The sequence below is a fragment of the Pseudomonas sp. NFX15 genome (assembly GCF_049132105.1).
Lineage (GTDB): Bacteria > Pseudomonadota > Gammaproteobacteria > Pseudomonadales > Pseudomonadaceae > Aquipseudomonas.
This window is the reverse complement of sequence record NZ_JAFMPV010000002.1, coordinates 173,015-363,415: the sequence shown is the minus strand read 5'-3', so window position 1 is coordinate 363,415 and position 190,401 is coordinate 173,015. Positions and strand designations below refer to the sequence as shown.

The window sequence follows — 190,401 nt, the reverse complement described above, 5'->3', positions numbered from 1 at the left end:
CTCAGGGACTGAGCCAGACGCCAATGCCGGGAACAGCCGAGAACCTTGTAGGAGCTGGCTTGCCAGCGAAAGCGATGTGTCAGCATCATGGATGCTGGCTGATCGAATGCCTTCGCTGGCAAGCCAGTTCCTCAGGGACTGAGCCAGACGCCAATGCCCGGAACAGCCGAGAACCTTGTAGGAGCTGGCTTGCCAGCGAAAGCGATGTGTCAGCAACATGGATGCTGGCTGATCGAATGCCTTCGCTGGCAAGCCAGTTCCTCAGGGACTGAGCCAGACGCCAATGCCCGGAACAGCCGAGAACCTTGTAGGAGCTGGCTTGCCAGCGAAAGCGATGTGTCAGCAACATGGATGCTGGCTGATCGAATGCCTTCGCTGGCAAGCCAGTTCCTCAGGGACTGAGCCAGACGCCAATGCCCGGAACAGCCGAGAACCTTGTAGGAGCTGGCTTGCCAGCGAAAGCGATGTGTCAGCAACATGGATGCTGGCTGATCGAATGCCTTCGCTGGCAAGCCAGCCCCCACAGGGACTGCGCCAGACGCCAATGCCGGTGTTGCGGAGCCATCGATATCGATCATGACGCCTATCAGGCCCATAGCCAGCCTTGATTCGCCGCCCCTGCCGAGCGCGCCTATTCTTCATTCCATGAGTTCAATACGGATCGAGGATCGGCATCATGGGCAAACGTCACCCCAACCTTCCCGCCTGGCAATGGCGAGCGTACCCGAACAATCATCAGCACCCGACCAACCTGGTGCTGCACCTGATCGCGGTGCCGCTGTTCATCGTGGCGTTTTTGCTGATCGTTTCCGGTGTGTTCAGCCTGAGCCTGGCCAACGTCGCCATCGGCGTGATCGGTGTGATTGCCGCGCTGGCCTTGCAACGCCACGGCCACAGCCTGGAGGTGCAAATCGCCGAACCGTTCAGTGACCGTAGGGATGCAATTTCGCGGCTGTTGGTCGAGCAATTCCTGACCTTTCCGCGGTTTTTCCTCAGCGGCGGTTGGTGGCGCGCATGGCGTGAGCGCCACCGCCGTCACTGATCAGGCGAACACCGTCACCGTCTGCCGGCTCATCGCAATCAGCCGCCCGTCCGCGCTCCACATTTTCGCGGCGGCATGCCCGTAGCCGTCGGCGGCGTGTTCGGTTTCGACCAGGTATTTGCACCAATCCAGCGTGGTCAGTTCCAATAGCGGCTGCACGAATTCGATGGTCCACGTCAGCGTACTGCCCATCGCCGGTTTCTTCAGGAACGGCATCAGGGCCGGCGGCCAGGCATCCACCAGTGCCAGGATATGCGCCTCGCTGATGGCCTCTTCCTTCACATCGCCGCGCAAGCGCACCCAGCCGCCCATTTGCCGCGAGGTGCTACCGCTGAATGGCAGCCCGCCGACACTCCAGCGCATCGCCAGATGCCGCATGAACTCCGGGATGACGCCTTCGATAAAGGGCAATTCCTGGCATTCGTCCCAGTGCTTCATTGGCGGTGCCGGCTCAGCAACCACTGCGACTTCCGAGGGCCGCGAGGCGCCAAAGCTGCCCTGGATCAGCGTCACCACTTGCCCCTTCTGCACCGCCCGGCCCAACACCTGGCTGACGGCCTTGCCTTCACGCAGCACGTCGACTTCAAAACTGACCGGCACCTCTGGCTCGACCGGGCCGACGAAGGTAATCGCCAACGAACGCACCGGGCGATCCGCCGGCACCTGCGCGCGCATGGCTTCGTACTGCAAAGCGGCCACCAGGCCACCAAAACTGGCCCGCCCTTGCGCCCAGGAGGCCGGAATAGACAGCTCCTGCGGCTGGCTACGGACAGCGTCAAGCAGGTCGGAAAAGCGCATGGGAACCTCAATGGAAGGAAAAAGACCTGGCGATCTTAACCATCTGGCGCAGCAGAAACATCGCCTATTCCGGCCAAATTGACTGACAGATAAGTCGCCCACGCCTCGCGCCGAACACAATCCCCTGTGGGAGCGAGCCTGCGCGCGAAGAGGCCATCAGCTCCAGCATCCATGCCGACTGACATACCGCTTTCGCGAGCAAGCTCGCTCCTACAAGGGTTCTAGGGTGATCTCAGGATTTGAAGCAATCGCGGCTGAGTTTTTCCAGCACCTTGTCGGCGCGGCGCTCCGCCGTGGCCATGGTGGCTTTCCACATGGGCACGCAAGGTTGCAAATCCGCTTCTTGTTCAGCCATCGCCAACCATTGCACGCAATCGTGCCAGTCCCCCAGTGCGCCCTGGGCGGCCTTCAATCGGGGCATGGCTTTTTTGGGCAATCGGTCCAGCTCGGGGTAGGCATCGATGCCATAACGCACACGCTTGATCAACAAGCGCAACCGATGACGGTCGTGGGCCGGGTCGTGCAGCGCCTCGTCGAGTTTTTTCCATTGCTTGCCCAGGCGTTTTTCGACGCGCTGGCGCAACCCCTTGAGCAAGCCCTGACGCTGGGCGGCGCGCAGAAACCGGGGAAAAGCATCGAGGACGATCAACAATTGCGCGAGCTCGGCACTGCCTGCCACGGCCGGATAGGCCTCGGCCATTTGCGCAATGCGTCGCTGTGCGGCTTGCGGTTGATGGTGCTCAAGCAAGTACCCCGCCAGCACCTCACGGTCGCGCAACGGCGTGGTTAGATCGCCGACCCGCGAGGCGGCCGCTTCCAGTTGCTCGACACCGGGCAACCCGCGCAAGGGACGCAGCAGGCTGCGTAGCCGGCGCATCGTGGTGCGCAGGTCGTGCAATGCTTCAGGGTCAGTCCGCTCGTTGAGCCGTGCCTGACAGGCCAGCAGACGAATTTCCAGGCCCAGGACATGAGCCACCAACCGATCGATCATGGGGGTTTACTCCGGTAAACAGGCCTGCCAGCCAGGGTGACGTCAGGTCACGTCAATATTCGAGAGCCTTTCGCCGGCAAGCCGACTCCTACAGGACTAGCACTGTTTAGCGCCCCGCGCGCGACTCGCGGATATAGAAGCGGGCCTTCTCGGCTTTGCTCGCGCACCCTTCGAACCCTTCGAATTGTTGCTGGGTCTTGGCAGCGGTCAACAACGACAAGGCTTTGGAGTAGCTGACGGTCCCGGCGAAACCTTCAGCCTTGGCCAGGTCCAGTTCATGCCATGCAGCGTCCAGGTTGCTACCACAGCTGTCGCGATAGGCGGTTTTACCGGCACAACCGGCAAGCGCCAGGGCAATCAATGGTACGCAGATCCAGGCTTTCATCATTTACTCCTCGAAGATAGGTCAACAGTCGTGCAGGTAAGACGGTCCGGCACCTGAAAAGTGCCGTTGGTCCACTGTGCAAACTATAGTGCTGGCGAGAATAACCTTGCGCCGCCATGGAGTGTCGAAAATACGACGCTCCCACTCCCTCGAACGACCATGGCGATTGATGCCTGGCCCTCGAAGGGTGCATTGTTGAACCATTCAGACGAGGGCGATTCATGAAAAAGCGTGTCGCACTGGTATTGGGCTCGGGTGGAGCCAGGGGTTATGCACATATCGGGGTTATTGAAGAGATTGAACGGCGCGGCTATGACATTGCCTGCATCGCCGGTTGTTCCATGGGGGCAGTGGTCGGCGGCATCTACGCCGCCGGCAAACTCAACGAGTACCGCGACTGGATCGAGCGCCTGGATTACCTCGATGTGTTGCGCCTGGTGGACGTCAGTTTTCGCCTGGGGGCGATTCGCGGCGAGAAGGTCTTCGGGCAGATCCGCAAGATTGTCGGCGAGATCAATATCGAAGACCTGCGCATTCCCTACACCGCTGTCGCCGCCGACCTGACCAACCAGCAGGAAATCTGGTTCCAGGAAGGCTGCCTGCACCAGGCGATGCGCGCCTCGGCGGCGATTCCCAGCCTGTTTACTCCGGTGATGCAGGGCAACCGCATGCTGGTCGATGGCGGGATTCTCAATCCGTTGCCGATCGTGCCAGTGGTATCGAGCCATTGCGACTTGATCATCGCGGTCAACCTCAACTCCACCAACCAGCGTCACTATCAGCTGCCAGTGATCCAGCGCCCCGCCGCGTTCAGGACCCGCTTCGACAGCCTGATCAATTCCCTCGGTTCGAAGTTGCCGTTCCGTCGCAAACCAGCCGAGCAATTGTTGATCCTGGAACAAGAAGCGCTGCGGGCCGAAGGCGCGGACCTCAATCCATGGATCCAATCCGCCGAACCCGAGGCGCAACAACCCGCCGCCGCTCCGGAGGCCAGTGCCGCGCCGCGCTCCGCCACTGGTTCGTTCATCATCGACAACGTCGGGCCGGCGTCACTGCTGGACTTGATCAACCAGAGTTTCGAGGTGATGCAGACGTCGTTGGCGCAATACAAGATTGCCGGGTATCCGCCAGACATTCTGATCAACGTGCCCAAGCGCGTGTGTCGTTTTTTCGAGTTCTACAAGGCGCCGGAGCTGATCGCGCTGGGGCGCGAGATTGCGCGGGATACGCTGGACCGGTATGAGAATGAGCAGAACTGATTGTCTGGAAGTTCTCGATTGAATGTGAGGCCCTCATCGCGAGCAGGCTCACTCCTACAGGGGATTGCATTCCAAATGCAGGAGCGGGCTTGCCCGCGATGGGGCTGGATCATTCAGCGCGAAACTAAAGGCTGTCCTCACTCAACAACCGATACCCCACGCCCGCCTCGGTCCCAATGAACCGAGGCCGGGTCGGGTCATCCGCGAGCTTCTGCCGCAAATGCCCGACCACGATGCGCAGGTAATGCGTGTCTTCGGTGTGGGTCGGCCCCCAGATGTCCTTGAGCAATTGCTGCTGGGTGATCACCCGCCCCGGATGCCGCGCCAATTGCGCCAGCACCGCATACTCCTTGCGGGTCAGCGCGACTTCGGTACCGTCGAGCAGCACCCGGCGATACGCCAGGTCGACCGTCAATGGGCCGAAGCTCAGCGCCGCGGGTTGGACCTCGCCCACCGGTGCCTGGCGCAGCAACGCCCGAATCCGCGCGAGGAATTCCTGGATGCCGAACGGCTTGGTCACGTAGTCGTTGGCGCCACCGTCCAGGGCCTCGACCTTCTGCCCTTCACCGGCGCGCACCGACAGCACCAATACCGGCGCCGTCGACCACTCGCGAAACTCGCGCAGCACCTGCTGGCCATCCATGTCCGGAAGGCCCAAATCAAGCACCAGCAAATCCGGTTTGTTCAACGCCGCTTGCGCCAGGCCTTCGTTGCCGGTGCCAGCCTCCAGTACTTTGTAACCCTGGGAAGCCAGGCTGATGCGCAGGAACTTGCGGATCTGCGGTTCGTCGTCGATGACCAAAATGGTCGCGGTCTGGCTCATGAATTCACATCGATGCAATGAAGTGGCAAAAGAGTAGCGCAAGTGCGATCAGGCTTCACTTTCGTAACCTGGCTGAGCCTGCAGCGGCAGGTGCAAGGTGATGCAGGTGCCGCGCCCGTCTATGCCGTCGGCGACGCTGATGCGTCCGCCGTGGGCACCGACCATGCCCTGGCAGATCGCCAATCCCAGCCCGGTGCCTTGCCCGCCACGATCACCTCGCGCGGCGGTGTAGAACATGTCGAAAATCTTCGCCCGGTCCTCCTCCGGAATGCCCGGGCCTTCATCGCTGACCGAGAAAAACAGCTCCCTGTCATCGGCCCCGGCGCGCAATTGCAAACGCCCGTTGGTTGGCGAAAATCGTGCGGCGTTTTCCAGCACGTTGATCAGTGCCTGCTCGATCAGCGCCGCATGCACGTACAGCAACGGTAACTGCGCCGGTACGTCGGTGCTGACCTGCAGCCACGCGAGCACAGCCCGCAGGCGATTGAGCGCACTGCCGACGATGTCCGCCGGCGACACCCAGTCCCGCGCCAGCTTCAAGGCACCGTGGCCGAGGCGAGTCATGTCGAGCAGGTTTTGAATGTAGCGGTCGAGGCGTTCGGCTTCATCGCGGGTGCCTTCGAGCAGCTCACGGCGATCTTCCAGCGGGATCGCTTCCCCCAAGGCCAGCAAACTGTCGATGCTGCCGCGCATCGAGGTCAGCGGTGTACGCAAGTCGTGGGACACGGAGGCCAGCAAGGCGCTGCGCAGTTGCTCGGTTTCGCCGTGCAGCCGCGCCGCTTCCAGGTCATCGGCCAGTTGCGCCCGGGCCAGCGCTTGGGCCAATGGTTGGCTCAGCGCGGTCAGCAAACGCCGGCGCTGGCCGCTCAGGGCCTGGCCTTCCCGGGCGCAGACGCCGAGCAATGCCAACGGGCCGTCCTCCACCGACAACGGCCACCACCACCAGCGGCCAAACGGCAGCGTGCCGGTGCCCGCTCCCGCCGGTTGATCGTGCTGCCACGCCCAGTCGGCGGCGGCGCGCTCGGCCTCGGTGAATTCCAGTGGGCCACCGGTTTCGACCTTCCAGCCATGTTGCCCGTCACGATTGAGCAGGCACAATTGCACATCGCTCCAGCCGTTGAGGTGCTGGGCAGCCGCGCTGACCACGGCCTGGCGGTCAGTGGCGGCGGTGAGTTTGCGCGACAGGTCGAGCAATTCGCTGGTCTCTTCCTGGGTATCGCGCAGGGCCTGCAATTGCCGGCGCTGACGTGCCGCAAGGTTGCCGGTGAGGGCCGCCATCAGCAGAAAAAACAGCAAGGTCAGCACGTCTTCTTCGCGCTGGATACTGAAGGAAAAATTCGGCGGAATGAACAGGAAGTCATAGGTCAGGAACGACAGCGCCGCACAGGCCAGCGCCGGCCCGAGGCTGCTGCGCACCGCCACCAGCAATACCGCAGCGAGAAACACCAACGAAATATTGGGCAGCGGCAGCACACTCGCCACGCCCCAGGCCAGGGCACTGGCCAACACTGTCGCCACCAGCGCCAGCGCATAGTCGAACCACACCAGCGACTGCATCGACCGCTGTCGGGGTTGATGTTGTGGGTGATCGCTGTCGAGAACGTTGATTTCCAGCCCACGCGCATTGCGCAGCAACCGCGCCGCCAGCCCGCCACCGAACAGACGCCGGCGCAAACGCGGCCGGGACTGACCGACCAGCACCAGGCTGGCGCGCCGTTCGGCGGCGTGCTGGATCAGGGTTTTCGCCACCTCCCCGGCACGTAGCAACACCACTTCGCCGCCCAGTCGCTCCGCCAGTTGCTGGGCACCTTGCAGGCGCAGGCGCGACTGCTCGTCACGCACACTGCCGTTATCCACATGCACCAGGCTCCAGGGCAGATGCCGACGCTGCGCCACGCGACTGGCGTGACGCACCAGGCGTTCGGCCTGGGCATCGCCATCGACGCCGACCAGCAAGCGCCCACGCACGGCCGGCGCCGCTTGACCGAGTTGTCGATAGCCCTGGGCCAGGTCGTTATCGACCTGCGCCGCCGCGGTCTGCATCGCCAGTTCACGCAGGGCTGTCAGGTTGGTTTGGGAAAAGAACGCGTCGATGGCCGCCCTAGCCTGCTCCGGCACATACACCTTGCCGTCACGCAGACGCTCCAGCAATTCTCGCGGTGGCAGGTCGATCAGCAGCAGTTCGTAGGCTTCCTGCAGTACCCAGTCCGGCAGGGTTTCGCGGACCTGCACGCCGGTGATGCCGCGCACCTGGTCGTTGAGACTTTCCAGGTGCTGGACGTTGACCGTGGTGTACACGTCGATGCCGGCGGCGAGCAATTCCTGAATGTCTTGCCAGCGTTTTTCATGACGGCTGCCCGGCGCGTTGCTGTGCGCCAGTTCGTCCACCAGCACCAGTTTCGGTTTGGCGGCGAGCAGCCCGTCGAGATCCATTTCTTCGAGCATCACGCCACGGTATTCCGAACGCACCAACGGCTGTTGCGGCAAGCCACTGAGCAAGGCTTCGGTCTCGGCCCGACCGTGGGTTTCGACGACGCCGGCGATGATCTTCACCCCCTGGCGCAGTTGGGTGTGGGCCGCTTGCAACATGGCGTAAGTCTTGCCGACACCCGGCGCGGCGCCGAGAAACACCTTGAGCCGGCCACGGCCATCGCGGGGCAGGTCTGCTAACAGCGCGTCGGCGCGGCCGGAGTTGCTCATGCTTGGGGATCTCTCATTCGGATGTTGAGTCGGTGACTGGTCGGGCCCCCTCGCCAGCAAGCCGGCTGCTACAGGGATGCGCGATCCGATGTGGGAGCGAGCCTGCTCGCGAATGGGTGCGCCGCTGAATTACAGTTTTTCCAGCGCCAGGTTCAACTCCAGCACATTCACCACGGGTGGCCCTACCAGCGGCTGCTCGATGTGGGCATCCAGCAGCTGTTGCAATGTCGCCACCGGCAGATTGCGCGCCGTCGCCACTCGCGCCAGTTGATAGGCAATTGCGGCCGGAGGCAAGTGTGGATCGAGACCGCTGCCGGAGGTGGTCACCAACGCCAATGGCACCGGTCCCTGCTCTGGCACCAACAGTTTGTTGGCATCGTCGATCACCCGCGTGGCCAGCGCCGGGTTGCTTGGCGACAGGTTGCTGGCACTGCTCGACACCGTGGCGAAAGCACCGGCCGAAGGACGCGGGTGGAACCAGGCGTCGCCTACAAAATCCTGGGCAATCAGCGAGGAGCCGCGGACCTTGCCCTCGGCATCTCTCACCAGGCTGCCATTGGCCTGGTCCGGGAATGCGACCTGGGCCACGCCGGTGACCACCAAGGGATAGGCGACGCCGGTGATCAGCGTCATCAGGACCAACAGGCTCAGGGCCGGGCGTATTAGAGTGGACATTTCATAATCCTCGAATTCAGTGAACACAGAAATCAATCTTGAGCACGCCACCAGACTGTGTGGCGAGGGGGCTTGCCCCCATTGGGTTACGCAGTAACCCCAAAACCGACTACCTCATTCCTTCAAACAGATAGCGAGAAACGGGTTGGCGACTGCTTCGCAGTCGAACGGGGGCAAGCCCCCTCGCCACAAAAAGCCGCCATGCCGTCATAAAGCAGTCAAACCAGATGCAACGCCGTCAACAGCATATCGATGGCCTTGATGCCCACGAACGGCACCAGAATCCCGCCCAGGCCATAGATCAGCAGGTTGCGCCGCAGCAACGCGGCCGCACTCGCTGCCTGCACCCGCACGCCACGCAATGCCAGCGGAATCAGCACCACGATGATCAAGGCGTTGAACACGATCGCCGAGAGGATCGCGCTCTGCGGACTGCTCAGGTGCATCACGTTGAGCACGCCCAGTTGCGGGTAGATCGCGGCAAACAGCGCCGGCAGGATTGCGAAGTACTTGGCCACGTCGTTGGCAATGGAAAAGGTCGTCAGCGCGCCACGGGTCACCAGCAATTCCTTGCCGATCTGCACCACATCCAGCAGCTTGGTCGGGTCGCTGTCGAGGTCGACCATGTTCGCCGCCTCACGCGCCGCTTGCGTACCATCGTTCATCGCCATGCCGACATCGGCCTGGGCCAGCGCCGGGGCGTCGTTGGCGCCATCGCCGCACATGGCGACCAGGCGACCGTCGTTCTGCTCGAGACGAATGCGCGCCAGTTTTTTCTCCGGTGTGGCTTCGGCCAACACGTCATCCACGCCGGCTTCGGCGGCAATTGCAGCAGCGGTCAGCGGGTTGTCGCCGGTGACCATCACCGTGCGAATCCCCAACTTGCGCAGCTCGGCGAAACGTTCGCGAATACCTGGCTTGACCACGTCTTTCAAATGGATCGCACCGAGCAGCTTGCCGTCGGCGCACACCAACAACGGCGTGCCGCCGCTTTGCGCAATTTTGTCGACTTCGCGGGACAAGGCCGGTGCCAGGTCGGCACGTTTGAGGCCGACAAAGGCCAGCAATGAATCCACCGCGCCTTTGCGGTACACGCGACCCTGATAGTCGACACCGGACAAACGCGTTTCAGCACTGAACGGCACCGCCGTCAGCACCTCAGCGCTCGGCTCCGGTTGCGGATGAATGCCGCGCAGGTACTCGACAATCGACTTGCCTTCCGCGGTGTCATCGGCCAGCGACGCCAACAACGCGCCTTCGGCCAATTCTTTGGCGGTAATACCAGGCGCGGCATACACCGCCGAGCAGCGACGGTTACCGAAGGTGATGGTGCCAGTCTTGTCCAGCAGCAGCACGTGGACGTCCCCCGCCGCTTCCACAGCTCGACCGGACTTGGCAATCACGTTCAGGCGCACCAGACGATCCATGCCGGCGATACCAATCGCCGAGAGCAAGCCGCCGATGGTGGTCGGAATCAACGTGACCAGCAGCGCCACCAGGAACACCAGTGGCAGGCTGCCATTGGCAAAGTGGGCGAACGGTTGCAGGGTCACGACCACCAGCAGGAAGATCAGGGTCAGGCCGATCAGCAGGATGTCGAGCGCCACTTCGTTCGGGGTTTTCTGGCGCTTGGCGCCTTCGACCAGGGCGATCATGCGGTCCAGGGTCGACTCGCCGGGGTTGGCGGTGATCTTCACCAGCAGCCAGTCGGACACCAGCCGGGTGTTGCCGGTGACGGCCGAACGGTCGCCGCCGGACTCGCGAATCACCGGGGCCGATTCACCGGTGATCGCCGCCTCGTTAACCGCGGCGATGCCTTCGATCACTTCGCCGTCACCGGGAATCATCTCCCCCGCTTCGACGCGCACCACATCACCTTTGCGCAGGCTGGCGGCGGGCACCACCTGAAAGGTGCCGTTGCTGGTTTTACGCCGTGCGCTCAAACCTTCGCTGCCGGCCTTGAGGCTGTCGGCGCGGGCTTTGCCGCGACCTTCGGCCAAGGCCTCGGCGAAGTTGGCGAACAGTACGGTGAACCACAGCCACAGAGCAATTTGCGCGGCGACGAAAGTCGGTACCGCCGTGTCGGGTACGAAGCACAGAACGGTGGTCAGGATCGCGGTCAGTTCGACCACCAGCATCACCGGTGCACGCTGTAATTGCCGTGGGTCGAGCTTGACGAAGGCTTGCAGCAGCGCCGGACGCCACAAGGCCGAGATCGCGGTTTTGGGTTGTTCCGGCGCCTTGGCGGCGACAGTTTTGGTTACGGGCATATTCATCATTGATTCCTCAGAAGCCCATGCTCAAGTGTTCAGCGATAGGACCCAGTGCCAGCGTCGGCAGGAAGGTCAGGCCACCCACCAGCAAAATGGTCACGGTCAGCAAGGTCACGAACAGCGGGCCGTGGGTCGGGAAGCTGTTCTGCCCGATCGGTGCGGTTTTCTTCATCGCCAGGCTGCCGGCCAGGGCCAGCACCGGGAGGATGTAACCGAAGCGACCGATCAACATGCCCAGGCCCAGCATCAGGTTGTGGAAGGGTGTGTTGGCGCCGAAGCCTCCAAACGCCGAACCGTTGTTGGCACTGGCCGAGGTGTAGGCGTAGAGCAGTTGGCTGAAACCGTGGGCACCCGGGTTGCTCACGGCGGCCACCGGGCCTGGCAGGCTGGCGGCAATCGCGCCGAGCACCAGTACGCCAATCGGCATGACCATCAATGTCACCACCAACAGCTGCACCTCTTTGGCTTGCAGTTTTTTACCGAGGTATTCCGGCGTGCGGCCGATCATCAGGCCAGCGAGGAATACGGCAATCAGCACGTTGAGCAACATCCCATAGAGCCCCGCACCGACGCCGCCGAAGATCACTTCGCCGACCATCATATTGACCAGCGCCACCATCCCGCTCAGCGGGTTGAGGCTGTCGTGCATGCCATTCACGGAACCGTTGGACGCCGCCGTGGTGGTCACCGACCACAGCACGGTGGCGGTGGTGCCGAAGCGCGCTTCCTTGCCTTCCAGCGGCGCGGTCTGTTCGACGGCGACATTGTTCAGGGCCGGGTTCGGCTGGTATTCGGCCCATAGCGAGGTGGCGCCGCCGATCAGGAACAATGCCAGCATGCAGGCGATGATCGCCCGGCTCTGGCGCAGGTCCTTCACGTAATGGCCGAAGGTGAACACCAGCGCGACGGGGATCAGAATGATCGAGGCCATTTCGAACAGATTGCTCCAGGCCGTCGGGTTCTCGAACGGATGCGCCGAGTTCACGCCAAAGAAGCCACCACCGTTGGTGCCCAATTGCTTGATCGCAATCTGACTGGCAGCCGGTCCCAGCGGAATCACTTGGTCAACACCCTGCATCGTCACCGCATTCACGTACTGCGCGAAAGTTTGCGGCACGCCCTGCCAGACCAGATACAGCGCCAGCAGCAGGCACAGCGGCAACAAGCCATAGAGGGTGGCGCGGGTCATGTCGACCCAGAAGTTGCCCAGGGTCCGGGTGGACTTGCGACCGATGCCGCGACACAGCGCGACCAGTACCGCCAGCCCGGTGGCTGCGCTGACGAAGTTCTGCACGGTGAGGCCGACCATCTGGCTCAAGTAGCTCAGGGATGCTTCACCACTGTAGGCCTGCCAGTTGGTGTTGGTCACGAAACTGACGGCGGTGTTGAACGCCAGCGTCCACTCCTGTCCCGGCAGGTTCTGCGGGTTCAGCGGAAGGTGGCCCTGGAACAACAGGATCGCGAACAGCAGCAGGAAACCCGCGAGGTTGAAGGCGAGCAAGGCCAGCGTGTATTTCTGCCAGCTCTGTTCGGCCTGCGGATCGACGCCGGCCAGACGATAACAACCGCGTTCGACCGGACCGAGAAACGGCGTCAGCCAGGTGCGCTGCCCTTCCATTACCTTGTAGTAGAAACGCCCGAGAAACGGCGCCGGGACCAATACCAACGCGAAAAACGCAAGGATCAGCCAATAGTCATAACTGTGCATAGCCGCTCCTAGTTCCGGTCCGCGCGCAACAGCGCAACCAACAGATAAATGAACAGCCCCACTGCCAGCAGCAGCGACACCCCGTCCAGAACGCTCATGGAAGATCTCCGTGTTACGGCGTATTGCCGCGTGTGGAGTCATTGTCGGAAAGGAGGCTGTAAAAGAACGAGAGCGAGGGTGTGGGCGGGGCATAAAGAAAGTGTAAAGAGTGGGGTTGGGCGGGGGTTACAGCGCTGCGAAGAAGTGTTTTGCCTGGGAAAAACCGATGGTGCCGTTTCTACACGGCACCTGTTCGCGACGCCGCGAGTGATGGAGGCAACCTTGATAAGCGGCCCGACAGGCATGACGGAACCCGATGGTTTCGACAGCTCTTGCACCGCCCCGCGCGTGCCTGCAATCTACCGCTATCCGCATTACTGAAGAAGGCTGGTCCAACATGCGTATCCTCATTACCGGCGGTGCCGGTTTCATCGGCTCGGCCCTTGTTCGCGAGCTGATTCAACACACTGGGCATGAAGTGCTCAACCTGGACAAACTGACCTATGCGGGCAACCTCGAATCACTGACCAGCATCGCCCATGACACTCGCTACGAGTTTGTTCAGGCCGATATCGTGGACCAGGCGACGGTCAGAGCCGTGCTGGCTCGTTTCCAGCCCCATGCAATCATGCATTTGGCTGCGGAATCCCACGTCGATCGCTCCATCGACGGCCCCTCTGAATTCATCCAGACCAACATCGTCGGTACCTATAGCCTGCTCGAAGCGACCCGTGCCTATTGGCAAGCGCTCCCGGAACCCGAGAAAAGCACTTTCCGCTTTCATCACATCTCGACCGACGAGGTTTACGGCGACCTGCATGGTGTCGACGATCTGTTTACGGAAACCACACCCTACGCGCCGAGCTCACCTTACTCCGCCAGCAAGGCAGCGTCCGACCACCTGGTCCGCGCCTGGCAGCGAACCTATGGCCTGCCAGTGCTGCTGACCAACTGCTCGAACAATTACGGGCCGTTTCATTTCCCCGAAAAACTGATTCCGCTGGTGATACTCAACGCGTTGGCCGGCAAGCCGCTGCCGGTGTATGGCAATGGCCTGCAAGTGCGCGACTGGCTGTATGTCGAGGACCACGCCCGGGCGCTGCTCAAAGTGGTGACCACCGGCGCCGTCGGCGAAACCTACAACATCGGCGGCCACAACGAACAAAAGAATATCGACGTGGTACGCGGCATTTGTGCTTTGCTTGAAGAGTTGGCGCCGCACAAACCTGAAGGGGTGGCGCACTACGCCGACCTGATCACGTTCGTCCAGGATCGCCCTGGGCACGACTTACGCTACGCTATCGATGCCGGCAAGATTGAACGCGAACTGGGCTGGGCGCCCGAAGAGACGTTCGAAACCGGCCTGCGCAAAACCGTTCAGTGGTACCTGGACAACATGGAATGGTGCCGACGTGTTCAAGATGGCAGCTATCAGGGCGAACGCCTGGGTGCCATCAATTCCAAGGAGCTGCTCGCATGATGAAAGGCATTGTTTTGGCGGGTGGCTCAGGCACACGCCTGCATCCGATTACCCTCGGCGTGTCGAAACAGCTGTTGCCGGTCTACGACAAACCGATGATCTATTATCCGATTTCGGTGCTGATGCTGGCCGGCATCAAAGACATACTGGTGATTTCCACACCTCAGGATCTGCCGCAGTACCGCAATCTTCTCGGGGACGGAAGCCAGTTCGGTGTGAACTTCAGCTTCGCCGAGCAACCATCACCGGATGGTCTGGCTCAGGCGTTCCTGATTGGTGAGACGTTCATTGGCAAAGATCCGGTCTGCCTGATCCTCGGCGACAACATTTTTCATGGTCAGCACTTCGGCGATCAGTTGAAAAACGCGGCTAAACGCGCGTCCGGCGCCACCGTGTTCGGCTACTGGGTCAAAGACCCGGAGCGCTTCGGCGTGATCGATTTCGATAGCGATGGTCATGCGCTGTCGATTGAAGAAAAACCGAAACAACCGAAATCCAGCTATGCCGTAACCGGGCTATATTTCTACGACAACGACGTGATCGAGATTGCCAAGGCGGTTAAACCTTCGCCTCGCGGTGAACTGGAAATCACCGATGTCAACAATGCCTATCTGCAGCGGGGCGACCTTCAAGTCGAGCGCTTTGGTCGTGGTTTCGCCTGGCTTGACACCGGCACTCACGATAGCTTGCTCGAAGCCTCTCAGTACGTGCAGACCATCGAACACCGCCAAGGCTTGAAAGTCGCCTGCCTGGAAGAGATCGCCTATGAAAACGGCTGGATCGACCGTGAACGACTTCTGGACCGAGCGCGGTATTTTGGCAAGACCGGTTATGGCCAGTACCTGGCGAAACTGGCGGGGGAAGCACAATGACCTCGGTGGGACCCTGTGACGAGAATGCGTTGACCTCATGAAAATACTCATCAACGGCCGCCAAGGTCAGGTGTCTCATGAGTTGCAACGACAACTGGGTGCCGTCGGCGAACTGATCGTGCTCGGGCGCGATCAGCTCGATCTCGCCCAACCCGATCAGATTCGCCGTCAGGTGCAGACCCTTCGACCTGACCTGATCATCAATGCGGCAGCCCACACTGCGGTTGATCTGGCAGAAAGCGAACCGCAATCAGCGTTTGCGATTAACGCCGTAGCGCCCGGCATCCTTGCCAAGGAAGCGCTTGCCCTCGACATCCCGCTGATCCATTACTCGACGGACTATGTCTTCGACGGGAAGAAAGACGCCCCCTACAACGAGGACGACGCGCCCAACCCGCTCGGGGTCTACGGCCAGAGCAAATTGGCCGGCGAGCGGGCCGTCTGCGATGTGCAGGGTAAACACCTGATCCTGCGCACCAGCTGGGTCTATTCAACCCATGGCCGCAACTTTCTGTTGACCATGCAGCGCTTGTTGCAGGAAAAGCCGGAGCTGCGTGTGGTCGCCGATCAAATCGGAGCCCCCACATGGGCCGGCACCATCGCAAAGAGCACCCTCGCCCTGATCGAACACTGGCAGACAAACAAGACTGTAAAGTGGGGGACGTACCACCTGACGGCGCAAGGCGAAACCTCCTGGTTCGGCTTTGCCGAGGCCATCGGCGAAGCCTTGCGACAGCAGGGCAAGCCTTGCGCCAACCTGTTGCCGATTTCTTCCAGCGAATATCCAACGCCTGCCGCCAGACCGCTTAACTCACGTCTGGATTGCACCCGTTTGCAACGGGAATGGGGCGTGAGTCAACCTGACTGGCAGGCAGCACTACGCGAGTGCCTTGCCGAATAGAACCAGGCATCAAGCGCTACCCGCGCCGGTGTCGGAAAATGAACCGGTTGGGTATAGCGAGTTGCTCGAGAAAGCGGCGCCGCTGGCAACGGCGCCCTCGCTTGACGCATTAAAGTTCGCGCACTCGGCCGCGAACATCCCCGATACGACAGCTTTCGGCCCAATACGACGCAATTTGCCAAAATGGCACGTCGACTGCACAGCCCTCCCCTGAGCGTTCCAATCAAATCAGGGAGCAAGCGCATGAACACACAACTCAAACCCACGCTGGGCACCTTGCATCTGTGGGGCATTGCGGTCGGTCTGGTGATTTCCGGGGAGTATTTCGGCTGGAGTTACGGCTGGGGCGTGGCCGGGACCTTGGGCTTTCTGGTCACGTCGTTCATGGTCGCCACCATGTACACCTGCTTCATCTTCAGCTTCACCGAACTGACCACTGCCATCCCTCACGCGGGCGGTCCTTTTGCCTACAGCCGTCGTGCCTTTGGCGAGATAGGCGGATTGATTGCCGGACTGGCGACACTGATCGAGTTCGTCTTCGCTCCACCCGCGATTGCCTTGGCCATCGGCGCCTACCTCAACGTGCAGTTTCCGGCCCTGGACCCGAAACACGCGGCAGTCGGGGCCTACATCGTGTTCATGGGCCTGAACATCCTCGGGGTGAAACTGGCCGCAACGTTCGAACTGGTGGTTTGCGTATTGGCGGTCGCGGAACTGCTGGTGTTCATGGGCGTAGTCGCCCCGGCGTTTAGCTTCAGCCACTTTGCGCTCAACGGCTGGGCTGGCTCCGATGTGTTCGGCGTTCCAGCGATTGCCGGGATGTTCGCGGCGATCCCATTTGCCATCTGGTTCTTCCTCGCCATCGAAGGCGCAGCCATGGCCGCCGAAGAAGCCAAGGACCCGAAGCGCACGATTCCCAAGGCGTACATCAGCGGCATCCTGACGCTGGTGTTGCTGGCGATGGGCGTGATGTTCTTTGCCGGCGGTGTCGGAGACTGGCGCGCGCTGTCGAACATCAATGACCCGCTGCCACAAGCGATGAAAACCGTAGTGGGTGAAAGCTCTGGGTGGTTGCACATGCTGGTGTGGATCGGACTGTTCGGCCTGGTGGCGAGTTTCCACGGGATCATCCTGGGCTACTCGCGCCAGTTTTTCGCCCTGGCCCGCGCCGGATACCTACCCGCATCCCTGGCCAAACTGTCGCGCTTTCAAACGCCGCACCGGGCGATCATCGCCGGTGGTGTGATCGGCATCGCGGCAATCTACAGCGACGGCTTGATCAACCTCGGCGGCATGACGCTCACCGCCGCGATGATCACCATGGCCGTCTTCGGCGCCATCGTGATGTACATCATGAGCATGCTCAGCCTGTTCAAACTGCGTAAGTCAGAGCCGAACCTGGAGCGCACCTTTCGCGCACCTTGCTACCCGCTGGTGCCGCTCGTTGCGTTGATGTTGGCGGTGGTGTGCCTGGTGGCAATGGCCTGGTTCAACGCGCTGATCGGCCTGATTTTCCTGGGCTTCATGGTGGCCGGTTTCGTGTACTTCATGCTCACCGCCCAACTGCGGGCCGACGCCCCGGCAGATGCCATGTTGACCGGGCACTGAAACGCCGCGAGTGATCCTGGTGCAAGAGGCATAGAATGGGCCGATAGCGATGGAACTGCGATCAAAGCCCATCACTCAAAGTGGTATGCATGATCGGTCGGCGAACCCTCGCCCACCCGCCTGCTTTCAAGGAGAGTCCTATGCCCTGGTATGCCTGGTTGATTCTGGTCGTTGCCATCGGCTCGATCATTGGTGGTCTGATGATGCTGCGCGACACCGCCACCAAGGTCGAGCTGACCGAAGAGCAACGTAAACGCGTCGCCGAACGCAATGCGGAAATGGACGCCAAGGAAGCGCAGGACCGCTGACTGAAAACCCCGCCTTGGCCGGCGGGGTTTGTTTTTGCGCGAAACCTCCCGAAATCATGCTGTTTTGTACCCATATCGAAGCATCTGCATGTTTTTTAGAAGTAGAAGTACAGTCACCATGCAATTTTCATTGGTTAATATGGCCGCATTGATGCGGAGATATCAGATGCGTTACTCGCAGGACCATAAAGCCCAGACCCACCAACGCATAATCAAGGAAGCCTCGGCACGTTTCCGACGCGATGGTATCGGCGCGACCGGGCTGCAACCCCTGATGAAAGCACTGGGCCTGACCCACGGTGGCTTTTATTCGCACTTCAAGTCCAAAGACGAACTGGTCGAAAAAGCCTTGCAAGAGGCGGGTGTACAAGTCGACGAATTATGTGCGCAACTCTTTGCCGAGGAACACCCACTCGATGCCTTTATCGATGCTTACCTCTCCGAATGGCATCAAACCTCGCCTCACGAAGGCTGCCCGCTTCTGACCATTTCCTCTGAATTGGGACTGCGCGGTCAACCGAGCCCCACCAGCGATGCGGTCCTCCAGGCACGACTCGACCAGATCCAGCAAGCGCTGGACACAGAGAACAGCGCCGCTCGAAGCATCGTCATCATGTCCACGCTGGTCGGCGCGCTGTTGTTATCGCGCAGTGTCGCCGACGCCGGGTTTGCCCAACGGATTCTCGACGTCACGCGCGAACACCTCAAAGAATCGAAGGATTAACCCTGCCAACGCTTGAACAGAACGCTGGCGTTGACCCCACCAAAGCCGAAGCCGTTGGATAACGCATATTCAATAGCCATTGGCCTCGCCTGACCGTGAACAATATCGACACCTTCGGCTGCGGGATCAGGACGATCGAAATTGAGCGTAGCCGGTACGATCTGATCGCGGATCGCCAACAGCGTGAAGATCGCCTCAAGACCACCAGCGGCACCGAGCAAATGGCCAGTTGCCGATTTGGTCGAAGTGACCGCTATTGAATTTTGCACACCGAACAACGCCTTGATCGCGGCCAGTTCCCCCAGATCACCTACAGGAGTCGATGTTGCATGAGCATTCAAGTGCTGGACCTGAGCCGGTGAAACACCGGCCTGAGCCAACGCCAGCGTCATGGCCCGCCGCGCACCGCTGCCGTCTTCGGGGCCGGCGGTCAGGTGATAGGCGTCAGCGCTGGTGCCGTAACCGACCAGTTCTGCCAACGGCTGAGCCCCTCTCGCCAACGCATGTTCAAGAGATTCGATGACCAACAGCCCGGCCCCTTCACCCATGACAAAACCATCGCGGTCACTGTCGAACGGTCGCGAAGCGCGCTCCGGCGTATCGTTGTACCCACTGGACAAAGCACGTGCCGCCGCAAAACCGGCCAGGCTGACGCGATCGATTGCCGCTTCCGCGCCGCCACAGACCGCGATATCCGCCTCACCCGCCCGGATCATCCGCGCTGCATCGCCGATGGCCTGGACCCCGGCAGCACACGCGGTGACCGGCGCACCCAACGGGCCTTTGAACCCGTGCTGGATCGAGACATGGCCCGCGGCGAGGTTGACCAGAAACGACGGAATGGTGAAGGGAGACAAACGCCTCGGCCCTCGGCTGTCGGTCGTGCGCACCGCATCGGCAATCGCCCCGAAACCACCCACGCCCGAACCGATAATCGTGGCCGTACGCTCCTGGGCATTGGCATCCACTGCTTGCCAACCCGCTTGTGCTAGCGCCTGACGCGCAGCTTCCATGGCGAACAGAATGAAGCGATCCATCTTCTTCTGTTCCTTGGGCGGCGTCGCGAGATCCGGGTCGAAACCTGCTTCTGGATCATCCGCCAGGGTCGGCACAGCACCACCGACCTTGGCCGGCAGATCGGCGACCACCTCTTCCGGCAAATTGCGCAACCCGGAACGCCCGGCCAGCAGGCGCCTCCAGACCGCTTCGACACCACTCCCCAGCGGTGACACCAGGCCCATGCCCGTTACAACCACTCGACGATCACTCATACCGCACATACCTCAAGCCGATGGATAAAGCCTCACTGGTAGCGTGTGGCCGCTTTGCTTTTGGAAAGATTGGGTGCCATCACCAGGCGGGCTGCAACGAATGCATCCCAGTCTGCAGCATCCGGCAACGAAGGAATGGTGATCAACTCGCCCTGATCCAGGCCAGACAACGCGGCATCGACCATCTCATCCGCCTCCATCACCATGTCTGCGGGAATCTGTGAAGCATCGATGCCCGAACGCTCCCAGATCTCGGTGCGCGTCACACCCGGCAGCACCGCTTGAACTTTCACCCCGGTGCCATTGAGCTCGGCGTTCAACGATTGAGTCAGGCTCAATACATAGGCCTTACTGGCACTGTAGGTAGCATTGAAGCGCTCAGGAAACAGTGCCACCACGGATGCAATATTGATGATCGTGCCGCGCCCCGCTTTGGCAAAACTGCCAGCGGCTGCCGATGCGAGTCGTGTGACTGCCGTGATGTTCAGTTGAATCAGGCGCTCCAGTTGATCCATATCGGCATTGGCCAACAAACCATCTGCCGCTACACCAGCGTTATTGAGCAACAGGCTGATACTCGAATCACTGCGCAGACGCTGTTCGAGTTTGAGCACGTCCTCTTTTTGAGTCAGATCGGCCTTGAGCACCTCAACGTGAACGCCATGCTCCTCACGCAGCGTGCTAGCCGCTGCCTCAAGGCGCTCCTGATCGCGGGCAACCAACAGCAGATCAAAACCGCGTGCTGCCAAGCGCTCGGCGTATACCGCGCCGATACCGGACGATGCACCCGTAACGAGGGCTGTACCTTGGGACTGAACAGAATTCATGGCGGTGCTCCTAAGAAGCGAATGGGAACCTGGCGCCTGAGATTCAGGTCGCAGTGTCAGATGACCAATTAATTATAGGCATAATTTAATACCAATATGATAGCCGTAATTTTTCCATGCCGACAAAGGGCCGACGACAGTTATCCCCTGCCAAGCAGAGCACTCGTGCTTGCCAGAATGCGAAAGGCCGGTCAATGACCGGCCTTCTGGCGTTGATCTACAAGCTTAGTTCACCTCGAGCTTGTCGCGGTTTTTATCGAGAATGGCCTTGCCAATACCCTTGACCTCGAGCAACTCTTCGATTGAAGCAAACGGTCCATTATCCTCACGATAAGCAACAATCGCCTTTGCCTTCGCCTCGCCCACCCCGGACAGTTCACGCTGCAATGTCACTGCATCCGCCGCGTTGAGGTTGATTTTCCCGGACTGGTCTTTCACTGACACGTCCATGACCGCAGGAGGGTTTGCAGCGTCCTGTTTGACTGCGGGCGCGGCGGTTACAGCGATTGAGGTGCTGGTCAGCAGGGCAAAAACGAGGGAGTAGAAATAGCCAGTACGCATAAATGACGCTCCATGACATCGATTGAGAAAGCAGCTTTTCCGAAGCTGCTTTCAAAATTTAGGCGATGTCTGGAGCGTGTCAAAAATGCGTCCGTTACAGGATGTGAAACAATCAGGGTTCGAGGCGACGTTGCTGGTAGATCCAGTCGACGATATCGCCGTCGGGGGTGTAGCCACTGACGGTTTCGCGCAGGAGTTGACGGACGCGGGTGTAGTCATCCTGTTGGACGGCGTTGAGCAATTCCGAAAGCTTTACCTTAAGAACATCCCATGACAAATGGTCTTCATTAGCGCTCATGATCATCGGATGCTGGGTTGCACTCACGTTGTCACCGATCAGAAGTTCTTCGTAAAGCTTCTCTCCCGGGCGCAAGCCGGTGAACTCTATGGAAATATCCCCATGCTGATTCTTGTCCGAGCGAATACTCAAACCTGACAAATGAATCATCTTCTCCGCGAGTTCGACGATTTTCACGGGCTCGCCCATGTCCAGCACGAAAACATCACCGCCCTGCCCCATCGAGCCCGCTTGAATGACCAGTTGAGCAGCCTCGGGAATTGTCATGAAGTAGCGGGTAATTTTCGGATGAGTGACCGTCAGCGGCCCGCCAGATTTAATTTGCTTGTGGAACAACGGAATGACTGAACCAGAAGACCCCAGGACGTTGCCGAAGCGAACCATGGTGAAGCGTGTTTTGTTGACGTGAGAAATATTGCAGCTGTCGCCAAATAATACCGGTGCCAACTCCCTACTCAGTGCCTGGAGCAACAACTCGGCCAAGCGCTTCGTGCTCCCCATGACATTGGTAGGTCTCACGGCTTTGTCTGTTGATATCAGTACAAAATTAGCGACTCCTGCCTTAAGCGCTGCCTGTGCTGTATTCAATGTACCGATGACATTGTTATATACGCCTTCTGCAATATTGTGCTCAACCATCGGCACATGCTTATAGGCGGCGGCATGGTAAACAGTATCCACACGCCAGGTCTTCATGACGTCGAGCAACTTATCAGAATTGCGTACCGAACCAAGAATTGGCAACAGCCGCACGGGCAGAGACTCGCGAGCGACCCGCTGTTCAAGCTCGGACAAGATGCTGTAGAGGTTGAACTCACTGTGCTCAAACAACAGCAGTGTTGTCGGCCGCAAAGAAAGGATCTGACGGCAAAGCTCTGAACCGATTGAGCCTCCTGCGCCAGTAACAAGAACGGATTGCCCAGTGATGCAGTGTGCAAGCAAATCGACTTGCGCCGGAACAGCGTCACGGCCCAGCAAGTCCGCAATGTCTACTTCCTGAATATCATCGACCTTGACCCGACCACTCGCCAAATCCATAAACCCAGGAACACTTCGTACATGCAGCGGAAAACCTTCGAGGAAACCAAGTATCTCACGACGACGACCGCGATTTGACGAAGGGATCGCGAGTAGAATTTCCTGAGCCCCAGTGTTGTCGATCATTTCCTGGATATGCTTGGGTTTATAAACCTGCAGTCCCGAAATGACTCGATCAGCAATTCCACTATCGTCATCGATAAAGGCAACAGGCCGCATTACCCTGCCCATTCGCAATGCCGCAACAAGTTGGTTGCCCGCTGCGCCTGCTCCATAGATAGCTACTTTCGGCAGACCGTCGTCACGATTTGCAAATGGAACATGCCGTGTAGCGCTGAACCAGTCACCCAGAAAATACTGACGCATGGCCAGTCGCAGCCCACCAATCATGATCAGGCTCAGCCACCAATAGTTGAATATGATCGAGCGCGGGACAATATTCTGGTGATTGCTATACCAGTACACAATGATGCCAAGGATCAGCGATGACAGACTCACTGCTTTGATAATCGCGATCAGCGCATCGTTGCCAAAATAACGCATCACAGCGCGATACATGCCAAATCGGATAAACAAGGGAATGGCGACAACCGGGGCACTCAAAAAAAGCCATGAGTGTGCAATCAGGGGGTTGGCCATATCGTCGATGCCGAGGCGAACCAAGAACGCCAGCCACAACGCTGCCCATACCAGAACGACGTCGGCCGATACCTGAATCAGCCGTTTTTGACGGCGAGGTAACTCCAGCAACAACTTGCGTAACTTAACCATAACTCCGTCGTACACCTCGAACCGCTCCCCATTTGATCGTACTTGACCAGTGTACGTCTCTTGACGCACTCGATACTGAAATATCAGGAATCAACTGAGCGCCTGTTTCTCTTCGATTTCACCGGCATGAAATTTTATGGCCAGAATCACCAGAGGAATGTAGGCGACTACCAGGCCCAATGCACCATCTACTCCAAACTCGATAACGCTGAGGGCGATTGGAAGCAACCACAAAACGTTAAGTCCCCCAACCGCCAGCGTGACTGGCAGGTGCTTACGATATTTGCGCGATGCGAATTGATACGCATGACTGCGATGAGCTTCGTAAACTTTATCACCGCGAATCAGGCGACGGACCAAGGTAAAAGTAGCATCGACGACAAATACACCCAAAAGGATCAGCCACGCCCAAAGCAATTCCGGAGCCGTCCAGGCGGCCTGAATTGAGAGGATTCCAAGCACGACGCCCAAGAAGCCGCTCCCGGCGTCCCCCATGAAAATCCGGGCAGGGGGAAAATTCCAGAATAGAAACCCACTCACCGCCATTGACAATGTAATCGGGACCCACATGAGGGATTCGTATCCACTCAGCCAATACAGCAAACAAGCCCCCAGGCATGCAGTAATGGCTTCGATACTGGCAATACCATCGATTCCATCCATGAAATTGTAGAGATTGAGCATCCACACAAGATAGAACGCAGCCAAGATCACCCCGAACCATGAAAGGTCCAGAGTCATGCCAAAAACGATAATCTGAGGAAAGCCACCTAGCCAGAACAATGACCAGACCGCAGCACAAAAATGTCCAAGTAGACGCCAACGAGCAGCTATGTGGCCGTGATCATCCATGAACCCGATAATCGCTACCATTGCACCAGCACCACCGAGTGCAACCACTGCGGGAATGGTTACCAGTTGTGCCCAGGCAAGAAATGGCAATGCCAACAAAAACGCGACAACTATTGCGACACCGCCACCTCTCGGGGTGGGTATTGAGTGAGAACTGCGTGCATTAGGAATATCGACGATGCTCCGAGCCAACGCATAGCGGCGCAATACTGCCGTCAAAATAAACGAAACGCTAGCTACTGCAGGAATTGCCCACCAATAGATCATTGTTATTTACTTTCTCGAAAATGTTGTGCTGTGGCCTTCAATGCATCATCAACAGAGACTGGTGGTGACCATTCCAGCAAAGACCGAGTTTTACTGATGTCAACCTGCAGAGATCCACACAGCCTGTTCGATAGATCCTTTCTTCCCAGCAATGCCGCACCGTTTTGCAACACCCAGGCAGGTATAGGCAAGAGGCGAGCGCTCCGCCCAAGGGCTGTCGCCATTTTTCGCAGTAACCGGGTTGTAGACAGATCGTCGCCATCACTGACCAGGAAGGTCTCATTGGTTGCGGCTGGGTGACTGATGCACGTCACAATCAAATCCACCAAGTTATCCAGAGCGACAAGACTTCGTTTGTTGTGAATCGCTCCAAATGGCAATGGAATACCTGCCTCCAGCCATCGCATCATGTTTCTGAAGTTAGCTTTGACCCCGGGGCCATAAACCAATACCGGTCGAATAATAACAACATCCATTCCGGTCTCTACAGCAAGCGCGCGCAGGTTCTGTTCGGCCTCCATCTTGGATATACCATAAGGATCTGCCGGAGCTGGCTTGTCGTCCGGCGAATAGGCAATACCCGGCTCCGTTCCCTCACCATTGACCTTGATGGAACTGATAAAAATAAATCGCTTGACACCCGCCGAGGCCGCTTGGCGTGCAAGACTCAGCGTTCCTTCTACATTAACCCTTCTAAACGCAGCAAGAGGATCAACCTCTGTATCGTTCATTACGTGAACACGAGCTGCAGCATGAATGACAACATCTACCGCCTTTAGGCTGTCGTTCCAGGATGTAGCCCCATCAAAGCCACTGACGTAAACCTTCGAAACTCCATCTTCGACTAACTGGGCTCCGCTCCGCAGGGCGACAGTGACATTAAAGCCGCTGTGCACCAATCGCCTCAGCGTTGCGCCTCCGACAAATCCAGTTGCCCCAGTCAAGAATACGTTTTTAGGCATTATTTGGCAGCCTTACGTAAAGTTGCATGACGAAATAGATTCTCCAATTGCCTCAGGAGTGTAGGCTTGGAAAAATGGCTTAAGTAGTATGCACGACCGGCTTGCCCCATGACATCACGCTCGGCGGATGAAATAGTTGCCAACTCAAAGGTAATACGAGCAAGCCCTTCAGTATCACCCGAATGGCAACATAACCCCACCCCAGATTCCTCGATAATCCGTGAGGCCTCCCCATTGATCATGCCAAGAATTGGTTTACTAGAGGCTAGATACGCCTGGACCTTGCCCGGAATAGTCTTCTCAAAGACTTCGTTAGTCTTCAAAGAAACCAATAACGCGTCGGCGCAAGCAAACACCCCCGGCATCTCGCTGAGAGGATGTCGCCCCAAGAGCACGACATTAGTCAGACCTCTTGATTCGACCTGTTCACCCAGCCACTTGCTCATACGGCCGTCCCCTACTACAACCCAGCGTACCGAAACCTTACTTCTCAATGTCTCAGCCGCATCTAAAATGGCTGGAAAGTCTTGCGCTTCACCGAGGTTGCCGGCAAAAACAACGGTAAAAACAGAGTCGTCTCGCATAAGGAGAGTTGAGGCTGTCGCCGGACATGTTGAAAAATCGTCCTCTGCCCAACTCGGAAAATAGATCAACCGCTCTGGAGAAATTTCCCTGGTGCAATACTGCTTTACATTGTCAGCAAAACCTTTTGACTGCAAAAGTAAATAGTCAGAACGATTGTAGATCCAGGCAACCACACGTCCAACCGCCGCCAACATGGCAGGATTTCGAAGAATTCCGACCGCCTTAAGAGTTTCTGGCCAAAGATCCAAAACCCACACAAATATTGGAGTCTTTTTAATACGTCCAATTACTACGGCCGGAATAGCTGCCATAATAGGAGATACAGCATAGACAAAAATGGCGTCATAACTTTCGCCTCGAAGCTTGAATACCCCAACTGTAGAGGCACTGAGAAAAAAAGATAAATAATTCAAAGCCAAGCTGATACTTCGCTTACCGCGCGAAATCAGCGGAACTCGGACTACCCGAGCACCACAGTAGTTATTAAAAGCATCAGGTCTGGCTCTAAACTCCGAAAACACTTTACCTTCAGGATAATTGGGCAAACCGGTCAACACAGTAACTTGATGACCCTTTTCTGAAAAATCGCGAACCAAATCATTGATACGCATATTTTCAGGCCAAAAATACTGCGTAATCACCAAAACCCTTAATTTATTCTCAGGCATCCCTACAGCTCAACTCAATACTTTTTCCAAACCACTCGATTTACATAATCAAGATAGCTGTGAATGATCCTGACCACTTTATCCGCAACATTAGGCATAGAGTAGTCGGAGACCAACCGAAGGCTCCGCTCAGCTCCGCGACCCTGCCCTTCAAGCACTTGAAGTGCCTGCATTACCCTATCGACTTCCAACCCAACCATCATTACGGCGGCCTCTTCCATACCTTCTGGACGCTCGTGAGCTTCCCGAATATTCACCGCAGGAAAGTTGAGAATCGACGACTCTTCGTTGATTGTTCCACTATCAGAAAGTACAGCCTTGGATTCGAGTTGCAGTTTGTTGTAATCCTTGAATCCCAACGGCTTCAGCAAACGTACATTACTATGAAATTTCACACCCATGGCATCGACACGCTTCTGTGTTCGAGGGTGCGTAGAAACGATAACGGGATAGCCGAAGTGAGAGGCAACGGTATTCAACACAGTGACAAGCTTGCCGAAGTTAACGTCGGAATCGATGTTTTCTTCACGATGAGCGCTGACAACAAAGAACTTGCCCTTTTCAAGTGCAAGCCGCTCCAGCACATCCGAAGAGTCAATACCCTCGCGATAATGATTAAGCACCTCGAACATCGGGCTACCGGTTTTGATCACCATATCTGGCGAAAGCCCCTCTCGCAGCAAGTAATCCCGCGCGATAGTGCTATAAGTCAAATTGATATCGGCTGTATGGTCAACGATACGCCTGTTGATTTCTTCCGGCACGCGCATATCAAAGCAACGGTTGCCCGCTTCCATATGGAAAGTAGGAATCTTTCGGCGCTTGGCAGGAATGACAGCCATACAGCTATTGGTATCACCAAGGACCAGCAGCGCTTCCGGCTGAACCTCAGCAAGAACGCGATCAACAGTAATAATGACGTTACCGATGGTCTCTGCTCCGCTGGCACCTGCGGCGTTCAGAAAGTGGTCGGGCTTACGAATTCCAAGGTCCTGAAAGAAGATTTCGTTCAACTCGTAATCGTAATTCTGCCCTGTATGCACCAGGATATGCTCGCAATCTTTGTCCAACGCAGCCATTACGCGCGAAAGACGGATGATCTCCGGGCGAGTCCCTACTACAGTAACGACCTTCAATTTTTTCATTTTTAAACGTCACATTTTTAAATAATTGATAAAACAATCGACGATTCTAATCTGCAACCAACCTCAGCGCCATCCATCAAAGGGACGACAACCCAGTCAAGGCAACCGTTCGACAAGTGGCCTTTAGCGATCCTGGCACCAGAGATTTGTGCTGGGATACGGAACCTATTGAAAAATAACAATATAAACGATACCGCCCCACACCAATAAAAATGACAAGGCGGTATCCTTCTTTAATTAGGCCTCTGTACCCACTGGTCGCGTATATGTGTCAGGAGCTTCACGATCGAAAATTTCATTAGCCCAAAGCATGACGATCATTTCTTCCGTACCGGTATTCGTGATGTCGTGAGTCCACCCTGGCACTGTTTCAACAATTTCCGGGACTTCACCAGTGGTGAATAACTCGTAGAACTCACCGGAAACGATATGGCGAAACCGAAAACAAGCGTTGCCTTTAATCACAAGAAACTTTTCAGTTTTTGAGTGATGATAGTGCCCGCCACGAGTAATACCAGGATGCGCCGTAAAGTAAGAAAATTGCCCGGAATCACGAGTCTTCAGCATTTCTACGAAAACACCACGAGGATCACTATACTTGGGAACCTCGTAAGTAAAATCCTCAGGCGGAAGGTAGCTCAGGTAAGTGGAATACAAAGCCCTGGTCAGTCCCGTGCCTACTGGCTCAGTGATCATTGACTTTCGGCTTTCGCGAAATGCGACCAACTGCTCAGCAAGTTCGCCGACTGCAATACTGTACTGAGGTGCAACTGTGACAAACGGTTCACCAGTTTGCTTCCCATCCATGACAGCAACAAAGTTAGCGATCACATCATCGATATATACAAGGTTGATCTGTGCTTGTGGATCATGAATCTGTACGGGAATATCACGGGAAATATTATTACAGAAAGTCGCAACAGCAGAGTTGTAATTTGGCCGCGCCCACTTACCAAAAACATTTGGTAACCGGAACAAGTGTACCGGAGAACCATGAGAGGCTTTCAGATCAAGCAATGCCTCTTCAGCTCCCCGCTTACTACTACCGTAAGGATTGTCAAGTTCGGCCTGGCTAGATGATGTATAGAGCACAGGGATCTGGCGCCCGCTGGTTTTGATTGCATTGCACAGCGCCAAAGTTAAATCAGTATTGCCAGTGAGAAACTCTTGAGGATCCTGAGGACGGTTGACTCCAGCTAAATGGAAAACGAAATCTACCTGCTCAATAAGGGCTGGTAAATCTGTTAATGAATTCTCACGTGTAAAGCGACACACCTCTACATCTAGTCGCTCTACTAGATGCGAGATCAAATTCTGGCCGACAAAACCTTTGGCACCCGTAATCAGGACTTTCATTTTTTACTCCTCGGGTGTTGCGTGCTCACCACGCTGAATCGCTCGCATGAAGTCCAGCTTCAGAAGAAGCTTCTGCATCCCCTCAATATCCAATCGCTCTGTATTGTGCGAATTATAATCTTCAGTGCGGGATATTTTGGTTTCGCCTTGTTCGACAAACTTCGCATAGTTTAGATCGCGAAGATCTGGCGGAACACGGAAATAGTCGCCCATGTCTTCAGCACACGCCATTTCTTCCCGACTAAGCAAAGCTTCGTAAAGCTTCTCGCCATGACGAGTACCGATTACCTGAATCGGGTGCTCTGGTTTTCCTACCATGGTGGTCAGAGCTTGAGCCAATACTTCTACTGTAGCTGCTGGTGCTTTCTGGACAAACAAATCGCCGTTATTGCCGTTTTTAAAGGCATACAGCACCAAATCAACGGCATCAGCCAGCGTCATCATGAAGCGGGTCATGTTCGGGTCAGTTAGAGTCAGCGCCTTGCCCGCTCGAATCTGCTCGATAAAAAGTGGAATTACCGAACCGCGGGAGGCCATGACGTTACCATATCGCGTACCACAGATAACTGTCTTGGTGTCATCAACGTTACGCGATTTGGCCACCATGACTTTTTCCATCATTGCCTTGGAAATACCCATGGCATTGATCGGGTACACTGCCTTGTCAGTACTTAGGCAAACGACGCGTTTGACTTCATTCTGAATGGCCGCCTCAAGCAAGTTCTCTGTGCCGAGGACGTTAGTCTTGACCGCTTCCATAGGGTGAAATTCACACGACGGAACCTGCTTCAACGCAGCAGCATGAAAAATATAGTCAACACCACGGGTAGCATTCAGAACGCTTTGGTAATCACGAACATCGCCAATGTAAAATTTCAGCTTTGAACTGGCGTAGCGCTTACGCATATCATCCTGTTTTTTCTCGTCCCGGCTGAAAATACGGACTTCGGCAATATCGGTATCCAGGAAGCGCTTAAGAACTGCATTACCAAAAGAACCAGTACCGCCGGTAATCAGTAATTTCTTGCCTTTAAACATGATCTTTTCCTTTAATAGCATCAAGCAGTTTGCCAACCTGTTTATCAGGCATCTTGTTCTCGATAATGAATGTTTTAGCGGCTTTACCCATGCCAATAAACTCATCATCGGAGATTTTTGAAAGCTCTAATAATTTTCTCTTCAACCCATCGCCACCAGGCGGTATCAGGTAACAAAAACCATAATATTCTTCAGGAATACCGTCAAGCCTGTACATCAAAACAGGCACACCAGAAGACATGTATTCAATTATTTTTGAAGGGAAAGAATATTTTGTATATTCCGACTCGTTATCTCTAGGATTGATAAGCAAAGCCGCATCTCGCTGCAGGCGCAGCACAGAGTCGCGCTCCAGCTGCCCAAAATACTTGACATTTGAGCAATTCGAAGAAATATCTTCGACGTAGGCACGATCATCTCCGGCACCACAAATAAACAGATCATAATTTTCGATGCCGGAATCGATATACGAGTCTAGAAGATTTCTTATTCCATAACGTCGATCCAGGGTTCCAGTATACAAGAAATATCTCTTTCGTTGCCCCGCCTCAGAAATAGAAATGTAAGACTCGTCAGCAATCCCTTCCACAACAATCTTCTTGATTGATAGATCGAACTTTCTAAGCATCTCTTTTGTGATTGCAACAATACTGTCTGATCTATTAACAATGGAATACGAAACAAGCGAAAATAGGTGAAATACGAATTTGGCTACGCCTTTTCTTACAGCCATATACTCAGGCAAATCTGGCACGATAACACAAAGATGTGTCTTTCTCTTGAAGAGCCTGACGAAGTAACAAGCCAACAAAAAAGGTAGATGCATGGAATAACAAACCAAAACATAACGCTCTTCCTGACGAGATTTCATCTCAGCCAGAATCGCTCTGTAAGCAGAGAGCGCGCGACAAATGTTTTTTACAAATGTCAAGTTGAAAAACCCTACATTTTTGACAACCGCACGACCGAGCGATTCACGTTTAGCAACAGGCCGGTAGCACAAATCCCTGTACCGGTAGGGGTAGGCACCGACAAAAGGCAAGTTTATGACTGAAACGGTTTGTACGTGTTCGCTTTGAGAGAATCCGCTGATGTAGTTTTTTTGAAGTGTGTCAGCTGCATACTGCATGCTGCCTTTCGAGTTCTTGATGATATTTTCCTTATCACCTTCACAAAACACTCCTCCCAGGAACAAAACGTTCATGCGGCCGTAACCAGAGGCAATTCAAAAAAATCAAACACTTTTTACACTCCATCGAAAATTCAGTTTCATCACGAGCCTGGCTTTCATCGGTCAGTTGAGCAGTAGATTATAGTTGAAGAGGGGAAAAACGGAAAACCCCGCAACGGGGACGAGGAAGAAAAAAATCAGATAGATTGCAAAAAACAGGATGTAGAGCACAAGGAATAAATACGTGCGCCTAAGCAAGAAAAAAGAGTTTATGCAATGTAACATATTAAAAAACAGAACAGACCTGAACAACCTAATAAAAATTTCCGACTCAAAGTACAAAACCAAGAAAAATAACGACAGTAAATTCAAACTCAATACGAAAGACAATTCTCTGTCTCGAGCAGAAAAATTATCAAGCTTGTACAAGCTCTTTCTTTCAGCCAACACCACCAAAGTGATAAGCACCGTAGAGACCAAATGCATGAACACGTTCGCAAGTGAACTTTTCAGTGAGGTATCATAATAATTAAAATGCCTGGCAATGCTATCTGGAAGCGGAAGGCTGTACCTCGCCAGCACATAGAAGCAAAGAAAAACAAAAAACAATATTATAAATCTACCGATATCAATTGTTCTATTGATTGGAATAAATATGAACACCATAAACATAAGCGATGACTGGTGAATGGTAGCAGCGAGTAATATTATAAGCGCGTATTTTATCTTGCAGAGTTGCTTCCCTTCATATAAAACCAATATACCCTGCAAAAATATCGCAAACGCTAAAAAATTCCGCATTAAAACAAAGTCTAACGAAAAGAAAAAAACTGCATACACAAGAATTGACGCAAAGGGCGATATAGTTGTCTTTAGGATATACCTAAGAACTAATAGCAATGTCACAAGAGATATCAGCACCTGAAAAGCCTGGTAGGGTAACCCAGTACCGCTTGCAAAAATATTTAAGAACCCGTAACCGACTTCCCCCCCCCAACTCGCAAGCGTATCGCGGGAGTAATAATAGGCCTCATACCCCTCTCTATCACCATTCCAATAATTCCAGCCATACAGTATCCACATCACTGCGAATACGAGTAATGCCAAAAACATGGACGAAAGGTGTTTTCTTTTATACATACCTATCTTCCTGCAAACAACTTTCTTTTTAGAAAGCTAGATATACTTTCAGTCTTTTTAATATCAAAAACACTCCTAACTGCCCGAGACACAACCGATCTGGCGGAAAAGAAATCAGGATTCAAGATTGTTTTCGCAACAGATTCTTCAAAGACTTTGTCGATCAAAAGAGCATCTGGATGTTTGAGAGGGAACTGCATTTCCATGGTATCAAGCCCGCAAAACCTCTCCACCATGACATCATTCAGTGAGTTGCCGCCATGTGTAGAATCACTATCCACACCAATGTTTTTTATCTGGTTATACTTGGGAACTATCGCGTATACGTTATGCACACGCATGCTAAAACTCATTTGATAGTCCCAAGAATAAAATCGACCACGGGATTGCTTGGCATCCAACTCGTAATCGAGATTATATCTATCCTGGTAATACAACTTTTTATACAAGTATTCGTCTTTAATTCTTTCTCTTATATACTCATCCTGCCAAAGATCCAATTCACCATCGTAAAATTTGTTAAACTTATCACCCCATGAAGCCCAACCGCACGGCATCATATTTTTAGTAAAAACGTAGCTCGAACCATCCGCTGGCGTATAATTTTTTAAATAGTTAGTTCCGCACACCCAAAGAACGCGACTATCTTCTTTGTATCGCGCTAGTACGTCTTCGCAAAACCTGAAGAAAGTAACCTCAGGAAGATTATCGTCCTCAAGAAAAATCGCACAACTTTCTCTTTGAAAAACCCACCTGGCACCACCCGCTATATTTGAGTAAACTCCAATATTATTATCCTCATACTTTCGAACCACTTCGCAGTCCCAGGTAATCGCTTTTTCGATTGCTTCACGGCACCGCGAAACTTGCAGCCTTTCTTCTTCGTCCCTACCGCCATCCGATAACAAATATAACTTAGCAGGAGCAATTTTCGATATCTGCTTGATTATTTCCAGAGGTTTATCTATGCGCTTGAATAAAAAAAGCACAACAGGAATACTAAAACTATTCATTACTAACACCCTCCGTAAAGCTAATATATGAAAAAACCAGTAGATCAAGGCTACTGTAGTGCCGCCTACGCAAAACGACTCAACACTAGTAACCTTTTACCTTTCTCACCAAGGAACAACTATAAACTATTTCCAATAGGGCCGAAGTCACCAACGCTAACACTACCGAATAAATACTCCAACTTAGAGAAAGATACAAGGCACAAAAGAGGTAAAACGATATTACCGAAACAACTTGGTTTCTTAATACGAAATCATACCTTTGATGGGGAACATATATAAAATAAATATGACTTCCCACAACTAGGAAAGTCATAATATTTATGCTCAACAACATAGAGAGGTAGTACGCTTGCTGCATATCGTGAACTGAGATCAACCGTATAACCCAATACCCTCCTACAGCAACAGACAACATACAAACCAAACCAACAAAAATTTCAACCTTTATGATTTTGTCAATTATATTTTTTTGTGCCTTTCTTACCATCACTGGAAAAAGCGCAGCGTTTATATTTGACGCTAACAAGCTTGGCACAGAAAATATTTTGTTCGCCAAATCGTAGATAGCAACTTCCCTCATACCGAATAGCGATCCGATAATAATTTCAATGCTCTTCTGCTTTAATGTATTGGTTGCACTAGACCAAAAAAATGGTTGAACCTCGAACAATAGCGCCTTCACGTTCAGGAGACCTGGCCAAGTTAGCTTCAAATGATAAATAGCAAATAACATACAAAAGGCAACCAAAGACGAAATAACGTTTGTCGCAACCACGATAAAAGTATAAACACCAACATCGTCTACACCGCTGATGCAAAAATATATGACCGGCAGAGAAAGCAGTTTTGAGGTGAGCTGTATCACTGTTAATACTTTCATTTTTTGCACACCATGAAAGTACCAAGTGGGTAGGAAAACACAGGAAAGTGTATTGGCAAAGCAGAAAACAAATAAAATCCAATTTGACCTTACAAATGGAACTCCAACCACAAGCGCAACGAATATAATAATTGAAACCAATTCCAATAATAGCTTTGCAACAGTAACTGATGAGAGTAGCGAGGAATGTAAATCCTTATCGACTGGATTGAGTGAGATAATTTTGGCGGCGTGGATATCGAAACCAAAATTAATAAAAACCATAAAATATGCAGAAACACTGGTGGCAAAAACGAACAACCCATAGTTATCAACACCGACTGTATTAATAACAAATGGATAGATCAGGATATAGAAAAAAGAATTCACCACCTGCAGAACGGTCATATGAAAGTAATTGCTTACTGTCTTGGCATTTTCCTTATAGATTTTTATGCCTTGAGCCAAATTCAAAAAACACCTCACAAAAAAAACAACAAGCCAAACTACTACAGCGCAATTATTGCTATATGACACTAACTAAAAGCACTCATACTAAGAATGCTGAAGTGGTTGTTTTTCCAATAAGAAAACTCGAATAAAGGCAAAAGAAATACCAACAGCTAAACCAAATACCAGACCAAGTGCCAAGATTAACAACTTCCTCGGTTTAATCGGCTGATCAGGTATCGCCACCTCACCGTCCTGGCGGAAAACAGCCACACTTGCGGGATCAATATACAGAGTACGATAAAACGCTAAACTCTCTTGGCGGGCACGCAATCTATCGATGAACGGGTCATCAGTTTGCCGGGTCTGCAAGTTTTCTATTTCCGCTTCAAGCGCTTTACTGCCCCGCATATAGTCCAACGAACCATCCAATCCGGAAGAGGCCTCTACTGTAAGCTTGCCATCTATTATTGGCGGCTTTTCCAAGCCGATGGACTTAGCCACGACCAATGCTTCTTTGAGCCGGACTATTCTATCGCCTCTGTCCTTACGCGAACTTGCCTGCAGCCTATCGATTTCCCTTTGCAGGTTGTTGGCCTTTACCGTTGCGTCTGCCTTAATATTACTCAACACTTCTTCTTTGGCTCTTTCACCAGCAGATAATGCAAAGCTGGTCACCCAATCGACCGCATTTTTGGAGGACGGTACGTTTGCCGTAATGGTAAAACGTGTAGGGTCGTCCTTGTTGGTCAAGGAAACGTCCAAGGCTCGATTAAACCAACCCAGTAGTGCGTTCTGTGAAGTTCCGAGCAACTCTCCACTCACTGTTGGCAGGTATATAGTTTTAAAAAGTTCCAACCTCAATGATTCGGATCGTAGATGTTTAAGATAGACGTCGTACACGTCCTTAACGGTAAGCAAAGGCAAATTGCTGTCGCCACCACGTCCATAGTTGAAGTTCGAAATGTCGTTCTGCGTAGGGGGCTGAACTAAAAATTTCGCCTCATATATAGGGGTTGCCTTCCAGGCATAAACACCTGAAAGTGAGAAGACGAGCAAGGTACAAAGCAGAATCAGCAACCTCTGCCTCCACAATCCCTTGTAAATTTTCGTCAGGTCTATCTCATCACTCTCAACAAGATGTTCGTGGCTTTTAACCATTTATTATATTTCCTTGAATCCAGTTTTTCTGGCTCTAGTCACCAACTCAAAAATTGAGTTGACGAGGGACCGCACACTTAATGTTTGGCGTGAGCCCATATGAAAAAAACAGCAATTATACTCTACTTAGATAAGATCGCTTGTATGACTTCTCTACATCGACATCACAGGGGGTGCCAATTTTTAAGCTTACCGCTCCTTGATACCCTAGACCAACGCCCTCATCCTGGATAAAGGAAAAGATTATCTATGACTTTCACGCAATTTCAGTCTGCGCTTATGATGATTACGCAAAACTACCCATATACCCATGGCAGGCCCGATAGCAAGCCCCAGCAAAATAGCTATCAGCATCAGCACTGAAATGGGTAATTGCGGTGAGGTGTAGCCTAGGAATACCAAGGCGACTGCCTGCTGATTTTCCAGAATAAACAGCACGACGAACGCCATCAGTGCCAAAAACAGCAGCACCAGTAAAAGGCGATTCAACCTACCCACGCCCTTCACCTCGATGCTCGCGATCCAATTCCTCTTCTTCCTCATTCACTCGATCCCGCAATTCCTTCCCCGGCTTGAAGTGCGGAACAAACTTGCCGTCCAGGCTAACCGACTGGCCAGTCTTCGGATTACGCCCCACTCGAGGCGCGCGGTAGTGCAAAGAAAAGCTGCCAAACCCCCGGATCTCGATACGATCCCCGGTAGCCAGACATTGTGACATTTGCTCAAGCATGGTCTTGATGGCCAGCTCCACATCCTTGGATGAGAGCAGCCCTTGATGGGTGACAATTCGTTCGATCAACTCCGACTTCGTCATATTTTTCCCTTCTTTTTCAAGCAGCTAGATCAGCGCTCCAAAGGTTTTAGCATGCCCGTGTGATTTTGAACAGCCCGAGACCGAGCATCTTTTGACCTACTCTGAAATTCCCCTTTCAAGCCCCTTAAGCTAACGCATTCTCATCTGCAAATGACCAGCATCGTGCGTGTCAGAAAACCTGCCGGATTAAATCCAAAGGGAAAGCTCTCCTCCTCTTCCTTCAGATCATCCGACCTCGCTACCACCTTGTAACCTGCCCCCTTGCATTCCTTGGCGGCACGTTTGTAGCACTTCTCCCATTTCGAACCGAGCCCCGAGCAATCGACCTCGATACCGCTCACCCCACGCACCGCGTGAGATTTGGCATTGGTGGTACAGCCCGCTAGTGCCAGTAGTGCTACTGCGACAATGAGCTTGTTCATTCACTTCCTTTTGCCAGACAGCCTATCGGGCGATCATTTGTGTCAGGCTAAAGACTAGCTGCAAATAAGCGTTTGATACGATTAAACAATCAGACTTTTTTCGACATCATTGGTTCACGACACCGACAAACGCAGCAGGGCTCAGCTCACCAAATTCCAGGCAAAAAAAGGGGCGACCGAAGTCGCCCCTTTTTTATAGAAAGTCAGAACTTAGTTCTGCTTTTCCATTTGTGCACGCAGCAGGTCACCCAGGGTGGTGGCCACAGGAGCATCAGTCGCTACTGGCTTGTCGCGCAGGCTCTGGATTGCTTCTTTCTCGTCTTCAACGTCTTTCGACTTGATCGAGAGCTGGATTACACGGCTCTTGCGGTCAACGCTGATGATCTTGGCTTCTACTTCTTCGCCTTCTTTCAGAACGTTGCGCGCGTCTTCAACGCGGTCACGGCTGATTTCGGAGGCTTTCAGAGTCGCTTCGATATCGTCGGCCAGAGTGATGATGGCGCCTTTAGCGTCAACTTCCTTCACGATGCCTTTAACGATGGCGCCTTTGTCGTTCTCTTGAACATACTCGGAGAACGGATCGCTTTCCAGTTGCTTGATACCCAGGGAGATGCGCTCGCGCTCTGGGTCAACCGACAGGATAACGGTGTCCAGCTCGTCGCCCTTCTTGAAGCGGCGAACGGCTTCTTCGCCCACTTCGTTCCAGGAGATGTCGGACAGGTGAACCAGACCGTCGATGCCGCCGTCCAGACCAATGAAGATACCGAAATCGGTGATCGACTTGATGGTGCCGGAGATTTTATCGCCCTTGTTGAACTGGCCAGAGAAATCTTCCCATGGGTTAGATTTGCACTGCTTGATGCCCAGGGAGATACGACGACGCTCTTCGTCGATGTCCAGAACCATAACTTCCACTTCGTCGCCGACTTGTACGACTTTCGAAGGGTGGATGTTCTTGTTGGTCCAGTCCATTTCGGAAACGTGTACCAGGCCTTCAACGCCTTCTTCCAGCTCAGCGAAGCAGCCGTAGTCGGTCAGGTTGGTTACACGTGCGGTAACGCGAGTGCTTTCTGGGTAACGGGCTTTGATAGCAACCCATGGATCTTCGCCCAGTTGCTTCAGGCCCAGGGAAACACGATTGCGCTCGCGATCGTACTTCAGAACCTTGACATCGATCTCGTCGCCAACGTTGACGATTTCGGAAGGATGCTTGATACGCTTCCAAGCCATGTCGGTAATGTGCAGCAGGCCATCGACGCCACCCAGATCGACGAATGCGCCGTAATCGGTGAGGTTCTTGACGATACCTTTGACTTGTTGGCCTTCCTGCAGGGATTCCAGCAGAGCTTCGCGCTCGGCGGAGTTCTCGGCTTCCAGGACGCTGCGACGGGAAACGACAACGTTGTTGCGCTTCTGGTCCAGCTTGATGACCTTGAATTCCAGCTCTTTGCCTTCCAGGTGCGTGGTGTCGCGCACTGGACGGACGTCAACCAGAGAACCTGGCAGGAACGCACGGATGCCGTTAACGTCGACAGTGAAGCCGCCTTTAACCTTACCGTTGATAACGCCCTTGACCACTTCTTCGGCTGCGAAGGCTGCTTCCAGAACAATCCAGCATTCAGCGCGCTTGGCTTTTTCACGGGACAGCTTGGTTTCACCAAAGCCGTCTTCAACCGAGTCCAGAGCAACGTGAACTTCGTCACCGACGTTGATGTTCAGTTCGCCAGCGTCGTTGTAGAACTGCTCAAGCGGGATGAGTGCTTCAGACTTCAGGCCAGCGTGAACGGTTACCCAGCGAGCTTGGTAATCGATATCAACGATAACACCGGTGATGATGGAGCCTGCCTGAAGGTTCAGGGTTTTTAGGCTTTCTTCAAAGAGTTCCGCAAAGCTTTCGCTCATTTTAATTCCTGTAGATGAGGGCGAAGAATACGCCCATCTCCACACCCCAGACGGTGTGGGTTAGTTTCATTTAAAAGAAGCCACCGCAGGACTATGACTGGTCCCCTGCGGCCTTCTTGATCACCCGGCGATATCGCGGCTGGCGATTTCGCTCATGATGCGTTCCAGCACCTGGTCGATGGATAATTCCGTGGAATCCAGCTGTATGGCGTCAACCGCCGGCTTGAGCGGGGCTACCGCTCGCTGGGTGTCACGCTCATCGCGCGCACGTATCTCATCTAGCAGACTCGACAGACTAACACCCTCGACTTTGCCCTTCAACTGCAAATATCGGCGGCGCGCCCGCTCCTCGGCACTGGCGGTCAGAAAAATCTTCAACGGCGCGTCTGGAAATACCACGGTGCCCATGTCGCGACCATCGGCCACCAGGCCCGGCGATTCTTGAAAAGCACGCTGGCGCTGCAGCAGCGCCTCGCGCACCGCCGGCAACGCAGCGACCTGGGAAGCACCGGAACCGACGCCTTCGGTACGAATGACATCACTGACTTCGTCGCCTTCCAGGATGATGCGTTGCAGTTGACCGTCCGTCGCCGCGATGAACTGAACATCCAGATGAGCGGCCAGCTTTTTCAGCAGCTCCTCATTGGTCAGGTCGACACCGTGGTTATGCGCGGCGAAAGCCAGCAGACGGTACAGCGCACCGGAATCCAGCAGGTTCCAGCCCAGGCGGCGGGCCAGAATTCCGGCTACCGTGCCTTTGCCCGACCCGCTTGGCCCATCGATGGTGATGACCGGTGCAATGCTGTTCACGACTGAGCCTCTTGTGCCACGCGAATGCCGACCTGTGCGCACAGCGCCAGGAAATTGGGGAACGACGTCGCGACGTTGGCACAATCATGGATGCGGATCGGCGCAGTGGCGCGCAGCGATGCGACACTGAAGGCCATGGCGATACGGTGATCGCCGTGACCGTGCACTTCACCGCCGCCGATCTGGCCGCCGTCGATGATGATGCCGTCCGGGGTTGGCTGGCACTTGACGCCTAGCGCCAGCAAACCATCGGCCATGACCTGGATGCGATCCGATTCCTTGACCCGCAGCTCTTCAGCGCCGGTCAATACGGTGCGCCCTTCGGCGCAAGCCGCTGCCACGAACAGCACCGGGAATTCGTCGATCGCCAGTGGAACCAGCGCCTCGGGAATCTCGATACCTTTGAGTTTAGCTGCCCGTACGCGCAAGTCAGCTACCGGCTCGCCGCCCACTTCACGCTGGTTTTCCAGGGTGATGTCGGCGCCCATCAGGCGCAGGATGTCGATCACGCCGGTACGGGTCGGGTTGATGCCAACGTGCTCCAGCACCAGCTCCGAACCTTCGGCAATCGAGGCCGCCACCAGGAAGAACGCCGAAGACGAAATATCGCCGGGCACTTCAATGTGGGTCGCGGTCAGCTTGTTGCCGGACTCGACCGACGCGGTCGCGCCATTGACGCTGACCGGGTAACCGAAACCGCGCAACATGCGCTCGGTGTGGTCACGGGTCGGTGCCGGCTCGGTCACGGTGGTCTTGCCTTCGGCGTACAGACCGGCCAACAGCAGGCAGGATTTAACCTGGGCGCTGGCCATCGGCATGCTGTAGGTCAGGCCCTTGAGCTTGTGGCCACCACGAATGGTCATTGGCGGACGACCTTCGGCGGCGGTCTCGATCACGGCACCCATTTCACGCAGCGGATTGGCCACGCGATTCATCGGGCGCTTGGACAGCGACGCATCACCGGTCAAGGTGCTGTCGAAGTCCTGTGCCGCCAGCAGGCCAGACAACAGGCGCATCGACGTGCCCGAGTTGCCCAGGTAGATCGGGCCCGGGGCAGGCTTCAGGCCATGCAGGCCAACACCATGGATGGTCACGCGGCCGTGGTGCGGGCCTTCGATGACCACGCCCATGTCACGGAATGCCTGCAAGGTCGCCAGGGCATCTTCGCCCTCAAGGAAGCCTTCGACTTCGGTGACGCCTTCGGCGAGGGAACCGAGCATGATCGAACGGTGGGAAATCGATTTGTCACCTGGTACGCGAATCCGACCGGACAGGCGGCCACCAGGTTGAGCCAGGAAAATCAGATCGTTGGAATTCATAGCGTCCACATAGGCCCTGCGGGCCAGGATTTTACTGAAATGCTCGCGGGCAACCCGGGCGCGAGTGAAAACGCCCAATAATTGGTGCCCATCCCCTGCATCGACCGCGTCGCGCAAGGCGTCGAGGTCGCTGCGAAATGTATCGAGTGTGCGCAGGACAGCTTCGCGGTTGGCGAGGAAGATGTCGTGCCACATGACCGGGTCGCTCCCGGCGATTCTTGTGAAATCGCGGAAACCGCCCGCAGCGTAACGGAAGATCTCAAGGTTTTCATTGCGCTTGGCCAACGAGTCGACCAAACCGAACGCCAGCAAGTGCGGCAAATGACTGGTTGCCGCCAGGACTTCGTCGTGACGCTCGACCTGCATGTGCTCGACATCGGCGCCCAACTCACGCCACAAACGGTCGACCACGGCCAGCGCGGCGGGATCGGTCTGGTCCAGCGGCGTGAGAATGACTTTATGGCGACGGAACAATTCGGCGTTGGAGGCTTCCACCCCACTCTGCTCGGAACCGGCAATCGGATGCCCCGGCACGAAGCAGGCCGGCATGCTGCAAAAGGCTTCGGTAGCAGCACGCACCACATTGCCCTTGGCGCTGCCGACGTCGGTCAAAATCGCCTGCCCCAGATCCATGCCTGCCAAACGGGCGAGCACTTTTTCCATGGCCAGGATCGGCACCGCCAGCTGAATCACGTCAGCGCCCTGACAAGCAGCCGCGAGATCTTCCTCGCAGCGATCCACCACACCCAGCTCAACCGCCAGCTGGCGCGATTGCGGATCGAGATCAACCCCGACCACTTCGCGGCACAGGCCGCTTTCGCGCAAACCCTTGGCAAACGAACCGCCGATCAACCCCAGACCGACCACCACCAGGCGACCGATCATAGGCTCAGCAGATTGCAGTGCAGTGACATCAACCACGAGCCAGAACCTTGGTCAGCGCCTCGAGGAAGCGGCTGTTCTCTGCCGGCAGGCCAATGGTGATGCGCAGGTGGTTCGGCATGCCGTAGTTGGCCACCGGACGCACGATTACGCCTTCGCGCAGCAAACCCTGGAACACCGGGGCCGCCACTTGACCGAGATCGACACAAATGAAGTTGCCCTTGGAAGGAATCCAGCTCAGCCCCAGCTCACGGAAACCCGCTTCCAGTTGCTGCATGCCGGCTTCGTTCAACTGACGGCTTTGCGCCAGGTACTCTTCGTCCTTCAACGCCGCACAGGCCGCGGCCAAGGCCAGGCTGTTGACGTTGAAGGGTTGGCGAACACGGTTCAGCACGTCTGCGACCACCGGGGTCGACAAGCTGTAGCCCACGCGCAATGCAGCCAGGCCGTAAGCCTTGGAGAAGGTGCGGGAAACCAGCAGGTTCGGATAGGCCGCCAGGAAGTCCAGGCCGTCGGGCAGATCGCTGCCTTCGGCGTACTCGATGTAAGCCTCGTCCAGGACCACCAGCACATGCTCCGGAACATCCTGCAGGAAGTCGTCCAGCGCCTGCGCATCGAACCAGGTCCCGGTCGGGTTGTTCGGGTTGGCGATGAACACCACGCGGGTGTTGGCGTCGATGGCTGCCAGCATCGCAGGCAGGTCATGCCTCCAATCCTTGGCCGGAACCACTTTGGCTTCTGCGCCGACGGCCTGGGTGGCAATCGGATAGACCGCGAACGCATGTTCGCTGAACACTGCATTCAGGCCAGGTGCCAGGTAGGCGCGCGCCACCAGCTCAAGAATATCGTTGGAGCCATTGCCCAACGTCACTTGATTGAGCTCGACGCGGCACTGCTCGGCTAACAAGGACTTGAGTGCGAAACCGTTGCCGTCCGGATAGCGGGATAGTTCGGCCAGCGCGTCACGAATGGCCGCCAGGGCCTTGGGGCCTGCACCCAGCGGGTTTTCATTGCTCGCCAGCTTGACGATGTTCGCCGGATCCAGATTGAGTTCACGTGCCAGTTCGTCCACGGGCTTACCCGGAACATAAGGCGAAAGTTGTTGCACGCCCGGCTGTGCCAGAGCGAGGAAATTGCCACTCATTTGCTACCGCCCCTTAGAGAACTGCTTTCGGGTAGGAACCCAGCACTTTGAGTGCCACTGCTTCCTGACTGATCTTTTCCAGCACACCTTTTACCAGCGGATCGCGGTGGTGGCCGACAAAGTCGATGAAGAACACGTAGGTCCATTTACCGCTGCGCGACGGACGGGTCTCGATTCGCGTCAGGTCGATGCCATTGTCGTGGAACGGCACCAGCAACTCGTGCAGAGCGCCCGGCTTGTTGCTCATCGAGACGATGATCGACGTCTTGTCGTCGCCAGTCGGCGGCACTTCCTGGTTGCCGATCATGAGGAAACGCGTGGAGTTGTCCGGGCGATCCTCGATCTTCTCGGCCAATCGGGTCAGCCCGTACAGGCCGGCCGCCATGTCGCCGGCAATCGCCGCCGAGTTCCACTCGCCCTTGACCCGCTTGGCCGCTTCGGCGTTGCTCGACACTGCCACGCGCTCGACATTCGGGTAATGGGCGTCCAGCCACTTGCGGCACTGGGCCAGGGACTGCGCATGGGAGTAGATGCGGCTGATGCTGTCGGTCTTGGTGTTTTCACCGACCAACAGGTGATGGTGAATACGCAGCTCGACTTCGCCGCAGATCACCATGTCGTGCTCGAGGAAGCTGTCGAGGGTGTGGTTGACCGCGCCTTCGGTGGAGTTCTCCACCGGCACCACGCCAAAATTCACCGCACCAGCCGCCACTTCACGGAACACTTCGTCGATCGCCGCCATCGGCTTGCTGATCACGGCGTGGCCAAAGTGTTTCATGGCCGCGGCTTGAGTGAAGGTACCTTCAGGGCCGAGGTAAGCCACTTTCAGCGGCTGCTCGAGGGCCAGGCACGAAGACATGATTTCGCGAAACAAACGCGCCATCTCCTCGTTGCCCAGCGGCCCCTGGTTGCGCTCCATGACACGCTTGAGCACCTGAGCTTCGCGCTCAGGACGATAGAACACCGGCACCTCGCCTTCGGCCAGCGAGGCCATCTTTACTCGCGCGACTTCCTGGGCGCAACGCGCACGTTCGCTGATCAGCTCCAGGACTTTTTCGTCCAGGGCATCAATGCGCAGGCGCAGTGCCTTGAGTTCTTGCTCAGACATTAGCCGTGTTCCTTCTCGAACTCTGCCATGTACGAAACCAGTGCGTTGACCGCAACGATGTCGACGGCGTTATAGATGGAGGCGCGCATGCCACCCACGGAGCGGTGACCCTTGAGGTTCAGCAGGCCACGCTCGTCGGCACCGGCCAGGAATGGCTTGTCCAGTCGGTCATCGGCCAGACGGAATGGCACGTTCATCCACGAGCGATCCGACTCCTTGATCGGGTTGCTGTACAGGCCGCTGGCGTCGATGAAGTCGTAGAGCGTGCGTTTTTTCACTTCGTTGAGCTTGCCGATGGCTTCGACACCACCCTGCTCTTTCAGCCACTCGAACACCAGGCCGGACAAATACCAGGCCAGGGTCGGCGGGGTGTTGTACATCGAACCGTTATCGGCCGCGACCTTGTAGTTGAGCATGGTCGGGCACAGGGAGCGAGCCTTGCCCAGCAGGTCTTCGCGCACGATGTTGACGACGATGCCGCTCGGGCCGATGTTTTTCTGCGCACCGGCGTAGATCATACCGAAACGCGAGACATCCACCGGACGCGACAGAATGTCCGAGGACATGTCGGCGACCAAAGGGACGTCACCCGTTTCCGGAATCCACTGGAATTCCAGGCCGCCGATGGTTTCGTTTGGCGCGTAGTGAACGTAGGCCGCGTCTTTCGACAGCTGCCATTCGTTCTGGCCAGGAATGGCGAAATAGTCGTAAGGCTTGGCGGTGCCGGCAACGTTGACGTGGCCGTAGCGCGATGCCTCTTCGATGGCTTTCTGCGACCAGATACCGGTGTCGATATAGTCGGCAGAGCCGTTTTCCGGCAACAGGTTCAGCGGAATCTGGGCAAATTGCTGGCTGGCGCCACCTTGCAAGAACAGCACTTTGTAGTTCGAAGGGATGTCCAGCAGATCACGCAGATCCTGCTCGGCCTTGGTGGCGATGGACACAAACTCATCACTGCGATGGCTCATTTCCATGACCGACAGACCCTTGCCGTGCCAGTCGAGGAGTTCACCCTGGGCGCGCTGCAGGACAGCTTCGGGAAGCGCCGCAGGACCGGCACAGAAGTTATAGGCTCTCTTGCTCACATCCAATCTCGCTCTGATTTGGTGGTATCTGCATTCAATCAATCACCGTAGGAGCGAGCCTGCTCGCGAAAAAACCGAGGACACCGCGGTTTATCATAAAACCCGCGTCATCGTTAACGTCCATCGCGAGCAAGCTCGCTCCTACAGGGGCCATCAATATTTTCAAAGGGACAAACAACAAGGGGGCGAATTTTCATCCGCCCCCTGTTTGCCCGATTATTCCTGTGGTTCTTCGTCAGCGGCGGCGTCGAGTTGCTGGTCCTCGCCAGCGTCGTCGATCACGACGTCACCGACAAACTCCTCACCATCTTCCCCTTCGAGATCTTCGCCCTCGACTTCCGATGGCTCCTGAACCCGCTCAAGGCCAACCAGGGTTTCATCCTTGGCCAGTTTGATCAGGGTCACGCCCTGGGTATTACGACCCAGGCTGGAGACTTCGTCGACGCGAGTACGAACCAGGGTGCCCTGGTCGGAAATCAGCATGATTTCCTCGCCGTCGAGCACCTGCACCGCACCGACCAGTCGGCCGTTCCGCTCGTTGCTGACCATGGCGATAACACCCTGGCCGCCACGCTTGTACTCAGGGAACTCGGTGATCGCCGTGCGTTTGCCGTAACCACGTTCGGAAGCGGTGAGGATCTCGCTGCCCTCTTCCGGGATCAACATGGAGATCAGTTTCTGCCCTTCCGGCAGACGCATGCCGCGCACACCGCGGGCGGTACGGCCCATGGCGCGAACGTCGGATTCCTTGAAGCGAGTCACCTTGCCGCCATCGGAGAACAGCATCACTTCGCGCTCGCCATCGGTGATGGCCGCGCTGATCAGCACGTCGCCTTCGTCCAGCTCCAGCGCGATCAGGCCAACGCTGCGTTGACGGCTGAAGGATTCCAGCGGGGTCTTCTTCACGGTGCCTTTGGCGGTCGCCATGAAGATGAAGTGACCCTCGGTGTACTCCTCGACCGGCAGCATGGTGGTGATGTACTCATCACTGTCCAGCGGCAGCAGGTTGACCAACGGACGACCACGGGCAGCGCGGGACGCTTCAGGGATTTCGTAGGTTTTGAGCCAGTACACCTTGCCCTTGCTGGAGAACAGCAGCAGCGTGGTATGGCTGTTGGCAACCAGCAGGTGAGCGATGTAGTCCTCATCCTTGACGCCGGTGGCCGACTTGCCCTTGCCGCCACGACGCTGTGCCTGGTAAGCAGCCAGCGGCTGGGTCTTGGCGTAGCCACCGTGGGAGATGGTCACGACGCGCTCTTCTTCCGGGATCATGTCACCCAGGGTCAGGTCGAGACGGGCATCGAGGATCTCGGTACGGCGCACGTCGCCGTATTCGGCGCGAATCACTTCCAGCTCTTCGCGGATCACTTCCATCAAGCGCGTGGCGCTGTTGAGGATGCGGATCAGCTCGCCGATCTGGTTGAGGATCTCTTGATACTCGGCCAGCAGCTTTTCGTGTTCCAGGCCGGTCAGGCGGTGCAGGCGCAGTTCCAGAATGGCTTGCGCCTGCTCTGGCGACAGGAAGTACTTGCCATCGCGTAGACCGTATTGCGGGTCGAGGTTTTCCGGACGGCACGAATCGGCGCCGGCACGCTCAACCATCGCCACCACGGCCGAGGATTCCCAAGGGGTGCTGACCAGCGCTTCCTTGGCTTCCGACGGCGTTGGCGACGCCTTGATCAGGGCGATGACCGGGTCGATGTTCGACAGGGCAACCGCTTGGCCTTCAAGGATGTGACCACGCTCACGCGCCTTGCGCAGTTCGAACACGGTACGACGGGTAACCACTTCGCGACGGTGGCGAACGAAGGCTTCCAGCAGGTCCTTGAGGTTCAGGATCCGCGGACGGCCATCGATCAGCGCAACGATGTTGATACCGAATACCGCTTGCAACTGGGTCTGGGCGTAGAGGTTGTTGAGGATCACCTCAGGCACTTCGCCGCGACGCAGCTCGATCACGACGCGCATACCGTCCTTGTCGGACTCGTCGCGCAGTTCGGTGATGCCTTCGAGCTTCTTCTCTTTTACCAGCTCGGCGATCTTCTCGATCAGGCGCGCCTTGTTCAGTTGGTAAGGGAGTTCGGTGATGACGATCTGCTGGCGGCCACCGACCTTGTCGATGTCTTCGATCATCGAGCGGGCGCGCATGTAGATGCGGCCGCGACCGGTGCGGTAGGCTTCGATGATGCCAGCACGACCGTTGATGATCGCGGCGGTCGGGAAGTCCGGGCCGGGAATGTATTGCATCAGCTCGTCGACGGTCAGTTCTGGATTGTCGATGAGCGCCAGGCAACCGTCGATGACTTCACCGAGGTTGTGCGGCGGAATGTTGGTCGCCATGCCCACGGCGATACCGCTGGAGCCGTTGACCAACAGGTTGGGAATACGGGTCGGCATGACCGCCGGGATCATTTCGGTGCCGTCGTAGTTCGGCACCCAGTCCACGGTTTCTTTATGCAGGTCGGCCAGCAGTTCGTGCGCCAGCTTGGTCATGCGCACTTCGGTGTATCGCATGGCTGCGGCGTTGTCGCCGTCCACCGAACCGAAGTTGCCCTGGCCGTCTACCAGCAGGTAGCGCAGGGAGAATGGCTGCGCCATCCGAACGATGGTGTCGTACACCGCGGTATCACCGTGCGGGTGATACTTACCGATCACGTCACCGACAACACGGGCAGATTTCTTGTACGGCTTGTTGAAGTCGTTGCCCAGCTCGCTCATCGCGAACAGCACACGCCGGTGCACGGGCTTCAAGCCATCGCGCGCATCCGGCAGTGCCCGCCCGACAATTACGCTCATCGCGTAGTCGAGGTAGGACTGCTTCAGCTCGTCTTCGATATTGACCGGGAGGATTTCTTTGGCCAGTTCGCCCATGAGAAGCCTGATTCCTTTTTCTGGTGAAACTTCGTCACATCCATATGGGACCAACGAAGCTCGCCGATACAGGCTGAGTGCCATGCATCGACTTACGACAAATCAACGAGTTATGCCATGGATCTGCGCAGTACGGGTCGCCACTTCGGGCAACCCTGGAAACCGCCGGATGTTATCACAAGAGCCGCCACGCACCTATCCCCCAGATGCGCATGGAGAGTAGTTAGTTGACCGATGACAGGCTTGAAAGGCACGAGAGAGGCTTAGAGCCGTGTTGAATGGTGAATTTGTGGGCGATTCTGCTTGATTTGCGGGCTTTAAGGGCCTCTTCGCGGGCAAGCCCGCTCCTACAGGTTTTGTGAACACCGTAAAACCCTGTAGGAGCGGGCTTGCCCGCGAAGGCGGTCTGGCAGGCAACCTGCGTCTGTTAATGCAGGCGCTTGCGGCACATCAACTGCGCCATTTTCGCGGTATCCGGACGTTCGACGATGCCTTTCTCGGTGACGATCGCGTCAATCAAGTCCGCCGGCGTGACGTCGAACACCGGGTTGAAGGCATCGACGTCAGCCCCGACGCGCTTGCCACCAACTTCCAGCAACTCCCGACCATCGCGCTCTTCAATCGGAATGTCATCGCCACTGGCCAGATTCATATCGATGGTCGAGCTAGGTGCTACCACCATGAAGCGCACGCCGTGGTGCATGGCATTGACCGCCAGTTGATAGGTGCCGATCTTGTTCGCCACATCGCCATTGGCGGTGATCCGGTCCGCACCGACGATGACCCAGGTTGGCCCTTTGGTCTTCATGATGTGCGCGGCGGCCGAGTCGGCGTTGACGGTGACAGGAATGCCCTCGTTGGCCAGTTCCCACGCCGTCAGGCGCGAGCCTTGCAGCCAGGGCCGGGTTTCGTCGGCGTAGACGCGCTCGACCATGCCTTCGAGGAACGCTGCACGAATCACCCCCAGCGCCGTGCCGAAGCCACCCGTGGCCAACGCACCGGTGTTGCAGTGGGTCAGGATTGCCTGGGCGTTGCCCTGATGCTTGCGGATCAGGTCGACACCCAACTGCGCCATGGTCAGGTTGGCTTCGCGATCACTCTCATGAATGGCGATGGCTTCGGCCTCCAACGCGACCAAGGGGTCTACGTTATCTTTCAGGCGATCCAGCCGGTCGTGCATGCGACCCAGCGCCCAGAACAGGTTGACCGCGGTCGGGCGGGAATCAGCCAGCAGCATGAAATCCTCTTCCAGCGCGGCGTACCAGTCGCCACCTTCGGCAATCCGGGCACGCGCCGCGAGCACGATGCCATATGCGGCACTGATGCCAATGGCCGGGGCACCGCGCACCACCATCGAGCGAATGGCCTCGGCCACACCCGCGGCACTGGTGTAGGCAATCCAGGTTTCCTCGAACGGCAAAACACGCTGATCCAGCAGATGGAGAGCGCCATCACGCCAATCGATGGCCTTTACCTTTTCCGCAGCCAACAGTCGATCGCGCATCCCACACCCCGCACTCATGTACAAAAGCCGCCGATTATAGCGATCCCCCCGCGAAGACGCTCGGGTATACTTCGCCATCCTTTACAAAAGCACTGGAACCGACCCTCGATGCCGAACACTGACGCTGCGCTCGACCTGTTATTGCTGCCGACCTGGCTGGTACCCGTCGAACCCGCTGGTGTTGTGCTCAAGGAACATGGCGTGGGCATCCGTGATGGACGCATCGTGTTTATCGGCCCACGTTCCGCCGCACTGAAGCTTAACGCAACCGAAATCCGCGAATTGCCCGACATGCTGCTCAGCCCCGGCCTGGTCAACGCCCATGGGCATGCGGCGATGACGCTGTTTCGCGGCCTGGCCGACGACCTGCCACTGATGACCTGGCTGGAGAACCACATCTGGCCCGCCGAAGCCAAGTGGGTCGACGAAGACTTCGTGCGCGACGGCACCGACCTGGCGATCGCCGAGCAGATCAAAGGCGGCATCACCTGCTTCTCCGACATGTACTTTTTCCCAAAGATTGCCAGCGAACGCGTGCACAACAGCGGCATCCGCGCACAGATCGCGATTCCGATCCTTGATTTCCCCATTCCGGGCGCCGTTTCGGCGGACGAAGCCATTCGTCAGGGCATCGAGCTGTTTGGCGACCTCAAGCACCACGAGCGCATCAAGATCACCTTCGGGCCGCATGCCCCCTACACCGTAGGCGACGAAAACCTGGAGAAAATCCGGGTGATCGCCGAGGAACTGGACGCCTCGATCCACATGCACGTGCATGAAACCGCCTTCGAAGTGCAGCAAGCGCTCGAACAGCGCGGCGAACGGCCCTTGGCCCGCCTGGCACGGCTGGGCCTGCTGGGCCCGCGCTTCCAGGCCGTTCACATGACGCAGATCAGCGATGAGGACCTGGCGTTGCTGGTAGAAAGCAACAGCAGTGTGATTCATTGCCCGGAGTCGAACCTGAAGCTGGCCAGCGGCTTCTGCCCGGTGGAACGCTTGTGGCAGGCCGGCGTCAACGTTGCGGTCGGCACCGATGGTGCGGCGAGCAACAATGACCTGGACCTGCTCGGCGAAACCCGGACCGCCGCCCTGCTGGCCAAGGCGGTCGCCGGCTCGGCCACCGCGCTGGACGCCCACCGCGCCTTGCGCATGGCCACGCTTAACGGCGCCCGCGCCTTGGGGATCGAGGCCGAGGTCGGCTCACTGGAAATCGGCAAGGCGGCGGACATGGTTGCGTTCGATCTTTCCGGCCTGGCCCAGCAGCCGGTCTACGACCCGGTTTCGCAGCTTATCTATGCCACTGGCCGGGACTGCGTGAAGCACCTGTGGGTCGCCGGCAAGCAACTGCTCGACGACCGTCGCCTGACTCGTCTAGATGAACAGCAGCTGAGCGCTACCGCCAAGGCGTGGGGCCAGCGCATCAACGGCCGCACCGAATCGTAAGCCCCCCCCGGACACAAACCGGGGCAACAGGATTTTCAAGTTTTAGAGGACTTAAAGCATGAGCAACGTCGACTACGCCGAAATCGCCAAATTCGAAGCCCTGGCCCATCGCTGGTGGGACCGCGAAAGCGAATTCAAGCCACTGCACGACATTAACCCGCTGCGGGTCAACTGGATTGACGAACGGGTCAACCTGGCTGGTAAAAAGGTCCTCGACGTCGGCTGCGGCGGCGGCATCCTCAGCGAAGCCATGGCCCAGCGCGGCGCGACCGTAACCGGTATCGACATGGGCGAAGCGCCGTTGGCAGTCGCCCAGTTGCACCAGCTGGAGTCGGGCGTCAACGTCGAGTACCGGCAGATCACCGCCGAAGCCCTGGCCGAGGAAATGCCGGAGCAATTCGACGTGGTCACCTGCCTGGAAATGCTTGAGCACGTGCCGGACCCATCGTCGGTCATCCGCGCCTGCTTCCGCATGGTCAAGCCTGGCGGCCAGGTGTTCTTCTCGACCATCAACCGCAATCCGAAGGCGTACCTGTTCGCCATCGTCGGCGCCGAATACATCATGAAGTTGCTGCCACGCGGCACCCACGACTTCAAGAAATTCATCCGCCCTTCGGAACTCGGCGCCTGGAGCCGCATGGCCGGTCTGACCGTCAAGGACATCATTGGCCTGACCTACAACCCGCTGACCAAGCACTACAAACTGGCCTCCGATGTGGACGTCAACTACATGATCCAGACCCTGCGCGAGGAGTAAGCCGATGCGTATCAGAGCAGTTCTTTTCGACATGGATGGCACCCTGCTCGACACCGCGCCGGATTTCATTGCGATCTGCCAGGCGATGCGTGCCGACCGCGGCTTGCCACCAATCAACGACAAACACATTCGCGACGAGATTTCCGGCGGTGCCCGGGCAATGGTCGCCGTGACCTTCGCCATGGACCCGGAATCCCCGGGCTTCGAGGAGCTGCGTCTGGAGTTCCTGGAGCGTTACCTCGTGGGTTGTGCGGTGCACAGCAAGCTGTTCGATGGCATGCCTGAACTGCTTGCCGACATCGAAAAAGCCAACCTGATCTGGGGCGTGGTCACCAACAAGCCACTGCGTTTTGCCGAGCCGATCATGCAACAGCTGGGGCTGGCCAAGCGTTCGGCACTGCTGATCTGCCCGGATCACGTGAAGAACAGCAAGCCGGACCCGGAGCCGCTGATCCTCGCCTGCAATATGCTCGGCCTTGATCCGGCCAGCGTCCTGTTCGTCGGCGATGACCTGCGCGATATCGAGTCGGGCCGCGATGCCGGCACCAAGACGGCGGCGGTGACTTTCGGCTATATCCACCCGGACGACAACCCGCGTCATTGGGGGGCGGACGTGGTCGTCGATCATCCGCTGGAGTTGCGCAAGGTGATCGATAACGCCCTCTGTAGCTGCTAAGCCCTTTTGTAGGAGCTGGCTTGCCAGCGAAGATGGCCGAAAGTTCGATGCAAAACTCAGGGGCCTCTTCGCTGGCAAGCCAGCGCTTACAAAAGCCGCGACATGCCTGTGTTCTGATTTGTTGAGGTTTTTTATGTTTGATTATTCCGCCCGCCCCGAACTGCTCAAGGACCGGGTCATTCTGGTCACCGGCGCCGGACGTGGCATCGGCGCCGCTGCGGCCAAGACCTATGCTGCACACGGCGCCACCGTGCTGCTGCTGGGCAAGACCGAAGCCAACCTGACGCAGGTCTACGACGAAATCGAAGCCGCTGGCCACCCACAACCGGCGGTCATCCCGTTCAACCTCGAAACCGCCCTGCCCCATCAATACGATGAGCTGGCGGCGATGATCGAGACCGAGTTCGGTCACCTCGACGGCTTGCTGCACAACGCCTCGATCATTGGTCCGCGCACGCCCATTGAGCAGCTGTCCGGCGAAAATTTCATGCGGGTCATGCACGTCAACGTCAACGCCATGTTCATGCTCACCAGTACTCTGCTGCCCCTGCTCAAGCTTTCGCAAGACGCTTCAGTGGTGTTCACCTCCAGCAGCGTTGGCCGCAAGGGTCGTGCGTACTGGGGCGCCTACGGCGTGTCCAAGTTCGCCACCGAAGGCTTGATGCAAACCCTGGCCGACGAAGTCGACACCGTGTCGGCGGTCCGCGCCAACAGCATCAACCCTGGCGCTACCCGCACCAGCATGCGCGCCCAGGCCTACCCGGGTGAAAACCCGCTGAACAATCCGACGCCCGAAGAGATCATGCCGGTCTACCTGTACCTGATGGGCCCGGACAGCACCGGCGTCAATGGACAGGCGTTCAACGCCCAGTAATGACCGTGCGTCGGCTTCTACTGCCGCGCCGACTTCTCGTCGCAGCAGTAGAAACCCACGAAATTGATGACAGTTATCTGTCAAGCAAACGTCACAGCATCACCACGCGCCGCGAAAACAATTTTCAACCATTTGATTTTATAGAGTTTTTATTCTGACGAACCGAATGGCACGACTTTCGCTCTAAGTTTGCTCAGACACGCAAAGTGAAGGCAGGCCGGGCGAAGCATGAGTGCAGAGGTTACTCATCTTCTTTAAAGCAGTTTAGACTTGTACAAAATGTCCTACGGGACTGACGGACCAGTACGACGCGCAGCCCTAGCCGCTCTCACCCTGCTTGTAAGACAGCCTTACTGCTTAGGGGCGCACGCCTTATGAAACCACCTTCCCAGACCAACGCAATTGACTTCGATAGCGCCAAATTGCAGCGCCTGGGCTTTAGTCAGCAGCCGCTTCTACTGGAAAGGCCCGTCAGCCTCGCGCAATTGCGCCATCAAATGAACCTGCAGCTGCAAACCAGTCTTGAGCCACAACGCATTCTCGGCACGTTCTACCGCGAGATTCAGCGTCTGGTACCGTTGGACGCCTTGGTCTATCGGCACCAGAGCAGCGACCTGCGTCTGGAGTTCGGCCAACGCGGCCATCACTCCATCAGTTACAGCCTCAGCCACGAAGGCGAGCATCTGGGCGAGCTGATTTTCCGCCGCAATCAGCGCTTCAGTGAACAGGAACAGGGCAACCTCGAGTCGCTTTTGGCTTCGCTACTTTTCCCGATGCGCAATGCCCTGCTTTACCGTGCCGCCACCCAGAGCGCCCTGCGCGACCCGCTGACGGACACCGGCAACCGCATCGCCATGGACCAGACCCTGCAGAGGGAAATCGAGCTGTGCCGACGCCACATGCAACCGTTGTCGGTGCTGATGCTGGACATCGATCATTTCAAGCAAGTCAATGATACCCATGGTCACAGCACGGGCGATGACGTGCTCAAGTCTGTCGCCGCCGTGATCAAAAGCCAGCTGCGCAACGTGGACATGGTGTTCCGCTATGGCGGCGAAGAGTTCCTGGTGCTGTTGTCGAACACCACCCGCGAGGCCGCCGCCATGGTCGGAGAACGCCTGCGGTTCGCGGCGCAGTCAGAAGAGTTCCTGGCCGATGGTCATTCGATCATACTGACGGTCAGCCTCGGTTGCTCGACTTTGCTGCCCGGTGAATCGGCAGATAGCCTGTTGCGCCGGGCTGACAGCGCACTGTACGTGGCCAAGCGCGAAGGACGTAACCGGCTGGAGATGGCCGGTTGATTTTCAGCTACAACACAGACCAATGTGGGAGCGAGCCTGCTCGCGAATGGGATCTGACCTTCAACGATGATGTTGATTGACAGTCCGTATTCGCGAGCAGGCTCGCTCCCACAGTTGTTTTTCAGGCAGCGATTGAATCAGCCTTCGGCCAGCGCCATCCGCTCACGTGCCGCTGGTGCCTTCTCCGCGTGTTCCAGCTGCATGCAGCGCTCCAGAAACAGATACATGTAGTCGTAGCTCTTGCACACGGCCTGGCGTAATTCCATCTGCAGGGATTTGCTCGGGTTCATGCCCGCCAGGGTACAGATGATTTCCAGCGCTTCCCAGGGATGGGCATCGTCGTACTGCGCATGCATCTTCAACCACTTCATCGCCCGCTTGCGATCTTCCTCGGGGAACGACGCAGCGTAGACCCCGTTGGAACAGACGACCGCCGACCACTCTCCGGTCGCCCCTTCAATGGCGTAGTTGGTGGCGGCAATCGCGACGATCAACGAATCGGCGGAACTGGTGTGCCAGCACCAATGGCTCAAGGCGTGCAGCTCAGGGGCCACTTGCTGCGCTTGCAGGTCTTCGAGGCTGACACCGTGCGCGCAGCTCCAGTTTACCCAGTAGTCGGCATGGTTCAGTTCGACGCGAATGTTGCGCATGAGCCAGCGACGGGCCATGTCTTCGCCGGGGTGACGGGCAAAACGGGTCTTGGTCAGGTTTTGTGCCATATACAACGCGAACTGTTCGACCACCGGCCATCCACCGATCAGGTATTGGCGCATGGTCTTCGCACTGAGCTTGTTGTCTCGCATGCGTTGGTACAGTTCGTGTTCGACAACCCGGCGCTTGCTCTCGCTGCAGTCCTGGATCAGACGCTGGGTCCAGGCAGGGTAACTGGCAGCTTCCATGAGCGGTCCGGTTCGGTTGAATGTGTCGATCACTGTCGAGCTCCTTTTGATTGTGATTGTAATGACCGGCGAGAATTTCAACGGAACGTGCCAGGCGCCCTGAACAGCAACGGCTGGGGCCTGGCGGGACGACTGAGCAAGCTGTCACGGGTAAACAGTTGCGGGCGTTCGATCACGTAGCCTTGAGCGTAGTCGACCCCGATCTCCAGCAAGGCCTGTTCAATCTGGGGTGTTTCGACAAACTCGGCAATCGTACGCTTGCCCATGACGTGGCCGATGTGATTGATCACCTCGACCATGGCACGGTTAATCGGGTCGTCCAGCATATCCTTTACGAAACTCCCGTCGATCTTCAGGAAGTCTACAGGCAAATGTTTCAGGTACGCGAACGAGGACATTCCGGCACAAAAGTCGTCGAGTGAAAAATGGCAGCCTAAGCCTTTGAGTTCATTAATAAATCGGATCGCGCTGCCAAGATTTGAAATTGCACTGGTTTCTGTAATTTCAAAACAAATCATTTCAGGCGGAATCGAATACGTCACGAACTGTTCGCGCAGGAAGTCCAGGAACGCTTCATCGCCGATGGTCGTGCCTGACAGATTGATCGCACACATGGCCAGCGGAAGATGACGGTGTTCGACCCGGCACTGGGCAATGATCTTGAACACGTTCTGCACGACCCAGCGATCCAGTGAACTCATCAGGCCATATCGCTCGGCCGCCGGAATGAAACTGTCGGGCAGAATCATTTTCCCGGCTTCATCGTGCAGGCGCAGGAGGATTTCAATGTGCCCGCTGCCGGGATCGACGTGACCAAGCGGGGCAATTTCCTGGGCGTACAGGCAGAAGCGGTCTTCTTCCAACGCCATGTGCAGACGCTGCACCCAAGCCATTTCACCAAAGCGCAGGGACAATTCCGAGTCATCCGGATGGTAGACCTGGACCCGGTTACGACCCTTTTCCTTGGCCATATAGCACGCCATGTCGGCGGCACGCAACGAGGCTTCCAGCGTTGTCGGGTTCTGCGCGACATGCACCAGGCCGATACTGACCGTCGTCACGAACGGCCGCCCCTTCCAAACAAAGTGCAGGTTCTGCACGGTCTGGCGCAAGCCCTCGGCAATTTTCTCCGCAGCCTGCGGCATACAGTTTTCCAGCAGGATGCCGAACTCGTCACCGCCCAGACGCGCCAGGGTATCGCCCTCGCGCAGCCCGGATTGCAGCAGCGCGCAAATATGCCGCAGCAGCTCATCGCCCGCCGCGTGGCCGCAAGTGTCGTTAACCAGCTTGAACTGATCCAGATCGAGGAACATCAACGCGTGGCGCCCCGAATAACGGGTCAGGTTGTGCAGGGCCTGTTCCAGTCGATATTCGAATTCGCGCCGGTTGGCCAGCCCGGTCAAGGCGTCGTGGGTCGCTTGCCACGACAGATTGGCGATGTACTGCCGCTCCTGGGTCATGTCATGCAGCACCAGCACCGTCCCGCTGACCTTGCCGGCATTGCGGATCGGCGCGCCCACCAGGGTGACAGAAACCGTGCTGCCGTCCAGGCGCTGGATCAACTTGGAATGTTCGCTGCCGCCGCTGAGCTGGCCGCTGAGAATCCGCTCGATCAGGGTGAAACCATCGGTCTGGGCATTTTCGTCCAGCAGGTTGAACAGTGCTGCCAGCGGCAGCCCGGTCGCCTGTTCTGCCTTCCAGTGAGTCAACGCCTCGGCCGCCGGGTTCATATAGGCAATCGCCCCCGAAACATCGGTGGTGATCACCCCATCACCAATCGATTGCAGGGTGATCTGCGCCCGTTCCTTCTCCAACTGCAAGGCATCGGCGAAGGCGTGGCGCTGTTTGAGTAACTTATGCGTGCGCATCAGGGCCAGGGCAATCAGGCCCAGGGCCGTGGCCAGGTTGGTCACCAACAACAGCCGCAAAATCACCCGCGAGCCTTCGCCCAGCGCATCGCTGAATGCCTTGGCTGCTGGCGTCACACCGTCGTTGATGGCAAAAATCTGCTCCTTCCAGCGCTGTACGTCTGCTTTTGAAACCGGGCTGGCGGTGATGTGCTGATGCATGTCCCGGGCAACGTCATCGAGCTTGTCCAGATAGGCGTCGCCCACGGTCCAGAGGTCGATGGCCTTTTCCAGGTAGCTGAAATGCCGGAAATTGAGGTATAGCCAGATCAGGCTGGAGACATCGTCGCGATGATTGCCGCCCTTGAGAATGCCCGCTCGTGCCGCTTCGATGTTCGGCGGCTGATGATCCAGCGCCACGCGCAGTTCGTGGCTGCCCTGGGGCACGGAAATCGCGTACTGGTACTTGCGAAATATCGCTTCGTCGCCGCTGTCAGCATAGAGATTGAGGTAATAGATGGCGTCTTTCTGGCCCTTGGACCACAAGCTTTCACCAGCGACATAGCCGCGAACAGCCGACAGTACATACAGGCTGACGCCACCCAACAAGGCCTGAAACAGCACAACGGCGATGAATGGCCAGACGATGCCCAACAACCGTGGCGTTCCGAGAGTCGGCGTTTGATTCATAAGGTCCCTTGCATTAGCACTGCCTGTTCGTCTTCCGGACGAAATCGCTATAGCTAGACTAGGGTGCCTTCCAAGTCCAGGCAAGTGATGAACAAAAAACACACGTCGTCCCCGCAATATCTATATACCGCACGGACTCTCTTTCAGGTCGTTGTAATCGGTGCGAGCCCCTGTGGCACCACAGGGAACCGACGAAATACGACAAGAGAAGCCACATCATGCAAATACCCCCCTCAAATATCCCAGACGCCTCATCCCCAACCACCGTTCAGGCCCATCAGGGTCAACTCCAGGACCTTGAATTGTTGCTATCAGTGTTGCGTGAAAAGACAGGCTCGCTGTCTCATTTTTCTCAAAGTCTATTCAGACCCCGATCTTTTTCCCCTTTGGATCTAGCTAACGAAACCGGGCAAGAAGCGTTGCAGCAGTTGCTTTTGGATCCCGACTACCGTGCCCTCTGCAAACATTACAATGTTTCTGCGCACTACCTGACCGTGACCTTGAAGGAAGGGACCTATGTTTATGAGTCTTCAAATCGCGAAGGTGCAAACAAGACCGAACTGCCCCTGACAGGCAACGAAAACTGGCAAGCGCTTCGAACCCGAATCGAAAAGGCTGCCACTGCGCTGGGCGGACAAATTCGCTATGACCGCCTTATCTCGGCCCCCAGATTTGCAACGTTTTACGGGTTGCACCCCTGGGATCCGGCTGATATCGATAAACATGCGGCCGCCATTGACTCCCTTGAAGAAAAGATCTCAAATTTCCAATTGGGTCTGGAAGACGACTTCAACCTGCTGGATCTCAGACCTGCTCTTACAGCAAAAACCCGAACAGTTCCTGCCGCCCTGACAACTGAAGCCCAGGATGAACTGCAGAGGCAGTTCTTTACAGGTGAAATCAAAAGAGTCATCCAGTCGTTTCTACCAGAAGGCATTACATCCCCTCTGACCCATCTGTCCACGAACATTCTTGCGTCAGTCACCCCGGAACAGTTGGGTGCCAAACCAACCGTTTTTCTACAAAAAATCCTGCAAAGTCCAGAGGCCGAAAAACTGGCAATCGCCTTGTTGGAGATGATGGATTGGTACGGCGGAAAAACTGACGAAGAAACCTCGCCTCACATCCGCACCAAAGTGTTAGCTCAAGCGCTGCGAATCTGGTTCAAATCGCGATTTATTGAACACCCCGAAACGATAGCCAGTTATGACTTGAAATCAAAAGCTAACTGGGGAAAAAGTTACAACGACATATGGGCGGAATTTAAAAAGCATTTACTCACATCAAAGCGGGCCACCTCAGAAAAAGAAGCCATCATTATGGCGAAATTGTTTCTCAGCGAATTTCCAACCGAATTTCGCATCAGCGATATTCCAAAAGAGCTTCCTTACAGAAGCTCAGCTGTTTGGGTAAACTTCGTGAGCGGCGTAAACCTCATAAGTCTTACCGACCCGAAGGCGCTTTACAGAAAAACATTCCAGCAACTGGTTGACTTGCCTTTAAAAACATGTGAACAAACAGAAAAAGAACAACTGCTCGCTGTCACTCTCGCAAGACTATTGCCGACCGTCGAGTGGGCAGTAACTCAAAACATAGTCCCTCAAAAACGATACGAAGAATATTCACAGATCGAAATAGACTTAGCTTCATCAGAACTGGATGCATACATCGACGCTTTGAACGACTCACATAACAAACTCAACAAAGCAACACCCGAACGCCTGCTCATTGCAAAAAAAATCATCGAGCATGATTTCCCCAAAGTAATTTATAACGACTCCGCAATCGATTTTTTGGGGAATGACCATGAGCTGGCGGAACCCGCTCGATATATTAACTGGACAGCAGGACGATCGGTTGTCGACGTCGTGGCGGACAATAACTTTTACGACAAAAAATTATGGATCGTCATCAAAAAAGATAGCAAAACCCCTCTTTTTTCACTTTGGCTAGATAAAAATAGAAAACTCAACACTGCAAACACTGCAAACACATCACCTGGCAAAGCACACAAAACCATTCGCAACGCCAAAGCACTATTTGAACAACAGTTCAAAGAGCACTTAGCCTCACTGACTGACGCCTATAAAACACTGATAAAAAGTTTGTTGGCATCCCTTACGTTCTCTGACCGGCAGGCACTGGAGTTGGGAACGATCAAGATATACACCCTTAGAAAGGAAACGAAAATAATAGAAGCCAAGAACGAAACGCCTGAAAATACATTACCTTTCCGAGCCCGTAATGGCCTGCTATTGCTGACTACATACAAAGGTGTTACGAGCACATTTGAGCTGTTACCGAGAGCCGGTGTTATACGTCGCCTCAACAATCTGCACACCACGTTGTTCGGTGGCCTACTCACTTCCGAGACCTGGCACATAGTCATGAATCCTGTACACGTCGAAGTCTTGCGCCATAAGACATTACCCTTCGACTGGACCGCTCATGCGACAGGCAGTGAACCAATGAGTCCAGTGCATTGTGAGGCCATTATCGAACAACTGGGCCAAACATTCACACCCCCCGACAGCACTATGGAGCATGCCGACGATGTAGCACTGACGATAAACTCAAAACGCAGCCAGGAAATCAGCCACTTCATCGCTACTGAACTGCTGTTCGTTGACCCAAAAGCACTCTACGAGGCTGCTTTCGGTGAAACACAGTTTGACCGCGCCAGGTCAGCTCAGAAAAAATTCGAAAATCTCGCCAAGTATCTCGTCCCATTCTGGAACCCTATCGAAGACATAATCTCCGACAATGTAGCGCGTAAAGTGAATGGCGCATTCGGTCTATGGATGGACCTGACATCATTTGCCACACCCATTGGCAAACTGTTCTCCGGCTCCATGAAACTGTTGCTCAATGCAGGCCGCCTGACGGTATCCGCGAGGCTCACGGCATTTGGGGCGCTGACTAAAGAAGTGTCGATCTTGACCCTGCAAGCATTGAACCCGGGTGGTGGAGTCGGCTCGCTGCTCCAGGTGCTGGCATCCCGGGGACTAAAGCTGGCTAAATCCGGCATTTTCAGAATCAAATCCATAACGGGGAGGGCCGGCCGCTACGATTTTTCTCGGAGCCTGCCACAAATCAGCGATACGGGCCGATGGAGGCCTTTGTCTACCGGCGATCGACTGGCTTCAGTCAAAGGCCTGGAAGATGTGCCTGTACGCAATATCGGTTCCACACTCTCGCCAGCTTTCCATGCAGTCGATCCCGTTTCAGGTAAACCTTTCGGACCGCGCTTGTCCACGCAGGATATATCAATGGGCCCTTCGACCTATCAGAGTGTGGGCATTGCCGGTAACAATGAGCTGTATTTAATTGCCGAAACAGCGAATATGCGAAAGACATTAGGTGTTGATGGTAGGACAACTGTGTTTATCGACAACGTGCCATATCGAAATCATGATAGCGCTTTGAGGCGTGTCGACAGCCTCGATGCAAGTGCGAGCTTAAAGACTGTGCCTTGTCGTTCTCGCAGGGCTCCCGCAGAGATCTGCAAAACCAAGTATGTCATTGCCGATCTTCCAGCGGAGCGCCCTAGTCCGGGCACTTTTCAGGAGGAGAATAATTGGGCTCCCTGGTTCGGGGATGGCCGATTCACACCTTCTCAACCGACAGCAACCCAAGCGCATTCACTCCTCGCGTACGAAGGGAAAATTTACGAACTTAAGGACGGCAGACTTCTCACCTACAAAGGAAAGCCTCAATGGATCGGCCTGAAGCAAAAAACGCCCGTCGTTAAAGAAACCATCACTGGCCGCCTCGAATTTCAACAGGGTATTTATGGAGGCTTGAAGGTAACCGGCAGTGCTGAAAACATTAATGATGTGCATGAGGTCGGGGCTCTAGTGGTCTATAGCAAGGACAAAAGCCATCGGTATGTTTTCGCCAAGCTGCATCTCGATGATTACTACATGGTCAAGCTTTCAGCTAGCGAGAGCATCCAGGGACCATTAAATATAAACAAGGTGAACAAACAGCAATTCCTGAAAGATTCGGCCGAAACAGAGCTATTACGTATATACACAGGCTCCTTGAATGCTAACAACACGGTACGCATCCATGGACGAAACAAGGTTCATGAGGCGCTGGACAAAATCGATGAGTTCGCGGTAATCATCGGGGCGCCGGCGAGCCCCTTCAAGGAATTGAAGCATGTAAAGGTGACAGCCTATCCGGCATCATCGCTACTGTTTGACGGCCCAACAAGGGCAACTGTCAGCACCCTTCCAGAGGGTGCAAATTTATGGGTAAAAAGTACTGTGACCTCTCCGCAACTACAGGACAACGTTGCAAAAAAATTTGACGATCTTTTTTTAAGGGCTGCAAGTGAGGCACCGAACAGCACAAAGATCGACAACGCGATGGTCGATCTACAAAACCTGCTTCCAAACCATCATCAGCAAAAGTTGCGTAATATCGCTTTTGCCGAAGTCAAAACAGCGGCGGGAAACATGGAAGTTTACGTTAGCGTTTCTGGAGTCGGAGACAACACCAGACACCTGCCCCTATTCAACACCAACCCAAATAATCCAGTTGTAACGCACAACGGCTCGGTGTATTTCAACATCGACAAGATGAGAAGTTCAATAACGCCTGACTCGTTAACATTATCGCGGGACGGGACGTTGCTATCGATCCCTCACCCGATATCAGACCCTGCCCGAGCCGACGTTATCCAATGGGCAACATCCGCAGACAGCGAGAGTAAATTGATCGGTTACATCAGCGAGAAATACCCAACAGCCGGTGAGATCAAATCGATCAATGTTGTCACTACCCTGCCGCCATGCGACTCGTGCTCAGTTATTCTGAAAGGGTTCGGTTATGACCACGGAGTCGACGCGCTCAACGTGATATGGGGCAAACGCCCCAATGTACACGCAACGCAGTCCTGACAACTTCAGCGGAAAATCCACTGGCATTTACCATTCTTCGAACACCAGGCTCAATGCTGCTGCAAATGCCCATAAAGTTTGGCGTATAAGCCGCCATCGGCAATCAGTTGCTGGTGATCGCCATCTTCGGCAATCTGCCCGCCGTCGAACACCAATACCCGGTCGGCCTGTTTCACCGCCGAAAGACGATGGGCAATGATCAGCGTCGTGCGGTTGCTCAGGAACCGCGCCAGGGCCTGGTGCAGATTGTATTCGGTGGCGGCGTCCAGCGCCGAGGTGGCTTCGTCGAGGATCACCACTTTGGGTTCGGCCAGGACCATGCGGGCGATGGCCAGGCGTTGACGCTGCCCGCCGGACAAACGCACGCCGGATCGCCCGACGATACTGTCCAGGCCATTGGGCAAGTCGCGCACCGTGGCCTGCAATTGCGCGATTTCCAGCGCCTGCCAGCATGCCTCGTCGCTGCGCTCACGGCCCATGGTCAGGTTGGCGCGGATGGTGTCGTTGAACAGCGCCGGATGCTGCAGGACCACGGCGACATTTTCACGTACGGTCTCCAGGCCAATCTCCTGCTGGGTCGAACCGCCGAAGCGAATGGTGCCGGCCAACGGGGTGTACAAGCCCAGCAGCAACTGCACGAGCGTGCTCTTGCCGCCGCCACTGGCGCCCACAATCGCGACCTTTTCGCCGGGTGCGATCGACAGGTTCATCTGGTTCAGGACCAGCTCATCGCCATAACCGAAGCTAAGTCCCTGTACTTCCACGCCAACGGTTTCGCGACCGATGAACGGGTCGACACCGCCCGGGTATTGCGGTTCATCGGCACGAGACAGCAGCTCGTTGATCCGCGACAGCGCGCCACTGGCGGCGTAGTAGGCATATTGCAGGTTCAGCAGTTGTTCGACTGGACCGATCATGAACCACAGGTAGCTGAACACCGCGAGCATCTGGCCGATGGACAAGTCGGAAAACAGCACGGTGAGCATCGCTGCGGCCCGGAAAATATCGATACCGAACTGGAACAATAGGCCGCTGGCGCGGTTCGAGGCATCGGTTTTCCACTGCGAATTCACCGCGTAATCACGTACGTCACGGGCGCGTTGCCCGAGGCGTCCGAGAAAGAAGCCCTGACGATTGCCGGCGCGCACTTCCTGGATCGCATCGAGGGTTTCGGTCAGCGCCTGGGTGAAGCGAGAGGTGCTGTCGTTCTCGAGTTTCTTCAGGTGTTTGACCCGCTTGCCCAACTGCACCGTGGCGTAGATCACCAGCGGGTTGAACAAAAGGATCAGCAATGCCAGTTGCCAATGCATCCACACCAGAATGCCCGCCGTGCCCACCAGGGTCAGCATGGCCACGAGGAAACGGCTGAGGGTTTCACCGACGAACTTGTCCAGTGTGTCCAGGTCGGTGACCAGGTGCGTGGTCACCGTGCCGCTGCCCAGGCTTTCGTATTCGCCCAGGGAGATCCGTTTGAGTCGCTCGATCAGGCGGATGCGAATGCGGTAGACGATGTCCTTGGCCAGCCCGGCGAACAATTTCGCCTGCACCACGTTGAACAACAGTGCCGAGCAACGCAGGGTCAGGGTCACCACCAGCATCAGGCCGATGTAGCCCGCCGCTTTCTGCCAGCCTTCGGGCAGCGCATGGTTCATGATTTTCAGTGCGGCATCACCATGGCCCAGCAACACCTCGTCGACCAACAACGGCAGGAGCAAGGGAATCGGCACACTGCACAAGGTCGCCAGCACGGCCACGCCGTTGGCGATCCACAGGGATTTCTTGTGATGCAAGGCCAGCCGGCGGATTTCCGCCCAGCTCAGGCGGTCGACACGTTTAACGGGAACGACATCATCGGGCAGGTCATGCACAGGCAGCGCGCTCCAGCCAGCGGCCGAGCAACGGGGACAACTCACTCAGAGGCTGATAGCCATTGGTCAACAACGCGAGTTGACCGTTACGTTCAGCCAGCAAGGTAGGGAAACCGGCAATGCCCAGGTCCTGGACCCAGGTGAAATCGGCGGCTGTGGCGGCGTGCATATCGGCCCGGTCGAACGCGCCGGCGAACTCGATGCGCGGCAAACCGGCCTGTTCCGCCAACTCCACCAGCACACTGGCTTGGGTGACGTCACGGCCTTCGGCATAAAACGCATGCTGGATCAGACCGAGCAGTTTCCATGCGCAATCGGGCGCCAGGCTGCGTGCGGTCACCAAGGCCCGGCAAGCCGGCTCGGTATCGTAGACAAAGCCGTCGGGCAGCGCGCCTTCGAGCTTGAACGGCTGGCCGGTGGCCTCGGTGACCGCCTGCCAATGCTCAAAGATGTAGCGCCGGGTCGTCGGTTCCAGCGCCGCACCGCTGCCGGTGCGCAAACCGCCGACAACCAGATGCACGTCCACCCCTGCCGCTTGCGCCTGCTCGACCAGTGCGTTGGCCACCGGGGCAAATCCCCAGCACCACGAACACATCGGGTCCATCACATAGAGCAGGCGCGCAGTCATGGGTCAGGCCTCGGTGGATGCTTGCTTATAGTTGTAGCCGATCGGGTGAGGCTGGTTGCGAGCCTTGGCCAGTTCGATCTGCTTCTGCCGGTCAATGGCACTGCGACGGGTCTTTTCACTGAGCTTATCCCAGCAATGCGGGCAGCTGATGCCGGCCACGTAGTGCTCGGACGCGCGGTCTTCGACGCTTATCGGCGTACGGCAGGCATGACATTGATCGTAGTCGCCTTCGCTCAGGTCGTGACGAACGGTCACGCGGTTGTCGAACACGAAGCAGTCGCCCTGCCACTTGGTTTCTTCCTGCGGCACCTCTTCGAGGTACTTCAGGATGCCGCCCTTGAGGTGATAGACCTCACCGTAGCCTTCGCTGAGCATGTAGCTCGACGCCTTTTCGCAGCGGATGCCGCCGGTGCAGAACATCGCGACCTTCTTGTGCACGGCCGGGTCGAAATTGGCTTTGATGTAGTCGGGGAATTCGCGAAAACTGGTGGTCTTCGGGTCGATGGCGCCTTCGAAGGTGCCGATCGAGACTTCGTAGTCGTTGCGGGTGTCGATCAACAGCACTTGCGGGTCGCTGATCAGCGCGTTCCAGTCCTGCGGATCAACGTAGGTGCCGACCTTTTTGTTCGGGTCCACGCCTTCCACGCCGAGGGTGACGATTTCTTTCTTGAGTTTGACTTTGGTGCGGTAGAAAGGCTGATCGTCGCAGTACGACTCTTTATGGTCGATGTCGTCCATGCGCGGGTCGTTCTTGAGCCAGGCCATCAGTCCGTCGATGCCTTCACGGCTGCCGGACACGGTGCCGTTGATGCCTTCTTCGGCGATCAGCAGGGTGCCTTTGATGCCGTTGTCGACCATCGCCTGCAGCAGGGGCTCGCGCAGGTCGACGTAGTTTTCCAGGGTGACGAACTTATACAGTGCCGCCACGACAATCTGTTGTGTCATGGGTAATTCTCCAGGTGGCTACCCTCGTAAGGGGTGAACCGGATGCGAAAAAAAACGCGCCGGGTGAGCGGCGCGTTGCGTAGTCTAACAAAAATTAGACTCCCTGTAGGAGCGGGCTTGCCGGCGATAGCGATCTCAAGGACGCCTTCGCCGGCAAGCCGGCTCCTACAGGGTATATGTCAGGCCGGAAAAGCTTTTCCGATCAATGTTTGCTACCGCCAGCACAGGTCGGCGACGCGGGCGCCGCGTCGATCTGTGCCCATTCCTCTGGCGTGTAGGTATGCAGCGCCAACGCATGGAACTCGCCCATCAGCTCGCCGAGCGTGCCGTAGACCTTCTGGTGGCGCTTGACCCGGTTCAGGCCATCGAACTGCGTGCTGACCACCACGGCCTTGAAGTGGGTCTGCAAGCCACGGCTGTGCATGTGGCTTTCATCGAGCACTTGCAGATGCTCCGGCTGAAGCAGCGCCAGCGTCGATTCGATGCGTTGTTGCATGGTCATACCGAACTCCGCTTAAGGCTTTTTCTTGACGGGAGCAGCCGCGTCTTTCGGCGTCAGCTCGGCGGTCATGTCAGCCAGCAGCTTGTTGACCACCGGCACTGCGCTTTCCAGCTTGGCCTGGGTCATCTGTGCCGATTGCTGGGTCAGCTGAGGCATTTTTTCCAGGACTTTCTTGCCCAGTGGCGACTGGTAGAACGCGACCAGGTCCTTGAGCTCGGATTCGCTGAAGTTGCTGGTGTAGAGCTTGACCATGTCCGGCTTCAGCTTGTTCCAGCCAATCGCCTGGTCCAGGGCGGCGTTGGCCTTGGCCTGATAGGTTTCCAGCACGGCTTTTTTCGATTCAGGGGCTTTGGTCTGTTCAAACCGCTGGGCAAACATCTGCTGTACTTGCATGTACACCGGCGTGCCCAGTTTGTCAGCGTGCGCCATGGTCAGGAAAGCCTCGGCACTGGCGTTGTGGCTGGCGGTATCGGCAAGAACATGGCCGCTGGCACAGACCAGAGCAACCGCGGTACAGATGGCACGAAGACGAGTCATCGAGTTTCCTTTTCTAGCTGGCGAGGTAAAACCCCAAGGGCGTCCATTCTGCGCCTAAAAAAGTGTGTCACTCAACCCCAAGCCTTGTCGCTGCTGATTTAGAGGGCTTCAATGGTGCAAATCGAGACTGATGGAACCACGGCCGGCGACCACGGCCTAAACTGCGCAATCGGACCTACAGGAGTGAGCAAGATGAGCCGTATCGAAACCGACAGCCTCGGCCAGGTTGAAGTCCCGGATGAAGCCTATTGGGGCGCTCAGACGCAACGCTCGCTGATCAATTTTGCCATCGGCAACGAACGCATGCCGCTAGCGGTGTTGCACGCCCTGGCGCTGATCAAGAAAGCCGCGGCACGGGTCAATGATCGCAACGGTGACATACCCGCCGATATCGCCCGCCTGATCGAACAGGCAGCCGACGAAGTGCTCGCCGGCGACCACGACGACCAGTTCCCGCTGGTGGTCTGGCAAACCGGCAGCGGCACCCAGAGCAACATGAACGTCAATGAAGTGATCGCCGGGCGTGCCAACGAACTGGCCGGCAACCCGCGCGGCGGCAAGTCCCCGGTGCACCCCAACGATCACGTTAATCGCTCGCAGAGCTCCAACGACTGCTTCCCCACCGCCATGCACATCGCGGCGGTCCAGGCGGTGCAACAGCATTTGCTGCCGGCGATCAGCGAACTGTCCGGCGGGCTGGCCGAGCTATCGGCGCGCCATATGACGTTGGTCAAGACCGGCCGCACCCACATGATGGACGCCACACCGATCAGCTTCGGCCAGGAAGTCTCGGCGTTCATCGCACAACTCGATTACGCCGAGCGGGCGATCCGCAGCGCCCTGCCCGCGGTCTGTGAGCTGGCCCAGGGCGGAACCGCCGTCGGCACCGGGTTGAATTCGCCCCACGGCTTCGGCGAGGCCATCGCCGCCGAGTTGGCCGCCCTCTCCGGATTGCCGTTCATCACCGCGCCAAACAAGTTCGCCGCATTGGCCGGCCATGAGCCGTTGACCACTCTGTCCGGCGCGCTGAAAACCCTGGCCGTAACCTTGATGAAAATCGCCAACGACCTGCGCCTGCTGGGTTCCGGCCCACGCGCAGGCTTCGCCGAAGTCAGGCTGCCGGCCAACGAGCCGGGCAGTTCGATCATGCCGGGCAAGGTCAACCCGACCCAGTGCGAAGCCTTGTCGATGCTGGCCTGCCAGGTGCTGGGCAATGATGTCGCCATCGGCTTTGCCGCCAGTCAGGGCCACTTGCAGCTGAACGTGTTCAAACCGGTGATCATCCATAACCTGCTGCAATCGATCCGTTTGCTGGGTGATGGATGCAGCAACTTCCAGCAGCACTGCATCGCCGGCCTGGAGCCGGATGCGGAAAAAATGGCGCAACACCTGGAACGGGGCTTGATGCTGGTGACAGCGCTCAACCCGCACATTGGTTATGACAAATCGGCGGAAATCGCCAAGAAGGCCTACAGCGAAGGGCTGACCCTGCGCGAGGCGGCGTTGCAGCTTGGGTACCTGACCGACGAACAGTTCGATGCGTGGGTCAGGCCGGAGAATATGCTGGAGGCCGGGGCCAAGGGCTGAATGCTTTAGCGCCTGTCAGTTTGTCTTCGCGGGCAAGCCCGCTCCCACAGGTTTTGCGTCGTCCACAAAATGGAGGAACGCCACAAAATCTGTGGGAGCGTGGCTTGCCCGCGATGAACGATAACGCGGTCTAACTGGCCGCCATCCGCAACTTCCGAGCCTTCAACCCCGCCATCAACGAAGGCCCCAACGCCACCAGCGCCGACCCCAGTACCACCAGCACCGCGCCGCCATAACCCAGGCCATTGATCGTCTCGGCATGCACAAAGTCAGGCCACAGCCATGCGGCCATCGCTACCGCGGCAAAGGTCACCAACGGCGTGATGGCCAGTGTCGCACTGACCCGTGAGGCTTCCCAATGGGCCAGGGCTTCGGCAAACGCGCCATAGGCAATCAGGGTATTGAGGCAACATGCGAGCAGCAGCCAACCTTGTAGCGGGTTCAATTGCAGCGCTTCGAGCGGATGCACCCACGGCGTCAGCAGCGCCGCGCAAAACAGGTAGATCACCATCATCACCTGCAGCGAATTCCACACCGTCAGCAATTGCTTCTGCCCCAGGGCATAGAAGGTCCAGACCGTGGACGCCAGTAGCACCAGCAGCACGCCGGCGGTGTAATCGGTCAGGGAGGTCAGCAACTCGCTCAGGCGCTGGTTGAAAAACAGCGCGAAGCCGATCAACAGCACCAACAGGCCGATGCCCTGCCCCAGGCTGAAACGCTCCTTGAACACAAACAGGCTAGCGATCAGCAACATGATCGGGCCCATCTGCACCACCAGTTGCGCGGTGCCGGGGCTGAGCAGGTTCAGGCCCATCAAATACAGCACATAGTTCCCGACCAGGCCCAGCACCGCCATCAGCACCAGCCAGCCGCCCCGTGGGCCGAGCACTTTGCGGCTGGGCAGGCGTTTGGTGGCGGAGAGGTAGATAAAAAGACAACTGCCGGAGACCATCAGGCGAAACCAGGTTACGGTCACCGGGTCCATCACCAGCAGCACTTGCTTGAGCTTGATCGGCAGGATGCCCCACAACAACGCGGTCAGCAGGGCCAGGAACAAACCGTACACCCAGCGACCCGATGAAATGTGCATGTGAACCCCAAAAGCCGAATAACAGGAGCGGTCATTCTAGGCGCACAGCAGCGCGGCACACAGAGACAGTTAGGCGCTGGCCGCGAATGAAACTGTGCAGGTCGCAAAAGGAAAAACCGCGGCGCCGCAATCGCGAGCAGGCTCACTCCCACAGGATTTATGGCGTCCACAAGATGTGTGACCGACGCCGACACGGTGGGAGCGGGCTTGCTCGCGAAAGCCATTTAACAGTCGCTGCAAATCCCGATGCGGTTAACGCACCGCTTCAAACAGCCCGCTAGCCCCCATCCCGCCACCCACGCACATGGTGACGATGCCGTAGCGCAGATTGCCTCGCTGCAGTTCGCGCACAAGGTGCCCGACCTGGCGCGAACCGGTCATGCCGAACGGATGGCCGATGGAGATCGAACCGCCATTGACGTTGTACTTGTCGTTGTCGATCTCAAGGCGATTGCGCGCATACAGGCACTGCGAAGCGAACGCCTCGTTGAGTTCCCACAGGTCGATATCGGCAATCTGCAAGCCTTTGGCCTTGAGCAGTTTCGGCACCGAAAACACCGGGCCGATGCCCATCTCGTCCGGCTCGCAACCAGCCACGGTAAACCCACGGAAAAACGCGATCGGCTTGAGCCCCAGTTCCAGCGCTTTCTCCAGGCTCATCACCAGGGTCATGGACGCGCCGTCCGACAGCTGCGACGAGTTGCCGGCGGTGACCGAACCGTCTTCGGCGAACACCGGCTTCAAACCGGCCAGGCTTTCCAGGGTGGTGTCCGGGCGATTGCAGTCATCGCGGTCGACAACACCGTCGAGAATCTGCACTTGTCCGGTGTTTTTGTCCTCGACGCGGTATTTCACCGCCATCGGCACGATTTCATCGGCAAACAGCCCGGCCGCCTGCGCCTGTGCGGTGCGTTGCTGGCTTTGCAGGGCGTACAGGTCCTGCTCTTCACGGCTGACGTTGTACCGACGGGCGACGATTTCAGCCGTCTGGCCCATCGGAAAATAGATGCCCGGAACCTGTTCCTTGAGCAGCGGGTTGATCAGGTTGTCGGTGTTGACGCTTTTCATGGTCAGGCTGATGGACTCGACGCCACCGGCGACGATGATGTCACTGCAACCCGACGCGATCTGGTTGGCGGCAATCGCAATGGCCTGCAAGCCCGAGGAGCAAAAGCGGTTGAGGGTCATGCCGGCCGTGCCGGTGCCCAGGCGCGACAGGACAGCGACGTTGCGCCCGATATTGAAACCCTGGGCGCCTTCGTTGGAGCCTGCACCGATGATGCAGTCCTCGACGCTCGCCGGGTCGATACCGGTGCGTGCCAGCAATGCATCGACACAATGGGCCGCCATGTCGTCCGGGCGGGTCATGTTGAATTTGCCGCGAAAGGATTTGGCCAGGCCGGTCCGCACGCTGTCGACGATCACCACTTCACGCATGGCATACCTCATTGTTGTTGTGAGTTGAGAGAGGCCTGAGCATAAGTCCGGCGCTTTACCCTCCGCGACAATCATTCACCCCGCGTATGCGCAACCATCGCTTCAATCCTTTTGCTTATGCTTCTTGTCATGCCGGTCGGCTTTTTCGAACGCCTCTTCGAGTGCCCGGTTGATGGTGCGCAAGACCTTGACCCGGGCCCAGCGCTTGTCATTGGCCTCCACCAGGGTCCATGCCGAAATCCCGGTGCTGGTGCGGTCGACCATGTCGCCGACTGCCGCGCGGTAGTCGTCCCATTTGTCGCGATTGCGCCAGTCGTCTTCGGTGATCTTGAAACGCTTGAAGGGAATCTGTTCGCGCGCCTGGAAGCGTTCCAGTTGCGTCTGCTTGTCGATGGCCAGCCAGAACTTCACCACGATGACCCTGGCGTCGGTGACCTGCTCTTCGAAATCGTTGATTTCACCGTAGGCGCGCAGCCAGTCCGCCGGGCTGCAAAAACCTTCGACGCGCTCCACCAGCACCCGGCCATACCACGAACGATCGAACACGGTGAACTTGCCCCGGGCCGGCAGATGCCGCCAGAAGCGCCACAGATAAGGTTGCGCCCGCTCCTCTTCGGTGGGCGCGGCAATCGGCACGATACTGTACTGGCGCGGATCGAGCGCTGCCGCCACGCGCCGGATCGCCCCGCCCTTGCCGGCCGCATCGTTGCCTTCGAACACCGCCACCAGGGCGTGGCGGCGCATGCGCTTGTCACGCATCAACCCAGAAAACCGTGCTTGCTCGGTGATCAGTTGCTCTTCGTAATCGTCTTTTTCCAGACGCAGGGTCAAGTCCAGGCTGTCGAGCAGGTTGACCTGGTCGACACTGGGCAACACCGGGGCGGCGCTGACTTTTTCCGGGTGGATCTTCGGCCGCTTCAGGGCGTTCTGCAGGCCTTCGAGCAGAATCCGCCCAACCACCAGATTGCGATAATGCGGGTCCATTCCGGCGATCACGTGCCATGGCGCGTAGTCACGGCTGGTGCGGCGCAGGACTCGTTCACCGTACTTCACGAAGCGGTCATACGTCTGCGATTGCTGCCAGTCCAGCGGGCTGATGCGCCAGCTGTGCAGCGGGTCGTCGGCCAGTGCCTTGAGCCGCGCCTTCATTTGCTTCTTGGAGAGATGGAACCAGAACTTGAAGATCAGCGCGCCTTCGTCGGTGAGCATCTTTTCCAGGCGCTCGGCGGCATTGATTGCCTGGTCGAGGCGCGGGTCCTTGAACTCGCCATGCACTCGCCCCTGCAGCATCTGGCTATACCAGTTGCCGAAGAAAATCCCCATGCGGCCCTTGGCGGGGAGCATCCGCCAGTAACGCCAGGCCGGGGGACGTGCCAGTTCTTCGTCGGTTTGCTGGTCGAACGTGCGCACCTCGATCAGGCGCGGGTCCATCCACTCATTAAGCACCTTGATCGTCTCACCCTTGCCGGCGCCTTCGATGCCATTGATCAAAATGATCACCGGAAAGCGGCGTTGCTGCTGCAATTCGAACTGCGCTTCGAGCAACGCTTCGCGCAGGGCCGGCACTTCGGCGTCATAGGTGTCTTTGTCGATGGTGTGATCGATTTCGGCAGATTCAAACATGTGTGGCTCCCTTGCGGATGTGAGCAAGACTAGCGGATTGAAACAAAGGCCAGCGCAGTTTTTCCGTCTGGCCCCGGCTTCTGTGGCGAGGGGGCTTGCCCCCGTTGGGTCGCGAAGCGGCCCTGAACTCAGCCATTCGGGTCTGTCAGGTAAGTCCGGTTGGCTGGTTTTACGACTGCTTCGCAGCGGAACGGGGGCAAGCCCCCTCGTCACAAAGGGTTTGACCATGTCGACGATCGGCTAGAATGCCCACCTTGCCGTTGCCGAGCCCGCCATGAAACCTGTATTGCCCCACGCCCAGCTCGACTGGGACGACCAAGGTCGCCCGTATTCGCGCGTATTCGACGATGTGTATTTCTCTGACAAGTCGGGGCTCGACGAAACCCGTTACGTCTTTATCGAGCAGAACCGCCTGACGGAACGCTTTGCCGCGCTGCCCGACGGTGGACGGCTGGTCATCGGGGAAACGGGATTCGGCACCGGGTTGAATTTCCTGTGCGCCTGGCAGGTGTTCGAGCAACACGCGCCGGCCGGTGCACGGCTGCATTTTGTCAGCGTCGAAAAATACCCGCTGAGCCCGGCCGATCTGCAGCGCGCCCTGGCGCTGTGGCCGGAGCTCAAAGTGTTTGCCGATCAGTTGCTGGCGCAATACGTGGCCATTCACCAGGGTTTTCAACGCCTGACGCTGGATAACGGCCGAGTCACCCTGACGCTGCTGATCGGCGACGCCCTGGAGCAATTGCCGCAGTTCGATGCACAGATTGACGCCTGGTTCCTCGACGGCTTCGCCCCGGCGAAAAACCCTGACATGTGGACCGCCGAACTGTTTGCCGAACTGGCGCGCCTGGCCGCGCCCGGTGCCTCCATCAGTACCTTCACCAGCACCGGTTGGGTACGACGCCTGCTCAACGCTGCCGGTTTCAAGATGAAACGCACCCCCGGCATCGGCCACAAATGGGAAATCCTGCGCGGCGAATTCCTCGGCTGGCCCGAGCAAACCCCGGTGCCACCCGCCGCTAAACCGTGGTTTGCCCGCCCTGCCCCACTGACCGGCGAACGCCATGCGCTGGTGATCGGTGCCGGGCTGGCCGGGTGTGCCAGCGCCGCCAGCCTCGCTGCGCGGGGCTGGAAAGTGACGCTACTGGAACGTCATGACAGCATCGCCCAGGAAGCCTCGGGCAACCCGCAAGGCGTGCTCTACCTGAAGTTATCGGCCCACGGCACGGCGCTGTCGCAAATGATCCTCAGCGGGTTCGGTTACACCCGACGCCTGCTCGAACACTTGCAACGGGGTCGCGACTGGGACGATTGCGGCGTCTTGCAATTGGCGTTCGATGCCAAGGAAGCCGAACGCCAGAGCCAATTGGCCGACGCGTTTCCAGCCGATTTGCTGCAATTGCTCGATCAACCCGAAGCGCAAGCCGTGGCGGGTATCGGGCTTGCCCATGGCGGCCTGTTCTATCCCGAAGGTGGCTGGGTCCATCCGCCAGCGCTGTGCCAATGGCAGGCTGCGCATCCACAGGTTCAGTTGCTCACCCATCACGAAGCCGTGGAATTGCGCAGGGTCGAAGACCACTGGCAAGCCTGGGACGGCGAGCGATGTCTGGCCAGCGCTCCCGTGGTGGTGCTGGCCGGGGCCGCTGAGATCCGACGTTTTCCCCAGAGTACGGAGTTACCGCTCAAACGCATTCGCGGGCAAATCACCCGCCTGGTGCAAACCCCGCAGAGCCAGGTGCTGGGCACCGTGGTGTGTGCCGAGGGCTACGTCGCCCCCGCACGCCTGGGCGAACACACACTGGGCGCCAGTTTCGATTTCAAGAGCGATGACCTGACGCCGACCACGGCCGAACACCTGGGTAACCTGGCCATGCTCGAAGAGATTTCACACGATCTGGTCGAACGACTGGAGATCGAACACCTCGCCCCTGAAAGCCTCGAGGGTCGCGCCGCCTTTCGCTGCACCAGCCCCGACTACCTGCCCATCGTCGGACCCTTGGCCGACACCCAGGCATTCACTCAGGTGTACGCCGCGCTGGGCAAGGATGCGCGCCAGGTGCCAGTTGTCCCGTGCCCATGGCTTGACGGCCTGTACATCAACAGCGGCCATGGCTCGCGCGGCCTGATCACCGCGCCGCTGTCTGGGGAATTGCTCGCAGCCTGGCTGGACAACGAACCCCTGCCGTTGCCCAGAAGCGTGGCTGAAGCCTGCCATCCCAACCGTTTTGCGTTGCGGCGCCTGATTCGAGGCAAGTAATCGCTTCAACTGCCGAATCGCCCTCTCGGGGCGATTCGGCCGTAGTCCCGCGCGCATATAACTCATCGTTCTAAAACTCCCCTTACCGAGGCGGGTCAGTTTCTGAGTACCCGCCGTGTTGGCGGGTAACCGATCGACCCTCCCCAACGGAAAAACCGGTAAGGAATTTATGTGCGGATTAGCTGGCGAGTTACGTTTTGATCATCAACCTGCAGACCTTGCAGCCGTTGAACGAATCACCCATCACCTGGCCCCCCGAGGCCCCGATGCCTGGGGTTTCCATAGCCAGGGTCCCATTGCCTTGGGCCATCGGCGACTGAAAATCATGGACCTGTCGGACGGCTCGGCGCAGCCGATGCTCGACCCGCAACTGGGCTTATCCCTGGCGTTCAACGGCGCGATCTACAATTTTCCCGAATTGCGCGTCGAACTTGAAAGCCTGGGTTACGCCTTCTATTCCGGTGGCGACACCGAAGTGTTGCTCAAGGGCTACCACGCCTGGGGCGAAGCACTGTTGCCAAAACTCAACGGCATGTTTGCCTTCGCCATTTGGGAACGCGATGCCCAACGCCTGTTCATCGCCCGTGACCGACTGGGCGTAAAACCGTTGTACCTGTCGCGCACCGGCCAGCGCCTGCGCTTTGCCTCGGCGTTGCCAGCACTGCTCAAGGGTGGCGACATCAACCCGATCCTTGATCCGGTGGCACTCAATCACTACCTGAATTTCCACGCGGTGGTCCCGGCACCGCGCACCTTGCTCGCCGGCATTGAAAAACTGCCGCCAGCGACCTGGATGCGCATCGAAGCCGATGGCCGCACCGAGCAGAAAACCTGGTGGACCCTGCCCTACGGCCCACACGACGATGAGAAAAACCTGACCCTCGAAGACTGGCGCGACCGGGTGCTCGACAGCACCCGCGAAGCGGTGGCGATTCGTCAGCGTGCAGCGGTGGATGTCGGCGTGCTGCTGAGCGGCGGCGTCGATTCGAGTTTGCTGGTGGGCCTGTTGCGCGAAGTCGGCGTGGAAAACCTGTCGACCTTCTCCATCGGCTTCCAGGATGCCGGTGGCGAGCGCGGTGACGAGTTCCAGTATTCGGACCTGATCGCGCGGCACTACGGCACGCAGCATCACCAATTGCGCATCGATGAAAAAGAGATCATCGAGCAGTTGCCCGCCGCGTTCCGCGCCATGAGCGAGCCGATGGTCAGTCATGACTGCATTGCCTTCTACCTGCTGTCCCGGGAAGTCGCCAAACACTGCAAGGTAGTCCAGAGCGGCCAAGGCGCCGACGAGCTGTTCGCCGGTTATCACTGGTACCCGCAAGTGGATGGCGCAAGTGACCCGTATGCCGCGTACCGCGAAGCGTTTTTCGACCGCAGCTACGAAGACTACGCCGCCACCGTGCAACCGAAATGGCTGACCGCGAATGACGCCGCCGGTGACTTCGTCAAAGCCCATTTCGCCCAGTCCGGCGCCGAAGCGGCGGTGGACAAGGCTTTGCGCCTGGACAGCACGGTGATGCTAGTGGACGACCCGGTCAAACGCGTCGACAACATGACCATGGCCTGGGGCCTGGAGGCGCGCACGCCGTTTCTCGACTATCGCCTTGTGGAGCTGTCGGCACGGGTGCCGGGCAAATTCAAACTGCCGGATGGCGGCAAGCAGGTGCTCAAAGAAGCGGCGAGACAGGTGATCCCCAGTGAAGTGATCGACCGTAAAAAAGGTTACTTCCCGGTGCCAGGCCTCAAGCATTTGCAAGGCGATACGCTGGACTGGGTGCGCGAGTTGCTGCTCGATCCGCGCCAGGACCGCGGCCTGTTCAACCCCGCCATGCTCGACCGCCTGCTAACCGACCCACAGGGGCAATTGACGCCATTGCGCGGCTCGAAGCTGTGGCAACTGGCGGCGCTCAACCTGTGGCTCAGCGAACAAGGAATCTGACCGATGAAACCTCACGCCACGGCTTTCAGCCAACGCCTGTTGCGCGGCCAGTCACCTTCCTACGAACGTTTGCAGGCACGCCTGGCCGAGGATGGCAGCGAACTCGGCGCTGCGCCGATTGCCGTGCATTGTGGCTGGGGCCGCCTGTTGATCGGCCACACCTTTGCCGATGCCGCAAGCCTGGCCAGCGAGTTGCTCAACGAGCAGCCGGGCGAGCGCGACATTGCCCTGTACGTCGCCGCCCCCCAGCAAGTGCTCGGGCTGGAGCCGGCGCAGCTGTTCCTCGACCCGTCCGATACTTTGCGCCTGTGGTTCAGCGATTACCGCCAGGCGACCCGGGTGTTTCGCGGCTTTCGCATTCGGCGCGCACAAAGCGACGCCGACTGGCAGGCCATCAATCAGCTGTACCAGGCCCGAGGCATGCTGCCGATCGACGCCACCCTGCTGACGCCGCGGCATCTCGGCGGCCCGGTGTACTGGCTGGCGGAAGACGAGGACAGCGGCGCCGTCATCGGCAGCGTCATGGGCCTCAACCACCAGAAGGCGTTCAATGATCCGGAACATGGCAGCAGCCTGTGGTGCCTGGCGGTCGATCCGCATTGTGCGCGGCCGGGTGTCGGTGAAGTGCTGGTGCGGCATTTGGTCGAGCACTTCATGAGCCGCGGGCTGGCTTACCTCGACTTGTCGGTGCTGCACGACAATCGCCAGGCAAAAAACTTGTACGCCAAGCTCGGTTTCCGCAACCTGTCGACCTTCGCCATCAAGCGCAAGAACGGCATCAACCAGTCGCTGTTTCTCGGGCCGGGACCCGAGGCCGAGTTCAACCCCTATGCACGGATCATTGTCGAGGAAGCGCACCGGCGTGGCATTGATGTGCAGGTCGACGACGCCGAGGCCGGCCTGTTTACCCTCAGCCATGGCGGGCGCCGGGTGCGTTGCCGCGAATCCCTTAGCGACCTGACCAGCGCCATCAGCATGAGCCTGTGCCAGGACAAGAGCCTGACCCATAAAGTGCTCAAGGCTGCCGGATTGAACCTGCCGGCGCAGCAACTGGCCGCCAACGCCGATGACAACCTGGCATTTCTCGATGAGCACCGACGCCTGGTGGTCAAACCGCTGGACGGTGAGCAGGGCCAAGGCGTAGCGGTCGATTTGCAGTCTATCGAGGAGGTGCAGCAAGCCATCGAAGCTGCCCGCCACTTCGACAGTCGCGTGCTACTGGAGAGCTTCCACGAAGGCCTCGACCTGCGCATCCTGGTGATCGGTTTTGAAGTGGTTGCGGCCGCGATTCGCCGGCCGGCCGAAGTGGTCGGCGACGGTCAACACTCTGTCGGTGCATTGATCGAAGCGCAAAGCCGACGGCGACAAGCGGCCACGGACGGCGAAAGCAAAATCCCGCTGGACGCCGAAACCCAACGCACCCTGCATGCCGCCGGATACGACTACAGCAGCATCCTGCCGGCAGGTGAGCATCTGTTCGTACGACGCACAGCGAATCTTCATACCGGCGGCGTGCTTGAGGACGTCACGGCGATCCTGCACCCGACGCTACAGGATGCCGCCGTACGCGCCGCGAGAGCGCTGGACATTCCCGTCGTCGGCCTGGACCTGATGGTGAGCGCCGCCGATCAACCGGACTATGTGTTTATTGAAGCCAACGAGCGCGCCGGGCTGGCCAATCATGAACCGCAGCCAACGGCGGAGCGGTTTGTGGACCTATTGTTTCCGCACAGTCAGCCGGCGGTCTCTTAATGATGTGCTGCCTGGGCTGGCCCCTTCGCTGGCAAGCCAGCTCCTACAGGGACTCATTCGAATGTAGGAGCTGGCTTGTCCGCGAAGGCGGCCTGACAGGCACCCAATAAATCCCCTCATCGAAACCATCGATGCGCTCAACCCATCAGGAGTTTCCATGACCCGCACAATCCCCGAACCGGACCTCGCCTACCTGCAAAAAGTCCTGCTGGAAATGCTCGCCATCCCCAGCCCGACCGGGTTCACCGACACCATCGTGCGCTACGTCGCCGAACGCCTTGAAGAACTGGGTATCCCGTTTGAAATGACTCGTCGCGGCACCATTCGCGCCACCCTCAAGGGCAAGAAGAACAGCCCTGACCGTGCCGTATCCGCGCACCTGGACACCATCGGTGCGGCCGTGCGTGCGGTGAAAGACAACGGCCGCCTGACCCTAGCGCCCGTCGGCTGCTGGTCCAGCCGTTTTGCCGAAGGCAGCCGGGTCAGTCTGTTTACCGACAACGGTGTGATCCGCGGCAGTGTCTTGCCGCTGATGGCCTCCGGGCATGCGTTCAACACCGCCGTGGATGAAATGCCGATCAGCTGGGATCACATCGAGTTGCGCCTGGACGCCTACTGCGCAACCCGCGCCGATGGCGAGTCGCTGGGTATCAGCGTCGGCGATTTCGTCGCCTTCGACCCGTTGCCGGAGTTCACCGAAAGCGGCCACATCAGCGCCCGTCACCTTGACGACAAGGCCGGCGTGGCAGCGCTGCTGGCGGCGCTCAAAGCGATTGTCGACAGTGGCGAAGAACTGATGATCGACTGTCATCCGCTGTTCACCATCACCGAAGAAACCGGCAGCGGTGCAGCGGCGGCATTGCCCTGGGACGTCAGTGAGTTTGTCGGCATCGACATCGCACCCGTCGCGCCGGGCCAACACTCCAGCGAGCATGCGGTCAGCATCGCCATGCAGGACTCCGGTGGACCGTATGACTATCACCTGTCGCGCCACCTCCTGCGCCTGGCCAGCGACAACGAATTGCCGGCCCGCCGCGACCTGTTCCGCTACTACTTCAGCGACGCCCATTCGGCGGTCACTGCGGGTCACGACATCCGCACCGCCCTGCTCGCCTTCGGCTGCGACGCCACTCACGGCTATGAACGCACCCACATCGACAGCCTCGCGGCCCTGAGCCGCCTGCTCGGCGCATACATCCTCAGCCCGCCGGTGTTCGCCAGCGATGCACAACCGGCCAAGGGCTCTCTGGACCGCTTCAGCCATCAACTGGAACATGACACGCAGATGGAAAGCGACACACGGGTACCGTCGGTGGACAGCCTGGTGGGGCAGCGGTCGGAGAGTTGAACCAGGGTGTTCATTGCCTGACAAACCGCTATCGCGAGCAGGCTCGCTCCTACAGTGGGTCGCATTTCCCTGTAGGAGCAAGCCCGCTCGCGATAGCGCCAGACCAAGCACCAGAAAATCCCGGGCTAGCCGCACACGTCCAATCGCCGTAGCATCGCGCCACTGATCCAAACGAGGTGCCTATGCTGATCCCCCACGACCAACTTGAAGTCGACACCCTCACCCGTCTGATCGAGGATTTCGTGACCCGTGACGGCACCGACAACGGTGACGACACGCCACTGGAAACCCGCGTACTGCGCGTGCGCCAGGCGCTGACCAAGGGGCAGGCGCTGATCGTCTTCGACCCGGAAAGTGAGCAATGCCAACTGATGCTCAAGCATGACATCCCCAAGCACCTGTTTGACTGAAAGCCTTCAGCGCTCGCTGGTTTTCGCCCGTTCGTTCTGGATACGTTCGTAAACCTCGGCGCGATGCACATGGATACTCTTTGGGGCTTCGACGCCAAAACGGATGCTGTTGCCATTGATGGTCAGAACACGCAGGGAAATGTTGTCACCGATGGCAATCACTTCGCCCTCGACGCGGGTGAGTACGAGCATGAGGTATGTCCTTCAAGGGTTACCGGCCCCTGAAGATGCCCGGCATGCGGCCTGCCTTCAATGCATCGCCGCCAAACCAGAACGGACTGACAGCCCGCTACCCTCCCCTCTGACGGAAAGGTCTGACAAACACTCGCACGCAGCGCGACGCCTCAGGATGCAGAGAATCTCGGGCCAAACAGAATGATGCTCGCGCCAATCATACACAGTGCCACGCCCAGCCAGTCCGAACCCAATGGGCGAACCCGCTCGACCACGGCCAGCCAGCCAATGGACGCAACGATGTAGATACCGCCGTAGGCGGCATAGGCGCGGCCGGCGTAAGTCGCTTCGATACGCGTCAGCAACAGGGCGAAGAGGGTCAGGCTGAGGAGTGCCGGCGCCACCCACCAGATGCTTTTACCCTGGCGTAGCCACATCCAGAAAGCGAAGCAACCGGCAATTTCGAACAGCGCGGCGAGGAAAAACCACAGGTAATTGAGCATGCAAGCGTCTCGCGAGGATGGCCGATGGCGGCCACCCTAACCAGCGCAGTGCCTGCGGGCAAGATCAGCTTGGCGATTGCTTGGCCTTGGCGCGCATTTTATCGGCCATGACCGTCATTTCGTTGTAGAGCAATTGCGGGTTCTTCTGCTTGATCGCCCACGCCATGCGGCCCTGTTCGTGGGGCAGGATCATGAACTCGCCGGCGGCGACCTGCTGGTAGATGTAGTCGGCAATGTCAGCGGCGCTGATTGGCGAGTTTTCCAGCAATTTTCCAACCTGGGCCTTCATGGCCGGCGTCGGACCGCGGAAAGAGTCCAGCAGGTTGGTCTGGAAGAAGGACGGGCACACCACATGTACGCCGATTTCCTGGTGTGCCAGTTCGATCAACAGGCTTTCGGACAAGGCCACCACACCAGCCTTGGCCACGTTGTAGTTGCTCATCGCCGGACCTTGCATCAACGCCGCCATGGACGCGATGTTGATGATCTTGCCTTTGCTTTGCTCCAGCAGCGGCAGGAAAGCCTTGCAGCCCTTGACCACGCCCATCAGGTTGATCGCGATCTGCCAGTCCCAGTCCTCCAGGGACAACTCACTGAAAAAACCGCCCGACGCCACACCCGCGTTGTTGACGATGACATCAATGCCACCGAGCTTGACTTCACAGGCCTGGGCAAACGCCGTCAACTGGCTGTAGTCACGCACGTCGCAGCGCTGGATGAAACCCTCACCACCGGCTTCACGAACCAGCTTGAGGGTTTCCTGCAAGCCGGGCTCGCTGACATCGGACAAGGCCAGTTGCCAGCCTTCGCGCGCCCAGCGCAGCGCGATTTCGCGACCCAGGCCAGAGCCTGCACCAGTGATCATCATGCGATTTTGCATAACAGACAGCCTTGTTGTTCTCGGAAGATGCACCGAGTGTAGCGAAGGAAATTGCCCGATCCACGCTCCATCAGATTGCTGAATGGCCCGAGCAAACCCCGGCAGCGGCCGAAGCAACTAACGCAATTACAAGGAAATAAGAACGGGATCGAAATACTTCAAAAAAACTTGGAATTTTCTGCACTGCGCGAGAGTCGGATTTTTTAAGCAGCTCGAATTTACATCATTCCCGCTGACCTTAATTGGCATGGTTATTTCACTGCGCTTTCAACAAGGAAAAAGACATGGGCACAATACTTATCATTATTCTGATCCTGTTACTGATCGGTGGCCTGCCGGTCTTCCCGCACTCCAGAAGTTGGGGTTATGGCCCGTCCGGTATTATCGGGGTGGTGTTGGTGGTGCTGTTGATCCTGCTCTTGCTCGGCCGAATATAAAAACCGCCAGGCGAAAAAAGAGGCCCTCGCAGGGCCTCTTTTTATTGCGTCACAACTTACTGCACAGTGCCGTGAACCACACCGGCGGTGTTGTCCAAAAGGCTCTTGGTCGCGGTTTGCAGGAACGCTTCGAGCTTGAGTTTCAACTCGGCGGTACGCGCTGCATCGTCAATGATTTCGGCATGCGGCTTGCCGCCCATTTCATACTGGTACAACTTCGGCGCCATGTCCTTTTCCTTCGGCAGTACCAGGATCTGGTCGTCGCTGAGGATGGCGGTGGTTTGCTCGTTGCCTGATGGCTTGATCACGCCAAACCCCTTGTCGCCGGCGGGCAGGTTGAGCAGGTCGCGGCCCCAGCATTGCTGGCGGGTTTCGCCGCCCAGGCGGCCCATGATGGTCGGCACGATGTCGATCTGGGTGCCCACGGTATGGTCACGCTGGCCGAACTTTTCCTGGATACCCGGTGCAATCATCAGCATCGGGATATTGAAACGGCCCAGGTCCATTTCGGTGATCTGCTGTTCGTTGCCGAAACCGTGGTCACCGACAATGATAAACAGGGTTTCCTTGAAGTACGCCTCCTTGCGGGCCTTTTCAAAGAACTGACCCAGCGCCCAGTCCGCGTAACGCATGGCGGTCAAGTGCTCGTTCAGGGTGCCACGATTAGTCACGCGCTCGACCGGCAATGGTGTCGGCAAGGCGTAAGGCGTGTGGTTGGACAGGGTCTGCAGCAAGGCATAGAACGGCTTGCCGTTTTCCCGCGCCTTGAGCTCTTGCAGGCTGCGATCGAACATGTCCTGGTCGGACACGCCCCACGTCGGGTCAGAAAACACCGGGTTAACGAAGTCGTTACGACCGATGAAGTTGGTCATGCCCTGGTTGCTGAAGAAACCGGATTGGTTGTCCCAGGCGAAATCGCCGTTGTAGACATACACGTCGTCATAGTGACGGGCGCTGAGCAACTGCGGCAGGCCAGACAGCTTGTGGCTGCCTTCCGGGGTCTGCATCAGGTATTCGAAGCCCGGCAGGTTCGGGAAGCAACCCATGGTGGCGAACATGCCCTGGTGGGTATGCGTGCCGTTGGAGAAGAAACGGTCGAACAACAGGCCTTCCTTCGACAGCTTGTCGAGGTACGGCGTGATGTTGTCCGGGCCGCCCAAGGCACCGACCGAGTGACCGGCCATGCTTTCCATCAGGATCACGACGACATTCTTGATCGGCAGGGTCTTGTCGGCCGGCGGCGTGTAGTCACGGCGTACGGCGGCCTGGTCGGTGTCGACCAGTTTTTCGTCCGGCAGCACCAGCATGTCACGCACGATCTGCTGGGCCTGCTCTTGCGGCAATGTGGCTTTCCAGATGTTGTCGCGCTCTTCGGACATCCGGCTCTTGGCCGCTGCGACCAATTGCAGGGTACCGTTGAGACCCAGCTGGTTGGCGAAGATCGAGTTGGTGGTATACACGTCACCCCAGCGCAATGGCGGGCCCTGACGCAGGGTGCCACGGGCGGCAACCACGCAGATCAGCAGGCAAACCACGAACACTGCAATGCGCGCATACCATGGCGCAACCTGACGCGTGCCGACACTACCACCACTGAACGGGCCACGAGGACGGGTCGCACGATCGGCGCCCTTGAACGCCAGGCTGAGGATCCAGGTACCCACGGCCCAGGCCAGCAGGTAGCGAACCACCGGAAAACCGTACCAGAGCATGCTCATCACGGTTTTCGGGTCTTCCTTGACGTACTGGAAGACCAGGCCGTTGAGGCGCTGGTGGAATTCACGGTAGAAGTCCATCTCCATCAGTCCGAGGAACAGCGCAATGCTGGAGACCACCGTCAGCCACAGGCGCAACAGCCCGCGTGCCGCCATGGCCCGGACGCTGAACAATGCCAGCAGCAACGGAATGCTAAGGTAGACCACCAGGCGCAGGTCGAAACGCAGGCCGTTGGCGAACGCCTCAAGGAACGTCGAAGCCGGTGTGTCAAGGATCATCGAGCGGTTGTAAACCAACAGCGCGACGCGCAGCAGGCTGAACATGACCATCATGACCAGGGCGCACAACAGCGTGTAGGCCAGATGCGATTTGACGGTCGGTTGCAGCAGGCGACTAGAAGCTCGCTGCTGATTCAGGGCGTCCGGGATTGCCATGTCGTTTTAGGACCCATTTGGAAGTTGAAGTTTCAAAAAAAGCGGCGTCTTGCCCTCTTTTCAGGCCAGTGACCTGAGCCCGGGGATTGCGCGGTGCGCAAATGTTGCACGATCAACGGCAGCATTGCCATTGATAACTACCCTCATTACGACTCTTTCATCCTGCATTCGCAAATGCACGGCGTATTAAGGGAGAACCGGCGAATTGTCTTGGAGCCTTTGTGAAAATTTCGTGCAACGTATATCCGGAAACAAATTAAAGCCCCCTGCCACTGCAAAAACGCAAACGCCCCGAACCAGTCGGGGCGTTGTCATGTCACCGCGCTAGCAACAGCGCCATTATTTCTCGGCGCGTGCCTTGAGGGCTTTCAGGGTATTGAACGGTGAATCGACCACGAACTTGTTGGCGACCATCGACGGCACGCTGCCGCCGGGCTCGGTATGAACCTGGTAGGTCACTTCGATCTGGTCGCCCTTGGGCACGAATTTCCAGAAGCCGTCGACTTTGGCGACCCGCACAAAACCTTTTTCTTCAGGAAGGTACGTGGGCACGCCTTCCAGCTTGCGGGTCAGGCTGCCGTCGGCGCCTTCGGTGGTGGTGACGTGCAGCACCGAATCACGCGAGGTGACCGGCCAAGGCGTATTGAACTGGGTATAGGTCCAGCTCTGATCGCCTTCGCGCTTGAGCAATTTCTGGGTTTTGCATTCGTGAATCCAGGCGCAGGCACCGGATACGTCTTCCTGCAACGCGCGCAACTTGGCCATGGTGGTCTTCATCAGCGTAACGCCCTGGTACGCCTTGTAATCGGAGCCCGGTACTTCACTCAAGGAGACCTTGATGCCGTCTTCGTTCTTGGCCACTTTCCAGTCTTCGGCGAAGGCTGTCGAAGTCGCCATCACAACCGTCAATCCACACAGCACAGCAATACGATGCAGCGAACCCATAGTCTTGTTCCTTATTGTTGAAGTTCTGTTCGTTGGGCTTGCATCTGCGAATACCTTCAGGTTTTTCGCAGGTGAAGGTGCGAGCCCACACATCACGCCGCCGTCATTTGCTCCCACCAGCCAATCAACCGGATGGCTTCTTCGTCGCTGCTGCCACAGACCTCGAGGTCGGCTTCAAAGGCAGAACACACGGCAGGCCGTTGCGGCTGACCGAAAATGCTGCACAGATTCTCGGGGGTCAATTGCAGGCAACGCTCCCCCGCAGCTTTGCCGTTGGGCATACCGGGAATCGGTGAACTGATGGACGGGGCTATGCAACAAGCGCCACAGCCCTCACGGCATTTCATGACGACAAGCTCCTCGCGATGAGCAATGTATTTAAAGACGGGGCACAGAGTACCCGCTAAAACAGTTGTTTTAAATTACCTGCGAGCGGGTTTTTCGTGCAAACAGGTGTGACCGGCCAGTCTCCGACAAAGCGTCTGGTCTGCGGTTCTCGGATAGAGGGTAGGGTTTACTGCTTGAACTCGAAGTCGAGCGCCGCGCCTTCGACCTCGCGCCGCTCTTCGTTTCGCAGTTGCAGTTGCATTTCATTGGTCAGCAGGCGGCCGTTAAGCTGGAACGGGCTGCTTTTGTCACCAAACATCTGGGGCAGCAGCGGTTCACGCCGGATTAATGGCACCGTTCCGACCGGTTTGAGCTCTTGCACCATATCCTTGGGCAAGCTCAGGTCGAGCTTGGCGGGTGGCAATTCGGTCTTGACCATTTCGCTGGCGGGCTTGGATTTGGAAGCAATGGGCGGGCGTTTTTTTGCCGGCGTCGCTGGTTTTTTCACTGGCGCGTTTTTTTTTGCAGGGGCGGATTCGATCGGCGCGACATGAAAACTGCCGGTAGCCTGCTGGGTTTGCTCGTTAGCGGCAGCAACAAAAGTCGGCCGGATACTCACAAGCAAACAGAGCAAAAGCCCGGCGGCAGAAAAAATCGATTTCATGTATCCAACGGTGGGTGCAAACGGCAGGGGTGCATATGCTCGCCTGTTGCAGCCCACAAGACAAGCGCGGTAGCAACCTGTTACAAACCGCCCGCCATCTCTTGGCAGAGTTGGGTGGCCAGCATGCCCAAGGTCATCAACGCACGCTCTGCCTCACGGTTCCAGGGAATGCCACAGTTGAGTCGGATGCAGTGATTGAATTGCTCGGTATTACTGAAGATCAGCCCCGGGGCAATACTGATACCCTGCTGCAATGCCCGCACGTGCAACTCCTGGGTGTTGACCCGCCCCGGCAGGCTGACCCACAGAATGAAACCGCCCGTGGGCCGGGTCATCTGTGTGCCTTCCGGGAAGTACTGCTGCACCGCCAACTGGAAGGCGCTGAGGTTCTTCCGGTACTCCTGGCGGATGAAACGCAAATGCCGGTCGTAGCCACCATTCTCCAGGTAAGCGGCAATGCCCATCTGGGTCACGCTGCACGCGGAGTGTGTGCTGAAGGTCTGCAAGCGCTGGATTTCCTGCTGGTATTTGCCGGCAATCATCCAGCCAATGCGCACGCCCGGCGACAGGGTCTTGGAAAAGCTTGAGCAGTAAATCACTCGGTCCAGCCGGTCATAGGCCTTGAGTGACTTGGTGCGTCCTTGCTCAAACATCAGTTCGCCGTAGATATCGTCCTCGACAATCTGGATGTCGAAGTCCGACGCCAGGCGCAGCAATTGTTTCTGCCGTTCCTCGGGCATGGTGCCGCCCAATGGATTGCTCAATCGCGTGGTCAACACCAAGGCCTTGATCGACCATTGGTTGGCCGCCAGTTGCAGCGCTTCGAGGCTCATGCCCGTGGCCGGATCGCTGGGGATCTCGATGACCTTGAGGCCCAGCAGATCGGCCAGTTGCAATAATCCGTAATAGGTCGGCGACTCAGCAGCGATCAGGTCGCCGGGACGGGTCAGCACGCGCAAGGACATCTGCAGGGCATCGACGCAGCCGTGGGTGATCACCACTTCCGACGGATCCACCACCACCCCGGCATCGCGCATGCGAATCGCCACTTGTCGGCGCAACGGCTCGAATCCGGGGCTGAACATGTAGCTGAACGCCCGCGGACTATGAAAACGGGTGACCTTGGCCAATTGCTGATGCAGGGCCCGTACCGGCAGATAGTCGACGCTCGGCACTGCCGCCCCCAGCGGAAATACACCTTCACGACGGGATTCGACCAACACTTGCTGGATGATGCTGCTGCGGGTGACCAGCCCAGGGCGTTCAACCCGGGCGATGTCCGGCGTCGGCGCGGTGAGCGCAGGCGTCTGGTGCACGTAGTAGCCGGACTGCGGCCGGGCGCGGATCAGCCCCTGATCTTCGAGATTGGCATACGCCTGCAACACCGTTGCATGGCTGACATTGAGCTGCGAGCTCATTTTGCGCACCGAAGGCACGCGCTCTCCCGGCTGATAGACCCCACGGCGGATGTCTTCGGCCAGTTGTTGAGCAATACGTTGGTACAGCAAAAGATTGGTCATGACGCAGCACTCGATTTCACGGGCATTTTATTGTTGTGGGAAACAATACCGGAACAGTTTAGAAGTGTACTGGGACAGTTGCCACAATAGTCGACCATACAGTGCAGTGTCAGCAACATCTGTACTGTTTTGTGCGGTAATCGGCAGGCACAAAAAAGCCCGGCGCTGCATGGCAGGCCGGGCTTTCCAGCGACGCAACCGTTAGCGGGCGGCGCCGAGCTGGCCTTTTTCGTCGGAAAACACAATTTCTACCCGACGGTTCTGCGCACGGCCCCGTTCGGACGCATTGGCATCCACCGGGTACTCGTCGCCGTAACCTTCGACCTGGATGCGCTTGTCGTCGATCCCCAGGTCCATCAGCACGTCAGCCACCGATTGCGCGCGGTCGCGGGACAGCTTGAGGTTTTCCTGCTTGCCCCCGGTGCTGTCCGTGTAACCCTCGATTCGCACGACGCGCTTGGGGTTCAATTGCAGGAACTGCACGATCTTCAACACCACGCGGTTGGCCGAGGGTTTCAATTCCGCTTCGCCGGTGTCGAACAGCATGTCGCCCAAGGTCATCACCAGCCCCCGGTCGGTTTGGCTGGTGGTCAATGCCAGGATCTGCTCTTCGAGCCATTTGCCCTGCTGCTGCACATTGAACAGTTTGGATTCACGCAATTCCAATTGCAGGCGCTGGCGTTCCAGTTCGAGTTTTGCAGCTTGTTCTTCGTTGAGCACCTGGTGGGTGTGCTCCCGGGCAATCGCGCTATAGCGCTGGCTCAGGTAGGCGTACTGCACCACGTCGGCGCCGCTGCCCCAATAGCTGGACAGGCGGTCGGCACGGGCCAGGGACTCACCGGCGCGAATCACGTCCCTGGGAGCGATGCGCAATACGTTGGTGTCTTCCTTGACCTTCTGGAAGTCGGCACTGGCCTGCTGCAACGCGGTTTCACTGTGCTGGCCGGCACAACCAAAGAGGCTCGCACAACCGGCCAGGATCAAACCGCCGAGGGCTTTGCGATGGAGGCTCATTGGGCATCTCCCAGTTGCTTGCGCAGGCGGGCGATGCGGGTTTTAAGCACGTTCAACTGCTCCTCGCTCTTGGCCGTCAACACCTTGGCCTCGGCCAGGCGCGCGTCCAGTTCAGCCTGTTCGGCCCGCATACGCGCATTCTTGAAGGATTGGTCGGTCATGTTGCCCTGGGCACGGTTGAACTTGTCTTCGGCCAGCTTCATTTCCGGTACATCGTCTGCGGTGGCACCCACGGCCTTGGCCTGTTCGAGGGCCTGTTCAGTCAGGCGCATCTGTTCATTCGGCGCGGGATCGGTTGCACAGCCCGCCAGGGCCAACACCGCCACGGCAGCGAAAAGAGGTCGAATACTCACTAAATATCCCTACTGTTTTGGGGTACTGACGGGTTGTTGCGGGGTTTGTTTCTGTTGCGCAGTCCAGCGCTCGATGTTGCGTTGCAGCACAGCTTCCGTCAGTCCGGAGGCGGGCAATTCTGTCATCTTTTTGGCCAACTGTCCGCGCAACCACGGATCGTTGCAGGCCGAGTCGTGGGAGATCGCCAGATACAGGCCAGGCCTGTCGACCGGCAACGAACGGGCGTACAGATCAGCGCCAATGGCCAATGCCTGTGCAGTGGCCCTCCCCGAGTAACGTCCAGCCAGTACGTACTCGACCTCGCCCAGGAGCAATTTCTGAAAGGCCTGGGTCAGGTTGGGCGTGCGCGTGAGGGTGAGTTGTTGTCCGGCGAACGTGGTGAATTCCTGAGTCATTCGGGATTTTTCCGACACGGCACCAGGATGGCCATGCAGGTCTTGCGCTTCGTTGTAAGCCAGCGTCGAATCCTTGCGGGTCCAGACCAGATAGTCGTTTTCAAGCAAAGGGGGATGGATGTAATCCAGGGTTTCCAGTTCGCTGACCGTCAACGGTGCGTCCGCCAGCATATCCATGCGCCCGCTGCGCACTTCGTCCAGGGCCTGGGCACGTTTGCCGGCGTACAGCAGCTCGACCTTGAGTCCCAACTCCCCCGCCACTTGCTGCAACAAATCGGCGCTGGCTCCGATCAGGTGCTTGGGGTTCTGCGGGTCTTGCCAGAGGTACGGCGGCGCATCCGGGCTGCCAGTGACCACCAGGCGTTCGCATTTGCCGGCGGCGAAAGACAACGCAGGCACCAGTGCCAATCCCAGCAAGCTCCACGCAAGACGCAGATCCATGTCAGTTCACTCCACTCAAACCGGTTATGCCCTCCTGCAGGAGCGAGCTTGCACGCGAAGGGCGTCAACGATGACGCGTTCGTTCTGGATCACCGCGATGCAACTGATACCTTCGCGAGCAACTCGCTCCTACAGGCACCGATAACGACCAGGTAAAACGGGGGTAAAAAAAACCCGGCCAAAAGGCCGGGCTCTTTATAAGTGAAGCTGCCGGATTAGACCAGCTTCTCCAGCTCAGGGATGGCTTCGAACAGGTCAGCCACCAGGCCGTAGTCGGCCACCTGGAAGATCGGCGCTTCTTCGTCCTTGTTGATCGCAACGATCACTTTGGAGTCTTTCATGCCGGCCAGATGCTGGATCGCGCCGGAGATACCGACGGCGATGTACAGCTGTGGCGCAACGATCTTGCCGGTCTGACCGACCTGCATGTCGTTCGGTACGAAGCCTGCGTCGACCGCGGCGCGCGAAGCACCTACGGCTGCGCCCAGCTTGTCGGCCAGGGCATACAGGTGCTTGAAGTTGTCGCCGTTCTGCATGCCTCGGCCGCCGGAAACGACGATCTTGGCAGCGGTCAGTTCCGGACGATCGGACTTGGCCAGTTCTTCACCAACGAAGCTGGAGATGCCAGCGTCGTGAGCAGCGCCAACGGCTTCGACAGCCGCCGAACCACCGGTCGCAACAACCGGGTCGAAACCGGTGGCACGTACGGTGATCACTTTCACGGCAGCGTTCGATTGAACGGTAGCGATGGCGTTACCGGCGTAGATCGGACGCTTGAAGGTATCAGCGCTTTCGACCGAGATGATCTCGGAGATCTGGTCAACGTCCAGTGCAGCGGCAACGCGCGGCAGGATGTTTTTGCCGTTGGAAGTAGCGGCAGCCAGGATGTGGCTGTAGCCCTTGCCCAACTCTGCTACCAGAGGAGCGACATTTTCCGGCAGCTGGTGAGCGTAGGCAGCGTTATCAGCTACCAGCACTTTAGCCACGCCAGCGATTTTCGCAGCAGCTTCAGCCACGGCGCCAACGCCTTGACCAGCAACCAGAACGTGGATATCACCACCAATCTTGGCGGCGGCAGCCACAGTATTCAGCGTGGCCGGGGCCACTACTTTGTTGTCGTGTTCAGCAATAACCAAGATAGTCATTTAGATTACCTTCGCTTCGTTTTTCAGTTTCTCGACCAGTTCAGCCACCGACTTGACCTTGATACCCGCGCTGCGTGCAGCAGGCGCTTCGACTTTCAAGGTCTTGTTGGTGGAGGCCGTGGAAACGCCCAAAGCGTCCGGAGTCAGCACTTCGAGAGGCTTCTTCTTGGCTTTCATGATGTTTGGCAGAGACGCATAGCGCGGCTCGTTCAAACGCAGGTCGGTGGTGACGATGGCCGGCAGTTTCAGGGAAACGGTCTGCGCGCCGCCGTCGATTTCGCGGGTGACAGCGACGCTGTCGCCGCTGATTTCGACTTTCGAAGCGAACGTGCCCTGACCGTAACCGCTCAATGCAGCGAGCATCTGGCCAGTCTGGTTGTTGTCGCTGTCGATGGCTTGTTTGCCAAGGATCACCAGCTGAGGCTGTTCCTTGTCGACAACGGCCTTCAACAGTTTGGCAACGGCCAGGGAAGTCAGATCTTCGGCGGATTCGACGAGGATGGCGCGGTCGCAGCCCAGAGCCAGCGCAGTGCGCAGTTGCTCTTGAGCGGTGGACGGGCCGACGGAGACGACGACGATTTCAGTCGCAACACCTTTTTCTTTCAGGCGTACGGCTTCTTCAACGGCGATCTCGCAGAACGGGTTCATCGACATCTTGACGTTGGCAAGATCGACGCCGGAATTGTCCGCCTTGACGCGAACCTTGACGTTGTAATCCACAACGCGTTTGACAGCTACAAGAACCTTCATGGATTCCTCGTTACTCTCCGGTGAAAAGAAAGTCGCCTAGGCGAACCTGGCGGTTGATGCTCATCGGGCGCAAGGGCACCTCTAAAAACGCCGGCAAACGTGTCAAGTGACCCTCGCTCATGATCTGGATGACCATTCGTCAGTGGTGACTGACGAGTCATTCAACATCGCGGCGTGTAAACTGCGCGTCAAACCCGCGCGGCGTATCACTCTCTACGGCCATCGCCCTGTCTTTAGAGGTGCTCTTGAAACCAACAGTCAGCCTACGGCGAGCGCAAAACCGCCCGTATCTTGACCGGAACGCCTATTCCGGTCAATACGCCAAAATAGCCGTTCATATGGCGCGTGACTTTGATTTCTCTGGCTTTGAGGCAATTCAAACAAACGTTTGTATTGGACGCTGAGAGTGGTGTAGATATAATGCGCCACCCAAAGAGAAAGGTGGTCAATCGTTTGTCCGCTTCCGGCGTTGCGCCGGAATTCATGGATGCGACACCCGACTTACAAATTAGAAAAAAAACTGTTGAGCCTTGAGTAGGAGATAACCTGTGGAACGCGAATACATGGAATTCGACGTGGTCATCGTCGGTGCCGGCCCCGCTGGTCTTTCCGCTGCCTGCCGCTTGAAGCAGAAGGCTGCGCAAGCCGGTAAGGAAATCAGCGTCTGCGTGGTCGAAAAAGGCTCCGAAGTCGGTGCTCACATTCTGTCCGGTGCCGTGTTCGAACCGCGCGCCCTGAACGAACTGTTCCCGGACTGGAAAGAACTGGGTGCGCCGCTGAACACACCGGTCACCCGCGATGACATCTTCGTGTTGAAAAACGCCGAAAGCGCGCAGAAAGTTCCCGACTTCTTTGTGCCCAAGACCATGCACAACGAAGGTAACTACATCATCTCCCTGGGCAACCTGTGCCGCTGGCTGGCCCAGCAGGCCGAGAACCTGGGCGTGGAAATCTACCCGGGCTTCGCCGCTCAGGAAGCGCTGATCGATGAGAACGGCGTAGTACGCGGGATCATCACCGGTGACCTCGGTGTCGACCGCGAAGGTCACCCGAAGGAAGGCCTGTACACCCCTGGCATGGAATTGCGCGGCAAGTACACGCTGTTCGCCGAAGGCTGCCGTGGCCATATCGGCAAACAGCTGATCAAGCGCTTCAACCTCGACAGCGATGCCGACGCCCAGCACTACGGCATCGGCCTGAAGGAAATCTGGGAAATCGACCCGGCCAAACACCAGCCAGGCCTGGTGGTGCACACCGCCGGTTGGCCGATGGACATCATGGGCTCCGAAAACACCGGCGGCTCCTTCCTCTATCACCTGGAAAACAACCAGGTGGTCGTCGGCCTGATCGTCGACCTGTCCTACAGCAACACTTACCTGTCGCCGTTCGACGAGTTCCAGCGCCTCAAGCATCATCCGGTGCTCAAGCAGTACCTGGAAGGCGGCAAGCGCATCAGCTACGGCGCGCGCGCCATCTGCAAAGGCGGCCTGAACTCGCTGCCGAAAATGGTCTTCAAGGGCGGCGCGCTGATCGGTTGCGACCTCGGCACCCTGAACTTCGCCAAGATCAAGGGCAGCCACACCGCGATGAAGTCCGGCATGCTCGCCGCTGAGTCGGTGGCTGAAGCGCTGTTCGCCGAGAAAGATGGCACTGAAGAGCTGACCACTTACGTCGACGCGTTCAAGAAGAGCTGGCTCTACGAAGAACTGTTCGCCAGCCGCAACTTCGGCCCGGCGATCCACAAGTTCGGCGCGATCGTCGGTGGCGGTTTCAACTGGCTCGACCAGAACATCTTCGGCGGCAAACTGCCGTTTACCCTGCACGACACCAAGCCCGATTACGCTTGCCTCAAGCTCGCGGCCGACTGCAAGAAGATCGACTATCCGAAACCCGATGGCAAAATCAGCTTCGACAAGTTGAGCTCGGTATTCATCTCCGGTACCAACCACGAAGAAGAGCAGCCTTGCCACCTGAAGCTGACCGATCCGAGCATACCGATCAGCAAGAACCTGCCGCTGTACGATGAGCCGGCACAGCGTTACTGCCCGGCTGGCGTGTATGAAGTGATCACCAAGGAAGACGGCGAGAAGCGCTTCCAGATCAACGCCCAGAACTGCGTTCACTGCAAGACCTGCGACATCAAGGACCCTTCGCAGAACATCACCTGGGTGACGCCGGAAGGCGCTGGCGGCCCGACTTACCCGAACATGTAAGCCGAACGCCGAACATCAAGGCTCCCTGAACGGGGGCCTTTTTGTTGCCTGCAATTTTAACAACACCACATAACCAGTGTAGGTGTTTTGTGTTTAAACCTTGAGGCCAAGCTCTGCCGACAGACGGGCCGTGACGCCTTTGATCAATGGAATCAGCTCGGCCATTTTTTCAAGCGGCATATACGGCACGGTACTGGCGATACTGATACCGGCAACGATGCGCTTGCTGGCATCGCGGACCGGCGCGGCCACGCAACGGATCGATGGCTCGTTATCTTCCAGATCGAAGGCGTAGCCGCCGGCCACGTACTCGACCATGCGCTGCTCAAACTGCTCCCAGGATTGCTGCGGATGCTGCGGCCAGAACAGGTTTTTCCCACCCACCGGCAGGCTGACTTCGTACAGGCGCTGCCACTCTTGCGGCGAATCATCGAGCATCAAGGCTTTACCGATCCCGGTGCGCGCCAACGGCATGCGGTGGCCGACCCGCGAACGCATTTCCGGGCCATTGCGCCCCGGATTCTTGTGCAGGTACAGCACTTCGTCGCCTTCACGAATCGCCAGGTGAACGGTGTCGCCAGTCAAAGCCGACAACTCATCCAGATACGGCCCTGCCAACGTCACCAACGGCAATTCTTCACGGGCCTGAAAGCCCAGTTCGATCAGCTTCGGCCCCAACAGATAACCGACTTGCGGCACCACCCGCAGATATCGTTCGTCCACCAGGCAACTGGCCAGGCGATGGGTGGTGCTGCGCGTGGTGCCGATCAGCCGGGCGATTTCCTTGAGATCGCGGGCGCCGCTGGCCACGGCCTGAACCACACCCAGGCCGCGAAGCAGAGTCTGGGTGCCGGTCGGTGCGGCGTCCTTGGCGATTTTTGGGGCGTCTTCCTGCATATCCAGCCTTTACCGTTGAGCGAGTGAACGGGCGGCATTATGGTCGCCCGCGTGCCACGACTACAACTTGATACGCTCGACCTTACCCACCAGCAGGATGTAGGACAGCGCGCCAATCAACGCCAACACCGAGATGTAGGTGATCGCCGGGGCAAAGGAGTCACCCGTCGCGAGGAAGCCGATCACGATAGGCGTGGCAATCGCCGACAGGTTGCCGATGAAGTTGAACACCCCGCCGGTGAGCCCGAGCAAACGAGCCGGCGCCAGGGTCGACACCAGCGACCAGGTAATCGACGCCAGGCCATTGCCGAAGAACGCCAACGCAAGGAAGGCAATTACCAACGGCGTTGACTCGACAAAGTTGGCGCCGATGATCGAGGTGGAAATCAGCAAGCCGCTGATGATCGGCAGCTTGCGGGCAAAGCCGACGGTGTAGCCGCGACGGATCAAAAAGTCCGAAAAGAACCCGGAACACAGCACGCCTACGAACGCGGCGAGAAACGGCAGCGAGGCCAACAGGCCGGACTTGATGAAGTCCATGCCACGGTATTTCACCAGGTAGGTCGGGAACCAGGTGAGGAAAAACCACAGGGTCGAATTGAGGCAGAACTGCCCCAGGTAAATGCCCCAGAGCTTGCGTTTGGTCAGGACGATACCCAGGTCGGTCCAGCTGAATTTGGCTTTGACCTTGGCTTGTTCGGCCTGAATATCCACCAGCCCGCCGCCCTCGCGAATCAAGTTGATTTCCGCGTCATTGGCACCCTTGAAATCCCGTGGCTCGCGATACACCGCGTACCAGATCAGCGCCCACAGAATGCCTACTGCGCCGGTGGTGACAAACACCATGTGCCAACCAAATTCGTGCTGCAGCCAGGCCAGTACCGGCGTCAGGAATGCCAGGCCAACGAACTGCCCGGAGGTGTAGAACCCGATGGCCGTGGCGCGTTCGCGCTCGGGGAACCAGGTGGTGACCACGCGGCTGTTGATCGGATAAGCCGGCGCTTCCAGTGCGCCGACCGCCATTCGCAACACGAACAGCGCAATGAAGCTCGCAGCGAAGCCGAGCATCACCGTGGCCACCGACCACAGCAGCAATGCGATGCTGTAGAGGATCCGTGGCGGCACGCGATCCACCAGCCAGCCGCCAGGAATCTGCATGGCGGCGTAGGTCCAGCCGAAGGCGGAGAAAATCAGGCCGACATGGATCGGGTCGATGCCCAGCTCACTGGTCAGTGCCGGGGCGGCAATCGACAGGTTGCTGCGGTCCAGGTAGTTGATGACCACGGTGATGAACAGCAGCACCATGATGAAAAATCGCTTGCGACTGGGCGTCACCAACGACGCCTGCCCGGTGAGGGTTTGCGGTTGCATGGGGAGTGCCTCTTCTTATGTTTATTGAGGTCGTTCTAACGACTGACGCAGACCCCTTGTAGGAGTGAGCCTGCTCGCGATAGCGGTGTGTCATTCAGCATTGATGTCGCCTGACACACCATCGCGAGCAGGCTCGCTCCTACAGGGGATTTGTGGTGGGTCAGAGATCACTCACCACTCGGCAAAACTGCCATCGGCATGACGCCAGATCGGGTTGCGCCAGCGGTGGCCTATGGCGGCGCGTTCGACTACGTATTCCTCATTGATCTCGATGCCCAGGCCCGGGCCGTTCGGGATCTTCACGAAGCCTTTGTCGTAGTCGAACACCCGTGGGTCTTTGACGTAGTCAAGCAGGTCGTTGCTCTCGTTGTAATGGATGCCCAGGCTCTGTTCCTGGATGAACGCGTTGTAGCAGGCTGCATCCAGTTGCAGGCAGGCCGCCAGGGCAATCGGGCCCAGCGGGCAATGCAGCGCCAGTGCCACGTCGTAGGCTTCGGCCATGCTGGCGATCTTGCGGGTTTCGGTGATGCCGCCGGCGTGGGATGCATCGGGCTGGATGATGTCGACATAGCCTTCGCTGAGCACGCGCTTGAAATCCCAGCGCGAGAACAGCCGCTCACCGAGGGCAATCGGCGTGCTGGTCAGCGGCGCCAGTTCCTTCAGCGCTTCGTAGTTTTCGCTGAGCACCGGCTCTTCGATGAACATCAATTTGTACGGGTCGAGTTCCTTCATCAGCACCTTGGCCATCGGCTTGTGCACCCGGCCATGGAAGTCCACACCGATGCCGACGTTCGGGCCGACTGCATCGCGCACGGCAGCGACGTTGGCCAGGGCCTGATCGACCTTGTCGAAGGTGTCGAGGAACTGCAGCTCTTCGGTGCCGTTCATTTTCACCGCGGTGAAGCCACGCTCGACCGCCTCTTTTGCAGCACGCGCCGTGTCCGCCGGACGGTCACCGCCGATCCATGAATACACACGAATCTTGTCGCGCACCTGACCGCCCAGCAGGTCGCTGACCGACACCCCCAGCGCCTTGCCCTTGATGTCCCACAACGCCTGGTCGATACCGGCCAGGGCGCTCATGTGGATCGCACCGCCGCGGTAGAAGCCACCGCGATATAGCACGGTCCAGATGTCTTCGATGTTGCGCGGGTCCTTGCCGATCAGGTAGTCGGACAACTCTTCAACGGCCGCGGCAACGGTGTGGGCACGGCCTTCAACCACGGGCTCGCCCCAACCGGTGACGCCCTCGTCGGTTTCGACTTTCAGGAAGCACCAGCGCGGCGGAACGATGAAGGTCGTCAGTTTGGTGATTTTCATCTTTAGGCTCTCTTATTGGATGCAGCGCACGCAGCGCCAAAAAGTCTTAGCGAAGGGCTTTCCAGGCAGCGATGTAGGCCTTGGCATTGGCCGCCACTTGGTCAGGCGTCATGCCCGGCTTGAACAGGCCGGAACCGAGGCCGAAGCCTTTGACGCCCGCGTCGATAAACACCTGCATGTTGTCCGGGGTGATGCCGCCGACCGGCGCCAGGATCGTTCCGGCAGGCAACACGGCGAGCCAGGCTTTGACGACCGCGGGGCCCATCTGCTCGGCCGGAAACAGTTTGAGAATGTCGGCGCCAGCGGCCAGTGCAGCGAAGGCTTCGGTCGGCGTGGCCACGCCCGGCGCCAGCGACAGCCCCGCCGCCTTCGCCGCACGCAACACTTGCGGGTCGCTATGGGGCATGACGATCAATTGGCCACCCGCCGCTTTCACTTGCTCGACCTGCTCCGGCGACAGCACCGTGCCGGCGCCGATCAGGCAATCGGCGGGCAAGGTACTGCGCAGGATGCGGATACTGTCGTAGGGCTCCGGGGAATTGAGCGGCACTTCGATGACGCGAAATCCGGCGGCGTACAGGACTTCGCCGATGGCGGCGGCTTCCTGCGGGCGCAGGCCACGGAGGATCGCGATCAGGCCGTTTTGCGCCAGCGCTTGTTTGAGCATGTCAGGTCTCCAGACAGGTTTAACGGGAGGCGGTGGACGTAACCAGTCCGGCGGCCAGTGCCAGTTGCCACAATCCGCGTTCGGTGGCCTGTTCGGCCAGGGTCACCCGGGCAAAGCCGCAGGCGTCGAGCGCACGGCTGTAGCGGGTGCAGAGTTGGGTATTGCCGATGAGGATGATCGACGGCAGGTGCACACTGTTGCGTCGGCGTCGCTGGACGTTGGCCAGGGCCGACAATTCGTGGCCGATCAACAAGCCGGACAGATAGTCCGCCTGGGCGGTGGCGCTCAGTTCGCCGGTCAGGCCCAGGCTGCGGGCGCTGAACATGGTCGACAGCGGACCGGTTTCACCGTCCGCCGACAACGCGACTTGCACGCCACGGTCAAACCCCTCGCCATCGAAAGAGCCGCCCTGCTGCTGGGTACGCCCCAGAATGCTGTGTTGGCTGAGCACGGCGAAGACTTCGCCGGTCATGAAAGTGTCGAAATGCACGATGCAGCCATCGGCCACTTCCACCCATTTCGAATGACTGCCCGGCAGGCCGATGAGCGCGTCGGCGCCCGCCTCGCTCGACAGGTTCTGCAGCACACCGAGCACCTGGGTTTCTTCACCGCGCATCACGTTCGGCAGACGCGAACGCTGGATGACGCCGGGCACGATGTGCACATCGACGCCGCGCAAGCTGCGCACGGTTTGCAGTGACGTGCCGAGGTTGGCAACGTTGGCCGGCGTCTCGCAGTAGGCCGCTTCACGCCAGCCTTGGGCGCTGCCGACCATGCCGCAGGCAATCACCGGCAGATTCGGCTGGGCATCGAGCCAGTCGCCGCACGCCTCATCGAAGGCCAGTTCAAAACCATCGGCACATTCAAACCCGCCAATGCTTCGCGGTGCTTTTGGCAACTGCATGATCCCCGAGGACAGCGAGCGCTGTTCGAGCACCTGCCCGCCTTCGGCCAGTTTGTAAGCACGTAATGAGGTTGTCCCCCAGTCGAGCGCGATCAATTGCGCCTGCATCGCTTCACCTGTTTTGGTTTTTGGGCAGTGAGTGAGCGGGACTATAAACCTGCACGAACGAAAATCTCAATATATAAATACAACTCCCACATATTGGGATGTACTTATTCAGGCAAAAAAAAGATCGCAGCCCCCTTTCGAAGGCTGCGATCTTTTAACGACGATCAGTTACCCACGGCAAAATCCCGCAGTATCGCGCCATCCATCCGGTAACGAACCCACTCTTCCTGCGGTTGCGCACCGAGGGATTTATAGAACTCGATGGCCGGCGTGTTCCACTCCAGCACGCTCCACTCGAAACGCCCGCAGTCGTTGGCGCAGGCGATTTTCGCCAGGTGCCGCAGCAGCGTCTTGCCGGCGCCACCGCCGCGCTGTTCCGGGGTGATGTAAAGGTCTTCGAGGTACAGGCAATTGCTGCCTAGCCAGGTGGAATAGCTGAAGAAGAACACCGCGAAACCGATGGGTGCACCGTCGCGCAGGCAGATCAGGCCATGGGCGGTGGCGCCTTCGCTGAACAGGCTGCGCTCGATGTCGGCAACGCTGGCGATGACTTCATGGCGGGCACGTTCGTAGTCGGCCAGTTCAGTGATGAACGCGAGGATTTGCGGTGCGTCACTGGGGGTCGCCGGGCGGATTTCGATCGTCATGGACGTGCCTTGTCAAAAGTGGAAAACGCCATACTAAGGCGGCGCGAGACACTCGTCACATAGGAAATCATTGTGGCGAGGGGGCTTGCCCCCGCTGGCCTGCGAAGCGGGCCCTTTCATTGCGACTGCGTTCCCTCAGTAAGACAGCGGTACTTTTACCGGGGTTGCTGCGCAACCCAACGGGGGCAAGCCCCCTCGCCACAAAAGCTGACCCGCCGCTGGGGCATTACTCCGCCCCCCACTAACCCTGGAATCGATAACCTCGCACCTAACATTTCTGTCCTGCGTGGTTAGATAGCGGCGCTGCTCATTTATCCGGTCAAGGAACCGCGTCATGTCTACCGCAACACCCCAAGTTTCAAGCAAGTTGTTCGGCCTGTTCTGCCTCGCCAGTTACCTGTTGTCCCTGTCCTACGGCTCGACGTTTTTGCTCTCGCTGCTGATCAGCTCGCGCGGTGGTAACGAACACGATGCCGGGAGTGTGATTTCGGCGGCGATGCTCAGCACCTTTGCGGCCGTGATCGTTTCCGGTCACCTGTCCGATTTGCTCGGTGCTGCCCGATCCGTGGCGCTGTTCGGCGTCTTGCTGGTGGCCGCCAGCCTGGGCTTCGCGCTGACGCCGGGCTTCGGTCATTGGTTGTTGTTTTTCGGTCTGCTGCTGGGCCTTGGCTGGGGCGTGTTCTACACCCTCGGGCCGATCATCGTCGCCAGCCTGGTGACACCGGCACAACGTGCCAAATACTTCGCCCTGCTCTCGGGCAGCATGATGACCGGGATCGGCAGCGGGCCGTTGCTCGGGCGAGCGGCCAGTGCCCTCGGCTATCCGGTGACAGCGGCGTTTTATCTGGCCGCGCTGGCCAGCCTGATCGGTGTCCTGCTGTTCTGGCGCCTGGACCGGCAACTGAAACAGACCGCGGTGCAATCGAGCGCCGTGTCGCGAATTTCCTGGCGAGCAGCCGGCCAGGTGCTGTCGTCCAGAGCGGTGTTCCCGATCATCATGGTCGGCCTGGGCGGTTGTGTGTTCGGCGGACTGTCGAGTTTCCAGACCAGCTATGCAGCGGCACGTTCGCTCGACTATTCGCTGTTCTTTCTCGGCTTCATGAGCGCTGCGATCGGCAGCCGCATGCTGATCGCCGGCTTCGTGGTCAAGCGCGATCCGTTTCGCGCTTCATGCCTGCTTTGCGGGTTGATGCTGGGGTCAATATTGCTGTTTGGCTACGTCGTCGATAGTGGCTTGAGCTACGTGCTCGCGGCGGCGATGCTCGGCATCGGCTACGGCCTGACCTATTCGGTGATCAACGGCCTGGCGGCCAATGAAGCGCCAAACGGCACCACCGCACAATCCTTGCTGCTGTTCAGCCTGTCGTACTTCATCGGCGTGTTCGGCTTTCCGCTGCTGGCCGGGAAAATCATCGTCGAGCATGGCATGGCCACGCTGTTGCTCACGGTACTGGCAGTGGCCACGCTCAACTGGCTGATTACCGTGGGTCGTTTGATCTGGCGTCGGGCCACGGCCCACAAGGCGTTGCAACAGGCCTGAGCCGTTCGTCGCACTTCAGGCACCCTTTGCGCACGGGGGCGGACTAATCAGGTAGGACTCTACTCGTTGGAGACAACACCATGATCCTGTCCAGGTTGACCGCCCTCGCCCTCAGCGCGTTGCTGTCCAGTGTCACGCTCGCCGGGACCCTTGGCTCCAGCACCGGCCCGACCAATCCGGTGGAAAAACCCAGGGCGCCCGCTATCCAGAGCGCCCCCGGTATGAACACCGATGGCACCACCATCGATCAAAACCTGCCACCGTCCACCGGCACCGACCCGCGCAGCCAAGGCAACGACATGGGCCGCCAGGGCGGGACGAACCTGCCCGACAGCAAAACACCCAGCAGCGGCGGCCTCGGTTCGAGCACCACCGACAGCTCGGGCAAGGAAGGCGGCATCAGCCAATAGCCCAGCCACAACGTGATTCAAGGAGAATCCCCATGCCTCGTGGAAGCTAATGGCCTCTTCGCGGGCGAGCCCGCTCCTACAAGTTCTGCGCTGAACCCTGTGGGAGGGGGTTTGCCCGCGAAGACGATAGCTCAGTCGCTGAAGGTCGTGCTGATCCACTCATCCACCTCAACCGTCCCCGGCGAAGTCGCCGGCCCCCAGCGAGTCACAGCCAGCGCAGCCGCCGCATTGGCCCGACGTGCCGCCTCAAACGCCGACAAGCCTTGCGCCAGCCCCGCCACAAACACCCCGGCATGGGCATCACCGGCGCCATTGCTGTCCACTGCATCGACCTTGAACCCCGGCACATGCCGACGCTCGCCGTACTGGCTGACCCAACAGCCGTTGGGCCCGTCGCGCACCACCATCAGCGCCTTGGTCGACAGGTGCTGAGCCATGCAATCCAGCGCTTCGGTGATGTCCGAGGCGCCGGTAAATTTCAGCGCTTCCACGGCATTGCTGGTCCAGACATCGATGCGGGCTAGCAAGGCTTGCATCATCGGTTCGTCCGGCGAATTCACCAGCGGTCCCGGATCGAACACCACGTTGACGCCGCGGGGCAGCGCCAGCGTCCAGTCCACCAAGGCCTGCGCCTTGCCGACGTGCAACAGACTGTAGCCACTGAGGTACACATAATCGCCCGCCTCGGCCGGTACGCTGGCCAGGTCCTGCGCGCTCAACTCCCCTTCGGCGCCGATATAGGACACGAAGCTGCGCTCGGCGGACGCGTCGGTAATGGCCACGCACAGCCCGGTGTCGCGTGCGGCGCGGTCGGTTATGCCGATTCGAATGCCTTCGGCGTTCATTGCCTCGCGAGCCAGGTCACCGAATCGCCCGGTGCCATGGCGCCCGAGGTAAACCACCGGCAAGCCGTTACGCTGGGCCGCGGCCATTACATTGAAGCCGCCGCCGGCTTCGAAGCTGGCGGATTGCGCCAACACGTCACCGCCCGCTTCGGGCAGTTTGTCCACGGCCATGACCAGGTCGATGATGACCTGGCCGGTGTGCAGCATTCTAGGCATGAGCATTCTCGACCTGCGCGGCGCGACGATCTTTCGCCCCGCCCAGTACAAAGTAAATCCCGCCAGCCACCACGAACGTCACGATCCAGCCGAGACCGTTGTGGCCCAGCCACGAGTCGCTGAGGAAACCCTTGAACCAGGTATTGTCCGCCGTGGTGCCGATGGTGGTGAAACTGAAACCCAGCATGATGGCGATGGCCCACGCCCCGAAGGCACGCCACTCGATGCCACCGCGATACCAATAGGCGCTCGTCGGGCTGACGTCGAGCAAGTCCTTGGGGCTGTAGTAGTGACGGTGAATCAGGTCGACGATGAAGATCCCGACCCACGCGGTGATCGGCACCGCGAGCAGAGAAATGAAGGTAATGAACGGGCCGTAGAAACTGTCGGCGATCAGCATGAAGTAGATGGAACCTGCGAAGATCGCCACGATGTCCACCACCACCGCGTATACGCGCTTGACCTTGAGGCCGAGGGTCAGGGTGGTCAAGCCGGCGGAATACACCGACAGGTTGTTCGACAGCAGCAGGCCACCGAACGCGGTGATCAGGTACGGCACGGCCATCCAGGTCGGCAGCATGTCGCGGATCGCAATGATCGGGTCAGTGGCTTGGGCCAGGTCGTTGTTGCCCACCGACAACAGACCGCCGAGGGTAATCAGCAGCACCAGCGGGATCCCCGCACCGAACGCTGCCGACGCCACCAATCGCACCGCTTTGACACTGCGGTGCTGGTAGCGCGACATGCCCGCCCCGGCGTTGGCCCAACCGATGCCGGTGCCGGCGGCCATGGTGCCGACGCCGATGATCATTGCGCTGAGCGGCGCGGGCGTGGCGTTGAACACCGCGCTCCAGTCGATGGTGGCGCAGAGGAAGCCGCCGACCAGAATGTTCAGCCCGCCGAACACGTAGGTGGCCCACTTCTGGATCATCAGCAAGGTCGCATGGCCGAGGCCGGACACCGACAAGGTCAGCAGCACGAAAATCGCGATGAACACCAGGGTCAGCACCGGCGCGCTCTTGGCTTGCACCGGCGAACCGAACAGGATCGAGCACAGCGACAGCAGCACGAATGCCGCGGTGGTGGTGTTGACGGTTTCCCAGCCCAGGCGCGACATCAGCGAGACCAGCGTCGGGCCGATATTGCCGCGTACCCCGAAGATCGCTCGCGACAAGGTCAGGCTCGGTGCACGGCCACGACGACCGGCGATGGAGATGATCCCGACCACCGCGAAAGAGCCGGCGGCACCGAGGATCGCGACGATGATCGCCTGCCAGATCGCCAACCCGCGAAACGCCACGAGGGTCGCGCCCAGCGGCAGGCCGAGGATGGAAATGTTGGCGGCGAACCAGACCCAGAACAACTGCAGCGGATGCCCGTTGCACTCGGCTTCCGGCACCGGTTCGATGCCCCGGGTTTCCAGTTGCCCGGCGCTTTGCCCGGCGTTGGTTGAACTCATGAAAAATGCTCCTGTTTGCCTTTCTTGTGGTTGTGGCAATGACGCAAAACGATAAGACATGTGTGGCGAGGGAGCTTGCTCCCTCGCCACAGGAAATCGGATCGAGTCGAAAATTAGCGCAGGGTCAGCAGCTGCTGTACCAGGGGTTCTAGCTCAAGATCGTTCACCGCCTTAACCGTGTCGATCATCTCCACCGGCCAACTCTCAAGCCCAAGGCAGGCGCCGAGCATCGCGCCAAGAATCGCCGCGATGGTGTCCGTGTCGCCGCCCAGGCTGGCGGCCATGCACAACGCATCGAAGGCGTTGATTTCACCGATGGCCACTTGCTGGGCCAGGGCGAACGACACCACCACCGACTCCTGCGAAGCCACCGACGTGCCGATCACGTCGTACAGCAGGTCTGCCAGCAAACCCTTGTCATGATCGACACTGATGCTGCGCGCCCAACTGATGCGCGAGGCAATGCGCCCGCCCGCCACCCAGTGGCCATGGCTTTCCGCTTGCTGGGCGAACTGCTGGCCGAGGTTCAGCGCTTCACCGAGGTCGATGCCGTTGATGCCGGCAGACACCACCGCCGCCACGGCCGCCGCACTGGAAATCCCCAGCGTGGTGTTGTGGGTGACCTGGCAAGCCTGCACGACCGCTTCGATGAAGCGCTGCGGATCGGCGACGTTCGCCGCGATCCCCACTGGCGTAATGCGCATCGCCGCGCCGTTGGTGGTGCCGTAACGTCCGGCCTCTTCAGGCGAATGGCCGGCGAGGATCATTTCGATGGCGCGCTTGGTCGACGGGCCCAGCAAGTCCTGCGAGCCTTTGGCCTGCATCACCGCTTCCCATTCGATCAAACGCTGTGCAAGCACTGCCGGTTCGATCTTGCCTTCGCCATCGATCAACAACTGGCCGACCAGAATCGCCTGCTCAGTATCGTCGGTGATCGAACCTTTCGGCATGTTCGCGGCAATCGGCTGGTCGGGACCGGCGTCTTGCAGGTTGGTGATTTCGCCGAAGCGCGCCTGGATCTGCGCGCGGCTCAGGGATTGGGTCGGCATGCCCAGTGCATCGCCCAGGGCCAGACCATAGAACGCGCCCAAGGCACGATTGAGCGCAGTCATTTGGTCGCTCCAAATTGCAGGTGCAGGCGGAAGTGCACGGGGTCGAGCAGGCTTTCGACCTGTTCCATAAAGCGGTTTTGCCGGTCGTAGGTGGTGCGCAGGGCCTTGAGGAACACCGTGCCCACCGGCCTTCCCAGCAGTTCGGCATCTTCGGCGTTCAGCGGCTCGGCGCCGATCCATTGGTCGCCGCGTTCGCCCACATAACCGTAGGCTGCCAGGGTAAGGGTCAGGGAATTGTCGATCAGGCCGACCCGCGGCAAGCCTTCCAGGCCACCGCTGGCGGGCATCAATGAACGTTCGAGGGAGACCAGCGTGCCGTCGTTGGAACGGCGGCGACGGTCCAGGGTAATGAACTGGTCGGTGCCCAAACGCGACAGCAAGTCGGGACGGCTGACCGCCTCCAGCCGCAGCACTTCGGTATTGACCAGCGCCCCGCTGTCCGCCAGGGCCTGCGCCCAGCCGCTGCGCTGATCGAGCGCGACACCGTCGAACGTGACGATCGAGCCCACCCCGCTTTGCGTCGCGATGTAGTTGCGCCGTTTCAATTCGGCCAGGGCTTCACGCAGCGTGCCGCGGCTGACGTTGAATTCTTGAGCCAACTGATGCTCGCCCGGCAAGTGAAAGCCATCCTCCATGAGGCCGCTTTCAATGCGCCGGATGAGTTCGTCGACCACCCGTTGTTTCTTGTCGAATCGTACCTGTCTAATCATGTACAAATTGATAACCGAAACGGGTTCGGGCCGACAAGGAATATTTCAGGAAGGTGACGGAAGGGGCTGCGTTTAGAGGGAAGTTCAAATGGTGCCTGTGATACCGCCTTCGCTGGCAAGCCAGCTCCTACAGGCTATACGAAACCTTGTAGGAGCCGGCTTGCCGGCGAAGACGTCCGTAAGACAGGTAAAAAATCTCAGCGTTGTTTCAATCGGTCGATCACTACCGCCAGCAACAAAATCGAACCGCGGATCACGTACTGGTAAAACGTGTCGATGTTCTTCAGGTTCATCGCGTTCTCGATGATCGCCAGAATCAGCACCCCGGCGATCACGTGCCGGATCATACCGATGCCGCCGCTCAACGATACCCCGCCCAGCACACAGGCCGAGATCACGGTCAGCTCAAAACCCTGGCCGATCATCGGTTGGCCCGAGGTCATGCGCGACGCCAGGATCACCCCGGCCAGCGCACCGATCACGCCGTGCACGGCGAAGATGATGATCTTGGTCCGGTCGACATTCACACCGGCCAGCAGCGCCGCTTCCTGGTTGCCGCCGATGGCCATGGTGTTGCGCCCGTAGGTGGTGTAGTTCAGCAGCCAGCCGAAGAACAGAAAGCAGACGATGGTGATCAGGATCGGCACCGGTACGCCGAACAGTTGGCCATTACCAAAGACGAAGAACGATTCCTGGGACACCCCCACGGCTTTGCCGTTGGCGAAAATGTAAGCCAGGCCGCGCACAATCTGCATGGTTGCCAACGTCGTAATCAATGCGTTGACTCGCAGCTTGGCAATCACGATGCCATTGATCAGCCCGACAATCAGCCCCATCAGCAGCGCCGCACAAACACCGAGAAACACGCTGTTGGTGTCACGCATCACCACCGCCGCGACCACTCCGGCACAGGCAATCACCGAGCCCACCGACAAATCGAAATGCCCGGACGCCAGGCAATACAACATGGTGCACGCGGCGATCCCGGTGGTAGAAATCGCCAGGCCCAGGCCACGCATGTTCAGCGGTGACAGGAAGTTGTCGATCAGCAAGGTGCAGGCGACAAAGATGCCGACCGCCGCCAGCAGCATCACCCAGTCATCGAGGAAGCGCCGCAGGTCCAGCGGTTTGCGTGCGGTCGGCAGGGTGTTGTTTTGGGTTGTCATCATAGTCACCTCTCAGTTCGCCACGCCGCTGGCGCGTTGGCGCGGCAAAGCCAGTTGCAGCAGGTTGGATTCGTTGGCCTGTTCGCGGCTCAGTTCGCCACGCAGCGCGCCTTCGCAGAGCACCAGGATGCGGTCGGAAATGCCCATGACTTCCATCAAGTCGCTGGACACCACGATCACCGCTATTCCCTCGGCGGCCAGGTTATGGATGATCTGGTAGATCTCGGCCTTGGCACCGATGTCGATGCCGCGGGTGGGTTCGTCGAGCAGCAGCACTTTCATTGGCATCGACAGCCAGCGGCCGAGAATGGCCTTCTGCTGATTGCCACCGGACAGGTACATGATTTTCTGCGCCGCGTTCGGCGTCTTCACTTTCAGCGCCTTGATCTGCTGGTCGGCGTTGCCCTTCTCCCACAGGCCGCGCAACAGGCAGCCGAAGGTGGAATGGGCGCCGCGTGCGCTGATGTTGATGTTCTCGGCGACACTGGCCAGCGGCAGGATGCCTTCCTTCTTGCGGTCCTCGGGGCACAACAGGATCCCGGCGGCAATCGCATCGCGGGGTGAACGCAGCTTCAGTTCATGACCACGCAGCTCCAGGCGCCCGGCGCTGTTGCGCGCCAGGCCGCTGAGCAGGCGCAACAGTTCAGTACGACCGGCACCGACCAGTCCGAACAGGCCGAGGATTTCGCCTTTGTGCACCTCGAAGCTCACCGGCTCGCGCAATCCCGGCCCAAGTAAACCGTCGACCTTGAGCGCCACCGCACCGCGCTGGCGCGAGCGATAATCGTAGATGTCCTGGATGTCGCGACCGACCATGCACGTGACCAGTTGATCGTGGGTCAACTGGCTCATGTCGTCGAACGTGCGCACGTAGCGCCCGTCCTTGAACACCGTCACGGCATTGCAGATGCGGAACACTTCTTCCATGCGATGAGAGACGTAGAGCACCACTTTGCCCTCGTCCCGCAGCCGACCGATGATCGCCATCAAGCGGTCGATTTCCCGCGCGGAGAGGCTGCTGGTGGGTTCGTCGAAGGCAATCACATGGGCACCACGGGACAACGCCTTGGCGATTTCCACCAGTTGCCGCTGACCGAGGGACAGGCGCCCGACTTTCTCCTGCGGGTCGATTTCGTCGGCCAGGCCCTTGAGACAGGCCAGAGCGTTTTGCCGCAAGGTACCGCGGTTGATCAAGCCGAAACTGGCCGGCAGATGACCGAGGAACAGGTTCTCGGCCACGCTCATTTCCGGCACCAGGTGCAGCTCCTGGTGGATTACCGCGACGCCGCTGCCGATGCTGTCGGCGGTGGACTTGAAGTCCATCGTCTGCTCGCCGATCTGCAAGGCACCGCTGCTGGGAATGTAGGCCCCACCGAGGATTTTCAGCAGCGTCGACTTGCCGGCACCGTTCTCGCCCATCAGGGCATGAACCTGCCCCGGATGGGCGACGAAGCTGATGTTGTCCAGCGCCTTCACCCCGGGAAAGGTCTTGCCGATCCCATTGAAGCGCAAGCTGCCGCTGTGTTGCTGTGTCTGTGTTTGCGCGTGCATAACCACCTCTTCAAACCGATCTGGCGGCCCCGTTGCCGAGGCCGCCGCTGAAATCAGATGACCGTCAGTTCCACAGGCCGATCTTTTCCAGTTCCTGCTTGAAGTTGTCGCGGGTGATCAGCGTCACGTCGTCCATGGCGGTGAATTTCGCCGGCTCCGTGCCGGTGGTGACCCACTCGTACATCATGCTCGCGGTGTTGTAGCCCTCGATGTGCGGGCTTGGCAGCATCGAGCCATAGAAACCGCTGTCGGGTTTCTTCAGCTCGCCAATGGCGTCGGTCCCGTTGATGCCGATGCCGATCACGTTGGTCGCGGCAAAACCGGCGGCTTCGGTGGCGCGTACGCCGCCGAGCACGGTGTTGTCGTTCATGCCACCGATGATCAGATTTTTCGCTGCACCCGGCAGTTTCACCAGCGCCGAATTGGTGGCGTCCATGCTGCCCGGCACGTCCAGGGTTTTCAGAGCCGCGAACAGGATGTGGTCTTTCGGCATGCCGGCGTCTTCCAGGGACTTGACCGAGCCGTCGGTGCGTTTCTTGCCGGTGTCGAGTTCGTTATAGGTGTTGATCACCGCGTAGGTGTCTTTCCAGTCCCAGCCGCGCTTCTTCGCTTCGGAGGCCATGGCACTGCCCTGCTTCTGGCCGACTTCGAAGGCCGCCATGCCGAGGTACGGCACGTCCTCCATGAACTTGCCGCTGGCATCGACGAATCGGTCATCGACCGCGATCACTTTCAAGCCATTGAGCTTGGCCTTGGCCATGATCGCAGGACCCAGGGACACGTCCGGCGGGCAGATCACGAAGCCCTTGGCGCCGTTGGCGGCGAGGCTGTCGATAGCCGACAGGGTTTTCTCACCGTCCGGCACGGCGATCTTGATCAAAGTGAAGCCCTTCTCTTTCCCGGCCTTTTCGGCAAAGGCCCATTCGGTCTGGAACCAGGGCTCTTCCGCTTGCTTGACCAGGAAACCGATCTTCACTTGCTCGGCCGCCAGCAGCGTGCTGCTCAGGCTGACTGCCGAAACCGCCAGCGCGGCACAGCACAGGGTACGGATTGCATGACGACGATTCATAAGCTGACTCCTTGTTATTTTTCTTGAGCGATTTTTGGAAAGCCATGACGCGGTGTAGCCAAACTCAAAAGCGGCAAACAGTGGCAATAGTCATATCGTATGATGATTGAATTTAAGGCGGAGACAGGCGCCTGAAAGCCCGATCATTCAGTCGTGGTACATCACCGAGCGCCCACCATCGATGGTGATGCACGAGGCATTGATGAACGGCGCTTCATCGCTGGCCAGGAACACCGCGGTCATTGCCACTTCGATCGGCTGCCCGATTCGGCGCGGCGGGTGCAGGTCAAACGCACGCTGGCGTTCGGCGTGAGGGTCGGCGAACCCGTTCCAGTAATCGACGTTCAGTTGGGTTTCGATGTAGCCCGGCGCGATGGCGTTGACGCGAATACCCTTGGGCGCATATTCGATGCCCAGCGCACGGGTCAGGCCGAGCAGGCCATGCTTGGCCACCGGGTACGGGAAGCAACCGGGAATGATGTGGGTGGAATGGGTTGAGGCAATGTTGATGATGCTGCCAATGCCCTGCTCGATCATTTGCGGCAGCACCGCCTTACAACCGTACCAGGCGCCATCGAGGTCGATGGCAAAGCAACGACGCCAGTCTTCTTCGGTCATTTGTAGCGGATCGCGGAATACGTTGACCCCGGCGCAATTGACCAGCACGTCGATCCGGCCGTGCAGATCGATTGCCAGCCTGGCCATCGCATGCAGGTCCTGCTGGCGCGACACGTCGGCCCGGATCGCCACCACATCGGCGCCCTGCTCCCGCCAGTGCGCGGCAACCTTCTCGACTTTTTCGCCCTGGATGTCGCTGATGATCAGCTTGGCCTGCTGCGACGCAAACGTCGCCACGATGGCTTCGCCAATGCCTTGAGCGGCACCGGTCAACAATACGACTTTGTTCTTCAGGCGCTCGCCCTTGGGCGGTTCGGGCACCGGTGGCAATGACAGCGGTTCAGCCATGGTTCAAGACTCCTGTTCGAAAACACGACGAAAACCGGGCATCTGCTGATGTCCGGTCAAAAGGCGTTGAGGAAAAACAGGTGAGTGCGAAAACGTTTCAGCTTGGAAACGGTCTGAGGCACTGACTCCGCAAAGGAGTACGAGGAAACTTCGCTGCATCACTTCACCTGTTTTGTTTTTTTAAGTGTGAGTGCATGTAACTGGTGGGGCCGACTATAAACCCGGCTCGCAACAAATCTCAATATATATATTTGCATCCCATATTTTGGGATTTAACCTGAGAAGCGTGTGCAAGGTTTACCAGGCACATCCAGGGGAATGGACAATACGGCCCCATCCAACGGGTGATCCGCCGGGCTTGTCGCACTGGTAACAAACAGGGTTTTCAGGTCTGCACCGCCAAACACGCAACTGGTGGGACGGCTGATTGGCAGTTCGATGATCCGGTCGATTTGGCCATCGGGGCTGAGCCTGAGCAGGCAACTGCCGTCCCAACGGGCATTCCAGATGAAACCCTCGGCATCCATCGCCGAGCCGTCCGGGCCGCCGCGTCGATGGGGACCGAACCAGACTTGCGCCGGATCAAGCGCGCCGTCGGCCCGGATGAAATAGCGATTCAACGTGCTATCGAGGCTGTCGCCGAAATACACCGTGGTAGCGTCATCGCTCCACAGCAGCGTATTGGGAATGCCGAGGTTGCGCAGCAGCGGCGTCACCCGACCGACATGATCAATGCGAAACAAGCCACCCGAACGGCGGACGATGGGCAGGTCCTCCCCCTGTTCTCCGATATTGTTTTGCATGGTGCCAAGCCAGAGTCGGCCTTGTGCATCGCAGCGGGCCTCATTGGGGCGGTTGCCCGGTTGCGGATCGGCGACGCAGAACAAGGTCAGGCGCGGTTCCAGGCCAGGGGAGTCGAGATCGAGGCGATACACGCCACTGCTCAATGCCACCAGCGCGTCGCCGCTTTCGCAAGGAATGAAGGCCGACACATGTTCCGGCATCTGCCAGATCTGCACGTTTTCGCCAATCAGGCGCAACGCCTGTTTGCCGGCGATATCCACCCAATAAAGCGCCTGGGTCGGCGCATCCCAGAACGGGCCTTCGCCCAGTTTCGCCCGATGCCCGGTCACCGCGTTTAGCGCCATGAAGCCTCCTGCCTGGTTGTTGTTTTGTGCGGGAGCGAGCCTGCTCGCGACGGGGTGTCAGTCGATATCATTTCGCTGAGCCACCTTCGCCAGCAAGCTGGCTCCTACAAGGGTTGGGGTGTTCAGCCTGCTTTTCTATCGGCCATGACCTGCGGGTAATAACGCTTGATTGCAATGTCGGCGTTATCGATCAGGGTCATGCAGGCCCAGACACCCCGGGTGCTATCACGGGCCGCGATGGCGTCCGCCAGGTCGCGGTGAATCGGCAAGGTGCGGCGCAGCTCTTCCGGGTCGGCAGCGGAGACTTCAAAGGCCACCGCCAGCAGCGCGCCGAGGGCGGGCACCATTTGTTCGATGAATTGATTGTGGCTGGCGGCAAGGATGCATTCGTGGAAGAGCTGGTCGGCGCGGTTGTAATCGATGCCGCTGTCCACCGCCCGTTCCAGTGCGTTGCAGGCCAGCAGGATGGCATCGACCTGTTCGCCAGTCGCGCGCTCGCAGGCCCAACGCACGGCCATCGGTTCGATGGTGCGACGCAGGTCGAGCAGATCGTCGACGAAGTTTTCCGGCAAGCCGCTACGTGACAGCCAGCCAACGACTTGCGGATCAAAGAGATTCCAGCGCCGCACCGGCAGCACCCGCGTGCCGACTTTCGGCCCGACTTCGAGCATGCCTTTGGCAACCAGGGTCTTGATGGCTTCGCGGATAACGGTGCGGCTGACGCCGAGTTGCTCGCCGAGGTCGGCTTCGACCTTGAGCGACTCACCCGGCTTGACCTGCCCGGTGGCAAGCCAACAACCCAGCCAGTCAACCGTCGAAGCATGAAAGCTGCTGGACATGGACACCTCAAAGTCGTTCGCGATGGAAGCTCACGCTAATCATCATACGATTGGGTGTCAATTTGAATTTAATGAATACGCAGAAGCCATTGTGGGAGCGGGTCAGGGTTCGAGGCCGATGGGGCAGAATTCGCCGCCGCTCCAGACGCCGAGCCAGCGTTGGCCGTCGATCTCGCGGCTCACCGCCAGTTCGACCAATTGATAGAACACATTGCGGTGAATCAGCGCTTCCAGATTGCTGCGCACGTGCACATAGGGCGCCGGTTCCTGTGTGACCGGGTCGATGACCACGCGCAGCGGATGCTCGGCACCGGCCTCGGTGGTTTCATCGACGTTTGTAGTAAAGCGCAACAACTGCGCCTCGCCCTCGCCTTCCACGACCACCGCAACTGCCACGAACGGGGCATCGTCAACCTTGATGCCGACCTTCTCGACCGGCGTGATCAGGAAATAATCATCACCGTCGCGACGAATGATGGTCGAGAACAGCTTGACCATCGGCTTGCGCCCGATCGGCGTACCCAGGTAGTACCAGGTGCCGTCCCGGGCGATACGCATGTCGATGTCGCCGCAGAAATCGGGGTTCCACAGGTGCACCGGCGGCAAGCCTTGGGTCTTGGGGATTTGCCCCAGCAGGTCGTTGGCTTTTTGCGGGCCACTCATGGCGTTCTCCTTGAAATTACTGGTCGCTGAGCCCGACCAGGCTGCGCGCATATTGCTCCAGCGGCGGGCCCATCAGGTCTTCAGGTTTTTTATCGTGGAACGTCAGTAAACCGCCACGACTCTTGATGGTCGCAGTATCAATCAAATACTGGGTGCTGGTCTCGATCAACATGATCTGAATGATACCGCTGTCGATGCCGAGACGGTCCAGCGCTTCCTGATCGAGCCACTCGTCCGAGTTGCCAATCCGGTCATCGGAGTTGGCGAAGCGGGTATACAGCAGGTAGTGCGCACCGGCGGCGCGGGCTTCGCCCATGGCCTGGTCAAGCCCCTCCGGCGCGCGAGCACGACGCACCATCGGGAAGTACTCGACAAAACCATCGAAGGCGACTTCCGCAATCACATTGGGCCGCGGATAAACAACGCTGTTGGGCGGCACGAAAGCGCCTTGGGCGATGTAGACGAATGAGTCCGGCTGAATGCGCAGGTTGTTTACGCGACGGCTGTCGCTGTGGTCGAGCAACCCTGCATCGCTCATATGGTAGCGAGTCCCTTCGGCCATATCGCTGACGTTCATGCAGCCACCAATTGCCAAAACGGCCAGCAGCAAAACCAGGCTACGCATCCTATCCTCCAGAGGCCGGTGTCGGAAAACCGGCGAATGGCCGTTGGATGCAGCTTCCGCGCCAGCTCAAGTTTGATCGGTGCCTGTTCAAATGCAATCGCGGGCAAGCCACGCTCCCACAGGATTTGTGCAAAACCTTGTGGGAGCGTGGCTTGCCCGCGAATACGCCGGTTCAGCCGCCGATAATCTTCATGACTGTCGCACCACCCGAGAACGCCACTTCCTGCTTGTCACCCAAGGCCTTCACCAACAGTCGCTGCAAGGCCGGCAGGGCTTGGTGACGCGGTTTGTCCAGGAGGTCGCCGACGTAATGGCGATTGCTCGACGACAAGCAACCGTGCAGCCAACCGGTGGACGACAACCGCAACCGCGAACAGGTCCGGCAAAACGGCACGCTTTCATTAGCGATTACGCCAAAATAGCCATGGCCGGGAATTTCATAGCGAACCGCTGTCGCATCGACCGGCGCATTGGCCTGCAGGTACTCGTAGCGCTCGCCGATCAGACTCAGCAACTGTTGGAGGCTGACGAACTGCTGCAGAAAGGCGTTGGAATCGTTGGCCAGGTGGCCCATGCGCATCAGCTCGATAAAGCGCAGTTCGTACCCACGCTCCAGGCAGTAGTCGAGCAGGGGCATCACTTGATCGAGGTTCTGCCCGCGCAACGGCACCATGTTGACCTTGATCTTCATGCCCGCCGCGCTCGCCTCGCTCATGCCATTGAGTACGGTCGCCAGGTCGCCGCCACGGGCAATACCACGGAACGCACCGGCATCAAGGGTATCCAGGGAAACGTTGAGGCGCCGAATGCCGGCATCCACCAGCAGTGGCAACTTCTTCGCCAGCAATTGGCCGTTGGTGGTGAGGCTGATGTCTTCCAGGCCCATCTGCCCGACGGCCGCCATGAACGCTTCGAGTTTCGGGCTGACCAGCGGCTCGCCACCGGTAATACGCAGGCGCTCGATGCCGGCGGCTTCAATCAGGTAGGCCACGCCGCGTGCCATGGCTTCGGCCGACAATTCATCCTGCGCAGCCACCAGCCGCTTGCCGTTGGGCACGCAGTAAGTACAGGCGTAATTGCAGGCTGAAGTCAGGCTGATTCGCAGGTTGCGAAAACGCCTGCCTTGACGGTCAACGATCATGATCACTCCGGCGGAAGAATATCGGGCCGCTAAAACTTGACTCACAAATCAAGTTTTAGCAAGTCCTCTACCTGAGTATATTCCTGCGGTACGGCGCCAAGTAGCAAAATAATGGCGCAATCAGGCAGCAGAATGACTCAGCTGGCCGGAGTGTCGGTGTCGCGCTTGCGTTTGTTGCCCATGCGCACGCCGATGTCCATCAGGAACTGGAAGAAACCTTCCTGATCTTCCAGCACATTGCTCCAGAACGGCGAGTGATACAGCGCGACGGCACCGTGCACCAGCGCCCAGGATGCGCAGTAATGGAAGTAGGGCGGCACGTCTTCGAGCTTGCCTTCGCTGATCCGGCCCTTGATCAGCAGGGTCAGGCGTTCGAAGTTCGAGGCGCGGATCTTGTGCAACTCCTCGATCATCTCCGGCACCTGGTTGCCCTTGACCACTTTCTCCTCGAGGCGGTCGAACAGGCGATAGCGTTGCGGGTCGCGCATGCGGAATTCGAAGTACGCCCGGGACAGGGCTTCCTTGTCCTTGTCGACATCGGCCGAATGCAGCAATGCGTTCAAATCGCGCTCGTAGTCGAGCATCAGGCGCAGGTAGATTTCCGCCTTGGACTTGAAGTGCTTATAGATGGTGCCTTTGCCGATACCGACGGCATCCGCAATCATCTCGACGGTGACACTGTCTTCACCTTGTTCGAGGAACAGCTTGAGCGCGGTGTCGAGAATTTCCTGCTCGCGGCGGCGAAACTCACGGACCTTACGAGGTTCTTTATGCATAAGAAAAGGTCTGTCGGGGTCAAAATTCGAAGCCGCGTATTATGCCTAACTTGCACAAAAAAGCACGGATCATCCGACCATATCTGCGCTTTCTGGTCATTTCGCGTACGACACCCGGTTGATGAGAACTCTTCCGAAGCGCATGTATTCCAAATTTGTTTAAAAACCGACACAGACAAACTGGACGAGGCGCAATCCTGATCAATACTTGAACTGTCGGCGGGGCATCTCCCCCAAGTGTCACGCCGATATTGGTACCAACGGACCGCGTGCCATTGTTTTACTCCTAATGGTCTTAACCCGGATTCACCCCCCAGAACCCGGGTTTTTTTTGCCTGCGATTTAACCTTTTACGTGCGCCAGCGGGAACAGCCGCTTGAAATTCGCCGTGGTCTGCTCGGCAAACCGCTCGTAGGGCTCACCGCGTAACATTGACAGAAATTCCGCTACCTCGCGCACGTACTGGGGCAGGTTCGGCTTGCCGCGGTACGGAATCGGCGCCAGGTACGGCGAGTCGGTTTCCACCAGCAAACGGTCGGATGGCACCTTGCTCGCGACATCTCGCAACGCGTCGGCATTGCGAAAAGTGACAATCCCGGAAAGGGAAATGTAATAGCCCATGTCCAGCGCAGCCTTGGCCATCTCCCAGTCCTCAGTGAAGCAATGCAGCACGCCCGCCTGGGGCAGCGCCGCTTCACGCAGCAGGCTCAGGGTGTCGGCACGGGCGCCACGGGTATGGATGATCACCGGTTTGCCGGTTTGCTGTGCTGCTTGCAGGTGCAGGCGAAAGGACGCCTGTTGCAACTCGGCCGCTTCCGGCTCGTAGTGGTAGTCGAGGCCTGTTTCGCCGATGGCAACCACCCGCGGGTGATTGAGCTCGCGTAACAGCCAGTCCAGCGCCGGCGCGGCGCCCGGCTGTACGTCCAGTGGATGCACGCCCACCGAGCAGTCGACGTCGTCATACCGTTCGGCCAGGGCTTTGACGTCGGCCGCGTTGTCGGCGCTGACGCCGATGCACAGGAAATGCCCGACCCCGCGCTGGCGGGCCGCCTCCAGGGCGGCGTCCAGGGAGCCGTCGTGGGCGGCGAGGTCGAGGCGATCGAGGTGACAATGGGAATCTACGAGCATTTTGGGCAGCAACTTGCATCGAATGAGAGGGATAGGCGGATGTTCTGATACTCAGAGTCTAGGCGCAGACCATCATCTTTGGGCCGGCAATGACGCCCATTGCACCAGCAACGCCTCCAACAGCAGGGCCGGATTGAGGTTGGCCTTGCTCAAGACTTTCTGGCGTTGGGCAAGGATCCAGTCCTGGATATCGAGGACTTTGCCCTGGGCAGTCTTCTGCGCCAGGTATTGCACGACCTTGCGCATGTCGCTCAGGCCGAGGCCGGCTTCGTCCTGGGTCAATTGGTACCGCAGGATCAGGCTCGACCAATCGCAGAACCAATCGAACAGGCGCAACATCGGAATGCTTTTCCATTCCTCGGCCAGTTGCGTCGGCGACTGCTGTTGCTTGAGTAGCTTTTTCACCCCTTCCACCACTTGCGCGCGTTGTTCACGCACGCCCTGGGCCTGAAGGCTGACCGCCGCCAGGGGCGAACCGGCCGCCAGCGTCAGCAGTTCGACGCGCTCCTCTTCGGAACACTCCGGCAGCGCCTGGGCCAGCCATTGCAAGCTCATGGCCTCGCCCGGCAGCGGACAGGCCTGCTGCACGCAGCGACTCTTGATGGTGGGCAACAAGCGGCTCGGCTGGTGACTGACCAGCAACAACACGGTATCGCCGGACGGCTCTTCAAGGCTTTTGAGCAAGGCGTTGGCAGCATTGATGTTCATCGACTCCACCGGCTCGATGAGCACCACTTTGCGCCCGCCCAGTTGCGCGGTCTGCACCACGAAACCGACGAGGTCGCGGACCTGGTCGACCTTGATCGCCTTGTCGGCCTCTTCCGGTTCGAGGATGTAGTTATCCGGGTGACTGCCTGCCCTGAGCAGCATGCAGGATTTGCATTCACCGCAGGCTTCCAGCGCTACCGGGCGCTGGCACAGCAGGCTCGCCATCAAACGCTCAGCCAGTGCCCGTTTGCCGATACCGGCCGGGCCGTGCAGCAGATAGGCGTGCGCATGCTGGGCGCGACCGGCCAGTTGCTGCCACAGGCTTTCCTGCCAGGGATAGGCCTCAGCCACGGCTCAACTCCAACAGGCGCGGCAACAGCGCATCCAGCGATTGCTGGACCTGAGCCAACGGTTGGGCGGCATCGACCAGCACATAACGCGTCGGCTGCGCTTCAGCCCGCTTGAGAAAGGCACCGCGCACGGCATCGAAAAAGGTCCGGCCTTCCAGCTCGAAGCGATCCAGGCGACCGCGAGCGCTGGCGCGGGCCAGGCCGACTTCCACAGGCAAATCGAAAATCAGCGTCAGGTCCGGGCGCAAGTTACCCTGAACGAATGTTTCCAGGGCGGCGATGCGCTCCAGCGACAAACCGCGACCCCCGCCCTGGTAGGCGTAGGTCGAATCGGTAAAACGATCACACAGGACCACGGCCCCGCGGGCCAATGCCGGGCGAATCACTTCGGCCAGGTGCTGGGCGCGCGCCGCGAACACCAGCAACAACTCGGTATCGGGGTTCATGACTTCGTCGACCGGGGCCAACAGCACTTCACGGATGCGCTCGGCCAGCGGCGTACCACCCGGTTCGCGGGTCAGCACCACCTCGATGCCGGCCGCGCGCAGGCGCTCGGCCAGGTATTCACGATTGGTGCTCTTGCCGGCGCCTTCCGGGCCTTCCAGCGTAATAAACAAGCCAGTCACAGGCAGTCCTTAGTCAAAGTCATTACGGGCTTTTCGGTGCGCTGGCATCGGGCTCTGGCGCTTGCGGTGCGGGCGGCGGATCTTGCGGCGGCACCTGCGGCACAGCCTCGGGCGCGGTGTCCGGTGAAGCCGCCGGGATCGGCGTCTGCTCCTCCGAAGCCTTGGCTTCCTGCGTACCGGCTGGCTCAGCCTGAGTGGCCGGCGTCTCGCCCGCAGCGGCCGGTGCCGGGCTGGAGCGGTAATCGGCGCGACGCTTGAGCTGGAACTCCTTCACCGCATTATTGTGCGCATCCAGGTCGTCGGAAAACACGTGCGTGCCGTCACCGCGCGCCACGAAGTAAAGGCTGTTGCCCTCCACAGGATTGAGCGCCGCATGAATGGCTTCGCGCCCCACCATCGAAATGGGTGTCGGCGGCAGGCCCGCATTCATGTAGGTGTTATACGGCGTCGCTTCCTTGAGGTGAGCCCGGGTCAGCTTGCCGCTGTAGCGGTCGCCGAGGCCATAGATTACCGTCGGGTCGGTCTGCAACAGCATGCCGATCGCCATGCGCCGCACGAACACACCGGCAATCTGCCCACGCTCCTGCGGCACACCGGTTTCCTTTTCCACCAGTGAAGCCATGATCAGCGCCTGATAGGGCTCGGTGTACGGAGCATCCGCTGAACGTTGTTCCCACTCTTTGGCGAGCACTTCGTCGAGGCGATCGTAAGCGAGCCTCAACAGTTCGACATCGGACATCCCGCGCACGTAGCGATAGGTGTCCGGGAAGAAGCGACCTTCAGGAAAAATCCCCGGGTGACCGAGCTTGTCCATCACCTGGCTGTCACTCAAGCCGTTGAGACCATGATCGAGTTTTTCTTCCTTGGCCAGCGCAGCGCGCACCTGGCGGAAATTCCAGCCTTCGACCAGGGTCAGGCTGTATTGCACCATCTCGCCACGCTTCCACAGGTCGATCAGCCCTTCGACCGTCATGCCGGGCTGCATGCGGTACTCACCGCTGTGCAGGGGTTGCTTGGCGAGGTTGAAGCGCCAATACACGCGCAGCCAGAACGCGTCCTTGATGACGCCATTGGCTTCGAGTCGGTAAAAGGTGCGGGTCGGCGTGGTGCCCTTGGGCACATCCAGCAATTGTTCCTGGGTGACGTTCAGCGGCTGAACCAGCGCCGAATGAATTTTCCAGGCGCTGGCGCCCAACAGCAGCCCCGCCAGAACCAGTCCGGTTTCCAGCAGCAGCAAGAATTTACGTCTCACGTATCAAGCATCCAGTAGTGCACGGGCAATGGATTGGAGTTTACGGGTGAGCGGCCCAACCGGCCAGCTCAGTGCAGCACAGGCGCGCACCGGCCAAACGCCATACACGCTGTTGCAGACGAAGACTTCGTCGGCCCATTGCAGCTGTTCGAGGGGGATGTCGGCGATTTGCGTGGGAATGCCCAGCAACTTGGCCTGAAACAATATTTCGGCACGCATCACACCGGCCACGCCGCAACGTTTGAGGTCCGCAGTGATGAGTACGCCATCGCGCACCAGGAACAGGTTGCTGAACACGCCTTCGATCACACGCCCAGCCTGGTCGAGCATCAAGCCTTCAGCATGTTCGGTGTCTTGCCATTCGGCACGGGCCAGTACTTGTTCCAGACGATTGAGGTGCTTGAGCCCGGCGAGCAATGGCTGGCGGGAAAGGCGTGTCGCGCACGGAAACAGACGAACACCCTGCTCGGCGTGTACCGCCGGATAAGCCGCCGCAGGATTGCCTTGCAGGATTCGCCGGGCCTGGGCCGAGGGATCAGGCGCGTAGCCGCGCAGACCGTCGCCGCGGGTGAGGATGAGCTTGAGTACGCCGTCACCCAGCGCCGCCGCGTAGGCGGAAATTTCGCTGCGAACCCGATCAGGGTCGCTGGTGATCGCCAACCGCGAACAACCGTCCGTCAGCCGCGACAGGTGTCGGTCCAGCAACACCGGCTGCCCGTTGCGCACGGCGATGGTCTCGAACAGACCATCGCCATAAGCCAGGCCGCGATCCTTCAGCGACAAAGCGTCAGCCGGCTGACCGTCGACCCAGTTGTCCATCAGCCTGCGAACCGGCGGAACACCAGCGAGCCGTTGGTGCCACCAAACCCGAAGGAGTTGGAAACCACCACATCGATATCCATGTTGCGTGCCGTGTGCGGTACGAAATCCAGATCGCAGCCTTCGTCTGGCTCATCGAGGTTGATGGTCGGCGGCGCCACCTGGCCGTTGATCGCCAGCACGCTGAAGATCGCCTCGACCGCGCCCGCCGCACCGAGCAGGTGACCGGTCATGGACTTGGTCGAGCTGACGGCCAGCTTGTAGGCATGATCGCCGAACACCGACTTGATCGCATTGACTTCAGCCAGGTCGCCGGCCGGAGTCGAAGTGCCGTGGGCGTTGATGTACTGCACTTGATCGCCATTGATTTTGGCATCGCGCAGGGCATTGGTGATGCAGCGTGCAGCACCCGCGCCATCGGCGGGCGGCGACGTCATGTGGAAGGCGTCGCCGCTGGTGCCAAAGCCGATCAGCTCGGCGTAGATGGTCGCGCCACGCGCCTTGGCGTGTTCGAGCTCCTCGAGCACCAGGGCACCGGAACCATTGGACAATACAAAGCCATCGCGGCCCTTGTCCCATGGACGGCTGGCGCGGGTTGGCTCGTCGTTGCGGGTCGACAGTGCGCGAGAGGCACCGAAGCCGCCCATGCCCAGGCCGCAGGCGGCCATCTCGGCGCCGCCGGCGATCATCACGTCGGCTTCGTCGTACATGATGTTGCGGGCAGCCATGCCGATGCAGTGCGTGCCGGTGGTGCAGGCCGTAGCGATGGCGTAGTTGGGTCCCTGTGCACCCAGGTGGATCGACAGGAAACCGGAAATCATATTGATGATCGAGCCTGGCACGAAGAACGGGGAAATCCGTCGTGGGCCAGTCTCGTGCAGCGTGCGGGCGGTTTCTTCGATATTGGTCAGTCCGCCAATACCCGAACCCATGGCCACGCCGATGCGTTCACGGTTGGCGTCAGTGACTTCCAGGCCGGCATTGCGCACCGCCTGAAAACCCGCGGCCAGGCCGTATTGAATGAACAGGTCGAGCTTGCGGGCTTCCTTGACCGACAGGTACTCCTCGACATTGAAGCCCTTTACCGAACCGCCAAAACGGGTGGAATAGGCAGAAAGGTCGGTGTGTTCGATCAGACCAATGCCACTGCGGCCAGCCAGAATGCCCTGCCAGCTGCTTGGCACATCCGTGCCCAGTGGCGACAACATACCCATACCGGTGACTACGACGCGTCTACGCGACACAGCACTCTCCTTTTTCAAATGACGACTTTTGCATCAGGCCTAAAGAAAAAACCGCACGCCATGATGGCAGTGCGGTTTTTCCATGACAGCGAGCAACGATTACAAACTATTACGCCTGGTGGCTAGTAACGTAGTCGATTGCAGCTTGTACGGTAGTGATCTTTTCAGCTTCTTCGTCAGGGATTTCGGTCTCGAATTCCTCTTCCAGAGCCATCACCAGCTCAACGGTGTCAAGGGAGTCGGCACCCAGGTCTTCAACGAAGGAGGCAGTGTTGACCACTTCTTCTTCTTTAACGCCCAGTTGCTCAGCAACGATTTTCTTGACGCGCTCTTCGATGGTGCTCATACCTTGTTTTCACTCCTAATGGACAAATTCAGGCAGCTGGCCGGTGGGTAAGTGTATAGAAAGGCTTTTCAGCTTTTCAACTGAAAGCTTCACTCCTCAAACCCGGTGACCCTCTGCCTATAAATAGATTGCAGCTTTATAACGGATTTTAGACAGCTCGTATGACATTTTTTTGAAGCAATCCGTCACATTTGAATTACATGTACATCCCGCCGTTCACCGGGATTGTAGCTCCGGTAACGTAAGCCGCACCGTCCGACGCAAGAAAAGCGACCACGGACGCGATCTCTTGAGCTTGCCCCAGACGGCCCAGCGGAATCTGCGTCTGCAAGGCTTCACGCTGTGCCTCGGGCAGTTCACGGGTCATATCGGTGTCGATGAACCCAGGGGCCACCGAGTTTACCGTAATCGAACGCGAACCGACTTCACGCGCCAGTGCACGGCTGAAACCTTCCAGACCGGCCTTGGCGGCAGCGTAGTTTACTTGGCCTGCGTTGCCCATGGCACCCACTACCGAGCCAATACTGATAATTCGGCCCCAACGGGCTTTGGTCATGCCACGCAAAACGCCCTTGGACAGGCGGAACAGACTGTTCAGGTTGGTATCGACAACGTCATGCCACTCGTCGTCTTTCATGCGCATCATCAGGTTATCGCGGGTGATACCGGCATTGTTGACCAGGATCGCCGGCGCACCGAACTGCTCCTGGATGCTCGCCAGGACAGCCGCCACGGACTCGTCGCTGGTGACATTGAGCTCCATGCCAGTGCCCTGAATACCGTTTTCCTTCAGGGTCGCGGCAATGCGCTCGGCACCCGACGCGGAGGTCGCTGTACCCACAACAATGGCGCCCTGACGACCCAATTCCAACGCGATAGCCTGGCCGATGCCGCGGCTTGCACCGGTGACCAGTGCAACTTTACCTTGCAGACTCATGCAAGCTTCTCCTGATTCAGGCCAACGCTGCACGGGCGGCAGCGAAAGCGTCTGGGGTATTGAGGTTGGATGTCGACACGCCATCGGCGCAACGTTTGTTCAGACCGGCAAGCACTTTGCCCGGGCCGCACTCGACCAACTGGGTCGCGCCCTTGGCGGCCAGCGCCTGGACCGATTCAACCCAGCGTACAGGTTTATAGAGCTGCTCAAGCAGGTCGCGCTTGAGGGTTTCCAGATCGGCCGGCACTTCAGCGCTGACGTTCTGCACCACAGGAATCTGTGGCGCCTGCCAGTTGATGGCAGCGATCGATTCGGCGAAACGCTCGGCAGCCGGGCGCATCAGCTCGCAATGGGACGGCACGCTGACCGGCAACGGCATTGCGCGCTTGGCACCCCGCGCCTTGCAGCCTTCGATGGCGCGCTCGACCGCAGCCTTGGCACCGGCGATGACCACTTGGCCAGGCGAGTTGAAATTCACCGCGCTGACCACTTCGCCTTGTGCCGCTTCGGCACAGGCAGCCACGACGTCAGCATCGTCCAGACCAAGGATCGCGGCCATGCCGCCCTGCCCGGCCGGAACGGCTTCCTGCATCAGCTGACCACGACGCTCGACCAGCTTCACCGCGTCGCCCAGGCTCAGGCTGCCCGCCGCGACCAGCGCGCTGTACTCACCCAGGCTGTGTCCGGCGACATAGGCCGGACGCGCACCACCTTCGGCCAGCCACAGACGCCACAGGGCGATCGATGCGGTCAGGATGGCGGGTTGGGTTTTATCGGTTTGATTGAGCTGTTCTTCCGGCCCTTGCTGGGTCAGTGCCCACAGGTCGTAACCCAGTGCATCGGAAGCTTCTTTGAATGTTTCGAGGACAACCGGGTGTTGTGCGCCCAGCTCGGCCAGCATGCCGAGGGACTGCGAGCCCTGTCCTGGAAAGACGAATGCGAGGGAAGCAGACATGTAACAAGCCCCTAATGATCTTGTCGTCGGAGAAATGGCGCCCCTTTTGGGGGACGCTAGAAACTGACAGTTGGATGGCCCATCGAACCAAGCGGTCACATTTAAGCATTGTCCGACGAAAACGCCTAAAGCAACAAATCCTCCAGACGACCGTGCAGGCGCTCGGGAAGGTTCTCCTGAATCTCGATCAAGGCACGCTGGATGGCACTTTGAAAACCCTGGACCCCGGCAGAACCGTGGCTTTTCACGACAATGCCCTGCAAGCCGAGAAAGCTCGCACCATTGTGCCGGGCAGGCGCCAGATCGGCCTGCAGGCGCTTCATCAGGGGCAGCGCCAGCGCACCGACCGCGCGCGAGGCGATATTTTTCTTGAACAACGCCTCGATGCGCCCGGCAATCATCGTCGCCAGGCCCTCGCTGGACTTGAGCAGGATGTTGCCGACAAACCCGTCACACACCACCACATCCGCTTCGCCACGGTACAAGCCGTCACCTTCGATAAAGCCGATGTAGTTGATGCCTCGGGTGCTTTGCAACAAGGTCGCCGCCAGCTTGACCTGTTGATTGCCCTTGATGTCTTCGGTGCCAATGTTCAGCAACGCGACTCGAGGACGACTTATGCCGAGCGTTTGCGCTGCAACCGAGCCCATGACCGCGAACTGCAACAGGTGCTCGGCGCTGCAATCGACGTTGGCGCCCAAGTCAAGCAACTGGCAATAACCCTTTTGTGTCGGAATCGCCGCGACCATCGCCGGACGGTCAATACCGGGCAAGGTCTTGAGCACGAACCGCGACAACGCCATCAACGCGCCAGTATTACCCGCACTGACACAGGCCTGGACTTTACCGTCGCGCAGCAACTCAAGGGCCACGCGCATCGACGAGTCCGGCTTGCCACGCAAGGCCTGGGCGGGTTTTTCGTCCATGGTGATGATTTCACTCGCCGGTGCAATCGACAGGCGCGCGCGATCCACAGCCGAATGGCCAGCGATCAGTTCTTCAAGAAGGGAGGGTTGACCGACAAGGGTCAGGTGCAGCGAGGGTGTGGCAGACAGGCAAGCAACGCTGGCCTGGACAATGCTGCGGGGACCGAAGTCCCCGCCCATTGCGTCAATCGCGATGACTTGAGCGGACAAGTGATTACTCGTCAGCGCCCTTGTCGATCACTTTACGGCCACGGTATACGCCTTCTGGCGATACGTGGTGACGCAGGTGAACTTCACCAGTGGTTTTTTCTACAGACAGGGTGCTAGCCTCGAGAGCGTCGTGCGAACGGCGCATGTCACGGGCAGAGCGGGATTTTTTGTTCTGCTGAACAGCCATAATTGATTAACTCCTAAACGTTTGGGTCACGCTTTAACTGCGCCAATACACTGAACGGGTTGGACCGCGTTACCTCGTCCTCGCTCGGTTCGGGCTCATCTGCTCCCGCCGGCTGCTGGCATTCTTCCGGATGATGAGCAGGCACAATGGGCAAGGCGAGCAGAAGCTCCTCCTCGATCAGTGACTGCAGATCCAATGGATCTTCGCCCAGTTCCAGCACGTCATAACCTTTCGGCAACGACTGGGTATTCGCACCCTCCTTCACCACAGCGTAACTGCATTCGCTATGGATCGGCAGGGTGACCAGCTCAAGACAACGCTGGCAAACCATTTTGACTTCAGTGTCGATAAAGCTGTGGATGACCACAGATTTACGTTCATCTCGTTCAAAAACGAATTTAGCCTGCACCGTACCGACATTGTCGGAAAGCGGGTCGCAGAGTCTCTTCAAATCGGCCAGCAGCATTTCACCTTGGAGGGTGGTGCCACGATCAGCCAATTTGCGCGGGTCAACGTGAGGTGGAATCGGGTCATTCAACATAGGCGCAGCATTATAGGGATGCCCCCGCCCATGTCAAAGGAAATTCAGCCCTGTCCGTCACTTGGAAGCCCCGCTAGAATTCGCGACTGTCATTTGGAGTTGCGCATGCTGCCTTTATTACTCGCTTCCAGCTCGACCTATCGCCGGGAATTGCTGACCCGCTTGCAGCTGCCCTTCACCTGCAGCTCGCCGGATATCGACGAAAGCCATCGCCCGGGTGAATCGGCCATCGAGTTGGTCAAACGCCTCGCCGAAGAGAAAGCCCGCGCCCTCTCCGGCACACATACCGCTCATCTGATTATCGGCTCTGACCAGGTCGCGGTGCTGGGAGAGCGGATCATCGGCAAGCCCCACACCTTCGAAAAGGCCCGCGAACAACTGCTGGCGGCCAGCGGTGCCAGCGTGACATTCCTGACCGGCCTGGCCCTGCTCAACAGCCAGACTGGGCACTGCCAGGTCGATTGCGTACCTTTCACCGTACACATGCGTGCGCTGGAGGTTACTCACATCGAACGCTATCTGCACGCCGAGGAGCCCTACGATTGCGCTGGCAGCTTCAAGGCCGAAGGATTGGGGGTGTGCCTGTTTCGCAGTACTGAAGGGCCTGATGCGACCAGTCTGGTCGGTCTGCCGCTGATTCGTCTGATCGAGATGTTGCTGGTCGAAGGTGTGCAAATACCGTAGGAGCCGGCTTGCTGGCGAATTGGACGATGCGGAGTGTCAGGCAGATCGCTTTCGCCGGCAAGCCAGCGCCTACAGGTCTCGCGAGGTACAAAAAAAACCGGCAAGTGCCGGTTTTTTTGCTATCGGAGATTCAGCGTAGCGACGGGCCGTTAAAACCCATCCACATCGCCAAATGCTCAGCCACGCTGGCGCCGAGTTTTTTCGAGAAGCGGTCGAACGGCGACTCCTGCACGGTGAAGTCCACCAGCTCTTTTTCACCGATCACATCCCGCGCCACCGAACTGGCATTGCCCAAACCATCGATCAAGCCCAATGGCAGCGCCTGCTCGCCGTTCCAGACCAGGCCGGAAAACAGTTCCGGATGCTCCTTGTCTTTCAGGCGATCACCACGCCCTTGCTTGACGCTATTGATGAACTGCAGGTGAGTCGTATCGAGCACGCCCTGCCAGAAAGCGGTTTCATCCGGTTTTTGTGGCTGGAACGGATCGAGGAACGACTTGTGCTCGCCAGAGGTGTAGGTACGACGTTCGACACCGAGCTTTTCCATGGTCCCGACAAAGCCATAGCCGGCCGCCGTCACACCGATGGAGCCGACCAGGCTCGCCTTGTCGGCGTAGATCTGGTCCGCCGCGCTGGCGATGTAATAGGCACCGGAAGCCCCGAGATCGGAAATCACCGCATACAGCTTGGTGTCCGGATGCAGGCCACGCAGGCGACGAATCTCGTCATAGACATAACCCGACTGCACCGGACTGCCACCCGGGCTGTTGATGCGCAGGACCACACCCTTGACCTTATCGTCCTCGAACGCTGCACGCAGGCTGCCCACAATATTGTCTGCGCTGGCCGGCTCCTTGTCGGCGATCATGCCGGTCACGTCGATCAGCGCCGTGTAGTGGGAACTGCGGGTCGCGGCTTTTTCCATGTCCATCAGCGGCGAAAACAGGGCAATCGCGCCGAACAGGTACACAAACGTCAGAAGCTTGAAGAATATCCCCCAGCGACGTGACCGACGCTGCTCCTGCACGCTGGCCAGCAGGGTCTTTTCCAGCAGTTTCCAGCTTCTATCGTCACCGCTCTCTGCGCTCGCCTTGGCGGGCGCTTTCCATTCGTCGGTCATGCCATCCACCCCAAAAACAATCCGTTAGGCCCGCTGACTCAGCCAGGCATGCAATTCTGAAAAGCGGTCGATGGCCAGTTGCGGCTCATACACCTTCAACGCATCGATCGACTGAGCGCCATAACTGACCGCCACCGAGCCCATGCCGGCATTGCGCGCCATCTGCAAGTCGAAGGACGAATCACCGACCATCAACGCCTGTTCCGGACGAACCTCGCAATGCGCAAGAATCTGCTCAAGCATCAGCGGATGCGGCTTGCTGGCAGTCTCGTCAGCGGCACGGGTGATGTCGAAGTAATTTTCCCAACCATGGGACTTCAACACCCGATCCAGCCCGCGACGGGCCTTGCCGGTCGCCACGGCCAGGTGATAACCCTCGGCACGAAACGCCTCCATCGACTCGACCACACCTTCGAACAACGGCGAAGGTACGGTTTCCGAAGCGATGTAGTGCTCGGCGTAGTAATCACGGAACGCGCCCAACTCGGCATCATCAATCTCGGGATACAGGGTGCGGATTGCCTCCGGCAAACCCAAACCGATGATGCCCTTGACCGCAAAATCATCACGCAACTCGAAACCGGAGCGCTGCGAGGCAACGTGCATCGCCTCGACAATCCGACCGATGGAATCGGCCAACGTGCCATCCCAATCGAAGATCAGCAGTTTGTAATCAGATGGGCGCACTCAATCGCTCCACAGTCTTGGCCCACATTTCGTCGACCGGTGCTTGCAACTTGAGCTCACCACCATCCGGCAGCGGCACGGTCAGCATGTACGCGTGCAGGAACAGGCGCTTGCCGCCCAGATCGCGTATTTCCTTGCTGAAGCCTTCGTCGCCATACTTGGTGTCGCCGGCGATGCAATGCCCGGCGTGCAAGGTGTGGACGCGGATTTGGTGAGTACGACCGGTAATCGGCTTGGCTTCGATCAGGGTCGCAAAGTCGCCGAAACGGCGCAGGACCTTGAACACGGTCACGGACTCCTTGCCCTCCTCCTCGTCAACCTCGACCATGCGTTCGCCGGAGCGCAGATTGCTCTTGCCCAGTGAGGCACGGACCTGTTTGATCGAGCTCGCCCAGTTACCGCGCACCAGGGCCATGTAGCGCTTGTCGACACCATCACCGCGCAACGCGGTGTGCAAGTGGCGCAACATGCTGCGCTTCTTGGCGATCATCAACAGACCGGACGTATCGCGGTCGAGACGGTGAACCAGTTCGAGCTCCTTGCAATCAGGGCGCAACTGACGAAAGGCTTCGATCACCCCGAAAGTCAGGCCGCTGCCGCCGTGAACCGCAATGCCGCAAGGCTTGTTGATCACGATCAGCGCCTTGTCTTCGAAAACAATCGAGGCTTCGAGGCGTTGCAACAAACCCTGCGCCAGTGGCACCGGCTCGTCGCGCTCAGGCACGCGAACCGGCGGCACGCGCACGATATCGCCCGCCTGCAACTTGTACTCGGGCTTGATCCGGCCTTTGTTCACGCGCACTTCGCCCTTGCGCAAAATGCGGTAAATCAAGGTCTTGGGCACGCCTTTGAGCCGGGCGAGAAGGAAATTATCAATACGTTGGCCGGCATATTCCGGCGAGACCTCAAGCAGTTGTACGCCTGGAGTCGGGGGGGTAGTCGTCGTCATGGCGCGGATGATAACAATTTTTTATGGAATTGAAGCACTTAATCATTGCTGCTATAGTCGCGAACGCCGCCAAAAGCGGCCTGGACAGCGGACCAACGGTTAAAAACCGGCCCTGACCAACGCAATTCACCAGGACGCGAGGCCGTCCTACGGGGCTTTCGCTACGTAACGGTGGAGTTTGCAGGTGTAACGAGCGCAGGTGACATGAGGCCTGAATCACGCCGGAAAGCAGAGTTTCCACTCGCTTTGCGCGCCATATTCACGGCCAGTTCACAAAGTGCAGTCATCTGCGAATGACCCCGAGCGAATGCTTCGGAAACAACGCCTAAATTAGCCATGATGCGTGACCTCCCCTTTCGGAGCTCACGGTAAATGCCAACCCGCTGCGGATTCTGCGCGCGGCAGCACCCGAATTATCAGGGATACGTGTAGGGTGGAGATGCACAACCGCCGGACTGTGTAGCAACAAGCTTTCTCCAGACGCTTCATCTCGTCCACAGCCGCTGGTTGATTCCTCCTCCTGACTGAGTGCTTAAGTAGCCACAGCAAGCAGGACGCGTACGTCGCGATGAAGGCCCACATTGGCCGGACTTCGCTGGACACGGGAAATGGCCAACCACTCCCGACGCACCTGACACCGACCGTGAGAAGTCGTGTGTGCCGAACGCCGTTTCCGGCAGCCCGGAAACCGACGGTACTACATGAAAAGAATGCTGATTAACGCAACTCAACCCGAAGAGTTGCGTGTTGCACTGGTAGATGGCCAGCGCCTCTACGACCTGGATATCGAATCCGGTGCACGCGAGCAGAAGAAGGCCAACATCTATAAAGGCCGGATTACTCGCATCGAACCAAGCCTTGAGGCTGCCTTTGTCGATTTCGGCTCTGAGCGCCACGGCTTCCTGCCCCTCAAAGAAATCTCCCGCGAATACTTCAAGAAAGCCCCGGAAGGTCGCGTCAACATCAAGGACGTCCTGAGCGAAGGCCAGGAAGTCATCGTTCAGGTCGAAAAAGAAGAACGTGGCAACAAGGGCGCCGCCCTGACCACCTTCATCAGCCTGGCCGGACGTTACCTGGTGCTGATGCCGAACAACCCGCGTGCCGGCGGTATCTCCCGTCGCATCGAAGGCGAAGAGCGCAACGAACTGCGTGAAGCGCTGAACGGCCTGGTTGCCCCGGCCGACATGGGTCTGATCGTGCGCACTGCCGGCCTCGGCCGCAGCAGCGAAGAAATGCAGTGGGACCTCGACTACCTGCTGCAACTGTGGACCGCCATCAAAGAAGCCTCGCTGGATCGTTCCGCGCCGTTCCTGATCTACCAGGAAAGCAACGTGATCATCCGCGCGATCCGCGACTACCTGCGCCAGGACATCGGCGAAGTGCTGATCGACAGCGTTGAAGCCCAGGACGAAGCCCTGACTTTCATCCGCCAGGTGATGCCGCAGTACGCCAGCAAGATCAAGCTGTACGAAGACAGCGTGCCGCTGTTCAACCGTTTCCAGATCGAAAGCCAGATCGAAACCGCTTTCCAGCGCGTCGTCGAACTGCCTTCCGGCGGCTCCATCGTGATCGATCCGACCGAGGCCCTGGTGTCCATCGACATCAACTCGGCACGCGCCACCAAAGGCAGCGACATCGAAGAAACCGCGCTGCAGACCAACCTTGAAGCCGCCGAAGAAATCGCCCGTCAGTTGCGCCTGCGCGACATCGGCGGCCTGATCGTCATCGACTTCATCGACATGACCCCTGCCAAGAACCAGCGCGCCGTGGAAGAGAAAGTCCGCGAATGCCTGGAAGCCGATCGCGCTCGCGTGCAAGTCGGTCGCATCTCGCGCTTCGGCCTGCTGGAAATGTCTCGTCAGCGCCTGCGTCCGTCCCTGGGCGAAAGCAGCGGCATCGTTTGCCCACGTTGCAACGGCACCGGCATCATCCGTGACGTTGAATCGCTGTCCCTGGCGATCCTGCGCCTGATCGAAGAAGAAGCCCTGAAAGACCGTACCGCCGAAGTTCGTGCCCAAGTGCCGATCCCGGTCGCTGCGTTCCTGCTCAACGAAAAACGCAACTCGATCACCAAGATCGAACTGCGCACCCGTGCCCGCATCGTCATCCTGCCGAACGATCACCTCGAAACGCCGCACTTCGAAGTGCAGCGTCTGCGTGATGACAGCCCGGAAGCCGCGACCAACCAGTCCAGCTACGAAATCGCCGCTGCCGCTGCCGAAGTCGAAGAAGTCCAGCCAGCGGCAGCGACCCGCACCCTGGTTCGCCAGGAAGCCGCGGTCAAGACCGCTCCGGCCCGCGCCAACGCTCCGGTTCCAACCGAAGTGGCCGCCCCGGCCCCTGCACCGGTCGCCGTACCGGAGCCAAGCCTGTTCAAAGGCCTGGTGAAGTCGCTGGTCAGCCTGTTCGCCACCAAGCAAGAGCCTGCGGCTCCGGCCGTGGTTGAAAAACCTGCGACCACCGAGCGTCCGGCCCGTAACGAAGAGCGTCGCAACGGTCGCCAGCAAAGCCGCAACCGTAACGGTCGCCGCGATGAAGAGCGCAAACCTCGCGAAGAACGTGCACCGCGTGAAGAACGCGCCCCACGTGAACCGCGTGAAGAGCGTCAGCCACGCGAAGTGCGCGAGCCTCGCGAGACCCGCGAAGAAACCCCGGCCGTAGCCGTAGCCCGCGAAGAACGCGCACCACGCGCGCCTCGTGAAGAACGTGCACCACGTGCCCCACGTGAAGATCGCAAGCCACGTGGCGAGCGTGAAGAACGCGTACGTGAACTGCGCGAGCCGCTGGATGCCGCTCCGGCCGCTGCCGCCGCTGCTGTTGCCGTTGCTGCTACCGCCGAAGAACGTCCAGCTCGCCAGCCACGTGAAGAACGTGCTCCACGCCCACCGCGTGAAGAGCGTCAGCCACGTGCCGAGCAAGCTGCCGCCGCCGTCGCCGAAGACGAAGAACTGACGACCAACGAAGAGCACCTGCAGGAAGATGGTCAGGAAGGCGCCGAAGGCGATCGTCCGCGCCGCCGTTCCCGTGGCCAGCGTCGTCGCAGCAACCGTCGCGAGCGTCAGCGTGATGCCAACGGCAACGTGATCGAAGGTTCGGAAGAATCCGAGTCCGGCGAAAACGCCGAAGCACCAAGCACTGCCGACCTGGCCGCTGGCCTGGCTGTCACCGCTGCCGTTGCCAGCAGCGTGATCAGCGCTCCGGCTGAAGCGCAAGCCAACGTGCAAGCCGAACGCGCCACTGCCGCCACCCTGGAAACTGCTCCAGTCGAAGCGCCAGTCGTTGAAGCGACCACACCGGTTGAAGTGACCGCCTCGCCGGAAATCGAAGTGGCGCCTGCGGTAGAAGCCCAGCCTGTCGTTGAAGTAGCTGCCGAGCCAGCCACGGTGGTTGAAGCGCCAGCCGTGGTATCAGAAGCGGTTGTTGAAACCGTGACTGAAACCGTGCGTGAAGTTCGCGAAGAGCAAACGGCCTTCAACTGGGTCGCCGAGCCAGCTGTCGCTGAAACACCAGCGCCAGCCGCCGAGGCCGAAGTGGCGCAAGCCATGGTTTCCGAGCCAGTGGTTGCTGCCGCAGAACCAGCTCCAGCACCGGCGGTTGAAGCGCCGGTTGTTGAAGCTCCCGTTGTTGCTGAAGCGCCTGCTCCAGTCGTTGAGGAAGTTTCCGCCAGCGCCCTGACGCCAAGTGGCCGTGCACCTAACGACCCACGTGAAGTGCGTCGTCGCAAGCGTGAAGCCGAGCGTCTGCAGAAAGAAGCCGAACTGGCCGCCGCTGCGGCTCCGGTTGAAGCGGTTGTCGCTGCCGAACCTGTTGTTGCTGAAGTGGCTGCCGAGCCGGTTGAGTCGGTGATCCACGAAGCACCGCGCTCCGTTCAGGAAGCGGTAGAGCAACACGAGCAAGCCCTGGAAAAAGAACACGAGCCTAAACCCCTCGTCTGATTCCATCGGCCACTAAAAAGCCCCGCCTGGTGATCCCAGGCGGGGCTTTTTTATATCCGGACTTCACAACAATCCATTGTAGGAGCGAGCCTGCTCGCGATGGCGGTGCATCTCTGCTGGATGCCAGATCGCTATCGCGAGCAGGCTCGCTCCTACAGGGGATCCAAGTTGATCTGAAGATCTATGCAGGGTTGAAAATCAATGACTGAGGCACATCCACATCCCACACCACACCGGGATCATCCACGATCACTTCAACCACCCGCCCTTGGGCGAACAACGATTTGGCGCCCCGATCCCCCGATAACTCCATCAACCCCGCTGCGAAGTTCCGTCCGAACCCGACCGGGTGCCCGTACTCACCGCTCTGCACAGGCACGCTGATACGGTCATCGCCAATACCCGCCACCACTTGCTCGATACTGGATGGCAGGATGAACGGCATGTCCCCCAGCACCATCAACCAGCCATCGAGTTGCTGGCAGGCAGTCACGCCCGCGGCAATGCTGTCGCCCATGCCCGTCGACTCGATCATCACGATTTCGCAACCATAGGCCTGGGCCATGCGGATCACTTGCGGGCGGTCAGCCGTGGTCACCAGTACCCGTTTATCCAATGCAGCCGGCAAGTTGACCAAGGTTTGCTCGATGACAGACCGGACCGCGCCATCGCGCCCCGTGCAATCGGCCAGCAACTTGTCTTTGTCGGCACCCGCCACCTGACGAAACCGGCTGCCCAGTCCCGCCGCCAACACAATGACGCCGATGGATTCGCTCATACAGGCTCCTGCAGGGTTTTCTTCTGTTTCAGTTCGACCCCATTCTTGATCGCCACGATCTCCGCCATCAACGACAAGGCAATTTCCGCGGGATTATGGCTGCCGATGTGCAAACCGATCGGCCCATGCAAACGGTCAATCGCCGTGGGCGACAGTCCCAGTTGCGCCAGGTTTTCCCGGCGTTTGAGGCTGTTGACCCGCGAGCCCAGCGCGCCGACGTAAAACGCCTTGGAGTCCAGGGCCGTGAGCAGCGCCATGTCGTCCAGGCGCGGATCATGGGTCAGGGCCACGATGGCCGTGCGCTCATCGGTCTGGATGTTGAGTACCGCTTCATCCGGCATGCCCGAGACGAATCGGCCATGTTGCTCTTCCCAGCCGTAGACGAACTCGCTGCGCGGATCGCAAATCAGCACCTCGAAATCCAGCAGGCGAGCCATTTCCGCGACATAGCGAGACAACTGCCCGGCGCCAATCAGCAGCAAACGCCAGCGCGGGCCGTAGATTGCACGCAGCACCTGGCCGTCGAACGTCAGCACATCCGCCTTGCCGGCCGCCTGCAACAGCACTACGCCGGTGGCCAGGTTCAGTTCACGCGCCACAATTTTATGGGCCTCGCAGCGAGCGAGCAATTGCTCGACCCAGTCCCCGTCGTCGATACGCTCCTCGGTCAAGCGCAAGGTCCCGCCGCAGGGCAAGCCGAAACGTGCGGCTTCCTCGCGGGTCACCCCATAAGTGATCAACTGCACCGGCGGCCCATCCAGCGCCAGTCGGCCGTCGTGCAAACGGGCAATCAGGTCATCTTCGACACACCCGCCGGAGACCGAGCCAATCACCATGCCGTCTTCGCGCAACGCCAGCATGGCGCCGGGCGCCCTGGGCGCGGTGCCCCAGGTTTCGACCACGCTGTACAGCACGACCCGCTGCCCGGCGCGCTGCCATTGCAACACGCTGCGCAGGACATTCAGATCGGCGCTGTCCATCAGGCCCCGGCCTTCTGCCAATCCGACAGCTGATAACGCACCGGCAGGCTGCGGATGCGCTTGCCGGTGGCGGCGAAGATCGCGTTGCACAACGCCGGCGCGATCGGTGGCACGCCCGGTTCACCAACACCGCCCAACGGAACGTTGCCAGGCGGGGTCACCAGGTGCACGGCAACTTCTTTCGGCGCCAGGGACATGCGCGCCACTTCGTACATGTGGAAGTTATCCTGCTGCACCTTGCCGTCCTTAAAGCTGATTTCCCCCAACACCGCGTTGCCCAGGCCCATGACGCAGGCGCCTTCGAACTGCGCGCGAATCCGCTCGGGGTTGATCTGCGGCCCGCAATCGACAGCGATGTCAGCCTTGTGCACCAGCAGCGTACCGTCGTCTTTCACTTCGACCTCGATCACCGCCGCCACATACGTCACGAAGCTGTAATGCACCGCCAGGCCCAGCCCGCGCCCCTTGGGCAGCTCACGGCCCCACCCGGCGGCCTTGGCCGCAGTTTCCAGCACCGTGCGCAGTCGCCCGGTGTCGATGGGATAACGCTCGGGAGATTCGCCGTAATTCCACTCTTCACTCAAGGTGCGGGGATCGATCTGACGGTCCGGGCCGAGCAATTTGATCTGATACTTCAGCGGATCTTCCCCGGCCTTGTGCGCCAATTCATCAATAAAACTCTGGATCGCGAAGCCATGGGGAATGTTCGACACCGAGCGATACCAGCCGACCCGGGTGTGCACCGTGGCCTCGGGGTTTTCCAGGCGAATGTTGGGGATGGCATAGGCCATGTTGGTGAAGCCCATGCCCAGTTCGAACGCAGCCTCATGGTTCATGCCCGGCGCAAACAACGCGGTAATGCTCGGCGCCACCGTGCGGTGCAGCCAGGCGGACGGCAGGCCATCCTTGTTCAGGCCGGCCTTGAGGTATTCGGCCGACACGGTGTGGAAGTAGGAACAATGGATGTCGTCTTCGCGGGTCCATTGCACGCGCAGCGCTTTGCCGGGGAATTCCTTGGCGAGAATGGCCGCTTCGATGATGAAGTCAGGTTTAGACTTGCGCCCGAACCCACCACCGAGCAGCGTCACATTGAAGGTGACGTTGTCGAACGGCAGGCCCAGTCGTTCAGCGATCCGTTCGCGGGTGACCTGCGGCGCCTGGCTTGGCCCCCAGGCCTCGCACGTACCATTCTTGAACCTGGCGATCGCGACCATCGGTTCCATCGGCGACTGCGACAAATGTGGCAAGTAGTAAGAGGCCTCCAGCGTACTGTCGGCGCTGGTCAGGGCCTCGTCGATGTTGCCGGTGTTGCGCACCACTTTGCCGGGCTTGAGCGAGGCGGCTTCGAGTTCTTTGCGATAGGCAATCGAGTCGTAGCTGGCATTGGGGCCGTCGTCCCACTCGATGTTCAGCGCCTCACGGCCCTTGATCGCCGCCCAGGTGTTGCTCGCCACCACGGCGATGCCGCCCAAGGGCTGGAATTCCGAGGGCAACGGACGGCTCTCGATCTGTAGCACCTTGACCACGCCGGGGACTTTCATCGCCGCGCTGCCATCGAAACTCTTGACCTTGCCGCCATACACCGCCGGCCGGGCGATGGTGGCGTAGAGCATGCCGTCGAAATGCACGTCGGCGCCGTACACTGCGCGACCGTTGACGATGTCGTCACCGTCAATGGCCTTGGTGCCTTCCTTGCCGATGTAGCGGAACTCGGAAGGCTGCTTGAGCCTCAGGCTGTCACGCGCCGGCACGGCCAAAGCACCGGCAGCGGCGGCCAGCGCGCCATAGCCCAGTTCTCGGCCCGACGGTTTATGAATGACTTTATGCCGTTGCGCATGGCACTCGCCGACCGACACTTTCCACTGGTCAGCAGCGGCTTGTTCGAGCATCGCACGCGCAGCGGCCCCGCAACGGCGCATCGGCTCGTACCAATGACGCATGCTGCGCGAGCCGTCGGTGTCCTGGTTGCCGAAGCGTACTTCATCGCCCGGCGCCTGCTGCACCTTGACCATCGCCCAGTCGGCTTCCAGCTCATCGGCCACCACCATGGTCAGGCTGGTGCGCACGCCCTGGCCCATCTCCGAGCGATTGCAGATCACAGTCACGGTGCCATCGGTGGCGATGCTCACATAGACTTTCGGATCATCGACCCAGCCGTGAGGCATGCCGTCGGCGCCGAACTTCTTCTCTTCGGCAAAGGCGTCTTGCCAACCCCAGCTCGCCGCCACGACCAGTGCACTGGTCGCGCCAACCCCTTTGAGGAAGCCGCGACGGCTGAGCTGGCTCAGGTTAGTCAGGGCGAAATCATTCGGTAAGCGGCTCATGCCTTGGCCTCCTTCAGGTGCGTGGAGGCCTGGCGGATTGCGGTCTTGATGCGGTTGTAGGTGCCGCAACGGCAAATGTTGCCGACCATCGCTTCTTCGATCTGCTCGTCGCTGGGATTTGGATTGGTCTTGAGCAGTGCCGTCGCCGACATGATCTGCCCGCCCTGGCAGAAGCCGCATTGGGCGACCGCCGTGTCGAGCCAGGCTTGCTGGACGATCTGACCGATCGGGTCGGCGTGCAGGTTGTCGATGGTGCTGACATTCTGCCCCACGACCGAGCCGATAGGCGTGATGCAACTACGGGCCGGCGCCCCTTCTATATGAATGGTGCAGGCCCCGCACAGGCCCATGCCGCAGCCAAATTTGGTGCCGTTGTAACCGGCCACATCGCGGATTGCCCAGAGCAGCGGCATGTCCTCGGTGACGTCGAGTGAGTGGTCTTGGCCATTGAGTTTCAGGTTAATCATGGGCACGCCCGCATGGATCTTCAGTGATGGGGTCGAGCAATCTGCCGCTGGATCTCGGTGGGCCACACGCAGATCGGCTCAGGCTAATGGGCTCTCTTGTACGGACGCAAAGCGTCTGCACCGGGCCTTTGGTGAAGCAAGTGAGTGCATCGTTAGTTGGCTAAGTTAACCAGGCATTAACAAAAAAGCCCTGCACGACAAACATCGTGCAGGGCTTTTCGATGTGTCTTGAAAGCTTAGCTCAATACCGGTTGGGCTCCATTTCCAGCTCGACCTGGAAACGCTCGGCGATGTCTTTCTGGATACGTTGCGCAAGGTCAAGCAATTGCAGGCCGCTCGCGCTCCCGTAATTGACCAGTACCAGCGCCTGCAACGTATGCACGCCAGCGTCCGCTTCGCGAAACCCCTTCCACCCTGCCCGCTCGATCAACCAACCCGCCGCCAGCTTCATCTGCCCGTCGGGTTGCGCGTAAGCCACCAGGTCCGGGTATTCGCCCTTGAGCCGTGCAGCCAGCGCCGCCGACACCAAGGGGTTCTTGAAGAAACTGCCGGCATTGCCAAGCACGGCCGGGTCCGGCAACTTTTCATTGCGGATGCTGCAAATGGCCTGGCTGACATCGCTGGCGGTCGGATGCTCGATGCCTTGCTCGGTCAGGCGCTGACGCACCGGGCCGTATTCCAGGTGCAAATGCGCGACGCGGTCGAGGGTGAATCGCACGCGCAGGATCAACCAACGCCCCGGCGCCTGCTTGAACAGGCTGTCGCGGTAAGCGAAGTTGCACGCTTGCAACGTGAAGTCGCGCAATTCACCAGTCTGGCGGTCGAGGGCGGTGAGCCCGGCGAACACATCCTTGATCTCGACCCCATAGGCGCCGATGTTCTGCATCGGTGCGGCGCCGACAGTGCCGGGAATCAGGCTGAGGTTTTCCAGGCCGGACAGCCCCAGGGCCAGTGTGTGTTGCACGAACGGATGCCAGGGCTCACCCGCTTCGGCCTCGATCACCACCTTGCTGCCGTCATCGCTCAACACGCGAATGCCGCGGGTGGCCATGCGCAGCACCAGTGAATCGATATCCGCCGTCAGCAACAGGTTGCTGCCGCCACCGATCACCAGCACCGGGACCTTGTGTTCAAGACCATAAGCCAGGGCATCGCGCACATCAGCGTCGCTGTGGGCCTCGGCAAACAGCCGGGCCCGGACGTCGACGCCAAAGCTGTTGAACGGCTTGAGCGACACCTGCGATTGAACCTGCAAACTCATAACCGTCCCTTCAATTCGATCACCAGCAAATCACTGGCGCGCTCGATCAGGTCCAGCACCTGCTCGAAGCCTTGCTCACCGTCGTAGTACGGATCGGGCACTTCATCGACCTGCGCCTCGTAGCGACGCAGGAACAAGTCCAGCTCGGCCTTGCCCTTGGCCGGTTGCAAGGCCCTGAGGTTGCGCAGGTTGTTGTTGTCCATCGCCAGGATCAGATCGTAGGTGGCGAAATCGGCGCGGCTGACTTGCTGGGCGCGCTGGGCCGACAAGTCATAACCACGCCGCTTGGCCGCCGCCTGGCTGCGCTTGTCCGGCGCCTTGCCGACGTGCCAGTCGCCGGTGCCGGCGGAGGCCACTTCAACCTGGTCGGCCAGGCCGGCCTCGCGCAGTTTATGGCGCAGTACGCCTTCGGCCGTGGGTGAACGGCAGATATTGCCCAGGCAGACAAACAGGACCCGCATCACGCCTCCAGCAGGCGACGAACGCGCTCAAGGTCTTCAGCGGTGTCGACACCGGCTGGCGGTGCGATCAGCGCATCGGCGACGTGAATCCGCACGCCGTGCCACAGGGCACGCAACTGTTCCAGGCACTCGGTGTTTTCCAGCCAGCAGGGGCCCCAGCTGACGAAGTCCTGGAGGAACCCGGCGCGGTAGGCATAGATGCCGATGTGGCGACGGTACGGCACGCCTTCGGGCAACTGCTCACGGTTCACGGCGAACGCATCCCGCGCCCACGGCAAGGTGGAGCGGCTGAACGTCAGCGCGAGGCCATTGAGGTCGCTGACAACCTTGACCACATTAGTGTTGAACAGGCTTTCCACGTCTTCGATCGGCTCGGCCAGGGTGGCCATGCGCGCTTCGGTATGGGCAGCCAGGTTGGCAGCCACCTGGTCGATCACGCTCGGCGGGATCAGGGGCTCGTCGCCCTGCACGTTGACCACGATGGCGTCGGGGGCCAGGCCCAGCTTCATCGCGACTTCGGCCAGGCGATCAGTACCGGAGTTGTGGTCTTCGCGGGTCAGCACCACTTCAGCGCCGAAGCCCTTGCAGGCCTCGATGATGCGCGCATCGTCGGTGGCGACGACCACACGCTCGGCACTGCTTTTGCTCGCCTGTTCCCAGACGTGCTGGATCATTGGCTTGCCGGCGATCAGCAGCAGCGGCTTGCCCGGCAAGCGGGTGGAGGCGAAACGCGACGGAATGACAACGGTGAAGGCGGTGGTCATTTGTCCAGGCGCTCATCGGTGGTCAGGGTACGCGCTTCGGATTCGAGCATCACCGGGATGCCATCGCGAATCGGGTAGGCCAGGCCTGCACCCTTGCTGATCAGTTCGGTCTTGTCGGCGCTGAGCTTGAGCGGGCCTTTGCAGACCGGGCAAGCGAGGATGTCGAGCAATTTGGTGTCCATGAACATTCCCTGGAAAAAACGGATTTAAGGCAACAAACGAGCGGGCAGCAGGCGCATCAACTGGGTGTCGAACCAGGCCACGAAGGCCGGTGACGGCACCGCATCAACTGCCAGGTACCACCAATCGGCGGCAGCAAAGGCGCGGCACTTCACCGCGTCCTTTTCCGTCATTACCAGTGGCAAAGACGGCGTGAAATTCAAGGCCTCCACGCTGTATTCGGCGTGGTCGGCAAACGCATGCGGGACAGGCTGCCAGTGTAGCGTTTCGAGGGTGTTGAAGAAACGCCGGGGATTGCCGATACCGGCCACCGCATGCACGGACTGGCCTGAACTGAAGTGATCGAGGGGACGTCGTTCGCCGCTGCGCAGGTTGACCAGCGCGGTGGGCTGCAATTGAAAGGCGAAACCGTCTTCGCGGTCAACCGTCGCGCCGTTGTAGAGCACGGCGTCGACGCTTTGCAGACGCTCGACCGGTTCGCGCAATGGCCCGGCGGGCAGGCATCGGCGATTGCCCAGGCCGCGGGCGGCGTCGATCAGCACCAGTTCCAGGTCGCGGGCCAGGCGGTAATGCTGCATGCCATCGTCAGAGAGGATCAGGTCCAGCGGTTCACTGGCGAGCAGAGCCTTGACGGCGCTGCTACGGTTGGGGTCGATCATCAGCGGCACGTCCGTGCGCTGGACGATCAGCAATGGCTCGTCACCGGCAATCTCGGCGCTCTGCTCGGCCTCGACCCGCCACGGCAATTGCGGCGGCTTGGCGCCATAACCGCGGCTGACCACGCCGACCCGCAGGCCGCTGCGCTGGCAATGTTCGATCATCCACAGGATCAGCGGCGTCTTGCCGGTGCCACCGACGGTAATGTTGCCGACCACGATCAGCGGCACCGGCGGCTGATAGATCTCGCCCTCACCCGCCAGGAAGCGCTTGCGCTTGTTCATGACCACGCGCCGGTACAACCACTCCAGCGGCTGCAACAACTTCAGGGCCGGATGACCGTCATACCACGCGGCGAGCAATCGATCGGACATGGCCATCAGGGCGCGGAAGGCGCCGCCTCGATGGTGGTCATGCGCAGGTGGCTGAAACCGAGCTTGCCCGCTGCATCCATGGCTGTCACCACAGACTGATGCTGGGTCTTGCCATCAGCACTGATGGATAGCGGCCGGTTGGTGTCGCCGTTGGATTCTTTTTGCAGGGCATCCATCAGCGAGGCGAGGTCGCTTTTCGGCAGGATCTTGTTATTCACCGAATACACGCCATCGGCACTGATGGCGATGTCCAGAGACTTGGCCTGATCGTCAGCGGGCGTGCCGCTGACCGCTTCCGGCAGATCGACGCGTAGCTGGGTTTCACGGGTGAAGGTGGTGGTCACGACAAAAAACAGCAGCAGGATGAACACCACGTCGATCAGTGACGCGAGGTTGATGTCCACCGTTTCCCGTGGCTTGCGGCGGAATTTCACGCTTTGCTCCCGGACAGGTCCACATCACGGTCACCCTGCACCACCTCAACCAGCTTGATCGCCTCCTGCTCCATGCCCACCACCAGTTCATCGATGCGGCGTTGCAGGAATCGGTGGAAGAACACCGACGGGATACCCACCATCAGGCCCGCAGCCGTGGTGATCAGGGCCTTGGAAATACCACCGGCCAGTACCGAGGCGTTGGTGGTCATGCCACTGCCGGTGAACGCGCTGAAAATATCAATCATGCCCAGAACCGTACCCAGCAAGCCCAGCAAAGGCGCCATGGCGGCGATGGTGCCGAGGGCATTGACGTAGCGTTCGAGCTCATGAATAACCCGTTGCGCAGCCTCTTCGATACACTCTTTCATGATCTCGCGACCATGTTTGGAGTTGGCCAGGCCCGCGGCCAGGATCTCGCCCAACGGCGAATTGGCGCGCAGTTCCTTGAGTTTGTCTTTATTGAGTTGCTTGTCCTTGATCCAGACCCAGACCTGCCCAAGCAAGTGTTCCGGGGTCACGCGACTGGCGCGCAGCGTCCACAGTCGCTCGGCGACGATCGCCATGGCCACGATGGAACTCAGAATGATCGGCAGCATCATCCAGCCGCCGGATTTGACCAATTCCCACACAGTGACAGTCCCCTCGAAAAAGTGCGCCACTCTAACATAGGGGTTGCGCACACCGAAGACCGGGTTGGCGCATCCGGTCGGCGATTGATAACCCTCGATTATGGGTCAAAGCGCGGCGGATCGCGCCAGAAACGCCGTTCCTGACGCATCGTCCACGGCGCTTCAAAGCGCCCCAATTGCAGACGAATGGCACCCTGTTCGGCGCTGTCGTAGATCACCGTGCCGCGTTTTTGATAACGCGCGATCACCGTCGGATGCGGGTGCCCAAACGCATTGCCCTGGCCCCGGGAGATCAGCACCGCCTTGGGTTGCAGGCCATTGAGCAAGGCCATCGACGACGAACTGCGGCTGCCATGATGCGGCGCCGCCAGCCAGTCGGTGGGCACCGCCAACGGACTGTCGAGCAGCGCCCGTTCGGCGGCGGTATCGATGTCGCCGGTCAACAGCAGACGCTCGCCGCCGGCCTCGATCTGCAACACGCAGGAGGTCTGGTTGCGGTCGCTGGCCGACGACCATTGCCACAATCGGAACTGCACGCCATCCCAGCTCCATTGACGGCCGCTTTCGCACGCTTGCGCCTGCAATTCGGCCGGCAGCCCCAGGGGATCGCCACTCAGCACGTCTGTTACGGGCAGCCCCTTGACCACGGCGCGCGCACCACCGGCATGATCGGCGTCGGCGTGGCTGATCAGCAGCAGGTCGAGGTGGTCGACCCCGAGTTTGCGCAAGGTCGGCAGCACCACGCGTTCGCCCAGGTCGAAGTCGCCAAAGCGCGGGCCGGTGTCGTACAACAGCGTGTGATGGCGGGTGCGCACCAACACCGCCAGGCCCTGGCCGACATCGAGTTGCCAGATGTCGGCGATGCCTGCGGGCAACGTCGGGCGCGGAGCAAAGGCCAGCAGCAACAGCAATGGCCAACCCAACGGACGCAACGGCACGCCGCGCGGCAACATCACCAGCACCGCACCCAGCGCGGCCAGCCCCGTTACCCATAACGGGAGTGCCATGGGTAGCCAAGCTGGCATCAGGCCCGCCACCCATGCCAGCCCGCGGAACAGCCAGTCGATCAAGCCACCGGCCAGCCACAGCAGGCCGTCACCGACCAACGGCACCGGCAACAACACAGTGCCCAGCAATGCCGGCGGCAAGACCAACAGGCTGATCCATGGCACCGCCAGCAGATTAGCCACGGGACCGCTGAGACTGATCGGCAGCCCCAGCACCAGCAACAACGGACACAAACCGACGGCAATCATCCATTGCGAACGGGTCCAGGCCTGCCACCAACGCCAGGGTCCCAAACGGCCGCCCAAGGTGAAAATCAACACCGCGACTGCCGCAAAAGACAGCCAGAATCCCGGTTGCAGGCTCGCCAACGGGTCGAGCAATAACACGCCATTGAGCGCCAGCAACAGCGGCCACCACGCGCCGAGATGGCGAAAGCGCAGACGCCACAACAGCACCAGGCCGATCATCAGGCAGGCCCGGCGCACCGGCACGTCAAAACCGGCGAGCATTCCATATCCGAGGGCCGCCGCGAATGCCAGGCCACAGGCCCACGGCAGCCACGGCAGACGGCCGGGCCACAGCCCATAGCGCGCCAAGCCTGCGATCAGCAGGTACACAACACCGGCCAACAATCCGATGTGCTGCCCGGATATCACCATCAGATGGACGGTGCCGGTGTCTTGCAATACCTGCCATTCTTCACGGCTGAGCCCCGCTCCGTCGCCCAGCACCAGCGCAGTCAAGGCGCCGGTCCTGCCTTCGGCATCCGCAGCCTGCAATCGGCGACGGATGCTGTCGCGCCAGGCCCAACTGGCTTCGGACAGCCGTTCGCCAGCCTTCACCGTCCCAGTGGCGCCAATGCGTTGTGCCAGCAACCACGCCTCGTAGTCGAAGGCATGCGGGTTGAGCAGGCCGACCGGGCGCTTGAATTTGACCGCCAGTCGCCAGCGTTCGCCGCTGCTCACCGGCGGCCCGTCGAACCATGCAAGACGCAGTTGACGGGGCAACCGGGCGCGTCGGGATTGGGGTTCGCTCAGCTCGAAACGCACCACACCTTCACCCTGCTGCGGCAAGCCGGTCACACGCCCCTCGACCCAGCGGGTTTCACCGTCCAGCCTCGGTGCCAGGCGCTCATCCAGCGCCCACTGCGCATTCGCACCCGCCCAACTCAAGCCAAACAGGTAAAACGCCACGGGATAGGCCCGGAACGGCAAAATCATCAAACCCGCCACCGGCAGCGCCAACCACCACCAGACCGGCGGTAATGCCGGTAAAAAACGCAGGGTCAGCAGACCCAACGCCAGCGCGATCATCCCTGTGCGCATACGCCCGTCCTTGAGAGTTCCCTTCAAGGCTTAGCCCGCTCGTCGCACTGGCGTCGTTAATAATTGTCACAAAGTCTGAATGGGCAGTTCATGGAATCCAGACATACTTGCCGCCCTGACCGAGCGAGAAGCCTTATGCCCCGGCGCTTATTCAAACGTTACATGCCAGACCCGTTGAGCATCAGGGAACACAAATCCTTACGCTTTCTCGGCACGCTGCTGCATGACCCGAACCTGTGGCACCTCAACCGCCACTCCGTTGCCCGTGCCATGGCGGTGGGATTGTTCGCGGCGTTCCTGCCGATTCCACTGCAAATGCTGTTGGCGGCCATCCTCTCGATCATTGTGCGCGGCAACATGCCGATTGCCGTGAGCCTGGTCTGGCTGACCAACCCGATCACCATGCCCGCTGTGTTCTTCTGCACTTACCAGACCGGGGCGTGGCTGATGGACGTCCCAGCCCGGCAATTGCCGGACTCGCTGTCCTGGGAATGGGTCAAGGGCGAAATCTCGACCTTGTGGCAACCGTTTTTGCTGGGCTCGGTGGTGACGGGGCTGGCGCTCGGGGCGCTGGCCTACTTCATGGTGATGGGATATTGGCGCTGGTGGGTGGCGCGGCAATGGAAGCGGCGCAAGAAGAACCGGATGTGAGCATGCAAAACGGCCTCCGCTTGGGAGGCCGTTTTTTGGGTGCCTGGACTAACGCCTACGTACTGTAGGAACTGGCTTGCCAGCGAAGGCATATGTTCTGCCAACATCTTTATCGGCTGATCGGTCGCTTTCGCTGGCAAGCCAGCGCCTACATGGGTTTGTGGCGTGTCAGGTACGCATCCCGCGGCCGCTGACCAGCAATCGTGCGCAACCGAAATACAGCACCAGGGTGGCCACCAGCATGAAGGTAATCGCAATGCTGATGCGGATGTCCGACACGCCGAGAATACCGTAGCGGAACGCGTTGACCATGTGCAGCACCGGGTTGGCCAAAGACACGGTTTGCCAGAACGGTGGCAGCAAGGTGATCGAGTAGAACACCCCGCCCAGGTACGTCAGCGGCGTCAGCACGAAGGTCGGGATGATCGAGATGTCATCGAAGTTGCGTGCAAACACGGCGTTGATGAAGCCCAGCAGCGAGAAGATCGTCGCGGTCAGTACCACCACCAGGATGGTCACGCCCAGGTGATGCACCTGCAAGTGAGTGAAGAACAACGACAGCAACGTGACGATGATCCCCACCATCAAGCCGCGCAGTACGCCGCCCAGTGTGTAGCCGATCAGGATGGTGTGCGGTGACAACGGCGAGACCATCAATTCTTCGATGGAGCGCTGGAACTTGCTGCCGAAGAAGCTCGACACCACGTTGCCGTAGGAGTTAGTGATCACCGACATCATGATCAGCCCCGGTACGATGTACTCCATGTAGGTGAAGCCACCCATGTCGCCGATTTGCCGGCCGATCAGGTTACCGAAGATCACGAAGTAGAGGACCATGGTGATCGCTGGCGGCAGCAGGGTCTGCGGCCAGATCCGGGTGAAACGCCGGACTTCACGGTAAACGATGGTGTTGAGGGCAACGAGGTTGGGGCGCAGCTCGGAACTCATACCGCCACCTTCGACAGATTTTTCTCCACCAGAGACACGAACAACTCCTCGAGGCGATTGGTTTTGTTACGCAGGCTCAGCACTTCGATGTTCTGCTGCGCCAATTGGGTGAACAGCGCGGTGATGCCCATGGACTTGTCGACCTGGACTTCCAGGGTGTGACCGTCGATCAACCGGGACGGGTAGCCGAGCAGTTGTGGCGCGGCTGGCAAATCGCCCTTGAGGTCAAGCAGGAACGTCTCGACATGCAGTTGGCTGAGTAACTGGCGCATGCTGGTGTTCTCGACGATGGTGCCGTGGTCGATGATGCCGATGTTGCGGCACAACTGCTCGGCCTCTTCCAGATAATGGGTGGTGAGGATGATCGTGATGCCTTTCTGGTTGAGCTCGGTGAGGAAGCTCCACATCGAGCGACGCAGCTCGATGTCCACCCCCGCCGTCGGTTCGTCGAGGATCAGCAGGCGCGGTTCATGCACCAGTGCGCGGGCAATCATCAGGCGACGCTTCATGCCGCCGGACAGCGAACGCGATGGCACGTCCTTCTTGTCCCACAGGCCGAGCTGGGTCAGGTACTGTTCGGCGCGCTCCTTGGCGATTTTCGGCGGGATGCCGTAGTAACCGGCCTGGGTCACGACAATGTCGAACGTCTTTTCGAACTGGTTGAAGTTGAATTCCTGAGGCACGACGCCGATGGAGCGCTTGAGCTGTGCAGGATTCTTGTCCAAGTCGTGACCGAAGATATTCACCGTGCCGCTGGTCTTGTTCACCAGGGTCGAGAGAATGCCGATGGTCGTGGATTTGCCGGCGCCGTTAGGGCCGAGCAAGGCGAAAAAATCACCTTCGGCGACATCCAGATCGATACCACTCAGGGCCTGGAAACCGTTGCCGTAGGTTTTGGTTAGCTGCCGGATGGACAGAGCGGAACTCATATCGGATTTACGCACCAAGAAGGGAGGAAAGGGATCAATATGGGCGGCGGCGAACAATACAACCGCAGCGAATTGGCACAATGGTGCTTGTCGCCGCCACACAAGTACAGTCAAGCGTGTCGATAGTGAGTATTAAGTCAACGCGGTCATGACCGCCTTCTGATACGCCGGACGCTGTTTCAGCCGTGCGTACCAAGCCTGCAGATGAGGGTGGGGCGCACGCTCGATCGGCATCTCGAACCAGGCATAAATGAAACTGCCCAGGGGAATATCGCCCATGCCGATCTCGGCGCCGGACAGGTAAGGCGTGTGTGCCAAGGCTTGATCGACCATCGCCAGCAGCGTGTCGCATTCCTTGATCGCCGCCTTGATGGCGGGCCAGTCCTGTTGGTCGGCCGGGGTGCGCAAGACGCCCCAGAACACGGTGCGGAACGGGCCGGCAAAGCTTGAGGTGGTCCAGTCCATCCACTTGTCGGCCGTGGCGCGGACCTGTGGGTTTTTCGGGTACCAGGGCGTGCCTTCGGCATGCAGGGCCATCAGGTACCGCACGATGGCATTGGATTCCCACAGCACGAAGCCATCGTCTTCGATCACCGGCACTCGGCCGTTGGGGTTCATCGCACGGTATTCGGGCGTATCGACGACACCAAAGGCACCACCGGCGTCGATCGCCTCGTAGGCCAGCCCCAGTTCTTCGGCGGCCCACAACGGTTTTCTGACATTCGATGAGTTTTTCCGACCCCAGATCTTCAGCATGACCGCCTCTTTTTCGATAAGTGGGCAGGCAGCATACGCCGGATCAGGCGCGACTCAAATCGCTCTGCATATCGCCCAATAGAGGTTGCAGTTGCTCGCCGAACAGGTGCGGGTAGCATTTTTCCAGGTGTTCGAAAAAAAACGCTTCCGGCACGTCGGCAAACTGGCCGTGATCGACAAGGTACTCCATCAACTTCGCGCCATCGCGGTTGAAAGGATGAAAAACGCTGTCGTTGATCCCGTCGAATTCCAGCGGCGCGACGTTGAACAGTTCACACAATTTCTGATTGAACGCCGGTGTCGCCTTGACCCAGCGATCCTGCAAATAAAACTCGGTGTAGCCATGCATGGCAAACATGTCGCTCTTGAGCAACTCAAGCAGCCGTGGCGTGGACAGATGATTGCGCACATCCGCCAGGCCGATCCGCGCCGGGATCCCGCAATGCCGCGCCGCGCCTGCCAGTAGCGTGGCCTTCGGCACGCAATAACTCTCCCCCGCCGCCAGCGCGTAACTGCCGCGCAGGGTCTGCGGGTCGCGACTGAAGGTGTACGGGTTGTAGCGCACGGCCTCACGCACGGCGTAATAGAGACTGATCGCCTGATCTTGTGGATCACGACGTGAGCCACGGTGTTTTTCGGCGAACTCCACCACGGACGGATGGTCACTATCGATGAAGCGGCCGGGACTCAGATACTCGTGCATGAGAACAATCTCCTGGGGAAGCCCCGAGTCTAGCGAGAGCTTCAGCACAGAGATAACGACATATCGGCCAAACATGGGCGCTTTGTCGCTCGCTCATTCAACGCTTTTCCCACGCGTGCAACCTGTTTGTCGCTCGAAAATCATCCGGGGTTTCCCACGAATTCAATCACATTGCGCTGACCACCCTGTTTTGCGGATGCCGTCTAAGCTCTGAGGGCTGGTCCGCCCTGGTTTCACGGAGGAATGAATATGCTGCTGTTGTGGATACTGGTTTTGCTGGTCGGGATTGCTTATTTGGCTCACCGGCGCATTGCCCCGCTGCCCATCCTGGCCATCGTCGCCGTTTATGTCGTGGCCATGGGGGCTTTCAGCCGTGCGCCGGGCTGGCTGCTACTGGTCTTGTGGATTTTGATTGCCGCTGTCGCCCTGCCCTTGGTGCTTCCCGACCTGCGCCGCAAATTGTTCAGCGCGCCGATGTTCAGCTGGTTCCAGAAAACCTTGCCGCCGATGTCGCAAACCGAACGCGATGCCATCGACGCCGGCACGGTGTGGTGGGACGGTGAATTGTTCAGCGGGCGTCCGGACTGGAACAAGCTGCTGTCCTACCCGAAAGCGCAATTGAACGAAGAGGAACAGGCGTTCATCGACGGGCCAACCGAAACCCTGTGCACCATGGTCAATGAATGGCAGCTCGGCCAGACCCTGGACCTGCCGCCCGAAGTTTGGACTTTCGTCAAGGAACACGGGTTTTTCGCCCTGATCATCCCCAAGGAGTTTGGCGGCAAGGGTTTCTCTGCCTATGCCCACTCGCAAGTGGCGATGAAACTGGCAAGCCACAGCGGCGACCTCGCCTCCACCGTGATGGTCCCCAACTCCCTCGGCCCGGCCGAACTGCTGCTGCACTACGGCACCGATGAACAACGCAATCATTACCTGCCGCGCCTGGCACGCGGCGATGACATCCCGTGCTTTGCACTCACTGGCCCCTTGGCCGGCTCCGATGCCGGCGGCATGCCGGACTCCGGGGTGATCTGCAAAGGCCAATGGGAAGGCCAGGAAGTGCTCGGCCTGCGCCTGAACTGGGAAAAGCGCTACATCACCCTCGGCCCAGTGGCCACCCTCCTCGGCCTGGCCTTCAAGGCCTACGACCCGGATCACCTGCTGGGTGACAAGGAAGACCTGGGCATCAGCCTGGCGCTGATACCGACCGACACCGCCGGAGTCGAGATCGGCCACCGCCACCTGCCGCTGGGGGCTGCCTTCATGAATGGCCCGAACTCGGGCAAGGATGTGTTCGTGCCGCTGGAGTTCCTCATCGGCGGCCAGGAGATGCTCGGTAAAGGCTGGATGATGCTGATGAACTGCCTGTCGGTCGGGCGCTCGATCTCGCTGCCGGCGGTGGGCACCGGCATGGCCAAGTTCACCAGCCTGGTGACCGGCCAATACGCACAGATTCGCGAGCAATTCAACGTGCCGATTGCCGCGTTCGAAGGGATCCAGGAGGCCATGGCGCGCATTGGCGGTAACGCCTGGATGATGGACGCCGCGCGCATGCTCACCGCCAATGCGGTTGATCTGGGCGAAAAGCCCTCGGTGCTGTCGGCGATTCTCAAGTACCACCTCACCGAGCGCGGGCGCGACTGCATCAGCGATGCGATGGACGTGCACGGCGGCAAGGCGATCATCGAAGGGCCGAACAACTACCTTGCCCGCAAATGGAAAGGTGCACCGATCTTCATCACCGTTGAAGGCGCGAACATTCTCTCGCGCAACCTGATGATCTTTGGCCAGGGCGCCATCCGCTGCCACCCCTTCGTGCTCAAGGAAATGGCCCTCGCCGGCCGCGAAGACAAGGATCAGGCACTCACCGAGTTCGATGACCTGCTCCTGCGGCACATCGGTTTTGCCGTGAGCAACGCCGCCAGCACGCTGGTGCTGAACCTCGGCTTCGGGCATTTGGAACACACCCCCGGTGACAAACTCAGTCAGGGTTATTTCCGCGCACTCAATCGCCAATCAGCGGCATTTGCCCTGCTCGCTGACCTCAGCATGATGTTGCTGGGCGGTGAACTGAAGCGCCGCGAACGTTTGTCCGCACGACTCGGCGACGTCCTGAGCAACCTGTACCTGGCGTCCGCCGCCCTAAAGCGCTACCACGATCTCGACTCACCGGAGTACATGACGCCGCTGCTGGCCTGGGCCATGGAAGAAAGCCTGGGCCAGGCCGAGCGTGCCATGGATGAACTGCTGAACAATTTCCCGAACAAGGTCGTGGGCTGCCTGCTGCGGGTGATCGTGTTCCCGTTCGGGCGCCGGCACAAAGGCCCGCCGGACAAGCTTGGGGCCGAAGTCGCTGCCTTGATCGGACGCGCCAAGGGTGATCCTGCCTTGGAAGAATTGCTGCTGGGTTGCTACCGCCCGCAATCGAACGACGATCCGGTCGGCGCATTGCAGCACGCCTGCAACCTGTTGAGCGCCGCGCAGCCTTTGCAGAAAAAGCTGCACGTGGCCGTCAAGGGCGGTCAGGTCAGGCCCGTGGCCGGTGAGTCGCTGATCGATGCAGCCCTGGAGGCCGGTGTGTTGCAGCCGGTGGAAGCACACACCCTGCGCGAAGCCGAAGCGGCCCGGCGCAAGGTGATCGATGTCGATGATTTTGACAAAGAGGCGCTGACACTGGCGGAGGGAAAAATCCGCTGATCCGTTCAAACATGTAAAAACGGGCGCGGGGGCTTTATACTCCCGCGCCCGTTTTGCTCTTGAGGACTTATCTCGTGTCCAACATCGTTGCCGACCATCTTGTTTTGCTCGACCACCTGCGCAGTATCCTGGTCGCCGTAGGTGAGGCCGATCAGGTGCCCGAAGAAAGCCATGCCTTGTTCCTGGAGCGCTTCGACGAACTGCGTGCGTTGCTGCCGGTCGATCCGATCGAAAGCCAATACCTGGGCCAGGACATCCTGTGCCAAATCATCACCCGCTACCCACAGATCGCTCATCTCGTACCGCGGGACCTGCTGTGGTACTTCGCTGGCGACTGCCTGCACTACATGCCCGATGACGAAATCGACCTGTACCAGGCGCTGGAAGAACGTCGCTTCGAAGCTGAACAGAACGACGAACCGTTCGACTGGAACCAGGAAAAACAGCTGCTGGCGTTGTCGAACCAGGACAGCAAGCACTGATCCGCGCCCCGTCGTTCAAAAGGCCCGCCAGATTTAACCCGCGGGCCTTTTTTGTGCCTTCGATTGCGTAGGAGCTGGCTTGCCAGCGAAGGCACCCCCAGCATCGCCGCAAGACTCAATGGCGCCTTCGCCGGCAAGCCGGCTCCTACAGGTGCTTGGTTCCGGGATTAAAACAGGCCGTCACTCTCCGGCAGTTCATACTCCGATGGGGACCAGCCGGGGCCATTCGACGGACCTGGTTTGCCCAGTGTCGGCTCCTTCTCCAGACACTCCACAAGGTAATCGATCAGCACCCGAAGCTTTGGCGGCAGGTACCGGGTGGGCGAATGCAAAAGCCAGGCACCGCCATGGTAAGACGCCAGGAAAGTCCAGTCCGGCAGCACCTGCACCATCAAGCCCTTCGCCAGGGCATGGCGCGCAGTGAAATACGGCAAGCTGCCAATGCCGATGTGCTGCAACACCGCGCCATACCGCACGCCAGTGTGATTGGCGGCATACCGGCCGCGCACACCAACGGTTACCGACTTGCTGCCTTTCTTGAATTTCCAGCGGGCATCGCTCGGAGTTTCACCCAGGTAGATGCAACTGTGGTTGAGCAAATCATGGGGATGCGTCGGCGTGCCGTGTTCGGCCAGGTACTGCGGCGTCGCACAAAGCAAATGGTCGATGGTCAGCAACTGCCGCCCGACCAATCCCGCCGGTGGCCGATCAGTGATGCGAATCGCCAGGTCGACATGATCGTCGATCAAATCGACCTGGCGATCCTCCAGCAACAACTCGACATCCACTTTGGGATAACGCCGCAGAAACTCCGGCATGTGCGGGTGAATCACGATCCGGCCCACGGCTTTAGGCACACTCAGGCGCACCAGGCCTTCAGGTTCATCGGTGAACTGGCCGCTGATCTCCATCACCGAGCGGGCGGCGTTGACCATTTCCTGGCAGCGCTTGAACACCTCCTCGCCACCGTCGCTCAGGCGCAATTTGCGGGTGGTCCGTTGCAACAGCCGGGTAGCCAGCGCCTTCTCCAGGCGCGAAATGCTCCGGCTAACCGCCGACGGTGAAGAGCCCAGGTGGCGCGCCGCCTCGGAGAAGCTGCCGGTCTCGACAACCTTGACGAAAATCGCCATTTCACCGAGCAGCGGCAAAGGTAGATTTATGCTCACAGCGCAACAGTCCTTTGATGGTTGGCTGGATTATCACGCATTTACAGGATTCCTATAATAAAAAAGAGAAATCCAATACGAGTCCGGAATATGACGCTGCGCCTTTTTTTCCATAGTGATGAGCTCAAGGCCAACGTGGAAGTCCTGGAATGTACACCCCACGAGCACGAGTTTGCCGTGGTGCTGCGAGCAACACTGTTCCACCCCCAAGGTGGCGGGCAACCTTCTGACACGGGCTGGATTGGCGATAGCCAGGTCCTGCGCGTGGTTCAGGATCCCGAGCGGATCATTCATTTTGTCGATCGCCCGGTAAAAATCGGCATGACGCCCATCCGCATCGACGAACAACGCCGACTGTTCAACACACGCATGCATTCGGCCGGGCATTTGATCGGGCACTTTGTGCAAGCCCTCGGCTGGATGCCGGTCAAGGCACATCACTGGCCGGACGAAGGCCGTGTGCAATTCAAGCCAGGCAACACCGCACAGGACATAGAGGCCCCGGCCATCGAGCACGGCATCAAGCAGTGGATCGACCACGATCTGCCGCGCCTGACCTCCTTGCGCGAAGGCGCCCGCGAAATCGGCTTTGGCGAATTGCCGGCCTACGGTTGCGGCGGCACCCATGTGCGCAGCCTGAAGGATGTGGGAACCGTCACCATCGCCAGCCTGTCGCAGAAAAAAGGTACGTTGTCCGTCCACTACCACGTCGATTGATCGCAGGACGGGCGCTGAGGGCGCCCCGCAACGCAAAAAAGGCCCGCACAGTCAGACTGGCGGGCCTTTATTTCTTTGAGCATAAAAAACGCGAAAACAAAAACGCCGCTCAATGAGCGGCGTTTTTGTGAAATTGGAGCGGGAAACGAGACTCGAACTCGCGACCCCGACCTTGGCAAGGTCGTGCTCTACCAACTGAGCTATTCCCGCAAATGGCGTCCCCTAGGGGACTCGAACCCCTGTTACCGCCGTGAAAGGGCGGTGTCCTAGGCCACTAGACGAAGGGGACACGCTACCCGGAACACATGGTGTGTGTTTCGGTGTCCAGACCCGCATCCGAAGACTTGGTTCTGGTTTCACTCAGCCCTGCCCGAAAGCAACGCTGTTTAAAATTGGAGCGGGAAACGAGACTCGAACTCGCGACCCCGACCTTGGCAAGGTCGTGCTCTACCAACTGAGCTATTCCCGCATTGGCGTCCCCTAGGGGACTCGAACCCCTGTTACCGCCGTGAAAGGGCGGTGTCCTAGGCCACTAGACGAAGGGGACACACGTACAACATTCACTCCCTGCTTCGTTTCGCTGTGTGCTTTACGCTGCAAGTGGCGCGCATTCTATGGATGGATTGAGAGGTCGTCAACCCCCTGATATAAATTTATTTAAATCAATGACTTCGCCCTGCTTTTGGACGCCTTAGCGGTTTTTCCGCTGCCCGGGGTTTGACGCCTATATTCTGACACCCGCCAAGACGTTATAGTCTATCCATGATGGCAATCGGTCTATCGAGTGCCATCATTTATAGAAGCGCCGCTGCGGCCGATATAGCCACAAGCATGTCCGATCCAACCCGTCATGCGGGCCTAGGCGCTCAAATGCCCAGCCTCTACACTCGCATGCGTACCCTATAAAGAGGTCTTACCGGTGACGCCACTCATGATCACCCTGCTAGTTGTAGCCGGGATCGCACTGTTGATCGCCATTGGCTACATGAACCATGTGGTGGAAAACAACAAGCTGGAGAAGACCCGTACCAAGATCGAGCTCAATGATCGCCTGCGCCGCTGCGGCGAAATCACCGAGACGTTCCCCGGCCAGTTGATGACCCCGGCACTCAAGCTATTGCTGGCACGCCTGGAACTGAATGTCTGCCAGCGTTTGCTCAACCTGCAAAAGTCCAGCGCCAATCTCAAGGCACGGATCGTCGAGCTGGAAACGCTGACGGGCCAGGGTGAATCCATCCCGGTCAACAACCCGCCCGCACCGATCCAGACCGAAGCCAAGGCCAAGGATGTGCGTTTCCTTCTTGAAGCGCTGCATGGCCAGATCACCCGCGCCGCACACGACGGCTTCTTGCAAGCCAACGAAGCCAAGCGCTGGATCCGCGAAGTGCGCCACATCCTGGTGTTGCTGCACATTGAGTTCTTCAATAACCTGGGCCAGCAGTCGTTGCAGCAGAATCAGCCCGGGCAAGCGCGCCTGGCGTTCGAACGCGGCGTGCAGTACCTGCGCAAACAACAGGAGCCGCAGGTCTACGCCGAACAGCTGGAATACCTCGAGAAACTCCTGGCCCGCGCCAACGACCAGGTCATGGACCGCATTGCGCCGGTCGAAGGCGAAGTCAATCAGTTGACCGAAGGTTTAAAGGACGTCGAGGCCGACGCCGACTGGAAGAAAAAAGCGATCTACGACTGATCAGCAAAAACCACTATGGGAGCGAGCTTGCTCGCGATGGACTGCAGAACGCCGCGTTCAACCAGCTAATGCGCGTTATCGTAAGCGACCATCGCGAGCAGGCTCGCTCCTACAAAAAGCCTTTAAAGCCGGAAGTGCCCCACCATTGCCTTCAACTCAACGCCCAGTTGCGCCAACTGAGTACTCGATGCAGCATTGCCCTGCATTGCCAGGGATGACTGATCGGCACTGGCGCGAATACTGGTGACGCTACGGTTGATCTCTTCGGCCACCGAACTCTGTTCCTCGGCCGCTGCGGCGATCTGCTGGTTCATCTGCTGGATCAACGACACCGCCGCCGCAATACTTCCCAGCGCACTTTCAGTTTGCAACGCATCGCTGACCGCCAGCCTCACCAACTCGCCACTGCTCTGAATCTGCTGCACCGACGACTGCGCGGCCAAGCGCAAGGCGCTGACCAGGCGTTCGATCTCCTCGGTCGATTGTTGGGTTCGCTTGGCCAATGCACGCACTTCATCGGCGACCACGGCAAATCCCCTGCCCTGCTCGCCGGCCCGGGCCGCTTCAATGGCTGCGTTCAATGCCAGCAGGTTGGTTTGCTCGGCCACGCTTTTGATTACACTCAACACCGTACCGATGTTCTGGATTTCAGCACTGAGGCTTTCGATGCTCGAACTGGCCGACGTCGCCGAATCCGCCAACTGCTCGATCCGCACCATGCTCTGGCGCACCACCTGCTGGCCGCTTTCAACCTTGCCATCAGCGGTCTGCGCGGCCAGTGCTGCTTCTTCGGCATTGCGCGCGACATCGTGCACCGTGGCGGTCATCTGGTTCATCGCAGTGGCGACCTGTTCGGTTTCCTCCTTTTGCGTGCTGACTTCCAGATTGGTCTGCTCAGTCACTGTCGACAAGGATTGCGCGGAAGTCGCCAGCTGTTCGATCCCCGACTGCAAGCCGCTGACAATGTGGCTCAGCCCTGCGCTCATTTGCTGCATCGCCTGCATCAACTGGCCGATTTCATCACGGCGGGTCACGTCGACCGTCCCGCTCAAATCCCCCGACGCAATCTGCTGCGCCACTTCAATCACACTGCGCAACGGCGCCACGATCAACCGGGTAATGAACCAAGCCGCGACCAGCCCTACCAGCAAGGCCAGGGCCGAAGAGCCGATGATCAGCAGCGCGTTCTTTTTCAGTTCGGCCTGCATCGCCAGGTCTTCAGCGGCATACGCCTGATCGACACGCTCCACCACCTGGCCCGCGCGTTCATGTAATTGTTGATAGACGGTTTTTTCCTGGGCCAGCAGGCCGGTGTATTCGGTGAGCTTGTCACTGAAGCTGGCGATATGGCCCGTCACCTCGTTGAGGACGGTCTGGTAACCCTCATCCTTGACCGTGGTCTTGAGCTGCTCGGCCTGCGCCAATGCCTGGCTGGCCTGTTCGATCTTGCCTTGCCCGGCGCTGTTGTCGCCTTTGCGGCTTTGGTCCAGGCGTACGCGGGCTTCATTCATGGCTTGCAGCATCAAGCGCGAAACCTGGCTGACCTGGCCAGCCTGCTCGATGAATTGCGCACCGTCCTTGCCTTCGGAATCCTTCAGGGTATAGGCGCCGTCATCGGCAAGCCCGGATTGCAAGACGTCGAGGTTATTGGCCACGCTGGACACCGACCAACTGGCCATTTCCAACGCGAGGTCCTTGGCTTGGCTGAGCGAGACAAACTCGTCAATGGCCTTGCGATAGGCACCCAGGGATTGCTCGACATCATTCATCACCGGCACGTTGGCCGCAGACGCAGTCTTCAACTGGCTGGCCAGGGCGACCAGGCCGTCAACGCCTTCATGCAAGGCGTCGACGGTTTTCGGACTACCGTGCAACGCGTATTCCTGCTCCAGCAATCGCACCTTGAGCAAACCGCTGTTGAGCGATGACATCTGCTTGAGTCCGTCGAAACGCTGGCTAATGGTTTGCAAAGACCACACGCCAATGCCCGCCACCAGTGCCGTCAATAAAAGCACCAGGACAAACCCGATCCCCAGTTTTTTTGCCATACCGAGGTTGGCAAAACGTCCTTGCACGCCCGAAATCATTGCACTTAGTCCTCTGCCAAAGTCTGTAGTGGAAGATTCGCAACGGGCCGGTAGCAACACAAGACGTTGACGCCGCAATAATGGCAAAAAGCTACGCCAAAGTCGCTTTCAGAACGCTTGAGGTCGATCCGGGGCAGTGGCCTGAAAGAACGCTCGTGCACGCGGGTCGCAGGCATACGCCACGTTGATTCGTCGCCAGTCACTGGCTTCACCGGCGGGATTGAAGGCGGTCTTCGATGACAAACGTATTCCGAACCGTCGCGCTGCGGTTCGTACCTGCTCCTCGTCCGAGATTCTTGATCGCGCCCAGATGAACAGGCCACCCGCCGGCTTGCCGAAAACCTCCCATTCGGCGTCTTCGAGCAGTTGCAACGCGGCCAACCGGTCGCTGTTCAAGCGCTGGCGCTGGCGCTGCACCAATTTGCGGTAGGCACCGTTGGCCAACAGGCACGTCAGCACCGATTCGCTAAATGGTGAGGCGCCCATGCTGCTGATCATCTTGACCTCGGCCAGTTGCGCAATGACCTCACAATTGGCCACCACAAAGCCAACCCGCAACGAGCTGCTCAGTGTCTTGGAAAAGCTGCCGACGTAGATCACGCTGTCGTCGAGTGCCGCCAGGCGCGAACCGGAACCGCTGTATAAATCGGCGTAGACATCGTCTTCGATCACCTGCACGCCATAGGCCTTGGCGAGTTGCAGCAGGTGGCGCGCCATCACCGACGTAAGGCTGCTGCCGGTCGGGTTGTGATAGAAGCTGTTGATGAACAACCCCTGGGGTTTGTGTTCGCGCATCAGCGCTTCGAGCACGTCCATGTCCGGCCCTGGCGCAGCCCGCGGCACCTCGAGCATCAGCACGCCGTGTAACCTGAGCAGATCGAACAACAAGGGATAGCCTGGGCTTTCCACCACCACCCGGTCACCGGCCTTGAACAGTGTTCGCACGATCAGGTCGAGCCCTTGGCTGGCACCCGCCGTGGTCATGATGCAGCTGTCCTGTGCCGTGACACCCAGCAGCTTGAGGCGCTTGAGGATCTGTTGGCGCAGGGCCAGCGACCCCAGCGCAGAGCTGTAGTTGAACAGGCTGGCCGTGTCGGAGCGACTGACGTGCTGGATCGCATAGCTCAGGTCGTCCGTCTCGCGCCAGCTTTCAGGCAAGCCACCGCAACCCAAGCGCAATTCGGCGGAAACAGGCTGACGCTCGGGTTCCGCGCCTTCCAGCCATGACGGTTCGTGCGTTGCACTCACCACCCTTGAGGGGTCTGCCACTGCATAACCGGCCGCCTGGCGTGATACCAGCAGGCCTTGTGTCACCAAGCGTTCGCAGGCCTGGGCGACGCAGGACTGACTGAGCAGATTGGCTCGCGCTATCTGCCGCACCGAGGGCAGGCGCGTACCGGGCGAAACCTCGCTGGCATGCAGCCAGCAGGTCAGCGCATCAACAATTTGCTGTACGACGGGCACCAGCGCCTGTCGGTCGATTCTCAATTCCATGAGCAAGCACACTCCTGTGGTTTTGCGAACAGCAGTTAATCACAGGGGCGCTCGAAGGCTTGTGCGACAACGCCGCCAAAACCCTTGGTTCTCATCATTTGAAATACATTGCCTGGCCGATCCAAACCTGCAGGAGTGAGCCTGCTCGCGAAAGCGGCGTGCCAGCCACACTAATGTCGCCGATCCGCCCTCTTCGCGAGCAGGCTCGCTCCTACAGTGTCGTGTTAAAACGCGGTAACACCGCCGTCCACGGCCAACGAGTGACCGGTGGTGAATGCCGCGCCGTCGCTGCACAGGTACAACACCGCGCTGGCGATCTCTTCGACTTTGCCGATGCGGCCTACCGGGTGCATGGCATTGGCGAATTCGCCTTTTTTCGGGTCGGCTTCATAGGCACGCCGGAACATATCGGTGTCGATCACTGCCGGGCAGACCGCGTTGACCCGGATTTTTTTCTTGGCGTATTCGATGGCGGCCGATTTGGTCAGACCGATCACCGCATGCTTGGACGCGGCGTAGATGCTCATTTTCGGTGCCGCTCCAAGGCCTGCGACCGACGCCGTGTTGACGATGGCACCGCCCCCTTGCGCCAGCAGCAACGGCAACTGGTACTTCATGCACAGCCAGACGCCCTTGACGTTGACGCCCATGATCGCGTCGAACTCGTCGACGGTGCCTTCGGCCAGTTTGCCTTTTTCGATTTCGATGCCGGCATTGTTGAAGGCGTAGTCGAGACGACCGTAGGTATTGATCACTTCGTCCATCAGATTTTTTACATCGCTTTCCACGGTCACGTTGCAGCGCACGAAGGTCGCTTCGCCACCGGCCGTACGAATCAGCGCAACGGTGCCCTCGCCCCCCGCCGTGTCCATATCGGCCACCACGACCTTGAGGCCCGCGACGGCAAACGCCTGGGCGGTCGCGCGGCCAATGCCTGCGGCCCCGCCTGTCACCACAACCACCTGGCCAGAAAACGTCATGCTCATCGTTAGGTCCTCAAAAGAAGAATGCGGGGAATCGCGTTCCACCAGTCTAGCCATGGAGGTATTGAACACGGCAGCACTATCAAGTCTCCGGTTGGGCGCCCATGAGTGGCAGTGATGGAACTGCCGTACCAACTATCACTGCACTGGATCCATCGGCATTCGCCGCATCAGCCGTACTTGCGGCATCGTCGCTGAACGGCTATCAACAAAGCTTCATTCATCTTGAGTGCCTGCCATGAGTTCCCAGACCAATCGCCAATTCCTGCTCGCCAAACGCCCGGTCGGCGCGGCGACCCGTGAAACCTTCACCTATCAGGAAGTACCGGTCGGCGAACCGGCGGCAGGTCAGATCCTGGTCAAGAACGAATACCTGTCCCTGGACCCGGCCATGCGCGGCTGGATGAACGAGGGCAAGTCCTACATCCCGCCGGTAGGTCTGGGCGAAGTCATGCGTGCCCTGGGTGTCGGCAAAGTCGTTGCCTCCAACAATCCCGGATTCGCCGTCGGTGATTACGTCAATGGCGCCATCGGTGTACAGGATTACTTCCTCGGCGAGCCGCGAGGCTTCTACAAGGTCGATCCGAAACTGGCACCACTGCCCCGCTACCTGTCCGCACTGGGCATGACCGGAATGACGGCCTATTTCGCCCTGCTCGACGTCGGCGCGCCGAAGGCCGGCGACACTGTGGTGCTGTCGGGCGCGGCCGGTGCGGTGGGCAGCATTGCCGGGCAGATTGCCAAGATCAAAGGCTGCCGTGTCGTCGGCATCGCCGGCGGCGCCGACAAGTGCAAGTTCTTGATCGATGAACTGGGTTTCGATGGTGCAATCGACTACAAGAACGAAGATGTGGTCGCCGGCCTCAAGCGCGAATGCCCGAAAGGCGTCGACGTGTATTTTGATAACGTGGGTGGCGACATTCTCGACGCCGTGTTGAGCCGTTTGAACATGAAGGCGCGGGTGGTGATTTGCGGCGCCATCAGCCAGTACAACAACAAGGAAGCGGTCAAGGGGCCGGCCAATTACCTGTCGCTGCTGGTCAACCGTGCGCGCATGGAAGGCTTTGTGGTGATGGACTACGCCGCCCAGTACGCCAGCGCTGCCCAGGAAATGGCCGGCTGGATGGCCAAGGGGCAGCTCAAGAGCAAGGAAGACATCGTCGAAGGGCTGGAGACTTTTCCGGATACGTTGATGAAGCTGTTCAGCGGCGAGAATTTCGGGAAGTTGGTGCTGAAGGTCTGACAATCCCCTGTAGGAGCTGGCTTGCCAGCGAACGCGTCACCGCGGTTATTGAGTCAAACCTCAGTGAAGCATTCGCCGGCAAGCCGGCTCCTACAGGTGGGCGATTAAGCCAGTTCGGCCACAACGTCGGCCAAGGCTTTGGCCGGATCTGCTGCCTGACTGATCGGACGGCCAATTACCAGGTAGTCGGAACCGGCATCCAGTGCCTGACGTGGGGTGAGAATGCGACGCTGATCGTCCTGCGCGCTGCCCGCCGGGCGAATCCCCGGGGTCACCAGTTGCAGCGACGGGTGCGCGGTTTTCAGGGCCTGGGCTTCCAGTGCCGAGCACACCAGGCCGTCCATCCCGGCTTTTTCCGCCAGGGCGGCCAGGCGCAGCACCTGCTCTTGCGGCTCGATGTCCAGCCCGATACCGGCCAGGTCTTCACGTTCCATGCTGGTCAGCACGGTCACGCCGATCAGCAGCGGCTTCGGCCCGCTGCGCTGGTCCAGCACTTCACGGCACGCCGCCATCATGCGCAGGCCGCCCGAGCAATGCACATTGACCATCCACACGCCCATTTCCGCCGCGGCCTTCACCGCCATCGCCGTGGTGTTCGGGATGTCATGGAACTTGAGGTCCAGGAACACTTCGAAACCCTTGTCGCGCAGGGTGCCGACGATTTCCGAAGCGCAGCTGGTGAACAGTTCCTTGCCGACTTTGACCCGGCACAGTTTCGGGTCCAACTGATCGGCCAGCTTCAGTGCGGCGTCACGAGTAGGGAAATCCAGGGCGACGATGATAGGAGTCTGGCAGGCGGACATGAGTGGGCTCTCAGGCAAGTCGAAATCGGCGCGCATTGTAGCGGAACCAGCGCCGCTGCGGGACCCGATGATCGGTAAATCGTCGCGACGGCTCAGGCAAGACTAGCCCTTGAAGCCATTGTGTCGAGTTAGATACACACACGACACGCCCGCAACACCCGGTCCCGCTACCCTCGGCAACCGCAACAGGTCCTTACAACAGCACTTCCCGCCTCCGGGCCGGACGCCTATGCTGGAACCACAACCTCGCAGCCCATCTTTGTGGTTGGCAGCCTACCTGGCAGATGAACGCACGCATGCACAACACCCAAGCACCCATGAACGACGACCAAAAAACGCTCGGCGACGACAAACGCTGGAGCATTCGCGCCCTGATCGTCGACGATGACGTCCCGATCCGCGAGTTGATGATCGACTACCTGGCCCGATTCAACATCCACGCCAGCGGTGTCACCGACGGCGCCGCGATGCGCCTGGCGATGCAGGCGGAGCATTTCGATGTGGTGGTGCTCGACCTGATGCTGCCCGGTGAAGACGGTCTGTCGCTGTGCCGCTGGCTGCGCGCCGAGTCGGACATCCCGATCCTGATGCTCACCGCCCGCTGCGAACCCACAGACCGGATCATCGGTCTGGAACTCGGCGCCGACGACTACATGGCCAAGCCCTTCGAGCCGCGCGAACTGGTAGCGCGGATCCAGACCATCCTGCGTCGGGTGCGCGACGACCGCACCGAGCAGCGGGCAAATATCCGTTTCGATAACTGGCGCCTGAACAGCGTGCTGCGCCAATTGATTGCCGACGATGGCCTGGTGGTGCCGCTATCCAACGCCGAATTCCGCTTGCTCTGGGTGTTTATCGAGCGTCCGCGCCGCGTCCTCAGTCGTGAACAATTGCTCGATGCCGCTCGCGGCCGCTCAATTGAAGCCTTCGACCGCAGCATCGACCTGCTGGTGTCGCGTCTGCGCCAGAAACTCGGTGACGATCCCAAGGCACCACAGCTGATCAAGACCGTGCGTGGCGAGGGTTACCTGTTCGATGCCCGAGACATCGGCTGATGCGCGGGCGCTTCGATACGCTGTTCGGCCGCCTGTTTGCGGTGCTGATGCTGGCGATCGTTCTTGCCCACCTGCTGGCCTTTGTCTGGTTTCACCATTACGGCCCACCGCCACCGCCACCACCGCCCGAGTTTTCCGAAAGCCTGGACGGGACACGCCCGCCGCTTGATCCACGCTTCGAGAAACGTCCGCCGAGGCCGTGGTTCGGCGGTCCGCTGGTGCCGCTGACGTTTCAACTGATTTCGCTGATCATTGCCGCCTGGTACGGCGCAAAGCTGCTCAGTCGACCGATCCAGCGCCTGAGCGACGCCGCCGAGCGCTTGAGCGAAAACCTCGACAGCCCACCACTGGAAGAGTCCGGGCCTCGGGAGGCGCGGCAAGCGGCGCATACCTTCAACAAGATGCAACGACGCATCCTCGAACAGGTCAAGCAGCGCTCGCGCATGCTTGGCGCGGTATCCCACGACCTGCGCACGCCGCTGTCGCGGCTCAAGCTGCGGCTCGAAAAAGTCGACGACGACAAGCTGCAAGGCCAGATGCGCCAGGACCTCGATGACATGATCAGCATGCTTGACGCCACCCTCACCTACCTGCACGAGCAACGCACCCATGAAGCGCCGCAATGGATGGACGTGCAGGCGCTGGTGGAGTCGCTGAGCGAAAACGCCCAGGACCAGGGTGCGAACGTCGAGGCCAGCGGTCACTGCGCCCCGTTGCAAGTGCAACCGATGGCCTTGCGCTCGAGCATCAACAACCTGATGGACAACGCCCTGCGCTATGCCGGGCAGGCGCTGATTACCCTGGAAGACCATCGCGATCACCTGGTGATCCGGGTAATCGACCGGGGGCCTGGTATTGCCGCGCAACAACGGGAAGCCGTGTTCGAACCCTTCTTCCGCCTCGAAGGCTCGCGTAATCGCAATTCCGGCGGCGTCGGCCTGGGCATGACCATTGCGCGCGAGGCTGCGCAACGAATGGGTGGGCAACTGACCCTGGAAGAAACGCCGGGTGGTGGCCTGACCGCGGTGATTCGCCTGCCGCGTGCCTGAACACCCCCGCCGAACCCTTGTGAGAGCGAGCCTGCTCGCGAAAGCGGTGTATCGGGTAGAGCCATGTTGAATGTGATGGCCTCTTCGCGAACAGGCTCGCTCCTACAAGGGTTTTCGGTGAATAAGACTGCGTGTGTACCACTCGGTACAAACTCCACATACCCGCGACAACTCGCCCCTTGAGTCTGCATAAGCCGGTACACCACCGGTTTTTCTTTCCAGGGAGTGAGCCCGATGATCGGTAGCATCAGCAGCAATTACTCGAACTACACCAGTACCAGCAGCACCACAACCAACAGCGCCCGCCACCAGCAGTTTCAGAAACAACTGATGGCCAAGCTCGACACCAACGGCGACGGTACGGTGGATCAGGACGAACTCAAAACCGCCCTGACAGAGAAACCCGATAGCCGTCTGCTGAACAACCTGAGCAAGAACTTTGCCGACCTCGACACGGATAGCAGCGGCAGCCTGAGCAGTGACGAAATGGCGGCGATGGCGCCTCCACAGCGTCCGACGGGCGACCAGGCCCCCAACACTGAACTCGCGGATGCAATGATCAGTGCCCTGGACACCGACGGTAACGGCTCCATCAGCAGTGACGAGTTGAGCAAAGGCCTGTCCGGTGCCGGCAGTAGCGCCGATAGCACACAGATCTTCTCGGCCCTGGACAAAAATCAGGACGGCAGCATCAGCACGGATGAACTCGCCGCCAGCCTGGCGCCCCCTCCTCCACCGCCACAACAGGTGTCCAGCGACGAACTGTTCAGTCAGCTCGATACCGACGGTGATGACAGCATCAGTGTCGGCGAGTTGAGCAGTGCCTTGCAGGCCAGCAACAGCAGTTCATCGACCAGCACCGATACCAGCGCCGCACTGCTCAAGGCACTGGACACCGACAACAGCGGTGGCGTGAGCAGCGATGAACTCAAAGCGGCGCTGCAGGCCGGTCGTGAGCAAAGTTCCGGGAGCACCACCGATCAGTCGAGCGTGAATGAAGCGCTGCAAAAGATGATTGCCAACCTCAGCAAGCAGTATTCGCTGGATAACGTGGCGAGTGTGGGCAAGCACTTGAACGTGGCAACCTGAGTCAAAAGCTTCGCGAGCGGGCTCGCTTCTACACTGGTTTTGTGATCGACACAGATCAATGTAGGAGCGGGCTGGCCCGCGAAGAGTCCTCCAACAGAACTCGAGTTTCAGGGCTGGCGATCTTCCACCCGCGCCTGGGTCTTGCTCCAGTCGATCAGCAGGCTGTAGGCCACCGCCAGCAACGTCGGGCCAATGAACAGGCCGATAAAACCGAAGGCAATCAACCCGCCAAACACCCCGAGCAAGACGATCACCAACGGCAGGTTGCCGCCACGGCTGATCAGGTACGGCTTGAGCACGTTGTCGACGCCGCTGATGACAAAGGTGCCCCAGATCCCGAGGAAGATGGCCAGCCCGTACTCGCCTTTCCAGGCCAGCCACGCGGTAGCGGGAATCCATACCAGGGGCGGCCCCATCGGGATCAGGCTGAGCATGAACGTGACGATACCGAGTACCAACGCCCCCGGCACGCCGGCAATCAGGAAGCCGATCAGCGCCAGGATCGCCTGGGCTGCCGCGGTGCCGATGACGCCGTTCACCACCCGCTGCACCGTGCCCGCCACCAGCTCGATGTAGTAACCGGCCCGTTGGCCGATCAGCCGCTCCAGCAAGGTGTGCACGAACGCAGCCAGGCGCGGCCCGTCACGATAGAAAAAGAATACGAAGACGATGCTCAGGGTCAGTTCGAGAATACCGCCGCCGATCTGCGCACTGCGCGCCAGCAACCAGTTGCCCACTTGCCCCAGGTAAGGCTTGAGCGAGACCATCATTGCCGCGCCTTGCTCGTCGATGCTGTTCCAGATCCCGACCAGCCGCCCGCCCACCAGGGGAATCGAACCCAGCCACACCGGCGCTTCGGGCAGCCCCTCGACCTGCGCATCCTTGATGAAGGCCGTGGCATCGCGCACATGATCGGCCAGGTTGAAGCCGAGCCACACCAGCGGCGCCGCCACCAGTAACATCCAGCCCAGCGTCAGCAATGCCGCCGCCAGCGACTCGCGGCCGTTGAGCCAACGGGTCAGCAAGCGCATCAGTGGCCAACTGGCGAACGCCAGGACCGCGCCCCAGAACATCGCCGACCAGAACGGCGCCATCACCCAGAAACTCGCGCCGAACAGAACCACGAGCAGGATCTGCACCAACAGGCGATCGTTATTGATCATCAAAAATCTCGAAAAAGTCAGTCAACGAAAAAGTAGGCGAACGCGCCATACGCGCTCGCCGGGTACAGCCTACCGCAATAGCTCGATGTGCAGGCCAGAGCCTTCGACGCTGCCGGTTTCCATCCGCGCGGTTCGCACACCCTGAGCAATCAGGGCCTGGCGCCAGGCTTCGGCATTCGCACCGGAAATATTGACCCGCAAGGTGGTGTCCAGATTCAGTCCGCGAGAAATCAGGCGCAACCAGGTCTCGTCAGGTGCGCTGGTCAATGTGGGAAAATCAAGCTCGCCGGTGCTCTTGAGTTCACGCAACAAGGTCGCCGAGGTCGGCAACAGTTCGCCCAGCGGCGCCGACGCTTCGAACTGCTCGACGTGCAAGTAGGCTTTGCGATTGCCACGGGTAATGCTGTACAGCGCGACCAGCGTGTTGTCGCGTGGTGCCGCCAGTCGCAGTAACAAATAGGCTTGTTGATCGTCGGCACCGTACAGCTTGGCGTTGCCGAAGACTTCATTGGCCCAGAGGCTGCTTTCACCGCAATCACGCGCCTGGCACCAGAACAGCAACCCTGCGCCCTGTTTTTGCAGGGCCTCGCGAGCCGCGGTGAAGGCTTCGGTAGAGGAATGCTCCGGTGGCAACTCGTACGTCACCGAGGTGACGTTACCGCGGGCACTGACCTGACCGTCGAAACGTAGCTGGCCGCTGATTTTACGGATCGAACCCATGGGGTAGACCCGCTCCAGCTCAGCGCTGGGACGATAGTCGACAATCTGTGCGTCGACCATGCGCGGCACCATGGGCAGGTCTTGGCTGCCCGGGATATCGGCGGCGAACAACAAGGGACTGAAACTGCACAGCACCAGCAAACTGAAGGAGCGCATGGATAGGCTCATCGGATCAGCATGGCGTGGGCACCGTGGGTGACACTGGCGTCATTGCCGCGTTTGCTCACCTGCAAACCACGGTCATTCGGGGTCGCAGCGGTGTAGAACTCTGTCATGGTTGTCTCCCTTTTCAACCCGCACAGCCTCGACAGTTGCCCGGCGCAAGTCAAGGAATGGCGAAGAACCGATTGAAACAGTCTGCGACAAGGTCGGCGCCAGGTTCGTCATTGAGGTGCAAATGATGGCCGCCGGGCAGCTGTTCACGGCTAAAGGGTAGACGTTCCAGCAATTCAGGGTGTTTGGCGAGCATGCCGTCGGCGGCAACCACCAGTTTTGCCGGGCATTTGACCCGCTGGGTGAAGGCCATCGCCTGCTCGGTGGTCAGACGCACCGGTGACGGCAGCGTGAGACGGTTGTCGGTGCGCCAGGTGTAGCCGCCCGGGACCGGCATCAAGCCACGCTGGGCGAGCAATTCGGCGGCTTCGCGACTGACAGCCACCAGGCCCTTCATTCGCGCTTCAATGGCGCGATCGAGGGTTTCGTACACCGGTTTGCGCTTTTCGCGCAGGTCCAGTTGCGCCTGCAACGCCATGCCCATGCGCTCGGCAGCGTTATCGCCTTTGTCTGTAGGAGGAATCACGCCGTCGATCAACGCCAGGTGAGTCACGCGCTCGGGCATCGAGCCGGCGATGATCACCGAGGCGATGGCCCCCATTGAATGGCCCAGCAGGGCAAATTGCTTCAACCCCAACTGTTCGGCGACCTGCAGTACATCGTGGGCATAGTCCCACATGGCGTAACCGGCCCCCGGCGGGCGATGACCGGAATGACCATGACCGGCCATGTCCAGGGCAATGATGCGCAGGCCTTTGAGCTTCGGTGCCAGGCGCGCGAAGCTGTTGGCGTTGTCCAGCCAGCCATGCAGGGCCAGCACTGGCAAGCCGTCTTCAGGGCCGAAAAGGTGCGCCGCCAGCTCAATGTGCGGCAGGCTCAGGCGGACTTCTTCGACTCTGTGATTCATGCGCAATCCTGTTGCTGGCGACCGCTCCAGCGGCTGAACAGGTCTTTGATCAGCCCGGCGGTGTCCAGCGGGCTTTCAAGCGGAAACATGTGGCCGCCCGGCAGGGTCATGGACTCGCCCTGCGGCAGACGGTCGACGAAACGGGTGTGATGACGCATCACCACGCGGCTCTTGTGCCCGCGAACCACCGCCAATGGCACTTTCAGGCGCCGCGTGCTGTCCGGGCTGGTGTGCGGCACGCCGCGGTAGATGCTGATTTCCGTGGCCGGATCGAACCGCAGGCGCAGCTTGTCGCCGACCGGGTGCAAACCATGTTGTAGATAGGCCTCGAAGCAGTCCGGGTCGAAACCACGAAACAGCGCTTTGCCGGCGAAATACTTTCGCGCGCTGTCGAGGTCGGAGAACTCCTCACGACGACCGAGGGTCCGGCCAGCCGGCGTCAGGCGATCGATGAAACCAAAGCGCTTGGCCGCGCGGATCACCCAACGGTCGGTCAGGGTCAGCACCGGCGAGTCGAGCATTACCACGCCGCGATACAACTCGGGGCAGCGCAAGGCCGCATGCAGGTGCAACACGCCACCGAACGAGTGACCGACGCCCCACACGGGCTCGGCCTGTTGTTGCAAGTGGTGGATCAGCTCATCTACCAGGTTGTACCAGTTGTCGTCCGCCGGGAAACGCGGGTCGTGGGCGTGCTGCTCCAGATGCGTCACCTGATACTCGGGTGCCAGCGCCGCAAACAACTTGCCGTAGGTGCCCGAAGGAAAACCATTGGCGTGGGCGAAAAAGATCTGTTGCGACATACCTGCAAATCCATGAGCGAGAACAGGCGTTGATTGTCCGCAAGACCGCGTCCTGCAGCAATGACCGTAACTGACAGGAATGATGACAGTCCGGTCAAAGCCATGGGCTGAATTGTGTGGCGTGTGAACGTGCTCGCGCCCGACTGTAATGCGGTCGCCATCCGGTTGGGGCCGCTTCGCAACCCAGCGGGAGCCAGCTCCCTCGCCACAGAAAATCCATCTGACGCAAAAAACTCACTTAACGTGCCGGTGGATTTTCACCCAGCGGCACTACCGCCATAGTCAATCGCGACACACAACTGGCCTTGCCCTCGTCGCTGGTCAGGCGAATGTCCCAGACGTGGGTCGTGCGGCCGATGTGAATGGGCTTGGCCACCGCCGTCACCCGCCCGCTGCGCAGGCCGCGCAAATGGTTGGCGTTGATTTCCAGGCCCACGCAATAGAACTTGCTGGCGTCGATGCACAGGTAGCTGGCCATGGAACCGACGGATTCGGCCAGCACCACCGAAGCCCCGCCGTGTAGCAAGCCGTAAGGCTGATGGGTGCGGTGGTCGATGACCATGCTCGCGGTCAGGGACTCTTCGTCGAAAGCCTCGAAACGAATGTCCAGCACTTCGCCGATGGTGTTTTTCTGGATGGCGTTCAACTGTTCGATGTTAGGAGTGGTGCGCCACAGGCTCATCGCAGGGATTCCTTGTTGGTGTTGTTCGTGCCTCAATCCTGCCACAGCACGGCTTCGCTGCGCTCGCTCCATTCTTCGAAGCGCTCGCCATAGGCGGCTTCGATGACGTTGCGCTTGATCTTCAGCGTCGGCGTAAGAAAGCCGTTTTCCACCGCCCAGCTGTCCTTGACCACCACCAGGCGCCGTAGCCGCTCGTGTTTGTCGAGAACGCTGTTGACCTCCTCCAGCAGTTTTTCCAGGCTGGAATGCAAGCCGGCACGCGCCGCGCCGCCAGCATCCTGCTGACCCACCGCCGACAACACGCACAAGCCCAGTGGGGCGCTCAGGCCGTCGCCGACCACGCAGACCTGCTCGATGCGCGAATGCACGGCCAGGCGATTTTCAATCGGCGCCGGAGCCACATATTTGCCTTTGCTGGTCTTGAAGATTTCCTTCAGGCGCCCGGTCAGGCGCAGATTGCCTTCAGTGTCTGTTTCGCCCTTGTCGCCCGTGCGCAGGAAGCCGTCCTCGGTAATAGTGGCGGCGGTTTTTTCCGGCTCCTTGAAATAACCGAGCATCGTCGCGCCGCTGCGCACCATGACCTCCCCGCTCTCGGCGATCCGCACTTCGACTTCCGGGCACGGTTTGCCGATCCAGCCGGGCTTGTGCTGGCCCGGCATGCAGATGTGCGAATAGCCACAGCTCTCTGTCATGCCATAGACCTCCAGCACATCCAGCCCCAGCTTGCGGTACCACAGCAACAAGGTCTGCGGCACCGGCGCGGCGCCCGACAAGGCAATGCGCAAGGCATCCAGCCCCAGGCCGGCCAAGACTTTATGCCCGACGCGCTTGCCGATAATCGGCAGGCCGAGCAGGAAGTCGAGGCGTTTTGCCGGGATCTTGCTGTACACGCCCATCTGGAATTTGGTCCAGATGCGCGGTACACCAAACAGTGCGGTGGGACGCGCACGCTGCAAATCAGCCAGGAACGTATCGAGGCTCTCAGCAAAAAACACGGTTTGCCCGGTATAGATCGACGCCAGTTCGACGAACATGCGCTCGGCCACATGGCACAGCGGCAGATAGGACAACAACCGGTCCGACTCATTGAGGCCGAACAATGAAGTGCCGTGCGTGGTGGCGAACCCCAGGTTGCCGAAGCTGTGCATCACGCCCTTGGGCATGCCCGTGGTGCCGGACGTATAAATGATGGTCGCCAGTTGATCGGCGGCAGGTTTCGGGTCGTCCTGGATCGGCGAGCTGCGTTGCAGGTCGGCCCAGCTGAAATCGAACGTACCGGGCGGGTGCAGCGGCAGGCTGATGGTCGGTAAATCAGGACGGACGCCACGGGACATGCTCGGCCAGTCGTCGAGTTTACCGATGAACGCCAGCGCCGCTTGCGAATGTTCGAGCACCTGGGAAACCGATTCGGCGGTGAGGTTGGGGTACAACGGCACCGAGACATGCCCGGCCATCCAGATCGCCAGGTCGGCAATGATCCAGTGCGCACAGTTCTTTGAAATCAGGGCGATATGGCTGCCTTGCGGCAGTTCCCGCGCGCGCAACCAATGGGCCGCGCAACGGGCCTGGTGACCGACGTCTGCCCAGGTCAACGTCTCGACCTGGCCGCCTCCGACCGGCTGGACCAGAAAGCGCTGGCGGGGATGACGGGCCTCACGCTCGTAGAAAACGTCCAGTGGCAAACGAAAAGCAACAGACATGACCCGCTCCTGTTTTTTTTGGTCTGGAGCAAGCGTAGTCAACCAAGCAAGTGCTTGGTTGACTATTTCACGCAAAAAATTTCAGACGATGAAAAACCTGTGGGAGCGTGGCTTGCCCGCGATGCAGGCACCGCGATTTATCGGGCAAACCGCGGCGATGCCATCGCGGGCAAGCCTCCACAGGGTTATGGGTGTTTGATGCTGCTCAGTGTCATCGACCCGACCAGCAATTCATCGCCCTTGAGCTCGGCCAGCCCGGCGGTGCTGACTTTCTCCGGCGGATGCCCGGCGCCATGTTGCAGGTAGCTCAGCAAGTTACCCACCAACGGGTTGTGGCTGACCAGCAGCACCTCACTGACGGAAACCAGTTGCTCGGCCACCTTGTCCGGGTCGGTGTCCGGGGTCAGCCACTCGACAGTGCGGATTTCCGGCTCGAACGCCAACGCCTCGCGCACCAGTTGCGCGGTCTGCTGCGCTCGCAGGTAGGGACTGGCGTAGATCGCCGTCAGCGACTGGCCCCGCAGATGCGCGGCGCTGCTCAGCACTTCCTTGCGGCCGTGATCGGTCAGTTCCCGTTCCGAATCGTGGGGGCGGGTACCGTGCGGAACGGCTTCACCATGACGCAATACCCAGAGTTTCATAGCTTGGGTTCCTCATCTCGGGCCGGATGCGGTGCGGGCGCCACGACATGCGGCGCTTCACCTTCGGGGGTGCGCGGTGTCGGCCAGTCAGCGAACGGCCAGGGTTTCTGGTCGCTGTGAAAGCTGCCGAATCGGCCGATCTGTGCCAGAAACTGGCTCAGGCTGTCGCCGAAATTCATCAGGCTGGCGCTCGGGGCGCCATAAAACAAACGATAGATCAACTGCACGAGCACGACGATGCCGAGGACAAACTGCGCCACTTGCCACACCAGCACGAAGACGATCATCCACAACACGCGCAGCAGGATGGACTCGTATTTGGCCTCTACTTTTGGATCGTTCATGCGCAACTCCCTGCTTTCTGGCAAGCGTGATTAGTTGAAACCACTGGTGGAAATAAAGTCGACGTCGGTTTTCGGCTCGCCACGCATTAACAGACCAATGACCTGTTCCAACGTGCGGCCCTCGAACAGGATGGCGTGCAGCCCGGCGACCAGCGGCATGTACACGCCGACCTCCTGGGCCTTGGCCTTGAGCACCTTGAGGGTATTGACGCCTTCGGCGACTTCGCCAAGGCGCGTCACCGCCTCGTCCAGGCTCAGGCCTTGCCCCAAAGCGAAGCCGACTTGATAGTTGCGGCTCTTGGGCGATGAACAGGTGACGATCAAGTCGCCGACGCCCGCCAGCCCGAGGAATGTCATCGGGTTGGCGCCCTGGTTCACCGCAAAACGGGTCATTTCCGCCAGTGCCCGGGTGATCAGCATGCTCTTGGTGTTTTCGCCCATGCCCAGCGCTACCGCCATGCCGGCAATGATCGCGTAGACATTCTTCAACGCGCCGCCCAGTTCCACGCCGAAGCGGTCGGCGCTGGCGTAGACGCGGAAGGTGCGGCCATGCAACGCGGCCTGGACTCGCTGGCAGAGTTCTTCGTCTTCACTGGCGACCACCGTGGCGGTCAGCGCGTGTTCGGCGATTTCACGGGCCAGGTTGGGGCCGGACAGGACGCCGATGCGTGCCTGCGGGGCGATTTCTTGGAGAATCTCGCTCATCAGCTTGAACGTCTGGGCTTCAATGCCTTTGGTCAGGCTTACCAGCAATTTGCCGGTCAGGCGCTCGGCGAGGGGCACCAGCACTGAACGCAGCGCGCTGGAGGGCAGCGCGACAAAACACAGATCGCAGGCATCCAGGGTGGCTTGCAGGTCGGTGACCGCCGTGACGCCGGGCAGAATCTTGATACCCTTGAGGTAACGCGGGTTCTCGCGATTGACCCGAATGGCCTCGGCCTGTTCGGGGTCACGCATCCACTGAAGGACCTGATGCCCGTTCTCGGCCAGCAGATTAGCCACGGCGGTTCCAAAACTTCCGCCTCCCAGGACCGCAATTGGGCGCTGTTCAGTCATATGCAATCCGTTAATCCATACCAGTGGCGATGTCGGCATTATACGGGGCAGTCCCTTGACGGCCAGCCCCGACATCAAATACCGCCAGCCTTGGGAAGAAGCCCATGAAACCGAGGAAAATGCCGGCATCCGACATGGAAAACTCCTCCGGCTCGGTTAACATGCGCGCCATCAATCGTCGACAAGGATGTGTTGTGTCTCCGGGTTCTCCTTCACCACGCTCGTTTCGGGTCCTGGCGCTGAAGCTCAGCTCGCCGGCGTTAGCCGACGACCGGTTTATGCGCAACGATGCTGCCTGCGCGGAACGGGCGCTTTAAGATGCCGAACCATCTGGCCACGAACGCACCGACCTGGGGCCGGTGGCTGGCGATCCTTTGCCTGTCGATCGGCGGCATGTCAGGCAGCCTTGCGGCGAGGGCGGCCGATATTTTGCTCACCGGGGCCGAAGACAATCCGGGCGTACGGGCCTTCGCTCAAACCCTGAGCGAGCTACGGCCCCGGGACCACGTACGCTTCCAGACAGTGGCGAGCTTGCCGCTACCGGGCAAGTTGCCGGAAAACACCCGCCTGGTCCTGCTCGACCTGCCCAGTCTCGACTGGCGTCTGCAGGACGCCCAAGGGCCGGCGACACTGGTGCTGGGCATCAGCCGCCTGCAAGCCCGGCAACGTTTGAATAACAAGCTGCCCCCACGCCTGAGCCTGCTCTGGAGCGACCCACCGCTGGAGCGTCAGTTACGCCTGACCCGAACCCTGTTGCCGCAAGCCAAACGCGTGGGCGTGTTGTATGACCATCACAGCGAATTCCTGTTGGCGGAGCTGCGTCAGGCCGCCCACCCCTTGGGCCTTGAGGTCGTCACCCAGCGCTGGGACAACATTCACGACAGCCAACCCTTGCAGGCGCTGTTGAAAAGCAGCGACGTCTTGCTGGGGCTCGATGACCCTGACTTGTACAACCCGCAAACCGCCAAGAACCTGCTGTTGAGCAGTTACTCGCGGCAAGTGGCACTGATCGGGCCCAACGCAGGCTTCGTCAAGGCCGGGAGCCTGGCCAGCACCTATAGCGACCAGACCGATTGGCTGGTGATGCTCGATGAATTGCTCGAACGCTCACCGAGCAGTTGGCCGCGCACGCTTTATCCTCCCCGATTCAAAGTCGCGAGCAACCCGCAGGTGGCGCGTTCACTGGACATCGAGCCCATGGACGATGGGGCCGTCGCCATCTTGTTGGCCGAAGGAGAGCGCCGCCCATGAGCTTGCGCCGTCGCTGGGACATCAACACTCGCACGCAACTCATCAGCCTCGGCCCTGCCCTGCTGCTGACGTTGCTGTTGATCAGCTTCTTCACCTTCGTGCGCATCCAGGACCTTCGCCAGGAAATCACCCACACCGGTCAGTTGATCGCCAACCAACTGGCCCCCGCCACCGAATACGGGGTGATCTCGGGCAACAGCGAAGTCCTCGAAACCTTGCTCAAGGCGACGCTGGCCACACCCAACGTGAGCTTTCTGGAAGTCCAGGACAGCGCCAACCGGGTGCTGGTGTACGTCGAACAACCGAACGAACATCTCGACCGCGCGCAACAGCTCGAAGTGTTCCAGGCGCCTATAAGACTGCAACGCATCACCTTGCACAATGATTTTTTCCAGAGCAGCAAAACCGCCACCGCCGCCCCCACCGAGGACTACCTCGGCCGGGTGATCGTCGGGCTGTCCAACGATGCCTTCAGCCAACGCCAGCAAGAAATAGTACTCAAGGCCGCCATCCTCGCGCTGTTTGCCCTGCTATTTACCTTCCTCGTGGCCCGGCGCCTGGCGGGCAGCCTGTCGCAACCGATCCGCGATATCGGCAACGCGGTCAAGGCGATCCAGGACGGCGACTACAAAACCCCGCTGCCGATCGTCGACGACACCGAGCTGGGGGCGCTGTCGCAACACATCAACAACCTCGCCAGCGGCCTCGAACAGGCCAGCCGCGAACAGCACCAAGCCATGGCGCAATTGATCCAGACCCGCGAAGAGGCGGAAAAGGCCAACAACGCCAAATCCGATTTCCTGGCCATGATGAGCCACGAATTGCGTACCCCGATGAATGGCGTACTTGGCATGCTGCAGTTGCTGGAAACCACCGACATGACCGAGGAACAGGTCGAGTACGCGGCGCTGGCCTCGGAATCCACCGAACACTTGCTCAAGGTCATCAACGATATCCTCGACTTCTCGCGAATCGAACGCTCGGAACTGGAGCTGGAGCACATACCGTTCAATCTTGCCGACCTGATCGGCAGCTGTGCCCAGTCGTTCCAGCACAGCGCCGCGCAGCGCGGCCTCGACCTGCAACTGAAGATCCCCGAGGACATGCGCAGCTTGCAGGTCCAGGGCGACCCGACGCGCATCCGGCAGATCCTGGTCAACCTGGTCGGCAATGCGCTGAAATTCACCGAGCGTGGCCGCGTCACCCTCGAGGCGCAGTGGCAATCACTGGACCCCGAGTTGTTGTGGTTCACCTGCTCCGTACGCGACAGCGGCATTGGCATTGCGGCGCAAAGCCTGGAGTTGATGTTCAGCGCCTTCCAGCAGGCCGACAGTTCGATTTCCAGGCGCTACGGCGGCACCGGGCTAGGCCTGCCGATTGCCCGAACCCTCGCCGAACGTATGGGCGGCACCTTACGCGCGCAGAGTGAAGAAGGCCGTGGTTCGGTGTTTACCCTGGAAATCCCCCTGGCCTTGCACCAGCAACCGCAACCGCTGCTGGCCCCGCGTGTGCAAACCGGCAACAGCGGTGGCGAGGGGCGCAACGTGCTGCTGGTCGAAGACAATCCGGTCAACCAGACAGTCATCGAAGCGATGTTGCGCAGCCTGGGTTTCACCGTCAGCGTTGCCGCCGATGGCGCACAGGCGATTCGCAGCGCCGAGAGCCTGATATTCGAAGCAATTTTGATGGATTGCCGCTTGCCGATCATCGATGGTTACGAAGCCACCCGGCAGATTCGCCAATTGCCCGGTTGCACCGACCTGCCGATCATCGCCCTCACCGCCAACGCCTTGCAGGGCGACCGCGAGGCCTGTCTGTCGGCGGGCATGAACGATTATCTGGCCAAGCCATTCAAACGCACTGATCTGCAGCAAATTCTGCAGCGTTGGGTGCAGTAGTACAGGCCTTTCGACCATCTGTGACTGGCGTGAAAGTCGAAAGTGCGGCAGTCTTAGGCACCTCGACAGCCTCTAAAAGCGGCTTGAATAATAATTTCAGTGCACAAGTGTACATTCATGTCCCTTGTGCTGTGACTTTCACCACAACGCAATAGTCTATGAGTAGGCTGCCGGTTCGAGGCATGAACGCTTCGATCGGCCGGGAAGATTTGCCCCACCTGCCGCATGGGACTATTGAGGAGCTCGCATGACCAAACAAAACGCCTTTACTCGGGAAGACCTGCTGCGCTGCAGTCGCGGTGAGCTGTTCGGCCCAGGTAACGCGCAACTGCCCGCCCCTAACATGCTCATGGTCGATCGCATCACCCTGATCAGCCAGGAGGGTGGCAAGTACGGCAAAGGTGAATTGGTCGCCGAGCTGGATATCAATCCGGACCTGTGGTTCTTCGCCTGCCACTTCGAGGGCGATCCGGTGATGCCGGGCTGCCTGGGCCTCGACGCCATGTGGCAACTGGTCGGCTTCTTCCTGGGCTGGCAAGGCCTGCCGGGCCGCGGCCGTGCGCTGGGTTCGGGCGAAGTGAAGTTCTTCGGCCAGGTCCTGCCGACCGCCAAGAAAGTCACCTATAACATTCATATCAAACGCGTCCTCAAGGGCAAGCTGAACCTGGCCATCGCCGATGGTTCGGTGACTGTCGACGGTCGCGAGATCTACACCGCCGAAGGCCTTCGGGTCGGCGTATTCACCTCCACTGAAAACTTCTAAGGGTTATCCGCATGCGCCGCGTCGTTATCACTGGTCTGGGCATCGTTTCTTGCCTGGGCAATGACAAAGAGACCGTCTCCGCTAACCTGCGTGCAAGCCGCCCTGGCATCCGGTTCAACCCGGAATATGCTGAAATGGGTCTGCGTAGCCAGGTTTCCGGCTCCATCGACCTCAACCTTGAAGAACTGATCGATCGCAAGATCTATCGCTTCGTCGGCCACGCGGCAGCTTATGCCTACCTGGCCATGAAAGACGCCATCACCGACTCCGGCCTGACCGAAGAGCAGGTGTCCAACCCGCGTACCGGCCTGATCGCCGGTTCCGGTGGCGCATCGACCCTGAACCAGATGGAAGCGCTGGACATCCTGCGCGAGAAAGGCGTCAAGCGCGTCGGCCCATACCGCGTCACGCGGACCATGAGCAGCACCGTTTCGGCGTGCCTGGCCACTCCGTTCAAGATCAAGGGCCTGAACTACTCCATCGCGTCTGCCTGCGCCACCAGTGCTCACTGCATCGGTACCGCCATGGAACAGATCCAGATGGGCAAGCAGGACATCGTCTTCGCCGGTGGCGGTGAAGAAGAACACTGGAGCCAGTCGTTCTTGTTCGACGCCATGGGCGCCCTGTCCAGCAAGCGTAACGACACACCGGAAAAAGCTTCCCGCGCCTACGACGCTGACCGTGATGGTTTTGTCATCGCTGGCGGTGGCGGCATGGTTGTGGTCGAGGAGCTGGAACACGCTCTGGCCCGCGGCGCGAAGATCTACGCGGAAATCGTTGGCTACGGCGCGACCTCCGACGGCTACGACATGGTTGCCCCGAGCGGCGAAGGCGCGATCCGCTGCATGCAGCAGGCGCTGTCCACCGTCGACACCCCGATCGACTACCTGAACACCCACGGCACCTCGACCCCGGTCGGCGACGTTGCGGAAATGAAAGGTGTGCGTGAAGTATTCGGCGACAAGGCTCCGGCCATCAGCTCCACCAAAAGCCTGTCGGGTCACTCCCTGGGCGCCGCCGGCGTTCACGAAGCGATCTACTGCATGCTGATGATGGAAGGCAACTTCATTGCCGGCTCCGCCAACATCGACGAGCTGGACCCTGAGGTGGCCGACCTGCCGGTGCTGACCAAGACCCGCGAAAACGCCACCATCAACACCGTGATGAGCAACAGCTTCGGTTTCGGTGGCACCAACGCCACGCTGGTACTGAAGCGCTGGGAAGGCAAGTAATTCCCCGCGGCTGAGCCACACAAAAACGCCCCGACTGGTTCGGGGCGTTTTTTTTTGCCTGCGTTTGATTTCTGCTTTTGTAGGAGAAGCATTCAGCGGGCCTGCAAACATGAAACGTTTGTCATGAAACTCAAGGACCTGCGACCGAATGTCGCGGAATCCGGGGGCTGCAGGATTTTCTCCAGATTCGCAAAAGTCTGTTTCCAATTTGAAGCGTTTACTTAGCAAGCTAACAAAACATATAACAGAGTCCTGCACACGCCTTGCTGCAGATAACAGAGATTGGAGCTAGCAGATGACTGTAAAAGTAACTGAACGCGACGATTCGCATAAATCCCACGAAGGTGTAGCCGCCGGTATCCGCATCTGGGACGTGCATCAACAAGACATGCTGGTCGGGATGTTCCACTCCGAGACTGACGCCCATAACTACAAGGCCGAACTGGAAATGCTCGAGCGCAAACGCGAGCTCGCTACCCGTTAAAGACAGACTCTACCGATTTGCAGCTTGCCCCCACGCAGGGCAGGCTGCAATTGAGTCAAACGACTCAGGCAATGTGAATAGCCGTCAAATGGAGAGAGTCGTCGATCACCGCTCCTGGAACACCACCCAAGATGCGGCCCGCTTCAAGTTTCACCACCTCGCACTCACCCTCCCCCATGCCGTCATTGCGAATCGCGTACTGGAGCGAAGACGGATGGCGTTTGCTGTAGTCGAAGTCCATGCCACAGGCAATCAAAAAGTCGATTTTCGCCCCCGCCAGTTCAATTTCCTTGTCGCGCTCGCCGTCCTTCAACACGGCATAATCGAGGCACAAGTTAATGCCGAATGGACAACCCACCACAAGGCTATTGATAAATATGCCTTCATAACCGCCAAAGTAACTGTGCTCAGCCCGTACACTACTGGTTTTCTTTACCTTGACCACCTTCTCGTCAAACAACTTGAAGAACCAGTAACCGTCCTTCGATCCTACATGCCTGCCGAAATCGATGCCTGATACATAACGCTTGGGCCACATCGACATCAATGGCGTATCGACCTCATATTCCTTATTGGTAATTGTCAGTAAACAATTAATCACATCATAGTAACTCGACTCCCCCTCCCCCACTTTGATGAGCACCGCACAACTTCCCGCCAATAAAACAATTTTGCCGTATTGCTCCACTGGCAGTTCGCCTATCAACAACGCCACACACTCAGGCACTTTTGTCAGATAGGCCGAGTTCAGCGCGTGGAGCTCTTCCTCGCTGCGCACTGCATGCCAGGGAATGTTCCAAAAAAACTCAGGCAGGGTGAAAAACAGACACGCGGTTTCGCCATGATCCTCACGGGCGGCTTTGGCAGCGATCTTTATTTTCCGGCGCACCAGGTATGCGCGCTCGGCCAATTCATCATCCAGATAATCAAGGATGGATTGTTCAGGCATTCGCGGGTGCGATAATTCCGATTTATAAGTGGGTTGGCGTAACGAGGCGATACTTACCAGCATTGTCGATTTCCTTATTCATTCAAGTTCTTTCCATTGGTTTTCTCCCCTGAGCATATTCCGGGCAAAAGAAAACCCAAAAGAGCGTAGCGATACGCTCTTTCGGGTTCAATTGATTAATCCAGCAATGTACTAACAAACATGTTGTGCGAGCGCAGCAGTTACCACATCAGATCGTCAGGGATCTTGTAGGCCGCATACGGATCGTCCTCGGCCACCACCTCTTCGGTCTGCACATTCAACTGCACGATGCGTTGCGGGTCGCGCTCCTGGATCTTCAGCGCCGCCTCGCGGGGAATCACTTCGTAGCCGCCGGCGTGATGCACGATCGCCAGCGAACCGCTGCTGAGTTTATTGCGCATCAGGGTGTTGACGCAGATGCGCTTGACCTTCTTGTCGTCGACGAAGTTGTAGTAATCCTCGGTCGTCAGTTTCGGCAGGCGCGAGACTTCGATCAATTGCTTGACCTGGGCGGCGCGGGCCTTGGCCTCGGCCTTTTCCTGCTGCTGGCGGTTGAGTTCCTGGTCGCGCTTGACCTTTTCGGCCATGGCTTCCTGCGCCGCGCGCTGTTGGGAGTCATCCAGCTCGATCTGGCCTTTGTGGGCCAGGCGCTGCTGCTTCTGCTTGTCTTTGCTGACCTGCTTGGCCTGCTTCTGGTTGACCAGCCCTGCTTTGAGCAACTGGTCGCGAAGGGAAATGCTCATGGTGCTTATTACTCACTTAGGCCACTGCTCAACCGCAGTTGGGCAAATTCTTTTCCTGACGTTTGGCTTCGCCCCACAAGGCGTCCAACTCTTCGAGGGTGCAATCTTCCATGGGACGGCGGGTGTCGCGCAATGCCTGTTCGATAAAACGAAAGCGTCTTTCGAATTTGCCGTTGGCGCCACGCAATGCGGTTTCCGGATCGACCTTGAGGTGCCGCGCCAGATTAACCACGGAAAACAGCAGGTCGCCGATTTCATCAGCCACGGCCTCAGGATCGTTTTGCGACATGGCCTCGAGGACTTCATCGAGCTCTTCACGGACCTTATCAAGTACCGGCAAGGCGTCCGGCCAGTCGAAGCCGACCTGCCCCGCGCGCTTCTGCAATTTTGCCGAGCGCGACAGTGCAGGTAGTGCAGCGGGGACGTCATCGAGCAACGACAACTGCTCGGGTGCCGACGACTTCTCCGCACGCTCTTCGGCCTTGATCTCTTCCCAACGCTGCTTGACCTGCTCTTCACTCAGGCGCGGGACATCCAGCGGTGCATACAGATCACCGGTGGGGAATACGTGGGGATGGCGGCGAATGAGCTTGCGGGTGATGCTGTCGACCACGCTGGCGAATTCGAAACGCCCTTCTTCCCGAGCGATCTGGCTGTAATACACCACCTGGAACAACAGGTCGCCCAGTTCACCTTGCAGGTGATCGAAGTCACCGCGCTCGATGGCGTCGGCGACTTCGTAGGCTTCCTCCAGGGTGTGCGGGACGATGGTGGCGTAGGTTTGCTTGATGTCCCACGGGCAACCGTATTGCGGGTCGCGCAGGCGGTTCATCAGGTGCAGCAAGTCTTCAAGGCTGTACATCGGCGACTCTCGTCAAACACCCAGTAGGAGCTGGCTTGCCAGCGAAGTCGCTCGACGTGCCAGTGCAAAGTTCGAGGCCGCCTTCGCCAGCAAGCCGGCTCCTACAGGGTGGGATGGATCACGGCGTGCGGTTACGCCGGGTTTCGATGATGTTCGGCAACTGGGAGATACGCCCCAGCAACCGCCCCAATGCATCCAGCCCCGGAATCTCGATCGTCAGGGACATCAACGCGGTGTTGTCCTCCTTGTTCGAGCGGGTGTTGACCGCCAGCACGTTGATCCGCTCATTGAGCAGCACCTGCGAGACGTCACGCAGCAAACCGGAACGGTCGTAGGCGCGGATGACGATGTCCACCGGATAAGTGAGCACTGGCACCGGGCCCCAGCTGACCTGGATGATCCGCTCGGGTTCGCGCCCGCTCAGTTGCAGCACCGAGGCGCAGTCCTGGCGGTGAATGCTCACCCCGCGGCCCTGGGTGATGTAGCCGACGATCGCGTCGCCCGGCAATGGCTGGCAGCAGCCGGCCATCTGGGTCATCAGGTTGCCGACACCCTGGATCTGGATATCGCCGCGCTTGCCCGGTTTGTAGCCGGTGGCCTTGCGCGGGATCAGTTCCAGCTGTTCGTTGCCGCGTTCCGGCTCGACCAGTTGTTGCGCCAGGTTGACCAGTTGCGCCAGGCGCAAGTCGCCGGCACCGAGGGCGGCGAACAGGTCTTCGGCGGTTTTCATGTTGGCCTTGTCGGCCAGCTTGTCAAAATCCACCGCCGGCAAACCGAGGCGAATCAGTTCGCGCTCCAGCAGGGTTTTACCGGCCGCGACGTTCTGGTCACGGGCCTGCAACTTGAACCAGTGAACGATCTTCGCCCGCGCCCGGGACGTGGTGACGTAACCCAGGTTCGGGTTCAACCAGTCGCGGCTCGGCGTGCCGTGCTTGCTGGTGATGATCTCGACCTGCTCACCGGTTTGCAGGCTGTAGTTGAGCGGCACGATGCGCCCGTTGATCTTGGCGCCCCGGCAGTTGTGGCCAATTTCGGTGTGCACGCGGTAGGCGAAGTCCAGCGGCGTCGCCCCCTTGGGCAAGTCGATGGCATGACCGTCGGGGGTAAAGATGTAGACGCGGTCCGGCTCGATATCGACCCGCAGCTGTTCCGCCAGGCCACCGATGTCGCCCAGCTCTTCGTGCCATTCGAGGACCTGACGCAGCCAGGAAATTTTCTCTTCGTAGTGATTGGAGCCCGACTTGACGTCGGTGCCCTTGTAGCGCCAGTGCGCACACACGCCGAGTTCGGCTTCTTCGTGCATCGCGTGGGTGCGGATCTGTACTTCCAGCACCTTGCCCTCAGGCCCGATCACCGCCGTGTGCAGCGAGCGGTAGCCGTTCTCTTTCGGGTTGGCGATGTAGTCGTCGAACTCTTTCGGGATGTGCCGCCACAAGGTGTGGACGATGCCGAGCGCGGTGTAGCAATCGCGCATTTCCGGCACCAGCACGCGCACTGCACGCACGTCGTAGATCTGGCTGAACTCCAGACCCTTGCGCTGCATTTTGCGCCAGATCGAATAGATGTGTTTGGCCCGGCCGCTGATGTCGGCATCGACGCCGGTGGCCTGCAATTCGTTTTTCAGCTGGCTCATCACGTCGCTGATGAAGCGCTCGCGATCCAGTCGCCGCTCGTGGAGCAACTTGGCGATCTGCTTGTACTGGTCCGGCTCCAGGTAACGGAAGGACAGGTCCTCCAGCTCCCACTTGATGTGACCGATACCCAGGCGATGAGCGAGCGGCGCGTAGATGTCGAAGACTTCGCGGGCGACGCGGTTGCGCTTTTCGTCGTCGGCGGTCTTCACCGCACGGATCGCGCAGGTGCGCTCGGCCAGTTTGATTAGGGCGACGCGAACGTCGTCGACCATGGCCACCAGCATCTTGCGCAGGTTTTCCACCTGCCCCTGGGTGCCCAGCACCAGGGATTTGCGCGGGCTCAGGCTGTCGCTGATCGCGGCCATGCGCTGCACGCCGTCGATAAGCTTGGCGACCACCGGACCGAAGCGCTGGCTGACGGCCGGCAGCTTGATCTGGTCTTCGCGCACGCCGCGATACAGGATCGCGGCGACCAGTGAATCCTGATCGAGCTTGAGATCGGCGAGGATTTCGGCGATTTCAAGGCCGGTGCGGAAGGTCGAGTTGCCTTCCGACCACAAGTTTTGTGCCGCATTGGCTTGCTGTTCGGCCTCGCGAGCGTACTCGCAGGCCTCCTTCAAGGCTTCGCGATCCAGTGCCAGGTCGACACTGACCGCATGATCGAGCCAAGCCTCGAGATTGATACTGCCGTCGGTGTTGATCGGCTGGTGTGCTCTCACCTGTACCATCTTGCTTACCTTCCCTACGACGCAGATTCAATGCGTCAAATCGCTGACCTTCGTTGCCCGTGCGCCCACGTCGGGCTGAGTGCGCAGTGGCACGGGCGGGCCAGTCGGACCAGACGAACCTTCCTAGCTCGCTTCAAATAACGCCATGGCCTCGACATGTGCCGTTTGAGGAAACATATCGAGAATCCCGGCACGTTTTAACCGGTAACCCTGCTTGATCAATTCGACCGTGTCGCGCGCCAGCGTTGCCGGGTTGCACGATACATACACCAACCGTTCGGCGCCCAGGGTCTTGAGCTTGCGCACAACCTCGAAAGCACCGTCACGCGGTGGGTCCAAGAGTACCGCACAAAAGCCTTCGGCGGCCCATACAGCGTCCGTCAAAGGCTGGGATAAATCGGCCTGAAAAAACCTCGCGTTATGCAGATTATTGCTAGCGGCGTTCGCCGCAGCGCGGTCGACCATCACCTGCACGCCTTCGACCGCCACCACTTCATGGGCGGCCTTGGCCAATGGCAAGGCAAAATTGCCCAGGCCGCAGAACAGGTCGAGTACACGCTCGTCCGCCGTCGGCTTCAACCAGTCCAGCGCCTGGGCCACCATGGCTTCGTTGACGCCGGCGTTGACCTGGATAAAGTCCCCTGGCCGATACGCCAGTTCCAGATCCCATTGTTCAAGGCGATAGCCCAGCGCCTGATCGGCCTCGACCGGCTGCGGTTCGCCGTCGCCATGCAGCCACAACTGGGCTTGGTGGAACGCGCAGAAATCCTTGAGGATGGTCAGGTCGCTTTCGGACAACGGTGCCATGTGCCGCAGCAACACGGCGAGTTTCGAGCCGCTGAACAATTCAACATGCCCAAGCGCCTGGGGTTTGCTCAAGCGCCGGAGCATCTCCGGCAAGCGGGCCATGATCGGTTGCAAAGGCTGTACCAAAACCGGGCAATCATCGATGCCGACGATGTCCTGGCTACCCGCGGCACGGAAACCCACTTCGAGTTTTTTCGCCTTGTTGTCCCAGCGCACCGCAACGCGGGCGCGACGTCGGTAAGCGAACTCTGGCCCGCTCAATGGCGCCGCCCATTCTTCGGGCACGACACCGGCGACCTTCGACAGCTGCTCGGCGAGCATGCGCTGTTTCAGGGCGAGTTGGTCGTGGTGAGGCAGATGCTGCACGCTGCAACCGCCGCAACGACCGGCATGGGCACACGGTGCCGGTCGGCGCAATTGGCTGGCCTTGAACACGCGTTCGGTGCGCGCCTCGACCACTTTGCCGTGGGCACCGAGTACACGCGCCTCGATGTCTTCACCGGCCAATGCGCCGATGACGAACCAGGTGCGGCCTTCGAAAAACGCGATGCCGCGACCGTCATTGGCCAGGCGCTCGATGGTCAGGCGCTGCTTTTTGCCGGTCGGGATTTGCGGGGCCTTGCTGCCGCCGGTGGGCTGGAAGCGCAGGCCTCTCTCTTGCTTGGCCATCAGTTGGGCGCGTCGAAAATGCCGGTCGACAGGTAACGGTCGCCACGGTCGCAGATGATCGCGACGATCACCGCGTTTTCAACTTCTTTGGACAGACGCAGCATTGCCGCCACGGCACCGCCCGAGGACACACCACAGAAAATGCCTTCTTCGCGGGCCAGGCGACGGGTCACGTCCTCGGCTTCGCTTTGTGCCATGTCGACGATGCGGTCGACGCGATCGGCCTGGTAGATCTTCGGCAGGTATTCCTGGGGCCAGCGACGGATGCCCGGGATTGCCGAGCCTTCCATCGGTTGCAGGCCGATGATCTGCACGTTGTCGCTCTGCTCTTTCAAGTAGCGCGACACGCCCATGATGGTCCCGGTGGTGCCCATGGAGCTGACGAAGTGGGTGATGCTGCCCTGGGTCTGGCGCCAGATTTCCGGGCCGGTGGTGGTGTAGTGCGCTTCGGGGTTATCGCCGTTGGCGAACTGATCGAGCACCTTGCCACGGCCTTCGGCTTCCATACGCTGCGCCAGGTCGCGCGCGCCTTCCATGCCTTCTTCCTGGGTGACCAGGATCAGTTCGGCGCCATAGGCGGTCATCGCCGCCTTGCGCTCGGCGCTGGAGTTGTCGGGCATGATCAGGATCATCTTGTAACCCTTGATCGCGGCGGCCATCGCCAGGGCGATCCCGGTGTTACCCGAGGTCGCTTCGATCAGTGTATCGCCGGCATGGATCTGCCCGCGCAGTTCGGCGCGAGTGATCATTGACAGCGCCGGACGGTCCTTGACCGAACCCGCCGGGTTGTTCCCTTCGAGCTTGAGCAAAAGGGTATTGCTGGTGGCGCCGGGCAGGCGCTGCAAACGGACCAGCGGAGTGTTGCCGACGCAATCGGCGATGGTTGGGTACTGCAAGGTCATGGCGTATTCGCAATCCAGACTGCGGGGGCGACTATCATACCGGCAAACGTTCGCAGGCCATATCACGCAAAGTGCGATGCTTATGGTTTATGGGAATAAGCCCATATCTTGCGGTAAGCATGAGGGCCTCTTCGCTGACAAGCCTGCGCCTAAAGGGATCGCGGGGGATCAGATATTTACGGCCATTGTAGGAGCTGGCTTGCCAGCGAAGGCGTCGCCACTGGCGATATCATCATCCGCCAACAAACGCATATTCAGCCGCAACCCGCTCCCGCTGTTCTGCGCCCACAACTGCCCACCCTGACGCTGCACCGCATTGCGGGCGATGCTCAGCCCCAGGCCGAATCCACCGTCGCCAGGCCTCGACCCATCAAGACGAGTGAATGGCAGGAAGATCCGTTCCAGATCGGCCTCGGCCACCCCGCCGCCCTGGTCTTCGAGCCACAGGTGCCAATATTTTCCGTCACGCTGCCCGCCCAGCAGTACCAACCCACCGTTGGGTGAATGCCGGATGGCATTGCGCAGAATGTTTTCCAACGCCTGGGCCAGCGTATTGAGATGCCCGCGCACCCAGCAGGAGGCATCCACCGAGCATTGCAGTTGAGCCGTGGGCCAGCCACTTTCATAGCAGGCATTCTCGGTGAGCATTTCCCATAGGGCCTGGACCTGGATCGCTTCGTCGGGCAACCGAGTGCGTTCGGTGTCGAGCCAGGCCAGTTGCAGCGTATCTCCCACCAGGCGTTGCATGCCATCGACTTCACGACCAATGCGCTCGCGCAATGGCTCAAGACCTGCTTCGCTTTCACTGGCCACGCGCAGGCGACTCAATGGCGTGCGCAATTCGTGGGACAAGTCGCGCAGCAGTTGCTGTTGCATCGCCACGGTGCTTTGCAGGCGTTCAGCCATGTGATCGAACGCCCGGCCCAACTCGCCCAGTTCATCCGAGCGATCCGTGGTGCGGGTCGACAGCCGTACATTCAGTTGATCGGCACGCCAGGCATTGGCCTGTGCGCGCAAGTGATTGAGCGGCACCACCAGCAGGCGATACAGCCCGACGCACAGCAGCAAGGTGAACAATCCTGGAATCACGCCGTTGGTGATCACTCGCCAGAACACACGGTATCGGCCCGGCACAAAACGTTGCGGCAACTCCATCACCAGGCTGCCTGCCTGCGGATTTTCCGGAAACGGTACGCGCATCCATGGCCGGCCCTTCTTGTGGATGGGCCAGTCGAGGCCGCGCAGGAACGTCAGGCGCTCGATTTCGATGTCCGTCAAAGCTTGACTGCTCAATGACTGCAAATCACCGCCAATCACCCCCACCCAACTTTTTTCGCGCTGTTGCATAGCCTGCAACCAGTCATCGATGCCGCCTCGCTGCCCTGCTATCCACGCCTGTTCGGCCTCACTGGCGTAACGCGTCAGCGTGCCCCGGGCCTCATCGGAGAGGAACTGGTTGCGTTCCTCCATATAGCGGCCCCACGACCAACTCAGCCAGATCATCAGCAAACAGAACGCCACCAGCAGGCAGGCCAGCTTCCAGAACAGCGAATGTCTGCCCGGCAAACTACATTTCATCGGCGACGCTCAGGATGTAGCCCTTGCCCCAGACCGTACGCACTTCGCGCTCGGTGTAGCCGATGGCCTTGAGTTTGCGGCGGATCTGGCTGATGTGCATGTCCAGGCTACGATCATGGGCCGCGTAGCCGCGTTGCAGCACCTGCTGATAAAGGAAGGCTTTGCTCAGCACTTCGTCGATGCTGCGGTGCAAGGTTTCCAGCAGCCGATACTCGCTGCGGGTCAGGCCAGCTGCCTGTTCGCCATAAAACACTTCGAAGCGTTCATCGTCGAAGCGCAGGCTGTCCAGCGAAGGCGCAGGCGCGCTCGGCGCTGGCCGCCGGTCGAGTGCCACCCGCCGCAGAATCGCTTCGATGCGCACCCGCAACTCCACCATGCTGAAGGGTTTTGGCAGGTAATCGTCGGCCCCCAGGCGAAAGCCGCTGATGCGATCGGCCTCGGCGCCGAGGGCCGACATCAGCAACACTGGGGTGCAATGGCTCTGGCGCAATTGGGTCAGGACCGCCAGACCGTCCAGGCCCGGCAGCAGGATATCCAT

The 190,401-nt window shown here is 59.1% G+C and carries 172 protein-coding genes, 4 tRNA genes and 1 pseudogene (1 of these 177 running past the window's edge); 40 read left to right on the top strand and 137 right to left on the bottom strand.

What is annotated here, in order from left to right; translation table 11 throughout:
• Nucleotides 1-676: 676 nt before the first annotated feature.
• Nucleotides 677-1,042: a terminase gene (locus tag J1D76_RS03805; protein ID WP_421137100.1), complete on the top strand. Its 366-nt coding sequence runs from the start codon at nt 677-679 to the stop codon at nt 1,040-1,042.
• Here the strand turns inward: J1D76_RS03805 and J1D76_RS03800 are convergent, their stop codons facing one another.
• From J1D76_RS03800 to J1D76_RS03790, 3 genes are all read right to left on the bottom strand, one after another.
• Nucleotides 1,043-1,840 (bottom strand): acyl-CoA thioesterase, encoded by a 798-nt coding sequence (locus tag J1D76_RS03800; RefSeq protein WP_421137099.1) that lies wholly within the window; start codon nt 1,838-1,840, stop codon nt 1,043-1,045.
• A 232-nt stretch (nt 1,841-2,072) separates the two neighbouring features.
• Entirely contained in the window at nt 2,073-2,831 is a 759-nt protein-coding gene (locus J1D76_RS03795) for a CHAD domain-containing protein (RefSeq protein ID WP_421137098.1), read from the bottom strand.
• 106 nt (nt 2,832-2,937) lie between these two features.
• A complete protein-coding gene (locus J1D76_RS03790; RefSeq protein WP_421137097.1) occupies nt 2,938-3,216 on the bottom strand; it encodes a hypothetical protein in 279 nt (92 codons plus the stop codon).
• A 221-nt stretch (nt 3,217-3,437) separates the two neighbouring features.
• Between J1D76_RS03790 and J1D76_RS03785 the strand changes: the two genes are divergently transcribed.
• Nucleotides 3,438-4,475, top strand: a complete 1,038-nt coding sequence (locus J1D76_RS03785; RefSeq protein WP_421137096.1) for a patatin-like phospholipase family protein — start codon at nt 3,438-3,440, stop codon at nt 4,473-4,475.
• A 124-nt stretch (nt 4,476-4,599) separates the two neighbouring features.
• Here the strand turns inward: J1D76_RS03785 and J1D76_RS03780 are convergent, their stop codons facing one another.
• From J1D76_RS03780 to kdpF, 6 genes are all read right to left on the bottom strand, one after another.
• Nucleotides 4,600-5,298 carry a response regulator gene (locus J1D76_RS03780; protein ID WP_421137095.1) on the bottom strand — a complete coding sequence of 233 codons (699 nt, stop codon included), beginning with the start codon at nt 5,296-5,298 and terminating at the stop codon, nt 4,600-4,602.
• A 48-nt stretch (nt 5,299-5,346) separates the two neighbouring features.
• Entirely contained in the window at nt 5,347-7,998 is a 2,652-nt protein-coding gene (locus J1D76_RS03775; protein WP_421137094.1) for a DUF4118 domain-containing protein, read from the bottom strand.
• A gap of 129 nt (nt 7,999-8,127) precedes the next feature.
• Nucleotides 8,128-8,673 carry a potassium-transporting ATPase subunit KdpC gene (kdpC, locus tag J1D76_RS03770; RefSeq protein WP_421137093.1) on the bottom strand — a complete coding sequence of 182 codons (546 nt, stop codon included), beginning with the start codon at nt 8,671-8,673 and terminating at the stop codon, nt 8,128-8,130.
• Nucleotides 8,674-8,891: 218 nt separating this feature from the next.
• Nucleotides 8,892-10,949: a potassium-transporting ATPase subunit KdpB gene (gene kdpB / locus J1D76_RS03765; RefSeq protein ID WP_421137092.1), complete on the bottom strand. Its 2,058-nt coding sequence runs from the start codon at nt 10,947-10,949 to the stop codon at nt 8,892-8,894.
• A 10-nt stretch (nt 10,950-10,959) separates the two neighbouring features.
• Nucleotides 10,960-12,654 carry a potassium-transporting ATPase subunit KdpA gene (gene kdpA, locus J1D76_RS03760; protein WP_421137091.1) on the bottom strand — a complete coding sequence of 565 codons (1,695 nt, stop codon included), beginning with the start codon at nt 12,652-12,654 and terminating at the stop codon, nt 10,960-10,962.
• Nucleotides 12,655-12,662: 8 nt separating this feature from the next.
• Nucleotides 12,663-12,752: a K(+)-transporting ATPase subunit F gene (kdpF, locus tag J1D76_RS03755; protein WP_007899818.1), complete on the bottom strand. Its 90-nt coding sequence runs from the start codon at nt 12,750-12,752 to the stop codon at nt 12,663-12,665.
• A 338-nt stretch (nt 12,753-13,090) separates the two neighbouring features.
• Between kdpF and rfbB the strand changes: the two genes are divergently transcribed.
• The 6 genes from rfbB (at nt 13,091) to J1D76_RS03725 (ending at nt 18,586) form a co-directional block, all read left to right on the top strand.
• Nucleotides 13,091-14,173, top strand: a complete 1,083-nt coding sequence (rfbB, locus tag J1D76_RS03750; RefSeq protein WP_421137090.1) for a dTDP-glucose 4,6-dehydratase — start codon at nt 13,091-13,093, stop codon at nt 14,171-14,173.
• On the top strand, nt 14,170-15,045 hold the full coding sequence (rfbA, locus tag J1D76_RS03745; RefSeq protein WP_421137089.1) for a glucose-1-phosphate thymidylyltransferase RfbA: 876 nt from the start codon (nt 14,170-14,172) through the stop codon (nt 15,043-15,045). The genes rfbB and rfbA overlap by 4 nt, the downstream gene beginning before the upstream one ends.
• 37 nt (nt 15,046-15,082) lie before the next feature.
• On the top strand, nt 15,083-15,946 hold the full coding sequence (rfbD, locus tag J1D76_RS03740) for a dTDP-4-dehydrorhamnose reductase (RefSeq protein ID WP_421137088.1): 864 nt from the start codon (nt 15,083-15,085) through the stop codon (nt 15,944-15,946).
• A 243-nt stretch (nt 15,947-16,189) separates the two neighbouring features.
• Nucleotides 16,190-17,554 carry an ethanolamine permease gene (gene eat, locus J1D76_RS03735; protein ID WP_421137087.1) on the top strand — a complete coding sequence of 455 codons (1,365 nt, stop codon included), beginning with the start codon at nt 16,190-16,192 and terminating at the stop codon, nt 17,552-17,554.
• A gap of 140 nt (nt 17,555-17,694) precedes the next feature.
• Nucleotides 17,695-17,862 carry a DUF2897 family protein gene (locus J1D76_RS03730; RefSeq protein WP_421137086.1) on the top strand — a complete coding sequence of 56 codons (168 nt, stop codon included), beginning with the start codon at nt 17,695-17,697 and terminating at the stop codon, nt 17,860-17,862.
• A 166-nt stretch (nt 17,863-18,028) separates the two neighbouring features.
• Nucleotides 18,029-18,586 (top strand): TetR/AcrR family transcriptional regulator, encoded by a 558-nt coding sequence (locus tag J1D76_RS03725; RefSeq protein WP_421137085.1) that lies wholly within the window; start codon nt 18,029-18,031, stop codon nt 18,584-18,586.
• Here the strand turns inward: J1D76_RS03725 and fabF (J1D76_RS03720) are convergent.
• The 26 genes from fabF (J1D76_RS03720) to mtnA form a co-directional block, all read right to left on the bottom strand.
• Nucleotides 18,583-19,857 (bottom strand): beta-ketoacyl-ACP synthase II, encoded by a 1,275-nt coding sequence (gene fabF / locus J1D76_RS03720; RefSeq protein ID WP_421137084.1) that lies wholly within the window; start codon nt 19,855-19,857, stop codon nt 18,583-18,585. The genes J1D76_RS03725 and fabF (J1D76_RS03720) overlap by 4 nt on opposite strands.
• A gap of 32 nt (nt 19,858-19,889) precedes the next feature.
• Complete coding sequence (locus tag J1D76_RS03715) at nt 19,890-20,684, bottom strand: SDR family NAD(P)-dependent oxidoreductase (RefSeq protein WP_421137083.1); 795 nt, start codon at nt 20,682-20,684, stop codon at nt 19,890-19,892.
• Nucleotides 20,685-20,909: 225 nt separating this feature from the next.
• On the bottom strand, nt 20,910-21,245 hold the full coding sequence (locus J1D76_RS03710; RefSeq protein WP_421137082.1) for a ComEA family DNA-binding protein: 336 nt from the start codon (nt 21,243-21,245) through the stop codon (nt 20,910-20,912).
• A gap of 112 nt (nt 21,246-21,357) precedes the next feature.
• The gene (locus tag J1D76_RS03705) at nt 21,358-23,352 is read right to left on the bottom strand and encodes a polysaccharide biosynthesis protein (protein ID WP_421137081.1); all 1,995 of its coding nucleotides are present in this window, start codon (nt 23,350-23,352) and stop codon (nt 21,358-21,360) included.
• A 90-nt stretch (nt 23,353-23,442) separates the two neighbouring features.
• Nucleotides 23,443-24,471 carry an MraY family glycosyltransferase gene (locus J1D76_RS03700; RefSeq protein ID WP_421137080.1) on the bottom strand — a complete coding sequence of 343 codons (1,029 nt, stop codon included), beginning with the start codon at nt 24,469-24,471 and terminating at the stop codon, nt 23,443-23,445.
• 2 nt (nt 24,472-24,473) lie between these two features.
• A complete protein-coding gene (locus tag J1D76_RS03695; protein ID WP_421137079.1) occupies nt 24,474-25,433 on the bottom strand; it encodes a UDP-glucose 4-epimerase family protein in 960 nt (319 codons plus the stop codon).
• Nucleotides 25,433-26,686, bottom strand: coding sequence for a glycosyltransferase family 4 protein (locus tag J1D76_RS03690; protein WP_421137078.1), 1,254 nt, complete (start codon nt 26,684-26,686; stop codon nt 25,433-25,435). The genes J1D76_RS03695 and J1D76_RS03690 overlap by 1 nt, the downstream gene beginning before the upstream one ends.
• Before the next feature lie 14 nt (nt 26,687-26,700).
• The gene (gene wecB, locus J1D76_RS03685; RefSeq protein WP_421137077.1) at nt 26,701-27,831 is read right to left on the bottom strand and encodes a non-hydrolyzing UDP-N-acetylglucosamine 2-epimerase; all 1,131 of its coding nucleotides are present in this window, start codon (nt 27,829-27,831) and stop codon (nt 26,701-26,703) included.
• 237 nt (nt 27,832-28,068) lie between these two features.
• Entirely contained in the window at nt 28,069-29,187 is a 1,119-nt protein-coding gene (gene wbjC, locus J1D76_RS03680; RefSeq protein WP_421137076.1) for a UDP-2-acetamido-2,6-beta-L-arabino-hexul-4-ose reductase, read from the bottom strand.
• 3 nt (nt 29,188-29,190) lie between these two features.
• Nucleotides 29,191-30,225 (bottom strand): polysaccharide biosynthesis protein, encoded by a 1,035-nt coding sequence (locus J1D76_RS03675; protein ID WP_421137075.1) that lies wholly within the window; start codon nt 30,223-30,225, stop codon nt 29,191-29,193.
• Nucleotides 30,218-31,429: a glycosyltransferase gene (locus tag J1D76_RS03670; RefSeq protein WP_421137074.1), complete on the bottom strand. Its 1,212-nt coding sequence runs from the start codon at nt 31,427-31,429 to the stop codon at nt 30,218-30,220. Before J1D76_RS03670 ends, J1D76_RS03675 begins: the two co-directional genes overlap by 8 nt.
• Nucleotides 31,430-31,519: 90 nt before the next feature.
• Entirely contained in the window at nt 31,520-32,536 is a 1,017-nt protein-coding gene (locus tag J1D76_RS03665) for an EpsG family protein (protein WP_421137073.1), read from the bottom strand.
• A gap of 2 nt (nt 32,537-32,538) precedes the next feature.
• Nucleotides 32,539-33,549, bottom strand: coding sequence for a glycosyltransferase family 2 protein (locus tag J1D76_RS03660; RefSeq protein ID WP_421137072.1), 1,011 nt, complete (start codon nt 33,547-33,549; stop codon nt 32,539-32,541).
• Between the two features lie 85 nt (nt 33,550-33,634).
• Nucleotides 33,635-34,885 carry an oligosaccharide flippase family protein gene (locus J1D76_RS03655; RefSeq protein WP_421137071.1) on the bottom strand — a complete coding sequence of 417 codons (1,251 nt, stop codon included), beginning with the start codon at nt 34,883-34,885 and terminating at the stop codon, nt 33,635-33,637.
• 81 nt (nt 34,886-34,966) lie between these two features.
• Nucleotides 34,967-36,022 carry an LPS O-antigen chain length determinant protein WzzB gene (locus J1D76_RS03650; RefSeq protein ID WP_421137070.1) on the bottom strand — a complete coding sequence of 352 codons (1,056 nt, stop codon included), beginning with the start codon at nt 36,020-36,022 and terminating at the stop codon, nt 34,967-34,969.
• Nucleotides 36,023-36,265: 243 nt separating this feature from the next.
• Nucleotides 36,266-36,520, bottom strand: coding sequence for a lipopolysaccharide assembly protein LapA domain-containing protein (locus J1D76_RS03645; RefSeq protein ID WP_421137069.1), 255 nt, complete (start codon nt 36,518-36,520; stop codon nt 36,266-36,268).
• Complete coding sequence (gene ihfB / locus J1D76_RS03640; RefSeq protein ID WP_421137068.1) at nt 36,513-36,836, bottom strand: integration host factor subunit beta; 324 nt, start codon at nt 36,834-36,836, stop codon at nt 36,513-36,515. Before ihfB ends, J1D76_RS03645 begins: the two co-directional genes overlap by 8 nt.
• A gap of 140 nt (nt 36,837-36,976) precedes the next feature.
• The gene (locus J1D76_RS03635; protein ID WP_421137067.1) at nt 36,977-37,258 is read right to left on the bottom strand and encodes a hypothetical protein; all 282 of its coding nucleotides are present in this window, start codon (nt 37,256-37,258) and stop codon (nt 36,977-36,979) included.
• Nucleotides 37,259-37,468: 210 nt separating this feature from the next.
• Nucleotides 37,469-39,160 (bottom strand): 30S ribosomal protein S1, encoded by a 1,692-nt coding sequence (rpsA, locus tag J1D76_RS03630; RefSeq protein WP_007973639.1) that lies wholly within the window; start codon nt 39,158-39,160, stop codon nt 37,469-37,471.
• 120 nt (nt 39,161-39,280) lie between these two features.
• On the bottom strand, nt 39,281-39,970 hold the full coding sequence (cmk, locus tag J1D76_RS03625) for a (d)CMP kinase (RefSeq protein ID WP_421137066.1): 690 nt from the start codon (nt 39,968-39,970) through the stop codon (nt 39,281-39,283).
• Entirely contained in the window at nt 39,967-42,174 is a 2,208-nt protein-coding gene (locus tag J1D76_RS03620; RefSeq protein ID WP_421137105.1) for a bifunctional prephenate dehydrogenase/3-phosphoshikimate 1-carboxyvinyltransferase, read from the bottom strand. Before J1D76_RS03620 ends, cmk begins: the two co-directional genes overlap by 4 nt.
• A 28-nt stretch (nt 42,175-42,202) precedes the next feature.
• Nucleotides 42,203-43,315: a histidinol-phosphate transaminase gene (gene hisC / locus J1D76_RS03615; protein ID WP_421137065.1), complete on the bottom strand. Its 1,113-nt coding sequence runs from the start codon at nt 43,313-43,315 to the stop codon at nt 42,203-42,205.
• A gap of 13 nt (nt 43,316-43,328) precedes the next feature.
• Nucleotides 43,329-44,423, bottom strand: coding sequence for a prephenate dehydratase (gene pheA / locus J1D76_RS03610; protein WP_007939916.1), 1,095 nt, complete (start codon nt 44,421-44,423; stop codon nt 43,329-43,331).
• Nucleotides 44,423-45,508, bottom strand: a complete 1,086-nt coding sequence (gene serC / locus J1D76_RS03605) for a 3-phosphoserine/phosphohydroxythreonine transaminase (RefSeq protein WP_421137064.1) — start codon at nt 45,506-45,508, stop codon at nt 44,423-44,425. The genes pheA and serC overlap by 1 nt, the downstream gene beginning before the upstream one ends.
• A gap of 216 nt (nt 45,509-45,724) precedes the next feature.
• Nucleotides 45,725-48,379: a DNA gyrase subunit A gene (gene gyrA / locus J1D76_RS03600; protein WP_421137063.1), complete on the bottom strand. Its 2,655-nt coding sequence runs from the start codon at nt 48,377-48,379 to the stop codon at nt 45,725-45,727.
• A 427-nt stretch (nt 48,380-48,806) separates the two neighbouring features.
• On the bottom strand, nt 48,807-49,883 hold the full coding sequence (gene mtnA / locus J1D76_RS03595) for an S-methyl-5-thioribose-1-phosphate isomerase (RefSeq protein ID WP_421137062.1): 1,077 nt from the start codon (nt 49,881-49,883) through the stop codon (nt 48,807-48,809).
• A gap of 108 nt (nt 49,884-49,991) precedes the next feature.
• On the opposite strand from mtnA, the gene J1D76_RS03590 reads away from it, so the two are divergent.
• The 5 genes from J1D76_RS03590 to J1D76_RS03570 all read left to right on the top strand — a co-directional run bounded on the left by J1D76_RS03590 (nt 49,992) and on the right by J1D76_RS03570 (nt 54,934).
• A complete protein-coding gene (locus J1D76_RS03590; protein ID WP_421137061.1) occupies nt 49,992-51,326 on the top strand; it encodes a TRZ/ATZ family hydrolase in 1,335 nt (444 codons plus the stop codon).
• A 58-nt stretch (nt 51,327-51,384) separates the two neighbouring features.
• Nucleotides 51,385-52,083, top strand: a complete 699-nt coding sequence (ubiG, locus tag J1D76_RS03585; RefSeq protein WP_008065228.1) for a bifunctional 2-polyprenyl-6-hydroxyphenol methylase/3-demethylubiquinol 3-O-methyltransferase UbiG — start codon at nt 51,385-51,387, stop codon at nt 52,081-52,083.
• Between the two features lie 4 nt (nt 52,084-52,087).
• On the top strand, nt 52,088-52,759 hold the full coding sequence (gene mupP / locus J1D76_RS03580; RefSeq protein WP_421137060.1) for an N-acetylmuramic acid 6-phosphate phosphatase MupP: 672 nt from the start codon (nt 52,088-52,090) through the stop codon (nt 52,757-52,759).
• Between the two features lie 133 nt (nt 52,760-52,892).
• Nucleotides 52,893-53,633, top strand: coding sequence for a YciK family oxidoreductase (locus tag J1D76_RS03575; protein WP_421137059.1), 741 nt, complete (start codon nt 52,893-52,895; stop codon nt 53,631-53,633).
• A 374-nt stretch (nt 53,634-54,007) separates the two neighbouring features.
• On the top strand, nt 54,008-54,934 hold the full coding sequence (locus J1D76_RS03570) for a GGDEF domain-containing protein (protein ID WP_421137058.1): 927 nt from the start codon (nt 54,008-54,010) through the stop codon (nt 54,932-54,934).
• Nucleotides 54,935-55,071: 137 nt separating this feature from the next.
• Here J1D76_RS03570 and J1D76_RS03565 read toward each other — a convergent pair whose 3' ends face one another.
• Nucleotides 55,072-55,833 (bottom strand): TenA family transcriptional regulator, encoded by a 762-nt coding sequence (locus J1D76_RS03565; RefSeq protein ID WP_421137057.1) that lies wholly within the window; start codon nt 55,831-55,833, stop codon nt 55,072-55,074.
• Nucleotides 55,834-55,910: 77 nt separating this feature from the next.
• Nucleotides 55,911-58,370, bottom strand: a complete 2,460-nt coding sequence (locus J1D76_RS03560; RefSeq protein ID WP_421137056.1) for an EAL domain-containing protein — start codon at nt 58,368-58,370, stop codon at nt 55,911-55,913.
• Between the two features lie 218 nt (nt 58,371-58,588).
• Between J1D76_RS03560 and J1D76_RS03555 the strand changes: the two genes are divergently transcribed.
• The gene (locus J1D76_RS03555; RefSeq protein ID WP_421137055.1) at nt 58,589-63,277 is read left to right on the top strand and encodes a deaminase domain-containing protein; all 4,689 of its coding nucleotides are present in this window, start codon (nt 58,589-58,591) and stop codon (nt 63,275-63,277) included.
• 50 nt (nt 63,278-63,327) lie between these two features.
• Here the strand turns inward: J1D76_RS03555 and J1D76_RS03550 are convergent, their stop codons facing one another.
• From J1D76_RS03550 to J1D76_RS03530, 5 genes are all read right to left on the bottom strand, one after another.
• Entirely contained in the window at nt 63,328-65,145 is a 1,818-nt protein-coding gene (locus J1D76_RS03550) for an ABC transporter ATP-binding protein (RefSeq protein WP_421137054.1), read from the bottom strand.
• Complete coding sequence (locus J1D76_RS03545; RefSeq protein ID WP_421137104.1) at nt 65,138-65,740, bottom strand: DsbA family protein; 603 nt, start codon at nt 65,738-65,740, stop codon at nt 65,138-65,140. Before J1D76_RS03545 ends, J1D76_RS03550 begins: the two co-directional genes overlap by 8 nt.
• A gap of 36 nt (nt 65,741-65,776) precedes the next feature.
• On the bottom strand, nt 65,777-66,718 hold the full coding sequence (locus J1D76_RS03540) for a rhodanese-related sulfurtransferase (protein ID WP_421137053.1): 942 nt from the start codon (nt 66,716-66,718) through the stop codon (nt 65,777-65,779).
• 202 nt (nt 66,719-66,920) lie between these two features.
• Nucleotides 66,921-67,220: a BolA family protein gene (locus J1D76_RS03535; protein WP_421137052.1), complete on the bottom strand. Its 300-nt coding sequence runs from the start codon at nt 67,218-67,220 to the stop codon at nt 66,921-66,923.
• Between the two features lie 12 nt (nt 67,221-67,232).
• Nucleotides 67,233-67,757, bottom strand: coding sequence for a DUF2059 domain-containing protein (locus tag J1D76_RS03530; RefSeq protein ID WP_421137051.1), 525 nt, complete (start codon nt 67,755-67,757; stop codon nt 67,233-67,235).
• A gap of 192 nt (nt 67,758-67,949) precedes the next feature.
• Here J1D76_RS03530 and J1D76_RS03525 point away from each other — a divergent pair, with 192 nt between their 5' ends.
• Nucleotides 67,950-69,344 carry a class II fumarate hydratase gene (locus J1D76_RS03525; protein WP_421137050.1) on the top strand — a complete coding sequence of 465 codons (1,395 nt, stop codon included), beginning with the start codon at nt 67,950-67,952 and terminating at the stop codon, nt 69,342-69,344.
• Nucleotides 69,345-69,474: 130 nt separating this feature from the next.
• Here J1D76_RS03525 and J1D76_RS03520 read toward each other — a convergent pair whose 3' ends face one another.
• The 3 genes from J1D76_RS03520 to pap all read right to left on the bottom strand — a co-directional run bounded on the left by J1D76_RS03520 (nt 69,475) and on the right by pap (nt 73,494).
• The gene (locus J1D76_RS03520; RefSeq protein ID WP_421137049.1) at nt 69,475-70,434 is read right to left on the bottom strand and encodes a DMT family transporter; all 960 of its coding nucleotides are present in this window, start codon (nt 70,432-70,434) and stop codon (nt 69,475-69,477) included.
• 252 nt (nt 70,435-70,686) lie between these two features.
• The gene (locus tag J1D76_RS03515) at nt 70,687-71,871 is read right to left on the bottom strand and encodes a thiolase family protein (protein WP_421137048.1); all 1,185 of its coding nucleotides are present in this window, start codon (nt 71,869-71,871) and stop codon (nt 70,687-70,689) included.
• Between the two features lie 102 nt (nt 71,872-71,973).
• Nucleotides 71,974-73,494 (bottom strand): polyphosphate:AMP phosphotransferase, encoded by a 1,521-nt coding sequence (gene pap / locus J1D76_RS03510; protein WP_421137047.1) that lies wholly within the window; start codon nt 73,492-73,494, stop codon nt 71,974-71,976.
• Between the two features lie 274 nt (nt 73,495-73,768).
• Between pap and mnmC the strand changes: the two genes are divergently transcribed.
• The 5 genes from mnmC (at nt 73,769) to J1D76_RS03485 (ending at nt 81,200) form a co-directional block, all read left to right on the top strand.
• A complete protein-coding gene (mnmC, locus tag J1D76_RS03505) occupies nt 73,769-75,748 on the top strand; it encodes a bifunctional tRNA (5-methylaminomethyl-2-thiouridine)(34)-methyltransferase MnmD/FAD-dependent 5-carboxymethylaminomethyl-2-thiouridine(34) oxidoreductase MnmC (RefSeq protein WP_421137046.1) in 1,980 nt (659 codons plus the stop codon).
• Between the two features lie 169 nt (nt 75,749-75,917).
• Nucleotides 75,918-77,690, top strand: coding sequence for an N-acetylglutaminylglutamine amidotransferase (locus J1D76_RS03500; RefSeq protein ID WP_421137045.1), 1,773 nt, complete (start codon nt 75,918-75,920; stop codon nt 77,688-77,690).
• Between the two features lie 3 nt (nt 77,691-77,693).
• Nucleotides 77,694-79,442 (top strand): N-acetylglutaminylglutamine synthetase, encoded by a 1,749-nt coding sequence (gene ngg, locus J1D76_RS03495; protein ID WP_421137044.1) that lies wholly within the window; start codon nt 77,694-77,696, stop codon nt 79,440-79,442.
• Between the two features lie 157 nt (nt 79,443-79,599).
• Nucleotides 79,600-80,790: an osmoprotectant NAGGN system M42 family peptidase gene (locus tag J1D76_RS03490; protein ID WP_421137043.1), complete on the top strand. Its 1,191-nt coding sequence runs from the start codon at nt 79,600-79,602 to the stop codon at nt 80,788-80,790.
• Nucleotides 80,791-80,972: 182 nt separating this feature from the next.
• Nucleotides 80,973-81,200 (top strand): YheU family protein, encoded by a 228-nt coding sequence (locus tag J1D76_RS03485; RefSeq protein ID WP_421137042.1) that lies wholly within the window; start codon nt 80,973-80,975, stop codon nt 81,198-81,200.
• Between the two features lie 6 nt (nt 81,201-81,206).
• Here J1D76_RS03485 and csrA read toward each other — a convergent pair whose 3' ends face one another.
• From csrA to J1D76_RS03470, 3 genes are all read right to left on the bottom strand, one after another.
• A complete protein-coding gene (gene csrA / locus J1D76_RS03480) occupies nt 81,207-81,392 on the bottom strand; it encodes a carbon storage regulator CsrA (RefSeq protein ID WP_421137041.1) in 186 nt (61 codons plus the stop codon).
• 152 nt (nt 81,393-81,544) lie between these two features.
• The gene (locus tag J1D76_RS03475) at nt 81,545-81,877 is read right to left on the bottom strand and encodes a YnfA family protein (protein ID WP_421137040.1); all 333 of its coding nucleotides are present in this window, start codon (nt 81,875-81,877) and stop codon (nt 81,545-81,547) included.
• A 64-nt stretch (nt 81,878-81,941) separates the two neighbouring features.
• The gene (locus tag J1D76_RS03470; RefSeq protein ID WP_421137039.1) at nt 81,942-82,757 is read right to left on the bottom strand and encodes an SDR family oxidoreductase; all 816 of its coding nucleotides are present in this window, start codon (nt 82,755-82,757) and stop codon (nt 81,942-81,944) included.
• A gap of 284 nt (nt 82,758-83,041) precedes the next feature.
• Here J1D76_RS03470 and J1D76_RS03465 point away from each other — a divergent pair, with 284 nt between their 5' ends.
• Nucleotides 83,042-83,194: a DUF3309 family protein gene (locus tag J1D76_RS03465; protein ID WP_007973689.1), complete on the top strand. Its 153-nt coding sequence runs from the start codon at nt 83,042-83,044 to the stop codon at nt 83,192-83,194.
• 56 nt (nt 83,195-83,250) lie between these two features.
• Here the strand turns inward: J1D76_RS03465 and J1D76_RS03460 are convergent, their stop codons facing one another.
• The 10 genes from J1D76_RS03460 to J1D76_RS03415 all read right to left on the bottom strand — a co-directional run bounded on the left by J1D76_RS03460 (nt 83,251) and on the right by J1D76_RS03415 (nt 92,899).
• Nucleotides 83,251-85,344, bottom strand: coding sequence for an LTA synthase family protein (locus tag J1D76_RS03460; protein ID WP_421137038.1), 2,094 nt, complete (start codon nt 85,342-85,344; stop codon nt 83,251-83,253).
• A gap of 339 nt (nt 85,345-85,683) precedes the next feature.
• Nucleotides 85,684-86,289, bottom strand: a complete 606-nt coding sequence (locus tag J1D76_RS03455; RefSeq protein ID WP_421137037.1) for an START domain-containing protein — start codon at nt 86,287-86,289, stop codon at nt 85,684-85,686.
• Nucleotides 86,290-86,381: 92 nt separating this feature from the next.
• Nucleotides 86,382-86,636: a YkgJ family cysteine cluster protein gene (locus J1D76_RS03450; RefSeq protein ID WP_421137036.1), complete on the bottom strand. Its 255-nt coding sequence runs from the start codon at nt 86,634-86,636 to the stop codon at nt 86,382-86,384.
• Between the two features lie 167 nt (nt 86,637-86,803).
• Nucleotides 86,804-87,280, bottom strand: coding sequence for a translation initiation factor 2 (locus J1D76_RS03445; RefSeq protein WP_421137035.1), 477 nt, complete (start codon nt 87,278-87,280; stop codon nt 86,804-86,806).
• 80 nt (nt 87,281-87,360) lie between these two features.
• Nucleotides 87,361-88,800, bottom strand: coding sequence for a PLP-dependent aminotransferase family protein (locus J1D76_RS03440; protein WP_008050371.1), 1,440 nt, complete (start codon nt 88,798-88,800; stop codon nt 87,361-87,363).
• Nucleotides 88,801-89,001: 201 nt separating this feature from the next.
• Nucleotides 89,002-89,814 carry an OmpA family protein gene (locus J1D76_RS03435; protein ID WP_421137034.1) on the bottom strand — a complete coding sequence of 271 codons (813 nt, stop codon included), beginning with the start codon at nt 89,812-89,814 and terminating at the stop codon, nt 89,002-89,004.
• Nucleotides 89,811-90,167 (bottom strand): DUF4398 domain-containing protein, encoded by a 357-nt coding sequence (locus tag J1D76_RS03430; RefSeq protein ID WP_421137033.1) that lies wholly within the window; start codon nt 90,165-90,167, stop codon nt 89,811-89,813. Before J1D76_RS03430 ends, J1D76_RS03435 begins: the two co-directional genes overlap by 4 nt.
• Before the next feature lie 9 nt (nt 90,168-90,176).
• Entirely contained in the window at nt 90,177-91,004 is an 828-nt protein-coding gene (locus J1D76_RS03425; RefSeq protein ID WP_421137032.1) for a substrate-binding periplasmic protein, read from the bottom strand.
• A gap of 215 nt (nt 91,005-91,219) precedes the next feature.
• A complete protein-coding gene (locus tag J1D76_RS03420; protein ID WP_421137031.1) occupies nt 91,220-92,149 on the bottom strand; it encodes an electron transfer flavoprotein subunit alpha/FixB family protein in 930 nt (309 codons plus the stop codon).
• A complete protein-coding gene (locus J1D76_RS03415; RefSeq protein WP_421137030.1) occupies nt 92,150-92,899 on the bottom strand; it encodes an electron transfer flavoprotein subunit beta/FixA family protein in 750 nt (249 codons plus the stop codon).
• 548 nt (nt 92,900-93,447) lie between these two features.
• On the opposite strand from J1D76_RS03415, the gene J1D76_RS03410 reads away from it, so the two are divergent.
• Complete coding sequence (locus J1D76_RS03410) at nt 93,448-95,112, top strand: electron transfer flavoprotein-ubiquinone oxidoreductase (protein WP_421137029.1); 1,665 nt, start codon at nt 93,448-93,450, stop codon at nt 95,110-95,112.
• 93 nt (nt 95,113-95,205) lie between these two features.
• Here the strand turns inward: J1D76_RS03410 and J1D76_RS03405 are convergent, their stop codons facing one another.
• From J1D76_RS03405 to J1D76_RS03380, 6 genes are all read right to left on the bottom strand, one after another.
• Complete coding sequence (locus J1D76_RS03405) at nt 95,206-96,009, bottom strand: IclR family transcriptional regulator (protein WP_421137028.1); 804 nt, start codon at nt 96,007-96,009, stop codon at nt 95,206-95,208.
• A gap of 60 nt (nt 96,010-96,069) precedes the next feature.
• Nucleotides 96,070-97,380 (bottom strand): MFS transporter, encoded by a 1,311-nt coding sequence (locus J1D76_RS03400; protein ID WP_421137027.1) that lies wholly within the window; start codon nt 97,378-97,380, stop codon nt 96,070-96,072.
• 171 nt (nt 97,381-97,551) lie between these two features.
• Nucleotides 97,552-98,700: a galactonate dehydratase gene (gene dgoD, locus J1D76_RS03395; RefSeq protein ID WP_421137026.1), complete on the bottom strand. Its 1,149-nt coding sequence runs from the start codon at nt 98,698-98,700 to the stop codon at nt 97,552-97,554.
• Between the two features lie 46 nt (nt 98,701-98,746).
• Nucleotides 98,747-99,367, bottom strand: coding sequence for a 2-dehydro-3-deoxy-6-phosphogalactonate aldolase (locus J1D76_RS03390; RefSeq protein ID WP_421137025.1), 621 nt, complete (start codon nt 99,365-99,367; stop codon nt 98,747-98,749).
• Between the two features lie 19 nt (nt 99,368-99,386).
• Nucleotides 99,387-100,379: a 2-dehydro-3-deoxygalactonokinase gene (locus J1D76_RS03385; protein ID WP_421137024.1), complete on the bottom strand. Its 993-nt coding sequence runs from the start codon at nt 100,377-100,379 to the stop codon at nt 99,387-99,389.
• A gap of 164 nt (nt 100,380-100,543) precedes the next feature.
• On the bottom strand, nt 100,544-101,026 hold the full coding sequence (locus tag J1D76_RS03380; protein ID WP_421137023.1) for a GNAT family N-acetyltransferase: 483 nt from the start codon (nt 101,024-101,026) through the stop codon (nt 100,544-100,546).
• Between the two features lie 334 nt (nt 101,027-101,360).
• On the opposite strand from J1D76_RS03380, the gene J1D76_RS03375 reads away from it, so the two are divergent.
• Nucleotides 101,361-102,566 carry an MFS transporter gene (locus J1D76_RS03375; RefSeq protein WP_421137022.1) on the top strand — a complete coding sequence of 402 codons (1,206 nt, stop codon included), beginning with the start codon at nt 101,361-101,363 and terminating at the stop codon, nt 102,564-102,566.
• Between the two features lie 80 nt (nt 102,567-102,646).
• Complete coding sequence (locus J1D76_RS03370) at nt 102,647-102,976, top strand: hypothetical protein (RefSeq protein ID WP_421137021.1); 330 nt, start codon at nt 102,647-102,649, stop codon at nt 102,974-102,976.
• A gap of 131 nt (nt 102,977-103,107) precedes the next feature.
• Here the strand turns inward: J1D76_RS03370 and J1D76_RS03365 are convergent, their stop codons facing one another.
• The 26 genes from J1D76_RS03365 to J1D76_RS03240 all read right to left on the bottom strand — a co-directional run bounded on the left by J1D76_RS03365 (nt 103,108) and on the right by J1D76_RS03240 (nt 127,491).
• Nucleotides 103,108-104,037: a PfkB family carbohydrate kinase gene (locus J1D76_RS03365; RefSeq protein WP_421137020.1), complete on the bottom strand. Its 930-nt coding sequence runs from the start codon at nt 104,035-104,037 to the stop codon at nt 103,108-103,110.
• Entirely contained in the window at nt 104,030-105,496 is a 1,467-nt protein-coding gene (locus tag J1D76_RS03360) for a purine-cytosine permease family protein (protein WP_421137019.1), read from the bottom strand. The genes J1D76_RS03365 and J1D76_RS03360 overlap by 8 nt, the downstream gene beginning before the upstream one ends.
• Before the next feature lie 113 nt (nt 105,497-105,609).
• A complete protein-coding gene (locus J1D76_RS03355; protein ID WP_421137018.1) occupies nt 105,610-106,608 on the bottom strand; it encodes an ADP-ribosylglycohydrolase family protein in 999 nt (332 codons plus the stop codon).
• Nucleotides 106,605-107,318 carry a GntR family transcriptional regulator gene (locus tag J1D76_RS03350; protein ID WP_421137017.1) on the bottom strand — a complete coding sequence of 238 codons (714 nt, stop codon included), beginning with the start codon at nt 107,316-107,318 and terminating at the stop codon, nt 106,605-106,607. Before J1D76_RS03350 ends, J1D76_RS03355 begins: the two co-directional genes overlap by 4 nt.
• Nucleotides 107,319-107,515: 197 nt before the next feature.
• On the bottom strand, nt 107,516-108,484 hold the full coding sequence (gene araH, locus J1D76_RS03345) for an L-arabinose ABC transporter permease AraH (RefSeq protein ID WP_421137016.1): 969 nt from the start codon (nt 108,482-108,484) through the stop codon (nt 107,516-107,518).
• A gap of 12 nt (nt 108,485-108,496) precedes the next feature.
• Nucleotides 108,497-110,035: an L-arabinose ABC transporter ATP-binding protein AraG gene (araG, locus tag J1D76_RS03340; RefSeq protein ID WP_421137015.1), complete on the bottom strand. Its 1,539-nt coding sequence runs from the start codon at nt 110,033-110,035 to the stop codon at nt 108,497-108,499.
• 64 nt (nt 110,036-110,099) lie between these two features.
• Nucleotides 110,100-111,104 (bottom strand): substrate-binding domain-containing protein, encoded by a 1,005-nt coding sequence (locus J1D76_RS03335; RefSeq protein WP_421137014.1) that lies wholly within the window; start codon nt 111,102-111,104, stop codon nt 110,100-110,102.
• A gap of 147 nt (nt 111,105-111,251) precedes the next feature.
• Nucleotides 111,252-112,070: an SDR family oxidoreductase gene (locus tag J1D76_RS03330; RefSeq protein ID WP_421137013.1), complete on the bottom strand. Its 819-nt coding sequence runs from the start codon at nt 112,068-112,070 to the stop codon at nt 111,252-111,254.
• Between the two features lie 272 nt (nt 112,071-112,342).
• Nucleotides 112,343-113,218 (bottom strand): SMP-30/gluconolactonase/LRE family protein, encoded by an 876-nt coding sequence (locus J1D76_RS03325; protein ID WP_421137012.1) that lies wholly within the window; start codon nt 113,216-113,218, stop codon nt 112,343-112,345.
• Nucleotides 113,219-113,340: 122 nt separating this feature from the next.
• A complete protein-coding gene (locus J1D76_RS03320; RefSeq protein WP_421137011.1) occupies nt 113,341-114,057 on the bottom strand; it encodes a FadR/GntR family transcriptional regulator in 717 nt (238 codons plus the stop codon).
• A gap of 102 nt (nt 114,058-114,159) precedes the next feature.
• Nucleotides 114,160-114,720 carry a DUF1285 domain-containing protein gene (locus tag J1D76_RS03315; protein ID WP_421137010.1) on the bottom strand — a complete coding sequence of 187 codons (561 nt, stop codon included), beginning with the start codon at nt 114,718-114,720 and terminating at the stop codon, nt 114,160-114,162.
• A 16-nt stretch (nt 114,721-114,736) separates the two neighbouring features.
• Nucleotides 114,737-115,345 (bottom strand): DUF4823 domain-containing protein, encoded by a 609-nt coding sequence (locus J1D76_RS03310; protein WP_421137009.1) that lies wholly within the window; start codon nt 115,343-115,345, stop codon nt 114,737-114,739.
• Nucleotides 115,346-115,517: 172 nt separating this feature from the next.
• The gene (locus J1D76_RS03305) at nt 115,518-116,486 is read right to left on the bottom strand and encodes a GTP 3',8-cyclase MoaA (RefSeq protein WP_421137008.1); all 969 of its coding nucleotides are present in this window, start codon (nt 116,484-116,486) and stop codon (nt 115,518-115,520) included.
• A 137-nt stretch (nt 116,487-116,623) separates the two neighbouring features.
• Nucleotides 116,624-117,262 (bottom strand): TetR/AcrR family transcriptional regulator, encoded by a 639-nt coding sequence (locus J1D76_RS03300; protein WP_421137007.1) that lies wholly within the window; start codon nt 117,260-117,262, stop codon nt 116,624-116,626.
• Nucleotides 117,263-117,604: 342 nt separating this feature from the next.
• A complete protein-coding gene (locus J1D76_RS03295; protein WP_421137006.1) occupies nt 117,605-118,390 on the bottom strand; it encodes a TatD family hydrolase in 786 nt (261 codons plus the stop codon).
• A gap of 72 nt (nt 118,391-118,462) precedes the next feature.
• The gene (locus J1D76_RS03290; protein ID WP_421137005.1) at nt 118,463-119,449 is read right to left on the bottom strand and encodes a DNA polymerase III subunit delta'; all 987 of its coding nucleotides are present in this window, start codon (nt 119,447-119,449) and stop codon (nt 118,463-118,465) included.
• Nucleotides 119,442-120,074: a dTMP kinase gene (gene tmk / locus J1D76_RS03285; protein ID WP_421137004.1), complete on the bottom strand. Its 633-nt coding sequence runs from the start codon at nt 120,072-120,074 to the stop codon at nt 119,442-119,444. Before tmk ends, J1D76_RS03290 begins: the two co-directional genes overlap by 8 nt.
• A gap of 22 nt (nt 120,075-120,096) precedes the next feature.
• Entirely contained in the window at nt 120,097-121,326 is a 1,230-nt protein-coding gene (gene mltG / locus J1D76_RS03280; protein WP_421137003.1) for an endolytic transglycosylase MltG, read from the bottom strand.
• A 3-nt stretch (nt 121,327-121,329) separates the two neighbouring features.
• On the bottom strand, nt 121,330-122,145 hold the full coding sequence (gene pabC / locus J1D76_RS03275; RefSeq protein WP_421137002.1) for an aminodeoxychorismate lyase: 816 nt from the start codon (nt 122,143-122,145) through the stop codon (nt 121,330-121,332).
• On the bottom strand, nt 122,145-123,389 hold the full coding sequence (gene fabF, locus J1D76_RS03270) for a beta-ketoacyl-ACP synthase II (protein WP_421137001.1): 1,245 nt from the start codon (nt 123,387-123,389) through the stop codon (nt 122,145-122,147). The genes pabC and fabF (J1D76_RS03270) overlap by 1 nt, the downstream gene beginning before the upstream one ends.
• A gap of 109 nt (nt 123,390-123,498) precedes the next feature.
• On the bottom strand, nt 123,499-123,735 hold the full coding sequence (gene acpP / locus J1D76_RS03265; protein WP_003175607.1) for an acyl carrier protein: 237 nt from the start codon (nt 123,733-123,735) through the stop codon (nt 123,499-123,501).
• A 196-nt stretch (nt 123,736-123,931) separates the two neighbouring features.
• Nucleotides 123,932-124,672, bottom strand: a complete 741-nt coding sequence (gene fabG / locus J1D76_RS03260) for a 3-oxoacyl-ACP reductase FabG (protein ID WP_421137000.1) — start codon at nt 124,670-124,672, stop codon at nt 123,932-123,934.
• Between the two features lie 16 nt (nt 124,673-124,688).
• Nucleotides 124,689-125,627 carry an ACP S-malonyltransferase gene (gene fabD / locus J1D76_RS03255; RefSeq protein WP_421136999.1) on the bottom strand — a complete coding sequence of 313 codons (939 nt, stop codon included), beginning with the start codon at nt 125,625-125,627 and terminating at the stop codon, nt 124,689-124,691.
• A gap of 125 nt (nt 125,628-125,752) precedes the next feature.
• Nucleotides 125,753-126,763 carry a phosphate acyltransferase PlsX gene (plsX, locus tag J1D76_RS03250; RefSeq protein ID WP_421136998.1) on the bottom strand — a complete coding sequence of 337 codons (1,011 nt, stop codon included), beginning with the start codon at nt 126,761-126,763 and terminating at the stop codon, nt 125,753-125,755.
• 4 nt (nt 126,764-126,767) lie between these two features.
• Nucleotides 126,768-126,950, bottom strand: coding sequence for a 50S ribosomal protein L32 (gene rpmF, locus J1D76_RS03245; RefSeq protein WP_003179396.1), 183 nt, complete (start codon nt 126,948-126,950; stop codon nt 126,768-126,770).
• 13 nt (nt 126,951-126,963) lie between these two features.
• Nucleotides 126,964-127,491: a YceD family protein gene (locus tag J1D76_RS03240; RefSeq protein ID WP_008066540.1), complete on the bottom strand. Its 528-nt coding sequence runs from the start codon at nt 127,489-127,491 to the stop codon at nt 126,964-126,966.
• A gap of 105 nt (nt 127,492-127,596) precedes the next feature.
• On the opposite strand from J1D76_RS03240, the gene J1D76_RS03235 reads away from it, so the two are divergent.
• Nucleotides 127,597-128,175, top strand: a complete 579-nt coding sequence (locus J1D76_RS03235) for a Maf family protein (RefSeq protein ID WP_421136997.1) — start codon at nt 127,597-127,599, stop codon at nt 128,173-128,175.
• 130 nt (nt 128,176-128,305) lie between these two features.
• Here J1D76_RS03235 and J1D76_RS03230 read toward each other — a convergent pair whose 3' ends face one another.
• The 3 genes from J1D76_RS03230 to rluC are packed head-to-tail and all read right to left on the bottom strand — an operon-like array spanning nt 128,306 to nt 130,931.
• Nucleotides 128,306-129,295, bottom strand: a complete 990-nt coding sequence (locus tag J1D76_RS03230) for a S49 family peptidase (protein ID WP_421136996.1) — start codon at nt 129,293-129,295, stop codon at nt 128,306-128,308.
• Between the two features lie 24 nt (nt 129,296-129,319).
• On the bottom strand, nt 129,320-129,982 hold the full coding sequence (locus J1D76_RS03225; RefSeq protein ID WP_421136995.1) for an HAD-IA family hydrolase: 663 nt from the start codon (nt 129,980-129,982) through the stop codon (nt 129,320-129,322).
• Complete coding sequence (rluC, locus tag J1D76_RS03220; RefSeq protein ID WP_421136994.1) at nt 129,969-130,931, bottom strand: 23S rRNA pseudouridine(955/2504/2580) synthase RluC; 963 nt, start codon at nt 130,929-130,931, stop codon at nt 129,969-129,971. Before rluC ends, J1D76_RS03225 begins: the two co-directional genes overlap by 14 nt.
• A 701-nt stretch (nt 130,932-131,632) precedes the next feature.
• Here rluC and rne point away from each other — a divergent pair.
• On the top strand, nt 131,633-134,866 hold the full coding sequence (rne, locus tag J1D76_RS03215) for a ribonuclease E (RefSeq protein ID WP_421136993.1): 3,234 nt from the start codon (nt 131,633-131,635) through the stop codon (nt 134,864-134,866).
• A gap of 181 nt (nt 134,867-135,047) precedes the next feature.
• Here the strand turns inward: rne and J1D76_RS03210 are convergent, their stop codons facing one another.
• The 12 genes from J1D76_RS03210 to J1D76_RS03155 form a co-directional block, all read right to left on the bottom strand.
• On the bottom strand, nt 135,048-135,644 hold the full coding sequence (locus J1D76_RS03210) for a nucleotidyltransferase family protein (RefSeq protein ID WP_421136992.1): 597 nt from the start codon (nt 135,642-135,644) through the stop codon (nt 135,048-135,050).
• Nucleotides 135,641-136,624, bottom strand: coding sequence for an XdhC family protein (locus J1D76_RS03205; protein ID WP_421136991.1), 984 nt, complete (start codon nt 136,622-136,624; stop codon nt 135,641-135,643). The genes J1D76_RS03210 and J1D76_RS03205 overlap by 4 nt, the downstream gene beginning before the upstream one ends.
• Nucleotides 136,624-138,948, bottom strand: a complete 2,325-nt coding sequence (locus J1D76_RS03200; RefSeq protein WP_421136990.1) for a molybdopterin cofactor-binding domain-containing protein — start codon at nt 138,946-138,948, stop codon at nt 136,624-136,626. The genes J1D76_RS03205 and J1D76_RS03200 overlap by 1 nt, the downstream gene beginning before the upstream one ends.
• Nucleotides 138,945-139,415, bottom strand: coding sequence for a (2Fe-2S)-binding protein (locus J1D76_RS03195; RefSeq protein ID WP_421136989.1), 471 nt, complete (start codon nt 139,413-139,415; stop codon nt 138,945-138,947). The genes J1D76_RS03200 and J1D76_RS03195 overlap by 4 nt, the downstream gene beginning before the upstream one ends.
• Nucleotides 139,416-139,656: 241 nt before the next feature.
• Nucleotides 139,657-140,676, bottom strand: a complete 1,020-nt coding sequence (murB, locus tag J1D76_RS03190; RefSeq protein WP_421136988.1) for a UDP-N-acetylmuramate dehydrogenase — start codon at nt 140,674-140,676, stop codon at nt 139,657-139,659.
• Nucleotides 140,673-141,137: a low molecular weight protein-tyrosine-phosphatase gene (locus tag J1D76_RS03185; protein ID WP_421136987.1), complete on the bottom strand. Its 465-nt coding sequence runs from the start codon at nt 141,135-141,137 to the stop codon at nt 140,673-140,675. Before J1D76_RS03185 ends, murB begins: the two co-directional genes overlap by 4 nt.
• Nucleotides 141,137-141,901, bottom strand: a complete 765-nt coding sequence (kdsB, locus tag J1D76_RS03180; protein ID WP_421136986.1) for a 3-deoxy-manno-octulosonate cytidylyltransferase — start codon at nt 141,899-141,901, stop codon at nt 141,137-141,139. Before kdsB ends, J1D76_RS03185 begins: the two co-directional genes overlap by 1 nt.
• Entirely contained in the window at nt 141,898-142,083 is a 186-nt protein-coding gene (locus J1D76_RS03175) for a Trm112 family protein (protein ID WP_003179363.1), read from the bottom strand. Before J1D76_RS03175 ends, kdsB begins: the two co-directional genes overlap by 4 nt.
• A 24-nt stretch (nt 142,084-142,107) precedes the next feature.
• Nucleotides 142,108-143,118, bottom strand: a complete 1,011-nt coding sequence (gene lpxK / locus J1D76_RS03170) for a tetraacyldisaccharide 4'-kinase (protein WP_421136985.1) — start codon at nt 143,116-143,118, stop codon at nt 142,108-142,110.
• Nucleotides 143,118-143,546: an ExbD/TolR family protein gene (locus J1D76_RS03165; RefSeq protein ID WP_421136984.1), complete on the bottom strand. Its 429-nt coding sequence runs from the start codon at nt 143,544-143,546 to the stop codon at nt 143,118-143,120. Before J1D76_RS03165 ends, lpxK begins: the two co-directional genes overlap by 1 nt.
• Nucleotides 143,543-144,178 (bottom strand): MotA/TolQ/ExbB proton channel family protein, encoded by a 636-nt coding sequence (locus tag J1D76_RS03160; RefSeq protein ID WP_421136983.1) that lies wholly within the window; start codon nt 144,176-144,178, stop codon nt 143,543-143,545. The genes J1D76_RS03165 and J1D76_RS03160 overlap by 4 nt, the downstream gene beginning before the upstream one ends.
• Before the next feature lie 98 nt (nt 144,179-144,276).
• Complete coding sequence (locus J1D76_RS03155) at nt 144,277-146,511, bottom strand: DNA internalization-related competence protein ComEC/Rec2 (protein ID WP_421136982.1); 2,235 nt, start codon at nt 146,509-146,511, stop codon at nt 144,277-144,279.
• Nucleotides 146,512-146,646: 135 nt separating this feature from the next.
• Here J1D76_RS03155 and J1D76_RS03150 point away from each other — a divergent pair, with 135 nt between their 5' ends.
• On the top strand, nt 146,647-147,162 hold the full coding sequence (locus J1D76_RS03150) for a DUF2062 domain-containing protein (RefSeq protein ID WP_421136981.1): 516 nt from the start codon (nt 146,647-146,649) through the stop codon (nt 147,160-147,162).
• A gap of 168 nt (nt 147,163-147,330) precedes the next feature.
• On the opposite strand, the gene J1D76_RS03145 is transcribed toward J1D76_RS03150, so the two are convergent.
• The 4 genes from J1D76_RS03145 to J1D76_RS03130 form a co-directional block, all read right to left on the bottom strand.
• Nucleotides 147,331-148,110 carry an ABC transporter permease gene (locus J1D76_RS03145; RefSeq protein WP_421136980.1) on the bottom strand — a complete coding sequence of 260 codons (780 nt, stop codon included), beginning with the start codon at nt 148,108-148,110 and terminating at the stop codon, nt 147,331-147,333.
• Nucleotides 148,107-149,039, bottom strand: coding sequence for an ABC transporter ATP-binding protein (locus J1D76_RS03140; RefSeq protein WP_421136979.1), 933 nt, complete (start codon nt 149,037-149,039; stop codon nt 148,107-148,109). Before J1D76_RS03140 ends, J1D76_RS03145 begins: the two co-directional genes overlap by 4 nt.
• Before the next feature lie 132 nt (nt 149,040-149,171).
• Complete coding sequence (locus J1D76_RS03135) at nt 149,172-149,795, bottom strand: glutathione S-transferase family protein (protein ID WP_421136978.1); 624 nt, start codon at nt 149,793-149,795, stop codon at nt 149,172-149,174.
• Nucleotides 149,796-149,838: 43 nt separating this feature from the next.
• The gene (locus J1D76_RS03130) at nt 149,839-150,498 is read right to left on the bottom strand and encodes a transglutaminase-like domain-containing protein (protein ID WP_421136977.1); all 660 of its coding nucleotides are present in this window, start codon (nt 150,496-150,498) and stop codon (nt 149,839-149,841) included.
• A gap of 249 nt (nt 150,499-150,747) precedes the next feature.
• On the opposite strand from J1D76_RS03130, the gene J1D76_RS03125 reads away from it, so the two are divergent.
• Nucleotides 150,748-153,195 (top strand): acyl-CoA dehydrogenase, encoded by a 2,448-nt coding sequence (locus tag J1D76_RS03125; protein ID WP_421136976.1) that lies wholly within the window; start codon nt 150,748-150,750, stop codon nt 153,193-153,195.
• A 74-nt stretch (nt 153,196-153,269) separates the two neighbouring features.
• Nucleotides 153,270-153,677: a PA2817 family protein gene (locus J1D76_RS03120; RefSeq protein ID WP_224537100.1), complete on the top strand. Its 408-nt coding sequence runs from the start codon at nt 153,270-153,272 to the stop codon at nt 153,675-153,677.
• A 167-nt stretch (nt 153,678-153,844) separates the two neighbouring features.
• Here J1D76_RS03120 and J1D76_RS03115 read toward each other — a convergent pair whose 3' ends face one another.
• Nucleotides 153,845-154,843 (bottom strand): LysR substrate-binding domain-containing protein, encoded by a 999-nt coding sequence (locus tag J1D76_RS03115; RefSeq protein ID WP_421136975.1) that lies wholly within the window; start codon nt 154,841-154,843, stop codon nt 153,845-153,847.
• A 90-nt stretch (nt 154,844-154,933) separates the two neighbouring features.
• On the opposite strand from J1D76_RS03115, the gene J1D76_RS03110 reads away from it, so the two are divergent.
• On the top strand, nt 154,934-155,560 hold the full coding sequence (locus J1D76_RS03110; RefSeq protein WP_421136974.1) for an alanyl-tRNA editing protein: 627 nt from the start codon (nt 154,934-154,936) through the stop codon (nt 155,558-155,560).
• 134 nt (nt 155,561-155,694) lie between these two features.
• On the opposite strand, the gene J1D76_RS03105 is transcribed toward J1D76_RS03110, so the two are convergent.
• From J1D76_RS03105 to J1D76_RS03090, 4 genes are all read right to left on the bottom strand, one after another.
• Nucleotides 155,695-155,770: transfer RNA gene (locus J1D76_RS03105), tRNA-Gly, on the bottom strand.
• Nucleotides 155,771-155,773: 3 nt separating this feature from the next.
• Nucleotides 155,774-155,849, bottom strand: a tRNA-Glu gene (locus J1D76_RS03100).
• 104 nt (nt 155,850-155,953) lie between these two features.
• Nucleotides 155,954-156,029: transfer RNA gene (locus J1D76_RS03095), tRNA-Gly, on the bottom strand.
• A 2-nt stretch (nt 156,030-156,031) separates the two neighbouring features.
• Nucleotides 156,032-156,107, bottom strand: a tRNA-Glu gene (locus J1D76_RS03090).
• Nucleotides 156,108-156,491: 384 nt separating this feature from the next.
• Here J1D76_RS03090 and J1D76_RS03085 point away from each other — a divergent pair.
• Complete coding sequence (locus J1D76_RS03085) at nt 156,492-157,250, top strand: hypothetical protein (RefSeq protein ID WP_421136973.1); 759 nt, start codon at nt 156,492-156,494, stop codon at nt 157,248-157,250.
• Nucleotides 157,251-157,372: 122 nt separating this feature from the next.
• On the opposite strand, the gene J1D76_RS03080 is transcribed toward J1D76_RS03085, so the two are convergent.
• The 4 genes and pseudogenes from J1D76_RS03080 to J1D76_RS03065 form a co-directional block, all read right to left on the bottom strand.
• Nucleotides 157,373-158,236 (bottom strand): methyl-accepting chemotaxis protein, encoded by an 864-nt coding sequence (locus J1D76_RS03080; protein WP_421137103.1) that lies wholly within the window; start codon nt 158,234-158,236, stop codon nt 157,373-157,375.
• Nucleotides 158,234-159,298, bottom strand: a pseudogene (locus J1D76_RS03075) (HAMP domain-containing protein); the annotation flags it as partial. The gene J1D76_RS03080 and the pseudogene J1D76_RS03075, both read right to left, overlap by 3 nt.
• A 147-nt stretch (nt 159,299-159,445) precedes the next feature.
• The gene (locus J1D76_RS03070) at nt 159,446-160,831 is read right to left on the bottom strand and encodes a PLP-dependent aminotransferase family protein (protein ID WP_421136972.1); all 1,386 of its coding nucleotides are present in this window, start codon (nt 160,829-160,831) and stop codon (nt 159,446-159,448) included.
• 224 nt (nt 160,832-161,055) lie between these two features.
• Nucleotides 161,056-161,817, bottom strand: coding sequence for an SDR family oxidoreductase (locus tag J1D76_RS03065; RefSeq protein ID WP_421136971.1), 762 nt, complete (start codon nt 161,815-161,817; stop codon nt 161,056-161,058).
• A gap of 235 nt (nt 161,818-162,052) precedes the next feature.
• Here J1D76_RS03065 and J1D76_RS03060 point away from each other — a divergent pair, with 235 nt between their 5' ends.
• Nucleotides 162,053-163,057, top strand: coding sequence for an NADP-dependent oxidoreductase (locus J1D76_RS03060; protein WP_421136970.1), 1,005 nt, complete (start codon nt 162,053-162,055; stop codon nt 163,055-163,057).
• 104 nt (nt 163,058-163,161) lie between these two features.
• Here J1D76_RS03060 and pyrF read toward each other — a convergent pair whose 3' ends face one another.
• A complete protein-coding gene (pyrF, locus tag J1D76_RS03055; protein ID WP_320401455.1) occupies nt 163,162-163,860 on the bottom strand; it encodes an orotidine-5'-phosphate decarboxylase in 699 nt (232 codons plus the stop codon).
• Nucleotides 163,861-164,156: 296 nt separating this feature from the next.
• Here pyrF and J1D76_RS03050 point away from each other — a divergent pair, with 296 nt between their 5' ends.
• From J1D76_RS03050 to xopAW, 3 genes are all read left to right on the top strand, one after another.
• Nucleotides 164,157-164,915 carry a response regulator gene (locus tag J1D76_RS03050; RefSeq protein WP_421136969.1) on the top strand — a complete coding sequence of 253 codons (759 nt, stop codon included), beginning with the start codon at nt 164,157-164,159 and terminating at the stop codon, nt 164,913-164,915.
• Nucleotides 164,915-165,964 (top strand): sensor histidine kinase, encoded by a 1,050-nt coding sequence (locus tag J1D76_RS03045; protein ID WP_421136968.1) that lies wholly within the window; start codon nt 164,915-164,917, stop codon nt 165,962-165,964. The genes J1D76_RS03050 and J1D76_RS03045 overlap by 1 nt, the downstream gene beginning before the upstream one ends.
• A gap of 234 nt (nt 165,965-166,198) precedes the next feature.
• Nucleotides 166,199-167,053 (top strand): XopAW family type III secretion system calcium-binding effector, encoded by an 855-nt coding sequence (gene xopAW / locus J1D76_RS03040; protein ID WP_421136967.1) that lies wholly within the window; start codon nt 166,199-166,201, stop codon nt 167,051-167,053.
• Nucleotides 167,054-167,160: 107 nt separating this feature from the next.
• Here the strand turns inward: xopAW and J1D76_RS03035 are convergent, their stop codons facing one another.
• From J1D76_RS03035 to J1D76_RS02990, 10 genes are all read right to left on the bottom strand, one after another.
• Complete coding sequence (locus J1D76_RS03035; protein ID WP_421136966.1) at nt 167,161-168,216, bottom strand: AI-2E family transporter; 1,056 nt, start codon at nt 168,214-168,216, stop codon at nt 167,161-167,163.
• Nucleotides 168,217-168,285: 69 nt separating this feature from the next.
• On the bottom strand, nt 168,286-169,092 hold the full coding sequence (locus tag J1D76_RS03030; RefSeq protein ID WP_421136965.1) for a DUF4892 domain-containing protein: 807 nt from the start codon (nt 169,090-169,092) through the stop codon (nt 168,286-168,288).
• Nucleotides 169,093-169,261: 169 nt separating this feature from the next.
• Nucleotides 169,262-170,116, bottom strand: a complete 855-nt coding sequence (locus tag J1D76_RS03025) for an alpha/beta hydrolase (protein ID WP_421136964.1) — start codon at nt 170,114-170,116, stop codon at nt 169,262-169,264.
• A complete protein-coding gene (locus J1D76_RS03020) occupies nt 170,113-170,919 on the bottom strand; it encodes an alpha/beta fold hydrolase (protein WP_421136963.1) in 807 nt (268 codons plus the stop codon). Before J1D76_RS03020 ends, J1D76_RS03025 begins: the two co-directional genes overlap by 4 nt.
• A gap of 238 nt (nt 170,920-171,157) precedes the next feature.
• Nucleotides 171,158-171,601: a hotdog fold thioesterase gene (locus J1D76_RS03015; RefSeq protein WP_095056564.1), complete on the bottom strand. Its 444-nt coding sequence runs from the start codon at nt 171,599-171,601 to the stop codon at nt 171,158-171,160.
• 32 nt (nt 171,602-171,633) lie between these two features.
• A complete protein-coding gene (locus J1D76_RS03010) occupies nt 171,634-173,301 on the bottom strand; it encodes an AMP-binding protein (protein ID WP_421136962.1) in 1,668 nt (555 codons plus the stop codon).
• 185 nt (nt 173,302-173,486) lie between these two features.
• Complete coding sequence (gene sixA, locus J1D76_RS03005; RefSeq protein ID WP_421136961.1) at nt 173,487-173,942, bottom strand: phosphohistidine phosphatase SixA; 456 nt, start codon at nt 173,940-173,942, stop codon at nt 173,487-173,489.
• Entirely contained in the window at nt 173,939-174,286 is a 348-nt protein-coding gene (locus tag J1D76_RS03000) for a DUF4389 domain-containing protein (protein WP_421136960.1), read from the bottom strand. The genes sixA and J1D76_RS03000 overlap by 4 nt, the downstream gene beginning before the upstream one ends.
• 30 nt (nt 174,287-174,316) lie before the next feature.
• Complete coding sequence (locus tag J1D76_RS02995; protein ID WP_421136959.1) at nt 174,317-175,342, bottom strand: NAD(P)H-dependent glycerol-3-phosphate dehydrogenase; 1,026 nt, start codon at nt 175,340-175,342, stop codon at nt 174,317-174,319.
• A gap of 10 nt (nt 175,343-175,352) precedes the next feature.
• Complete coding sequence (locus J1D76_RS02990) at nt 175,353-175,478, bottom strand: hypothetical protein (protein ID WP_421136958.1); 126 nt, start codon at nt 175,476-175,478, stop codon at nt 175,353-175,355.
• A gap of 182 nt (nt 175,479-175,660) precedes the next feature.
• On the opposite strand from J1D76_RS02990, the gene J1D76_RS02985 reads away from it, so the two are divergent.
• The 5 genes from J1D76_RS02985 (at nt 175,661) to J1D76_RS02965 (ending at nt 180,970) form a co-directional block, all read left to right on the top strand.
• Complete coding sequence (locus J1D76_RS02985) at nt 175,661-176,593, top strand: ABC transporter substrate-binding protein (RefSeq protein ID WP_421136957.1); 933 nt, start codon at nt 175,661-175,663, stop codon at nt 176,591-176,593.
• Nucleotides 176,590-178,491 carry an ATP-binding protein gene (locus J1D76_RS02980; protein ID WP_421136956.1) on the top strand — a complete coding sequence of 634 codons (1,902 nt, stop codon included), beginning with the start codon at nt 176,590-176,592 and terminating at the stop codon, nt 178,489-178,491. Before J1D76_RS02985 ends, J1D76_RS02980 begins: the two co-directional genes overlap by 4 nt.
• Before the next feature lie 247 nt (nt 178,492-178,738).
• Nucleotides 178,739-179,254 (top strand): 3-hydroxyacyl-[acyl-carrier-protein] dehydratase FabA, encoded by a 516-nt coding sequence (gene fabA, locus J1D76_RS02975; RefSeq protein WP_421136955.1) that lies wholly within the window; start codon nt 178,739-178,741, stop codon nt 179,252-179,254.
• An 11-nt stretch (nt 179,255-179,265) separates the two neighbouring features.
• On the top strand, nt 179,266-180,486 hold the full coding sequence (gene fabB, locus J1D76_RS02970; RefSeq protein WP_007974551.1) for a beta-ketoacyl-ACP synthase I: 1,221 nt from the start codon (nt 179,266-179,268) through the stop codon (nt 180,484-180,486).
• A gap of 295 nt (nt 180,487-180,781) precedes the next feature.
• The gene (locus J1D76_RS02965) at nt 180,782-180,970 is read left to right on the top strand and encodes a hypothetical protein (protein WP_421136954.1); all 189 of its coding nucleotides are present in this window, start codon (nt 180,782-180,784) and stop codon (nt 180,968-180,970) included.
• A 64-nt stretch (nt 180,971-181,034) separates the two neighbouring features.
• Here J1D76_RS02965 and J1D76_RS02960 read toward each other — a convergent pair whose 3' ends face one another.
• From J1D76_RS02960 to J1D76_RS02925, 8 genes are all read right to left on the bottom strand, one after another.
• Nucleotides 181,035-181,982 (bottom strand): hypothetical protein, encoded by a 948-nt coding sequence (locus J1D76_RS02960; protein WP_421136953.1) that lies wholly within the window; start codon nt 181,980-181,982, stop codon nt 181,035-181,037.
• Nucleotides 181,983-182,140: 158 nt separating this feature from the next.
• Nucleotides 182,141-182,683: a DUF2058 domain-containing protein gene (locus tag J1D76_RS02955; RefSeq protein WP_421136952.1), complete on the bottom strand. Its 543-nt coding sequence runs from the start codon at nt 182,681-182,683 to the stop codon at nt 182,141-182,143.
• Between the two features lie 28 nt (nt 182,684-182,711).
• Nucleotides 182,712-183,545, bottom strand: a complete 834-nt coding sequence (gene mazG / locus J1D76_RS02950; RefSeq protein ID WP_421136951.1) for a nucleoside triphosphate pyrophosphohydrolase — start codon at nt 183,543-183,545, stop codon at nt 182,712-182,714.
• Between the two features lie 118 nt (nt 183,546-183,663).
• Nucleotides 183,664-185,907 carry a GTP diphosphokinase gene (gene relA, locus J1D76_RS02945; protein WP_421136950.1) on the bottom strand — a complete coding sequence of 748 codons (2,244 nt, stop codon included), beginning with the start codon at nt 185,905-185,907 and terminating at the stop codon, nt 183,664-183,666.
• Between the two features lie 123 nt (nt 185,908-186,030).
• On the bottom strand, nt 186,031-187,383 hold the full coding sequence (rlmD, locus tag J1D76_RS02940) for a 23S rRNA (uracil(1939)-C(5))-methyltransferase RlmD (protein WP_421136949.1): 1,353 nt from the start codon (nt 187,381-187,383) through the stop codon (nt 186,031-186,033).
• A complete protein-coding gene (gene cysM / locus J1D76_RS02935) occupies nt 187,383-188,285 on the bottom strand; it encodes a cysteine synthase CysM (protein WP_421136948.1) in 903 nt (300 codons plus the stop codon). The genes rlmD and cysM overlap by 1 nt, the downstream gene beginning before the upstream one ends.
• 168 nt (nt 188,286-188,453) lie before the next feature.
• Nucleotides 188,454-189,863: a histidine kinase sensor domain-containing protein gene (locus J1D76_RS02930; RefSeq protein WP_421136947.1), complete on the bottom strand. Its 1,410-nt coding sequence runs from the start codon at nt 189,861-189,863 to the stop codon at nt 188,454-188,456.
• Nucleotides 189,853-190,401 carry the 3' portion of a response regulator transcription factor gene (locus tag J1D76_RS02925; protein ID WP_421136946.1) on the bottom strand. It continues 171 nt past the right edge of the window, so the window shows 549 of its 720 coding nt (coding positions 172-720); its start codon lies beyond the right edge, outside the window; the stop codon is at nt 189,853-189,855. The genes J1D76_RS02930 and J1D76_RS02925 overlap by 11 nt, the downstream gene beginning before the upstream one ends.

Bases quoted from the DNA above. Each gene is read 5' to 3' on its own strand.
- J1D76_RS03805 (WP_421137100.1), top strand. From the start codon at position 677: ATGGGCAAACGTCACCCCAACCTTCCCGCCTGGCAATGGCGAGCGTAC.
- J1D76_RS03800 (WP_421137099.1), bottom strand. From the start codon at position 1,840: ATGCGCTTTTCCGACCTGCTTGACGCTGTCCGTAGCCAGCCGCAGGAG.
- J1D76_RS03795 (WP_421137098.1), bottom strand. From the start codon at position 2,831: ATGATCGATCGGTTGGTGGCTCATGTCCTGGGCCTGGAAATTCGTCTG.
- J1D76_RS03790 (WP_421137097.1), bottom strand. From the start codon at position 3,216: ATGAAAGCCTGGATCTGCGTACCATTGATTGCCCTGGCGCTTGCCGGT.
- J1D76_RS03785 (WP_421137096.1), top strand. From the start codon at position 3,438: ATGAAAAAGCGTGTCGCACTGGTATTGGGCTCGGGTGGAGCCAGGGGT.
- J1D76_RS03780 (WP_421137095.1), bottom strand. From the start codon at position 5,298: ATGAGCCAGACCGCGACCATTTTGGTCATCGACGACGAACCGCAGATC.
- J1D76_RS03775 (WP_421137094.1), bottom strand. From the start codon at position 7,998: ATGAGCAACTCCGGCCGCGCCGACGCGCTGTTAGCAGACCTGCCCCGC.
- kdpC (WP_421137093.1), bottom strand. From the start codon at position 8,673: ATGTCCACTCTAATACGCCCGGCCCTGAGCCTGTTGGTCCTGATGACG.
- kdpB (WP_421137092.1), bottom strand. From the start codon at position 10,949: ATGAATATGCCCGTAACCAAAACTGTCGCCGCCAAGGCGCCGGAACAA.
- kdpA (WP_421137091.1), bottom strand. From the start codon at position 12,654: ATGCACAGTTATGACTATTGGCTGATCCTTGCGTTTTTCGCGTTGGTA.
- kdpF (WP_007899818.1), bottom strand. From the start codon at position 12,752: ATGAGCGTTCTGGACGGGGTGTCGCTGCTGCTGGCAGTGGGGCTGTTC.
- rfbB (WP_421137090.1), top strand. From the start codon at position 13,091: ATGCGTATCCTCATTACCGGCGGTGCCGGTTTCATCGGCTCGGCCCTT.
- rfbA (WP_421137089.1), top strand. From the start codon at position 14,170: ATGATGAAAGGCATTGTTTTGGCGGGTGGCTCAGGCACACGCCTGCAT.
- rfbD (WP_421137088.1), top strand. From the start codon at position 15,083: ATGAAAATACTCATCAACGGCCGCCAAGGTCAGGTGTCTCATGAGTTG.
- eat (WP_421137087.1), top strand. From the start codon at position 16,190: ATGAACACACAACTCAAACCCACGCTGGGCACCTTGCATCTGTGGGGC.
- J1D76_RS03730 (WP_421137086.1), top strand. From the start codon at position 17,695: ATGCCCTGGTATGCCTGGTTGATTCTGGTCGTTGCCATCGGCTCGATC.
- J1D76_RS03725 (WP_421137085.1), top strand. From the start codon at position 18,029: ATGCGTTACTCGCAGGACCATAAAGCCCAGACCCACCAACGCATAATC.
- fabF (WP_421137084.1), bottom strand. From the start codon at position 19,857: ATGAGTGATCGTCGAGTGGTTGTAACGGGCATGGGCCTGGTGTCACCG.
- J1D76_RS03715 (WP_421137083.1), bottom strand. From the start codon at position 20,684: ATGAATTCTGTTCAGTCCCAAGGTACAGCCCTCGTTACGGGTGCATCG.
- J1D76_RS03710 (WP_421137082.1), bottom strand. From the start codon at position 21,245: ATGCGTACTGGCTATTTCTACTCCCTCGTTTTTGCCCTGCTGACCAGC.
- J1D76_RS03705 (WP_421137081.1), bottom strand. From the start codon at position 23,352: ATGGTTAAGTTACGCAAGTTGTTGCTGGAGTTACCTCGCCGTCAAAAA.
- J1D76_RS03700 (WP_421137080.1), bottom strand. From the start codon at position 24,471: ATGATCTATTGGTGGGCAATTCCTGCAGTAGCTAGCGTTTCGTTTATT.
- J1D76_RS03695 (WP_421137079.1), bottom strand. From the start codon at position 25,433: ATGCCTAAAAACGTATTCTTGACTGGGGCAACTGGATTTGTCGGAGGC.
- J1D76_RS03690 (WP_421137078.1), bottom strand. From the start codon at position 26,686: ATGCCTGAGAATAAATTAAGGGTTTTGGTGATTACGCAGTATTTTTGG.
- wecB (WP_421137077.1), bottom strand. From the start codon at position 27,831: ATGAAAAAATTGAAGGTCGTTACTGTAGTAGGGACTCGCCCGGAGATC.
- wbjC (WP_421137076.1), bottom strand. From the start codon at position 29,187: ATGAAAGTCCTGATTACGGGTGCCAAAGGTTTTGTCGGCCAGAATTTG.
- J1D76_RS03675 (WP_421137075.1), bottom strand. From the start codon at position 30,225: ATGTTTAAAGGCAAGAAATTACTGATTACCGGCGGTACTGGTTCTTTT.
- J1D76_RS03670 (WP_421137074.1), bottom strand. From the start codon at position 31,429: ATGAACGTTTTGTTCCTGGGAGGAGTGTTTTGTGAAGGTGATAAGGAA.
- J1D76_RS03665 (WP_421137073.1), bottom strand. From the start codon at position 32,536: ATGTATAAAAGAAAACACCTTTCGTCCATGTTTTTGGCATTACTCGTA.
- J1D76_RS03660 (WP_421137072.1), bottom strand. From the start codon at position 33,549: ATGAATAGTTTTAGTATTCCTGTTGTGCTTTTTTTATTCAAGCGCATA.
- J1D76_RS03650 (WP_421137070.1), bottom strand. From the start codon at position 36,022: ATGGTTAAAAGCCACGAACATCTTGTTGAGAGTGATGAGATAGACCTG.
- ihfB (WP_421137068.1), bottom strand. From the start codon at position 36,836: ATGACGAAGTCGGAGTTGATCGAACGAATTGTCACCCATCAAGGGCTG.
- J1D76_RS03635 (WP_421137067.1), bottom strand. From the start codon at position 37,258: ATGAACAAGCTCATTGTCGCAGTAGCACTACTGGCACTAGCGGGCTGT.
- rpsA (WP_007973639.1), bottom strand. From the start codon at position 39,160: ATGAGCGAAAGCTTTGCGGAACTCTTTGAAGAAAGCCTAAAAACCCTG.
- J1D76_RS03620 (WP_421137105.1), bottom strand. From the start codon at position 42,174: ATGATCGGTCGCCTGGTGGTGGTCGGTCTGGGGTTGATCGGCGGTTCG.
- hisC (WP_421137065.1), bottom strand. From the start codon at position 43,315: ATGAGTGGCAATTTCCTCGCTCTGGCACAGCCGGGCGTGCAACAACTT.
- pheA (WP_007939916.1), bottom strand. From the start codon at position 44,423: ATGTCTGAGCAAGAACTCAAGGCACTGCGCCTGCGCATTGATGCCCTG.
- gyrA (WP_421137063.1), bottom strand. From the start codon at position 48,379: ATGGGCGAACTGGCCAAAGAAATCCTCCCGGTCAATATCGAAGACGAG.
- mtnA (WP_421137062.1), bottom strand. From the start codon at position 49,883: ATGCGCGATCGACTGTTGGCTGCGGAAAAGGTAAAGGCCATCGATTGG.
- J1D76_RS03590 (WP_421137061.1), top strand. From the start codon at position 49,992: ATGCCGAACACTGACGCTGCGCTCGACCTGTTATTGCTGCCGACCTGG.
- ubiG (WP_008065228.1), top strand. From the start codon at position 51,385: ATGAGCAACGTCGACTACGCCGAAATCGCCAAATTCGAAGCCCTGGCC.
- mupP (WP_421137060.1), top strand. From the start codon at position 52,088: ATGCGTATCAGAGCAGTTCTTTTCGACATGGATGGCACCCTGCTCGAC.
- J1D76_RS03575 (WP_421137059.1), top strand. From the start codon at position 52,893: ATGTTTGATTATTCCGCCCGCCCCGAACTGCTCAAGGACCGGGTCATT.
- J1D76_RS03570 (WP_421137058.1), top strand. From the start codon at position 54,008: ATGAAACCACCTTCCCAGACCAACGCAATTGACTTCGATAGCGCCAAA.
- J1D76_RS03565 (WP_421137057.1), bottom strand. From the start codon at position 55,833: ATGGAAGCTGCCAGTTACCCTGCCTGGACCCAGCGTCTGATCCAGGAC.
- J1D76_RS03560 (WP_421137056.1), bottom strand. From the start codon at position 58,370: ATGAATCAAACGCCGACTCTCGGAACGCCACGGTTGTTGGGCATCGTC.
- J1D76_RS03555 (WP_421137055.1), top strand. From the start codon at position 58,589: ATGCAAATACCCCCCTCAAATATCCCAGACGCCTCATCCCCAACCACC.
- J1D76_RS03545 (WP_421137104.1), bottom strand. From the start codon at position 65,740: ATGTGTTCGTGGTGCTGGGGATTTGCCCCGGTGGCCAACGCACTGGTC.
- J1D76_RS03540 (WP_421137053.1), bottom strand. From the start codon at position 66,718: ATGACACAACAGATTGTCGTGGCGGCACTGTATAAGTTCGTCACCCTG.
- J1D76_RS03535 (WP_421137052.1), bottom strand. From the start codon at position 67,220: ATGACCATGCAACAACGCATCGAATCGACGCTGGCGCTGCTTCAGCCG.
- J1D76_RS03530 (WP_421137051.1), bottom strand. From the start codon at position 67,757: ATGACTCGTCTTCGTGCCATCTGTACCGCGGTTGCTCTGGTCTGTGCC.
- J1D76_RS03525 (WP_421137050.1), top strand. From the start codon at position 67,950: ATGAGCCGTATCGAAACCGACAGCCTCGGCCAGGTTGAAGTCCCGGAT.
- J1D76_RS03520 (WP_421137049.1), bottom strand. From the start codon at position 70,434: ATGCACATTTCATCGGGTCGCTGGGTGTACGGTTTGTTCCTGGCCCTG.
- J1D76_RS03515 (WP_421137048.1), bottom strand. From the start codon at position 71,871: ATGCGTGAAGTGGTGATCGTCGACAGCGTGCGGACCGGCCTGGCCAAA.
- pap (WP_421137047.1), bottom strand. From the start codon at position 73,494: ATGTTTGAATCTGCCGAAATCGATCACACCATCGACAAAGACACCTAT.
- mnmC (WP_421137046.1), top strand. From the start codon at position 73,769: ATGAAACCTGTATTGCCCCACGCCCAGCTCGACTGGGACGACCAAGGT.
- J1D76_RS03500 (WP_421137045.1), top strand. From the start codon at position 75,918: ATGTGCGGATTAGCTGGCGAGTTACGTTTTGATCATCAACCTGCAGAC.
- ngg (WP_421137044.1), top strand. From the start codon at position 77,694: ATGAAACCTCACGCCACGGCTTTCAGCCAACGCCTGTTGCGCGGCCAG.
- J1D76_RS03490 (WP_421137043.1), top strand. From the start codon at position 79,600: ATGACCCGCACAATCCCCGAACCGGACCTCGCCTACCTGCAAAAAGTC.
- J1D76_RS03485 (WP_421137042.1), top strand. From the start codon at position 80,973: ATGCTGATCCCCCACGACCAACTTGAAGTCGACACCCTCACCCGTCTG.
- csrA (WP_421137041.1), bottom strand. From the start codon at position 81,392: ATGCTCGTACTCACCCGCGTCGAGGGCGAAGTGATTGCCATCGGTGAC.
- J1D76_RS03475 (WP_421137040.1), bottom strand. From the start codon at position 81,877: ATGCTCAATTACCTGTGGTTTTTCCTCGCCGCGCTGTTCGAAATTGCC.
- J1D76_RS03470 (WP_421137039.1), bottom strand. From the start codon at position 82,757: ATGCAAAATCGCATGATGATCACTGGTGCAGGCTCTGGCCTGGGTCGC.
- J1D76_RS03465 (WP_007973689.1), top strand. From the start codon at position 83,042: ATGGGCACAATACTTATCATTATTCTGATCCTGTTACTGATCGGTGGC.
- J1D76_RS03460 (WP_421137038.1), bottom strand. From the start codon at position 85,344: ATGGCAATCCCGGACGCCCTGAATCAGCAGCGAGCTTCTAGTCGCCTG.
- J1D76_RS03455 (WP_421137037.1), bottom strand. From the start codon at position 86,289: ATGGGTTCGCTGCATCGTATTGCTGTGCTGTGTGGATTGACGGTTGTG.
- J1D76_RS03450 (WP_421137036.1), bottom strand. From the start codon at position 86,636: ATGAAATGCCGTGAGGGCTGTGGCGCTTGTTGCATAGCCCCGTCCATC.
- J1D76_RS03445 (WP_421137035.1), bottom strand. From the start codon at position 87,280: ATGAAATCGATTTTTTCTGCCGCCGGGCTTTTGCTCTGTTTGCTTGTG.
- J1D76_RS03440 (WP_008050371.1), bottom strand. From the start codon at position 88,800: ATGACCAATCTTTTGCTGTACCAACGTATTGCTCAACAACTGGCCGAA.
- J1D76_RS03435 (WP_421137034.1), bottom strand. From the start codon at position 89,814: ATGAGCCTCCATCGCAAAGCCCTCGGCGGTTTGATCCTGGCCGGTTGT.
- J1D76_RS03425 (WP_421137032.1), bottom strand. From the start codon at position 91,004: ATGGATCTGCGTCTTGCGTGGAGCTTGCTGGGATTGGCACTGGTGCCT.
- J1D76_RS03420 (WP_421137031.1), bottom strand. From the start codon at position 92,149: ATGACTATCTTGGTTATTGCTGAACACGACAACAAAGTAGTGGCCCCG.
- J1D76_RS03415 (WP_421137030.1), bottom strand. From the start codon at position 92,899: ATGAAGGTTCTTGTAGCTGTCAAACGCGTTGTGGATTACAACGTCAAG.
- J1D76_RS03405 (WP_421137028.1), bottom strand. From the start codon at position 96,009: ATGCAGGAAGACGCCCCAAAAATCGCCAAGGACGCCGCACCGACCGGC.
- J1D76_RS03400 (WP_421137027.1), bottom strand. From the start codon at position 97,380: ATGCAACCGCAAACCCTCACCGGGCAGGCGTCGTTGGTGACGCCCAGT.
- dgoD (WP_421137026.1), bottom strand. From the start codon at position 98,700: ATGAAAATCACCAAACTGACGACCTTCATCGTTCCGCCGCGCTGGTGC.
- J1D76_RS03390 (WP_421137025.1), bottom strand. From the start codon at position 99,367: ATGCTCAAACAAGCGCTGGCGCAAAACGGCCTGATCGCGATCCTCCGT.
- J1D76_RS03385 (WP_421137024.1), bottom strand. From the start codon at position 100,379: ATGCAGGCGCAATTGATCGCGCTCGACTGGGGGACAACCTCATTACGT.
- J1D76_RS03380 (WP_421137023.1), bottom strand. From the start codon at position 101,026: ATGACGATCGAAATCCGCCCGGCGACCCCCAGTGACGCACCGCAAATC.
- J1D76_RS03375 (WP_421137022.1), top strand. From the start codon at position 101,361: ATGTCTACCGCAACACCCCAAGTTTCAAGCAAGTTGTTCGGCCTGTTC.
- J1D76_RS03370 (WP_421137021.1), top strand. From the start codon at position 102,647: ATGATCCTGTCCAGGTTGACCGCCCTCGCCCTCAGCGCGTTGCTGTCC.
- J1D76_RS03365 (WP_421137020.1), bottom strand. From the start codon at position 104,037: ATGCCTAGAATGCTGCACACCGGCCAGGTCATCATCGACCTGGTCATG.
- J1D76_RS03360 (WP_421137019.1), bottom strand. From the start codon at position 105,496: ATGAGTTCAACCAACGCCGGGCAAAGCGCCGGGCAACTGGAAACCCGG.
- J1D76_RS03355 (WP_421137018.1), bottom strand. From the start codon at position 106,608: ATGACTGCGCTCAATCGTGCCTTGGGCGCGTTCTATGGTCTGGCCCTG.
- J1D76_RS03350 (WP_421137017.1), bottom strand. From the start codon at position 107,318: ATGATTAGACAGGTACGATTCGACAAGAAACAACGGGTGGTCGACGAA.
- araH (WP_421137016.1), bottom strand. From the start codon at position 108,484: ATGACAACCCAAAACAACACCCTGCCGACCGCACGCAAACCGCTGGAC.
- araG (WP_421137015.1), bottom strand. From the start codon at position 110,035: ATGCACGCGCAAACACAGACACAGCAACACAGCGGCAGCTTGCGCTTC.
- J1D76_RS03335 (WP_421137014.1), bottom strand. From the start codon at position 111,104: ATGAATCGTCGTCATGCAATCCGTACCCTGTGCTGTGCCGCGCTGGCG.
- J1D76_RS03330 (WP_421137013.1), bottom strand. From the start codon at position 112,070: ATGGCTGAACCGCTGTCATTGCCACCGGTGCCCGAACCGCCCAAGGGC.
- J1D76_RS03325 (WP_421137012.1), bottom strand. From the start codon at position 113,218: ATGGCGCTAAACGCGGTGACCGGGCATCGGGCGAAACTGGGCGAAGGC.
- J1D76_RS03320 (WP_421137011.1), bottom strand. From the start codon at position 114,057: ATGTCCAGCAGCTTTCATGCTTCGACGGTTGACTGGCTGGGTTGTTGG.
- J1D76_RS03315 (WP_421137010.1), bottom strand. From the start codon at position 114,720: ATGAGTGGCCCGCAAAAAGCCAACGACCTGCTGGGGCAAATCCCCAAG.
- J1D76_RS03310 (WP_421137009.1), bottom strand. From the start codon at position 115,345: ATGCGTAGCCTGGTTTTGCTGCTGGCCGTTTTGGCAATTGGTGGCTGC.
- J1D76_RS03305 (WP_421137008.1), bottom strand. From the start codon at position 116,486: ATGATCGTTGACCGTCAAGGCAGGCGTTTTCGCAACCTGCGAATCAGC.
- J1D76_RS03300 (WP_421137007.1), bottom strand. From the start codon at position 117,262: ATGCATAAAGAACCTCGTAAGGTCCGTGAGTTTCGCCGCCGCGAGCAG.
- J1D76_RS03295 (WP_421137006.1), bottom strand. From the start codon at position 118,390: ATGCTCGTAGATTCCCATTGTCACCTCGATCGCCTCGACCTCGCCGCC.
- pabC (WP_421137002.1), bottom strand. From the start codon at position 122,145: ATGGACAACTGGGTCGACGGTCAGCCGGCTGACGCTTTGTCGCTGAAG.
- acpP (WP_003175607.1), bottom strand. From the start codon at position 123,735: ATGAGCACCATCGAAGAGCGCGTCAAGAAAATCGTTGCTGAGCAACTG.
- fabG (WP_421137000.1), bottom strand. From the start codon at position 124,672: ATGAGTCTGCAAGGTAAAGTTGCACTGGTCACCGGTGCAAGCCGCGGC.
- fabD (WP_421136999.1), bottom strand. From the start codon at position 125,627: ATGTCTGCTTCCCTCGCATTCGTCTTTCCAGGACAGGGCTCGCAGTCC.
- rpmF (WP_003179396.1), bottom strand. From the start codon at position 126,950: ATGGCTGTTCAGCAGAACAAAAAATCCCGCTCTGCCCGTGACATGCGC.
- J1D76_RS03240 (WP_008066540.1), bottom strand. From the start codon at position 127,491: ATGTTGAATGACCCGATTCCACCTCACGTTGACCCGCGCAAATTGGCT.
- J1D76_RS03235 (WP_421136997.1), top strand. From the start codon at position 127,597: ATGCTGCCTTTATTACTCGCTTCCAGCTCGACCTATCGCCGGGAATTG.
- J1D76_RS03230 (WP_421136996.1), bottom strand. From the start codon at position 129,295: ATGACCGACGAATGGAAAGCGCCCGCCAAGGCGAGCGCAGAGAGCGGT.
- rluC (WP_421136994.1), bottom strand. From the start codon at position 130,931: ATGACGACGACTACCCCCCCGACTCCAGGCGTACAACTGCTTGAGGTC.
- rne (WP_421136993.1), top strand. From the start codon at position 131,633: ATGAAAAGAATGCTGATTAACGCAACTCAACCCGAAGAGTTGCGTGTT.
- J1D76_RS03210 (WP_421136992.1), bottom strand. From the start codon at position 135,644: ATGAGCGAATCCATCGGCGTCATTGTGTTGGCGGCGGGACTGGGCAGC.
- J1D76_RS03205 (WP_421136991.1), bottom strand. From the start codon at position 136,624: ATGGACAGCGCCGATCTGAATGTCCTGCGCAGCGTGTTGCAATGGCAG.
- J1D76_RS03200 (WP_421136990.1), bottom strand. From the start codon at position 138,948: ATGAGCCGCTTACCGAATGATTTCGCCCTGACTAACCTGAGCCAGCTC.
- J1D76_RS03195 (WP_421136989.1), bottom strand. From the start codon at position 139,415: ATGATTAACCTGAAACTCAATGGCCAAGACCACTCACTCGACGTCACC.
- murB (WP_421136988.1), bottom strand. From the start codon at position 140,676: ATGAGTTTGCAGGTTCAATCGCAGGTGTCGCTCAAGCCGTTCAACAGC.
- J1D76_RS03185 (WP_421136987.1), bottom strand. From the start codon at position 141,137: ATGCGGGTCCTGTTTGTCTGCCTGGGCAATATCTGCCGTTCACCCACG.
- kdsB (WP_421136986.1), bottom strand. From the start codon at position 141,901: ATGACCACCGCCTTCACCGTTGTCATTCCGTCGCGTTTCGCCTCCACC.
- J1D76_RS03175 (WP_003179363.1), bottom strand. From the start codon at position 142,083: ATGGACACCAAATTGCTCGACATCCTCGCTTGCCCGGTCTGCAAAGGC.
- lpxK (WP_421136985.1), bottom strand. From the start codon at position 143,118: ATGGCCATGTCCGATCGATTGCTCGCCGCGTGGTATGACGGTCATCCG.
- J1D76_RS03155 (WP_421136982.1), bottom strand. From the start codon at position 146,511: ATGCGCACAGGGATGATCGCGCTGGCGTTGGGTCTGCTGACCCTGCGT.
- J1D76_RS03150 (WP_421136981.1), top strand. From the start codon at position 146,647: ATGCCCCGGCGCTTATTCAAACGTTACATGCCAGACCCGTTGAGCATC.
- J1D76_RS03145 (WP_421136980.1), bottom strand. From the start codon at position 148,110: ATGAGTTCCGAGCTGCGCCCCAACCTCGTTGCCCTCAACACCATCGTT.
- J1D76_RS03140 (WP_421136979.1), bottom strand. From the start codon at position 149,039: ATGAGTTCCGCTCTGTCCATCCGGCAGCTAACCAAAACCTACGGCAAC.
- J1D76_RS03135 (WP_421136978.1), bottom strand. From the start codon at position 149,795: ATGCTGAAGATCTGGGGTCGGAAAAACTCATCGAATGTCAGAAAACCG.
- J1D76_RS03130 (WP_421136977.1), bottom strand. From the start codon at position 150,498: ATGCACGAGTATCTGAGTCCCGGCCGCTTCATCGATAGTGACCATCCG.
- J1D76_RS03125 (WP_421136976.1), top strand. From the start codon at position 150,748: ATGCTGCTGTTGTGGATACTGGTTTTGCTGGTCGGGATTGCTTATTTG.
- J1D76_RS03110 (WP_421136974.1), top strand. From the start codon at position 154,934: ATGACGCTGCGCCTTTTTTTCCATAGTGATGAGCTCAAGGCCAACGTG.
- J1D76_RS03085 (WP_421136973.1), top strand. From the start codon at position 156,492: ATGATCACCCTGCTAGTTGTAGCCGGGATCGCACTGTTGATCGCCATT.
- J1D76_RS03080 (WP_421137103.1), bottom strand. From the start codon at position 158,236: ATGAGCGCAGGGCTGAGCCACATTGTCAGCGGCTTGCAGTCGGGGATC.
- J1D76_RS03070 (WP_421136972.1), bottom strand. From the start codon at position 160,831: ATGGAATTGAGAATCGACCGACAGGCGCTGGTGCCCGTCGTACAGCAA.
- J1D76_RS03065 (WP_421136971.1), bottom strand. From the start codon at position 161,817: ATGAGCATGACGTTTTCTGGCCAGGTGGTTGTGGTGACAGGCGGGGCC.
- J1D76_RS03060 (WP_421136970.1), top strand. From the start codon at position 162,053: ATGAGTTCCCAGACCAATCGCCAATTCCTGCTCGCCAAACGCCCGGTC.
- pyrF (WP_320401455.1), bottom strand. From the start codon at position 163,860: ATGTCCGCCTGCCAGACTCCTATCATCGTCGCCCTGGATTTCCCTACT.
- J1D76_RS03050 (WP_421136969.1), top strand. From the start codon at position 164,157: ATGCACAACACCCAAGCACCCATGAACGACGACCAAAAAACGCTCGGC.
- J1D76_RS03045 (WP_421136968.1), top strand. From the start codon at position 164,915: ATGCGCGGGCGCTTCGATACGCTGTTCGGCCGCCTGTTTGCGGTGCTG.
- xopAW (WP_421136967.1), top strand. From the start codon at position 166,199: ATGATCGGTAGCATCAGCAGCAATTACTCGAACTACACCAGTACCAGC.
- J1D76_RS03035 (WP_421136966.1), bottom strand. From the start codon at position 168,216: ATGATCAATAACGATCGCCTGTTGGTGCAGATCCTGCTCGTGGTTCTG.
- J1D76_RS03030 (WP_421136965.1), bottom strand. From the start codon at position 169,092: ATGCGCTCCTTCAGTTTGCTGGTGCTGTGCAGTTTCAGTCCCTTGTTG.
- J1D76_RS03025 (WP_421136964.1), bottom strand. From the start codon at position 170,116: ATGAATCACAGAGTCGAAGAAGTCCGCCTGAGCCTGCCGCACATTGAG.
- J1D76_RS03020 (WP_421136963.1), bottom strand. From the start codon at position 170,919: ATGTCGCAACAGATCTTTTTCGCCCACGCCAATGGTTTTCCTTCGGGC.
- J1D76_RS03015 (WP_095056564.1), bottom strand. From the start codon at position 171,601: ATGAGCCTGTGGCGCACCACTCCTAACATCGAACAGTTGAACGCCATC.
- J1D76_RS03010 (WP_421136962.1), bottom strand. From the start codon at position 173,301: ATGTCTGTTGCTTTTCGTTTGCCACTGGACGTTTTCTACGAGCGTGAG.
- sixA (WP_421136961.1), bottom strand. From the start codon at position 173,942: ATGAAACTCTGGGTATTGCGTCATGGTGAAGCCGTTCCGCACGGTACC.
- J1D76_RS03000 (WP_421136960.1), bottom strand. From the start codon at position 174,286: ATGAACGATCCAAAAGTAGAGGCCAAATACGAGTCCATCCTGCTGCGC.
- J1D76_RS02995 (WP_421136959.1), bottom strand. From the start codon at position 175,342: ATGACTGAACAGCGCCCAATTGCGGTCCTGGGAGGCGGAAGTTTTGGA.
- J1D76_RS02990 (WP_421136958.1), bottom strand. From the start codon at position 175,478: ATGTCGGATGCCGGCATTTTCCTCGGTTTCATGGGCTTCTTCCCAAGG.
- J1D76_RS02985 (WP_421136957.1), top strand. From the start codon at position 175,661: ATGCCGAACCATCTGGCCACGAACGCACCGACCTGGGGCCGGTGGCTG.
- J1D76_RS02980 (WP_421136956.1), top strand. From the start codon at position 176,590: ATGAGCTTGCGCCGTCGCTGGGACATCAACACTCGCACGCAACTCATC.
- fabA (WP_421136955.1), top strand. From the start codon at position 178,739: ATGACCAAACAAAACGCCTTTACTCGGGAAGACCTGCTGCGCTGCAGT.
- fabB (WP_007974551.1), top strand. From the start codon at position 179,266: ATGCGCCGCGTCGTTATCACTGGTCTGGGCATCGTTTCTTGCCTGGGC.
- J1D76_RS02965 (WP_421136954.1), top strand. From the start codon at position 180,782: ATGACTGTAAAAGTAACTGAACGCGACGATTCGCATAAATCCCACGAA.
- J1D76_RS02960 (WP_421136953.1), bottom strand. From the start codon at position 181,982: ATGCTGGTAAGTATCGCCTCGTTACGCCAACCCACTTATAAATCGGAA.
- J1D76_RS02955 (WP_421136952.1), bottom strand. From the start codon at position 182,683: ATGAGCATTTCCCTTCGCGACCAGTTGCTCAAAGCAGGGCTGGTCAAC.
- mazG (WP_421136951.1), bottom strand. From the start codon at position 183,545: ATGTACAGCCTTGAAGACTTGCTGCACCTGATGAACCGCCTGCGCGAC.
- relA (WP_421136950.1), bottom strand. From the start codon at position 185,907: ATGGTACAGGTGAGAGCACACCAGCCGATCAACACCGACGGCAGTATC.
- rlmD (WP_421136949.1), bottom strand. From the start codon at position 187,383: ATGGCCAAGCAAGAGAGAGGCCTGCGCTTCCAGCCCACCGGCGGCAGC.
- cysM (WP_421136948.1), bottom strand. From the start codon at position 188,285: ATGACCTTGCAGTACCCAACCATCGCCGATTGCGTCGGCAACACTCCG.
- J1D76_RS02930 (WP_421136947.1), bottom strand. From the start codon at position 189,863: ATGAAATGTAGTTTGCCGGGCAGACATTCGCTGTTCTGGAAGCTGGCC.